The 230,686-nt window shown below is 40.1% G+C and carries 185 protein-coding genes, 4 tRNA genes and 5 pseudogenes (2 of these 194 cut by a window edge); 92 read left to right on the top strand and 102 right to left on the bottom strand.

Annotated features, from left to right (window positions below; all coding sequences use genetic code 11):
• The 5 genes from N6A79_RS05580 to N6A79_RS15880 form a co-directional block, all read right to left on the bottom strand.
• Window positions 1–723: the 5' portion of a D-mannose isomerase gene (locus N6A79_RS05580; protein WP_182419286.1), read on the bottom strand. The gene continues 540 nt to the left of window position 1, outside the view; only the first 723 of its 1,263 coding nucleotides appear in the window; its start codon is at window positions 721–723; its stop codon lies off the left edge, out of view.
• Entirely contained in the window at window positions 716–1,573 is an 858-nt protein-coding gene (locus N6A79_RS05575) for a glucose 1-dehydrogenase (RefSeq protein ID WP_262080270.1), read from the bottom strand. The genes N6A79_RS05580 and N6A79_RS05575 overlap by 8 nt, the downstream gene beginning before the upstream one ends.
• A gap of 259 nt (window positions 1,574–1,832) precedes the next feature.
• Entirely contained in the window at window positions 1,833–2,912 is a 1,080-nt protein-coding gene (locus N6A79_RS05570) for a zinc ABC transporter substrate-binding protein (RefSeq protein WP_268547306.1), read from the bottom strand.
• A gap of 510 nt (window positions 2,913–3,422) precedes the next feature.
• Window positions 3,423–3,659 carry an Imm31 family immunity protein gene (locus tag N6A79_RS05565; RefSeq protein ID WP_268547305.1) on the bottom strand — a complete coding sequence of 79 codons (237 nt, stop codon included), beginning with the start codon at window positions 3,657–3,659 and terminating at the stop codon, window positions 3,423–3,425.
• Entirely contained in the window at window positions 3,656–3,841 is a 186-nt protein-coding gene (locus tag N6A79_RS15880) for a polymorphic toxin type 17 domain-containing protein (RefSeq protein ID WP_410007255.1), read from the bottom strand. Before N6A79_RS15880 ends, N6A79_RS05565 begins: the two co-directional genes overlap by 4 nt.
• A 501-nt stretch (window positions 3,842–4,342) precedes the next feature.
• Here N6A79_RS15880 and cysS point away from each other — a divergent pair.
• On the top strand, window positions 4,343–5,848 hold the full coding sequence (cysS, locus tag N6A79_RS05560) for a cysteine--tRNA ligase (RefSeq protein ID WP_268547304.1): 1,506 nt from the start codon (window positions 4,343–4,345) through the stop codon (window positions 5,846–5,848).
• The gene (gene cimA / locus N6A79_RS05555) at window positions 5,848–7,470 is read left to right on the top strand and encodes a citramalate synthase (RefSeq protein ID WP_371739807.1); all 1,623 of its coding nucleotides are present in this window, start codon (window positions 5,848–5,850) and stop codon (window positions 7,468–7,470) included. Before cysS ends, cimA begins: the two co-directional genes overlap by 1 nt.
• 58 nt (window positions 7,471–7,528) lie before the next feature.
• Here cimA and purU read toward each other — a convergent pair whose 3' ends face one another.
• Entirely contained in the window at window positions 7,529–8,413 is an 885-nt protein-coding gene (gene purU, locus N6A79_RS05550) for a formyltetrahydrofolate deformylase (protein ID WP_182419282.1), read from the bottom strand.
• Window positions 8,414–8,725: 312 nt separating this feature from the next.
• Between purU and pyc the strand changes: the two genes are divergently transcribed.
• Window positions 8,726–12,184 carry a pyruvate carboxylase gene (gene pyc, locus N6A79_RS05545; RefSeq protein ID WP_268547303.1) on the top strand — a complete coding sequence of 1,153 codons (3,459 nt, stop codon included), beginning with the start codon at window positions 8,726–8,728 and terminating at the stop codon, window positions 12,182–12,184.
• A 60-nt stretch (window positions 12,185–12,244) separates the two neighbouring features.
• Here the strand turns inward: pyc and N6A79_RS05540 are convergent, their stop codons facing one another.
• Entirely contained in the window at window positions 12,245–12,706 is a 462-nt protein-coding gene (locus N6A79_RS05540) for a RidA family protein (protein WP_268547302.1), read from the bottom strand.
• A gap of 405 nt (window positions 12,707–13,111) precedes the next feature.
• On the opposite strand from N6A79_RS05540, the gene mltG reads away from it, so the two are divergent.
• Complete coding sequence (gene mltG, locus N6A79_RS05535) at window positions 13,112–14,239, top strand: endolytic transglycosylase MltG (RefSeq protein WP_268547301.1); 1,128 nt, start codon at window positions 13,112–13,114, stop codon at window positions 14,237–14,239.
• Between the two features lie 95 nt (window positions 14,240–14,334).
• Here the strand turns inward: mltG and N6A79_RS05530 are convergent, their stop codons facing one another.
• From N6A79_RS05530 to rirA, 6 genes are all read right to left on the bottom strand, one after another.
• Entirely contained in the window at window positions 14,335–16,023 is a 1,689-nt protein-coding gene (locus N6A79_RS05530) for a sensor histidine kinase (protein ID WP_268547300.1), read from the bottom strand.
• Window positions 16,024–16,184: 161 nt separating this feature from the next.
• Window positions 16,185–16,871, bottom strand: coding sequence for a LuxR C-terminal-related transcriptional regulator (locus tag N6A79_RS05525; protein WP_268547299.1), 687 nt, complete (start codon window positions 16,869–16,871; stop codon window positions 16,185–16,187).
• A 619-nt stretch (window positions 16,872–17,490) separates the two neighbouring features.
• Window positions 17,491–18,579, bottom strand: a complete 1,089-nt coding sequence (locus N6A79_RS05520) for a hypothetical protein (RefSeq protein WP_268547298.1) — start codon at window positions 18,577–18,579, stop codon at window positions 17,491–17,493.
• 511 nt (window positions 18,580–19,090) lie between these two features.
• The gene (locus tag N6A79_RS05515; RefSeq protein ID WP_182419275.1) at window positions 19,091–19,600 is read right to left on the bottom strand and encodes a CinA family protein; all 510 of its coding nucleotides are present in this window, start codon (window positions 19,598–19,600) and stop codon (window positions 19,091–19,093) included.
• Window positions 19,597–20,814, bottom strand: coding sequence for a bifunctional 2-C-methyl-D-erythritol 4-phosphate cytidylyltransferase/2-C-methyl-D-erythritol 2,4-cyclodiphosphate synthase (locus N6A79_RS05510; RefSeq protein ID WP_268547297.1), 1,218 nt, complete (start codon window positions 20,812–20,814; stop codon window positions 19,597–19,599). The genes N6A79_RS05515 and N6A79_RS05510 overlap by 4 nt, the downstream gene beginning before the upstream one ends.
• Window positions 20,815–20,848: 34 nt before the next feature.
• Complete coding sequence (gene rirA / locus N6A79_RS05505) at window positions 20,849–21,307, bottom strand: iron-responsive transcriptional regulator RirA (protein WP_182419662.1); 459 nt, start codon at window positions 21,305–21,307, stop codon at window positions 20,849–20,851.
• 797 nt (window positions 21,308–22,104) lie between these two features.
• On the opposite strand from rirA, the gene N6A79_RS05500 reads away from it, so the two are divergent.
• The 10 genes from N6A79_RS05500 (at window position 22,105) to N6A79_RS05455 (ending at window position 34,564) form a co-directional block, all read left to right on the top strand.
• On the top strand, window positions 22,105–24,363 hold the full coding sequence (locus tag N6A79_RS05500; RefSeq protein WP_268547296.1) for a sensor histidine kinase NtrY-like: 2,259 nt from the start codon (window positions 22,105–22,107) through the stop codon (window positions 24,361–24,363).
• Complete coding sequence (ntrX, locus tag N6A79_RS05495; protein ID WP_182419272.1) at window positions 24,363–25,727, top strand: nitrogen assimilation response regulator NtrX; 1,365 nt, start codon at window positions 24,363–24,365, stop codon at window positions 25,725–25,727. The genes N6A79_RS05500 and ntrX overlap by 1 nt, the downstream gene beginning before the upstream one ends.
• A gap of 3 nt (window positions 25,728–25,730) precedes the next feature.
• Window positions 25,731–27,107 (top strand): Trk system potassium transporter TrkA, encoded by a 1,377-nt coding sequence (gene trkA / locus N6A79_RS05490; protein WP_182419271.1) that lies wholly within the window; start codon window positions 25,731–25,733, stop codon window positions 27,105–27,107.
• Between the two features lie 170 nt (window positions 27,108–27,277).
• A complete protein-coding gene (locus tag N6A79_RS05485) occupies window positions 27,278–28,069 on the top strand; it encodes a hypothetical protein (RefSeq protein ID WP_268547295.1) in 792 nt (263 codons plus the stop codon).
• 216 nt (window positions 28,070–28,285) lie between these two features.
• Window positions 28,286–28,909 (top strand): ATP-dependent Clp protease proteolytic subunit, encoded by a 624-nt coding sequence (locus N6A79_RS05480; protein ID WP_268547294.1) that lies wholly within the window; start codon window positions 28,286–28,288, stop codon window positions 28,907–28,909.
• A gap of 222 nt (window positions 28,910–29,131) precedes the next feature.
• Complete coding sequence (clpX, locus tag N6A79_RS05475; protein ID WP_182419268.1) at window positions 29,132–30,406, top strand: ATP-dependent Clp protease ATP-binding subunit ClpX; 1,275 nt, start codon at window positions 29,132–29,134, stop codon at window positions 30,404–30,406.
• 224 nt (window positions 30,407–30,630) lie between these two features.
• On the top strand, window positions 30,631–31,467 hold the full coding sequence (locus N6A79_RS05470; protein WP_268547293.1) for a cell envelope integrity EipB family protein: 837 nt from the start codon (window positions 30,631–30,633) through the stop codon (window positions 31,465–31,467).
• A 235-nt stretch (window positions 31,468–31,702) separates the two neighbouring features.
• A complete protein-coding gene (gene rpsB, locus N6A79_RS05465; protein WP_182419266.1) occupies window positions 31,703–32,473 on the top strand; it encodes a 30S ribosomal protein S2 in 771 nt (256 codons plus the stop codon).
• Between the two features lie 113 nt (window positions 32,474–32,586).
• Window positions 32,587–33,510, top strand: a complete 924-nt coding sequence (gene tsf / locus N6A79_RS05460; RefSeq protein ID WP_268547292.1) for a translation elongation factor Ts — start codon at window positions 32,587–32,589, stop codon at window positions 33,508–33,510.
• Between the two features lie 235 nt (window positions 33,511–33,745).
• Window positions 33,746–34,564: a protein-disulfide reductase DsbD domain-containing protein gene (locus N6A79_RS05455; RefSeq protein ID WP_268547291.1), complete on the top strand. Its 819-nt coding sequence runs from the start codon at window positions 33,746–33,748 to the stop codon at window positions 34,562–34,564.
• A gap of 44 nt (window positions 34,565–34,608) precedes the next feature.
• On the opposite strand, the gene N6A79_RS05450 is transcribed toward N6A79_RS05455, so the two are convergent.
• Entirely contained in the window at window positions 34,609–35,502 is an 894-nt protein-coding gene (locus N6A79_RS05450; protein WP_268547290.1) for a LysR family transcriptional regulator, read from the bottom strand.
• A gap of 231 nt (window positions 35,503–35,733) precedes the next feature.
• On the opposite strand from N6A79_RS05450, the gene N6A79_RS05445 reads away from it, so the two are divergent.
• The 4 genes from N6A79_RS05445 to N6A79_RS05430 are packed head-to-tail and all read left to right on the top strand — an operon-like array spanning window position 35,734 to window position 39,407.
• Window positions 35,734–36,789, top strand: coding sequence for a PrpF domain-containing protein (locus N6A79_RS05445; RefSeq protein WP_268547289.1), 1,056 nt, complete (start codon window positions 35,734–35,736; stop codon window positions 36,787–36,789).
• 59 nt (window positions 36,790–36,848) lie between these two features.
• The gene (locus tag N6A79_RS05440; RefSeq protein ID WP_268547288.1) at window positions 36,849–37,850 is read left to right on the top strand and encodes an ABC transporter substrate-binding protein; all 1,002 of its coding nucleotides are present in this window, start codon (window positions 36,849–36,851) and stop codon (window positions 37,848–37,850) included.
• A 41-nt stretch (window positions 37,851–37,891) separates the two neighbouring features.
• On the top strand, window positions 37,892–38,662 hold the full coding sequence (locus N6A79_RS05435; RefSeq protein ID WP_268547548.1) for an ABC transporter ATP-binding protein: 771 nt from the start codon (window positions 37,892–37,894) through the stop codon (window positions 38,660–38,662).
• Window positions 38,646–39,407 carry an ABC transporter permease gene (locus N6A79_RS05430; protein ID WP_268547287.1) on the top strand — a complete coding sequence of 254 codons (762 nt, stop codon included), beginning with the start codon at window positions 38,646–38,648 and terminating at the stop codon, window positions 39,405–39,407. The genes N6A79_RS05435 and N6A79_RS05430 overlap by 17 nt, the downstream gene beginning before the upstream one ends.
• A gap of 82 nt (window positions 39,408–39,489) precedes the next feature.
• Here N6A79_RS05430 and rnhA read toward each other — a convergent pair whose 3' ends face one another.
• From rnhA to N6A79_RS05385, 9 genes are all read right to left on the bottom strand, one after another.
• On the bottom strand, window positions 39,490–39,930 hold the full coding sequence (gene rnhA, locus N6A79_RS05425; protein WP_262080585.1) for a ribonuclease HI: 441 nt from the start codon (window positions 39,928–39,930) through the stop codon (window positions 39,490–39,492).
• Between the two features lie 19 nt (window positions 39,931–39,949).
• Window positions 39,950–40,918 carry a homoserine kinase gene (locus N6A79_RS05420; RefSeq protein ID WP_268547286.1) on the bottom strand — a complete coding sequence of 323 codons (969 nt, stop codon included), beginning with the start codon at window positions 40,916–40,918 and terminating at the stop codon, window positions 39,950–39,952.
• 18 nt (window positions 40,919–40,936) lie between these two features.
• On the bottom strand, window positions 40,937–41,965 hold the full coding sequence (ispH, locus tag N6A79_RS05415; RefSeq protein ID WP_182419258.1) for a 4-hydroxy-3-methylbut-2-enyl diphosphate reductase: 1,029 nt from the start codon (window positions 41,963–41,965) through the stop codon (window positions 40,937–40,939).
• 220 nt (window positions 41,966–42,185) lie between these two features.
• The gene (locus tag N6A79_RS05410) at window positions 42,186–42,335 is read right to left on the bottom strand and encodes a hypothetical protein (RefSeq protein WP_268547285.1); all 150 of its coding nucleotides are present in this window, start codon (window positions 42,333–42,335) and stop codon (window positions 42,186–42,188) included.
• Window positions 42,335–43,282 carry a heme o synthase gene (gene cyoE / locus N6A79_RS05405; RefSeq protein WP_442784256.1) on the bottom strand — a complete coding sequence of 316 codons (948 nt, stop codon included), beginning with the start codon at window positions 43,280–43,282 and terminating at the stop codon, window positions 42,335–42,337. Before cyoE ends, N6A79_RS05410 begins: the two co-directional genes overlap by 1 nt.
• A gap of 287 nt (window positions 43,283–43,569) precedes the next feature.
• On the bottom strand, window positions 43,570–45,096 hold the full coding sequence (locus N6A79_RS05400; RefSeq protein ID WP_268547284.1) for a cbb3-type cytochrome c oxidase subunit I: 1,527 nt from the start codon (window positions 45,094–45,096) through the stop codon (window positions 43,570–43,572).
• A gap of 288 nt (window positions 45,097–45,384) precedes the next feature.
• Window positions 45,385–45,966, bottom strand: coding sequence for a YdcF family protein (locus N6A79_RS05395; protein WP_262080243.1), 582 nt, complete (start codon window positions 45,964–45,966; stop codon window positions 45,385–45,387).
• A gap of 202 nt (window positions 45,967–46,168) precedes the next feature.
• Window positions 46,169–47,302, bottom strand: a complete 1,134-nt coding sequence (locus tag N6A79_RS05390; protein WP_268547283.1) for a porin — start codon at window positions 47,300–47,302, stop codon at window positions 46,169–46,171.
• Between the two features lie 534 nt (window positions 47,303–47,836).
• The gene (locus tag N6A79_RS05385; RefSeq protein ID WP_182419252.1) at window positions 47,837–48,520 is read right to left on the bottom strand and encodes a rhomboid family intramembrane serine protease; all 684 of its coding nucleotides are present in this window, start codon (window positions 48,518–48,520) and stop codon (window positions 47,837–47,839) included.
• Window positions 48,521–48,929: 409 nt separating this feature from the next.
• Between N6A79_RS05385 and N6A79_RS05380 the strand changes: the two genes are divergently transcribed.
• Window positions 48,930–50,033, top strand: coding sequence for a cobalt-precorrin-5B (C(1))-methyltransferase (locus N6A79_RS05380; protein ID WP_442784255.1), 1,104 nt, complete (start codon window positions 48,930–48,932; stop codon window positions 50,031–50,033).
• On the top strand, window positions 50,020–50,799 hold the full coding sequence (locus tag N6A79_RS05375; protein ID WP_268547281.1) for a cobalt-precorrin-6A reductase: 780 nt from the start codon (window positions 50,020–50,022) through the stop codon (window positions 50,797–50,799). Before N6A79_RS05380 ends, N6A79_RS05375 begins: the two co-directional genes overlap by 14 nt.
• 19 nt (window positions 50,800–50,818) lie before the next feature.
• Here the strand turns inward: N6A79_RS05375 and N6A79_RS05370 are convergent, their stop codons facing one another.
• Window positions 50,819–52,816, bottom strand: coding sequence for a L,D-transpeptidase family protein (locus N6A79_RS05370; protein WP_268547280.1), 1,998 nt, complete (start codon window positions 52,814–52,816; stop codon window positions 50,819–50,821).
• Between the two features lie 644 nt (window positions 52,817–53,460).
• Between N6A79_RS05370 and N6A79_RS05365 the strand changes: the two genes are divergently transcribed.
• From N6A79_RS05365 to recA, 7 genes are all read left to right on the top strand, one after another.
• Window positions 53,461–55,338: a peptidyl-prolyl cis-trans isomerase gene (locus N6A79_RS05365; RefSeq protein ID WP_268547279.1), complete on the top strand. Its 1,878-nt coding sequence runs from the start codon at window positions 53,461–53,463 to the stop codon at window positions 55,336–55,338.
• Window positions 55,339–55,351: 13 nt separating this feature from the next.
• Complete coding sequence (trpD, locus tag N6A79_RS05360) at window positions 55,352–56,371, top strand: anthranilate phosphoribosyltransferase (RefSeq protein WP_268547278.1); 1,020 nt, start codon at window positions 55,352–55,354, stop codon at window positions 56,369–56,371.
• Window positions 56,371–57,165 (top strand): indole-3-glycerol phosphate synthase TrpC, encoded by a 795-nt coding sequence (trpC, locus tag N6A79_RS05355; RefSeq protein WP_268547546.1) that lies wholly within the window; start codon window positions 56,371–56,373, stop codon window positions 57,163–57,165. Before trpD ends, trpC begins: the two co-directional genes overlap by 1 nt.
• Window positions 57,166–57,193: 28 nt before the next feature.
• On the top strand, window positions 57,194–57,679 hold the full coding sequence (gene moaC / locus N6A79_RS05350) for a cyclic pyranopterin monophosphate synthase MoaC (RefSeq protein ID WP_268547277.1): 486 nt from the start codon (window positions 57,194–57,196) through the stop codon (window positions 57,677–57,679).
• A gap of 150 nt (window positions 57,680–57,829) precedes the next feature.
• Window positions 57,830–59,047 (top strand): molybdopterin molybdotransferase MoeA, encoded by a 1,218-nt coding sequence (locus N6A79_RS05345; RefSeq protein ID WP_268547276.1) that lies wholly within the window; start codon window positions 57,830–57,832, stop codon window positions 59,045–59,047.
• Window positions 59,048–59,241: 194 nt separating this feature from the next.
• Complete coding sequence (locus tag N6A79_RS05340; protein WP_268547275.1) at window positions 59,242–60,465, top strand: hypothetical protein; 1,224 nt, start codon at window positions 59,242–59,244, stop codon at window positions 60,463–60,465.
• 305 nt (window positions 60,466–60,770) lie between these two features.
• A complete protein-coding gene (gene recA, locus N6A79_RS05335; RefSeq protein ID WP_182419243.1) occupies window positions 60,771–61,853 on the top strand; it encodes a recombinase RecA in 1,083 nt (360 codons plus the stop codon).
• Between the two features lie 854 nt (window positions 61,854–62,707).
• Here the strand turns inward: recA and panB are convergent.
• Complete coding sequence (gene panB / locus N6A79_RS05330) at window positions 62,708–63,517, bottom strand: 3-methyl-2-oxobutanoate hydroxymethyltransferase (protein WP_268547274.1); 810 nt, start codon at window positions 63,515–63,517, stop codon at window positions 62,708–62,710.
• A 348-nt stretch (window positions 63,518–63,865) separates the two neighbouring features.
• Between panB and N6A79_RS05325 the strand changes: the two genes are divergently transcribed.
• Window positions 63,866–64,840 carry an SPFH domain-containing protein gene (locus N6A79_RS05325; RefSeq protein ID WP_182419241.1) on the top strand — a complete coding sequence of 325 codons (975 nt, stop codon included), beginning with the start codon at window positions 63,866–63,868 and terminating at the stop codon, window positions 64,838–64,840.
• A 374-nt stretch (window positions 64,841–65,214) separates the two neighbouring features.
• On the top strand, window positions 65,215–65,676 hold the full coding sequence (locus N6A79_RS05320) for an NfeD family protein (RefSeq protein WP_182419240.1): 462 nt from the start codon (window positions 65,215–65,217) through the stop codon (window positions 65,674–65,676).
• A gap of 133 nt (window positions 65,677–65,809) precedes the next feature.
• Here N6A79_RS05320 and hemH read toward each other — a convergent pair whose 3' ends face one another.
• Both hemH and N6A79_RS05310 read right to left on the bottom strand, forming a co-directional pair.
• Entirely contained in the window at window positions 65,810–66,823 is a 1,014-nt protein-coding gene (hemH, locus tag N6A79_RS05315; protein WP_268547273.1) for a ferrochelatase, read from the bottom strand.
• Window positions 66,824–67,017: 194 nt separating this feature from the next.
• Complete coding sequence (locus N6A79_RS05310; RefSeq protein ID WP_268547272.1) at window positions 67,018–67,395, bottom strand: hypothetical protein; 378 nt, start codon at window positions 67,393–67,395, stop codon at window positions 67,018–67,020.
• Window positions 67,396–67,993: 598 nt separating this feature from the next.
• Here N6A79_RS05310 and N6A79_RS05305 point away from each other — a divergent pair.
• Window positions 67,994–69,358, top strand: coding sequence for a sigma-54-dependent transcriptional regulator (locus tag N6A79_RS05305; protein ID WP_268547271.1), 1,365 nt, complete (start codon window positions 67,994–67,996; stop codon window positions 69,356–69,358).
• A gap of 774 nt (window positions 69,359–70,132) precedes the next feature.
• Here the strand turns inward: N6A79_RS05305 and N6A79_RS05300 are convergent.
• From N6A79_RS05300 to N6A79_RS05285, 4 genes are all read right to left on the bottom strand, one after another.
• Window positions 70,133–71,236, bottom strand: a complete 1,104-nt coding sequence (locus N6A79_RS05300) for a Csu type fimbrial protein (RefSeq protein WP_268547270.1) — start codon at window positions 71,234–71,236, stop codon at window positions 70,133–70,135.
• 186 nt (window positions 71,237–71,422) lie between these two features.
• Entirely contained in the window at window positions 71,423–73,768 is a 2,346-nt protein-coding gene (locus N6A79_RS05295) for a fimbria/pilus outer membrane usher protein (RefSeq protein WP_268547269.1), read from the bottom strand.
• Window positions 73,769–74,212: 444 nt separating this feature from the next.
• Window positions 74,213–74,953: a fimbrial biogenesis chaperone gene (locus tag N6A79_RS05290; RefSeq protein ID WP_262080220.1), complete on the bottom strand. Its 741-nt coding sequence runs from the start codon at window positions 74,951–74,953 to the stop codon at window positions 74,213–74,215.
• Window positions 74,954–75,040: 87 nt separating this feature from the next.
• Window positions 75,041–75,616, bottom strand: coding sequence for a spore coat protein U domain-containing protein (locus N6A79_RS05285; protein ID WP_262080219.1), 576 nt, complete (start codon window positions 75,614–75,616; stop codon window positions 75,041–75,043).
• A gap of 1,424 nt (window positions 75,617–77,040) precedes the next feature.
• Here N6A79_RS05285 and N6A79_RS05275 point away from each other — a divergent pair.
• Window positions 77,041–77,391, top strand: a complete 351-nt coding sequence (locus N6A79_RS05275; protein ID WP_182419232.1) for a DMT family protein — start codon at window positions 77,041–77,043, stop codon at window positions 77,389–77,391.
• A 72-nt stretch (window positions 77,392–77,463) separates the two neighbouring features.
• Window positions 77,464–78,678, top strand: a complete 1,215-nt coding sequence (locus tag N6A79_RS05270; RefSeq protein ID WP_182419231.1) for an NADP-dependent isocitrate dehydrogenase — start codon at window positions 77,464–77,466, stop codon at window positions 78,676–78,678.
• 351 nt (window positions 78,679–79,029) lie between these two features.
• Here the strand turns inward: N6A79_RS05270 and N6A79_RS05265 are convergent, their stop codons facing one another.
• The 8 genes from N6A79_RS05265 to N6A79_RS05230 form a co-directional block, all read right to left on the bottom strand.
• Window positions 79,030–79,485, bottom strand: a complete 456-nt coding sequence (locus N6A79_RS05265; protein ID WP_268547268.1) for a type II toxin-antitoxin system RatA family toxin — start codon at window positions 79,483–79,485, stop codon at window positions 79,030–79,032.
• Window positions 79,485–80,447 (bottom strand): lipoyl synthase, encoded by a 963-nt coding sequence (lipA, locus tag N6A79_RS05260; protein WP_182419229.1) that lies wholly within the window; start codon window positions 80,445–80,447, stop codon window positions 79,485–79,487. The genes N6A79_RS05265 and lipA overlap by 1 nt, the downstream gene beginning before the upstream one ends.
• Window positions 80,448–80,647: 200 nt before the next feature.
• Window positions 80,648–82,108, bottom strand: a complete 1,461-nt coding sequence (lpdA, locus tag N6A79_RS05255) for a dihydrolipoyl dehydrogenase (protein ID WP_268547267.1) — start codon at window positions 82,106–82,108, stop codon at window positions 80,648–80,650.
• 80 nt (window positions 82,109–82,188) lie between these two features.
• Window positions 82,189–83,514, bottom strand: coding sequence for a pyruvate dehydrogenase complex dihydrolipoamide acetyltransferase (locus N6A79_RS05250; RefSeq protein WP_442784276.1), 1,326 nt, complete (start codon window positions 83,512–83,514; stop codon window positions 82,189–82,191).
• 52 nt (window positions 83,515–83,566) lie between these two features.
• Window positions 83,567–84,964: a pyruvate dehydrogenase complex E1 component subunit beta gene (locus tag N6A79_RS05245; RefSeq protein ID WP_268547265.1), complete on the bottom strand. Its 1,398-nt coding sequence runs from the start codon at window positions 84,962–84,964 to the stop codon at window positions 83,567–83,569.
• A gap of 14 nt (window positions 84,965–84,978) precedes the next feature.
• Window positions 84,979–86,019 (bottom strand): pyruvate dehydrogenase (acetyl-transferring) E1 component subunit alpha, encoded by a 1,041-nt coding sequence (gene pdhA, locus N6A79_RS05240; RefSeq protein WP_182419225.1) that lies wholly within the window; start codon window positions 86,017–86,019, stop codon window positions 84,979–84,981.
• A 129-nt stretch (window positions 86,020–86,148) separates the two neighbouring features.
• A complete protein-coding gene (locus N6A79_RS05235) occupies window positions 86,149–86,478 on the bottom strand; it encodes an FtsB family cell division protein (RefSeq protein WP_182419224.1) in 330 nt (109 codons plus the stop codon).
• 357 nt (window positions 86,479–86,835) lie between these two features.
• Window positions 86,836–90,234: a type I secretion C-terminal target domain-containing protein gene (locus N6A79_RS05230; RefSeq protein ID WP_268547264.1), complete on the bottom strand. Its 3,399-nt coding sequence runs from the start codon at window positions 90,232–90,234 to the stop codon at window positions 86,836–86,838.
• A 1,325-nt stretch (window positions 90,235–91,559) separates the two neighbouring features.
• Here N6A79_RS05230 and N6A79_RS05225 point away from each other — a divergent pair.
• From N6A79_RS05225 to N6A79_RS05215, 3 genes are all read left to right on the top strand, one after another.
• Window positions 91,560–93,017 (top strand): TolC family protein, encoded by a 1,458-nt coding sequence (locus N6A79_RS05225; protein ID WP_268547263.1) that lies wholly within the window; start codon window positions 91,560–91,562, stop codon window positions 93,015–93,017.
• 16 nt (window positions 93,018–93,033) lie between these two features.
• On the top strand, window positions 93,034–95,295 hold the full coding sequence (locus tag N6A79_RS05220) for a type I secretion system permease/ATPase (RefSeq protein ID WP_182419222.1): 2,262 nt from the start codon (window positions 93,034–93,036) through the stop codon (window positions 95,293–95,295).
• A 66-nt stretch (window positions 95,296–95,361) separates the two neighbouring features.
• The gene (locus N6A79_RS05215; RefSeq protein WP_246708149.1) at window positions 95,362–96,495 is read left to right on the top strand and encodes an HlyD family efflux transporter periplasmic adaptor subunit; all 1,134 of its coding nucleotides are present in this window, start codon (window positions 95,362–95,364) and stop codon (window positions 96,493–96,495) included.
• Window positions 96,496–97,018: 523 nt separating this feature from the next.
• Here the strand turns inward: N6A79_RS05215 and N6A79_RS05210 are convergent.
• Window positions 97,019–98,203 carry an MFS transporter gene (locus tag N6A79_RS05210; RefSeq protein WP_268547262.1) on the bottom strand — a complete coding sequence of 395 codons (1,185 nt, stop codon included), beginning with the start codon at window positions 98,201–98,203 and terminating at the stop codon, window positions 97,019–97,021.
• Between the two features lie 223 nt (window positions 98,204–98,426).
• On the opposite strand from N6A79_RS05210, the gene N6A79_RS05205 reads away from it, so the two are divergent.
• Both N6A79_RS05205 and N6A79_RS05200 read left to right on the top strand, forming a co-directional pair.
• The gene (locus N6A79_RS05205; protein WP_268547261.1) at window positions 98,427–98,999 is read left to right on the top strand and encodes a TetR/AcrR family transcriptional regulator; all 573 of its coding nucleotides are present in this window, start codon (window positions 98,427–98,429) and stop codon (window positions 98,997–98,999) included.
• A 413-nt stretch (window positions 99,000–99,412) separates the two neighbouring features.
• Window positions 99,413–101,671 carry a ComEC/Rec2 family competence protein gene (locus N6A79_RS05200; RefSeq protein ID WP_268547260.1) on the top strand — a complete coding sequence of 753 codons (2,259 nt, stop codon included), beginning with the start codon at window positions 99,413–99,415 and terminating at the stop codon, window positions 101,669–101,671.
• Between the two features lie 35 nt (window positions 101,672–101,706).
• Here the strand turns inward: N6A79_RS05200 and folK are convergent, their stop codons facing one another.
• Window positions 101,707–102,234 carry a 2-amino-4-hydroxy-6-hydroxymethyldihydropteridine diphosphokinase gene (gene folK, locus N6A79_RS05195; RefSeq protein WP_268547259.1) on the bottom strand — a complete coding sequence of 176 codons (528 nt, stop codon included), beginning with the start codon at window positions 102,232–102,234 and terminating at the stop codon, window positions 101,707–101,709.
• Entirely contained in the window at window positions 102,234–103,067 is an 834-nt protein-coding gene (gene folP / locus N6A79_RS05190; protein WP_268547258.1) for a dihydropteroate synthase, read from the bottom strand. The genes folK and folP overlap by 1 nt, the downstream gene beginning before the upstream one ends.
• 113 nt (window positions 103,068–103,180) lie before the next feature.
• On the opposite strand from folP, the gene N6A79_RS05185 reads away from it, so the two are divergent.
• Entirely contained in the window at window positions 103,181–103,795 is a 615-nt protein-coding gene (locus N6A79_RS05185) for a DUF922 domain-containing Zn-dependent protease (protein WP_262080207.1), read from the top strand.
• Between the two features lie 78 nt (window positions 103,796–103,873).
• Here N6A79_RS05185 and N6A79_RS05180 read toward each other — a convergent pair whose 3' ends face one another.
• Window positions 103,874–105,547 carry a ribonuclease J gene (locus tag N6A79_RS05180; protein WP_268547257.1) on the bottom strand — a complete coding sequence of 558 codons (1,674 nt, stop codon included), beginning with the start codon at window positions 105,545–105,547 and terminating at the stop codon, window positions 103,874–103,876.
• A 246-nt stretch (window positions 105,548–105,793) separates the two neighbouring features.
• Window positions 105,794–106,468, bottom strand: a complete 675-nt coding sequence (locus N6A79_RS05175; RefSeq protein ID WP_182419214.1) for an alpha/beta hydrolase — start codon at window positions 106,466–106,468, stop codon at window positions 105,794–105,796.
• Window positions 106,469–106,718: 250 nt separating this feature from the next.
• Between N6A79_RS05175 and N6A79_RS05170 the strand changes: the two genes are divergently transcribed.
• The 6 genes from N6A79_RS05170 to N6A79_RS05145 all read left to right on the top strand — a co-directional run bounded on the left by N6A79_RS05170 (window position 106,719) and on the right by N6A79_RS05145 (window position 113,333).
• Window positions 106,719–107,882, top strand: a complete 1,164-nt coding sequence (locus N6A79_RS05170) for a cysteine desulfurase family protein (RefSeq protein ID WP_268547256.1) — start codon at window positions 106,719–106,721, stop codon at window positions 107,880–107,882.
• Window positions 107,883–108,050: 168 nt separating this feature from the next.
• Complete coding sequence (gene sufB, locus N6A79_RS05165) at window positions 108,051–109,562, top strand: Fe-S cluster assembly protein SufB (protein WP_268547255.1); 1,512 nt, start codon at window positions 108,051–108,053, stop codon at window positions 109,560–109,562.
• Between the two features lie 55 nt (window positions 109,563–109,617).
• Entirely contained in the window at window positions 109,618–110,373 is a 756-nt protein-coding gene (gene sufC / locus N6A79_RS05160) for a Fe-S cluster assembly ATPase SufC (RefSeq protein WP_262080205.1), read from the top strand.
• Window positions 110,374–110,385: 12 nt separating this feature from the next.
• Entirely contained in the window at window positions 110,386–111,666 is a 1,281-nt protein-coding gene (sufD, locus tag N6A79_RS05155) for a Fe-S cluster assembly protein SufD (protein ID WP_268547254.1), read from the top strand.
• Window positions 111,667–111,693: 27 nt separating this feature from the next.
• Window positions 111,694–112,935 (top strand): aminotransferase class V-fold PLP-dependent enzyme, encoded by a 1,242-nt coding sequence (locus N6A79_RS05150; protein WP_442784254.1) that lies wholly within the window; start codon window positions 111,694–111,696, stop codon window positions 112,933–112,935.
• Window positions 112,932–113,333, top strand: a complete 402-nt coding sequence (locus tag N6A79_RS05145) for an SUF system Fe-S cluster assembly protein (RefSeq protein ID WP_268547253.1) — start codon at window positions 112,932–112,934, stop codon at window positions 113,331–113,333. Before N6A79_RS05150 ends, N6A79_RS05145 begins: the two co-directional genes overlap by 4 nt.
• Before the next feature lie 114 nt (window positions 113,334–113,447).
• On the opposite strand, the gene N6A79_RS05140 is transcribed toward N6A79_RS05145, so the two are convergent.
• The 3 genes and pseudogenes from N6A79_RS05140 to N6A79_RS05130 all read right to left on the bottom strand — a co-directional run bounded on the left by N6A79_RS05140 (window position 113,448) and on the right by N6A79_RS05130 (window position 116,976).
• Window positions 113,448–113,924: a hypothetical protein gene (locus N6A79_RS05140; RefSeq protein WP_262080203.1), complete on the bottom strand. Its 477-nt coding sequence runs from the start codon at window positions 113,922–113,924 to the stop codon at window positions 113,448–113,450.
• 452 nt (window positions 113,925–114,376) lie between these two features.
• Window positions 114,377–114,946 (bottom strand): annotated as a pseudogene (locus tag N6A79_RS05135) (IS1595 family transposase); the annotation flags it as partial.
• A gap of 143 nt (window positions 114,947–115,089) precedes the next feature.
• Window positions 115,090–116,976, bottom strand: a complete 1,887-nt coding sequence (locus tag N6A79_RS05130; protein WP_268547252.1) for an ABC-F family ATP-binding cassette domain-containing protein — start codon at window positions 116,974–116,976, stop codon at window positions 115,090–115,092.
• 248 nt (window positions 116,977–117,224) lie between these two features.
• On the opposite strand from N6A79_RS05130, the gene ndk reads away from it, so the two are divergent.
• A complete protein-coding gene (ndk, locus tag N6A79_RS05125; RefSeq protein ID WP_182419205.1) occupies window positions 117,225–117,647 on the top strand; it encodes a nucleoside-diphosphate kinase in 423 nt (140 codons plus the stop codon).
• A 174-nt stretch (window positions 117,648–117,821) separates the two neighbouring features.
• Here the strand turns inward: ndk and N6A79_RS05120 are convergent, their stop codons facing one another.
• The 18 genes from N6A79_RS05120 to N6A79_RS05035 all read right to left on the bottom strand — a co-directional run bounded on the left by N6A79_RS05120 (window position 117,822) and on the right by N6A79_RS05035 (window position 135,732).
• Complete coding sequence (locus tag N6A79_RS05120) at window positions 117,822–118,697, bottom strand: META domain-containing protein (protein WP_268547251.1); 876 nt, start codon at window positions 118,695–118,697, stop codon at window positions 117,822–117,824.
• A gap of 641 nt (window positions 118,698–119,338) precedes the next feature.
• On the bottom strand, window positions 119,339–120,646 hold the full coding sequence (gene purB, locus N6A79_RS05115) for an adenylosuccinate lyase (protein WP_268547250.1): 1,308 nt from the start codon (window positions 120,644–120,646) through the stop codon (window positions 119,339–119,341).
• Window positions 120,647–120,731: 85 nt separating this feature from the next.
• Window positions 120,732–121,421 carry a ribulose-phosphate 3-epimerase gene (gene rpe, locus N6A79_RS05110; RefSeq protein ID WP_268547249.1) on the bottom strand — a complete coding sequence of 230 codons (690 nt, stop codon included), beginning with the start codon at window positions 121,419–121,421 and terminating at the stop codon, window positions 120,732–120,734.
• A gap of 376 nt (window positions 121,422–121,797) precedes the next feature.
• Window positions 121,798–122,358, bottom strand: a complete 561-nt coding sequence (locus N6A79_RS05105) for an invasion associated locus B family protein (RefSeq protein WP_182419201.1) — start codon at window positions 122,356–122,358, stop codon at window positions 121,798–121,800.
• Window positions 122,359–122,724: 366 nt separating this feature from the next.
• Window positions 122,725–123,204 (bottom strand): molybdenum cofactor biosynthesis protein MoaE, encoded by a 480-nt coding sequence (locus N6A79_RS05100; protein WP_268547248.1) that lies wholly within the window; start codon window positions 123,202–123,204, stop codon window positions 122,725–122,727.
• 2 nt (window positions 123,205–123,206) lie between these two features.
• Window positions 123,207–123,458 (bottom strand): molybdopterin converting factor subunit 1, encoded by a 252-nt coding sequence (moaD, locus tag N6A79_RS05095; RefSeq protein ID WP_268547247.1) that lies wholly within the window; start codon window positions 123,456–123,458, stop codon window positions 123,207–123,209.
• A 103-nt stretch (window positions 123,459–123,561) separates the two neighbouring features.
• A complete protein-coding gene (gene pgsA / locus N6A79_RS05090) occupies window positions 123,562–124,140 on the bottom strand; it encodes a CDP-diacylglycerol--glycerol-3-phosphate 3-phosphatidyltransferase (RefSeq protein ID WP_182419198.1) in 579 nt (192 codons plus the stop codon).
• A 274-nt stretch (window positions 124,141–124,414) separates the two neighbouring features.
• Window positions 124,415–125,755, bottom strand: coding sequence for a peptidoglycan DD-metalloendopeptidase family protein (locus N6A79_RS05085; RefSeq protein ID WP_268547246.1), 1,341 nt, complete (start codon window positions 125,753–125,755; stop codon window positions 124,415–124,417).
• A gap of 125 nt (window positions 125,756–125,880) precedes the next feature.
• A complete protein-coding gene (locus tag N6A79_RS05080; protein WP_182419196.1) occupies window positions 125,881–126,543 on the bottom strand; it encodes a protein-L-isoaspartate(D-aspartate) O-methyltransferase in 663 nt (220 codons plus the stop codon).
• 90 nt (window positions 126,544–126,633) lie between these two features.
• Window positions 126,634–127,392 (bottom strand): 5'/3'-nucleotidase SurE, encoded by a 759-nt coding sequence (surE, locus tag N6A79_RS05075; RefSeq protein WP_268547245.1) that lies wholly within the window; start codon window positions 127,390–127,392, stop codon window positions 126,634–126,636.
• A 193-nt stretch (window positions 127,393–127,585) separates the two neighbouring features.
• Window positions 127,586–128,866, bottom strand: coding sequence for a serine--tRNA ligase (gene serS / locus N6A79_RS05070; RefSeq protein ID WP_268547244.1), 1,281 nt, complete (start codon window positions 128,864–128,866; stop codon window positions 127,586–127,588).
• A 74-nt stretch (window positions 128,867–128,940) separates the two neighbouring features.
• A complete protein-coding gene (tatC, locus tag N6A79_RS05065) occupies window positions 128,941–129,777 on the bottom strand; it encodes a twin-arginine translocase subunit TatC (RefSeq protein ID WP_182419193.1) in 837 nt (278 codons plus the stop codon).
• Window positions 129,770–130,441, bottom strand: a complete 672-nt coding sequence (gene tatB / locus N6A79_RS05060) for a Sec-independent protein translocase protein TatB (RefSeq protein WP_268547243.1) — start codon at window positions 130,439–130,441, stop codon at window positions 129,770–129,772. Before tatB ends, tatC begins: the two co-directional genes overlap by 8 nt.
• A gap of 162 nt (window positions 130,442–130,603) precedes the next feature.
• The gene (locus N6A79_RS05055; RefSeq protein ID WP_182419191.1) at window positions 130,604–130,837 is read right to left on the bottom strand and encodes a twin-arginine translocase TatA/TatE family subunit; all 234 of its coding nucleotides are present in this window, start codon (window positions 130,835–130,837) and stop codon (window positions 130,604–130,606) included.
• Window positions 130,838–130,966: 129 nt separating this feature from the next.
• The gene (gene scpB, locus N6A79_RS05050; RefSeq protein ID WP_268547242.1) at window positions 130,967–131,638 is read right to left on the bottom strand and encodes an SMC-Scp complex subunit ScpB; all 672 of its coding nucleotides are present in this window, start codon (window positions 131,636–131,638) and stop codon (window positions 130,967–130,969) included.
• Complete coding sequence (locus tag N6A79_RS05045; protein WP_268547544.1) at window positions 131,631–132,437, bottom strand: segregation and condensation protein A; 807 nt, start codon at window positions 132,435–132,437, stop codon at window positions 131,631–131,633. The genes scpB and N6A79_RS05045 overlap by 8 nt, the downstream gene beginning before the upstream one ends.
• An 88-nt stretch (window positions 132,438–132,525) precedes the next feature.
• Window positions 132,526–133,551: a beta-N-acetylhexosaminidase gene (nagZ, locus tag N6A79_RS05040; protein WP_268547241.1), complete on the bottom strand. Its 1,026-nt coding sequence runs from the start codon at window positions 133,549–133,551 to the stop codon at window positions 132,526–132,528.
• A gap of 99 nt (window positions 133,552–133,650) precedes the next feature.
• Window positions 133,651–135,732, bottom strand: a complete 2,082-nt coding sequence (locus N6A79_RS05035; protein WP_268547240.1) for a molybdopterin oxidoreductase family protein — start codon at window positions 135,730–135,732, stop codon at window positions 133,651–133,653.
• Between the two features lie 268 nt (window positions 135,733–136,000).
• Between N6A79_RS05035 and N6A79_RS05030 the strand changes: the two genes are divergently transcribed.
• The 12 genes and pseudogenes from N6A79_RS05030 to N6A79_RS04975 all read left to right on the top strand — a co-directional run bounded on the left by N6A79_RS05030 (window position 136,001) and on the right by N6A79_RS04975 (window position 148,695).
• The gene (locus tag N6A79_RS05030; RefSeq protein WP_182419187.1) at window positions 136,001–136,705 is read left to right on the top strand and encodes a L,D-transpeptidase; all 705 of its coding nucleotides are present in this window, start codon (window positions 136,001–136,003) and stop codon (window positions 136,703–136,705) included.
• Window positions 136,706–136,919: 214 nt separating this feature from the next.
• Window positions 136,920–138,197 (top strand): Na+/H+ antiporter NhaA, encoded by a 1,278-nt coding sequence (gene nhaA / locus N6A79_RS05025; RefSeq protein ID WP_268547239.1) that lies wholly within the window; start codon window positions 136,920–136,922, stop codon window positions 138,195–138,197.
• A 230-nt stretch (window positions 138,198–138,427) separates the two neighbouring features.
• Window positions 138,428–139,105, top strand: coding sequence for a tetratricopeptide repeat protein (locus N6A79_RS05020; RefSeq protein ID WP_268547238.1), 678 nt, complete (start codon window positions 138,428–138,430; stop codon window positions 139,103–139,105).
• Window positions 139,106–139,108: 3 nt separating this feature from the next.
• On the top strand, window positions 139,109–140,539 hold the full coding sequence (gene der, locus N6A79_RS05015) for a ribosome biogenesis GTPase Der (protein WP_268547237.1): 1,431 nt from the start codon (window positions 139,109–139,111) through the stop codon (window positions 140,537–140,539).
• 1,190 nt (window positions 140,540–141,729) lie between these two features.
• Window positions 141,730–142,359, top strand: a pseudogene (locus N6A79_RS05010) (cell wall hydrolase); the annotation flags it as partial.
• 401 nt (window positions 142,360–142,760) lie between these two features.
• Window positions 142,761–143,141, top strand: a complete 381-nt coding sequence (locus tag N6A79_RS05005) for an AtpZ/AtpI family protein (RefSeq protein ID WP_268547236.1) — start codon at window positions 142,761–142,763, stop codon at window positions 143,139–143,141.
• 24 nt (window positions 143,142–143,165) lie between these two features.
• Window positions 143,166–143,924, top strand: coding sequence for a F0F1 ATP synthase subunit A (locus N6A79_RS05000; protein WP_182419654.1), 759 nt, complete (start codon window positions 143,166–143,168; stop codon window positions 143,922–143,924).
• A gap of 74 nt (window positions 143,925–143,998) precedes the next feature.
• Entirely contained in the window at window positions 143,999–144,223 is a 225-nt protein-coding gene (locus N6A79_RS04995) for a F0F1 ATP synthase subunit C (protein ID WP_182419182.1), read from the top strand.
• A gap of 121 nt (window positions 144,224–144,344) precedes the next feature.
• Entirely contained in the window at window positions 144,345–144,905 is a 561-nt protein-coding gene (locus N6A79_RS04990; protein ID WP_182419181.1) for a F0F1 ATP synthase subunit B, read from the top strand.
• A gap of 12 nt (window positions 144,906–144,917) precedes the next feature.
• The gene (locus N6A79_RS04985) at window positions 144,918–145,397 is read left to right on the top strand and encodes a F0F1 ATP synthase subunit B (protein WP_182419180.1); all 480 of its coding nucleotides are present in this window, start codon (window positions 144,918–144,920) and stop codon (window positions 145,395–145,397) included.
• 418 nt (window positions 145,398–145,815) lie between these two features.
• Window positions 145,816–147,225, top strand: a complete 1,410-nt coding sequence (locus N6A79_RS04980) for an FAD-binding oxidoreductase (protein ID WP_268547235.1) — start codon at window positions 145,816–145,818, stop codon at window positions 147,223–147,225.
• A gap of 150 nt (window positions 147,226–147,375) precedes the next feature.
• The gene (locus N6A79_RS04975; RefSeq protein ID WP_182419178.1) at window positions 147,376–148,695 is read left to right on the top strand and encodes an MFS family transporter; all 1,320 of its coding nucleotides are present in this window, start codon (window positions 147,376–147,378) and stop codon (window positions 148,693–148,695) included.
• Between the two features lie 260 nt (window positions 148,696–148,955).
• Here the strand turns inward: N6A79_RS04975 and rnr are convergent, their stop codons facing one another.
• Entirely contained in the window at window positions 148,956–151,202 is a 2,247-nt protein-coding gene (gene rnr, locus N6A79_RS04970; RefSeq protein ID WP_268547543.1) for a ribonuclease R, read from the bottom strand.
• 53 nt (window positions 151,203–151,255) lie between these two features.
• Window positions 151,256–153,979 (bottom strand): type I DNA topoisomerase, encoded by a 2,724-nt coding sequence (topA, locus tag N6A79_RS04965; RefSeq protein WP_268547234.1) that lies wholly within the window; start codon window positions 153,977–153,979, stop codon window positions 151,256–151,258.
• A gap of 353 nt (window positions 153,980–154,332) precedes the next feature.
• On the opposite strand from topA, the gene N6A79_RS04960 reads away from it, so the two are divergent.
• Window positions 154,333–154,569, top strand: coding sequence for a hypothetical protein (locus tag N6A79_RS04960; RefSeq protein ID WP_268547233.1), 237 nt, complete (start codon window positions 154,333–154,335; stop codon window positions 154,567–154,569).
• On the opposite strand, the gene dprA is transcribed toward N6A79_RS04960, so the two are convergent.
• The 5 genes from dprA to N6A79_RS04935 form a co-directional block, all read right to left on the bottom strand.
• Window positions 154,530–155,786, bottom strand: a complete 1,257-nt coding sequence (dprA, locus tag N6A79_RS04955; RefSeq protein WP_268547542.1) for a DNA-processing protein DprA — start codon at window positions 155,784–155,786, stop codon at window positions 154,530–154,532. The genes N6A79_RS04960 and dprA overlap by 40 nt on opposite strands.
• Window positions 155,787–155,792: 6 nt before the next feature.
• Complete coding sequence (gene plsY, locus N6A79_RS04950; protein WP_268547232.1) at window positions 155,793–156,410, bottom strand: glycerol-3-phosphate 1-O-acyltransferase PlsY; 618 nt, start codon at window positions 156,408–156,410, stop codon at window positions 155,793–155,795.
• Window positions 156,411–156,901: 491 nt separating this feature from the next.
• Window positions 156,902–157,111 (bottom strand): hypothetical protein, encoded by a 210-nt coding sequence (locus N6A79_RS04945; RefSeq protein ID WP_268547231.1) that lies wholly within the window; start codon window positions 157,109–157,111, stop codon window positions 156,902–156,904.
• A 426-nt stretch (window positions 157,112–157,537) separates the two neighbouring features.
• A tRNA-Glu gene (locus tag N6A79_RS04940) sits at window positions 157,538–157,612 on the bottom strand.
• 74 nt (window positions 157,613–157,686) lie between these two features.
• Entirely contained in the window at window positions 157,687–158,994 is a 1,308-nt protein-coding gene (locus N6A79_RS04935; RefSeq protein WP_268547230.1) for a YcbK family protein, read from the bottom strand.
• A 554-nt stretch (window positions 158,995–159,548) separates the two neighbouring features.
• Here N6A79_RS04935 and N6A79_RS04930 point away from each other — a divergent pair.
• The 6 genes from N6A79_RS04930 to N6A79_RS04905 all read left to right on the top strand — a co-directional run bounded on the left by N6A79_RS04930 (window position 159,549) and on the right by N6A79_RS04905 (window position 166,817).
• On the top strand, window positions 159,549–159,902 hold the full coding sequence (locus N6A79_RS04930) for a hypothetical protein (protein ID WP_268547229.1): 354 nt from the start codon (window positions 159,549–159,551) through the stop codon (window positions 159,900–159,902).
• A 202-nt stretch (window positions 159,903–160,104) separates the two neighbouring features.
• On the top strand, window positions 160,105–161,289 hold the full coding sequence (locus N6A79_RS04925; RefSeq protein ID WP_182419173.1) for an LL-diaminopimelate aminotransferase: 1,185 nt from the start codon (window positions 160,105–160,107) through the stop codon (window positions 161,287–161,289).
• Between the two features lie 455 nt (window positions 161,290–161,744).
• Window positions 161,745–163,061 (top strand): homoserine dehydrogenase, encoded by a 1,317-nt coding sequence (locus N6A79_RS04920; RefSeq protein WP_182419172.1) that lies wholly within the window; start codon window positions 161,745–161,747, stop codon window positions 163,059–163,061.
• Window positions 163,062–163,219: 158 nt separating this feature from the next.
• Window positions 163,220–164,209: a class II fructose-bisphosphatase gene (glpX, locus tag N6A79_RS04915; RefSeq protein ID WP_182419171.1), complete on the top strand. Its 990-nt coding sequence runs from the start codon at window positions 163,220–163,222 to the stop codon at window positions 164,207–164,209.
• Window positions 164,210–164,565: 356 nt separating this feature from the next.
• Window positions 164,566–165,534 (top strand): aspartate carbamoyltransferase catalytic subunit, encoded by a 969-nt coding sequence (locus tag N6A79_RS04910; protein WP_268547228.1) that lies wholly within the window; start codon window positions 164,566–164,568, stop codon window positions 165,532–165,534.
• Window positions 165,531–166,817 carry a dihydroorotase gene (locus N6A79_RS04905; RefSeq protein WP_268547227.1) on the top strand — a complete coding sequence of 429 codons (1,287 nt, stop codon included), beginning with the start codon at window positions 165,531–165,533 and terminating at the stop codon, window positions 166,815–166,817. Before N6A79_RS04910 ends, N6A79_RS04905 begins: the two co-directional genes overlap by 4 nt.
• Window positions 166,818–166,920: 103 nt before the next feature.
• On the opposite strand, the gene N6A79_RS04900 is transcribed toward N6A79_RS04905, so the two are convergent.
• Window positions 166,921–167,343: a Kazal-type serine protease inhibitor family protein gene (locus N6A79_RS04900; RefSeq protein WP_268547226.1), complete on the bottom strand. Its 423-nt coding sequence runs from the start codon at window positions 167,341–167,343 to the stop codon at window positions 166,921–166,923.
• Window positions 167,344–167,661: 318 nt separating this feature from the next.
• On the opposite strand from N6A79_RS04900, the gene N6A79_RS04895 reads away from it, so the two are divergent.
• From N6A79_RS04895 to glmS, 5 genes are all read left to right on the top strand, one after another.
• Entirely contained in the window at window positions 167,662–167,877 is a 216-nt protein-coding gene (locus tag N6A79_RS04895) for a cold-shock protein (protein ID WP_182419167.1), read from the top strand.
• 441 nt (window positions 167,878–168,318) lie between these two features.
• The gene (locus tag N6A79_RS04890) at window positions 168,319–168,828 is read left to right on the top strand and encodes a BA14K family protein (protein WP_268547225.1); all 510 of its coding nucleotides are present in this window, start codon (window positions 168,319–168,321) and stop codon (window positions 168,826–168,828) included.
• Window positions 168,829–169,243: 415 nt separating this feature from the next.
• Window positions 169,244–171,433, top strand: coding sequence for an anthranilate synthase (locus N6A79_RS04885; protein WP_442784253.1), 2,190 nt, complete (start codon window positions 169,244–169,246; stop codon window positions 171,431–171,433).
• 228 nt (window positions 171,434–171,661) lie between these two features.
• A complete protein-coding gene (locus N6A79_RS04880; RefSeq protein WP_442784252.1) occupies window positions 171,662–172,561 on the top strand; it encodes a cation diffusion facilitator family transporter in 900 nt (299 codons plus the stop codon).
• Window positions 172,562–172,712: 151 nt separating this feature from the next.
• Window positions 172,713–174,533 (top strand): glutamine--fructose-6-phosphate transaminase (isomerizing), encoded by a 1,821-nt coding sequence (gene glmS, locus N6A79_RS04875; RefSeq protein WP_268547223.1) that lies wholly within the window; start codon window positions 172,713–172,715, stop codon window positions 174,531–174,533.
• A 259-nt stretch (window positions 174,534–174,792) separates the two neighbouring features.
• Here glmS and N6A79_RS04870 read toward each other — a convergent pair whose 3' ends face one another.
• Entirely contained in the window at window positions 174,793–175,284 is a 492-nt protein-coding gene (locus tag N6A79_RS04870) for an Hsp20 family protein (protein ID WP_182419163.1), read from the bottom strand.
• A gap of 251 nt (window positions 175,285–175,535) precedes the next feature.
• On the opposite strand from N6A79_RS04870, the gene N6A79_RS04865 reads away from it, so the two are divergent.
• Entirely contained in the window at window positions 175,536–176,525 is a 990-nt protein-coding gene (locus tag N6A79_RS04865) for an alpha/beta fold hydrolase (RefSeq protein WP_268547222.1), read from the top strand.
• Between the two features lie 30 nt (window positions 176,526–176,555).
• Here N6A79_RS04865 and hisN read toward each other — a convergent pair whose 3' ends face one another.
• The gene (gene hisN, locus N6A79_RS04860; protein WP_268547221.1) at window positions 176,556–177,341 is read right to left on the bottom strand and encodes a histidinol-phosphatase; all 786 of its coding nucleotides are present in this window, start codon (window positions 177,339–177,341) and stop codon (window positions 176,556–176,558) included.
• A gap of 255 nt (window positions 177,342–177,596) precedes the next feature.
• Window positions 177,597–178,487 (bottom strand): N-formylglutamate amidohydrolase, encoded by an 891-nt coding sequence (locus tag N6A79_RS04855; protein ID WP_268547220.1) that lies wholly within the window; start codon window positions 178,485–178,487, stop codon window positions 177,597–177,599.
• 540 nt (window positions 178,488–179,027) lie between these two features.
• On the opposite strand from N6A79_RS04855, the gene cpdR reads away from it, so the two are divergent.
• Window positions 179,028–179,390, top strand: a complete 363-nt coding sequence (cpdR, locus tag N6A79_RS04850; RefSeq protein ID WP_182419160.1) for a cell cycle two-component system response regulator CpdR — start codon at window positions 179,028–179,030, stop codon at window positions 179,388–179,390.
• Between the two features lie 96 nt (window positions 179,391–179,486).
• Here the strand turns inward: cpdR and N6A79_RS04845 are convergent, their stop codons facing one another.
• The gene (locus tag N6A79_RS04845) at window positions 179,487–179,858 is read right to left on the bottom strand and encodes a hypothetical protein (protein ID WP_268547219.1); all 372 of its coding nucleotides are present in this window, start codon (window positions 179,856–179,858) and stop codon (window positions 179,487–179,489) included.
• A gap of 199 nt (window positions 179,859–180,057) precedes the next feature.
• Between N6A79_RS04845 and N6A79_RS04840 the strand changes: the two genes are divergently transcribed.
• Window positions 180,058–180,132: transfer RNA gene (locus tag N6A79_RS04840), tRNA-Val, on the top strand.
• An 826-nt stretch (window positions 180,133–180,958) separates the two neighbouring features.
• Window positions 180,959–181,699 (top strand): hypothetical protein, encoded by a 741-nt coding sequence (locus N6A79_RS04835; RefSeq protein WP_268547218.1) that lies wholly within the window; start codon window positions 180,959–180,961, stop codon window positions 181,697–181,699.
• Window positions 181,700–181,943: 244 nt separating this feature from the next.
• Here the strand turns inward: N6A79_RS04835 and N6A79_RS04830 are convergent, their stop codons facing one another.
• The 5 genes from N6A79_RS04830 to N6A79_RS04810 all read right to left on the bottom strand — a co-directional run bounded on the left by N6A79_RS04830 (window position 181,944) and on the right by N6A79_RS04810 (window position 187,869).
• A complete protein-coding gene (locus N6A79_RS04830; protein ID WP_268547217.1) occupies window positions 181,944–183,551 on the bottom strand; it encodes a DUF2497 domain-containing protein in 1,608 nt (535 codons plus the stop codon).
• A 531-nt stretch (window positions 183,552–184,082) separates the two neighbouring features.
• A complete protein-coding gene (locus N6A79_RS04825; protein ID WP_268547216.1) occupies window positions 184,083–185,429 on the bottom strand; it encodes a TolC family outer membrane protein in 1,347 nt (448 codons plus the stop codon).
• Between the two features lie 232 nt (window positions 185,430–185,661).
• Complete coding sequence (locus N6A79_RS04820) at window positions 185,662–186,336, bottom strand: protein-L-isoaspartate O-methyltransferase family protein (protein ID WP_262080157.1); 675 nt, start codon at window positions 186,334–186,336, stop codon at window positions 185,662–185,664.
• A gap of 232 nt (window positions 186,337–186,568) precedes the next feature.
• The gene (locus N6A79_RS04815; protein ID WP_268547215.1) at window positions 186,569–187,282 is read right to left on the bottom strand and encodes an SDR family NAD(P)-dependent oxidoreductase; all 714 of its coding nucleotides are present in this window, start codon (window positions 187,280–187,282) and stop codon (window positions 186,569–186,571) included.
• Window positions 187,283–187,494: 212 nt separating this feature from the next.
• A complete protein-coding gene (locus N6A79_RS04810; protein WP_268547214.1) occupies window positions 187,495–187,869 on the bottom strand; it encodes a hypothetical protein in 375 nt (124 codons plus the stop codon).
• A gap of 187 nt (window positions 187,870–188,056) precedes the next feature.
• Between N6A79_RS04810 and N6A79_RS04805 the strand changes: the two genes are divergently transcribed.
• Entirely contained in the window at window positions 188,057–188,818 is a 762-nt protein-coding gene (locus N6A79_RS04805; RefSeq protein WP_268547213.1) for an NAD kinase, read from the top strand.
• A gap of 114 nt (window positions 188,819–188,932) precedes the next feature.
• On the opposite strand, the gene N6A79_RS04800 is transcribed toward N6A79_RS04805, so the two are convergent.
• Window positions 188,933–189,763 (bottom strand): TrmH family RNA methyltransferase, encoded by an 831-nt coding sequence (locus tag N6A79_RS04800; protein ID WP_262080154.1) that lies wholly within the window; start codon window positions 189,761–189,763, stop codon window positions 188,933–188,935.
• Window positions 189,764–189,955: 192 nt separating this feature from the next.
• Between N6A79_RS04800 and N6A79_RS04795 the strand changes: the two genes are divergently transcribed.
• From N6A79_RS04795 to N6A79_RS04770, 6 genes and pseudogenes are all read left to right on the top strand, one after another.
• Window positions 189,956–190,039: transfer RNA gene (locus N6A79_RS04795), tRNA-Tyr, on the top strand.
• A 26-nt stretch (window positions 190,040–190,065) separates the two neighbouring features.
• Window positions 190,066–190,139: transfer RNA gene (locus tag N6A79_RS04790), tRNA-Gly, on the top strand.
• 638 nt (window positions 190,140–190,777) lie between these two features.
• A complete protein-coding gene (locus N6A79_RS04785; protein ID WP_326848768.1) occupies window positions 190,778–190,900 on the top strand; it encodes a tail protein X in 123 nt (40 codons plus the stop codon).
• Between the two features lie 216 nt (window positions 190,901–191,116).
• A complete protein-coding gene (locus N6A79_RS04780; protein ID WP_268547212.1) occupies window positions 191,117–191,467 on the top strand; it encodes a hypothetical protein in 351 nt (116 codons plus the stop codon).
• A 326-nt stretch (window positions 191,468–191,793) separates the two neighbouring features.
• Window positions 191,794–192,253: pseudogene (locus N6A79_RS04775) on the top strand (transposase).
• A gap of 901 nt (window positions 192,254–193,154) precedes the next feature.
• The gene (locus tag N6A79_RS04770; protein WP_182419149.1) at window positions 193,155–193,364 is read left to right on the top strand and encodes a cold-shock protein; all 210 of its coding nucleotides are present in this window, start codon (window positions 193,155–193,157) and stop codon (window positions 193,362–193,364) included.
• Window positions 193,365–193,586: 222 nt separating this feature from the next.
• Here N6A79_RS04770 and N6A79_RS04765 read toward each other — a convergent pair whose 3' ends face one another.
• Window positions 193,587–193,979 carry a hypothetical protein gene (locus N6A79_RS04765; protein WP_268547211.1) on the bottom strand — a complete coding sequence of 131 codons (393 nt, stop codon included), beginning with the start codon at window positions 193,977–193,979 and terminating at the stop codon, window positions 193,587–193,589.
• Between the two features lie 697 nt (window positions 193,980–194,676).
• Here N6A79_RS04765 and map point away from each other — a divergent pair.
• Window positions 194,677–195,462 (top strand): type I methionyl aminopeptidase, encoded by a 786-nt coding sequence (gene map / locus N6A79_RS04760; protein WP_268547210.1) that lies wholly within the window; start codon window positions 194,677–194,679, stop codon window positions 195,460–195,462.
• A 35-nt stretch (window positions 195,463–195,497) separates the two neighbouring features.
• Here map and rarD read toward each other — a convergent pair whose 3' ends face one another.
• The gene (rarD, locus tag N6A79_RS04755) at window positions 195,498–196,400 is read right to left on the bottom strand and encodes an EamA family transporter RarD (protein ID WP_268547209.1); all 903 of its coding nucleotides are present in this window, start codon (window positions 196,398–196,400) and stop codon (window positions 195,498–195,500) included.
• Between the two features lie 385 nt (window positions 196,401–196,785).
• The gene (locus N6A79_RS04750; protein WP_182419144.1) at window positions 196,786–197,082 is read right to left on the bottom strand and encodes a DUF1344 domain-containing protein; all 297 of its coding nucleotides are present in this window, start codon (window positions 197,080–197,082) and stop codon (window positions 196,786–196,788) included.
• A 381-nt stretch (window positions 197,083–197,463) separates the two neighbouring features.
• Between N6A79_RS04750 and aroC the strand changes: the two genes are divergently transcribed.
• Genes aroC through N6A79_RS04735 form a run of 3 tightly spaced genes read left to right on the top strand, consistent with a single transcriptional unit; the run spans window position 197,464 to window position 200,046 of the window.
• Entirely contained in the window at window positions 197,464–198,552 is a 1,089-nt protein-coding gene (gene aroC / locus N6A79_RS04745; RefSeq protein WP_268547208.1) for a chorismate synthase, read from the top strand.
• A 54-nt stretch (window positions 198,553–198,606) separates the two neighbouring features.
• Complete coding sequence (gene ribB, locus N6A79_RS04740; RefSeq protein ID WP_268547207.1) at window positions 198,607–199,722, top strand: 3,4-dihydroxy-2-butanone-4-phosphate synthase; 1,116 nt, start codon at window positions 198,607–198,609, stop codon at window positions 199,720–199,722.
• A 54-nt stretch (window positions 199,723–199,776) separates the two neighbouring features.
• A complete protein-coding gene (locus N6A79_RS04735) occupies window positions 199,777–200,046 on the top strand; it encodes an exodeoxyribonuclease VII small subunit (protein ID WP_182419646.1) in 270 nt (89 codons plus the stop codon).
• Between the two features lie 39 nt (window positions 200,047–200,085).
• Here the strand turns inward: N6A79_RS04735 and pip are convergent, their stop codons facing one another.
• The 7 genes from pip to N6A79_RS04700 all read right to left on the bottom strand — a co-directional run bounded on the left by pip (window position 200,086) and on the right by N6A79_RS04700 (window position 210,057).
• A complete protein-coding gene (gene pip, locus N6A79_RS04730) occupies window positions 200,086–201,033 on the bottom strand; it encodes a prolyl aminopeptidase (protein ID WP_268547206.1) in 948 nt (315 codons plus the stop codon).
• A 27-nt stretch (window positions 201,034–201,060) separates the two neighbouring features.
• Window positions 201,061–202,410, bottom strand: a complete 1,350-nt coding sequence (gene glmU / locus N6A79_RS04725; RefSeq protein WP_268547205.1) for a bifunctional UDP-N-acetylglucosamine diphosphorylase/glucosamine-1-phosphate N-acetyltransferase GlmU — start codon at window positions 202,408–202,410, stop codon at window positions 201,061–201,063.
• Window positions 202,411–202,462: 52 nt separating this feature from the next.
• A complete protein-coding gene (locus tag N6A79_RS04720) occupies window positions 202,463–203,200 on the bottom strand; it encodes a cytochrome c biogenesis CcdA family protein (RefSeq protein ID WP_182419139.1) in 738 nt (245 codons plus the stop codon).
• 149 nt (window positions 203,201–203,349) lie between these two features.
• Complete coding sequence (locus tag N6A79_RS04715) at window positions 203,350–204,294, bottom strand: phosphodiester glycosidase family protein (protein WP_268547204.1); 945 nt, start codon at window positions 204,292–204,294, stop codon at window positions 203,350–203,352.
• 226 nt (window positions 204,295–204,520) lie between these two features.
• Window positions 204,521–205,649 (bottom strand): peptide chain release factor 2 gene (gene prfB / locus N6A79_RS04710; RefSeq protein ID WP_268547203.1). Its coding sequence is split into 2 segments (ribosomal slippage): window positions 204,521–205,579 and window positions 205,581–205,649, totalling 1,128 coding nucleotides; the frame shifts between segments, so codons are not numbered across the junction.
• A gap of 200 nt (window positions 205,650–205,849) precedes the next feature.
• A complete protein-coding gene (locus N6A79_RS04705; protein WP_442784275.1) occupies window positions 205,850–208,267 on the bottom strand; it encodes a penicillin-binding protein 1A in 2,418 nt (805 codons plus the stop codon).
• A 527-nt stretch (window positions 208,268–208,794) separates the two neighbouring features.
• Window positions 208,795–210,057, bottom strand: coding sequence for an N-acetylmuramoyl-L-alanine amidase (locus N6A79_RS04700; RefSeq protein ID WP_268547202.1), 1,263 nt, complete (start codon window positions 210,055–210,057; stop codon window positions 208,795–208,797).
• Between the two features lie 837 nt (window positions 210,058–210,894).
• Here N6A79_RS04700 and N6A79_RS15875 point away from each other — a divergent pair.
• Both N6A79_RS15875 and N6A79_RS04690 read left to right on the top strand, forming a co-directional pair.
• A pseudogene (locus N6A79_RS15875) lies at window positions 210,895–212,671 on the top strand (Rne/Rng family ribonuclease); the annotation flags it as partial.
• Window positions 212,672–213,851: 1,180 nt separating this feature from the next.
• Complete coding sequence (locus tag N6A79_RS04690; protein WP_182419135.1) at window positions 213,852–214,199, top strand: ADP-ribosylation/crystallin J1; 348 nt, start codon at window positions 213,852–213,854, stop codon at window positions 214,197–214,199.
• 165 nt (window positions 214,200–214,364) lie between these two features.
• Here the strand turns inward: N6A79_RS04690 and N6A79_RS04685 are convergent, their stop codons facing one another.
• The 4 genes from N6A79_RS04685 to N6A79_RS04670 form a co-directional block, all read right to left on the bottom strand.
• Window positions 214,365–217,796: an AsmA-like C-terminal domain-containing protein gene (locus tag N6A79_RS04685; RefSeq protein ID WP_268547200.1), complete on the bottom strand. Its 3,432-nt coding sequence runs from the start codon at window positions 217,794–217,796 to the stop codon at window positions 214,365–214,367.
• A gap of 330 nt (window positions 217,797–218,126) precedes the next feature.
• Window positions 218,127–218,762, bottom strand: a complete 636-nt coding sequence (locus N6A79_RS04680) for a hypothetical protein (RefSeq protein WP_268547199.1) — start codon at window positions 218,760–218,762, stop codon at window positions 218,127–218,129.
• A gap of 326 nt (window positions 218,763–219,088) precedes the next feature.
• A complete protein-coding gene (glnA, locus tag N6A79_RS04675; protein WP_182419132.1) occupies window positions 219,089–220,498 on the bottom strand; it encodes a type I glutamate--ammonia ligase in 1,410 nt (469 codons plus the stop codon).
• 104 nt (window positions 220,499–220,602) lie between these two features.
• Window positions 220,603–220,941: a P-II family nitrogen regulator gene (locus tag N6A79_RS04670; protein WP_182419131.1), complete on the bottom strand. Its 339-nt coding sequence runs from the start codon at window positions 220,939–220,941 to the stop codon at window positions 220,603–220,605.
• A 233-nt stretch (window positions 220,942–221,174) separates the two neighbouring features.
• Between N6A79_RS04670 and N6A79_RS04665 the strand changes: the two genes are divergently transcribed.
• The 3 genes from N6A79_RS04665 (at window position 221,175) to rpsR (ending at window position 223,669) form a co-directional block, all read left to right on the top strand.
• The gene (locus N6A79_RS04665) at window positions 221,175–222,704 is read left to right on the top strand and encodes an NAD(P)H-hydrate dehydratase (RefSeq protein WP_268547198.1); all 1,530 of its coding nucleotides are present in this window, start codon (window positions 221,175–221,177) and stop codon (window positions 222,702–222,704) included.
• 318 nt (window positions 222,705–223,022) lie between these two features.
• A complete protein-coding gene (gene rpsF, locus N6A79_RS04660) occupies window positions 223,023–223,421 on the top strand; it encodes a 30S ribosomal protein S6 (RefSeq protein WP_182419129.1) in 399 nt (132 codons plus the stop codon).
• On the top strand, window positions 223,421–223,669 hold the full coding sequence (gene rpsR / locus N6A79_RS04655) for a 30S ribosomal protein S18 (RefSeq protein ID WP_182419128.1): 249 nt from the start codon (window positions 223,421–223,423) through the stop codon (window positions 223,667–223,669). The genes rpsF and rpsR overlap by 1 nt, the downstream gene beginning before the upstream one ends.
• Before the next feature lie 275 nt (window positions 223,670–223,944).
• On the opposite strand, the gene N6A79_RS04650 is transcribed toward rpsR, so the two are convergent.
• The gene (locus tag N6A79_RS04650) at window positions 223,945–224,253 is read right to left on the bottom strand and encodes a hypothetical protein (protein WP_268547197.1); all 309 of its coding nucleotides are present in this window, start codon (window positions 224,251–224,253) and stop codon (window positions 223,945–223,947) included.
• Between the two features lie 316 nt (window positions 224,254–224,569).
• On the opposite strand from N6A79_RS04650, the gene N6A79_RS04645 reads away from it, so the two are divergent.
• The 3 genes from N6A79_RS04645 to N6A79_RS04635 all read left to right on the top strand — a co-directional run bounded on the left by N6A79_RS04645 (window position 224,570) and on the right by N6A79_RS04635 (window position 227,092).
• Window positions 224,570–224,893 carry a hypothetical protein gene (locus N6A79_RS04645; protein ID WP_268547196.1) on the top strand — a complete coding sequence of 108 codons (324 nt, stop codon included), beginning with the start codon at window positions 224,570–224,572 and terminating at the stop codon, window positions 224,891–224,893.
• 30 nt (window positions 224,894–224,923) lie between these two features.
• Complete coding sequence (rplI, locus tag N6A79_RS04640) at window positions 224,924–225,496, top strand: 50S ribosomal protein L9 (RefSeq protein ID WP_182419125.1); 573 nt, start codon at window positions 224,924–224,926, stop codon at window positions 225,494–225,496.
• 363 nt (window positions 225,497–225,859) lie between these two features.
• Entirely contained in the window at window positions 225,860–227,092 is a 1,233-nt protein-coding gene (locus N6A79_RS04635) for an SAM-dependent methyltransferase (RefSeq protein ID WP_268547195.1), read from the top strand.
• On the opposite strand, the gene N6A79_RS04630 is transcribed toward N6A79_RS04635, so the two are convergent.
• The 4 genes and pseudogenes from N6A79_RS04630 to N6A79_RS04615 all read right to left on the bottom strand — a co-directional run.
• Complete coding sequence (locus N6A79_RS04630; RefSeq protein ID WP_268547194.1) at window positions 227,081–227,824, bottom strand: SDR family NAD(P)-dependent oxidoreductase; 744 nt, start codon at window positions 227,822–227,824, stop codon at window positions 227,081–227,083. The genes N6A79_RS04635 and N6A79_RS04630 overlap by 12 nt on opposite strands.
• Before the next feature lie 27 nt (window positions 227,825–227,851).
• Window positions 227,852–229,399, bottom strand: a complete 1,548-nt coding sequence (gene purF, locus N6A79_RS04625; RefSeq protein ID WP_268547193.1) for an amidophosphoribosyltransferase — start codon at window positions 229,397–229,399, stop codon at window positions 227,852–227,854.
• 82 nt (window positions 229,400–229,481) lie between these two features.
• The gene (locus N6A79_RS04620; RefSeq protein WP_268547192.1) at window positions 229,482–230,060 is read right to left on the bottom strand and encodes a CvpA family protein; all 579 of its coding nucleotides are present in this window, start codon (window positions 230,058–230,060) and stop codon (window positions 229,482–229,484) included.
• A gap of 327 nt (window positions 230,061–230,387) precedes the next feature.
• Window positions 230,388–230,686, bottom strand: a pseudogene (locus tag N6A79_RS04615) (IS1595 family transposase) (it continues 295 nt past the right edge of the window).

The following is a 230,686-nucleotide window of genomic DNA, read 5'->3' as shown; positions in this document are numbered from 1 at the left end:
CTTATTGAAATCGCGCATTAACAGCCAATTTTTATCAAAATGCTCCGGAACTCGATAATTATGTTCACGCGCATTGGTATGGATAATACGATGCGCAATCCGCAAAGCTCTTTGCCGCCAAATAGAAGAATTTAACACGTCAGCAAGCGCCATACACATTTCTACAGAATGCATATTACTGTTTGCACCGCGATAGTTTTCCTCATTAGACCAATCTGCCGCAAAACTTTCGCGCATAGCTCCTTCATTTTCAGACCAAAAATATTCTTCAAGTATATCAACAGCTTGCTTAAGAAGAAGTTCAGCTCCTTCGGTTTTCGCTACAACTGCTGATGACGCAGCCAAGCCAACGAAAGCATGAAGGTAGGCAATTTTTCTTGCTTGTGGTTGATCTTCTGCCTGTTTCCAACCACCATGCTTATCATCATGCAATGGCCCAAGAAGAGCCTTAATACCATGTTTTACAAGCGGCGCGCAACCGGGTAAACCTAATATAGAACCCAAAGCGTATGCGTGGGTCATACGGGCGGTTATGATTGTTTGAGCAACCGCGTTGTCAGGAAGATTACCTTGATCATTAAGAGCGGTAAAACCGTTTTTAACGCGAGACTCTTTCGAAAAGTCTAACAGCCTTTGTCCTTGCTGCTCTAGCCAGCGATGATGTCGCTGGCTATGTAACCATGTTTGTTCTGATGGCGAAACAGATGCTAATGTGTCAACCATTGATAATCATGCCACCGTTAACATGAATGGTTTGCCCAGTGATAAATGATGAATCTTCGCTAGCAAGATAAACATAGGCCGGACCTACCTCACTTGGCTGACCAATGCGCGCCAAAGGAACACTTTTTCCCATATCGGCCACAATCTGAGGATCGATAGGTCCAAATCCAGCAGGCTGAATTGGCGTCCATATAGGACCGGGCGCAACTTCATTCACCCTTATACCTTTATCTGCTAGTTGTAATGCCAAAGCACGCGTAAAACCTGCTTGCGCTGCTTTAGTAGTTGAATAGGCAACGAGCATATCATTTCCAGCAAAAGCATTGACCGAAGTTGTGTTTATAATTGATGCACCTTTATGTAAATGCGGTAACGCCGCCCTAGTTAAATAAAACATTGCATGCACATTAATATCAAAATGCCAATGCCAATCATCATCAGAAATTTCACCAAGGTCTTTAGCAACCTTTTGAATACCTGCATTATTTACGACAATATCTAATCCACCAAATTGCTCAATAACAGTTTTAACGACACTATTACAATTTTCCACTTTTCGTAAATCCGCTTCAATCGCTAAAGCTCGCACACCCTCTGCCTCAATGAGTTTCTTTGCGTCTTGGCCATCGTCAGCTTCTTCTGGAAGGTAAATAATGGCAACGTCAGCACCTTCACGAGCAAAATGCAATGCCGCGGCCCTACCAATACCACTATCTCCACCCGTAATAAGTGCCTTTTTACCAGCTAGTTTGCTTGAACCTTTATAGCTATCGCGTATGTGTTGCGCTGGTGGAACAAGTTTAGATTCTACACCAGGCATGTGATCTTGAGATTGTGGAGGAATTTTCATAATACGTACTCCGTTTGGGTTGTTAAAGTTAAACGGAGACAAGCATTAATGGTTGCAATAAAAATATAGCTAAATTTGTGCACTGAGCCATATTTTCAAAAAAAGAAAAAAATTACGTTAAATATCAGTTAGATAGAATTTCAAATAGCTAATTCTTGATAAAGAATATTTTAGTAAATTATAATTTACCAATCACAAATTTAATTAAAGCCACTTATAAATGGCCCGCTTTTAAAATAAGCGGGCCAAAAAATTTCAATTATTCGGAAAGACAATGTTTCAATGAATGAGCAATTTTTTCAATCATAAGCTCGTATTGCATTGGTCCTTCTGGAATATCGTAACCAAGTGGATCAAGCTCACCTGTTTTGACGCCTGTGCCTTCTTGAATAGTTTTAACAACACGCGGCTCAAATTGTGGTTCTGAAAAAATACACGCAGACTTTAAGTCTTTTACTTTTTCCTTAATTTCGGAAATACGCTGTGCACCAGGTGCTTGCTCAGGATTTACTGTAATAGAACCCGCAGCTGGAATATCAAAGCGTTTTTCAAAATAATGATATCCGTCATGGAAAACAATAAATGGTTTACCACGCACCGGTGCAAGCTCACTATTTACTTGCTTAATCAATGTATCAAGCTTTGCCACATAGGCGGTTGCATTTTGCCGATAACGATCGGCATGTTCTGGGTCTTTTTTTGCCAAAACTTCAGCAATATCTTTAACTGCTACTTTGGCGTTTTCAGGATCTAGCCAGAAATGCAAATCCTTATGATGATCATGGTCGTGATCAGCTTCTGCGCTTTCATGCTCATTGGCATGCTCATGAGCATGATCGTGGTCATGTGCATGATCGTGGTCATGTGCATCGGCCTTTTCTGCCTTATCATGGTCGTGGTCAGCCTCCCCATGTTCGTGCTCATGATCATGGTCGTGGTCATGACTATGGGCTTCGAACATACCTCCTTCACGCATATCAATAAGCTTTATGCCCGGGATTTCAGAAAGAGCAACCTTGTCTGCTTTTTCCGCAAGGTTATCAAGCGGCTTTATTAAAAATGTCTCCATGCTTGGGCCGGCCCAAAAGACAATATCAGCTTTGGCTAGATTATCGGCGTCACTTGGGCGCAAAGAATAGCCATGCTCTGATCCTGTCCCCTTTACAATCAATTCAGGCGTACCGACACCTTCCATAACCGTTGCAACCCAAGAATGGATCGGCTTAATTGAAGCGGTAACTTTAGGAACTTCAGCAAAAGCACTTGCTGAAAAAACAGAAACTGAAACAAAAACAGAAGCGGCAAGCAACTTGCGAAAGCTTTTAACCAAATTTGTCATTTTGCATCCTTTAAGAGCGTTATTGACGGATAAAATTTAAAATATCAAATCTAACCAACATATAAGGTGAAAGCTGAAACGCTAGCAGACCGCAAATATAGCCCCGCACAAATCTAACAATCCACCACATGCAACGTTATAATATAACATTTAATCTCATACGCTTTTAAAAATCAAGTAACAATATTTTATTTTCATATTACAACATCATTTACCACAATTTATGAATGAGCTGCAGTGAAGAATGATTTGTAGAAAATGAGTCAACCATTTTGCAATCATCGAAGCCCCAACCCTTAATAATAAAATTAATTAAAAATCATACTTTTTTATAATTATTCATTTTCGGCTTAAAAAGGGATTTGGGTGAAAAGGTGCATAGACAATCAAAGAGCAAAACCAATTGCTACACGATATATTTGGAATTAAGATGGTTAATAATAGCTAAAGACTGGGCGTTCAATACATAAATGCGTCAAACTCTAACTTTGCGACAAGGCAATTCAACCTCTAATAAAAATCTTCACGTTTAAATTTTTTTCCAGTAGCCGTTAATTCATCAGAATTAAAATCAAAGCAAAGATTATATTTATATAAAAAAACTCCATAGCCAAATCCCCCATCATCTTCCTCACTAATTCCCAAGACTACTCCTTTCAAGTTATGATATTCCGATTTTTTGATATTATTTTTAACATTGTCATTGACGATTACTTCTGAATAAAAATCTAATTTTACGTGTTTCATTTATGTGTTATCCTTCCATCAAGTGAAACATTCAGATGGGAACCATCACGGGTGGCACACCCAAGCTGTGATTTTCCTTGACTGCCTAATTGAACATCCCATTCAAAAGCTTGTCCTGCAATACGTGAAGTTCCTTTAACCCTTTCATTACCAAATCTAACTACATAACGTTTTTGATAAATATCAGTTTTGATAATTAATAACTAATTTCCTGCCGCTTAGTTTTATCATAAATTATTATTAAAATAGGTCTGACGTTCTAGGAATTTTATCAATTTAAATTTAATATTTAATATTTAATATTTAATATTTAATATTTAATATTTAATAAAATTTATTAACAGTAAGACAAAAATTGAAGCAACAGAATTAAATCTTGAAATAACAGCCACAAAGAAATCTCCATTGAGTCAAGCCACTCCAATGCACGGAACTCACTTAAATTTAAGATGATATAAAGGCATGTAAATTCTTTGTTTGAATTTTTCTAACAACACTTGACGCAGATTGGTAAAGCGCGCTAAATGTGCTTCATGAAAACATTTGAAACCACAATTTGTATTTTTACAATTATTATTGACTAGCTCATTGCTGGTCTGGTTGTTTTCATCACTGTTATCCCTTTAAGCAGAGATTAGCGCCCAGATCAGCGGCAAGAAATCACGCACATAAAGGTTGCAGCCATGGCAGTGTTGAAGTTTTATAATTCCCTCACACGACAAAAAGATGATTTTCATCCAATTAATAAAAACAATGTGCGCCTTTATGTTTGTGGACCAACAGTTTATGATTATGCCCATATAGGCAATGCGCGCCCTGTCATTGTTTTTGATGTGTTATATCGTCTATTGCGCCACATTTATGGCCAAGACCATGTGCTTTTTGCCCGTAACATTACCGACGTGGATGATAAGATTAATGCGCGTGCCGTACGCGATTATCCAGATTTGCCCCTTAATGATGCAATTAGAAAACTCACCGAGGAAACGAATAACCAGTTTCAAGCAGATGTGAAAGCATTGGGCTGCTTACCGCCTGATGAACAGCCACGCGCCACCGACCACCTTGGCGAAATGCGCGCCTTGATTGAACGCCTTATAGAAACCGGTCACGCCTATGTGGCAGAAGACCATGTGTTGTTTTCCGTAGCTAGCATGGGCACTAACCCCCGCTATGGTGCCCTATCGCGCCGCTCACTTGACGATATGATTGCAGGTGCGCGTGTAGATGTTGCGGCCTATAAACGTGACGAAATGGATTTTGTTTTATGGAAACCATCGCTCAATGGCGAACCTGGCTGGCCCTCACCTGCTGGAATAACCGTTAATGGTCGCCCTGGCTGGCATATTGAATGCTCGGCAATGTCAATGGCAAAATTATTGCAGCCTTTTGGTGGTGGCCTACAATGTGATGATCCTTTGGCCAATATTTTTGATATTCATGCCGGCGGTATCGACCTTATTTTTCCCCACCATGAAAATGAAATAGCCCAAAGCTGCTCGGCTTTTGGCAATGAGCGTATGGCAAATTATTGGTTGCATAATGGCTTTTTACAAGTTGAAGGTCAAAAAATGTCCAAAAGCCTTGGCAATTTCATTACCATTCGTGAAGTCTTAAATGAAGATTTACCACAATTTACTGATGAGGTAGGCGAGGAATTACGCAGCATTTGGGCGGGTCTCTCGGCACGTTTTTCCATGTTACAAACCCATTACCGCGAACCAATTAATTGGACAAAACAACGCTTAACCGAAGGTGCAGAAGAACTTTATCGCTGGTATGAGCTATTACGAGACATTAAGTTTGATGGCAGCATTGATACAAGTGCGGATAATGAGGTGGTAGAGGCATTATCCGACGATCTTAATACATGGAATGCAATCACCACCTTAAGGCGTTTTTACAAAGAACGCGATGCACGAGCATTGGGCGAAGGCATGGCTTTGCTTGGGCTCCTCCGCCAAGATTTGATTGAAGACCAAGAAAACCTGCTATTTTACCGCAAAGCGGAACTATCAGACGATGAAATTCATCAACAAATTGCTTTAAGACTTGAAGCTATAGCCGCTAAGGACTGGGCAAAGGGTGATGAAATTAGAGATAATCTTGCCAAGCAAAATATCTTGTTAAAGGATGGAAAAAATCCTGAAACCGGAGAACGTGTAACCAGCTGGGAAGTAAAAAAATAATGCGTGATTATATAACCCTTTATGACACAACCCTGCGTGATGGACAACAGACACCCGGTGTTGATTTTTCGCTTGCAGATAAGCAGACAATCGCCAAAATGCTTGACGATTTTGGCCTTGATTATATTGAAGGCGGTTATCCAGGCGCGAACCCAACTGACACGGCTTTTTTTACCCAAAAGCCGACCCAAAAAGCTAAATTTGTCGCTTTTGGCATGACAAAAAGGGCTGGCATTTCTGCTTCTAATGATCCAGGCCTTAGCATGTTAGCGCAAGCAAAATCAGATACCATTTGCTTGGTTGCTAAAACATGGGATTACCACGTGCGTGTCGCACTCAATTGTAGCAATGACGAAAACCTACAATCGATTGCAGAATCGGTAAAATTTGTCCAAAACGCAGGTAAAGAAGCAATGGTCGATTGCGAGCATTTCTTTGATGGCTATAAAGCAAATCCGCAATATGCGCTTGCCTGCGCCAAAGCAGCCTATGATAATGGCGCACGTTGGGTGGTTTTATGCGATACCAATGGCGGCACTCAGCCAAGTGAAATTACCAAGATCATCGAAGCAGTAACCAAAGTGGTGCCAGGCGATCATCTTGGCATCCACACCCATGATGATACAGGCCAAGCCGTTGCTAATTCATTAGCCGCCATTGAAGCAGGTGTGCGGCAAGTGCAAGGTACATTAAATGGTATAGGTGAGCGTTGCGGTAATGCCAATCTTATTACATTAATGGCAACCCTTGGCTTAAAACCCTTTTGGTCAGAACGATTTAAGACAGGAATTGCACCTGAAAAATTAAGAAAATTAACACAAATCTCCCGCAGCTTTGATGATATATTAAACCGCAACAGCAATGAGCAAGCCGCCTTTGTTGGTTCATCAGCTTTTGCAACCAAGGCAGGTATTCACGCGTCAGCTCTTTTAAAAGAGCCTGAAACCTATGAGCATATTCCACCACAATTAGTCGGCAATAGCCGCCGCGTCATGGTTTCCGACCAAGGGGGCAAAGCCAATTTTATTGCCGAGCTCCATCAGCGCAATATTATGGTTGAAAAAAGTGATCCACGACTTGATAGCCTTATTAATATTGTCAAGGAACGTGAGGCATCTGGTTATGCTTATGAAGGAGCAGATGCAAGTTTTGAGCTTTTAGCACGCAAACACCTTGGCACTTTACCTGATTTTTTCCATATCCAATCTTTTCGCTGTAGTGTCGAAAGAAGACACCAAGGCAATGGCTGCATTGCTTTAATGTCAGAAGCGGTTGTAAAATTACGTATTGATGATGAAATTCATATGTCGGTTGCCGAAGGGCATGGCCCCGTCAATGCTCTTGATATTGCGCTGCGTAAAGACCTTGGTAAGTATCAAAGTGAAATTGCAGATATGTCACTGATTGACTTTAAAGTGCGGATTTTAAATGGTGGTACAGAAGCTATCACCCGCGTATTGATTGAAAGCCAAGATAAATCTGGCATGCGTTGGCGCACCGTTGGGGTATCCGATAATATTATTGATGCTTCATTCCAAGCGCTGCTCGATTCTGTTGTCTATAAGTTGGTAAAAAACCGCACTGTACAAGATGAAAATCTATTAAATCAACAAAGCGCTTAAAATAAAAATAGCCTGCGATCAGATAATGATAGCAGGCTATTTTAAAAAATTGCATTAACTATCCCATACGCTCAGACGCGTAACTTCCAGGGCTTGCTGGGAAGACAACAACGCGGCTACCATTGATAAAATTGCGATGTTGGATATGTGCATGAACAGCGCGAGCCAAAACTTGTGCTTCAACATCACGGCCAATGGTGACAAAATCCTCGGCATTTTGTGCGTGGGTAATACGCTCTACCGCTTGTTCGATAATTGGCCCCTCGTCTAAATCTGCCGTTACATAATGGGCAGTGGCGCCAATAAGCTTAACGCCACGTTGATAGGCCTGCTTATAAGGATTAGCACCTTTAAAAGATGGCAAAAAGGAATGATGGATGTTGATAATGCGCCCCGACATTTCTTTGCATAACTGGTCAGACAAAATTTGCATATAGCGGGCAAGCACAATCAGTTCCGCACCGCTTTGGCGCACAACATCCATAAGTTCTTGTTCAGCTTGCTTCTTGTTTTCCTTAGTTACTTTAATGCGATAAAAAGGAATATCATGATTAGCAACGATCTTTTGATAATCAAAATGATTGGATACCACTGCAACAATATCAATCGGCAAAGCACCTATGCGCCAGCGATATAAAAGATCATTCAGGCAATGACCAAAGCTTGAAACCATGATGACAACCTTCATACGTTCTTTTGAATCGTAAAAATGCGTATCCATGGTAAATTTTTGCGCAATATCTGCAAAGCCTTCCTCAAGCTCGCTCAAACTCGCTCCAAGTTCTGATACGAAACTTACCCGCATAAAGAACTTACCCGTTTCAAGATCATCAAACTGCGAAGAGTCAATAATATTACACCCCTTATCAGCAAGATATCCTGAAATGGCTGCAACAACACCACGCATAGATTGGCAAGAAACAGTTAAAATAAAACGACTCATCACAACTCCAAAACCTTACAAGACTATCTCTTAAATCGCCCATTTAGAGCTTTTTATAAGCATATTCCAGTCTTTTCTTATTAGCATACTGTACCGAACAAGTTAAAAAAAAATTGGCGCAACTAAAACAGCTTATAAAAAGTCTCGCACTCTTATTTAAACATTCGCAAATATAAACCAACCAAAAAATAAATATATACATATAAAACAGCACAATACAAATAAATGTTATATTTTCTATTTTGTTTCTCTTGCTTTATCGGCAACTATATTATTTAAATATAAGCATATATGCTTGGGAGGAACTTAATAATGCGCATTAAAAAGCTACTTGTGGCAAACCGGTCAGAAATTGCTATCCGCGTATTTCGTGCAGCCAATGAACTGGGCATTAAAACCGTTGCTATTTGGGCGGAGGAAGACAAATTAGCACTTCACCGCTTCAAGGCTGATGAAAGCTATCAAATTGGCCGCGATCCACAATTAGGGCGTGAATTAGGGCCGATTGAAAGCTACTTATCAATTGAAGAAATCATCCGTGTTGCCAGGCTTTCTAATGCTGATGCTATTCACCCGGGCTATGGTCTGTTGTCAGAAAGTCCCGAATTTGCAGAAGCTTGTGCGCAAAATGATATTCTGTTTATTGGCCCTAAACCACAAACCATGCGCCAATTAGGCAATAAGGTTGCAGCAAGAAACCTGGCTATTGATATTGGCGTTCCCGTTGTACCAGCAACAGAGCCCCTGCCCGACAATATTGATGAGATAACCAAACTTGCAAAAAGCGTTGGCTTTCCACTCATGCTTAAAGCCTCATGGGGTGGTGGTGGCCGTGGCATGCGCGTTATCCGTAAGGAAGAAGATTTAGCCCGCGAAGTATTAGAAGCTAAACGTGAAGCCAAAGCTGCTTTTGGTAAGGATGAAGTTTATCTTGAAAAGCTAGTTGAGCGCGCTCGCCACGTTGAAGTGCAAATTTTAGGCGATACCCATGGCAATGCTGTGCATTTATATGAGCGTGATTGCTCTATCCAACGGCGCAACCAAAAGGTAGTTGAACGCGCACCAGCCCCTTATCTCAATGATACACAGCGTCAAGAAATTGCTGCTTACGCCTTAAAAATTGCCCATGCCACCAATTATATTGGCGCTGGCACAGTTGAATTTTTAATGGATGCCGATGAAGAAAAATTCTATTTCATTGAGGTTAATCCGCGCATCCAAGTTGAACATACAGTGACCGAAGAAGTTACTGGTATTGATATTGTTAAGGCACAAATCAAGCTACTTGAAGGCGAAACTATTGGTACAGCAAAATCTGGCGTTCCACCGCAGGCACAAATTCAGCTAAATGGCCATGCCTTGCAATGCCGTATTACCACCGAGGATCCTGAGCAAAATTTCATCCCTGATTATGGCCGGATTATCGCTTATCGCGGTGCAACTGGCTTTGGCATTCGCTTAGATGGCGGCACCGCCTATAGTGGTGCTGTCATCACGCGTTTCTATGATCCATTGCTCGAAAAAGTAACGGCTTGGGCACCAACTTCTGATGAAGTTATTGCGCGAATGGACCGAGCCTTACGCGAGTTTCGTATTCGCGGTGTTGCCACCAATCTTACCTTTTTGGAAGCAATTATTTCCCACCCCAATTTTGCTTCCAATAAATATACAACGCGCTTTATCGACACCACACCAGAGCTTTTTCAATCGGTAAAAAGGCAAGATCGCGCCAGTAAATTATTGACCTATATTGCTGATGTAACCGTAAATGGTCATCCTGAAACAAAAGGGCGCGCAAAACCGGCAGCCAATGCCGCTTCACCGGTTATTCCGCAAACCAAAAGCCACGAGATTAAAGCTGGTACCAAGCAAAGATTTGATGAATTGGGACCCAAACAATTTGCAGCATGGGTACGAGAGCAAAAACGCGCCCTCATTACCGATACGACAATGCGTGATGGTCATCAATCCTTATTAGCGACCCGCATGCGCAGCCATGATATTATCAATATCGCTCCAACCTACGCGAAAGGCTTATCAGAGTTGTTTTCGCTTGAATGTTGGGGTGGAGCAACTTTTGATGTTGCCATGCGTTTTTTAACTGAAGATCCGTGGGAGCGTTTGAATAAAATACGAGAAGCCGCACCCAATATTTTATTGCAAATGCTTTTACGCGGCGCCAATGGCGTTGGTTATAAAAGCTATCCCGACAATGTGGTAAAATATTTTGTTCGCCAAGCTGCACAAAATGGCATTGATGTTTTCCGTGTTTTTGACAGCCTTAACTGGGTTGAAAATATGCGTCTTTCGATGGATGCCGTTTTAGAAGAAAATAAAATATGTGAAGCAGCTATTTGTTATACAGGCGATATTTTAAACTCTGCTCGACCTAAATATGATCTTGGCTATTATTTAAAACTCGCCCGTGAAGTGGAAGCAGCTGGCGCCCATATTATTGCAATCAAAGATATGGCTGGACTGATGAAGCCAAACGCGGCACGCATATTATTTAAAGCACTGCGTGAGACAACCTCCCTGCCACTTCATTTCCATACCCACGACACATCGGGCATTGCCGCCGCGACTGTTTTGGCGGCGATTGAAAGTGGTGCAGATATTGTTGATGGCGCGATGGATGCATTATCAGGCAATACATCGCAACCCTGCCTTGGCTCGATTGTAGAAGCGTTGAAGGGAAGTGATCATGATACCGGTTTAGATACTAATCTTATTCGGCGTGTATCATTTTATTGGGAAGCGGTACGCCAACAATATGCGGCTTTTGAAAGCGACTTAAAAGGCCCAGCATCCGAAGTTTATCTACATGAAATGCCCGGAGGCCAGTTCACCAATTTAAAAGAACAAGCAAGATCCTTAGGGCTTGAAACGCGCTGGCACGAGGTTGCCCAAGCCTATGCCGATGTAAATCAAATGTTCGGCGATATTGTTAAGGTTACTCCTTCATCAAAAGTTGTCGGCGACATGGCTTTGATGATGGTATCGCAAGATCTAAGTGTTGAAGATGTTGAAAATCCTAATAAGGACATCGCTTTTCCAGAATCGGTCGTATCAATGATGCGCGGTGATTTAGGACAGCCGGAAGGTGGTTGGCCAAAACAACTCCAGAAAAAAATATTAAAAGGCGTACAAGCTTTTACAGTACGCCCCGGCGCATTATTGGAAGACGCTGATCTTAATAATGAGCGCCAGCAAATAGAAGAAAAAGCTAATCGTAAAATTAGCGACCGTGAATTTGCTTCTTATTTGATGTATCCAAAAGTTTTTTCTGATTTTATCGCAGCTGCCAATCTTTATGGCCCAGTTGCCACGCTGCCAACACCAATTTATTTCTATGGCCTCAACCATGGCGATGAAATATTGGTTGAAATTGAACAGGGCAAATCATTGGTCATCCGCAATCTTGCAATTGGCGAAAGCGATGAAAATGGCATGATCACGGTATTTTTTGAGCTTAACGGCCAGCCACGGCGCGTTAAAGTGCCCGATCGTCTACATGCAGGCGCAGTTAAAACCAGAACAAAGGTCGAGCTTGGCAATATAAATCAGATTGGTGCGCCAATGCCCGGTGTTGTTTCAGAAGTTGCAGTAAAAACCGGCGATAAGGTTCAAGCCGGTGATGTATTGCTATCTATTGAAGCTATGAAGATGGAAACAGCACTTCATGCGGAAAAAGATGGTATAATTGCTGAGGTCTTTGTTAAGCCAGGCGACCAAATAGATGCCAAAGACCTATTAATTACTTTTGAATAGATTTTTAGTTAAACCGCGAAACATGCCTTCATTCAAAAAGGGACGTTTCGCGGTTAAAGCTTAAATTTCAAGGATAGCTTCAACTTCCACTGTGGCATTTAATGGCAAGCTAGCAGCACCAACTGCAGAGCGCGCATGTTTACCCGTTTCACCCAACACATTTACAAATAGGTCAGATGCACCATTTGCTGCTTGCGGAATATCATAGAAATCAGGCGCACTTGCAACAAATACAACAATTTTGACCACACGCTTAATTTTATTAAGATCACCAAGTGCTGCTTGTGCTTGCGCCAAAACATTTATCGCACAGGCTTCAGCCGCTTTTTTGGCGTCTTCGATAGTAACATCTTGCCCCACTTTACCTGTGGCTAATAATTTTCCATCTTTGAGCGGCAATTGCCCTGAAATAAATAACTGGTTTCCGCTTTGCGCATAAGTAACATAATTGGCAACAGGAACCGCGGCTTGCGGTATAGTAATTCCCAAATCACTTAGTCTTTGGCTAATTAAATCTGACATGACATTCCTTTCCATAAAATAAGTAGAATTATACACAGTTCAAAAAAAACGCCTAGCGCATTTTAAATAAAATACAATTCATCTTTGACAGAATGGACAAGGAAAGAGGAGTTATCCCTAAACAATAAAGGAACAAATTGATGGATGTAGGTGGACAATCATCACAAGTACCACCCTTAGCAACAGATTGTAGCACATTATCTTTTTTCAAAGCCCTAGAAAAGACACCTTATGCCATCTAAAAGACAAATGCCTTTGTTATTTTAACCAAATAGCAGCAAAATCTAATTAAACTGCGACATTTAAATTTATCTTGACGCAACAAGGTCTTGAAAATATTCTTGGTTTGAAAGCCATTTAGAAATTGAATTGGATAATGTCCAAACCAAACATAAAGAAGCTACAATGACATCTCCTGCCCCAAACGAGCAAAATAATATAGAACCAAACAAGGTTGATCCAGAGCCCAACAATGCGGTTAAAAGCGTTAAAACCAAAAAAAGACGGCGTTCAAAAGCTGCGCGTAACCCTTTAGTTATTTTAGCAAACCTTGTTTTTTCACTCCTTATACTTGCCGCATTAGGGGCAGGATTTGGTATTTATTATTTAAAAAAGACATTTAATGATCAAGGCCCATTGCAACAGGCTGAAGTCATTTGGATCAAACCTGGGACAGGTATAAAAGAAATTTCAACAATGCTTGCTAGCAGTAATATCATTTCCAATGATCAAATCTTTGTCTATGGCATTGGATGGGAGCAAAAAACTAAGGCGCTAAAGGCAGGTGAATATGAAATACCTGCCCACGCCTCTATGCGTGATGTTATGAATATCTTGGTTCTAGGTCGCTCTATTGAGCATAGCATAACAATACCAGAAGGCTGGACTGTAACCCAAGCGCTAAATCGCATTGGCAGTAATGAAATATTAACTGGCGATTTAGCAAACGAAAAAATGCCTCCTGAAGGCGGTTTAATGGCTGACACAGTGACATTTTTACGCGGCACAACTCGTGCTGATATTGTGCGCCGCTTACAACAAAAGCAAGACAAATTGGTAAAAGACATTTGGGCTACAAGAGCTGCAGATTTACCGATTAAAAACATTAATGAATTTGTAACACTTGCATCAATTGTTGAAAAAGAAACGGGCATTGCGTCGGAACGCCCACAAGTTGCAGCTGTATTTGTTAATCGGCTGCGTAAAAATATGCGTTTGCAATCAGACCCAACCATTATCTATGGATTGTTTGGTGGTGCAGGTAAGCCATCTGGACGCCCAATCTATCGTTCAGACATAGATAAGGAAACACCTTATAATACCTACAGGATTAATGGCTTGCCACCAACACCAATTGCAATTCCGGGCAAGGATGCTTTAATGGCCGTTGCCAATCCACCAAAAACTGAAGATCTTTATTTTGTTGCTGACGGTACTGGTGGACATGCCTTTGCCAAAACATTAGATGAGCATAACCAAAATGTCCGAAAATGGCGTGAGGTCGAGCGTTCAGGTAGCACAGCTCCCAATTAATTAAAAAAACTAAAGCAGTTATGCAATATAAGAGACATGATTGTTTTAGTTTTAATTGTTCGTGCCACTGATCATTCAAATTCATTTTGATTGTATCATAGATTTAAAGTCGCTATCAAAGTTGTTTTCCCTGGTCTTGACAAAACTTCTAAATGCCCCCCCACACGACTAATGCGCATTTTCATACTGCGCATACCAATGCTCATCCCTGATTGAGCTACAGCTTCTACATCAAAACCTAAGCCATTATCTTCAATAGTAAGAATAAGCACATCATTCTTTGGTAGTTTTAAGCTAATTTCAACAAAATGTGCATGGCTATGCTTAATAACATTAGTTAAAGCTTCTTCAATTAAGCGTGTTAAAGCAAGGCACTGAATTGCTGTAGGCACAGTTTTCCACGATCTTTCAATGCACCATTTAAATTCAAGTCCAAGCTCCTCGAAGAGAGTTGAATAGCGATGTCGTACTTGAGCAAGCCATTCATGAGGAGTTTCAGGAACCTTAACACTTTGGCTTGAACTACTATCTATTGCCTGTCGTAAGTCATTACGAATAAGGCTTAGCATAGCTATAACCTCTTTAGAACTATAAAATGGCTTAGCCATCTCAACAGACGCCATCAGATGTACTAAAGAACCACCCAATCCATCATGTAAATCATTGGCAATCTGCAAGCGATCTTGTAATCTCGTATTTTCCATACTAAGCGCATATTCTTGCTCCAAGACAACTGATAACTCCCGTTTAGCCCTTGTAACACTTATACTTAACTCATCATTAAACGATGCAATCTGTTTAATATAATGCGCATGACGCCACCCAATTATACATATTATGTAAAGGGTAACAAAAATACTTACATAGGATGTTAGAGCAATTGGGTTAAACACAAGGTTTAACAAAAGTAATAAATCATAGATATACGCACCAAGAACGAGCAACCAACCTAATGCAAAAAAAACAATCTCTTTTTGGCGTTGTCGTAAACCAAAACAAAGAGGTTGTATGCAAGCAAATAAAAAAATAAACGTTCCTATAATTAAACTTAATACTTGCGCTATGCAAAGATTGATATCGGCAATAAACCAGGTTAAAACCACTAAAAATTCAATCACCAACCAAAATATGCACTCAACATAAAACAATCGCTGCTTAGCAAAACGAAGAATAAACAGACTAAAACTCATCGTTGTAAGAAGTAGGGCAATTGTATTGACACGGGCAATAACATAGCTATTCGAAAATGGCCAAGCACTGGTAGCTAAAAAATTGCTTATAAAAATCAACCAAAAAACAATAGATATGGCATACCAACCATAAGCAGTCTGTCTCCTATCTACGATCCAAACAAAAAACAGCATTATAGCTAAGGCAACAGCTAAAATTATATTAATCAATATAACTGTTCGACTGTTCCAAATAAGCTTATCATAAAGCATTTGCATTTTGTTAGGATCACCCAGATAAAAGCGCCCCAAACCTAATGGCTGGCCTGGCACGCTAATTGCTTTAATCCATAATGTATTGATCCCCTCACGCAAATAACTCCTAGGTAGCTGGAAGTATCGCGGTCTATTCCAACTACGCGATAAAGGCTCGGTAACGTTTTGGTCACGCCATATTTGCTGGTCATTAACATATACTTCGCCGGCCATTTGAATAGATTGTAAAACAACTGTAACTGGAGTAGCGATACCATCTTCACATAACTGCTGCCAATCAATACGATACCAGACTTTTTTTTCACTATTAGAACGCTTAAAATTCCAATTATCTGGCAAAGTTGTTTTAACCCAATACTCACTCAAAAGCGGTTTACTACCATTATGCAAAGCCCGAGCAGTTTTTACCGATAAAATCTGGACGGAACATATATCACCATTTTCTTTTGCCCATGCACATACTTGCCCAATAAAAAAAATCAAAAAAAATACACAGAACCTTAACAAATAAGACCCCATCTACGTGCTGTATGGATAGCTTTGGTTCTAGATGAAACGGACAATTTCCTATAAATATGTTTAATATGAGATTCAATGGTATAGCGCGATAGCGAAAGTTGATCGGCTATCTCTTGATTGCCCAATCCTTGTGCTACCAAAATTAAGATCTCATGCTCACGCGGACTTAACCTCTCTAATTCAGCCATATCATCGTCACCAACTTTGGCTGGCGGCAACTCTTCAATAATTTTACGAGCTATAAATGGATCAATAGGAGCCCCTCCGCGTATGACACTTCGCAAAGCCAGTGCAAGTTCCAAATCATCACGCTCTTTGACAATATAACCTGTTGCGCCAGCATGCAAAGCTGCAAAAATTATGTCTTGCGTACTCCAAGCAGATATAACGAGAACTCCTAAATCGCTATCACCAGCACGCAATTCGCGGATCAAATCAATTCCATTTCCATCAGGAAGCCCAAGATCAACAAGGGCAAGCGCTATCTTGGGTAAACTGGCTACATACTGGCGTGCCTCATTCAAAGTAGTAGCATGGATAATGCCATTTTCCCCATACCCCATAGCCAATAATAGAACCTTTAATCTGCGATAAACCATAGGGTCATCCTCAATTAAAAGAACCGGCTCTTCTAGAATTAGATCTGTAGCAATTGCTCGAATCACCATTTTAATTCCTAAGTTTCAAGAATAATTCTTGAGATCTCTCCCAACTTGTCTTTTTAAAAATCGCTTGGATAAATACAATAAAAACCCACCTTTAATAAACATCACCCTTTAATAAATAAAGCAATTCATATTTTTAAAAGTGCGGCCGCGCCTATAGAAAATAGGCAAAAAAGCCGATTGATAATATTTTTAAAATAAAACTATAAAATAGTGATACTCAAAATACATTCCGTTCTTCTTCGGTAGTTACATTTATTGCGATATATTTACATCTCTGCATATCTATCTGATTTATCGTGAAAAAAACCAATAATGAAAAAATAGGAAATAATATAGGTTCCACACTATAGATAGCAGACCCTAAGGCCCGCAAGCAATATCAGTATTTTAAAGGTAGGCTTTAAGTCCCCCAAAAAATGTTAGTATTATATATTAAAATCCATATTTGTATTCAGCATCTATTTTTCATCACCACTAACATGCAATATTTGAAATATTTAATTCAAACGACAAATATTATCATTAAAATTCAAAATCTTAATTCACATTTAATTATTTTAAAAATTTGATATAAACGCACTTAGCAGCAATTGATCAATTATCTGACGACATTGATAATTTATGCAAATAGAAGATAATGCGCCCAGGACGGATCAGCCTCGATAGTTTGGCGCATTTCACCAATTGCTTTAAATTTAGCGCGACACAAATCAACCATAAGACTGGCAGCGTCTGCATTTTTAATTTTGAAATAACAATGTCTTTCACCGGCTTCAGGAAGAAATACAATATGGGTCAAGAGACCCGTCTGGTCAACTTCAAGACAAGAAGCAAGCAAATCAGCAAAATCACTGGCGATGGTAAGACCATCTTTTGTAGAAAATGAATTTTCAACAATAAGAGTATTATAATATTCAGATACCCCAACCAATCGATCAGCATCAACATTTAACGTGACCATCATTGGATTATCATCGCTATCAGCACCACGCAAAACAGTAAATTTGCTTTCATCAGTTGTAGAAAAATGTCCATCCCGTCCGCGTTCCTGCCAAATTTCATCGAGCTTCTTGCCAACATTGTGTAAAGCTATCTCTTGTTCGCTATTGTCACCATCAAAGGTAAAACCCCAAGTGAAAAACGAGGTCATAAACCTTAATTCACCAAGCGTATGAACAGCTAACATTAACATTAACATCTTCCGGCTATCCGACAAATCTTTTTCAGAAAAACCTTTATAAGAAAGAATTAAGCTTAGCCGACTCTGATCTGAAACGATACGTGCCGTAACATTTTCAACCGTTACCTCATTGCCTTGATCATCATTCAAAATAATATCATTACTTGAAAGAATGGCGCCACGAAATAATGAAATTGGAATATCACGTGGAGCACCTTTAGCTAAAGCGAAGATATCATCAAGTACTGCTGCATTCCCATCAGAGGTTAGAACCAACTCGGTTTTTGCATTACCATTCACTATTCTTTGGGAAACTTCACATATGACTTGCGGAAAATTAACATGCAGCAAATTATTAGCAGCTTCCATTTTATCGATACTAGGCTCACCATCCCAATTTGCATATAACTTTGAAAACTCTTGCCAAAACTGCGCAACTCGAGGATCTACCTTGTTTGTTTCGGCAAGGGCCTGTTTAGAAATTTTTGCGGGATTGGGCTTACCACCTAGAAAATTGAACAAAGCCATCTATTTTTCCTCTAAATAAAGCAATAAAACAAATAAAAAGGTAAGGGAATATATTATTCAATTTAATAAATTAATAGTAACGAAAGCCAAACTTTAAAGCATCATACGTCATAATAAAATACTATCAATCTTAATTAGTGATATCCCATTTATTACCTATAATATATAGCACCATATTAAATGCAAAATATTTTTTTACTTTAAAAGAAAAATAGCCCACGTTTTTTTGTTAAATAAAATTACAAAGACCATAATCTTTATATTTTTTGCAGGCTTAAAATCCAACATTAAAGCAATTTGTTATTGAAACATATCATTATTTCTTATCAAATCGCTAGAGAAAGTTAAGCCTAGTAAATAAAAGTGTAATTCATACCTTATATTTCACCTACGCCTTAAAGAAGCGAATGAAAATACGCCCGCACATTTTCCAATAGAACAAAAATTTTGTAACAATGACACAGACCAAAAATACTTGGCTAGTAAACTTTAAAATTTAAGTTGATAATCTTCAAGCTTCTGTGTTGTGTCTGATATTCGCAATGATAAGTTCCAAAGCCTTGACAACTGTCGCTTGCCGCACATTGCGACGCCCGATATCACCAAAATGCGCCTTAAAATGCAAAGGCTCAAAATGCTTGAAGGCAACAGCTAAATGGACAAGACCAACTGGCTTTTCACTTCCTCCGCCAGCGGGGCCAGCAATACCAGTGACTGCAATACTAATATCAGCCCTGCTATGCTGCAAAGCGCCCTTTGCCATTGCAATCGCAACCGGCTCTGAAACTGCCCCATATTTTTCCAATAAACATTGATCTACACCGACCATGCTCATTTTTGCTTCATTTGAATAGGTGACAAAACCGCATTCCACCACATCTGATGAACCGGCAATATCAGTAAGTGCAGCAGCAATCATTCCACCAGTGCAAGATTCCACTGTTGCCAATAAAAGCTTTTGCTGCCGGCAAATATTTAATACTTCGCGGGCAAGCTCATCAATAATCTTAGCATCAATCATAAAGGCACCTCGCCTGGGTAAATAACATTGGCAGTAGCAATTGCAGCAATACCTTCACCTCGGCCAATAAAACCCAGCTTCTCATTTGTCGTTGCTTTGACCGATATTCTATCCTTGGTAATGCCTAGCATGTCGCTCAATGCGACAACCATAGCATCACGATGTGGTCCAACTTTTGGCGCTTCCGCAATTAAAGTAATGTCAACATTGGCAATACGCCCCCCAAATTGCTTAACAATTGACACCGCATGGCGAACAAAAATATGGGATGCAGCCCCGCGCCATTGCGGATCAGAAGGTGGAAAATGCGTACCAATATCCCCAGCCCCCCTTGTTGCTAATAAAGCATCCGTCAAAGCATGCAATGCAACATCAGCATCTGAGTGCCCAGAGAGCTTTTTATCAAAAGGAATATCCACACCGCAGAGCGTAACATGATCCCCCGCTTCAAAACAATGGACATCATAACCATTTCCAGTACGTATATCGGGATACATATTATCAACTTTCTGTTGGCTTTGCCCTTGTTGCTTTGCAAATATTTGTCGAGCGCGACTAAAATCTTCTGGCCATGTTATTTTTATATTATCAGCCGAGCCTAACAATACTTTAACTGGAATATCATACGCCTCAGCAAGAGCAGAGTCATCGGTAAAATGATCTTGCCCATTTTCATGAGCTTTCTTATGGGCATCAAAGATCAAGGAAAAAGGAAAAGTCTGCGGTGTCTGTGCACTAAATAGACCATCTCGCTTAATTGTCGCAATAATATTATTATTGCTATCCACCTGCTTCAACGTATCTGAAACGGGAATTGCAATGATAGTCCCATTTTTAAGGGAAAGATTTTGATGAATATTATCAAGAATCTGCACTGTAACAAAAGGACGGGCAGCATCATGAATATGTACAAAGTCCGGTGAAGATGACGATAAATATTCAAGTCCAGCTAGAGTAGATATTTGCCGTGTGGCACCACCAATAACCAACTCTATACGCTGTGCAAAGCGCTGAAGTGCAGCTTTTGCAAGGTCTATATCATCCTCATGAACAACAATAATAATTTGCCCAATGTCAGCACAATCAACAAACTTTTGCACGGTTTGACATATAACTGCTTCGCCTTGCAAATCTTCATATTGTTTAGGACCTATACTGCCAGCACGTTCACCGCGACCAGCAGCAAGAATAATTGCTGCAACCTTTTTTGACATTGAAATAATAAAGCCTCATCTCTTTTTGAGAATATCAGCCTGCCATTTTGCAGCTTTCTTCATTTTGTTCAATGCCTAACCGACTTCTAAACTGTGGACGCTGCAAATCTGCAATGGTTGTGGCTGACAAAACATCGAAAAAAGCTTTTAATGCCTTTGACAAAGTTGCATTCAAACCACACGCATTGACGAGTGGACATTCAACAGCATCATTTTCGAAGCATTCCGCCATAGCAAAATTTTCTTCAGTTACTCTGACCACATCCGCAACACTAATCTCAACTGCAGGCTTAGCGAGCTTAACCCCGCCATTGCGACCTCGTACAGTCTGCATTAAACCTGCCTCAACAAGAGGGTGCAAAATTTTAAATAAAAATAATTCAGAAACTGAATAGGCCTTAGCAATTTCTGGTACTTTACTAAGCTCACCTTCATTGGCGGCACAATACATAAGCATTCGAATTGCATAATTGGTTTGTTTTGTAAGCCGCATAATAGTTCCTTCCATATTGGTCGATTTAACGACCATTTCCATAAGGCAAATGCCTTGACTGACGCGCGCCAGTTTATAACTATTCTAAAAAAAAGAAAGTGTTTTTTAATATTAAAATTTTATATTGTTAAAACAAAAAATCACACTAAAAACCAATTCTAAAATAAACCAAAATACAAACTACCCACTCAACAAGCATCATAATTCTAGATTATCTATTTGAGATATAAGCAAAAAGAACTAAATTATCAATGTGGCATTTAAACACATCTTGCCATACTTTTATTCAAGACCAATGCATTTTTCACCGTTCACGACAATAATTAGCTAGCCATCATCAGCCATATTGCATATTTCGACTAAGTAAGTCTACTTTGGCGCAAATCAAGCTTACAATATTACAAAATCAGATATATTTCCTAAAAACAACTTTACGATCTAAATTTCGCTTTCTATGTGTTGAGAACATGACTGTAAAAAGTCAGATTAATTTTTTTTCATATTTTTATCACATTTATGCATCTTTGTTGCAATTTCGACACAAAATGTTGCAATATTACCACTGAAATTTTGTAAGCTTTATATTATGAGGATTCTCGATTATTTTTTTGGGGTAAGCCAAACTTAAAAAGACGTTTTTAACACAAACATTATGCGACTTTATTCTTTTTTATTAGCTGAGCTCAATTGGAAATAACATATAAATACAAATATTTAAGTATCATTAGATCCTTATATTTAAAAAGGTAGATCATGACCAATTCATTGGTTGAAAATAATAAAAGCAAGGCCATCCAATGAAAGGCTTTCAAATACCTAAATTAACGGAAGAAGAGCGCATCCAAGGAAAAGCACTAAAAAAGCGACGCGCGGCTATCGGCATAGCAATAATAGTGCTTGCCTTATTAACAGCTGCAGTATCATTTCTCGTTCTGATTGGATTAACGCCTATCTCGCCAGACCGTCCGGTCACAATTGTGTTAATCTTTACCAATGTCGCAATGATTTTTTGCTTAATTGCGGTTATTATTCATGAGCTTTATCCAATTATTAAAGCATGGCGGGCACGGCGGGCAGCTTCCAAATTACATGTGCGGATAATTGCACTTTTTTCATTGGTTGCTGCCCTTCCAGCTTTAGTTATTGCGATCATCGCCCTTGTTACACTCAATTTAGGCTTAGATCGTTGGTTTGATGTGAACACTCGCCAGATTGTTGATTCATCGGTAGGTTTTGCCAATGCCTACGCGAGTGCAACATTAAACTCATTACAAGCTGCATCCTATACAATGGCACAGCAATTAGATAATCGACAATTGTTAAACTTAAATCCTGTTGAATATAAACGCCAAATGTCATTGCAAGTAACTGGCCGCAATTTAAGTGGTGCCTTTTTATTGGGAAGTAAGGGTAATATTATTACTGCAAGTGAGCAAACTGAAGGTACCAATTTACCAATCCCACCAGAAGAATGGATATTAAAGGCAAGCACCGATGAGCCTGTTGCTTTTCAACCGGGTGAACATGATTATTTCGGCGTTATCTTAAAAATGCAAAATATTGATAATGCATGGCTGTATATTGCTGGACAAGTAGATCCGAACGTATTGGATGCGCTACGTTTAACCGAAAATAATACTAACCGTTATCGTGACATGGAGGCAAATCGTGTCACTATGCAAATTGCTTTTGCGGTTCTCTATTTCTGCCTTTTCCTCATCATGCTGTTATCGGCGATTTGGACAGCAATTGCTGTGGCTGACAAGCTTGTTCTTCCTATCCGCCTCTTAATTGGGGCAGCAGATGATGTTGCTGCGGGCAATATGAATGTTCTTGTACCAGTACGCGCCCGTGATGGCGATGTTGGACATTTATCCAAAACGTTCAATTACATGGTCTCTGAACTTAAAAACCAGCAAAACTTGCTCATTTCAGCCAGAGACCAAATTGATGAGCGGCGACGATTTTCAGAAACAGTTTTATCAGGGGTAAGTGCAGCTGTTATCGGAGTTGACGATCATGCTGACATTACCATTATTAATAAATCTGCAGAGACTATGGTTGAATTCAAGCCTGAAGAGGTTATTGGGCGCAGCTTGATTTCCGTTCACAGCGAAATTGGTCGGGTTTTTGAGGTCGCGCGTGCATCAGCTAAAAAAATTCATCGTGAGCAAATATCTATTACCCATCATGGTAGAGCACGCGTATTTAATGTGCAAACTACAATGGAAGAATCAGAAAAAGAAGCGCATTCATGGGTAGTTACAATTGATGATATTACCGACCTTATTGATGCCCAACGTTCGTCAGCATGGGCAGATGTTGCCCGCCGCATCGCTCATGAGATCAAAAACCCACTAACACCAATCCAACTTTCAGCAGAGCGAATTCGCCGCCGTTATGGAAAAGTCATCACGAGTGACCGCGAAGTTTTCGATCAATGTGTTGATACAATTATACGACAAGTTGGCGATATTGGACGCATGGTTGATGAATTTGCCTCTTTTGCGCGCATGCCGAAACCAGTAATGGCAACAACTGATCTACGCAATGCTTTGCGTGAGGCTAGCTTTCTCGTTGAAGTTTCACGGCATGAAATCAAATTTGAACGCGATTTTGGCGCAACCCCATTGATGGGAAGCTTCGACAATCGCCTCATAGGGCAGGCTTTTGGCAATGTTATCAAAAATGCCAGCGAAGCGATTGATGCAGTTTCAGGCCGTGAAGGTTTTCATGGTCATATATTCGTGAAATCTTATAATAAAGATGGTTCTATTTTTGTTGATATTATTGATAATGGTAAAGGATTGCCAAAAGATGACAGGCAAAAATTACTTGAACCTTATATGACAACACGTGAAAAAGGCACTGGCCTTGGCCTTGCAATTGTACGCAAAATCGTCGAAGAACATGGCGGTTATATGGAATTACATGATGCTCCAAGTGATTTTTATGGTGGTATTGGGGCTATGATCCGTTTTATTTTTCCACAAATTGAAAATAACCATAATAATAAAGACATAGACATGTCTTCTAAAGAAGAAGGTTTAAAATAATGGCATCTGATATTCTTGTAATCGACGATGAAATGGATATTCGGGAACTCGTTGCTGGCATTTTAGAAGATGAAGGGCATGAGACACGTATGGCAGGCGATGCTGATCAGGCTTTGGCTGCTATCAATGAACGCGTCCCCCGCCTTATTTTTCTTGATATATGGCTGCAAGGAAGCCGGCTTGACGGCCTATCTTTGCTTGATGAGATTAAAAAGCAATATCCAAACCTTCCCATTGTTATGATTTCTGGTCATGGAAATATTGAAACCGCAGTTTCTGCTATAAAACGCGGCGCTTATGATTTTATTGAAAAGCCATTCAAGGCAGATCGCCTCGTGCTCGTTGCAGAAAGAGCGCTTGAAACCTCAAAATTGAAGCGTGAGGTCACAGAACTACGCAAAAAGGTAACAGATACGCCAGAATTACTTGGAAATTCCTTAATTATCAACCAATTGCGACAAACCATCGAAAAAATTGCTCCAACCAATAGTCGTATCATGATAACCGGTCCTTCGGGCTCTGGCAAAGAAATGGCCGCACGGATGATCCATGCGCTATCAACCCGTGCCAATGGTCCCTTTGTTACCTTAAATGCTGCAACAATTACGCCCGAACGTATGGAAATTGAGCTTTTTGGCACCGAAATGGACGGGGGGGAGCGGAAAATTGGTGCACTAGAAGAAGCCCATGGTGGTATTTTATATCTTGATGAAGTTGCCGATATGCCGCGCGAAACGCAAAACAAAATTTTGCGTGTACTAACCGAGCAAAAGTTTGAGCGCGTAGGCGGCAATAAACGCGTCAAAGTTGATGTCCGTATTATTTCTTCAACAGCACAAAATCTTGAAGGACTAATTGCGGAAGGTTTATTTCGCGAAGATCTTTTCCATCGCCTTGCTGTCGTGCCACTATCGGTACCGGCATTATCGCGCCACAGAGAAGATATTCCCACCCTTGTTGACTTCTTCGTCAAACAAATTGCTAGCCAAACAGGAATTCGTCCACGCATTATTAGCGATGATGCTATGGCCGTTTTACAAGCGCATAGTTGGCCCGGGAATGTAAGGCAATTGCGAAACAATGTTGAGCGCCTTCTCATTTTAACCCGCGATGACAATAGTGAAGAACCAATCACGGCTGAACATCTACCTGCCGAAATTGGCGATTCTTTGCCGCGTGTTCCAACCGATAATGACCAGCACATTATGGCTCTTCCTTTGCGCGAAGCGCGCGAATTGTTCGAAAAACAATATCTTGTTGCTCAAATCAATCGTTTTGGTGGTAATATTTCGCGCACGGCAGAATTTGTCGGCATGGAACGCTCAGCCCTGCATCGAAAATTGAAGTCTCTAGGGGTATATTAAAATATGCGCGTTATTATTTGTGGTGCAGGACAAGTAGGCTATGGTATTGCCGAGCGCTTGGCAGCAGAGCAAAACGATGTAACAGTCATTGATATTTCGCCCGATCTTATTTTTACAATAAGAGACGAGTTAGACGTGCGCGGACTTGTTGGCCATGGCTCTCATCCCGATATGCTTGCCGCCGCTGGTGCCGATGAAGCTGACATGCTGATTGCTGTTACCCTTCATGATGAAATTAACATGGTAGCATGCCAAGTAGCCCATTCGCTATTTGCCGTACCAACCAAATTTGCACGCGTTCGCTCGCAAGCCTATCTTGATCCACGCTATCAAGATCTTTTTTCGCGAGAAAACCTACCCATAGATGTGGTTATTTCACCCGAAATTGAAGTTGGAAGGCTTATTTTAAGACGCCTTGCTGAACCTGGTGCTCTTGATGTTTTGAGCATTTGCGATGGCAAAGTTCTTTTTCTTGCCATTAGCTGCAGTGAAGACTGCCCGCTCATAAACACGCCTTTGAGGCAATTAAGCAGCCTATTCCCCGATCTTCAGGCGACAGCAGTTGGCATAAAACGCAATGGTAAATTATTTATTCCTCAAGCAGATGATGAATTAAATGCCGGTGATATTGTTTACATAACGGTATTAGAAAAACAAGTACGCCGCACCATGGCACTTTTTGGCCATGAGGAACAAGAAGCTCGTCGCATAATTATTGCAGGTGGTGGGCATATTGGTCTATATGTCGCGCAAGAAATTGAAAAGCAAAATCATCCTGCTAAAGTCAAAATAATTGAGTTTGATAAAGAACGCGCTCTTTACATCACCGACAGATTGAAAAAAACTCCGGTCTTACATGGAAGCGCATTAGATCAAGAAGTATTACAAGAAGCCGGAGCTGAAACGGCAGATCTTATTGTAACTTTAACCAATCAGGATCAGGTCAATATATTAAGCGCGATGATGGCAAAACGTCTTGGTACATCAGCTAATATGGTACTTATTAATGATCCTGTTTATGAAGAATTTACGCGAACTGATGGCATTGATGCCCATATAAATCCGCGCAATGCCACCATATCAAAAGTTTTACAGCACGTTCGGCGTGGGCGCATCCGAGCAGTACACTCCATTTCAGATGGTAAAGCGGAATTATTGGAAGTGGAGGCTGTAGAAACATCTCCACTTGTGGGTAAAACCATTAAGGAATTAACCCTATCAAATCGTTTGCGAATTGGTGCAATCTATCGCAAAGACGAGATTATTAGACCTACCGGTGACTTGCGGCTTCAGCCCAAAGACCGTATTGTAATTTTTGCCTTAGCTGAAGCTGTAAAAGAAGTGGAGCAAATGTTTAGGGTAAGTTTTGAATTTTTCTAACAATAATCATTTGTTTAACTATTTATTCGTTGGGATCGTATTTTAAATTTTTCAATATAATGTTTGACAAATTTATAAAGTAGTCGGGCACAAAAACATTCAATTGCTAGTTTCATGTGCTTTTAAAATACTCTAAAGTGGTGAAATACTACTTTCATCAGGAAATTTTTATGGATATTTGTACCTTCTGGTATGGAGAAAAGCTCCGCTATATTGACCAGCTTTGCCTTGCATCTATGGTGCAAACCGGCCAACATGTGAAATTATATGCACATAACCACGTTGAAGGCGTGCCTGAAGGCGTTGAGCTATGTGATGCTGAACCGATTTTGCCGCTTTCGCTGCTTTATAAGCTTGACCCCAGCTTTCCAAGCTTTAAGCCATCACGCTCTATCGTGCAGTTTTCTGATATTTTCCGTGTCATGTTGATGAAATATCAAAAAGGTGTTTGGCTTGATACAGATATATATTTAGTAAAGCAATTTCATCCAAATCCAAACGAAGTTTGGCTTGCTAGCGATAATGCGCGACGTGTTGGTGTTTCTGCGCTTTATCTTCCGCCCGATAATCCGATTATCGCAGAATTTGAGAACTATATTAATGGAACTAACCTTGTCCCCTCATGGCTAGGCTTTAAAAAACGGGTTTGGCTGCCATTTTTGCTTAAACTAAAAAATGAGCCAGTCCAGCCAAACCATTTAGGTATCACTATTTTTGGCAATGATGGTATATCAAGGCTTGCAAAAAAATATCATTTTTTTGATAAGGCAAAACCTAGAGAAAGTTTTTATTATTGGTCTGGACGAGACGCAGAAAAAATATTTGATCCTGCATTTGGCATTGAGCCAACTCTGAATAAGGATTTTATTGGCTTTCACATTCACAAAAAAGCTAAAACAGAACAACCACCAATTGAAGGTAGTTTTTTTGATTGGGCAATTAAAAGAACTTTACTTTCATAAGTCTATAAAAAAGATAACCGATTGCCGACAACAATCACTTATTTGTTGATAAAAAAACACGTTAACGCAAAACTTATCTTTTTTCACTATTGCGAAAGGGGTGACTAGTACCCTATCTATTTTATTAAACTTATCGCTATTAGTCAGTGATTCGAGATTTTACTAAAATTTGGTCTATTTTTTGTAGATTAAAATTAATTAAATGAAAGCCATATAATGAGTGAATCGATTGAAACTGCAATGAGCCTTGTTCCTATGGTGGTCGAGCAAACCAATCGTGGCGAACGAGCTTATGATATTTTTTCGCGTCTTTTAAAAGAGCGTATTATTTTTATAAATGGCCCTGTTGAAGATTATATGGCACTTACTGTTTGTGCGCAGCTTTTGTTCCTTGAGGCTGAAAATCCTAAAAAGGATATTCACCTTTATATCAATTCACCAGGTGGATTGGTCAGTGCAGGCATGGCAATTTATGATACAATGCAATTTATTCGCCCCAATGTTTCTACCCTTTGCATGGGGCAAGCTGCTTCTATGGGATCGCTACTCTTGACAGCGGGCGCAACCGGTTCTCGTTTTGCGCTGCCAAATGCACGCATTATGGTGCATCAGCCTTCTGGTGGTTTCCAAGGTGCGGCCTCTGACATTCAACGTCATGCGGAAGATCTTATTAAGGCAAAACGTCGCCTTAACGAAATTTACGTAAAACATACTGGGCAAAATTATGAAATGGTTGAAAAGACGCTTGATCGTGACCATTTTATGACAGCACAAGAAGCAAAAGACTTTGGCCTTATTGATGATGTTATTGAAAAACGCGTCATTAATGAAGCTGAATAATCAAATCCTTAACGAGATCCGATCTGATTATCAATTAAAGATTTTTAAAAATGCTTTTTAGGTGTATAATATTTGCTTAATAAATATTTGCATCCAAAACTGGAAATATGACTCAAAGGGGAAAAAGATATCTAGCCTTATTGGACTTAGATATCTTGCTTAGGCAGAATTAAATAACAGATATTATAAACCCGTATAATATCTGTATGAAAGGAAACAGTGATGAGCAAAGTTGGAAACACCGGCGGCGAATCCAAGAATACGCTTTATTGCTCATTTTGCGGAAAAAGCCAGCACGAAGTTCGCAAATTAATTGCTGGGCCAACCGTATTTATCTGTGATGAATGCGTTGAATTGTGCATGGATATTATTCGCGAGGAGAATAAATCTTCCTCTGTGCGCGCAACTGATGGCGTTCCAACCCCTCAAGAAATAATGGTCGTTCTTGATGAATATGTCATTGGTCAATCCTATGCAAAACGCGTCTTAGCAGTAGCAGTGCACAACCACTATAAGCGCCTTGCTCACCAATCCAAGAACTCGGATATTGAGCTTGCAAAATCTAATATTATGCTTGTTGGGCCAACTGGTTGCGGTAAAACCTATCTTGCCCAAACTCTTGCTCGCATTATTGATGTGCCTTTTACAATGGCAGATGCGACAACTTTGACTGAGGCTGGTTATGTTGGTGAAGACGTTGAAAATATTATTCTAAAATTATTGCAATCGGCAGATTACAATGTCGAGCGCGCTCAACGCGGTATTGTCTATATTGATGAAGTGGATAAAATTAGCCGCAAGGCCGATAATCCTTCAATCACCCGCGATGTTTCTGGTGAAGGCGTACAGCAAGCACTCCTAAAAATTATGGAAGGTACTGTTGCATCTGTCCCACCGCAAGGCGGACGCAAACACCCACAACAAGAGTTTTTGCAGGTGGATACAACCAATATTCTATTCATTTGTGGCGGTGCTTTTGCGGGTCTTGACAAGATCATTTCTGAACGCGGCGCAAAAACATCTATCGGTTTTGCAGCCAATGTTTCAGGGCCTGATGATCGCCGGCTTGGTGAAATTTTCCACGAACTTGAGCCAGAAGATTTGCTAAAATTTGGCTTAATTCCTGAATTTATCGGTCGTCTTCCTGTAATTGCAACTTTGGAAGATCTTGATATCGATGCTTTAGTTCGCATCCTATCAGAGCCTAAAAATGCGCTTGTTAAACAATATAAACGCCTTTTTGAAATGGAAGACGTTGAATTGACTTTTCACGATGATGCATTGCGGGCTATTGCTAATAAGGCGATTGAACGTAAAACTGGTGCTCGCGGCTTGCGCTCGATTATGGAAAAAATTCTACTTGATACTATGTTCGAATTACCCACACTGGAAGGTGTGCGCGAAGTCGTTATTTCTGGTGACGTCGTAACTGGTGAAGCTCGACCACTTTATATTTATGCAGACCGCAAGGTAGAAAAAGAAAATGCAACGGCCTGAAAATAGTTATTAAACATCTTTATTTTAGGCAAAAAATTATAAAACCGTATATTGAAAACGCTATAAAGGGTTTATCAATGTACGGTTTTTCTAATTTATAACAAAATTCTACAACATCGGAATTCATTTACCTTTTAGGGATAGTGTCAAGATAATTATATCACCACTTATCGGTTAGATATTATATGGGTAAATGCAGATATTTTCTAATTAGGAGTAGGCCTATGTACCGCTTTATCAGACCAATACTTTTAACAATCGGCTTATACTCATTGGTCCACCCCTCATACAGTTTCGCAACCACTATAGATGAACTTGCTCCCTATCGTGGCGTATATGAATTACAGCTAGATAATGCCAGTGACAAATCTGGAATTACTGGGTTTTCCGGACGTATGGTCTATGAATTTACCGGCAACAAATGCAAAGGCTTTACAACTAAATTTCGCTTTGTCAGCAAAGTGGACTTAAGTGAGTTGCCACAGCGTATGAGTGATCAACAAGTAACTACCATCGAAAGCGGTGATGGCAAAAAATTTAGTTTTAAAAGCAAGAGCTTTACCGACCAAGAGCTAACCAAGGAAGTAGATGGCAGCGCTGAGCTTGAAGAGGACGGCTTGAAAGTTGACATTACAAAACCAGAAGTTGCAAATCATCAATTGAAAAAGGCAATCTTCCCAACTGAACATACTGTCGAAATTATTAATCATGCTTTGAATAAAAATTACATTTTTAATACCAATATCTTCGATGGCTCAGAAGATGCCGATAAAATAACACCTACTAATGTGGTGATTGGCAAAGAGATCGCCGCCCAACCAAATGAAGAGACCAAAATTATGGGTAAATTGGGAGAAGAGCCAACTTGGCCCATCAATATCTCATATTTTGATGATAGTAGTAGTCAAGATGGTCTTCCAACTTACCGCACTAGTTTTTTATTATATAAGAATGGCGTAACGCGCGACCTCATCATGGATTATGGCGATTTTTCCATCAAAGGGAAGCTCATTAAAATCGAATTGCTTGATAAGGGCGATATTGACTGTAGCGCAAAGTAGGAAAATTATTATCGCTTCGATACGTCATATAAGTTACATCTTAATAGTCTATTTCATGAAAAATATGAAATTCGACAACAAATTACTAATGGTAGCTTGCATTTTTGTCTTTAGTCCTATAAAGGCAAGCTATTCCACACACGAGATATGGGCCAAGCTAAGATTACTAGCAGGTCCGCCGGTGGCAGATTTGCCTCATTTCGTGAAGGTATAACCGGAAATTAAGGAAATTAAAATGTCAGTGCCTGATTTTTCAATGCGCCAACTACTTGAAGCTGGTGTTCACTTTGGTCACCAAACACATCGTTGGAACCCAAAGATGGCTCCCTATATCTATGGCGAGCGTAATAATGTTCATATTATCGATCTTTCACAGACTGTACCTATGTTGCACCGCGCTTTGCAGGTGATTTCAGATACAGTTGCTCGTGGTGGTCGCGTTCTTTTCGTTGGTACAAAGCGCCAAGCCTCAGAAATTATTGCTGATGCTGCTGATCGTTCTGCTCAGTATTATGTTAATGCTCGTTGGCTCGGCGGCATGCTCACCAACTGGAAAACTATTTCTAATTCAATTCAGCGTCTTCGTAAATTAGATGAAATTTTGACCAATGAAGGCCAAGGCTTCACCAAGAAGGAACGCCTGAACCTTGAACGTGAGCGTGAAAAATTGGATCGCGCCCTTGGTGGTATTAAGGATATGGGTTCGGTTCCTGACTTAATGTTCATTATTGACACCAATAAAGAAGCAATTGCTATTCAAGAAGCAAAGCGTCTTGGTATTCCAGTTATCGCTGTTGTTGATACCAATTGTGATCCAGACAATATCGACTATCCAATTCCAGGTAACGATGACGCAGCTCGCGCAATTTCGCTTTATTCTGATCTTGTTGCTCGTGCAGCCCTTGATGGCATTGCGCGTCAACATGGCGCAAACGGCATTGACATTGGTGCACAAGTTGAAGCACCAATCGACACAAATGTTGAAGAAGCTGTAGCTTCTAACTAAGACAACAAATGTCAGCCAATTTAGGCTAATATTTGAAATTTAAATTATTAGCGGGCGTGCGTGAGCCGAAAGGTCATCAAGCACGCTTCGTTATTTTTAACAAAGAGGCTAAAATGAGCATTTCCGCATCTCAAGTTAAAGAACTTCGCGAATTAACCGGCGCCGGCATGATGGATTGTAAAGCCGCTCTTGCTGCAACAGATGGCGACATGGAAGCAGCAGTTGATTGGCTTCGTGCTAAGGGTATTGCTAAGGCAGACAAGAAGGCTGGTCGTACTGCAGCTGAAGGTTTGATTGGTATTGCATCAAATGGCAATACTGCTGTTTTGGTTGAAGTAAATTCTGAAACCGATTTCGTTGCACGTAATGATGCATTCCAAGCACTTGTAAATGGTGTAGCGCAAGCAGCCCTTTCAACTGATGGTTCAGTTGAAGCTGTTGCCGATTCAACCTATCCTGGCTCAAGCAAAACTGTTGCTGACACTATTAAGGATTCAATCGCAACCATTGGCGAAAACATGAATTTGCGCCGCGCTGCTAAGCTTTCGGTTGATAAGGGTGTTGTTGCCACCTATATCCATAACGCTGTTGCTGATGGTCTTGGCAAATTGGGTGTTCTCGTTGCTATTGAAACTGATGGCGATGCAACCAAGGCACAAGCAGTTGGCCGTCAGATTGCTATGCATATTGCTGCAACCAATCCACTTGCTTTGACTTCGGACGAAGTTGATGCCGGTGCTATTGAGCGCGAAAAATCAGTATTTTCTGAGCAAGCTCGTCAATCAGGCAAGCCAGAAAACATCATCGAAAAGATGGTTGAAGGCCGTATGCGCAAATTCTTTGAAGAAGTTGTTCTTCTTTCACAAGCTTTTGTTATCAATCCTGACATCACCGTTGAAGCAGCATTAAAAGAAGCAGAAAAAGAAATTGGCGCACCAGTCAAGCTTGTAAGCTATGTTCGCTTTGCTCTTGGTGATGGCATTGAAAAAGAAGAAACTGACTTTGCAGCTGAAGTTGCTGCAGTTGCAAAAAGCTAATTAGCTTTAGCAACCGGTTTTAACTGAATAAACTAATTAAGCGGAATAAGTTTACTACTTGTTCCGCTTATTTTATTGGCACATTGGTAAATATATTTATCAACCAAAATCTATGCTCAACAGAGTATTTTTCGTAAATTCGCCCTATTTTTGTAGTTAGCATTCTATTTAACAAAATAAAAAAGTAGTAAATAACAGCGCCAATACACTTTAAATATATTTAAAAGGCTTTGAAATGGGTAAATTTTGCTATTACAAAAAAGCTATTGCATTACAAATTATTACAGCAATCTGTTATTTTTTTTCATTAACAATTTCACAGGCCCAATCCGTTAATCACACCAAGATGGAAGGCGCCGATATTTCCATTATATTTAACAATGAAGTACTAAATAATGAGCCCCAATGGCGTTATGGGCTTATTGATGTAAAGCTACAGCCTGACTGGAAAACTTACTGGGAAAATTCTGGTAACTCTGGTTTGTCACCCAATTTACAAATAGAAAACGGTATTAAAAATACGTTATTATTTACAGCTCCTCATTTATTACAAGAAGGAAAAGATTGGGCATATATCTACAAAGACCATGCGCAAATTCTTTTCCGTATCGCTGCCAGCGATATTGCAAGCTTTAATTTAAAAGGAAATTTATTAATTGGAATTTGTAATACTATTTGCGTACCGGTTGATGTTCCTTTTATACTTAATAGTAAACCGACTAATAATTTTGTTAGCAAGTTAAAAATTCAGACTGCGTTAAATGCGTTACCGCAACAAGCTAGTGACACATTTTATGTAGAAGAGCCAAAGCTGCATGACAAATATATCGAAGTTGTCTTACACCTACCCCATCAAAGTAAAATTGCTGAATTATTTTTAGCCTCAGATAAGGCACAATTGGGCATTGCAAAACTCATTCAGCAAGAGCCAAATAAAATTATCTTTTCCGCCCCAATATTATCTGGCAAGCTTGATAAAGGGCAAAAAGTCCACTTTATTGCAAATGATGGAAATGGAACAATCTCCGGCTCAGTCAATATTGCTGACCATTAAATTTATAATCACTTATAGATTTTTGATCGCAACATACGAGAATTCTATTTCCATTCATTTATAAGCATATCGTAGAAATGTTGGGCGGCAGGTGATAAAATTGATCCTCGTCTTTTCACTACACCAATCATTCTTGATACTGTAGGATTAACTATCGGCCGTGTTACTAAAAAAGGGTGTTCCCCTTGCGGTGTTGCCATTTGCGGTAGCACTGATATGCCAAGACCAGCTTCCACGAAGCCAAGTGAAGTAGATAGATGTGTAACTTCATAGCGCCAGTTAATTTTTATATTTTCTTTGGCCAACGCTGCGTCTAGCAAAATGCGATTTGCGCTTGAATTATGAACGGTTATCAGCGAATAAGGTTTTAAATCTTCCCACAAAACAACCTCCTTTTTGGCTAAAGGATGATCGCGCTTTACCGCAAGCACAAATTTATCTTCCATGAGCGGCTCAAATGCTAATTCGCTATCTATCCCACTTATAATATTAATACCAAACTCAACCTCCCCTCGATTCACCGCTTGAAGGCCATCAGTTGCTGTCAAATCAAGGATACGAAAACGTATTTCAGGATATTGCAAACTAAAGCGGCTAATTATACGCGGTAAAAAATAAAATGCAGCAGTTGGCAAGCAGGCAATTGTTACTAAGCCAGTAGCTTTTACCCCTTTATCGCGAGCAGCGAATAAAGAACCATCGAACTCCTCAATTAAGCGGCGGACCAAGGGTAATAATTCATTGCCCAATGCGGTCGGACCAACATGGCGCGTTGTCCGCTCTAATAGCGGTGCACCAATTATTTCCTCAAGTTTTTGCATACGTCGGCTTAGTGCTGGTTGCGATATATGCAAAACCTCCGCCGCACGGTTAAAGCTGGTAAGCTCGACAATTGTTAAAAACGCTCTAAGATCTAAGATTTCGCAATTTATGCTCATTGATTATTAATTACCCCATAAAATTGCATTTTTCAAATCAATCGAAATGTGTATTATAAATTAATAGTTAGAATTAATGCAAGATAAACATATCTGGAAAGGTAAGTTGATTATACGACTAATTCATAACTTGAGGAGTTCCCAATTTAATTGGGAGTTTATCTGTCCGTCGAATTTTTAGGGGCTTATCTCTGGGCAATGCTGACTTCATTTATGTTGTGGGAGCGATTCATGAATGATCTTAAATATATACCTTGTGTTATTATGCGTGGTGGTACATCACGCGGACCATTCTTTCTAGCGTCAGACCTTCCAAAACAAGTTAGCCAACGCGATAATATCTTATTATCAATTATGGGAGCAGGACATCCGTTGCAAATTGATGGTATTGGCGGTGGAAACCCAGTTACCAATAAGGTTGCTATAGTAGGCCCAGCAACAGTGCCTAATGCAGATGTCGATTACTTATTTGCCCAAATACGTAATCTAGAAGGCATTGTCGACACAAGCCCTAATTGCGGAAATATGTTATCTGCTGTTGGTCCTTTTGCAATTGAAGCAGGGCTAGTTTACCCAACAGAGCCTATAACTTTCGTAAAGATCCATAATATTAATACAGGTGAAATCATTGAAGCAGAAGTACCGGTTGTTGGCAATGCTGTTTGTTATAATGGTACAAGCGCGATAGATGGAGTACCAGGAACAGGGGCAGGTATTTACCTTAACTTTCTAAACTCTGCTAATGGCGATTTTACAAGCCTATTTCCAACTGAAAAGACAATAGAAGTAATTAATGGCATCGCTGTTACATGCATTAATAGTGCCATACCACTTGTGCTTATCGATCCAGCCCCCTTAAACGTTACAGCGCATGAAACCGCTCAAGAGTTAAACGCGAATAAGCATTTAATAGATCAGATTGCTGCAATCAGACAAGAAGCAGGTCTAAAAATGGGGCTAGGAGATGTACGAAATAAAGTAATTCCCAAACCTGTTTTATTGAGTACTAGCAAAAAAAAATCTACGATTAATGCCCGCTATTTCATGCCAGACGAATGCCACCCAAGCCTAGCTACAACCGGCGCTGTTGGCATTGCAGTAGCAACCACAATCGAAAACACATTGGCAAGCCAGCTTTCTGGAAAGCAAAACACACCTACTGATATTATCATCGATCATCCCTCAGGAAGTCTTTCCTTAACAATTAGAAATAGAGATGGAAGAAATATAGTCAGTCTTTTAAGAACCACACGCAGGATTTTTCAAGGTGCTGCTTTATTAAAGTAGCAAAGTGATAAAAATACAAAATAACAAATTTTGAGCAATGATATAGTTGGAGGACAAAGATGCTTAAAAAGATATTAATCACTGTTTTTACGTTACTATTTATAAATATAGCAGCTGCAGAAAAAGTAAGGATAAGTGTAGGATCCTTCAATCTTAATAACTTACCCTTCCCTGTGGCGGTTGGATTGGGCCTATATGAAAAACACGGTCTAGATGTAACGGTTGAAAATTTTGCCTCTGGCGGATCAAAAACCTTACAAGCATTGGTAGCAGGTTCTACAGATATTGCAGTTGGATTTTATGATCATACGATCCAAATGCAAGCACAAAATAAGCATGTTGTGGCCTTTGTTCAATTGGCACGAAATTCTGGGCTAGTAATGGCAGCAGGAAACAACTCAAAGTTTGATCCGCAAGACCCTTCAACCATTAAAGGTTCAAAAGTTGGCATTACCGCGCCAGGATCATCATCTGACTTTTTCATTCGTTTTTATCTAAAACGCCATGGGCTCAGCGATAAGGATGTTTCAATTATTGGTGTTGGCTCAGGATCAGCTGCCGTTGCTGCATTGGAGCAAGAAAAAATCGATATTCTTGTCAATTACGATCCTGCTGCAACCTTTTTAATTGCCAAGGGAGTTGGGCGCATTGTTATTGATGGTAGGCAAGATCAAGGCGCAATTGACATCTATGGGGGAATTTATCCAACATCGGTCCTTTATGCATTACAGGATTATATCACAAAAAATCCTCAAACCATCCAAAAAGTAACGGATGCAACAGTTGAAGCCTTGGCTTGGATGCATGATCACACAGCAAGTGAAATCGTTGATGCAATGCCTAAGGACTTCGTTGCTGGAGACAGAGACACTTTTATTAAAGCTATTGAAAATGCTCGGCCAATTTTTTCGACCGACGGTTTAATAAATCCAACAGATATTAAAATACCATTAGATGTTTTAAAAACATTTAACCCACGTGTCTCACAAATCAACATAGATCTTTCTAAAACCTATACCGATGAATTCGTGATTAAGGCATTAGAAAGGAGTAAAAAATGAATTCCGCAACCGAGTTATCGCAAACAATACCCACAAATACAATGGTGGATATAAATGAAGTAACTATGGCCTTTGGAGATTTTGTTGCGGTTCAAAATGTCAACTTATGTGTTAAAGACGGTGAATTTCTCGCAATTGTTGGGCCAACTGGTTGCGGAAAGAGTACAATCCTAAATGCTATTGCAGGCCTGCTAAAAGCTGCTAAAGGATCGGTACACATTGATAATAAAGAGGTTAAAGGGGTACAGAATGAAATTGGTTACCTTTTCCAGCAAGATGCACTTTTACCTTGGAAAACCGCTTATGAAAACACTGAGCTCGGCCTACTTTTTCGTAAAGTCCCGAAGAATGAGCGGCATGACAAGACTATGCAATGGCTAGCTAAGGTAGGCCTTAAAGGATTTGAACATCGTTATCCGCACCAATTATCAGGAGGGCAACGCAAACGTGTTCAAATGGCACAAGTCTTGATCACTGATCCCAAAGTTATTCTAATGGATGAGCCATTCTCTGCCTTAGACATTCATACCCGCCATCTAATGCAGAATGAGCTTTTAAGACTTTGGCAAGAAAAACAACGTGCAGTGATTTTGATAACCCATGACCTAGAGGAAGCTATAGCGCTAGGTGATAGAGTTGTTATTTTATCAGCAGGCCCAAGAAGCAATATCATTAATAGTTTCGACATTGACTTAGATCGGCCGCGAAATGTTTCAGAAGTAAAACTCGATTCGCGTTTTATGGAATTATATAGAAAAATTTGGCTATCCTTGCGCAACGAAGTGGAGAAAAGTTATGAACGTCATGACTGAACGACTTATTCAGTTAACCATTATCATTGTCATCATTGGTGGATGGGAGCTAGGTATAGCGTTAGGCTTTATAGATATTTTCTTTTTCCCTGCCCCTCAAGATGTTTTAAAACAAATAGTCAATTGGTTAACTGATACAGATTTTTATAAACATGTTTCAATCACTTTAACCGAAACAGTTTTGGGCTATTTAATCGGTACAGGGTTAGGTGTTGCTGCAGGTGTTTGGCTTGGATTAAGCAATAATGCCGCACGCATTTTAGACCCATTTATTAAAGCATTGAATGCAATACCCCGCGTTGTATTAGCACCTATTTTTGTTTTATGGCTCGGCTTGGGTCTATGGTCAAAAGTTGCGCTTGCCGTTACCTTGGTGTTTTTTATAACCTTTTTTAACGCGATGCAAGGTGTACGCGAAGTAAATAATATTGTATTGGCAAATGCAAAAATATTAGGAGCAAACCGTTTAGAGTTATTGCGCCACGTCTATTTTCCAGCTGCGGCGAGTTGGATTCTTTCATCTCTTCGCACTTCGGTAGGCTTTGCGGTTGTTGGTGCAATCATTGGTGAATACCTAGGATCATCGGCAGGATTAGGCTATTTAATCGCTCAATCTGAAGGCAATTTTGATGCGGTAGGTGTATTTGCTGGAATTATTATTCTTGGTGTTTTCGTTCTTGTTATCGATATGCTTCTCGACATTGTAGAAAACAAATTGATAAAATGGCGCCCTAAAAAAGCATAATCTATAATGGATAGGCAGTTTAAAAAGCAACATCTCCCTTAATAATATTGCTCTAAAACCCAAATTGCCTATTTCATTAACACTATCCAGCTTTAATTTCGGCAACGCCCTTACGCGCTAAACTATCAACACGCTCATTTTCTGTATGTCCAGCATGCCCTTTAACCCAATGCCAAACAACATCATGGCGTTTACGAGCCACGTCAAGTGCTTGCCAAAGATCCATATTTTTAACCGGCTTTTTGGCTGCCGTTTGCCAACCATTACGCTTCCAACCTTCAATCCATTTTGAAATGCCATCACGTACATAAACTGAATCAGTATACAGATCGACTTTACATGGTTCTTTCAGCGCATTTAACGCTTCAACAGCTGCCATAATTTCCATACGATTATTAGTGGTATCTTTTTCACCGCCAAATAATTCGCGCTCATGACCATTATATTGCAAAAGCGCACCCCAACCACCAGGGCCGGGATTACCTGAACATGCACCATCAGTATAAATTACTATCTGTTTCATCATCTACTATTGTCAGCTATCAACAGTTGGGTAGACCAAGCTCGCTACTACGCGCTATCTGTCTAAAAAAGCGTAGTTTACGCAAATATTCGATTGGATTTTTTTTAACTACAAACCCGCTATCATCAATAAAGAACCAATCATAGGCGCGAGTTAAAAAGAAGCGCAATGCGGCACCGCGTGCTAAAATAGGCAATAAATCTCGCTCACGATCAGAAAGCTGACGCTGCGTAGCATAATGAGATAGAAGGGCACTCCCCTTGGTCAAATTATACGATAAATCCGCTTCAAAGCACCATGCATTTAAGCAAATCGCCAAATCATAGGCAAAGGCATCATTACAAGCAAAATAAAAATCAATTATGCCGGATAAATCACCATCAAGGAAAAACACATTATCATTAAATAAATCAGCGTGAATCACGCCAGATGGCAAATCACTAGGCCAATTTTTTTCAAGAAAAACTAATTCATTATCTATTTCTTTTTCAAGATCTGGAGCCATATCATTTGCGCGATAACGCACATCACTCCACAATTGACGCCAACCATCGATTGAAAGGCTATTTTTTCGTTTAATGGGAAAATCAGAGCCCGCAACATGTAAACTAGCAAGAGCAGCTCCCACTTTACCACAATGAAAAGCTGTAGGCTTCCTAACCCACATCCCCTCAAGAAAACTAATAAGCGCGGCTGGTTTTCCAGCTAATCGACTTACCATCTCGCCATCTTTACGAAGGATAGGTTGCGGGCAAAGAATGCCTTTTTGAGCAAGATGTTGTGTTAGCCCAAGAAAAAACGGCAAATCACGCTCATCTACGCGCTTTTCATAAATAGTAAGAATAAAGTTACCAACTTTTGTGCGTAACAAGAAATTAGAATTTTCAACGCCTTCAGCAATGCCCTTATATGAAAGAAGCGTTCCAACGTCATATTCGTTTAAAAAGCCTGCAAGCTGCTCTTCACTAATATCGGTATAAACAGCCATTGCCGATTACCTTTCTTGTTAGGCTAATTCATTAAGCGCGGAATCACTTTCTACGCCATTCACAAAAGCCATATCATCATTGGTTAGAATAACATCACGCAATTCGCGATTTACTAAGAAATTTTCAAGCTCTTGCGTTGTTTCAGCAAGCTCAATACTCATCTCATAGCGTTCACGAAAAGCTTCTATAATTTCTGAAACAATGATTTCAGGTGCAGAAGCTCCCGCAGATAAACTAACCACCCCTAAAGAACCCAAATTCAACCAATCAATTTCAGAAGCACGTTGTACCAAAATAGATTTTTTAGCCCCTGCTCTTTCTGCAACCTCGACAAGGCGACGTGAATTTGATGAGTTGGGAGCTCCAACAATCAAGAACAAATCGCTACCTGGTGCAGCTGCTTTAACTGCGTCCTGTCGATTGGTTGTTGCATAGCAAATAGATTCAGCTGCCGCTGCCTGCATTTGTGGAAAACGTTGGTAGAGCACCTCAATAATGCCAGCTGTATCTTCAACCGATAAGGTCGTTTGCGTAACAAAGCCAAGATTTTCAGGATCAAGCGGCTGGTAAGTTTGCGCATCCTCAATAGTTTCAATAAGGCTTACCGCCCCTTCATCTAATTGGCCCATGGTGCCAATTACTTCTGGATGCCCAGCATGTCCAATCAAAATTACATGTCGTCCGTGCTTGCGATGTCTAATCGCCTGCTTATGCACTTTTGATACCAAGGGACAGGTAGCATCAAGGTAAAAAAGATTTTTAGCCGTTGCATCTGCCGGTACTGACTTTGGTACTCCATGCGCCGAGAAAACGACAGGCCGATCACGAAGATCTGCTGGAATTTCATCTAGCTCTTCAATAAACACCGCACCGCGAGCAATTAAACCTTCAACTACGTAACCATTATGAACGATTTCATGACGTACAAACACAGGCGCGCCATATTTTTTTAAGGCTGCAACCACAATCTGAATAGCTCTATCAACGCCTGCACAAAATCCACGCGGTCCGCACAGGCGTATAGTTAGGGGGGATTTGGTGGCCATAAAATTCTGTTCCTCTGTCAAAGAAATAAAATGCATAGGTTATTCAGAACCTTAAAACACATCGGCAATCAAAGTAATATTTGAAACTAGCAGATCCATCGCTTTTAAAATATCAATATCATATATAGCGGCTAACTCTTATATAATCTAGCCAGAAAATTATAGCGAAAATATTTTTTGACCAAGCGTTTAAACAACACTTAAAAAAGAAAGCCTAAATTTACCCACCAAATTTTGCATAAGTCGCAATGTAAATTAATAAAGCTAATAGCAAAACCCCCACCATGATACCTAAAGCACGGCTTTTTCTTGCAGCTTTTTGTTCTTTTGTAAGGGTTAAGTAAGCTTGTTTATCAGATGACTTAACCATTAGTTATATCCCCAAATTGCAAGTGCTTTAATGGCAAGATTTTCAAGCAAAAGAACAGCAAAAACACCGGTTAAATAAAATAGTGAAAAGAAAAATAGTCGTTTTGCAGCAGGGATAGTTTCATCTCGTGTACTCGTCTTCCATAACTGGATGGCACGAATAATAAAAATAACACCCAAAACAGTAGAAATACTGCCAAATACAATTCCCGCAAAGCCTAAAACATAAGGCAAAACGCCGATTAATGCCATTAAAATTGCATATACCAAAATTTGGTTTTTTGTCGAACGCTCGCCCTTAACATTTGGCATCATCGGAATATGCGCAGCTTCATAATCAGTTGTGCTAAACAAGGAAAGAGCCCAAAAATGCGGTGGTGTCCACATAAAAATAATTAAAAATAAAACAATGCTATCAAGACTAATTGTACCTGTAACCGCAGCCCAACCAATCATTGGGGGAAAAGCACCAGATGCTCCACCTATAACGATATTTTGCGGAGTTGAACGCTTTAGCCAAATTGTATAAATGACCGCATAGAAAAAAATTGTAAAGGCCAAAAATAGCGCTGAAAACCAATTAATAAAAACACCCATCACGCCAACAGAAAAAGCAGCCAAAACCAAACCAAATATTAATACTTGGTTGCGGCTTATTTTACCCGATGGAATAGGTCTAGATTGAGTACGTTTCATCACAGCATCAATATCAGAATCGTACCACATATTTAATGCACCTGACGCACCACCACCGACAGCAATGCATAAAATAGCAAGAAACCCCAAAATAGGGTTAATTGTTCCAGGTGCAACCACAAGGCCTACAAAGGCAGTAAAAACTACCAAGGACATAACGCGAAGTTTTAACAACGTGATATAATCGCGGCTTTCCGCCATGGAAACATAAGCCATTTCAGGTGTTTGATTGATTTGATTAGGTATTGACATTAACGTACCCATCGAGCATTTGCTCAAATTAGTTAAACTTTGCAGCAGTAGATTGAAAATTGATACCATATCATCTCATAATTATCGACAATTTGCATCACATTAATCATAAATCAGAATTACAAAATATTTTATAGTAATTTAGACAGTAAAAACCATTAAATATCTTTTGCAGGCAATTTAACGATTAATTGTAGCTTATTTATCAAAAACTATAAATTATATAGTTAAATACATAATGGGATGACCTTCACGTAAATTAAAGGCCACCCTTAAAAACTTGCAGCTTATTTTCTATCAAAAACAGGGATAGCTTGCCATTGAACAATTGGAGCAGGCGAAGGCAAGGACCATTCTAGTGTCGTTGCCCCCTCACCCCAAGGATTGCTTGCTACGGCTTTTTTACGCCAAAACGCTTCACAAATGCCATATAAAAAAACAACAAGTGAAATAGCGCCTATCATTGCACCTAACGTTATAATCTTATTCCAACCAATATTATTTTCAATCCAAAATGCAACGCTACCATTAACATATTCAAAACCTTGAAAATGTTGCGGAAGAAAAATCATATTAACCGCAATAAACATAATTGAAAAATGTAGTTTACCGGTAAGTTCGCGCAACTCATAACCCGAAATTTTGGGAAACCAAAAATACCATGCTGCGAAAATTGCAAAGACTGCACCAAGTGACAAAATATAATGGAAATGGCTGACGAATGCTGGATTGCCGTTACTCACAGGGCTGTTTAGTGCCAAGTGAATAGCTGAAAAACTACCAATAACAAACATTAAAATAAAACCCAAAGCCCAAAGCATAGGCGTTTTATATTGAATGTGCCCACTTGCAATTGTTGCAAGCCAAGAACCGATTATTACAAACGCAGGAATAGCTATAATTGGTAAAGCTACAAAAAAATACCCCTTCATGTCGCCAAGATTGGCTGCAGAAAAAAGATTTTGCGCCCAAATTAAGAAACCCGCCGCACCGATAAAGACCATGGCCGAGACAACATAAGAACGTCCAACAAGTGGGCGATTTGCGAAAGTAGCAACAACTTCACTAATAATGCCGAACGCAGGTAAAATCAGTACAAAAATTTCAGGATGCGAATAGAACCACAACATAACCTGTAGATTTTTACCATCAACCGCATGCATGCTAAAATTATCAAAACCAAAATGATAAAGTAAAGAACTTAATGCAGCAGTCATAGTCGGCATGCAAATAATCATTAAAAAAGATGAAACCAAAACTGACCAGACAAAAATTGGTAAATATTTAAACCCCATACCAGGGGCGCGCGCCACCAATATAGTTGCGATAAAATTAGCAGCAGTCAATATTGCGGAAAGCGCAGCAAGATGAATCATTGCTATCATTAATAGACATGCAGTCTGCGCAGAAGAAACCCACAATAAGCTACCAACCAACAAAGCCATTGCAGGAAATAATAATAAGAACGCAAAGCGGTTCAAGCGCGGAAATAGCATATTTTCGCAACCAATCATCATTGGCAGCAGCCAATTAGCAAAACCACCAAATAAAGCTGGCACAACCATGAAAAAAATCATGATAAGGGCATGAGCAGATGAAAAAAGCGTAAACATTTCACGCCCTTTCTCAACAGCTGAGATTCCCTCATAACCATATAATAAGCTAGCTAGACCATGAAAATACTGAATCCCTGGCTCATTGAGCTCCAATCGCATAACAACGGAGAGCAAAACACCGATAATACCAGCAATAATGGCAAAAACCAGATAATTGGTACCGATCTGTTTATGATTACAAGAAAAAATGGTTTTCATAAGACTCTATTTCTCGCATTACCAGCATTTAAGCTGCATATTTCATCATCAAGCTAACCATTATTATCTAAGATCATGACCGCATGAATTTTCAACCAATTGCGGCACAATTTAGAATGTAATTTGGAAAACTTATAAAGTTTTGTCCTTTTACCATATTTAGAATAAGACACAAGATTTTCCGATGTGGCATAATTACACAGTGGCCTTAGAAATATCCGATCTATTAGATATAGAAATGATAAAAAACAAGTAATGCTTGCGACCTAGCAGGACAATAGAACCGAGTTAACCTTTGTTGGAATGTTTTGAACAATTCCACCAATAAGTGACATTCGCAGGCACTTCACGCAAAACAGAATAGAGATCCCTCATATTCCATTGCGGACTTGGCGCATAATAAACGGGGGAAATACCATTGCAGGCAAAAGCCAAACGAGTACGAGGAACATGAAAAAATTGGGTAATAATAAATGCACTTTGGGCTGAACTCTTTTGCATTATCTCCACCATATTTTTTGCTGTGGCTGCAGTATTAATACCTTCAGCGTCTTCGATAATGGCATTGGTTGGAATACCTTGTTCAATAAGATAGTCTTTCATAATTTTTGTCTCAGACAATCCAAACTCATTTTCACCACCGCTGACAACAATTAACGGAAAATATTCTTGTTGATACAGCTTTACAGTCTCATCAAGGCGACCTTTTAGATAAGAAGACAAGGTGCCATCAGCAAAAATTGCAGTACCAAGGACTACGCCTATATCAGCCTTTCCCTTGTGATCACGCAAACCTATTATGACTATTACCAATGACGCAATTAACGGGACTATGAGAAGAATGGATAGAAATACGATTATTTTTTTCATAAAACTCGACACCTTGAAGCACTCAAATAGAATACAATATAAACTCAAACAAATATGGCCTTTATAAAATCAAAAACTAACATTTTTAAGGTTTTATAATGTTTAAAATATAACATTCAGCTAGCTTTGAGTAGACAGATTAAATGATCAAAAAAAAGGCCCAGCAAAGCTGAGCCTTTAATACATTTAAAGAATAAACGGATTAAAAATCACGCTGTAAACGTAAGGCACCGCCAAACGCATCCTTACCCTTCAACTCTGACTTGCTATCATTCCATTTGCGATAATTAACTTCAGGAATAAGCGTTAAACCTGATACGAGTTCATAATTAACGTTAGCAGCACCGTAAAAATTACCAGCTCCCTCATAAGCAAGCTGAAGATTTCCTGTTGCTTTTTCAGTAAACCCGTAGGATGCACCTACCCAGCCAACCCATTTACCGCCCCAAGTAGCATAGAAGCTATCAACGGCGCGAACACCGCGAATATTACGATCGGTGATGATTGAATTTTCATCATCAATATCACCAAAATAAGTATCTTTTAAATCCTTATAAGCGGCCATACCCCAAATGTTAAATTTATCAGTAATATTGACGCTAATTTTGGCCTTACCAATCCAAGTTTCATTAACAGAATCATAAGCAGCGGCACCAGTTAATGAGCCCCAAGCCTGCTCATATTTAGCTGCAAGAACAACATGAGGTGTATAATCAGTAATTTGACCATTATAGTCATTATCCTCAGTATTTCCCTGTTCAAGAGAAATTAAAGCTGAGAAACCATTATCAGCTGCATAGGTATAGCTGATAAGATTAGTTCTATATCCGCCGCCAAGCACCACATCATCATTGATGAAATCGCCATAATAACCAAAGAAAGTATTAATTGCAGATTCATCAAGACCTACACGCAAACCACCAAGATCAATGTAGCCAAAGCGTAAACTACCAGCTTCAACCTGCTCGCCATCGGCCCACTCACCACGCAAACGGATAAAGGTGCGCAAAGTACCTAACTCAGTATCAGTAGCTGTAGAAAAATCAAGTTCTGCACGAGTTGAATAACGCCACTTTTTAGGATCACGGTCATTCAAAGTACGAGTATATACATCTGCGCCACCATAGACAGTACCAAATACCATACCACCAATGCTCATGCAGGTTTCAGTACCGGGGATATAGAAATAACCCTGACCATAAGTATCACAAACTCGCACATACTCAACTGGCTCTGCTTCTAAAGTTACCGCATCTGCTGCAGACGCATTATATTGTGTAAATCCCAAGCTTGCCCCAGCAGCTAAAAGCGCTAAAAAGAACTTTGAAGTTTTCATGGTTGATCCCTACTTTTAAAAACCGATTATTATGTACGCAGACTACAAACTAATACTCTGATTGCCTAGCAACACTGTATTAAATACAAATTTAATACCACAATGTTAATCAAGCCCCACTCTTAAAATTAACCCAATGATCTAATATTTGCATCAATTTCTCACATTACAGAAATGCTAATCTTGTTAAAAATTAATACGGAGTATGCTTGTCATATTTTATTCATATAACTGTCTAGTGAAGTTGTGTAAATATACGCATGTATAGAAATTCATGATATAACAGCATTTAGAAATACTCTATTTTTAATATTTGCATTTTTGCAACACTGCCAACATCACCGACCAACTTAACAACAACATATTAAAAGCTGCTTTCGTGCGATTTTATTCAAATTCACAACCTCAGACATGCAAAGGTGAATCGTTAAACTAGATAGATTGAGTTAAAGCCAACAACTTTTTAAGGCACCATTGGTAACAATTAAAATACCTCAATAGACTTCAGTTATTTCGAACACTATTTACTTTTGACTATTTTTTCCTTGGTGGAATAAAAAGACCGATAGCTAAAAAACCGGCAAGAAGTCCACCAATGTGAGCCTGCCAAGCAATAGCACCACCACCCCAACTTGCAGTGACACCATAAAGTAAATTGCTTGCTAACCAAAACCCCATAATTGTGACAATATCGCGTGAACGTATAGCAATACGTATTGGCAGTACATCCCCATAAAGTGATGGATGAAAGAAAGAACGACCGTAACCAAATCGCGCAATAGCGCCAAGCATAGCTGATACCACACCCGATGCTCCCACAACAGGAATTGGGCTATCCGTATTTAATACGTAGTAAAAAAGCGCACCTGCCGCGGATGTAAATATCCAAAACACTATAAATCCGCCTACCCCCATGCGCCGCGCAAGCGGCGAGCCAAAAACCACCATAAATAACATATTCATGCCAAGATGGCTCCAGCTTGCATGTAGAAAAGAAGAAGTAACCGGAGTTAATAAAACCTCTAATGTCTGTTCACTACCAAAGACTAATGGAATAAATGCGAAGCGAACAATGAAATAATTTTGCTCATTCCAATCCAAAATATAATCCTGCCAGATAAATACTGCGATATTAATGACAACAAATACAACCACTACGGTTGGTATATTCAACATTGGCTCTCGATTACGAAATGGGTGGATATTATTCGGTTGCATCTTATTCTTTCTAATCGTTAGATTATATTACTATATTGTTGATAGTAACAATCGATCAATTTATATTCAACAAGGTTAAAACTAATTCAATGCCTCATTTGTTGTTTTTCTTAGTTTTCCGATTTTAAAGCTCACTTTTAGATAAAACTCTAAATCGGCAAGCTGAGGTCTAATGACTCTAATCTCAATATCTTTTATTTCTGAGAAAAACCATTTAAAAAGATTCTTAAATTTTGGCTTTCAACCACAAAAAATGCAAAATTAACGATTAGAAATTTAATTATCATTAAATAGTCTTTTTGAAATTTAAAAAAAATATTATAGTAATACACAACAATAATGGAGCTAGCTAGCAGGTAAAACATCAAACTTGGTTTGCCACAAACTGCAACAAAAATAAAAGACAGCTATGACGATGAATGAGAATGACGATCTCTTTTTAAACAAAAGTCCACTGAGATCAGGTTGGACAACCGGAGCCTGTGCTACAGCGGCTACAAAGGCTGCATTAATAGCTCTCATAACTGGCGAATTTCCAGATCCGGTTGGTATTATCCTACCTAAAGGAGAAGTTCCATATTTTCAATTAGCAATGGAAAGTCTTGGCGAAGATTATGCAAGTGCTGGTATAATAAAAGATGCGGGCGATGATCCCGATGTTACTCATGGCGCAATGATTATTTCAACTGTTTTTCCCGCTCCGGAAGGAACGGGTATAATGTTTGTAGCGGGTGATGGGGTCGGCACAGTAACACGCAAAGGTCTACCAATAGAGCCAGGAGAAGCCGCAATTAATCCAGTACCTCGACAAATGATGCGTGATGTTGTTGAAGAAATCTGCGGTTCTTATGGACTGCCTGCTGATGTTGTTATTACCATTTCCGTGCCCAATGGTGAGGAAATTGCCAAAAATACCTGGAATGGCCGACTTGGTATTGTTGGCGGTATTTCTATTCTTGGTACTACCGGTGTCGTTCATCCGTTTTCTTGTTCAGCATGGATCCATTCTATTCATCGCGGCATTGACGTTTCACGGGCGCAAAATGCACAACACGTATTAGCAGCAACAGGCTCAACATCAGAAGATGCAGCGCAAGCGCTTTATAATTTACCCGATTATGCTTTGCTTGACATGGGGGACTTTGCTGGCGCAGTATTGAAATATTTGCGCAATCATCCAATCCCAAAACTTACAATTGCTGGTGGTTTTGCAAAAATGACCAAACTTGCACAAGGTGAAACAGATCTCCACTCTTCACGATCACAGATCAATCGGCAATTTTTATGGCAAATTGTTCGTGACTTGGGCTTAGACAAATCTTTTGAAGCAACTATAATAAATGCCAACACCGCAAAAGAAATACTTGATATTGCACTAGAAAAAAGCATAAATCCAGCACCCTCAATCGCCAAGCTAGCTAAGAGTACTGCACTTAAAGTGCTAAATGGCGCACCTGTCGAGGTGGAAGTAATCATAACCGATCGAAAGGGCGCAATCATTGCAAGATCATAATTTTGATTCCAACATGTTGGAAAAGCCAGTATCGAAGCCTCTATCGGTTCTTATATTAGGAGGAACAACCGAGGCATATCAACTTGCGGAGATATTGGAAAGCCAACCAATCAAAATTACAACATCTCTTGCCGGACGTACTAATTCACCACGCATTCCAAAAGGCAATTGGCGCATTGGTGGCTTTGGAGGCGTCGAAGGCTTGATCACCTATCTTTTGAAGGAAAAAACTAACCTTATAATTGATGCCACGCACCCATTTGCCCGTCAAATGACTGATCATGCCTATGAAGCATCAAGAATAACCAAAATACCTCTTTTAAGACTAGAGCGACCACTTTGGAAAAAACAAGACGGAGATACTTGGCATAGCGTCCCCAATATTAGCGAGGCATTGACCGTAATCCCCAAAGGTAAAAACATATTACTAGCTATTGGTCGCCAGCACATTGCACCATTTGCTAATTTTAAAGATTCAAAATTTTGGGCGCGGATGATCGACTATCCAGATAATATTGATGAGCTTACCAATCTTGAATTTATTATAGGCTATCCAACCGATAGCGCTAGCGAAAAAAAACTATTGATCGATAAAAAAATTGACATGATTATATGCCGTAATTCAGGCGGCAATTCATCTTACGGCAAAGTAAAAGCCGCAAGAGAATTATCAATACCAATCATCATGATTGAACGTACTTCGCTACCAACTACGATCACCGTCCACTCTATCGATGCAGTACTTGAATATTTAAAACATATTTAACTGTGCATTGACATTATATCTACATATTTTCAAGCCGCATTTTTTCAATTTTTTTGCTTGCAGTTTGCTGTGCACTATCACGGTTATAAACATCATCATAATAATGGATAATATGATTATCAGCATCTGGCCAAGCAGTAAAATAGGTTAGATAAACAGGAACAGTTACATCTAACTTTACCGTTTTTTCATCCTTGCCAAAATAACGCTTCAAACCATCTTTTTCTAGTCCCATGACTGCAGCGGCCATAGCACGAGGATCAGCTAACCGCACGCAACCATGGCTAATTGCACGCATATCACGTTGAAAAGCAGCTTTTGATGGCGTATCATGAAGATAGATATCATGTTTATTAGGAAACAAAATTTTAAGTTCACCCAATGCATTACTTGTTCCCGGCTTTTGGCGAATATTGACACCATAGCCTTTAGTCGCGACATTCGCCCAATTAACCGAAGAAGCATCTACTTTTTTACCCGATGCATTAAACACTTCGTAGCCATTACGAGAAAGATAGGCTGGATCTTTTAATATGCGTGGCATCATTTCATTCATGACAATAGAACGCGGTACGCCCCAGGTCGGATTAAATGTAACAAGACTTATATTGTCATAGAAAAAATATGTTTGGTGACGTTGCGAACCAACAACAACCTTCATGGCAATAACCTCTTTGCCATTTTCAAAATATTGTGCTTGATAGGCTGGTTGATTAATAAACACATAACGATCCGAAAACTCATGCGGCAACCACCGCAATCTTTCGAGCGAGGTGATAATTTTTTGCTTTTTATCAACGATATTGTCACCTTGCAAAGCTCGAATAGTTGCCGGTCCTATAACGCCATCACTTGCCTTACCCAAAACCTTTTGCAAATCTTTTACGGCAATAACCAATTCCTCACCATAAATCGTATTTTGCAGGTTTTCCTCAAGCACTTGCCTATGGCTTTCCAAATAAGATGGTGGCGCCTTATCAAGAATCAACCTAATAACTTTAACCAATTCATCATTGGCCTTACCTGGCTTTATCACCGTATTATCGGCTATTTCTATCCGAGGGGCACTTTGTTGTGTATTTAAAACCGCAAGTTCGGCTTTAAGACTCTTATACCAAAGCGAGCGTGGTTCTAAACTCGCAAGGACTTGCTCAGGATGAGTATTTTTTACCAATTCTTGCAAAATAGTATCAAGGTCAATTTTGCGTCGCGGCAAATCATGAAATGCAGATAAACGATCTGCGGTTACACGCCCTGCTCCTGCATCCAAACTATAACGCAAAATGCGAGCGGTTAATTTTATATCAAAAACCATAACAGCTTGAGCATCTTCAACATTTCCAGAAATTTCAGGAAAATCAACCAGATATTCATCCGGGTTCAGACCATCTTCAGCGGATTTTTTTAAAAACTCTTGAACGGCCTTGCCTTTCTCAGTGAGAACATTATTGGCTGACCATATCAATTGGGGGTGAGCCGCATAATATTTTGTTAAGGCTTCACCAACTTGCTTTTCAACTTTAATTGCTGGCAATGTACGGGCAAGTTCTGCAAATTTTGCTTCTTCAACACTAAGCGCACCAATTTCAGATTGCCCCACCTCACTACTATCATTGCTAACTGTACCACCATTAATGGTATTAAATTCCTCGTCCACAAGTTGGGTATCAAGCAATCGATCAATATCGTCAGCACGGCTAGATGACTGGAACTTAACTTTTGAAAAATCTAAATCAATCAATTTATCAGGACGATAATCAAATATTTTGGGAGGTTCTACCACAACACGCTTAATTGGCTGAGGTGTAGGATCAACCGGCGTAACTTGCCTTGGCTGAACTTGCTGCTGCATAAACTGTTGTTGCCGCAAGGCCTGCTCACGCTGTAAACGCTCTTGCTTTTTTTGACCAAAATAATCAAAGATATTAGCACTATTTGCTGATTTTGTAGAAAGGGATGCTAAAAATGCAACACCAACCAAAAGGCAAACCGATTTATAAGATGATTTTTTAGCCATAACAATTCATTAAACCCAAGAAAACTTAAAACCCAAGAAAACTTAAAACCCAAGAAAACTTAAAACTCAAGAAAACTCATTAAACCAAAGCAGAATACAATGCACACTGAGCCACACTATATGATTAGCATGCCAGAAGCGCCTTAATAATAGGTTATTCATCATCCAGAAAATAGGCCACCTTGTCAATAAAATAACCAATATTGCCCACGGATAATTACAATAAAATATAAATATAAAAATGACTTTTTTCTATAACTAAGATTAAAAATTAAATATTTGATACTATTATTTTTTTTATTTATTAACCCGATAAAACCGGTTAAATAGACAACTGAAAACTATATAAACTTAAAAATAAATTAGTGATATTAAAGCTATAACCTCAATTAAAGACTCTAAGAAAACACCATTTTAACTTACTATAAATTTGAATATACAAAATAAATTAAATTTAGTACATTTTATAAATAACATCACCTTGCTGATAAAAACCCACTTCAGAAATAAGAATATTGGGCAATTATCACTTGTTATCGTAATTAAAACCAAAAAAATGCAGGCAACATCTTGCATCTGCCATTTTATTAGGGCAAACAAATGCCTAAATATTCCGACTGATAGTTAAAACATGGAAATATCTTATGCTAGATCATATGCGCGCAGCAGCCAACACCTTGGTGGCAAAAGCATTACTTGGATTATTATTGTTAAGTTTTGCCTTATGGGGAATCCCACAAGCATTTAATGGACAGGGAAGCGATGCCATTTATCAGTCGGGCAAATCTGAAGCAACTCTTGCAGACTACCAATTCATGGCTCAAAATCAGGCTACACAATATTTCTTTTCGACTAGGCAATATATCTCTCCTGATCAGTTTGCTCAATTAGGCATTGCCAACCAGCTTTTGCAAACTCTTAAAGGCTACGCGTTGATCGATGAAGAAGCAAGGCTAATGAAAACCAACATTGGGCAAGATGGAGCATTACGCGTTCTTGGTTCAGAGCAAATTTTTCATGGTATGAATGGTCAATTCAGCAAAGAAGCGTTTGCCCAATTTATCAATCAAGCAGGTATTTCACAAAAAACCTATTTTGAGCAATTGGCAAAAACTGGCATACGCAACCAAATTATTGAAGCGGTGAGCCAAAATATTGTTATGCCTGATGTCTTTTACTCCGCACTTGTACTTAATAATCGCGAACTACGAAATATAGATTATGTTGCAGTAACACCAAAACTAATTGGTGAGGTGCCAGAGCCCATTCAAGATGTACTTGCTGCTTGGTATGAAACTCAAAAAGCAAATTTTCGCGCTCCTGAATATAGGAAAGCAACATATGTTACTTTAACAGCGCAACATTTTGCTAATCCGACAGCGATCACAGAGGACGAGATCAAGGATTTTTATCAAAAGGAATCCTCTAGGTTTTTATCTCCAGAAACACGCATTATTGATGAATTACGCTTCGATAATCGTCAGCAAGCCGATGCGGCTGCACAAAAATTACAAAGTGGTATGAGCTTTGATGAATTGGTAAGCTCGCTCAATCTAAGCATAGATGCCATTAGAAAAGGTCCCCTCACCCGTTCCGACTTACCATCATTGGTATCAGCTGAGGTTTTTCCATTGCAAGAAGGTGGTATCTCTCCCGTCATAAATGATTTACAAGGCCCCGTAATTGTTCGCGTAATTAAGATTACACCTAGCGCAGTTGCACCACTTGAAGCCGTTGCCGAACAAATCCGTCAACAATTGGCAGACCAAAAAGCTCGTCAAGATTTATCTGCTTTGGTAAAAACCATTGCTGATGAACAGTTTGAAGGTCTTTCTTTAAATGAAATTGCGCAAAAGCATAATTTACCAATAACAAGCGTAATTATTGATGCTGAGGGCAACGATATCGAAGGGAAAGCTGTTGAGAATCTTCCTAACAAGGAGAACCTAATTGGTGGCATTTTTAATGCAACTATTGGTATTGATTCAGATCCACTTATCAGCGATGAAGGTGTCCAATGGTATCAAGCAGACGAAATTATAAATAGCCGTGAGCGCACACTTGATGAGGTAAGGCAGTCTGCAATCTCCGCTTGGAAAGAACAAGAAATGAACCGTCTTGTTTTGCAAAAAGCAGATAGCTTCAATGCCGAGCTTGCTAAAGGTAAAAGCCTTGCACAAATTGCCAATGAAAATAACATTCAAGTTGAGAAAGCTGAGGCTTTAAGTCGAACAGGTGCAGGATTAAATCTTAGTAAAGAAGCACTCATTGCTATTTTTAGTGGTCCTACAAACTCAACCGGCATAGCTCCGGGCGAAAATGAACAAACAAAGCTTGTTTTTAAAGTTACAAGCACTACTGAACCGGCAAGTACTAGCCCTGATGCTCTTGATCCAGCCATGAAGCAGCAGCTTAGCTTATCTTTAAGGCAAGATGTGCTGTCTCAATATCTCTTTGCAATTGAGAAAGAGCATCCGGTTCAAGCAAATAATTCAATCATCCAGCGTATTCTAAACCCATAGGTGGACAAGAAACATGGCCGATCTAAAGCCTTTTATCAATAAAGTTGCAACGGCTGCGCCGTTAACTCAAGATGAAGCGGAGCAGGCTTTTACAATTATGATGTCGGGCCAAGCCACACCGTCTCAAATTGGCGCATTCTTAATGGCATTGAGGGTGCGTGGCGAAACTATTGACGAGATCACCGGCGCAGTTAAAGCAATGCGGGCGAAAATGTTACCCGTTAAAGCCCCCGAAAATATTATTGATATTGTTGGGACTGGCGGCGATCAATCTGGCTCTTACAATGTTTCAACAGCAACAGCTTTCGTGGTAGCAGGGGCAGGAATTCCGGTTGGCAAACATGGCAATCGTGCATTATCATCAAAATCAGGTGCAGCAGATGCCTTGAAAGCACTGGGCATTGATATTGATATTACAGCGGATCAAATTGCAACTTGTATTGCAGAGGCTGGCATTGGTTTCATGTTTGCACCAACACATCATTCTGCTATGCGCCATGTAGGCCCTGCCCGTGTAGAATTAGGAACACGAACTATTTTTAATATTTTAGGCCCCCTTTCAAATCCAGCTGGCGCGACACGCCAATTAATTGGGGTATTTTCACCTTATTGGCTTGAGCCTGTTGCCCGCACGTTACAAGCGTCGGGTTCCAAATCATTATGGGTTGTTCACGGTGATGGGATGGATGAATTAACAACATCTGGAGAAACAGAAGTTGTTGCTATAAAAGATGGTGCTTTTTCTCGCTTTATCGTAACTCCTGAAGAAGTAGGACTGAAAAGAGTTAGCAAAGACGATCTTAAGGGCGGTGACCCTGAATACAATGCTGCCGCTTTAAAACGCGTTTTAGAAGGAGAAAAAGGTGCTTATCGCGATATAGTTCTATTAAATGCAGCTGCAAGCTTTATTATCGCCGACAGGGTAGCCAACTTGTCCGATGGCGTGGAGCTTGCAAAAGAAAGCATTGATACGGGGCAAGCGCTTGGCAAACTTGAACATCTTATTTCTGTTTCTAATAGACAAGAATCTTGATTATGAGTGATATTTTAAAAAAAATTGAAGCCTATAAGCTTGAGGAAATTGCTCAAGCAAAAGCCTGTACTTCACTTGATGATTTAAAGGCACAAATTATAGATGTTGAAGCCCCCCGTGGTTTTGTTAATGCATTAAAGGCGAAAAATGCTACGGGCCTTTTTGGTTTAATTGCTGAAATCAAAAAAGCAAGTCCTTCAAAAGGGCTTATTCGTGAGGATTTCAATCCAACACTTCTCGCTCGTGCCTATGAAGAAGGCGGTGCTGCTTGCTTGTCTATACTCACTGATTTTCCATCATTTCAAGGTAGGCCAGAATTTTTAAATCAAGCACGCAATGCAACCCATTTACCAACATTGCGGAAAGACTTTTTATTTGATACCTATCAAGTATATGAAGCACGGGCTTTGGGTTCAGATTGCATTTTAATCATTCTTGCTGCGATAGATGATGATTGTGCAAAAGCATTAGAAGACACAGCCTTTGAACTGGGGATGGATGTTCTTATTGAAACGCATAATGAAGTGGAAATGGAACGTGCATTAAAACTAAAATCGGAAATGATAGGGATTAATAATCGTAATTTACGTGATTTTTATGTTGATCTCGCAGTGACCGAGCGACTTGCTCCAATGGTGCCTGAAGACAAACTTCTAATTGGTGAAAGTGGTATCTTTACCCATGAAGATTGCTTGAGATTAACCAAAAGCAATGTCAAAAATTTCCTGATCGGTGAAAGCCTTATGCGGCAAGATAATGTTGCATTAGCGACCCGTCAACTACTTGACATTTAAAGCTTAAAATAAGCGATAGGAATTTAATATGTCAAATAAGCTAACTCATATTGACGAGCATGGCGCTGCCCACATGGTTGATGTTGGCCAAAAGCATGAAACAGAACGTAAGGCCGTTGCCGAAGGTTGTGTTATCATGGCGAATGAAACACTTATCGCTATTACTGAAGACCGTATTGCTAAGGGTGATGTGCTAGCTGCAGCCCGCATCGCAGGTATTATGGCGGCTAAAAAGACATCTGATTTCATTCCTCTTTGTCATCCACTTATGCTAACAAAGCTAAGTGTTGATTTGTTGCCAGACGCATCTCTTCCAGGCATAAGGGTTAAAGCAACTGCTGCTCTAACAGGCAAAACTGGTGTTGAAATGGAAGCATTGACAGCCGTATCAATTGCCTGCCTTACAATTTATGACATGGCTAAAGCAATTGATAAGTCGATGACGATCACTAATATCGAACTTAGTGAGAAAACTGGCGGTAAATCAGGCAATTGGCTACGCCAGCAAGATTAATTAATTGTTTATTTTGCTAAGGCTTTCCGGTCATTAAATTAGATGTTAGCTTGAATTGTTGTTTTTTAAATAGCCTTTAGATGAAATAGTCGTGTTCTCCAATAAAGTTGTAACTGATTATTTTAATCATATGATGAGATAGGATAGACAATGGCACTTATGACAGTTGATGAAGCCCTTGACAGGTTAACCAACAAGGCAACTCTTTTAGAAAGTGAAACCATTGATATCAGCTTTGCGGGTGGGCGTTTTTTAAGTGAACCACTTATAGCCAAACTCACACAACCGCCGTTTAATTCATCGGCAATGGATGGCTATGCAGTCATGGCTAATAAAGAAATCGCTGCTGGAACAAAATTTAAAATCGTTGGTGAAGCCGCAGCAGGGCACATGTTCCATGGTGAGATTAATGCTGGTGAAGCGATCCGAATTTTTACCGGTGCCCCTGTTCCAGATTCAGTCAACACTGTTATCATTCAAGAAAACATTACAAAACTTGACAATCAAACTATTGAATTAACCCAAAATGCAGCACTTCACGCCAATATTCGTCCTGCGGGTGGCGATTTTGCAAAAGGCGATGTTATTTTACCAATCGGCACAAAACTAACACCGTCAGCTATAGGCCTTGCGGCAGCGAGTGGTTATGACACTTTGTCCGTTATCAGATCACCTCGTATTGCTATTTTATCCACTGGCGATGAATTGGTACCAGCTGGTACAACACCGGGTGAAGGTCAAATTATTGCTTCGAATGGCTATGCCTTGGCACAACTTGTGATGGATAACGGTGGTGAGGTTATTGATCTTGGTATCGTCGCCGATGATCGCGCTGAAATCCATTCCGCTATTATTGCCGCAAAACAACAAAGAGCCGACATACTCATTACAAGTGGTGGGGTTTCGGTTGGTGACTATGACCTTGTGCAAGAAGTCATGAAAAAAGCTGGAATGGAACTCGATTTTTGGAAAATTGCGCTTCGCCCAGGCAAGCCTTTAATGTTTGGCAGTATCAATAATAACGAAAATGAAATGCTCGTTTTAGGGCTACCAGGCAATCCGGTTTCTGCCCTAGTCACAGCAACTCTTTTTTTATTGCCGATGATGGACAAAATGCGCGGCAATCAGACCACTCAACACATAATCAATGCCAAATTAACTAAAGAACTTAAAGCAAATGGTCCTCGTCGTCACTATATACGTGCTACAATGAAAAGCGATGAACACGGTATTTTGCATGTGACGCCAGCGGCATCTGCAGATTCATCGCTTATGAAGATTATGGCACAATCAAATTGTCTTATTGTTAATGAAATTGATGCGCCTGCTTTAAAAATCGGCGATACAGTCAAAATACTTATTCTTTAATATTGTCAAAAGCTTTGCCCCTAAACACACATTTATAATATGGATGTTAAATAATGTGTGTTTGCAAAGTTTTACTTCTATGCTTAATAAAAACATTACTTTTGCTTTATATTTATGTCTGCAGCAATACCATTTGAATTGTTGTCGAAAGATAAAAAGCTAAACTGCAATTCCAATGCATGCGGGTTAATTTCATGAAAAAAGTTTTTAATGTAATAATACAGGCATTTTTAGTAATAACTTTTCTTAACATAACATTAAGTTACGCACAAAACCTAAACAAGCAATCAACGGCCACTGCATCAAACCTGCCTTTCAATAAAGAGGCTTTTTTAGATCGTTTTAAAAAAAGTTTTGGCCGCAAAACTGTCGTAACCGTTACAAGTATAGCAGTAGACAAGCAAAATATAACCTTAAAAGATGTTATTATTAGCGGTGATGTTTTAACACCTGACACAAGATTTAAAACTATAACATTTACAAATGTAAGAGCTATTCCCCATGGCGGATTTTTAATTTCCAATGTAATCATCGATAAAGTACTTTATCGATACGAAAAAAGTACGTTAATCGCCGATACAATATTGCTTAATGGCGCAGCCCTGCCGCCTAATGAAGGGATATATAACCAAAATATCGGCTTTAGCTATGACAGAGGAACCTTTAAATCGATTCAATTGCTCGATGAAAAGAATAACCCACTCGGATCGCTTCAAAATGGTGAAATTAGACTAACGCGCTCGATACGCGACAATCCAGTAAAGTTTAAAATTAAAATTGCCAACATTAATGTTGAAGTCAAAAATTTTCCAGTCGGTACATCGCGAACAGATCTTATTAATATGGGATACAGTCGCGCCAGTGGTAGTCTTATCCTGAATGGTGCATATGGTGGCAAAAATGCCTTATTACAGCTCGATCAACTCAATCTAACCCTCAATAAGGGTGGAAAGCTAGATGCACAATTAAAGATGGATGGCATAACCATAGACTCGCTCCTAACTGTACTAACCCTGCAGCGTGAAAATGATCATGGAAAAATTGATAAGTCGCGCATGGCGCTAGGTATGCTGGGGCAAGTTCAAAGATATAATTTCTATAACGGATCATTTGTTTTTAAAGATTATGGTTTAACCAATAAAATAATCAATGCACAAGCAAAACGAGAAAATAAAATACCTCTTCAATTAAAAGAAGAATGGGCAAATGGTCTGCCTGGATGGCTATCGTTTGCCAAAAAAACAAGTTTTTTTGAACAAGCTAAAAATCAAATAATTATTTTTATAAATAACCCTAAAACATTGCAATTTGAGTTAAAACCCATGGGGCGTACATCACTGGTGATGTTAGCACTTGCCGGAAAAATCAATCCCGAAAGCCTAATTAAGCAATTGAAACCATCAATTCACGCCAATTAAACACCCAAATGCTTAAACTTAAAAGGCAATCTTATTCATTAAAAATACCAAACAAATAGATTATTGATTCTGTCTTATCCATATTATTGCAAGCAAAAACAAAATCTTCATGAAAACTTCAAAGAGATATGGCTTCAATCACTAATCTATTTACACTCTCACAAAAAGAACATCAATAGAACAAAATTTTAAAATACAATATTTTCAATTAGTTAAACCCCTTGCAAAAAAAGAACAAATCATGTACAAATGATTCATGTGAATAATCAATCCAGGGTTTAAAAATCCTGAAAAGGTGGTGTAAGATGTCTCAGAAAACATTACGACTTGTTGAGGATAATACCGTGGATAAAACAAAAGCATTAGATGCTGCCCTGTCCCAAATTGAGCGAGCATTTGGCAAAGGCTCAATCATGCGTCTTGGGCAAAATGATACAGTTGTAGAAATCGAAACCATTCCCACTGGCTCTTTATCCCTTGATATTGCTCTGGGTGTAGGTGGCTTGCCTAAGGGGCGTATTGTTGAAATTTATGGACCAGAAAGTTCTGGTAAAACTACGATGGCATTGCACACCATAGCCGAAGCCCAAAAGCTAGGCGGCATTTGCGCATTTGTTGATGCAGAACACGCGCTTGATCCAGTTTATGCTCGCAAGCTTGGTGTTGACCTTGAAAATCTTTTGATTTCTCAACCAGACACTGGCGAGCAGGCATTGGAAATTACCGATACTTTGGTGCGCTCTGGTGCTGTTGATGTATTGGTTGTTGATTCTGTTGCCGCTCTAACACCAAAAGCTGAAATAGAAGGCGAAATGGGTGACAGCCTCCCTGGCTTGCAAGCTCGTTTAATGAGCCAGGCATTGCGTAAGTTAACCGCTTCAATTTCACGCTCTAATTGTATGGTTATCTTTATCAATCAGATTCGCCATAAGATTGGCGTTATGTTTGGTTCACCTGAAACAACTACAGGGGGTAATGCACTAAAGTTTTATGCATCTGTTCGTTTGGATATTCGTCGTATTGGCGCATTAAAAGATCGTGATGAAGTTGTAGGCAATCAAACCCGTGTTAAAGTGGTTAAAAACAAATTAGCTCCCCCATTCAAACAAGTTGAGTTTGATATTCTTTACGGTGAAGGTATTTCAAAAGTTGGTGAACTTGTTGATCTTGGCGTCAAAGCTGGTATTGTTGAAAAATCAGGTGCATGGTTTTCCTATAATTCTCAGCGTCTTGGTCAAGGTCGCGAAAATGCCAAACAATTTTTGCGGGAACACCCTGAAGCAGCTCATGAAATTGAAGCCGCATTACGTCAAAATGCGGGACTTATCGCCGAAAAATTCTTAGAAAATACTGGTCCTGAAGCAGATGATGAAAGCGCAGCCGGATAGTATTTAATTGATGTATGATATTAAAGGGAGTTAGTCAGTTCAGCTATCTCCCTTTTTGTTTTTGATAAAGGCTATTTTTCACTTAGGTTATACCTTATGAATATTATGGTTCTATGTTTATGTGGCTGTGTTTCGTTATTTTTTACGCTAAAAACAAGATGTGTCTAACACTAAGGTTGCATATTTCAGAAAATTTTCTCTTAGTAGTTTTAACTAGATTTTTGCATGAGTAACGGAAGAATGGCTATAATATTTTCATTCGCATTTTTCAGTCCAATAGAACGCCTTTTTGGGAATATCTTTTAATTAGTTAAGCAAGAATTTGACGAATTCTTTAATGCCATTAATAAAGACTTGTCTTCATGCCAATTCATATTTCAAATGGTCAATACAAAAATGTCGCCGATTAGAGTCAGCCTAGCTATTATAGGCGTAAAATTAATCTGAACTGGCTATAGAGGTATGATCTACTCGGCCGCCTTTGATCGCTTTTAACGTGGTTTTTGAACAGGTTGACACATTTCTTTTGAACCTATCCATATAATTTACAGATGCTAAATAATAGATTCAGAGCTTCACGAGCTAGCTTTAAAAAACAATAGGATTTAGGTACGATATTGGCATTGCGATGCCGCACTGTTCATTATGCAATTAGGCACTTAATTCAATCAAAGATTAGCAAATATCATCTCAAATTTTCTAATCAGAAATATTACAATTCATTTAAAATTCATTATGCACTTAACATTATAAGCTTTGGAGAAACTGTGTATTTAGCTCCGCACACTCTTCTTTTTAAATGATGTAAAAGGACGTTTGCCCTTTTACACATATGTTTGTCAACCGAGTAAAATCTAGCGGTAAACCTCATCTTCGCTAGGAAAGGTACGATTTTTAACATCTTCAGCATATTGGGCAAAAGCTTTGTCCATCGCATGTTCAAAATGAGCATATTGGCGCACAAATTTAGCTTTATGATTGCTCATACCGAGCATATCTTCCATAACTAATACTTGACCATCACAGGCATTAGATGCGCCAATACCAATTGTTGGAATTGTAACCATCTGGGTTATTTTTTTAGCTAACGGCTCGACCACACCTTCAATAACTACCGCAAAAGCCCCTGCTTCTTCAATGGCCTTTGCATCTTTTTCAATTTCTTGCCAGCTTTCTTCGTTACGCCCTTGCGTCTTAAAGCCGCCAAAGGTGTTAAAAGATTGCGGAGTTAATCCAATATGCCCCATGACAGGAATGCCCCGCTCGGTTAAAAATTTCACGGTTGCAGCCTGTTTCATGCCTCCTTCAAGCTTAACCCCGCCGCAACCTGTTTCTTGGATAATACGCGCCGCATTGCGAAAGGCTTGTTCAGGCGATTCTTCATAAGAGCCGAATGGCATATCAATAATAACCATAGCCCTTTGCGTGCCACGCATGACCGCTTGGCCATGAGTGATCATCATCTCAAGTGTAACGGGAATTGTTGAAGATAAACCATGAACAACCATTCCAACACTATCACCAACCAGCAGAAAATCACAATATTGATCAGCAATCTGTGCCATAAAAACGTGATAGGCCGTCAAGGATACAATCGGTGTTTGTCCCTTTTGTGCTTGAATTTGTGGGGCGGTTTTGCGGCGAATAGTGATGGGGTTGCTCATAATGGAGCCCTTTATACAATAATGACTTAAAATGCGAATTGATATTTATGCCAAACCATATTTTGATCTAATAAGCAAATCAGCCGCGGTAAAAATATGGAGCATTTAAATGGCGGACGTTGCAATTTTAATCACCTCAATTGACATAATTGTAAGTATTAAGAGGGTTTCATAGCCACACAATCACTTTTCAAACAAAAAAATAGTTAATAGAGAGTAAAATGTTTATTTTCTGCTTTTTTATATTGTAAAAATATGAATTTATAAGTGCACTTATAACAATGCACGATAATGATTTTATAAACAGCATTATAAGCATGAACGAATTAACTTAGAAAGAAATGTATTATGGCGTTACAAGGAATGGGCATCGCCCTTATTATCTTAGCTGCCCTTATCATTCTTACCTTATTTAAAGGTATTAAAACGGTACCGCAGGGCTATAATTATACGGTCGAGCGCTTTGGTCGTTACACACGAACAATGGCACCAGGCCTTAATCTCATCGTCCCATTCATCGACAGCGTCGGGGCGAAAATTTCGATCATGGAACAGGTTCTTGATATCCCAACCCAAGAAGTTATCACCAAAGATAATGCATCTGTGTCAGTTGATGCTATTGCCTTTTATCAAGTGCTTAACGCTGCACAAGCTGCCTATCAGGTATCTGATCTTGAATACGCAATCATCAACCTAACCATGACGAATATTCGTACCGTTGTTGGTTCTATGGATCTTGATGAACTCTTGTCTAACCGTAACATCATTAATGACCGCCTACTGCAAGTGGTTGATGTTGCCGCTCATCCATGGGGCCTAAAAATGACGCGTGTGGAAATCAAGGATATCCAACCGCCACGCGATTTGACCGAAGCGATGAATCGCCAAATGAAGGCAGAACGCGATAAGCGTGCACAAGTACTTGAAGCTGAAGGTGACAGAAACGCAAATATTTTGCGCGCAGAAGGCTTGAAGCAAGCGCAAATTTTGGAAGCTGAAGGTAAAAGAGAAGCTGCTTACCGCGAAGCTGAAGCGCGTGAACGTTTGGCTGAAGCGGAAGCAAAGGCAACCGAGGCAGTCTCTCGGGCAATTGCCGAAGGCGATGTACAGGCTATCAATTATTTCGTAGCGCAAAAATATACCGAAGCTTTAGGCAAAATCGGTTCAGCCAATAATAATAAGATTGTGTTAATGCCATTTGAAGCATCATCGCTCATTGGCTCTCTTGGTGGCATTGGTGCCATCGCGAAGGAAGTATTTGGCGGCGATTCAAAACCATCAACCAAACCAGTACAAAGACGCGCTGGCTTTGACAACGAATAAATACTAACTAGTTTTTGATGATTATACTCTGTTGATTTTTATTTTACAATTTGCAGAGTATATAATTTCTTCAATCAAAGGTATTTAACATACGTTTTTTACAAAAATCAGATGTACTTACAAAGACTAAGGTGAGATGTTATATAACCATATTTTCACCTTATTCGCTTTTAAATTGTGAGATATTTTTAGATTATTTCACGGAGTATAAAATTTAACATTTATATTATCTTTAACGCTAATATATATAATTAATTTTGTACTGATATTGCAATTTTTCTTAACACCGCCAATTTAAGATAAAAAGCAATTTACAACGTTATTTTATTTCATCGCCTTTTAGATGTCTTAAAATATGCAAATGGATAGGCTGAATGTTAGATTTTTTTGAAATACTTGGTTATTGGTGCTGGCTTATTGCAGGCTTTATATTGCTAGTCTTAGAGCTGTTTGTTGCTGGTGTCTATCTTATGTGGTTTGGCTTAGCAGCCATTGCAACAGCAATTGTTGTTTGGTTGTTAGAAGGTCATTTTCCAATTTTTGCAATGTGGCAAACACAGCTTTTTATATTCATTATTTTTTCAGTCATCACCGTATTAATCGGTGTCAAGCTTAACCAAAAAAGCAAAATGACTGATGCACCATTTTTAAATAATCGCACTGAAGAATTAATTGGCTACGTCTCCACCCTTGAAGAACCAATCATCAATGGCAAAGGCCGTTTGAGAATCGGCGATTCATTATGGAATATTATTGGGCCTGATCTGCCTCAAGGCACCACTGTGCGAATAAAATCTTATCAAAATGGATTTTTTGAAGTTGAAAGCATTAACTAGATCAAGAGTTGCAATTTAAAACAAACCCCATAACAAAAGTTACGGGGTTTTTAGTTTATAGCGATGAAAAGATAAAACTGCTTTTTTAAATATTTTAGGGGGAGCTACCCCTAAGCTTTGATTTATGTTTTTCCTATTTCACCCAGCCAGATAATTCTTGACGCACGAGTGTTTCAATAATTTTTATACCCAAATCACTCGCATTAAGACATGGAATATGTGAAAAATTAATCCCACCATTTTCATGAAAGCTTTCGGCTGCTTCGTGCCCAATTTCATCAACGGTTTCAAGACAATCAGACACAAAGCCTGGATTAAACACCGCAATGGATTTTATCCCCTTTGTAGGCAATTCATCAATTGTTTTATCACTATAGGGCCGCAACCATTCTTCAGGACCAAAACGTGATTGAAAGGTCATTAGCAGCTTATCTTCCCCTAAGCCCATTTTTTGCCGTAAAGCATTGGTAGTTTTTGCGCAATCTTGCGGATAAATATCACCGCGTTTTGCGTAACTTTGTGGAATACCATGATAGGAAGCGACCAGAACATCTGGTGTAAAATCGAGCGTTGCCAAATGATTATCAATAGATTGTGCTAAAGCATCAATATAAACAGGATGATCAGGGTAAGGCGGCACCGTACGAATAGCTGGCTGCACCCGATGGGTTTTTAAAGCGTCAAAAAACGCATCATTCACCGTTGCCGTGGTTGTTGCGGAATATTGCGGATAAAGCGGAAATAATATAATCTTGTTGCAGCCTTGCTGCAATAATCTGCTTGTCACCTGGTCGATCGATGGTTGTCCGTAACGCATCGCCCAATCGACGGTTATAGTGTCATCATTGTTAAGATCTTGTAATTGCTCTGCCAGTCTTTCTGCTTGCAAGCGCGTATAGTGACGTAATGGCGATTCATTGGTTTCCTTAAACCAAACACGATCATAAGCTGCGCCAGATTTTTTAGGGCGAACGCTTAAAACAATGGCTTGTAAGATCGGCTGCCAAACGAAACTTGGCCATTCAATAACACGTTTATCTGATAAAAATTGCGATAGATATTTACGCATATTCCAATAGTCTGTTCCATTTGGTGTCCCAAGATTAACAAGAAGGACACCAATTTTTGACTTACGCGCTGGCTGCATAATATTGAAACTTTCATTATTTTATAAAACTAGTGAATATTACATTTCTTTAAATAGGTAATTTTTATCAAGTTTTAAGAGATATCTGAAAATTTGTCAAAATTATAAAAGCCTTACATTTAGACACTCCAATGCCTAGCTCAATAGGATAATACGGGTAAAATAAAATGCAATTTGATACCATCTAAGATGGCTTATTGCCTTGTTAAAGTAAAGTGAGAACCAGATTCGGTCGTGCATAACAATCTACTATACCCTGATAAAGCGCAGTTTACGCGTGACACCGTACCACGTACCAACGACCTCATCTCAAGAGAAACTATCTCCGGAGACGTCATTGCATAATTGCCTTCTGATAATTTTTCTTGTGTATCAATCGATCGTGTTTCAAAAATCCCATTACGGAAAGAAGAAAAAGCAACACCTTCTGAATCAATCCATTGTCCTTCAATGCCACGACTAACCTGCGGCTGTACAACAGGGTTTATTGGCCCATTCATATCTGGTGCTATACAACCACTGAGCGCAAAACCAACTATTGCAGTAGAGACAAGGGATATTAAAAACTTCATTTTTTACTCCAAACCCATTTGGGCAATTATAATGGATAAAACAACTATTCCCAATATTGGGCTAAAATAATGGATTGCATTCTTTCATAGGAACATTCTAAACAATGTTTCAACTTTTTGGTGCAATTTTTGTCATATTTTTTTAGAGCGTTTATTTTACTGTTTATCATCGTTATAAAAGTAACAATACATTATTAAATAATTCTGTTTTTTTTCAAAGCAATGGAAACTTTAAATATTTCATTAAAAAAGTGCCAACTGTTGCATTTATTCATCAATAGGAAAGAATATGCGTATCCGATCATAGATTTGAATATTTTAGTTAAACAAAATATATAATCAAGCTATATAATTTTGATAAATTTCATCCATTTGAGGACCATCCCTATCCTCCACTTAAAATTAACGCTTCCAAAACTATGTTATCGGCAGCAGATAATGGATAACCACGATCTCATGCGATGAACAGAAGCGTTTAAGATACGCAATCGCCTCAGTGACGAAATACGTAGTTTAAAATATAAAGAATTGATATGGCTTCACATGCAACTAATTTATCTACAAACCGTTATACTGGTAACTAGGAGTATTAAATATAATGGTTAGTACAATTTTAGTTGCCATGGAAGACTTAGGTCGTAGGCAACGTATTTCCAAGTTGCTGATTAATCAGGGGTACCGCATAATCGAAGCGAGTAGTGGTTATCATACATTAGACTTGCTTCGAAGACGTCCCAATATTATTTTAGCACTATTAGATTTGCAGATGTCCGATATTAATGGATTAGATTTCATTGATACACTAAGGACGGCTGGAATCCGCTCACCGATCATTATTGTGTCCTACAAGGATGAAAGTAGAGACTTAGCACGTGCGATCGAGTCTGGTGCAAATGATTTTATCATTGATCCGTTTTCTGATATACGCCTTATGGTGACGATAAAAAATACTATGCAACGTGCTGCTATAGAGCGCGAGATTAAAAGCATGCACAGATGCTTTGAAGGCAATCTGCACTTTTCGGATCTGGTGGTGAACAGCCTTGCTATGCAGACCACAGTCATGGTGGCAAAAGACATTGTCGAACATGAACACAATGTCATAATAACCGGAGAACAAGGGACAGGCAGAAATAGTATTGCAACTATAATGCATAGGGAAAGCGGGCATGAAAGTGCAACTTTGCGTAATATTCAATGCCGCTACTCTTTAAACCATGAAGAATATGCAGAGGATTGGAAACGCAACGTTGAAAGAGCACTCGATAATTTTTCAAACGGGACACTACTTGTCCTCAACATTGAAAGCCTTACACAAAAGGCGCAAGATTTTCTTTATGATCGGTTAATTAAACTCGGCGTCGAAAATAATCACCATATACGATTGATTGCGACGACAACCCCTGAAATAAATGAAATATTAGCAGAGGGGCAATTTCACAAGAAACTATATAAACTATTCGCGCAAAGACAATTGTCCATACCTCCACTTAGAAATCGGCGAGAAGATATAACCGATATTGCAAAAAACCTTTTAATTCATATTATAACAGAGACAGGCTATTCGCATGTTTCTGGACTATCAAATTCGGCTATCAATTTTCTATCGCAATATGATTGGCCCGATAATATTCTCGAGTTAGATAGAATATTGTTTCGCGCCGTACTTCTAAGCTCTGGGCCCCTTTTATCCATTACTGATTTCCCGCAACTTGTGAAAGGTGAAGTTTCTGAACCCGAAACCAAAGAGCAAACCAAAAGCTCCGGTTCTGATGATTTTTTCTTTGATAAAACTGGTCATATTTGCTCTCTCGATGCACTTGAACGCATAGTAATAAAAACGGCTATGACACGCTATCAAGGACGTATTAGCGAAGTAGCACGCCGTTTAAAAATTGGTAGATCTACTCTCTATCGAAAGTTAGTAGAGCTAGAGATTGATACCGAAAAGAGTTATATGTAGAATTAATACTACCCATTTTAGATGCCTTGCCGCTAAAAAAATCTTGTTCTCAATTACTTGTTTTTAAACATCGAGGGCTAGCACAATTTGAAAGTAGTTTTTAGAGCAGCTTAGGGCAGGATTTTTAAATAGAGGCAACACTTAAACAACTGCTAGATGATCTCAACATCATCCTTAAATCACAATCTTAGGTGTTAGCCCCTATATTTAATCAATCATGGAAGACAAATCGTATCAAACGATTCCCTCAGTAGAAGGTAAACCGCACCACATTGTCCAAAGCGTCTATTAAAGGAACGGTTATAATTGTCCATCAATTCTTTAATTTACCAATGGCTTGACTTTGAGCCTTTTTTTGCCGCATCTGTAACGATGAACGGGGATAATCATGGTATCAACCATCATATATTCATAATCAAGCTCATCTGATGTAGATTCAAATATCGGCTCAAATACATTCTAGCATGACCAACCATCAAAACGCTCAAAGACTGCGTACTAGCTAGCAAAGATTGTAGGCAAATCCCACCTAAGTATGTTGCTACTGCTTTTTATAAGACAGCATCAAAAAATATAAACGGTTGTCATTGCCACTGCGATAGTGATGGCTCTTTTTGGCTAAGTACAGTTACTCGATGAGTAAACATCGTTGATCTGTTAGAACTAGTCAAACTATGATATTCATCCTTAAAAGATGATAGAAACACAGTTTAAATCATTTAGGAATTCTAAATATCAACACAGCTAAGCAATACATTACCACATGAAACGTATCTAATAGACAATTGTTGCAACAACATTATCACGATAATTCCCAACTTCAGGCGAAAAATTTCCTTTTGGATTTATCTTACCATCAATTCTTATTGTCTGTTCAGCCCCGGTCGCGGTCCCCTTATAGGTATCAACACCCTCAGTATTTCCCCAAATCATTTGTGTATTAGGTAAATATAAATCATAGGCAATTGTCTTTGTGTCATCAAAAACAGCTCCCGTTGAAAATTTAGACATGCGACGATCGGTAGTACTTTTGTTTCGCCCACCATCCAACTTTATCTCATAGGATGCATTTAGATTACACACTACCCCCAATTCACCATAAGCAACGATGTTCGCGTTTAATCGCGTATGCATACCAAAGTTAATGTGGCGTTTAATTCTAAATTGACATGACGGTAATACCTGAGCAGTAACACTAATTGTAACGGGTTCCGATATATCGGGAAAATTTGCACATGAAGTTCTTCCACCCACGCTTCCACCACCAGCACCTGAACGCAGCGTAACTTTATATTGATTGGAATACTTTCCGGCAGGTAGATTAGGTTGATTAAAATTAAAAACTGCGAATAAATTAAACCACAAATTAACATTCATAGGCCCTGACGGAGTCCCCGTCCCCCGCCATGGTTCTTGAGTAGATAAGGAAACTCCTGGCACCTGAACGCCGTCACCTACTCTAGCGCCATCGTCTAGATTATTTAAATAATAATTATACATAAGTTTATGTTCTGACGCAGGATTGCCATCAAGATAAAGATACCTAGGATCAGCACTCTGTCCGCTTTCTAGCGATTCAATCCCGACACAAACCGAACCGGAAGCAAACCATGAATTATTAGCCATTTGATAAAAATCACTAGAACAGGTGGGTTTAAGATCACTATCAGCTCTACCCTGTTTAATTAATAAGCCGCTAATATCACCAAAATCAATAACTGAAGATCCATTCAGTTTACACACCATCCTACCAGATTGCCACGCATTTTGCGCATAAGCATCATTATGAATATAGAAAACTAACATAGAAGAAAATAAAGTAGCCACTAAACCATAACAAGAAGCTTTCTTTTTTAGTGTAGCCCCATTTGAATTCATAATTCCAACATTCCTCTCATAATAATCTGTAATCAAATAGAATTGCTAAATTTTAAAATAATATTTGCCGAGTGACGTAACTCATTACAAACCAACCACTATAAGAAATACCAATTTTGTCTCACTTCTTACCAACCATCAATTCCATTTAAATCTATAAACGTTATGTGCTAAACAACATGAAACTTATCTTTGATTTGCGCGCCCCATTGGGCGACAGACAATAGTTTGGCTACCTGACTGCAACCCAGGATTAACTGACGCTTCAATAACAGCTTCACACGTATTGCCATTTTTTTCCAAGACATGAAGTGTTGCGGGTAAGCTAATCTGATTAAGCTGTATAACAGCAAGTCCGTCATAACCGATATCGAAACCAACGTCAGATCCCGCTACTTGCGCATAAGATCCAACCTCAATTGTATTACCATCAGTTCCTTTTAAAGAAACATATAAGTATTGATCACCTGTCGCTCCGCCGAAGTGCACTACAACACCACTTTGCGCTGCTGGACGGACGTCTTCATCAGTTTTATCCACAATAGCATCCGGAGGTAAACTATTCATATCTAGCGAGATATTAGACGTCGTATATGAAAGAAGATCTGGAACTACCAATCTGCCATTGCGCCATGTAGTACCATATTTTTGATTATTAACTTTAACACCAACATCAGGCACACCAACGTTCACAACGGCAAATGAATCTTCAATACGTGTCGTAGGCATTAAAGCACCATCGGCATAGACCACCCCACCAGCCGCACTTGCTGTTGCACGCCAAGTATCTTCATACTGATCAATGGATGCACCTAACAAGGCGACAGACGTACGGTACTGTCCATCGGCTCCACGTTGTGTGCGTTTACCTTCAGTATCACGAATTGCCCAACCATAATCACCAACATTGCCACCTAGGCTTTTAGCCACTTGTGACGTAAAACGAGATCCTTCATGGTCTGTAGTAACATTTGTGGAAGCGCTATATCCTTTATCAAAGGTAAACGAAAGCCCCGCAAAAACGCTATAGGCGTCAGAATCTTTCAGATTAACAAATCCGGTTGCGTAACCATAAATTCCATGCCCAAAACTGCGACTACTGGATACACTTAAATATTTAGAATCCTTTTGATCCCAGTAATCCACCTCAGTATAACTTAGTGTAATCGTAGCAGGATCGAACCGTAGATTGGTACTTAAAGACAACTGATTAACAGCTTTGGCAGGCCTAGCAGAGCTTCGGCTAAGAGCACGATAACTATCATTAGAAAAATCAATATTTTCCCAATCAATATCTTCAGTAATATCGCGATTCTTACGATCGACAATTGAGGCCGTATCATTGTAGTTGCTATAAGTCCTCTGCGTCATAGCATTAAAATAAAAACCCCAACGCTCCAACTGTAAATTTGCATATAGTTGTTGCCCTGTTTCACTCTTATAACTACTAGCACTACCGGCAACAGAAAGACGACCTAGGTCTCCAATAGTGAAAACAGCACCCAAACCGCCATTAAAGAAATCACTACCAGCTTCTGCATGTGCTTCACCAGTCAAGCTATTTGTGAAGCCATAACGAGTAGTACCTGAGACAAAGAAATCACTGGAATAACTACCAGACTTACTACCATAATTAGTACGTGGGACACCTGCCTCAACGGCGAAATCCCATAAACCTTTAGCTAATAAATCACTTGAAGCGTAAAATGAAATTTCTTTTACAGACTCTTGCCCCATGGCATCACGAACGACAAGTCGCGCAGAATTAGCACCAGTAACAACAGGAATATCTGTCAAAGAGAAAGGTCCGGTTGGAACATCTGAAACCGCGCGCTGAGCATTGTTTATATAAAGATCAACAGCTGATGGGACCGCTGCAGATCCGGAAAGCTCAGGCAATGCCATTGTAACAAGATTGTCGCGGAGATCAAAATTTCTACGCAGTTGAACACCGCCTAACCGCGTAGAGCGCGACCATGAAACACTTCTTGTTATCAAATCGCCAACTTGATAAGTCATCATACGCTTTTCATCAGAATACGTCCAATAACTATCAAGGCGAATAGCATCGCTTCTATCACGACCAAAGCCTTGAGATGAATAGCGTAATAATTCAGATGTATAAAATGTACCAAACTTACCCGAGACACGCCCATCTATTGTGGCGGAAACGCCTTGAAAATCCCAAATATTTTTAAAATTTTCATGCCCAGAATCGGCGTAAATATTATAGTTCAAAACAGCTGCCAAATCTGACTGTGGCTTTATTTCACCTTCTGAACCGCCAGAGCGAGCAGCAGCAGCTAATGGATTTAGACTTAAGGCATAAGGAGCCAAGGCATCAGGATCAGTAGTAATAAATGCTAATGTTTCAGTGCGGGGATCAAATGTAAATTGTACATTCTTTAGCGCAGATAAGCTAACCCACCCATCGTTGTTTGTGGCAGATCGTTGAGGCAATATACCGATCCCACGAAGTACATCGGCATTCATAATGAATGAACCGTCGGCTAACTGTCGAACTGCGATCAAATTAGGACGGGTCTCACCATTAACAGTAACGTCAACAAAGGCATCAGCTTGCTGACTAGATAAACCGTCTACAGCAGCGCCGACAGACTCCCCCTCCTGATAACTAAGAGCCTCTAACTCATCAACAGATCCGCTACGGACATTAGTTGCACTGGTATAATTAGAGGAAGCTACTTCATCAGAAGTCATCCACTGCACATCATCATTTATCTGCTGAGCAAAGCCATATGAAGTAAAACACCCCAAAAAGGCACCACTTGCCAATAAAAGAGCCATACGACTAGAACTATAAAGCAGTTTACGTCCCGCCTTTTTGCTATATTCACATTTCATCCTATATGCCCCCAATAGGAATTCAAATTTTAGATATTCCGAAAATGTCATCCGATCCAACTTGCCCCGAACAAATTTGAACGAAATTAAATCAAATAAACATCGCGCTCCTTATTGCAAAGGATACTCAATTTGCCCCACATCAGATGTAAACCTTATTCTATCAGGCTTACCGCCACCCCTAGTGGCAACAAAAAATCGAAAATCAGATCCGGGCAAAGCATATCCGACGAGCTTCGACTTAGCTCCAATCACTTGCCCTCCAGCAAGAAGGAAAACGTCGGCCATACGAATACGATTACTTCCTCTATTGGTTGCAGTGATGTTAAAACCACCAGAAGCCGGTTGAGCAAAAAATGAGATACTAGCTTGAGAAGCAGCTACACCACCCGTACCAGGAGAAAAAAATACGGGTACAACTTGACGTAACACCATACTTACACCAGCAGATGATTCACCGGCATTATTGGTCCGCAAGGCAGAAGGTGGAATCTGATCTACAAAGACCCGATAAGCCTCTTGACCCAATACTGGTCCCTTAGCAACGCGTGACACTCTTACCGTAGCGACGCCACCAGGCTTAACAGAAACAAATGGTGGCGTAATCACAACATCATTTGTTGGCGCATAATAATCTTTACCGCCTTTTTGCTGCCAACGAAAAACACGAACCTGCAGACGAACTGGCATACGACTTGTATTTCGAACCATAATATTATCTGCAACTTTAGGTGGTTTCACATCCAAAACCAAAGGCATAACAGTTAAACTCACACCATTAGCCAGTTCCTGCGATTGCACCGCCCCTGTCGCCAAAGCCAAATAAACTATGATAAAAGCCAATATCCGCATCTATTTATCCACCAAACTTAAAAAGAAATTTAAAATGGGGTAGGAGAACACTCCCACCCCAAAGCTTCCAAATGGAAGCAATATTTATTAGTAGGTAAGAGTTGCAACCAATGCGTCAGTGTAAGTACCAACCGCTGGCTGCGTTTGAGTTGCTGGAATAGCTGGAATACAGATGGCAAAATAATGTGAAGCCGAACCATTCATAGTACCAGTACTATTGTCAATATTGCCAGTAAATGGACGGGTTGCATCCCAACGCTCACCACCACAAGCACGCGATGAAAGGTTAACTGCTTTATAAACATCATAAGCAATTACACCAGTACCACTGCTAAGTTTACGACCTACAGGCAAACCACCAGACGCTGCAGAATTACTACCTTCACTGAGGCTCAAGCTATAATCACCAGCATTAGCCGCGTTGCCACCATTACAATCCACAACAACCTCACGTGTTTCAACTAAATTTGTTGAAATGCGTGAATAAGTGCCGAAATTCACGTTACCTGAATTATTAGGGAAATTTACAGTACAACCAGTAGTAATACTAACTTCAACCTGCAAGTCAGCAGTTGCTGGACTAGTTGACTGAGCCTGAGCCAAGCCCGCACCCATTGCCAAAACACTGACTGTAGCCAAAGTTTTTAAAATAATACGTTTCATTTGATAACTCCTAATTCTAAGCACAGTTTAAGAAATTCTGCACACCCAATGCAGAACTTTAATTTGCCACTGATAAATCACTGGCAAATTAAAAACACTTCACGAAAATCAAAGGATTTTTGTTGAAACAACCCAGACACCCCGAATGGGTTATAATTGAATGTTCAAATGAATTAATATTTACTTGGACAAAACAAATAACAAAAATTTAACTTCAATTATTAATAGAAATAAATAATTTACTTCAACTCAATAAATAAAATCGCCCCCGACTTTAACGCTTAACATTTATCTACCATTCAAAACATCTTAAATCAATATAGTTTTAGTAAAAAAATCATATAATGCACAAATACAACATTTTAAACATTATTAATATTTAAATATCTTAAATATCATATAATAATATTAGTAAATTTTAATTAGATACTTTACAAATTACATAAATATACAATTACACCAATAAAAATACATATAATAATTACAACAAACCTAACAATCTATAAATTTGTAAATACAAATTTTAGAAACAATATATTTATTAAATTGAATAAAAAAATGGAATAACAGAGATAATATTTACTTTTAATTATTCTATCAAACTTAACGATACTTATTTCAATTTCCGGATTACTGGGCAGTTAAAGCGCCACTCACACTTCTTTAAGTAAAGGTATAAATACTCTTTTGGAATACCATTAAAACGACGCATATGTCGTTTGGCTAGGCTTTAGAATAGCTCTACTCCATTGACATGAATGTGCTCATCCACAAAGGTTTTTGCCCGAAGGTTTCAAATGCATGATCCGCTCACGGAGAAATTCAGACACATCAAGATCATCACAGGCTGGAAATTGTTGTATAAACGATGAAATTTGGTTTTATCGATTGCTTAATAATCGATAAAAACGTTTGGCACGGGCATTAGGGAAACGCAAAAGCATTATTTTTTCGATTGCATTTTGACAATTTGAATATGAGTGTTTTACCACAAGATCTATATTCTTGTACCTTTAGCCACACCAACCAAATAACTCTCATCAAGTTCAATTTCACCGCCTATAAGTTAAAACGCTTATTCTTCAAGGCGGGAAGCTATCTCCTCTCACAGCTTGCGAAAATAAGGCGTAGCTGTGTTTCTGTTTACCCTTGTTAAAACTGTTGTAGAACGAGACTTTAATCCTTAAAAGAAATACTTAATGAACTATTCTTTTTACTTAGAAAAGGTAAATTTTACGCAGTGACTTATTCATTGGATACCAATAGCTGCTTTAAACTATCTACACTAGCCCCAATATTTTACATGTATTTTACATCATGGAGGCTGGTGATTATCATAACTTCAAATAGATTTCGAAAAATTGATTTGCAACCATAAGCACATCTGCGATCCTTGGCGCAAAATAAATTAGATCGGAATCACTATGCCAGCATTGCCATATATTGCGCCCATTCTTTTGCTATTAGCTTCAAATGTATTTATGACTTTTGCTTGGTATGGCCATTTAAAATTCCCAAATCGCCCATTAATGCTGATTATATTTATAAGTTGGCTCATCGCATTTTTCGAATATTGCCTTGCAGTTCCCGCAAATCGTATGGGGCATAACGTTTATTCAGCAGCGCAATTAAAAACAATACAAGAAGTCATTACCTTGATTGTATTTGCATTTTTCTCAGTAGCATTTTTAGGTGAAAAACTCACACTTAACCATTTGGTCGGCTTCTCATTCATCTGCCTTGGTGCTTATTTTGTATTCAAAGGTCCGTTATAATACGCTTTGTACTTTTACTAACCATTTTCCAATGCTATAGAAATTAATCACATTAACGAAGAGGAACATTTAATGGCAAAGATCAAAGTTGAAAATCCTGTTGTTGAGCTAGACGGCGATGAAATGACACGGATTATTTGGCAACTCATTAAAGACAAGTTGATTCACCCTTATCTTGATGTTGATTTGAAATATTATGACCTTTCAATTGAAAATCGTGACGCAACCGATGATCAGGTAACAATTGATTCTGCAAATGCTATCAAAAAATATGGCGTTGGCATCAAATGTGCGACTATAACACCGGATGAAGCACGCGTAGAAGAATTTAAGCTAAAGAAAATGTGGAAGTCGCCAAACGGCACTATTCGTAATATTTTAGGTGGCGTAATTTTCCGTGAACCAATTATTTGTGAAAATGTTCCGCGTCTTGTTCCAGGTTGGACTCAACCAATTGTTGTTGGTCGTCATGCATTTGGCGATCAATACCGCGCAACAGATTTCCGTTTCCCTGGTAAAGGAAAGCTAACAATCAAGTTTGTTGGCGAAGATGGTGAAGTTATTGAACATGATGTCTATGATGCACCAAGTTCTGGTGTGGCAATGGCTATGTATAACCTCGATGATTCCATTCGTGACTTTGCCCGTGCATCATTAAATTATGGCTTGCAACGCAATTTCCCTGTCTACCTTTCAACCAAAAACACTATTTTGAAAGCTTATGACGGTCGCTTCAAGGATATATTCCAAGAGGTTTATGATGCAGAATTTAAGGGAGAATTTGAAAAACGCAAATTATGGTATGAGCACCGCCTTATCGATGACATGGTTGCTTCTGCTCTTAAATGGTCTGGTGGCTATGTTTGGGCATGTAAAAACTATGATGGTGATGTGCAGTCTGATATTGTTGCCCAAGGTTTCGGCTCACTTGGACTCATGACTTCAGTTCTCATGACACCCGACGGTAATACAGTTGAAGCGGAAGCGGCTCACGGTACAGTTACCCGCCATTATCGCCAATATCAAAAAGGCGAAGAGACTTCAACAAACTCTATCGCTTCTATTTTTGCGTGGACGCGCGGTCTTGCTCATCGTGCAAAGTTAGACAATAATCAAGCACTTAAAGACTTTGCATTAACTCTTGAAAAAGTTTGCGTTGATACAGTTGAATCAGGTTTCATGACTAAGGATCTTGCTTTATTAGTAGGCCCAGATCAAAAATGGCTATCCACGACAGGCTTCCTCGATAAAGTTGACGAAAATCTGCAAAAAGCAATGAATAAGTAACATTCTTGCTGAATGAATAAAAGCCAGGCAAATTTTGATATTTGCCTGGCTTTTTATTTTATCAAAAAGCCCAATTCTCACATTTTTAATATGAATTAGAATAAAAGAGCCCTAAGTTAGCACATTGATTTAAATAAATTAAAATGAACAATTAAGAATGTTATGCGTTAGCAAACCAAAGGAGTGATACAATAAGCAAAATGATATGATTTAGGTCAAAATATAGTTTTGGATCTAAAGATCCGCGCTACTCTTTTTTGATCTTCACTAGGCTCAGACCCCTATATTAACACCCAAAATATTCCGAGCTTTTATTATATTTCTTGTTAGAATTAGTACCATTATCGGCAATTAAAAGTTGCCATAAATCTCATCGGCGCGTTTTTCAAATGCCGATGTCATTTTTTGAAAAGCCATATCAAAAACCGATCCAACCAAAATTGTTAGCATGCGGTTTTTGAATTCATAATCCATATAAAAATCAACATCGCACCCTTCCCCACTCTCTTGTGGTGAAAAAGTCCACCGATTTTCAAGATGTTTAAAGGGCCCGTCAATATACTTTACATCAATGATACCTTGATTGCGGTCAAGTAAAACTTGGCTAGTAAAAGTCTCACGGATGAGCTTATAACCAGCTGTCATATCGGCAACTAACAATACCTTATCGTCTTTTTCGCGCTTTTGTCTAATAATCAGCGCTTCGCACATCGGTACGAATTCAGGATATTTTTCTACATCAGCAACCAGATCAAACATCTGATCTGGCCTATGTGCGACAATCATTTTAGTTGAGATTCTAGGCATTAGCGTTTGGCTGCAAGTTGAGCAGCTCTGGCTGCTTTTAACATTTCGAAATCATCACCAGCATGGTGTGATGAACGCGTTAATGGGCTTGATGCCATATGCAAAAAGCCTTTGGTTTTACCAATTGTAGCGTAGGACTTAAATTCTTCCGGCGTTATAAACCGAATAACCGGATGATGCTTGCGCGTTGGCTGCAAATATTGGCCGATAGTCATAAAATCAACATCGGCGGAACGTAAATCATCCATCAATTGCAATATTTCATTACGCTCTTCGCCAAAGCCAACCATAATGCCAGACTTGGTAAAGATAGACGGATCAAGCTCTTTTACCTTTTGCAGTAAACGAATAGATTGGAAGTAACGCGCACCAGGGCGCACCTTGAGATATTTCGATGGAACAGTTTCCAAATTATGGTTAAACACGTCAGGCTTGGCAGCTACCACGATTTCTAGTGCGCCATCCTTATGACGAAAATCTGGGGTTAGCACCTCAATGGTGGTTTGTGGATTGGTTGAACGAATTGCAGTAATGACTTTAGCAAAATGCATAGCACCACCATCAGCAAGATCGTCACGATCCACAGAGGTAATCACCACATGCTTTAAACCCATTTGTTGAATTGCATCAGCAACACGTTGCGGCTCACCATCATCAAGCGGCAAAGGAATACCAGTGGTTACATTACAAAATGCACAAGCGCGGGTACAAATTTCCCCCATAATCATGAAACTAGCATGACGTTGATGCCAACACTCACCCATATTAGGGCAACCCGCTTCTTCACAAACGGTAACCAGCTTATTGGTGCGAACGATATCACGAGTTTCTGCATAAATCTTCGAGGTTGGTGCTTTTACCCGAATCCAATCTGGCTTTTTTAAAACCTCATTATCCGGCTTATGCGCTTTTTCAGGATGCCTTGCTCGTTTTTGAGCAACAGTATTGAGCACCGTAACCATTTTTATTCCTCTTCCGGCAATTGCTTGAGCCAATTTACCAAAGCATTATGCGAAATTAAAGCGAATTCATTTTATCACTTTAAATAGATATAATCTCTGTCAACAACAAGTAGTTGTGCATATATCCCACGTTTTATTGAATGCCAAGACCAAAGCAATGTTAATATCACCGCTTTGGTCTTGATATGATCTATATAACTTTAAGCATTTAAAACCATACCGTAAGCGTCCAAAACACTTTCCTTCATTGCTTCAGAAAGGGTTGGATGTGGGAATACCGTATGGATAAGTTCTTCTTCCGTTGTTTCAAGATTCATTGCAATAACAAAACCTTGAACGAGTTCTGTGACTTCTGGCCCCACTAAATGGGCACCCAATAATTCGCCAGTCTTTTTATCAAAAATTGTTTTGACCATGCCTTGATCTTCACCAAGAGCAATGGCTTTACCATTAGCAGAAAAACTAAAGCGCCCAACCCGAATATCTAACCCAGCCGCTTTTGCTTTTGCCTCGGTTAAACCAACCGATGCAACCTGAGGGTTACAATAGGTACAACCAGGGATTTTACCCTTATCAAGCGGATGAACATTTTTGAGACCCGCAATTTTTTCAACGCAGATAACGCCCTCTTCTTCTGCTTTATGGGCAAGCATTGGCGGACCCGCAACATCGCCAATAGCGTAAATACCTTCAATATTAGTGCGGCTCCATTGATCAATAGCAATACAACCACGATCAGTTTTAACACCCACAGTTTCTAAGCCGATATTTTCAATATTGCCTTGTACGCCAACAGCTGAAATTAACCGGTCTGCTGTAATAGTTTCGATTTTACCATTGGCTTCAACATGCGCCGTAATTGAATTTGCGCTTTTATCAACCTTAGTAACTTTAGCCTCAGTAATAATTCGGATACCGCGTTTTTCGAGCTGCTTACGAGCAATGGTTGAAATTTCTTGATCTTCCACGGGCATGATCTGCGGCATTAATTCTACAACGGTAACCTCCGCCCCCATATCACGATAGAAAGATGCAAATTCAATACCAATCGCACCAGATCCCATAACAACGATGGATTTAGGCATGCTACTTGGCACCATTGCTTCAAAATAGGTCCAAATCAATTTGCCATCAGGTTCAATTCCTGGCAATGCACGCGGACGTGCACCCGTTGCCACAATAATATGCTTAGCCTTATAGGTACCCTCACCCAAAATATTTTTAGGCGCAGCATTTTGTGGCTGATGGGCCGGTTTTGAGGGCTTGCCAACAATAATTTCAGCAAGTTCTTGTCCTTTTGCACCTTTGGTAAGCTTAGCCTCACCCCAAATGATGTCGATTTTATTCTTTTTCATCAAGAATCCGACACCAGCAGTTAATCGAGCTGAAACACCGCGGGAACGTTTTACAACGGCATCAATATCAGCACTAATTGTACCATTAAGAGTAAGACCGTAATCTTTAGCGTGCTCGCTTAAATGTTTGACTTCAGCCGAACGCAAAAGTGCCTTGGTTGGAATACAACCCCAATTAAGACAAATTCCACCTAGATGCTCACGCTCAACAATTGCGGTCTTTAAGCCTAATTGCGCAGCGCGGATAGCTGTAACATAACCACCTGGGCCAGAGCCGATAACAATAACATCATAACTTGCTGACACGCTTCTACTCCATCAAAAAAATTAGCCGGAATGCTTTTGATTAAATAAGGCGTGAGTGGAGCCCACTCACGCCTAAGATTTTAAACCAGCATACTCATTGGGTTTTCAATCAACCCTTTAAATGTTTGTGCCAATTGTGCAGCCAAAGCACCATCAACCGCACGGTGATCGGTAGAAATTGTTACCGACATGACACTTGCAATCGCTAAAGCACCATCTTTCACTACCGCACGCTGAATACCTGCGCCAATTGCGAATATGGTTGCTTGTGGCGGGTTAACAATTGCCGAGAATGATTTAACACCAAACATCCCCATATTGGAAACTGAGCTAGAACCACCTTGATATTCTTCTGGTTTTAGCTTGCGTTCACGCGCACGTTTGGCCAAATCTTTCATTTCATTTGAAATGGCAGAAAGAGATTTTTCATCAGCATGACGAACAATCGGCGTAATTAAACCATTGGGTATAGATACGGCTACGCCAATATCGGCATGCTTATGGCGGATCATCCCTGAATCAAGCCATGAAACATTAGCATCAGGCTGCGCCTTTAATGCCATAGCTACAGCCTTAATCACCATATCATTAACTGATAGCTTATAGGCTGGTGCGGTGCCTGCATCATTTTTAACCATTGGCGCAGCACTATTAAGTTCAGCACGTAGCTTTAACAATACATCAAGCTCACAATCAACCGTCACATAAAAATGTGGCACGGTGAGCTTTGATTCAACAAGACGGCGCGCGATTGTCTTACGCATCGTATCATGCGGCACAACCTCATACTCGTCTTCTTTAAATAGCTTAAGCACAGCATCATCTGATGGAGCGCTAATGGTTGGCGCAGCGCTTGCTGACGTTTGTGCAGCAGCATTAGCAGCAGCGTTTGTAGCAACTTTGGCGGTACCTGATTGCAATGCAGCTGCAACATCGCGCTTAATGACACGGCCATGGGGACCAGTACCAACAACGGTTGCAATATCAAGTGCACCATCTTTTGCTAAGCGCCGTGCCAAAGGTGAAGAAAATACCCGATTGCCTTTCGCAGTAATTTCTTGTGTAGCAGAACCTTGTGCGTCTGCAGTCTGCGGTGTTGATTGCTGTATCGGTGCTTGATTATCACTTGCAACAGCCACATCTTTTACCACTTCACTTGATGTAGAAGCATCAGCTGCCTTTGCTGCGGCTGCAACATCTTCACCATCAGCGGCTAAAATAGCAATGACAGAGTTTACTTTTACGCCTGCACTACCAGCTGGCACTAAAATTTTAGCAACCACGCCTTCGTCCACGGCTTCAACTTCCATTGTAGCCTTATCGGTTTCAATCTCGGCGATAACATCACCCGAAGTAACATTATCACCTTCTTTAACCAACCATTTTGATAGGGTACCCTCTTCCATAGTTGGTGAAAGCGCCGGCATTGTAATTTTTATTGGCATATTACAATCTCCATCAATTGCTATATGTGACAGCTTTTACAGCTTCAATCACGTCTTCCATGGTTGGTAAGGCAAGCTTTTCAAGATTGGCCGCATAAGGCATTGGCACATCTTTACCGGCAACCGTCATGATTGGCGCATCAAGATAGTCAAAGGCTTGTTGCATCACCCGTGTTGCAATTTCCGTACCAACAGATGATTGCGGGAAACCTTCCTCAACAGTTACCAAACGTCCAGTTTTGATGACCGACTGGATAATGGTTGGTAAATCCATTGGGCGGATAGTACGCAAATCAATTAATTCTGCATCAATGCCTTGTTTGGCCAATTCATCAACCGCAAGGATTGAGTGTTTCATACCAGCACCGAAAGATACGATCGTTACATCATTACCTTTTTTATGAATGCGAGCCTTACCGATTGGCAAGACAAAATCTTCCATATCGGGAACTTCAAATTGCTGGCCATAAACCAATTCATTTTCAAGGAAAATAACTGGATTTTCGTCACGAATTGCAGCCTTTAAAAGCCCTTTAGCATCGGCCGCAGTATAAGGCATAACCACTTTCAAACCAGGGATTTGACTATACCAAGCAGCATAATCTTGTGAATGCTGCGCACCAACACGGGCCGCCGCTCCATTTGGACCACGAAACACCATCGGAGCTGACATTTGTCCACCAGACATATAACGGGTTTTTGCCGCTGAATTAATGATCTGGTCAATCGCCTGCATCGCAAAATTAAACGTCATAAATTCGACAATTGGCCGCAAGCCGGCAAAGGCTGCACCAACGCCAAGACCGGCAAAACCTTGTTCGGTAATTGGGGTGTCAACAACACGCTTTGCACCAAATTCTTCGAGCAAGCCTTGGCTAACCTTATAAGCGCCTTGATATTCGGCAACTTCCTCACCGATAAGGAAAACCCTATCATCGCGGCGCATTTCTTCAGCCATAGCATCGCGTAAAGCATCGCGCACGGTGGTCATAACCATTTGCGTACCAGCAGGAATTTCAGGATCGTTTTCAACTTCAACAGCAATTGGACTTGCAGCAACCTTTGCCGGTTGCACTGCAGCGTCACTTTGAGCAGCAACTTGATCTGCTGCTGAAGCCTTATTTTTATCTGCAGGATTAACAGCTTTTCCTAAATCAGCCTCAGTTTCACCATCTTCAAGCAAAATAGCTATTGGCGTATTAACTTTAACACCTTCACTGCCTTCAGGTACAAGAATCTTGCCAATAATACCTTCATCCGCAGATTCTACTTCCATTGTGGCTTTATCGGTTTCAATTTCAGCAATAGTATCGCCGGACTCAACCTTATCGCCTTCTTTTTTCAACCATTTAGAAATTTTGCCCTCTTCCATTGTTGGTGACAATGCAGGCATAAGAATATCAATAGACATGTTAGCAAACCTCCTTAAACCAGAATATCCGTCCAGAGTTCAGAAACATCTGGCTCAGGATCATTCTCAGCAAATTCAGCTGCATCAGCTACAATTGCTCTGACATCTTTATCAATTACTTTTAATTCTTCTTCACTTGCCCAACCATTATCCATAAGGCGTTTTTTCACCTGATCAATTGGATCATGCTCAGAGCGCATTTTTTGCACTTCTTCCTTACTGCGATATTTTGCAGGGTCAGACATAGAGTGGCCGCGATAACGATAGGTTTGCATATCGAGAATAATCGGCCCATTACCACCGCGCGCCCAAGCCATAGCTTCTTCAGCCGCAGCAGCTACTGCGCGTACATCCATACCATCAACAACGATACCAGGAATTTCAAAAGAAAGGCCGCGCTTTGAAAAATCCGTCTCCGCAGAAGCGCGTGAAACAGAAGTGCCCATAGCATAATGATTATTTTCGATTACATAAATAACCGGCAGCTTCCATAAAGAAGCCATGTTAAAACTCTCATATACCTGCCCCTGATTGGCCGCACCATCGCCAAAGAAAGTTAATGATACATTGTCATTACCTAGATAGCGATTAGCAAAGGCAAGACCTGTGCCGATCGGCACTTGTGCACCAACGATACCATGACCACCATAAAAATTCTTTTCTTTGGAGAACATATGCATTGAGCCGCCTTTCCCTTTGGAAAAGCCACCTTGACGCCCAGTTAACTCGGCCATCACACCGCGCGCGCTCATGCCAGCAGCTAACATGTGACCGTGATCACGGTAAGAGGTGATAATCTGGTCACCTTCTTTGGAAACCTTAAGCATGCCAACAACGACAGCTTCTTGCCCGATATAGAGATGGCAAAAACCGCCAATCAACCCCATACCATATAATTGGCCTGCCTTTTCTTCAAAGCGGCGAATCAACAGCATTTCGCGATAAGCGTTTAGCTCTTCTTCTTTGGTAAATTCTGCCGGACTTGGTGTCGGCATGGCATTAGACAAAGCGCTTTCTACAAGCTTGGTAGGCGCCTTTTTTGCTTTTGCGACCATTTTTAACTCCCTGTGATAGGTATTACTTAAAATACGCTGTCAGAAAGAAAGTTACAAGTCTTTTAAATCAGTTAACAATAGTGATAAGTATCTGTTTTTACGTGACTTTTAAAAATAACCTAATTTTGGTTAATTTGATTTATCACCTTGAGAGGTAATTATTGTCAATTCATTTGGGTTAGAAACACTAAGATTCCTTCGCGCCCACTCATCCAGCATATCCTTCTCAATTTCGCCATCGCGCAACAATGAAACTTTCAATTCCATGGTCTGGCGTTGGGTCTCAAGCTTATGAAGCTCTGAATTAAGTACCATGATATGCTCATCAACATTTTCGCGTGAATATAGACCATATTCGCCATGGTAAATATGATAACCAAAATAAGACAATACAGCCACGGTAATGATTGGCAAAATAAAGCGACTACGATTGGTTTTACGTTTTTGTTTTGTCCACATTTACTAATGCTGCCCTTAGCTTCGGAATCACAAAATGATTTTAATATGCTTACAATCTTGACAGACCGCAACAGGCCTTTCAGCTTAGCTCGCTTACATTTAAATCATTAAATTACGCATATTTAGGTTAAAGAAGATTACTAGACGACCTCAAATATAGCAAAATATGCTTAACGTCTGATTACTAAAATAACTAATATGCATTCTATTTAAAAACCTTTCCCCATAGGCATTCAGTATACCAAAATCGAAACAGCCTTAACCAATTCTAAGAGATTAAGGCCACCCAAACAAAAAGCTTCCCGCACCAACAAGCGCAGGAAGCAATTCAAATTTTCAGTTAGAGCTCCAACTAAATTAAACAACAATCTGGTGATTATTCACCAAAGTATCCAAATCTGTAAGAACGTTATTCAATGTTAGTATCGCGGAACTAGAAAACTGCGAATTTGTACCGTCAATATCAACTGAAATTATAGTATTATTACCTTGATGTACCACAGAAATATAATCGGCAATATTACTGACGCCATCCTGATAACCAATCAACAATCCCGAAAGATCGATACGATCCGCATTGGCATTTGTATTAAAATCACCAATGGTAAAACCATTTGCAATATCATGACCATTACCACCGGTTGCGTCATTTACATCAATACGCTCATATATTAATGTATGATGGCCACCATTATGAAGATTAAAGGTATCATCACCGCCACGACCATTAAAGTAATTATCTTGACTATTACCTGTAAAGGTATCGTTACCATTACCACCAGCAACACCTTCGATATTCTTCAATAGCACTGTATTAAAGCCAGTATTTTGGTAAGTTGTCTTACTTAAATCAACATTAACTGCGGTATTACCAGCCAACTTAAAGTCTATAATATCGAGACCACCCGTATCGCTCCACTCTTTATGCCCATTCACTATGGACCAACCGCCAGCGCCGTCATATTTATCGGTACCTTTAGTCGCATAAAATGTGTCATTGTAACCCGTACCAACAATACCGGTACCCAAATTGGCATTTTTTGAGCTATCTCCACTCTCAGCGGTCAATACATGTGCTTCATATGCTTCGCCAGCAACAAAACCACCCCAAGCTTCATTAACAGTTGAATCTATATTCGAACTCACACCTTTCACATTACGCAATAATTTAAGTGAATAGGTCTCATTTGGATCTAGTCCGTAAAAATTGACAATACCTGACGTATCGCTAGTTTGGTTACCAGACTGAGGATTTATAATTTGAGAAGCAACAAGGTTTCCTTTGGAATCGTATAGTTGAACGGTATTTCCTAAAAATGAATTAATACCCTCTTGATCAAGAATTCGGAAATGCAATGCTGTTCCCTTAGCAATTGTTGTTTGATTGCGGACGATTTCTGTATTTCCTTGTTGTGTGAAAATCAACAAATCTTGAGCACCATCCCAATTAATATCAGCAACAACAGCGCCTGTTACAGGATCATTTTTACCAGGACTTTTATGCGCATTTACTGTACCGTTTACACCTATTGTATTAGTACCGCCTAACAGATTGGAAGTCGAAAAACTATTACCAGAGGACGTTGAGTTATTAGTGTAAAGATTGACTGTACCAGTGGTACCATTTGCAGATACACCGTTACCAGCGGAATAAGCTGGTAGTTCGATAATATCCATTTTTCCATCGCCATTCCAATCGACAGCAATTGATGGACCACCTTCCAAATTATCGCCTAGCCAATGAATATTATTAGCCGTCCCTATGGCATTTGGAGCAGTTGAACCAAGATTTCCGTTACCATCATTGTAAAGGATACGGCTTTCATACTCAGAATGGCCATCTTGAGCCTTGCCACGGCCAATAAACAAATCCATGAAACCATCGCCGTTAAAATCAGCCCAAGTCATGGAAATAGCATTACTTGTCGTGGAATTTGCCTTACCGGTATTTTGGAAAACCCCTTCAATAATCTGACTTGTCGAATAACCATCTTTACCATCACTTGACACAACAACGAGCCGTTGCTGATCATTACTCATGCGGCGAACATCAGGTCTTTCGTTACCAAGTTTACTATAACCGCTAACACCATGATAAACGAGGTCCACAATGCCATCATTATTAAGATCAACACCGGAAATTTCTGGCCCTGGCTGAGCATTATAAGCATTTGGCGAATAATCAAAATTAGACGGACCAAGTCGCGAATCAGTAAAATTCTTATCTTTAACCATAGATTGAACATTACCGTTAATATTACTGACAATCTGACTATCCCAAGTGCGATTAGATGTATAACCGCTTCCTGGGGCCGTCACAAAACCAGACCGCCCTGGAGCAATATTACCATAGGCAATATCTGCAAAACCATCCCCATTTTTGTCAAAACCAATAACGCCAGCATATTGAGCCATAACATTAGCTTTAGGATTGTAATCTGGCCCATTTCGATATTGGCTACCTATTTGATATGATAGATAGGTATTATTACCAATATTATAATACATCTGCTGACCGGTTTCGGCATTACCATCGTTGGAGACAAAATCCATGTAACCGTCACGATTTATATCCAACCATGTACCATTTTGCGTTCCAGCAGTAGGTTTATTAATTGGACCATATACATCTTTACCCTTTAAATGGGTCTGATCAAACGTACCAAACGTTTTTTCATCAGTCGCTTTTTGGTCGAGTACTGTTCCGTTAGTATAAATTTTCCACTGCCCATTTTCGCTGAGCGTCATCGCGGTTGCTTTTTCGTCATCATTCCCTTCAACAACAGGTGGAATCACCGGATCGAGAATGCGCAACTCATTTGCAGTATTGTCCTGTACAATTATTTCCCCTGTAGATTTATGCAATGCGGCAACAACTTCATAAGTTCCTGCTTTTAAAGCATCACTATCTGGAATTTGTAATGACCAAGTCATTTTTTCTTGATCAACGACAACCTGACCATTAGAAGAACTATAAGTTTTTCCGTTTACGCTTATTGTTACGTATTCATCTTGTAAAAGTTCAAAACCTATATGTCCAGTTAGCAGTGGAGTAAAATCTGCGGTAGTTAAAGAATCTATAGATATAGACAACTCAACATCAACAACAAACTTAGATGAATAATCGCCTACGTTTCCCCCATCATCCTCAAAGCGAGCCTCATAATTATACTTAGTATGATGCTCAAGAACATCATCTACCACATAAGACCAATTACCATTTGCATCGACATTCGCCGTACCAAGGCGTACACCATTTTGATAAATTACTAATTTATAAAAGCTTTTTTCAGGATTATTTAAATATTCACTATCGACCTTGCCATTAAGCGTAATGGTGCGATCATCTGTTTGGGTTCCTGAAGGAAACTCACCTTGACCATCCGGCAGAAGCCCAACATTATCAGTAAAAGTTTCGATAATTGGCACAGTTGTAATTGGGGGCAGAACGTGAACCCTAAAAAACAAATTAGCACTATCGACGGGGTCTTGCCCAATAACGCTTATGGTAAAAGGTAAATAACCTGCATCAAAAGCAGGCCCACTGGTTAGATCAACCATCCAATAACCGGTAACAGAGTCATATTGCCCAAAATACACATCGTTTGGATTATTTGTTGATATTAAACGCACCTGAGAACCTGGCGCATAATCAACAATGTCAAACCACAAAACTTTCTTTTCTTTATTTGAATCAAACCCAAAATGGATCTGATGATCAGAACCACTAGTCCCAACAAATGATATAGAAGCCATATTTCCCCGCCTTCAACAAACTAGTAAGCCAGATGGTAACAAAATGTAACCAAAACCAGCAGCCAAACAAATTTTGATAACTTATCTTAGAAAAATCGTCATATCCTTATCTCTACCCCAAACACCCCGTAGAACAAAAATAAGAATTCAAATTTCTCATGATCGATATAAACAAAAATCAAAATATCCATACTATAAAAATACATATAATATCAATATATTTTTATTAAAATGAAAAAAACAAATATAAATAAATTAAAACTAATTTATAAAAAAATAAAATTCGAAAATATTACTATAATAATTGATTAAATTTCAAATAAAATAAAAAATCAACCTAACTAAAAAAATATATTACGTTTCAGGAATATATTTTACTAATTCTTTCAAAGTAACCGGCAACTAGCACCCTATTTCGAAGTTGTAATTATAACACGTACAAAAAAACAGGTAAAATTCCACTTTGTACCTTGCCTTGTTACAGCACTAAACTTTAATCCCTTCAACTCACAAAAGAGATGCCTACAAAGCTTGCAATGTTCTAAAGACAATTAACCATTATCAGGAGCAACATCTTCCAAAACAAGATCGAAGATTGCTGCACTGCCAACGTTTTTCATTTCACTTTGTTATACAATAAAATGGAATCCGACGACGTCTAACCAAATTAGAACCCCTGCAAACAAAACGGTTAGAGATCAATATAAGTCGCGGAATTAAAGAAGTAACAGCTAAGGTGTCTAGCGCTAGGGGCGTGACACATCACGCCAAAGAGAAAAGTCCAACAAACCACCAATACATACAAAAAGATAAACAAACATTGGCAACATCCCCATTTAGCTTACCAAACCATAAATTACCGCATGCCTATGTTTTTTTGGATGCGAGAATTTTTTAATATAAATGGAACCATTCAACCATTCATCCATTATAAAGTTAGCTGATCAAGCAACACTGCCGGCAAGATATTTCACAACATAGAAAAATCCTCGAACATTTTCGATTAATAAAGCTATTGGCCAGTAAATTGCTAAGACTGTAATAAAAACCAAAAAACTATTTTTGTTTCTCTTGTTCTATGAGCAATTATACTATAAGTAGGTTTTTAAAATAGCGGGCTGGGTTAATGCATCATGATTGTAATTGCTAATTTCATGAGTGGATTTTTTATCAATTTATTCTAAAATTGCACAATCTTATTGGATTGCAATAATAAATAGCCTCAAATATTGAATATGGTGGATAAGATATTTGCCTTACTCTAAATTGTTTGGCAATTATTAAAGAAATTTTATTTGAATAAAACATTTATTTTAAAAGGAATAATGATGACATCGCAGAGTGCAAAACGGGGTGAAAAAGCTGCAGTGAAATCTTTATCCAATTCGTCTGGCAAAGTATTTATCGGCGTGCTATCAATGGCATGCGTTCTAACTTTATCAGGTTGCCAAGGATTAAAGTTAAAACGAAATCAGAATGTGCAAGCATTAGCAAATCCGCCCCAATCTACTCTTTCATTAGCAAGGGCGAATGATGTTAGCAATGCGAGTAACAATCCGCTCCATACAATCAATACTGATAACCTCAATATTACTGATGCCGTGGGTATTGCAATCGCGCGCCACCCAGATATTGGCCGCGCATCAGCTGTTGTTGTCCAGAGCAATGCACAAATTTCCATTGAAAAGTCGGCTTGGTATCCAACATTTCAATATGGTGTAGATCCAGGCTATAACCGGTATTATGCCGCAAGTAATAGTGACCGAACTGGATCAAGCGTGCGCGGTTCAGTAGGTGTAACCCAATTAGTCTATGATTTTGGTCGCACTTCAAGTCGAATTGGTGTAGCCAAAGCGACTTACGAAAAAGACAGCTACCTTTTATCTAAAGCTGTTGAAGATGTTGCAACCAATATGTCTGTGGTTTTTGTTGAATTATCCGCCTCTCAAGAATTAATTGCTGCTGCGGAACGCGAATATGGAGCGATGCGGCGCACACGTGAAAAAATTGCCGAACGTGTTGAAAGCGGTCTTTCAGACGCAGTTGACCTTAATCAAGCAGACTTGGCGATTCAACGTGCTCGCTCGGATCTTTTATCTGCTCAAAACAGATTTGATATAGCTGCTGGACGTTTTGCTGAAATAACTGGTATCCGCCCTACAAAAGTGGCGAATATGGAAACAACCTCAAAATTCCTTGATTCTCTTGGCCGTGGACGCAATACAATTGAAAATACGCCCAATGTTTTGGCCGCGGATGCAGAAGTTAAAGCTTCGCTCGAACGTGTTAGGCTTGCAAAAGCACAACTTTACCCATCGGTAAGTGTAGCTGCAAGCCAACAAAAATCCACAGGACAGCGTAATATCACCAATGATAATTCATTTGTTGGCTTGCAATTGAGCGGTTCATTAAATTCAGGCTTTAGGGAAAAACACCAAATTGCTTCAGCACAGGCGGAGGTAAATGCAGCCAAGCAGGCAAGTGAAAATGAGCGGCTCGTTGCACGAACCACTGTCAGCTCTGCCAAAACAGAAGCTGATGGTGCTACCGCCAGAATGGATAATTCAAAACAACTGATGTCACTATCTTTGACATCACGCGATCTTTATTGGCAACAATATACATTAAATAAACGTCCTTTAACGGATGTGGTAAATGCCGAACGCGAAACTTTTATTGCTGAAAGTGAATATGTTACAGCAATGGCCGACTATATGACCGCACGTATTAAAGCTTACACTGCGGTTGGTGAACTAGTGGAGCGTTTAAGAGGCGGACGATAATTGGCGGGGTGTCATAATGACCGATAAAATTGAAAATATTAGCAGTATACAACCTGCCTTTGATGCAACAAAATGGACTGATGTTTTACTTCTAGCTGCGCGTCAGCTCAGTATAAAATCTTCACCTGAATTGGTGCGCAATGCAGCAGCTTGGACAAAAGGCGGGGATCCCAAACAATCTACAATAGATATTGCTTTGGCGTGCGGCCTTAATGCAACCTATTTAAGCATAGACGAAAGCAATCTTTCTAATACTATGTTGCCATGCGTCATTGAAATTGGCAAAGAACTAGGTTTGCTAACTGCCTTTGACGAAAAGCAGGCTTTGATCCATTTTGTAGTAAATGGAAAGTCTTTTGAACGTCGCGTGGCGCTTGATCAGCTTTTTAAGGCTGGAAAACGCCAAATCTTATTGCTTGACCGTCATGAAGCTGTACGCGATGACCGTCTTGACAAATATCTTGAAGAAAAGCCGCAATCGTGGTTGAGGGGTATCTTTACCAGCAATTGGCCTCTTATGGTGCAATTAGGGCTTGGCTCTCTTTTTGGTAACCTTCTTGCTATCGGTACTTCACTTTTTGCGATGCAAGTTTGGGATCGCGTTGTTCCATCTCAATCACTCTCAACGCTATGGGTTCTTTTTACCGGCGTTGCAATTGCAATGGTTATGGAATTCTTGATGCGTATGTCACGGGTCTCAGTTACGGACTATTTTGGAAAACTTGCTGACTTAAAATTGTCTGGTATGTTTTTCTCGCGCACATTAAATATTCGCAATGATGCACGACCACGTTCACCTGGCACCTTGGTTTCGCAGCTACGTGACCTTGACCAAATTCGCGAATTGCTTACCTCTAGTACGCTTGGTGTATTAATTGATTTACCTTTTGTTACAGTGTTCTTGGCAATTATATGGGCGCTTGGTGGTCCATTAGTTTGGATTCCAATTCTTGCTATTCCGTTGATTATTTTACCTGGTATCATTGCCCAAATTCCACTCGCCAAATTAGCAAATGCTGGCCTTGACGAAGCGGCGCTGCGTAACGCAGTTTTAATGGAATCTATCTACCGCGCAGAAGACATTAAATTACTACAAGCAGAGCCACGCTTCCGTAACGTCTGGGATAACGTCAACAAGACAAGCGGTGACATCAGCTTGAAACAGCGCAAATGGGCTGCTCTATTAATGCATTTTTCACAAATGATACAACAGCTTGCCTATGTCGGCGTAATTGTTGCGGGTGTATATGGTATTTTGAATAATGTCATGTCATTTGGTGCTGTGCTTGCCTGCTCAATCCTGACTAGTCGTACAATTGCTCCATTAGCGCAAATTCCAGGTATTTTGGGTCGTTTGCAAAATGCCCGCGTTGGTAAAAAAGCACTTGATGGTTTGCTTACTTTACCGGTCGATCATGACAGCAAAAATGATTATTACCACAAGCCTGTCATCTTAGGTAACTTCGACTTTACAAATGTTGCCTATGCCTATGGGCCTATGGAAAAACCCGCCTTAGTTATACCTCGCTTGACTATCACAGCCGGTGAGCGGATTGCTGTGTTGGGGCGTGTTGGCGCTGGGAAATCTACACTATTGCGTATGATTGCTGGACTTTCTGCACCTGTTCAAGGTCAAATTACGCTTGATGGCACACCAATGAAAATTATTGATATTGCAGATATCCGCCGCGACGTTGGTGCAATGCTACAAGAATCAAGCCTTTTTTACGGGACATTGCGTGATAACCTTCTCATTGGTAGCCCATTAGCTAGCGATGAAGATATTTTAAAAGCAATGCGACTAGCATGCGCCGACAAATTACTACTAAATCAGCCCCATGGTTTAGATTTAAAACTTCGCGAAAGTGGTATCGGACTTTCAGGTGGACAAAAACAAGCGCTTATGCTGAGCCGTCTTTATTTACGTTCACCTAACGTCGTAATCCTTGACGAACCCACTGCATCACTTGATGAAGGGACGGAAGTTGAAGTTTTACGCAATCTCCAACAATGGCTAACCAATCGCACGCTAATCGTTGCTACCCATAGATATCCAGTGTTATCACTCGTTGACCGGATATTAATTGTAGATAATGGTCGCATCATTAGGGATGGACCTAAGGATGAAATATTAAAAGCAATGAGCGCTGGCCAGCAAGCTGTGCAGCCAACACCAACTACCGAAGCCACAAAAACGCCCAACCCATATGCTAAATCGGGTTCTGGTGTGCTGTCAATCAAGCCAGCCAAGGCATCAGAAAACCCATTTAGAAAATAAGGCGGGGAAAACATGTTTAGTGATGGAATGTTCAAAATATACGGTGTAACGAATAAGGCCCGTATAATGCTTTGGATAATGATGACTGCCCTTGCTGCTTTTTTAGTGTGGGCTTGTCTTTTTGAGCTTCAAGAGGTTGCAGTAGGCGAAGGTCGAGTTATTCCTTCAATGAAAGGACAGATCGTTCAGAACCTTGAAGGCGGAATTATTGAAAATCTTACAGTAAAAGAAGGCGATACGGTTAAAAAAGGTGATGTATTAGCCACTCTTGACATGAAATTGTCTCAAGCTAAATTTGATGAAACCTCATCAAAAATTATCACGCTGCAAGCTAGAGCTGCGCGTATTGAAGCGGAAATTAACGATGCGGATAAGATTGATTTTCCAGCAGATGTGTTAAAATTTAAAGAGGTAACGCAACGTGAAACAAACCTATTCACGGTTAATAGGCGTGCGTTTAAAGAAAACATTTCAAATATCCAAAACCAGTTAAATCTTGCTGAGGAACAAATTAAAATAGCTCAGCCTCTCATGCAAAGTGGCGCGGCAAGCAAGACCGAATTGCTACGTCTCCAACAAATCGTTGCTGAGCTCACTACCAGTCTTGGCGCTAGTCAAAATCAATATCTTGTAGCGTTACGAGATGATTATACCAAAACCATGAGCGAATTGGAGCCGCTAATCAAAAGCCTCGGAGGCTTAAAAGACCAACTTAGCCGCAGAGTTATTACATCCCCAACAGAAGGCATTGTTAAAAATGTCAATGTTTCTACTATTGGTGGTGTTATAGCACCTGGCGGAATCTTGATGGAAATTGTACCGCAGGACGATCAATTGGTAATTGAAGCCAAGATCACCCCTCGTGACATTGCTTTTATCCATGATGGACAAAGTGCTAATGTAAAAATTTCTGCTTATGACTCTGGCGTATATGGATCTATGAAAGGCAAAGTTATTTATATTTCACCAGATACTATTGAAGATGAAGCAGATAAACGCGTGCGCTATTATCGTGTCCACGTACAGACAGATCAAAGCTATATTGATGTAAAAGATAAAAACCATCCTGAAAAGGATCATAAATATTCAATTTTTCCAGGTATGGTAGCCACAACAGAAATTAGTACAGGACAAAAGACCATAATTGCTTATTTGTTAAAGCCTCTCAACAGAGCTGGCGAAGCTTTACGCGAACGCTAATTTTATCAATAGTAAATTATTGGAACTACAAAATGCCGCATGTTTATTGCGGCATTTTTTATTAGCTCCCCTCCGCCCTTAGAAGAAGCATAAATATAATTTCAAAACGGGTTCAAGAGACACCTTAAAACTCGCTCATCTCTCACGCAATTATTATTATTTGGTATTATTAACCTCATGAATACTGTTTTCTTAGCCGCTCGATTAACTGACAAATGCATATGATGTAAAATCATTCGGTCTGCTAATAAAAATAACGGCATAGATCATATGGTTAAGAAAAGAAAAATAAGCAAATTTTGTAATAGCTGCAAAATAAATTACTCTTTTATGTGGTCATTTCAACTGTAATCATAGATTGATAACGCTTTCAGCGTAGCCGTATTCATTATCTTATTAATGGGGACAAAAAGCATGATTGAAATTTGCAAATAAATCAGGGGTTTTTGTCCACAAATAAACTGCAAACATGACTAAGCCAAGAGCGATAAGTGCTGCATTAAACTTGAAAAGCTTAAGAGATTTATTCATGAATAATAGCCTTTTCATTAACAAAGAAATGCACTGCTACACCAACTAGACTTAGAAAAATTGCAAAAATCCATATATTTGTATAATTTCCAGTCAGGTCATGGTTGACACCACCTAACCAACCTCCGAAAAATGATCCTACTTGATGGGTAAAAAAGACAAGACCAACAAGGGTGGTTAAATAACGCACTCCAAAGATGTTGGCAACAATATTATTAGTTAGCGGCACGGTCGAGAGCCAAAGGATGCCCATCACCGCGCCAAATAAATATACCGAATAAGTGGTTAAGGGCATAGTTAGAAAAATAATTATAGCCACTCCACGCAGACCGTATAGTGCCATTAACAAATGCGGCTTTGAATATTTATCACCAAGCCAGCCAGCTAAATAAGTTCCAACGATATTAAATAGACCAACAAGCGCCAAAAATATTGTGCCCGTCGTATTATCAAAACCATTATCAATTAAATAGCCTGGCATATGAATACCGATGAAAACAACTTGGAAACCGCAAACAAAAAAACCTAAAGATAAAAACAAAAATGGCTTATATTTGATAGCGATACCAATTACTTCTTTTAATGAGGCTTGCTGTTTATTTTTCGCTAAAGAAGCAGCGCCTTTAGACGACTGAGGATTTTTTAATAAAAATGCCAATGGTATAATTAATGCACTTAATACAGCACTGATAAGCAAGGATGTCGACCATCCATAGTTTTGTATTAAAAGCAATGTCGAAGGCAGCATAATAAATTGTCCCAAAGACCCCGCAGCACTAGCCATGCCCATCGCTAAGCCGCGTTTTTGCACGGGTGCCGCACGCCCAACGGCAGAAAGCAATACAGAAAAAGACGTTGCCGATAGCGCCACCCCTAAAATAACACCAAGGCTTAAGTTCAACATTATCCCAGATGAGCTGATGGCCATTAACATTAAGCCCAAACTATAGAGAACACCGCCAATAAGGACGGTTCTTTTGGCGCCATATTTGTCAGAAAACGCCCCGGTAAAAGGTTGCACTATTCCCCAAAGAAGATTTTGCATCGCAATAGCTAAGCTGAAAACATTATGGCCCCAACCAAATTCATGGCTCATAGGCACAAGATATAGGCCAAATCCATGACGAATTCCCAAAGACAAAGCTAAAATAATGGCGCTGCCGATGATGATGTACATAAAATTTGGCTAAAACTTTTCTGTCGACATATTAGACCTTATTCTTCTCAAATCCATTTAACAGGGGAAAGTCAGCTGTGATTAATCTTGGTTTTTAAAATTGTATAGGCTGTTTAAATAGATTATAAATGAAATCTATTTTAATGCAATTTCTATTTTTAGATGCATTTTACGGGTAAATTATCGTTTTTATTTATTTTTTGATTTAATATTTGGAGCCTTTATGCCAAGAGTTTCAAAGGACAAAATGATCCAAAATCGCGCAAGAATAGAAAAAACAACCGCGAAGCTCATCAAAGAAAAGGGGCTAAAAGTTAGTATCGCGGATCTTATGAATGCATCTGGTTTAACCCATGGTGGTTTCTATAAGCATTACAGCTCAAAAGATGAATTATTGACCAAGATTTGTTCGCTCGTGTTTAACGCTTCAAACGAAAAATGGCAAAAAAGAGTAAAAGACGCACCTTCGCAAGCAGCGGCGCGGCAAGCGATAATAGAAGGCTACTTGTCACAAGAAAACAAAAACAATGTTGCTGAAGGTTGTCCTATATCATGTCTCGCCATGGATATTTCGCGTAATGACACCAGCGAAATGATTAAAAATTCTTTTAAGCAGGGAATAGAACAACTTTTAGCTATTCTTACCACGTTAGAAGACAGTGATACAGCTAAAGACGACGCAATCTATGATTTGTCGGTAATGGTAGGGGCGCTACTTTTAGCAAGGGCAACCAACGGCGAATTATCCGATCGTTTTTTATCAACGGTCAAGTCAAAATTAATTACAAATAAATAAAATTCAAGAATGGTTTATAAGACTAAAAATGTAAAAAATTCAATTTGAATTCAAATTTGGTTCACTGAAAAACGTTCTTCAATATGCTTACCATCTATGGCACTCTAAAGAAATCAGGCACAATTTCATTGGTTAAAGCTTCAAAGGTTAATGCCTAATAAGCATTAATAAAGCATAAGCCCCTATCCTAATTTACGTTTTTTGCACCATCAGCTTACAAAAATCTCAAAAATCTCTAAATTATTATACTATCAAAAATATTATAATAAATATAGATTCTAATATAAATTAAAATATATTTTTATTAAGGCAAATATTACTGTGCAATATAAATATAAAAGAGTAATATCTCATTTCAATTAGACAATAAGGAATAATTTAATTTTACTATAACAAGGGAGGATCTTCAGCATTTGGCTAAAAATGTTAAGACACCCTCCAACCAAAGTCATCCACGGATAATAGATACTCCGGACGATATTGCTTACCTTCCGCCAAAAAATAAAAACTGGCTGTTTGATCGCCTCATTAAGCTTTACAGCAGACTTTGCAATTTATATAATTTTGAAGGTGCTCTTGGCAGTATATTTTTATTTCTACCGGTTATTGCTGGCAGTGGTTCCATTTGGTATTTCAATCTAGACTATGAACCATCATTAATTTATCTCCTTATATTATTGCTGTTAAGTCTTCTAATCTTTGCGCTTTTTCGTCATAGCCGATCGTTGCGTTTATTTGCACTTACCTTCGTCATTTTTAATGCTGGCGCCATTGCAGGCAAGGTGGAAACTATTCGAAAAAATACACCTATCATTGCTAATACCTCAACAACCACGATTACAGGTCGAGTATTATCACTTGATAAAGGCGTTAAAGGCGACTACCGTTTAGATCTTCAAGTTTTAGCAAGTGAAAACCCCACGCTTCCCTTTGCCCCTGATAAGATACGTTTAACTGCACGAAGCTTACCCGCTAATATACTCATAGGCGATGGACTTTATGGGCTTGTTCGCTTGCGCCCTCCTAGCGGCCCGTCACGCATCGGCAGTTATAACTTTTCGTTCCATAACTATTATTCAGGTATTAGCGCCCAAGGTTTTTTTATGGGCGAACCACAAATAATTTCCGTTTCAGCGCCAACCAATATAACCCAGCGGCTTTTTTTAGCGATTGCCACCCTACGTAGCAACATGACCGAACGTATTACTAACGCAATTGGTGGCGAGGCTGGTGCGGTGGCCGCTGCATTGATCACCGGACAAAGGGGAGGCATTAGTGATGATACCAATGAAGCGCTGCGGGTTTCTGGGCTCTCCCATATTCTTTCTATTTCCGGCCTACATATGGCAATGGTAACTGGTATGATTTTGGTAGTGGCTCGCCTTATTCTATCCTGCTTTCCATCTTTTGCTATGCGTTATCCAGCTAAAAAGCTAGCAGCCATCATTGCGCTATTTGCTGCAACATTTTACCTTATTTTATCTGGGGCAGATGTTGCCGCCCAGCGCTCTTATGTGATGGTTGCCGTTATGATGATTGCAATCGTATTTGATCGCTCCGCCCTTACCATGCGAAATATTGCCATTGCTGCACTGATTACAATTATTATTTCTCCCCATGAAATTCTTGGACCTAGCTTCCAGATGTCCTTTGCTGCAACAGCGGCACTAATTGCGGTTTTTGGCTGGTGGAGCAATCGAGAGAAAAAACAAAATGGAAAAATAGTTAAAAAGAAATTTCTATATAAATTTGTTTTGGTGCCAATTGTTTCAACCGCAGTAGCCTCTTTAGTCGCAGGCTTTGCTAGTGGAATTTTTGCAGCCTATCATTTCAACAATACTGCGCCACTTGGAATTTTGGGCAATGGGCTTGCCTTTCCTATCATGTCTATATTGGTGATGCCTTTTGCACTTATGGCAGCAGTTTTAATGCCACTTCATCTTGAATGGCTACCATTACAAATTATGGGAGCTGGCGTCGATATCGTAAAAAAAATTGCATTTTGGGTTTCCTCTATTTCACCAGACTTTAATACCAACATAATTAATGAACATGATTTAATATTTTTAACTTTGGGTCTAATTATACTTTTTTTCTTACAAACGCGATTAAGGCTACTTGGACTTATTCCCCTTTGTGTTGGTATGTTGCTCACTTTTAGCTCACCAATTCCAAGCATATTGATTTCTGAAGATGGCCGTCTGGTTGCGTCTTTTACTAAAGATCATAAATTTGCAGTCAATCAAGAAAGGCCGCCAAGTTACCTTGTGAATAACTGGCTTAGCAGTTTGAAGTTAAAACCTGGAGATATCATACCAGTAAACAGCCAAGCCCCCTTTGGTTTTACCTGCACAGAATTTATTTGCCAACTAAGTTTAGAAAGCAACAAACAGCTAACAATCATCGATAATCCAAATTTTTTAAAGGAAAACTGCAACAAAGCAGATATTATATTTTTGAACTATGTCAGCACGAGCTATCCAAAACTCAGCAATGAAAGTTGTAAAGCAAATGCATTACTGATTACAAAGCGCGATATTGCACTTAATGGTACGGCTGAAATTTATAATGAAAATGGAGAGTTTATTATTAAATGGGCGTCGGGATCTCCTCAACGCCCATGGAATGATTATCGTAAAGCTTCTAGAGTAGCTCTAGGCATTAATGATTAAAAAACTAAATTCTTGCAATATTCAGACATTTGAAGTTAAAAATTGATCCATTCTTTGCCATTGCTAACTTTTTCAATATCTTCATTTGCACATTTTTTTATAAGATCACACACTTTGTGCACGCCTATCTTTAAATCAGGGGCAATTTCAACAAGCGGTAACAATACAAAACATCGCTCACTAATACGTGGATGAGGAAGCGTTAAACTATCTGATTTAAAATATTCAACCCCTTCAAAACTCAATATATCGAGATCAATCGTTCTTGGTCCCCACCGCTCAAGACGCTCTCTTTTAAGGCTTAACTCAACTTTCAAACATTGGTCCAAAAAACTCTGCGGATCAAGACGAGTATGAATTAAAGCGCAACTATTATAAAACCATGGCTGGTCAACATTTCCCCATGGCGGTGTTTTATATAGAGATGATATATCTAATAGCTTATTATCTGGTGTTTCAATCAGCTTTCGCAATGCCACTGCCATATTATTCGGCACATCGCCAATATTACCACCGAGGCCAAGCCAAACCTTTTTATAGGGATTTTCTGCTTCAACATTCATTATGCGCCAGCCCTTACAAAAGCATCCGCAATTAAAAGCGCATCCTTATTCACTTCAATATTATGAACACGGAAAACATCAAAACCTAGATTGCGCATTAATACTGACGTGGCTGCTGTTGCAACATCGCGTTGATCGGCAATATCTATTTGGGCAACGCTGCCTATAAAACGTTTGCGTGATGTACCAGCCAATAAAGGATAGCCTAAGACATGTAATTCATTTGCCCGTTTCATCAGAGTCATGTTTTCATCAACAGTTTTTGCAAAACCAAAGCCTGGGTCAAGCACGATTGCCTCATCACCAATACCAGCATTTTTTGCAAGCTTAAGTGATTCTGTTAAAAAATGGATTTGATCTTTGATAACATCCTTGTCGCGCACCCGTTCGCGCCCGGTGTGCATTATAACAACCCCTGCCCCGGTTTTTGCAACAATATCAGCCATATCGGCATCCTTTTGTAGCCCCCAAACATCATTGATAATATGTGCCCCTAATGCAACACATTCAAACGCAGTTTGCGCATGATAGGTATCAATCGAAATAACGCAGTTTGTTTCCTTTACCAAAGCCTTTACAACGGGTATAAGCCTATCTAACTCAGTTTCCACATCTATCGGTTCTGCACCTGGTTTTGTAGTCTCAGCACCAATATCAATGATATCTGCACCTGCTTCAATCATTGCTTTGGCTTTTTGAACAGCAATATCTGGTTGATTAAAGCGGCCACCATCAGAAAAAGAATCTGGGGTTACGTTTAAAATTCCCATTAATATGGACTTAGGTCCTAAAATAATTTCTCGATTATGTGCACATTTCCAAATTTTATTCATAGAATTTACTTTTTTTAAGAGATTCTGTTTTATCAATAATAATTACACTTCTATATAATAGTTTTACACTTGTCCTCAACTACTCATATCCCGCATTTCAGGAGTATCGGTTAATGCGCATGCTTCCCACAATAATTTTAGCAGCCTTCTCTGTTGTCTGCTTGGCGCAATCCGCATCTGCATCAAAAATTTATCGTAAAGATAGTTTTTATACAATTTCCGGAAATACTGCGGCTGAACTTGATCGCTCAATGTCAGGGAGAGGTCCATTTTTAAAAACGACAGGTAGTCGTCATCCCGGTGCCACGCGCTTAAAATTTGTGCCTAATATTAAACTTGTAAAGGATGGACGCTATTGTAAAGTTGCAAGAGCTGACATTGATATTCAGGCTAACGTATTGCTTCCACGCTGGAAACAGCGCAACTCAACACGATCAGCTGAACTTGCCATTATTTGGGATGTTTTATACCGCGATATTCGTCGCCATGAAGAAAGCCACATTATTATCGCTCGCGCCCATGCCAGCGAAATGGAGCATGCTATTCGCTCTCTTTATTATCGTAAAGACTGTAAAGAATTACAAGCAGACATCAATAAGGTTGTCAATCGCATCATGCGCAAACAAGACCGTGCGCAAGCTTATTTTGAGCGCGTTGAAACCCTTAACTTTGAAAAACGTTTTTCACGGCTGCTTAACTATCGCTTGCAACAGCTAGAAGGCAAATAAGCCTAAAAAATTGCAAAAATTAAAAAGCCCTTTTCATCAACGAAAAGGGCTTTTTATTTGTACATAGTGTTAGATATTTTATTTACGATGCAAAAATACCGTTACCACAGGCTTTTTACCCCAAATTTCATTGACGGCTGAACGCACTGCTCTGCGCGCAGACTCACGAACAACTTCGCTATCGCGGCGACGTTGTTTTGGAATAGAGCCAATTGCATCTTCAACCCGATCCATTAATAGATCTTCCATCAACTCACCACGACCGTCAGTTTCTGGTACACCATAAGCCACAAGATCAGGCGCACTTGCTAAATCAAAATTTTTATCCATTAGCAAAGATACAGCAACATGACCGACATAGCTTAATTTGCGGCGCTCGCGAATACCAAGCTCATCCTCGTCACCAAGGAGATATCCATCTTTATAAATACGCCCCACAGGCACTTCATCAATAATACGCACTTCACCGGGAGCCAATAAAAGCATATCGCCATTGCGAATTGACGCAACTTTCTTAATGCCCTCTTGTGCACCCAAAGCTGCATGGGCTGTCAAATGCGCTGCCTCGCCGTGAACTGGAACAAGAACTTCTGGACGCACCCATTTGTACATTTGCCGCAATTCATCACGGCGTGGGTGCCCAGATACATGAACAAGGCCATTACGTTCAGTTACCACTTCAACGCCGCGATCAATTAATAGATTTTGCGTTTCTATAATGGCTTTTTCGTTACCCGGAATAGAGCGTGATGAATAAATCACCATATCGCCAGCGCCAAGTTCAATATCGCGCATTTCATCACGCGCAATCTTAGCTAATGCTGCCCGTTGTTCGCCTTGGGATCCTGTAAGGATTATAACGATCTTATCACGCGGGATATAAGGATAATCCTCTTCCGATAAAAATGGATCAAGTCCTTCCATCATTCCAAGTTCTTGCGCAACTAAAACACTGCGCTTCATTGAGCGTCCAAGTAAAAGCACCTTACGCTCTGCGTGCTGAGCCGCAACCGCAATAGATTTAATACGACCCACATTTGATGCAAATGTTGTAATCGCAACTCTTCCCTTAGCATTGCCAATGATAGTTGCCAAGCTTTCGCTAACTGCTGTTTCGGTTGGCGAAGTACCCTCAACCATAGCATTGGTTGAATCACAAATAAGCGCAAGAACACCTTCATCACCAACTTGGCGAAACCTAGCTTCATCGGTAGTATTGCCTAGCGTTGGTTCTGGATCAATCTTCCAGTCGCCTGTATGGACTACATTACCAAGTGGGGTACGCAACACTAAAGAGACAGGTTCAGGAATGGAGTGGTTAACTGCAACAGCCTCAACCTCAAAAGGACCAACTTGAAAACGCTCGCCAGCTTTGAATAGGGTCAGCGGTACTTCATAGGATTGGTAATCTGATTGCCGTTTGGTTTCCAACATGCCGGCGGTAAATGCAGTGCAATAAACTGGTATTTTTAACCTTGGCCATAAATCAAGCACAGCACCATAATGATCTTCATGAGCATGGGTGATAATTAACCCACGTATATTATGGCGCTCACTTTCTAAAAATCTGATGTCCGGCAAAATTAAATCTGCCCCAGGCAGGTCTGGCCCTGCGAAACTTACCCCCATATCCACCAACAACCACTCGCGGTCATCTTCAGCGCCATAACCATATAGCGCAAGGTTCATACCAATCTCGCCTACACCACCAAGTGGTAAAAAGACAAGCTCAGTGCCATCTTGAACGGCCATTTATTGCTCCCTTTTGTCAGCATTATTAAAATCCATCATTTAAAATGCTGCATATTTAGTTTTACTCATTAATTCAATATCGACATCATCTGCGAACAGCTCATAGCTATGCAGAAAGGTAAACTACAAATTTAACTTCGCCTATGCCTCGTTTCTTCACGCTGAAAAAAGCATAGATGCAACCAGAAAAATTTTAGCTTTAAATGCAACCATCCCATAAACCTATAAGATGGTTGGCTACAAAACTTAGCGCAAACGCTTCATTCTTGGCTCTGAAAGTTCACCAGCAAGACGGCGATCAAGATATTCAGAACAATCATCAATTAATTCTTCAACACGACCGGTAAAGAAATGGTTTGCACCTTCCAAGGTCTTTTGTGTGATTGTAATACCCTTTTGAGTTTTTAATTTATCTACCAAAGACTGCACATCTTTTGGCGGTGCAACCTTATCCGCATCACCATGAATGATAAGCCCTGATGATGGGCATGGCGCTAAAAAGGAAAAATCATAAGTATTAGGCTGCGGCGCAACTGAAATAAAACCTTCGATCTCAGGGCGGCGCATTAATAATTGCATACCGATCCAAGAGCCGAAAGAATAGCCCGCTACCCAGCAATTGCGTGAATCTGGATGCAGCGATTGAACCCAATCCAACGCAGCAGCAGCATCAGATAATTCACCTGCTCCATGGTCAAACTCACCTTGGCTACGACCAATACCGCGAAAGTTAAAGCGTAGTGTGGTAAAATCGCGCTCTTGAAACATATAAAACAGATCATAGATGATCTTATTATTCATTGTGCCACCAAATTGTGGATGAGGATGCAAGATAATCGCAATAGGGGCATTTTTTTCTGATGAAGGTTGATAGCGTCCTTCAAGACGCCCTGCAGGGCCGTTAAAAATAATTTCAGGCATCCATTACTCCAATAATTCGCCAAATCTTAAATTAGCATGGTGTTATTCAGCTCAATATTAACGCTTACTCACTCACACTTTAAATAACTTAAAGATTGTTGGAAAAATCCACTTTTCTTAAAAAAATCATGTTTGATAACTGGTAAACATATCGCTATTTGTTAAATAGGCGTTATGCTATGTATTTTTCAAGAAAATTACGCAGTAAAACCGATAAAAAGCATAAATTATATATAAATGGATTGAATTAATGGCCAAAAGCCGCATTTATCTCGATTTCAATGCCACAACTCCGCTAAGCGATTCTGCTAAAACTGCTTTAATGCAGTCTTTTGAGCATTTTGGTAATGCCTCCTCGGTTCACAACGAGGGAAGAACAGCTAAAGCGCTCATCCAAAGCGCACGACGGCATATAGCGGAAAGCCTTAATGCAAACATTGATAATATTGTATTTACATCGGGAGCAACTGAAAGTGCGGCACTTGCCCTCACTCCTCAGTATATGATGGGACGCAGCCCTGTTTTATTTTCTAAGCTTTATATTGGTGCAACTGAACATCCTTGTGTTTTAGCCGGTGGACGTTTTGATAAAGCAGATATAATTACTATTCCAGTTGATGAAAATGGTTTAATTCATTGTAATATTTTGGAAAATGAACTTGCAAACCACGATAAATCTGCTGGGTTACCACTTGTCAGCATTCAATATGCCAATCATGAAACTGGCGTCTTGCAACCAATTGGTCAAATTGCAGATATTGTAAAACAAGCTGGCGGTGTTTTTATTGCCGATATTGTGCAAGCCTATGGCAAAACGCCGCTTGACCTTGCGGAGCTTGGCGCAGATTTCGTCTTTGTAAGCGGTCATAAATTGGGCGCCCCCAAGGGTATTGGCGCGTTAATCGCAATGGGCAGCGTTTTAATGCCTAAAGCCTTACTCACTGGCGGCGGTCAAGAACATGGTCACCGCAGTGGCACACAAGCCGTTGGTATGATTAGTGCTTTTGGTGCAGCAGTAGAAGACATCAAACGACACGACAACGAAAATAATCGCCTAAAAATTCTACGCGATCACCTTGAACGGGGATTAATGGAAATTTCGCCCGATTGTATCATTCATGGGAAAGCAACGGAGCGATTACCGAATACAACATTTTTTTCCATTCCGCAGATGAAAGCTGAAACATTGCAAATTGCCTATGACCTTGCTGGAATTGCAGTTTCAGCAGGTTCTGCTTGCTCCTCAGGAAAAGTATCAAGTAGCCCTATCCTAAAAGCGATGAATTATCATAATGACAATGGTGCCATAAGAGTTTCCACAGGCTGGACCACAGAATTACATGATATTGACACTTTTTTAGCTGAAACACAAAAAATTGTCAGCAGAAGCAAAAAAATCACGCAAAAGCCTTGAATTTTTTTAGAATAGTTTTAAAAACAAATAAAGCTTGAGTGCTATTGTCATGTTTATTGAATTTTGATTCTAATCAATTATATAAATTCTATAAAGCAACTATAATATCATTTTTTGCTTTTTTCAATAACTGCTGGACTTTGACCCGGCCAGGATGGAGATAAGCCTATGCCTGCAGTGCAGGAAACAATAAGACAGGTTAGCGAAATTGACGTTGACCAATATAAATATGGTTTTGAAACCGAGATTGAAACAGATAAGGCCCCCAAAGGCTTGAACGAAGAAATCATTCGTTTCATTTCTGCGAAAAAAAGTGAACCTGAATGGATGCTTGAATGGCGTCTTCAGGCTTTTCAACGTTGGCTAAATATGAGCGAGCCTCATTGGGCACGCCTTGAATATCCCAAAGTTGATTTCCAAGACCTGTATTATTATGCAGCACCAAAGAACCAAGTTGGTCCCAAATCTTTAGATGAGGTTGACCCTGAATTATTGGCAACCTATGAAAAGCTTGGTATTCCGCTTAAAGAGCAGGAAATTCTTGCTGGCGTTCGAAAACAAGATGAGCGTTCCGAGCTTGAAGATAATATCTATGCAAGTGGGCGTGTTGCTGTTGATGCTGTATTCGATTCCGTATCAGTTGTAACAACATTTAAAAAAGAACTAGCTAGCGCTGGCGTTATCTTCTGTTCAATTTCAGAAGCCATTCGCGAATATTCTGAGCTTGTGCAAAAATATCTCGCATCCGTAGTTCCAGTTGCAGACAATTATTATACAGCACTTAATTCTGCTGTGTTTACTGATGGTTCCTTTGTCTATGTGCCAAAGGGTGTACGCTGCCCTATGGAATTATCAACCTATTTCCGCATTAATGAGCGCAATACCGGTCAGTTTGAGCGTACATTAATCATAGTTGAAGAAGGTGGTTACGTCTCCTATCTTGAAGGTTGTACCGCGCCACAACGCGATGAAAATCAGCTTCATGCAGCTGTGGTTGAGCTGATTGCCTTAAAAGATGCTGAAATTAAGTATTCAACCGTCCAAAATTGGTATCCAGGTGACAAGGAAGGAAAAGGCGGCATTTACAACTTTGTAACCAAGCGTGGTGACTGCCGTGGTGATAACTCCAAAATTTCTTGGACACAGGTAGAAACTGGCTCGGCCATTACTTGGAAATATCCATCCTGTATCCTACGTGGTGATAATTCGCGCGGCGAATTTTATTCAATCGCCGTATCTAATGGTTATCAGCAAATTGATTCCGGCACTAAAATGATCCACTTGGGAAAAAACACTTCAAGTCGCATCATTTCCAAGGGTATATCGGCTGGTTTTTCCAACAATACCTATCGCGGCCTAGTCACTGCCCAAAGAAATGCTGCCAACGCGCGTAACTTCACCCAATGTGATAGCTTGCTTATTGGCAATGATTGCGGTGCCCATACAGTGCCATATATAGAAGCAAAAAATGCAACGGCTCAATTTGAGCATGAGGCAACTACTTCCAAAATTTCCGACGACCAATTATTTTACGTAATGCAACGTGGTATTCCTGAAGAGGAAGCTATTGCTCTTATCGTCAATGGTTTTGTTAAGGAAGTTATTCAAAAGCTACCGATGGAATTTGCAGTAGAAGCACAAAAGCTCATCAATATTAGCCTTGAAGGCAGCGTTGGTTAAATATTTTTTCGGCTGGCAGCTTTGTTTTAGCGCCGCTGTATAAAGGATTAAAAATATGTTAGAAATTAAAAATCTTCATGCTCGTATTGCTGAAAGCGGTACAGAAATTATTCGTGGGTTAGACCTTACTGTTCAAGATGGTGAAGTTGCTGCCATTATGGGTCCAAATGGTTCAGGTAAATCAACCCTTTCTTATATTCTTGCTGGACGTGATGATTATGAAGTCACTGAAGGCGAGATTATCTATAATGGCGAAAATATTTTAGAACTTGATCCCGCAGAGCGTGCAGCTCTTGGTGTATTTCTTGCATTCCAATATCCTATGGAAATTCCAGGTGTTGCAACCATGGAATTTTTAAAAGTTGCAATGAATGCACAGCGCCGCGCACGCGGTGAACCAGAATTAAAAATCCCTGAATTCATTAAACGTGTCAAGGATGCCGCAGAAGATTTGCAGATGGATATGGCTATGCTAAAGCGTCCATTAAATGTTGGCTTTTCCGGCGGTGAAAAGAAGCGTGCGGAAATTCTTCAAATGGATTTATTGGAACCAAAGCTTTGCGTTTTGGATGAAACCGACAGTGGCCTTGATATTGATGCTTTGAAAATCGTTGCTGATGGTGTCAACAAATTGCGCGGTCCAGATCGCTCATTCCTTGTTATTACCCATTACCAGCGTCTTCTTGACTATATTGTCCCAGATACCGTCCATGTTCTTTATAAAGGCCGCATAATTAAAAGTGGTGATAAATCCTTGGCACTTTATCTTGAAAATAATGGCTATGCAGAAATCATTGGCGAAGGCGCATAAGGGAGCTTGTTAATGTCTATTATGACAAAGGCTGAACATACATCAGCTGAAAAAGCCCTCATTGAAGGGTTAGAGACCGTTGCTGCCCAACTTCCTGGTGATGTTGGCAATGTTTTGTTACGCCAAAAAGCAGTTGAAACCTTTGCGGAAAAAGGCTTACCATCACGCAAAATCGAAGCTTGGCATTATACAGATTTACGCACCTTGTTGCGTGATATCCCCGATTTTGTAACGGATAAAGCCTTTGCAAGTGATGGTGAACCCGCAGTGCTAGAGCCAATTTTGGCAGGTAGTACAGTTTTGCCATTGATAAATGGTAAATGCATAAATAGTGATGCACTTGCAAATGCTAAACCAGTAGCAAGAGAACTTTCATCAGGCACAATTTCTTTGCCAAAGCATTTTGCTAGCGATGATGTGATCAGCCAAATCAACACCGCTTATGTAAGCGATGGCTGGTCGATTAATATTGGCGATAATGACAATGATATTAATCTTATCGAGATTCAAAATATTGTCACGGATGGTCAAGCCCATACCACATCACCAGTAAGTGTGGCAGCGGGTAAAAAGGCAATCATTATTGAGCGTCAACTAGGCGATGATAGCCCTAGTTTTTCTAGCGCGATTAATCGCTTAGCGGTTGAAGATGACGCTGAAGTGCTTTGGATAATTATTCGTGAGCGTAACCAGCACGCAGTGGAGTTTAATCAGTTTAACGCTGTTTTACAAAATAACGCCAAATTGAAGCTCTATATTATCAATGCTGGCGTTAAACTATTACGCCAAGAAATTAATGTAGATCTTTGCGGCGAAGGCTCTGACTTCCAATTACGCGGTGTCAATTTGCTTAACGGACAAAGTCATACCGACACAACAATGACCGTTCGCCATTTGGTTGAAAATACTACTTCAACCGAAATTGTACGCAATGTTGCAATGGATAAAGCACGTGGTGTTTTCCAAGGTATGATCCGCGTTTCGCGTGAAGCACAAAAGACCGATGCTCGCATGGCATGCAATAGTCTTATCCTTTCCGATCAAGCAGAATTTGACGCAAAACCAGAACTAGAAATTTTTGCTGATGACGTTGCTTGCGGCCATGGCGCAACTGTCACCGAGATTAACCACGACCATTTATTTTATTTGATGGCACGCGGTGTACCAGCGGCATTAGCTAGAGGGTTGCTAGTGAAAGCTTTTGTTCAAGAGTTAATTGAAGAGCTTGAGGACGAACCCCTTGAAGATGCGTTAAAATCCACAATAGATCAATGGCTTATCGACCACTTATAATGTAAAATATAAAGTAAGGGACTTATAATGACCTTGGAAAAAGCAAGCGAGATTTTTGACGTTAATCGCATTCGCAAGGATTTTCCTATCCTCTCGCTCGAGGTTTACAATAAGCCCCTTGCCTATCTTGATAATGGTGCATCCGCGCAAAAACCACAATGCGTCATTGATGCTATCACCAATGCTTATAGTGGCTCTTATGCCAATGTGCATCGCGGTTTGCATTTTTTATCTAACGCAGCAACAGACCTTTATGAGCAAGCACGTGAAAGCGTTCGTAGCTACCTTAATGCATCATCAAGCGATGAGATTATTTTTACCAAAAATGCCACTGAGGCAATTAATACAGTAGCCTATGGCTATGCAATGCCTAACCTAAATGACGGTGATGAAATTATCATTAGCGTGATGGAACATCATTCCAATATTGTTCCTTGGCATTTTTTGCGTGAAAGACAAGGTGTAAAGCTCGTTTTTCTGCCCGTAGATGACGCCGGTGTTCTTCACTTTGAAAGTTTTGAAAAAGCGCTGTCACCACGAACAAAATTTGTAGCTCTTACCCATATGTCCAATGTTTTGGGTACTGTTCCACCAGTTAAAAAAATCATCAATCTCGCTCATCAGCACAATATTCCTGTACTCATTGATGGTGCACAAGGTGCAGTGCATTTGGATGTTGATGTACAGGCTTTAGATTGTGATTTTTATGTTATTACCGGTCATAAATTATATGGACCATCCGGCATCGGTGCGCTTTACGGTAAAAAATCTATTTTAGAAAAGATGCGACCATTTCAAGGTGGCGGTGAAATGATTGAGGAAGTACGGGAAGATTACATTTCCTACAACCATCCTCCTCATCGTTTTGAAGCAGGGACACCGCCGATTGTGCAAGCAATAGGCCTTGGCGTTGCACTTGATTATGTGCAAAAAATTGGTCGCAAAGCAATAATGGAATATGAGCATCGGCTCACCCTTTATGCCCATGAACGTCTAAACGAAATTGAAGGATTGCGTATTATTGGCAATGCGCCCAATAAGGGTGGTATTATTTCATTTGAAATACAGGGAATTCATGCCCATGATATTTCGATGTTTGCCGACCGCCAAGGTGTTGCGTTACGCGCTGGCACCCATTGTGCACAGCCATTGCTGACGCGTTTTGGTGTCACATCAACCTGTCGCGCATCGCTTGCTATGTATAACACCAAAGAAGAAATTGACCAATTGGCTAACGCTCTTGAAAAAGCGAGGACTTTTTTCAGATGACCGAAAATACTGAAGAACAAAAGACGGATAAGTCTGCTATCGATTTGGAAACATCCCCAGAAGCTGCTGTATCAGCTATTCCTGCTGACGAACTGGATCGGCTGACAGATGATATTATCGCAGCATTGAAAACTGTCTTTGACCCTGAAATTCCTGCAGATATTTATGAGCTTGGTCTTATTTATCGGATTGATATCGAAGATGATCGCTCGGTTAAAATTGAAATGACATTAACTGCCCCTGGCTGCCCTGTTGCCGGCGAAATGCCTGGATGGGTTGAAAACGCAGTTAGTGCGGTTGAAGGTATTCCTTTCGTGGAAGTCACGATGACATTTGATCCGCCATGGTCACCTGACCGCATGTCTGAAGAAGCACAAGTTGCAGTTGGCTGGTATTAAACATCGTAAAGCTGCATGTTATTTATTGCAACTATGCAGCTTTAGATACTCAATATAACGCCTTATTTTACAACAATAATAATGGCTTTAAGTTTTTGTGTACGACAAAACAAGTTATCCATATTTGCGTAAGGCATCAAGCATATAGTTGCGCCCTTTAAGTGATAAGCCGACATCCTCATTTAAAATTTCCATAAAATCATCATTACTTACATACTGATTATCAATTTTATCAATGATTTCGGCATCACCAAAAACTACATAAAACTTGTTTTCATCTTGCTTCCAAATAAATAGAGAGACACCTTGATATTTAAACAATGCATTTTGATAAACTAGATCGCCAAATATCTCGTCATAATCATCTATGCGATCAATAGAAAAATTTTGACTTTCATTTTTTGAAAAAAAGCCAATAATCTCACAAATTTTCTCTGCACCGCTTAATTTAAGATAATAAGACAATGCCGGCTTATCCAATGGCATTACAGATATGCGCGATTTATATTTAAAATGTGCGATCACTTCCGCATCAAGCAGCACGTCATCATCAAAAAACTTTACAACATCCTTATCAACACACTTAACCAATTTGCTCCCCTAATTTTATCAATACTTAGAAACAATACTTAAAAGCTAAAGCACATAAAATGGTTATATCAATATACCATAATTGGAAGCTCATGTCAGTAAAGTTAAGGTTTTTTAGCAAGCTTCTTATTTCTAGCGGCGTCTGTATATTGTCTAACATTTTGCCTTTTTGTGCAAAGATTCACACTGGTAAGATTGATACATCTTTATAGATCAATTCATGCAATACCAAGATCATCACCATCGAACTTGATCAACAGTAAAGTAGCCTCTAATTTATAGGAACTATGAATATAACCTAAGCATTTAAAAAGCTCTTATTGTCAAAATAGCAGTTTTGACATGATATCGTTTTGCAATATTTCCTCTGTCTCACCAATAGCCACATCAAACCAATTAATCACTCACCCAACACGCATCGACCAAGTTATGATCGCGGCCATATCATTTAATCAACCCATAAATTGTTTAACCCATTGTTTAATCAGTTTTAATTTCGCTTTCGGCAATAGGCTGTTAAATCGCCACTCATATTCCTTTGAAAAAGGTCCAAAATTTTTTCTTAGTAAACCATTAAATTTACGCATATGTCGTTTGGCTTGGTTCCAAAAATTCTCAATGCCGTTGATGTGATTGCTTTTGTCTACAAACAGTTTTAAATGGTTGATGCAATAATGTTTAAACTCTGACATATCCAAGCCATTATATCCTTGCCAATAGTTGCTATAGATAATACTATCGGGTACAACTTTGCATTTAATGATGGGCAATAAACTGGCATTTGATACATCAAGAATAATCTTCGTATACACACATCCGCCGAGCTTGAGAAAACTAAAAACAGGAAGTTTGCCACCTGCTCCACGTCCACGATTACTCTTGCGTTCACCACCCAAATAATCCTCATCAACCTCAATCTCACCGTCAAAAACTTCACCCACTTCTTGCTGTTTTTGATAGGCAATCAGCACACGAAGTCTTTGATAGTAATAGGTAAATTCCTTGAAATTGAAATCAAATAAATAAGCGACGCTTTCTTATACCTATACCAGTAAACTTTCTCATTCATCTGGTGCAGCCCCGATAACCATTTCTAATGATTGCAATGGCATATTGAAAAACGATATTTAACCGCCGTTTAAATATATACTTTTGATCTTGCACATCACTCAGCAATAGCGGCTTCATATTCTTCAGTCAGCAATAACCATTTATTTTCGGCTTCTTCTAACTGATTAATATAACTAGCTCGCTCTATCGTTTTTTTTGTCGCTTGATCAGGCGATGAAAGATAAAGATCACCTTCACCCAATTCGATGTCTAATTTAGATATTTTTCGTTGTAACTTTTCTATATCTGCTTCAAATTTTTGAATTTCTTTTCGTAACGGCGCAAGAGCCTGCCTCTTATCCGCATTAATTTTTCGTTGATCGGTTTTTGGCTTATCCGTTTCTGCGCTTACTTTTTTTTTAGAGTTAGAAGATTTATTTGAGTTTAAAACCTCTGCCCTATAGGCGTCCATATCACCTTCATATACACCAACGCCGCCATCACGAACAATCCAAAGGCGATCCATTGTTGCGTCAATCAAATGACGATCATGGGCAATAAGAATAACTGCACCATTAAATTCGTTTAATGCCTCAACGAGTTCAGCTCGACTATCAATATCCAAATGGTTAGTCGGCTCATCGAGAATTAAAAGATTAGGACCATCAAAAGTTGCTAGCCCCATTAAAAGTCGCGCTTTTTCACCACCTGATAATTCTTTTGCCTTGGTCATCATTTTAGCAGTTGAAAGCCCCATTCGCGCCACACGAGAGCGAATTTTAGCTTCTGGCTCTTGTGGCATCAACCGGCGCACATGCTCAATAGCATTTTCTTCTGGATATAGATCATCTAATTGATGTTGTGCAAAAAAGGCCACTTTTAAATTTGGCGACAGTGTGATGGTTCCACTCTCCCCCTTTAATCGACCTGCAATAAGCTTAGCAAAAGTTGATTTACCGTTGCCGTTCGAACCCAAAAGGGCAATACGGTCATCATTATCGATTCGTAAATCGAGATTTTTTAATATCGGTTTGTGTGGTTCATACCCTACATTGACATTTGAAAGCGCAATAATGGGAGAAGCAGCAACTTTTTCAGCATCGGGGAAACTAAATGGCTCCACACCTTCGCTTTTCCAAACAGTAATGGGCTTTAATTTTTCAAGAGCCTTTAAGCGTGATTGCGCTTGCTTCGCCTTGGTAGCCTTGGCACGAAATCGCGCAACAAAGGCTTCCATATGGCTTTTTTTCGCTTCTTGCTTTACTGCTTGCTTTTGCTGAAGTTCCATTGTTTCAGCACGCTGGCGTTCAAACTGGTCATAATTACCCCGCCAAAAGGTGAGTTTTTGGTTTTCTAGATGTAAGATGGATGTGGCAGCACTATTCAAAAGATCTCTATCATGGCTAATAATAACAACAGTATGGGGATATTTCTTAATGTAATCTACAAGCCACATTATCCCTTCAAGATCGAGGTAATTAGTAGGTTCGTCCAATAGCAAAATATCAGGTTCGGCAAATAAAACAGCCGCAAGCGCAACACGCATACGCCAACCACCAGAAAAAGATGATGCTGGGCGTAATTGCGCCTCATTATCAAAACCAAGGCCGGACAAAATGGTCGAAGCACGCGCTTCTGCTGAATGGGCATCAATATCAGCAAGCCTGATATGTATTTCAGCAATGCGCATTGGATCTGTTGCGGTTTCAGCTTCCTGCATCAAAGCACTACGCTCTTTATCCGCTTCCAATACAATATCGATTAGCGATTGTTCAGTAGCAGGTGCTTCTTGCGCAACTTGTCCGATTTTAGCACCTTTCGGCAATACTATTTTCCCAGTTTCAGTACTAAGTTCGCCAACGATTGCTTTAAACAAAGTAGACTTTCCAGTGCCATTATGTCCGACAAAACCGGTTTTTGAGCCTTCAGGCAAGATTGCGCTACTATGATCAATCAACAATTTGCCAGCCATTCGCAGGGTAACATCATCTAAAATTAACATTTCAAGCCGGCCTTTTACTATTCGTCTGGTTATAGAACTGAAAATGTCCATAAGCTTCCACATAAAAGCTAAACTGGTACATTTTATCTGTGATAGGGGTTTAAATCACACTTAGCTTCACATTTTAAAGCTTTGCAGTATAAAAACAATGTTGAAAGTGATATAAGTCTTCTAGCTTCTCTTGGCAAGCATAACGAAGATCGCTATACCACAGATGATATTGATTTTAACTTATAAAGGGCGAAAAAATGGCTATTGAACGCACATTTTCGATGATTAAACCTGATGCAACCCGCCGCAATATTACTGGCGCTATCGTAGCTATGATTGAAGAAGCTGGATTGAAAGTTGTTGCTTCTAAGCGCGTATGGATGAGCTTGCGCGAAGCAGAAGGCTTTTATGCAGTGCATAAAGAGCGTCCTTTCTTTCAAGAATTGACTGAATTTATGTCTTCTGGACCAACAGTTGTGCAGGTTCTTGAAGGTGAAAACGCAATTGCAAAATATCGCGAATTGATGGGTGCCACTAATCCTGCAAATGCAGAAGAAGGTACGATTCGCAAAGCACATGCTTTGTCAATTGGCGAAAATTCAGTTCACGGTTCAGATGCTGTTGAAACTGCAAGTGAAGAAATCGCTTATTGGTTCTCACAAACTGAAGTAGTTGGATAATTATCACAGCGTTAAGCTGCAATAATACATGAAAAGCCTGATTGAAAAATCAGGCTTTTTTATATCAATATATTTGATGCAAGTTCCAAATTTTAAAAAACAACATTGTGAGGCCACGCAATCGAGTTTTTGGCTATATATGTAAATAAAATAACCTGTAACTACAACAGTGCTTTAAATAGAGTTATTGGTAACAAAACGAGCAATAACGCGATTGTGCTGGTCTTTAAGATTAAGCGTATTGTCTTTGTCTACTTCATAGCTTCTTACTTTGGACATCATATTAACAAAGCGATTTTCCTGATCAGTAACAACTTCAGGGCAACTTATGAATGTCATTCCAAGCGGATCAAAGGTTAAAGAATTACTGTTTTCATTTATAAGCGCTACCGAAAAAAAGCGATTGCAGCCACCCGAACCATTCACACTAAAACGACTAGAAACTGCTGCGCTATTATCTAGCCCTAACGCCGGTGCCTGGACGGAACTATTAACTGTCAAACTTACATTTGTTCCCTGCGATATTTGTATGTCATTTATTTCGCGGGCTATCCATTCAGAACCAACTATTCCCTTTTGCTTATTTACAATAGGCATTGGTTGGCCAATAGAAGCAAGGCGCATGATATACCCAGCCTGCTTGTGATCTACCATTGTAGGCGTTTCACTCACATAAATAAGTGAATCCCCCACAGAAATACGCGCCTTCAAACTATATTTATGGGCATTATCTAAGTCATTAAGGTCAATAGGTAGTTTGAATTCAGTTTTCCCAGAACTACTTGCAGGGGAACGTGTTTCACTCACCACTTTTTGAGAACCCGCTACAGTTTGGTCAACGAGTTGAACAAGCAAGCTAGCTTGACTAGGCAAGCTACTGGCTTGTTCATAATGAACTTGTCCGAAAATTTGTTTTTCTGCAATAGCTGCATGTGCATGGCTAACACCACTCATTTGAGTGTAGCCATCAGATAGATGGTCTTTACTCAACTGCAAAAATGCAGTTAAAACAACACCAAAAGAAACAAAAGTGATCAATCTACGCTTCATATAATGCAGCTCGTCCCTATACAATTAACAACTGCTTGGCTTATTATCAATTTATTAAGATAATTTTTCCATTAAGAAAAACCTAAAAGATACCACGATATCTTATTAAAATTATTCAAAATACCTCTTAACCCTAACGAATAAAAATGGCTTAAAACCAAACAAAACTATAAAGGTAGCTTGTACAAATAATAGCAAAACCTTTATTCCATTTACTTGATCCAAAACGGCATATTCATCACAAAAATACAGCCAGAATTTCTCAAGTATAAGAGAACAGAGTTAATTAAGCACTAAATCAAGGCAAAAGCCTGACATTCACCCGATTTAATAATGAAATATTTTTTCAAATTGAAAAACCATGTGAAATGATTTTTTCTGACTAACGCCATAGTGATACAAGAGACAATATTGAGCTCATAAAAAATAATGTAAAATCATTTTAATGATAAATTTATTCAATAAAATTAATAGATTAACTACTTTTCAGAAGAAATATGCAAAGAACCAAATGAATTTTAATATTCCCCTTAATTATGCACTTCACCTTGAATGCAAAAAGCGTATCTAACATTTTATAAAATGCTAGATACGCCCATAAGAATCACTTCACTTAAATATTTATCGTCACCTAGAATGAATTAATGTTCACCAAAAACACGATCAAAAATGGTATCAACTTGCTTAGTATGATAACCAAGATCAAACTTTTCACGAATTTCTTCTTCTGACAATGCATTGCGAACATCTTCATCCTGAAGCAGTTCTTCTAAGAAATCTTTGCCCTCTTCCCAAACGCGCATGGCATTACGTTGAACAAGGCGATAGGAATCTTCACGACTAACACCTGCTTGGGTTAAGGCTAGAAGAACACGCTGCGAATGAACGAGACCACGGAATTTGTTTAAATTCTTCATCATATTTTCTGGATAGACCAGAAGCTTTTCAATAACACCGGTAAGGCGAGCCAATCCAAAATCGAGAGTAATGGTTGCATCTGGACCAATATAACGCTCAACCGATGAGTGGGAAATATCACGCTCATGCCAAAGGGCAACATTTTCCATAGCTGGCATGGCATAAGAACGCACCATACGCGCAAGACCAGTAAGATTTTCGGTTAATACTGGATTACGTTTGTGTGGCATTGCCGAAGAGCCCTTTTGTCCAGGAGAAAAATACTCTTCCACTTCCAGCACTTCGGTACGCTGCAAATGGCGAATTTCAATTGATAGACGCTCAACCGATGAAGCAATAACACCAAGAGTTGCAAAGAACATTGCATGACGATCACGTGGAACAACCTGAGTTGAAACCGGCTCAGGGCGCATACCAAGCGCTTTAGCAACATATTCCTCAACGCGTGGATCAATATTCGCAAAAGTGCCAACTGCGCCAGAAATTGCGCAAGTTGCGATTTCCTCTTTTGCTGCGGCAAGACGATCTCGGCAACGGCTAAACTCCGCATAGGCTTGCGCCAATTTCACACCAAATGTTGTGGGTTCGGCATGGATACCATGGCTACGACCAATAGTGACACTATTCTTATGTTCAAAAGCACGTTTTTTTAATGCAGCGAGAAGTTTATCTAAATCATCCAATAAAATGTCGCTCGCACGCATCAATTGAACATTTAAAGTCGTATCAAGAACATCCGAAGACGTCATACCTTGGTGGATAAAGCGAGCATCAGGACCAACGAACTCAGCAAGATGGGTCAAAAACGCAATCACATCATGCTTGGTGATTGCTTCAATTTCATCGATACGAGCAACATCAAAAACAGCAGCCGATCCCTTTTCCCAAATAACTTTGGCAGATTCTTTTGGAATAACACCAATTTCAGCCAAAGCATTACATGCGTAAGCCTCAATTTCAAACCAAATACGATATTTCGTTTCTGGAGACCAGATAGCAACCATATCGGGGCGGGAGTAACGAGGGATCATTTTTTTCTTTCCTGTTTTACAAGGGGAATAATTTTAACTTGCACTAAAATAGTTCGTAATATTGAAAATTCCGACGTCTCACAGTCTATGAACGCCACTTTGAAATTCCGCTTTTTGCAGCATCACGAATATCACTGATACGCGGACCATAGGTTGTAGCATCCCCTCCTTTATAGATAGCGGATCCTGCAACGAGAGCATTGGCACCTGCATGCGCAATAGTTTCAGCATTTTGTGGACACACTCCACCATCCACTTCAATATCAATAGGACGATTGCCAATTAGTGCTTTTACACGAGAAATTTTGTCTAAGCTTGAGGGGATAAAACTTTGACCACCAAAGCCGGGATTTACGCTCATGACCAAAACAAGATCAACATCATCAAGGATATATTCAAGAACGCTTTCAGGTGTAGCCGGATTAAGCGCTACGCCAGCCTTTTTTCCCAAACTGCGAATAGCTTGCAGTGAGCGATGCAAATGTGGACCTGCTTCAGCATGGATAGTTATAATATCACAACCCGCTTTGGCAAAAGCCTCAATATATTGATCGCATGGAGCAATCATCAAATGAGTGTCAAAAACAGCATCAGTTAAAGGACGAATGGCTTTCACCACATCAGGACCAAAAGTAATATTTGGAACAAAATGTCCATCCATTACATCAATATGTATCCAATCCGCCCCAGCGGATACAACATCTTTTACCTCTTGACCAAGCTTTGAAAAGTCAGATGCTAGAATAGAAGGAGCAATAATTATTTCAGTGGACATGACTATTTCCTATAACCGCATAAGACGGTAAAAATACCATTACTTGCATTTCAATCTAATGGAATTAAATAAATCCGGATTAACGAATGTTAAGCGCTCTTAGATTTGTTTTAATACAAGAAAAGAAACAAGGCAAAAGATATAAAACACAATCAAAAGAATTTTTGACAAGAATGTAAAAAATACTACATCACTACGCAAGCACGGAGAGACTTCATCTTATATAAAAATTGCTGAGCAGCAAAGTTTATATAATAAAAATAATTACATGCCCAACTAAAACACAAAAGAGCATTTTAACACAATTTAATGTATAAAACGCTCTTCTATCCGTACTATTTAAATTAAACAGCCATAAAAAATTGCTAAAACGCTTCTAAGGTAATGCGTTATAACCCGCTTTTACACCATCAAGGTTAATGATACCGCCAACACCATCTTGCGGGGTTGTAAAGACATAAAAGGTTGCATTCTTACCGTTGAGGAATGAAGCAAGTTCGGTATTATTGAGCAATACCTCAGCAACACAACTATCACCCAAACAACGGCGATACGGCATATGTCCCATATCGGTTGTGCCATCAATCATAATACCAATACCGAGTTGTAGCTCTACGCGAATAGGAACAATAACACGCAGTAAAGTACCTTGATCCTTTGCTGGCCTTTTTATGAACGAAACACGAAAAGAAATGTCTGGACGATCCTTAGCGCGAGCACTTTGCGTAATTTCGCATTGGATATTAGGTGTGCCAGATGGTTGACTACATACTTTTGTCCAAGAGCCAAAATTTTGGTTTTGTGGTACGTCTTGTTGACTAGCAGGCTGTGCAAAAGCTATCACAGGTGCCATACCCAGGGAAACAAGCAATCCAGTCATAGAGATAGCACAAATTGCTTTATTCACGGATTTAAAAAAATTTCCAAAAGCTGACATAAGAACTCCTGCTCGAATCACGCAACAATTATTGCGTAAAATGATGTTAAAAAATTAACACCAATACAAATATTTATTTTATGTGCTCTTACAAATTTAAAACACATAACATGTAACCATACTCAATCATTAATTAGTCTTAAATAATCCAAAAAGGATATATAAAAAACCTTACTATATTGTTAGAAAAATGTTTAATACATTATTTCTTGGTGGTTGGTTGCCTCTATTTTTAAATGAACATCACAGAACATTATAAAACATGATTTCATTAAATCATTTCCAAGCAAAGGGAAAGACGATTTTTACATAATATCACATAAGATAAAAATAGCTTTAATATACTATTTTACGATAAAATTGAAATCAACCGTTTTGCCAATGATCGCGTTTTAACCGATCATCCTGCTTTGCCTCAACCCAACTACCAGTACTACCATCTTTCTTATGCTCCTTCTTCCAAAAAGGGGCATCGGTTTTTAAGTAATCCATAATAAAATTTGCCGCTTGAAATGCAGCAGTGCGATGTTTAGAGGTTGTTATAACCAGAACAATATTTTCCCCCACCCCAATCAATCCATAACGATGAATGACTGTAACAGCATCAAGTTCCCAATATTGGGCAGCATTATTTGCCATTTTTGCAATTTGCTTGTCAGCCATATTAGGATAATGTTCAAGTTCCAGCGCTTTTAATGTACCAGCTTCATCTCGGCAAAGACCAAGAAAACTAACAACCGCCCCAATATTCTTATTCTTACCGGTCAGCCGTTCAATCTCAGAATTAACATCAAAATCTTTGTCTTGAATGCTGACATAAATATCAACAGCTTTACTATCAATCATAATCATCCTCCCGTCATTGGAGGGAAAAAAGCTATTTCTTGCGCCCCAACAATTGCTGCATCATGCAATACTTGCTCATGATCAATTGCAACATTTATAATAGCTTCATTTGCGAAAGCGGAGGCATATTTTTCATCACTGTTTTTTAAAAACTCAAAAAGCTCGCTGACATTTGTTACCGTTTCGGGCAATTCAATTTTTTCTTCTGCTGTGCCAATTTTCTCTCTGACCCAAGCAAAATAAACGAGTTTCATAACAATTTTCCTTAACGGTGTTTTCTGCAATTAATATAAATAGGCAATGAACGCTTTTTAAGAATACATTACTCTAAAATAAATGCTAAATTCAAATTAGTTGTCAAATAATGTGTTTAAGTCCAGCTCTAAAATAATCCCATCCAGTAATTAATGTTAATATGGCTGCAATCCACAATAAAACAAGACCAAGTTGTGTTGTGTAAATGAAGTAGGGCTCGCCTGCCTGCCCTATGAGCAAGATCATCAGCGCTATCATTTGAACTGTTGTTTTCCATTTAGCAAGGCGCGATACCGGAACTCCGACCTTCAATTCAGCCAAATATTCCCGCAAACCCGACACCAAAATTTCACGACAAAGAATGATAATTGCGGCCCAAAGCGACCAGCCTGCAATCGTTCCATTTGCAGCTAACAGCAAAAGACAAGTCGATACCAATAATTTATCAGCAATAGGATCAAGCATACGGCCTATATTAGATGTTTGCTTCCACATGCGTGCAAGATAGCCATCAAAAAAATCAGTAATGCTAGCGACTACAAAAATAATGAAAGCCGCCCAATGTGCGGTATCTGATGATTTGAATTCACCTTCAGGAAAAAAACACAACACCACCAACGGCACAGCAATAATGCGTGCATAAGTCAGTATATTAGGAAAAGAAAGAGCATTATTTTTCATGCGCGGTGCCGTAATCCAACATTTTTAAAAGCCTTACACTCTAGTAGCATGTCTTAATGACCTTGTAAAATGACAGAAAATTTAAATGGAAAGCAAATCCCCTAGTTTAAACAAAAAAACGGCCTGATAATCTATCAGACCGTTTTAAACAAAAAGCTAATATACGAAATATAGGCTTTAAACTACTTTATTTATAATTATCGGGTAGTAAACAAAGTAATCTGCAACCTTATTTCGATGAACTTATATGCACTAATATCATACTCGCATTGCATTAGTTTTCTAAAAACTTCGCAGGATTTACGGGCACTGAATTTTTACGAACTTCAAAATGTAGCTTAGGTGTGGCTGCATTGCCAGACATACCTGACTTTGCAATTTCATCGCCGCGACGTACTTGCTGGTTACGCTTTACAAGAATTTTACTATTATGCCCATATACAGTCACAATATTATTTTCGTGGCGGATAAGTACAGTATTACCAAATTCCTTCAAGCCATCACCAGCATAAATAACAACGCCATTTTCTGCTGCGCGTACTGATGTACCTTCAGGAACCAAGATATCTAGACCATCATTGGTAACAGTACCTTCCCTTTGGCCAAAGCTGCTCAAAATACGTCCACGTGCCGGCCAACGCATTTGCGAAATACCTGTTGCTTGCGGTGCAACAGCCGCAACTTGCTCAGCTTGAGCAATAGAATCATTTTTTGAAGCAACAGCATTTTGGGCTTGCGGTGGCTGTTGGGCTTGACCGTTCGTCGCATTTTGTTGTTGTGTTGGCGCAATTGGCTGAGGAGCAGTGGTTGGCTGATCCATACGAACAGCAACCGTGTCAATCACATTACTTTGATTGCTAGCTGGAGCCGTATTTTGATTAGACGTTGAGGCTTGCGCAGCAGGCGCATTTGGCCGCACAGCAGCTACTTGTTGATTTCCAGCTTGCGTACGAGGTACACTCACTGGGGTTACAGCTGCATTAGCTGACGCTACAGCAGTACCTTGATTACCTGTACCACGACCTGGAATAATTAAATTTTGACCTACACGAATCGCACCACTTGAAAGCCCGTTGGCATTTTTAATATCATTAACGCTAACACCATTACGATTAGCCACACGCGTCAAAGTATCACCACTTTGAACGATATAACTGCGATTATTAACGCTTGATGAAGCGTGACCGCCTTGCACAGCATTTGCCGGCAATGTACCAAGATTACGCGGTGGCTCGCCAGTACCGGCAACCTGCCCTGGCGCCAATTGGTGTGTTGGCTGCTGTGGGTATTGCTGCGCCGGCGTCTGATATTGTGGCTGTTGCGGAGCCTGATATTGTGGTTGCTGCGACGCTTGATATTGTGGCTGCGCTGGTGGCAAAGCATTGCTTTGGATAGTTCCGCTTTGCACTGGCGGCGGCAATTGTTGCGGCTGTGCCTGCTGTTGCGGAATAGGACGATTTACTGCAGCTTGCTGTGATGGTGTCGAATTTGTAAAGAGACCATCGGTAAACCGCATAGTATCAGAACTACAACCAGCAACTAAACCAGTAATTACTATGAGTGCCGCCCCCTGAATATAGCGGCGTGAAACCTTATCAATTATTTTTAAATGCATCTGATTTGCCTGTACCCGATAATCAATGACAAGGCCATTAAATAGGGTTAATCTTACTTGAGAGTTAAGATTGGAAAAAAAATGTCAAAAAAATGCAATTTTTCTTATATTTTGCCATAAAATAATCATAAAATTTCAGCGACACCCTCAATAAATGGTTGATAACGTACTCTAAACATATCTGAGCGCTCAAATCTGGTACCCGTTTTGGAATAACGCATGATGGTTTGTACCCCATCATCCACTCCAAGTGGAACGAGCAAAATACCATTACCTGCTAACATTTCCATGAAGGCTAAAGGCTCCTTCACCATTGCTGGCCAAATAATAATACGGTCGAATGGACCATTACCCGGAATGCCGCGCATGGCATCGGTTTGCCGTAAAATAATGTTATCAAGCATTAGATTTTGAAATCGTATGCGTGCTTCGTCACATAAAGTTTTATAACGTTCAATTGTAGTAACACGCCCAGCAAGGCGCGCCATCAAAGCTGCAGTAAAACCTGATCCCGTACCTACTTCTAAAACACGATGTTTTTTTTCAAGCTGCAAAGTATTAATCAAAATCAATTGCTCATCAAGACGTTCAATATATTCGCCGCATTCAATGGGTATAACGCTATTACTATAGGCAATATCACTAAAAGCCGAATCCATAAAATTACGTCTCGGCGTCTGTTCCAATGCCAATAATAGCTCAGAAAGGTCAATTCCCTTTGCACGCATGCGCAAAGCTAAACCTGCTAGAGCTTCATATTCCGACAATACCTTATTTTCAGCAGCCATAGTCTTATTAACTCTTCAACTTCAACAACCAAAAGCATCAACGGTGCTTTTGGCTCAAACATATAAAATGCACTTAACAATAAAAAAAGATTAAGAAAATGCTTTCTGTAAAACGGCAATTTCATCTTGCGCCGTAAGATCAAGATGCAAAGGCGTAATAGAAATCTTTTTCTTATCCACCGCGTAAGCATCGCTACCAATTGCACATAAATGTCTATTGCGCGAAAACTTTAACCAAAAATATGGAAAACCACGCCCATCATGGCGCTCATCAATATAAATATCATGAGCAATATGCCCTTGATGGGTAACTTCGACACCCGTAACCTCATTAGACCCGCAAGCTGGAAAATTAAGATTAGTCAAAACACCCTGCTTATAGGGTAATGAGATCAATTTTTGTAAAATAGCAGGCGCATGCTGCCTTGCTGTATCCCATGGAATAATCCGATTATTATTCTCACTTACATATTCTTGCGAAAGAGCAAAGGAGCGCACGCCCAATAAAGTCCCTTCCATAGCAGCTGCAATAGTACCAGAATAAGTAACATCATCAGCAAGATTACCGCCTGAATTCACTCCAGATAAAACAATATCAGGGGCTTGTGGCATAATATGCTTGATAGCCATAATGACACAATCGGTTGGCGTTCCACGGACAGAAAAATGACGATCGTCAATCTGTCTCATGCGCAAGGGATCGGAAAGGGTTAAAGAATGCGATAAACCACTTTGGTCTTTTTCAGGAGCAACAACCCACACATCATCACTTAAAGATCTTGCAATATCCTCAAGGACGGCTAAACCTTCGGCATGGATACCATCATCATTGGTAATTAAAATCCGCATGTGAAACTCCTTGAATTTCTTAAAAATCTAAGTTGAATAGAATTATAATGGTCATGCAACTTTAGAATAAAGCCAACAGATTGAATAAACTGATATATTACAATAGTGTTGGCTTCATTTTTAAAATAGACAAGCTATTTAGCAGCATAATGCTTTATTAAACATGCTGCCAACTTATGACAGCATGATGATATTAAAGGGCAGCAATACGCGTGACACCGCCCATATAAGGAATAAGTGCATCAGGAATAATGACGCTACCATCTTCTTGCTGATAATTTTCAAGTACGGCAATAAGGCAACGTCCCACAGCCGTTCCCGAACCATTTAACGTGTGGACAAATTGCAAGGTCTTTTCACCTTCTACCCGATAACGGCTATTCATACGACGCGCTTGAAAGTCACCACAAACCGAACAACTAGAAATCTCACGATAAGCATTTTGACCAGGCAACCAAACCTCAATATCATAGGTCTTTTTAGAACCAAAACCCATATCGCCCGTACATAACACAACCGTACGGAATGGAAGATCTAAACGCTTTAGCACTTCTTCTGCACATTCCGTCATACGCTCTAATTCAAGCAATGAAGAATCACGATCAGTTACTGCCACCATTTCAACTTTCCAGAACTGGTGCTGACGCAGCATACCGCGGGTATCACGACCAGCAGAACCCGCTTCTGAGCGAAAACAAGGTGTTAACGCGGTAAATCGTAAAGGTAATATGCTTTCGTCCAAAATCTCTTCACGCACCAAATTAGTAAGCGGCACTTCCGCTGTAGGAATAAGCCAGCGACCATCAGTGGTTTGAAAAAGATCTTCCGAAAATTTTGGTAATTGCGACGTACCATAAAGCGCATCATCACGGACAAGAATAGGTGCTGACACTTCACGGTAGCCATGTTCATTGGTATGAATATCAAGCATGAATTGGCCAAGCGCTCGCTCAAGACGTGCCAACATACCAGATAAAATGGTAAAACGCGCACCAGACATGCGCCCTGCCCGTTCAAAATCCATACCGCCTAATGCTTCACCAATATCAAAATGCTCTTTTGGTGCAAAAGAAAATTCGCGCGGCGTGCCATATTTACGCACTTCAACATTGGCACTTTCATCAGGACCAACTGGCACATCATCAAGCGGGATATTAGGTGTACGAGATAAAACATCTTCAAGCGCCTGATTTAAACGGCGCTCTTCTTGTTCGGCTTCACTAAAGGCCGACTTTAAAGCTGAAACTTCTTCCTTTAGCTTTTCTGCACGTTCTTTATCGCCACTAGCCATAGCTTGACCAATTTCTTTTGATGCAGCATTGCGGCGCTCTTGCATTTCTTGCAAGTTAAAGACATGGGCACGACGCTGGGCATCAAGAGCTATAATTTCTGCAGATTGCGCAAGTGCGCCGCGTTTTAGAAGTGCCTCATCGAGGCTTTGCGGATTTTCTCTGATCCATTTAATATCAAGCATAAATTTTCACCATATAATAAAGCTATTTATTTGAAGAGAAACATCAGGTCTTAGTTGATAGAGCAAATATTCAATTAAGCACTACTATCGTTGTCTGCTTTTCGTCCTCGTTCAATCATGCGTGCAATAATAATCGATATTTCGTAAAGGAGCACCATTGGAAGTGCAAGTGTAATATGACTCAATACATCGGGCGGAGCGACAATAGCCGCAACAACGAACATAGCAACGATTGCATAACGGCGCTTACTGGCAAGCCCTTGCGCTGATAATATACCAACTTTCACCAGTAGACTTGTGACAATTGGCATTTGGAATATTAAACCAAAAACCAACACAAAAGAAATCACCCGTCGCAGATATTCTGATACCTTGTTCAACAAAACAATCTTAGCGGCACCATGCAAATCACCGCCCGCCGGCGCTACTTGCTGCATAGACAGTGCAAGCCAACTTACCATCGGCGTTGCAAGATAATAAGCGACCGCTGCGCCGACCAAAAACAATAAGGGACCAGCTATTAAAAATGGTAAAAATGCATTGCGCTCATTTTTATAAAGACCAGGCGCAATAAAACGATAAAGCTGTATAGCAATGACAGGAAAGGCAATAACCACACCACCAAAAGCGGCAATTTTAATCTTTGCAAAAACAAATTCAAATAAATCAGTATATATCAAGGTCAAGTTAGCAGGGTCATCACCATGCCAAACCATCGCCCATTGCATCGGGCGGACAATAAAATTAAAAATATCGACAGCAAAAGCAAAACATAAAACAAAAGCAACCATGAAGGCTGCGATGCACCAAATCAGTCTTGAACGCAGCTCATTCAAGTGATCCATTAAGGGTGCAGCACTATCATCCATATCTTCTGTTTTATCTGCTGCTATTTTTTTACTCTCACTCATCGGAACTTTGCGCCCCATTCTTATTATTGATTATTTGACCCAATGGCACCGATTTTACGGATCGCTCGACATAATAGGCGGCTTTTTTTCCATGACTATTGCGTGAAAAACGCCCGCTATTATGCTTCAAACGATGCTTACGCAACGGACGCTTCATTTCAAAGCTCGCATGATGTTTTACAGCCTTGCCTTTACGTCGCGATGAAGCATCAAATGCGTAATGATCTTGCTGATTTACACTTTGTGGCTTATCGCTCATCAGATAATTATCGTCACCTTGGTAATTTTCCGGCGGCAATAAATTGCGACTATCCAAAATTGCTTGATCTTCAAGGGAGGGAGACGCAATACCTTTTAATGCATCACTCGTTTGGCTTAGTGATTGTTTCACATCTTTGGCAGCATCACGAAATGGATCAAATACCTGCGTAAGACTACGTCTTGGATCAAGATTGCGAACCTCATCAAGCGCTGATTTTACATCATCAAGCTCTGCTTCTTTCATTGCATCATCAAATTGTTGACGAAACTCTGCTGCAGTACTACGCATTTTTGCAGTTGCTTTCCCAAAAGAACGCATCACCTTTGGCAAATCTTTTGGTCCAATTACAATTATTGCCACAATAGCAATAACTAAAAATTCAGACCAACCAATTCCAAACATCAACAACCCTCATGCAGCAATAAATATTGTTCAGCTATAACCACTTAATAAAATTACTTATATTAGTGAATACAACTAAATAGTAAAGATGACCAAATATTCCAACCGAGCAACATTACATGCAGCATGAATCACAAGCCCAAAAGCTGCAAATTTTTAATATTATGATACTTTATCATCAACCGAAGATTTATTGGTATCTACCGTCTCACCAGTTTTAGCATCAATCGTTTTTGTAGCAGCTTGCTTCTCATCTTCATCATCCTTCATACCGGACTTGAAATTTTTAATACCTTTTGCCACATCACCCATCAAATTAGGAATTTTAGCACTGCCAAACAATAACAGCACAATTACTAAAACAACAATCCAATGCCAAATAGAACCGAAACCCATTTGCGTCAATTTCCTTATTTCAACAATTCAACTTTAACACTTTAGAAGCTTTTTATCCAAGTTTCAAACGCTACTATTCAAATTTGTTAATTTTATTAGCCTATATCAATAGTAATTGATCTAAAAAGCTTATTCCATATCTTTAGGCGGTAAAAGCCCAAGCTGCTCCAAGTCAATATCCTCGTAAGGGTCCTCTTCAAGACTCAATTCATCTTCATGAACGGATGGAATCGGTATCGTGAAGTTTTCAGGCAAACGCGAGGATAATAACCCCGCCCCTTTCAACTCCTCCATACCCGGCAAATCGCCAATATCGGGCAAAGTGAAGTGATCGAGAAAATCTTGGGTTGTACCATAAGTGACGGGTCTACCGGGTGTTCGTCTTCGACCACGAATTTTTATCCAGCCGGTCTCCATCAAAACATCAAGTGTTCCTTTTGAGGTTTCAACGCCGCGTATATCCTCAAGTTCCGCACGCGTTACCGGCTGATGATAAGCGATAATTGCCAACACTTCTAAGGCTGCACGTGACAGCTTTCGCGCTGTTTGTTCTTCCTTAGATAACAAAAAGCTTAAATCAGGAGCAGTACGAAAAGCAAATGCATTGCCAACAAGGCACAAATTAACACCGCGACCACTATAGATTTCAGTTAGCTCGTTAATTATAGAATCAATATTGCTATTTTTTGGTAATCGCTCCGCCAAAGCATTGCGCGAGACGGGCTCGGATGATGCAAAAAGAATTGCCTCCACCATCCGTAACAGCAAAGGCGAATTGTCAAATTTGGGCTTTTCAACCATTGCTAAGCTGTTCCCTATATTCATCTCTATCGTCTTGTTTAACACGCATATAAAGCGGTAAAAAAGCCCCACTTTGCCGCAGCTCTACCTGCCCTTCACGCACCATTTCAAGACTTGCTGCAAAAGCACTGGCAATTGCTGTCTTGCGCTCTTTGTCATCACTGATAAAACGAAGCAAATATTGATCAAGCGCCAACCAATCATGTGAAAGATCACCCACCATACGGCTTAAAATTTGCCGAGCATATTTAAGTGGCCAAACCTTACGGTTGCCAACTTCAACGTGACTGACCGCTTGTCGCTGCCTTATTCCGGTATAGGCCGTTAACAACTCATACAGTGTCGTATTGAAACGATTTTTTCGCTCAACCACAACCATTTCTGGCGCGCCACGTTTAAAAACATCACGCCCCAAACGATTGCGATTAATCAATTTACCAGCAGCATCGCGCATGGCTTCCAACCGCCGCAAGCGAAATTGCAACATTTCCGCCATTTCTTCACCACTTGCTTCTTGCTCCCCTTGTTTTTTAGGAACCAATAGCCGTGACTTTAAATAAGCAAGCCAAGCAGCCATAACCAGATAATCAGCCGCCAACTCCAATCTTACTTGTTGCGCTTGTTTGATAAACTGTAAATATTGATCAACCAACGCGACAATTGAAATACGGGTTAAATCAACTTTTTGCGTGCGCGAAAGATGCAAGAGAAGATCCATCGGCCCCTCAAAGCCTTGGACATCCACCACCAATGCCGGTTCACTCACACCGCGCGTTTCATCATCCCACCATTCGCTCATGGGAGGTGCATCAGATTGCGGTGTTTTTCCAGCTAAAGCCAAATAACAAATATTCCTTATAGCCTATTGATTAAACGAGATAAAATAATTAAAAATTTAGCGTTTCTGGAAAAAATTTGGCAAATTCTTGCCGTAGCTCTTTTTCATCCGCTGCTATCGTATTTACAACAAAACTTTCGGCAAAAGCAGCTCTTTGCGCGACTTTTCCCTGTAAATATGGACTATTTTCAGCAACTTCCAACATTTCGCTAAAATTACCATTACAATGCAAAGCCACATCACACCCAGCTATAAATGCTTGCTGAGCTAAATCACCTATCGTTCCAGATAGTGCTTTCATGGATAAATCATCGGTCATTAACAAGCCATCAAAGCCTATATCGCCGCGAATAATATCAGAAATAACTTTTGATGATAGGGTGGCCGTTTGCTCTTGATCAATTGCCTCATAGACAACATGGGCTGTCATTGCCGTCGGCAAATGCGCTAATTGCTTAAATGGGATAAAATCTGATTGGTTTAATTCATCAATATCGGCTTCTACCCGCGCTAAAGCCAAATGCGTATCACACATGGCGCGACCATGGCCAGGTATATGCTTCATAACCGGTAAAATACCACCATCAATAAGCCCTTGCGCTGCAGCTTTACCCATTGCAGTGACAATTTCAGGCTTATGGCCATAAGCACGCGAACCAATAACATCATGACTGCCAGCAACCGGCACATCTAAAAGCGGCAAACAATCAGCATTAATCCCATATTTTTTTAAATCAAAAGCATGAAGCCGCGACATTAGCCAAGCTGCGCGTAAGCCCTGATCTTGATCTTTATTGTAAATATCACCAAGAGCTGCTGCCGTTGGATAATTAGGGGCGAGTGGTGGACGTAAACGCTGAACTCTTCCGCCTTCTTGATCTATAAAAATCAAAGCATTTTCATTATTAGATGTAAGTCTTATATCATCAGTAAGTGCAGATAATTGATCGCTATTGTCAATATTGCGTGCAAATAGAATAAATCCCCATGGCTTATGCTCTTTAATAAAGGCACGCTCTTGATCATTTAATGACAGACCTGCAACGCCGGTGATAAATGCTTTACAATTTTCCATCTAATATTCCTTTGGCACAAGCCCAATGCTGATTCATTAAAACTGCATAAATGCCGTTATGTTGATTGAGATTCTATTAATCCAACAATTTTAATTTGCTCATTTTTTAACCCACACACTAATATCATGAACCGCTAAACCACCATTAGGTGCAGGTGACTGTGCGCCTGTTAAAGTATTTATGCCCTCGCCATCAATAAATGCACTATTAGGAAAAATACCAGGAGATATAAGCACTCCGCGTTGCACCCCAGCAAAAATCTTAGCATGCAGCCGCACGTCCCCACGTGCATTACCGATTGCAACAATATCTCCATCTTCAATATCTAGCGCTTTGGCATCATCTGGATGAATATAGAGTTCCGGCCGCCTCTCTTTTTGTAATGATGTTGGCGTTTCAGCAAAAGTAGAATTTAAAAAATTATGCGCGGGCGATGTTGCCAACCGAAATGGGCAATCTTCACTGATGCGCTCAAGGTTATCCCATTGATCTGGAAATTGCGGCATTTCTTGCCAATTTCCCTGATACCCCATTGAAGCTGGCGGACGGTTAGGAAAATGCTCATCAAGCCAATTTACTTTAAAGTGAAAGCGTTTATCATCCCAACCAAAGCCATTGATAAAATGCGCTTCATCAAAAGATGGCTGCACATCATACCAGCGTTTTTCCTTCAACTCCTCAAAACCAACAAAACCACTTTTAACCAATAAATCATCAATCAATGTTTTTTCGTCAAAATCAAACCCTTTAAAACCAAGGCGCTGTGCAAGTTGGTTAATGACAAACAAATTAGGTTTTGGCCCTAAAGGTGGCTCAATCAATTTTGGTCCAAGAATGATATGTTGATGACCACCACCACAATAAATATCATCATGCTCGACAAACATAGTTGCAGGTAGAACAATATCAGCAAGCTTTGCCGTATCCGTCATAAATTGTTCATGCACAACAGTAAAAAGATCATCTCGCATAAAACCTTGCCGAATAAGGCGTTGTTCAGGAGCGACATTAACCGGATTGGTATTTTGAATAAAGAGCACGTTGACTGGAGGGCCACCATAAAGCGTATCTTTATCCCCACAAAGGATGCGACCGATTTTTGATTGATCGAGGCTGCGAATAGTAGGGTCAGCCAATTTTTTTCCAGTAATCTCATCACGATTTAACACATAAATATCAGAGTTTGAAAAAAATGCCCCTCCTCCTTCATATTGCCAAGAGCCAAGTACAGCAGGAATAGAGAGCGCCGCATGCATAGCAACAGCGCCATTGCGTTGACGGGTGAAGCCAAAACCAAGGCGAAAGAAACAGCGCTTGGTCACACCAATCAGCTTGGCAAATTCTTCAATTTCCGCAACACTCAAACCAGTAATTTTGGCAGCCCATAATGGATCCTTATTAACAACGTGAGCCGCAAGTCCAAAAGGGTCATCCGTATAGGCTTTCATATAGGCGTGATCTGCATAACCATCACGAAAAAGCACATGCATCACCGCACAAGCAAGTGCCGCATCGGTTCCAGGCTTTAAGATAAGCCCAATATCAGCTTGTTTTACCGTTGCTGTTTCAAAAACATCAATCGCAACAATCTTTGCTCCACGCTCTTTACGCGCGCGTACTGCATGGGTCATCACATTAACTTGCGTAGCTGCAGCATTGGTGCCCCAAATAACAATACAATCGGATTTTTCCATTTCACGCGGATCAACACCTGCAATACGCCCTACCCCAGCAAAATAACCGGTCACCGCAGTGTTGGTACAAAAAGTAGAAAACTGCTTGGAAAAATTTCCTGCAAACCGCAACCGATTAATCGAATCACGCTGCACCAAGCCCATTGTGCCAGCAAAATAATAAGGCCAAACCGTTTGCGACCCCAATAGTTCAACTTGCTCAGTTATTTTTTCTGCAATACTATCTAGCGCTTCATCCCACCCAATAGCTTGCCATTGCCCCGCACCTTTTTTACCGACACGTTTTAAAGGTGTTAATAACCGCTCGCTATGATGGACACGCTCAGCATAACGGGCAACCTTGGCACAAACCACCCCGGCAGTATAACTATTATCTTTCGATCCTCTTACCCGACCAATACGATTATCTGCCAATAATTCTATATCTAAGGCGCATGTCGAGGGGCAATCATGAGGACATGCCGAATGTCCTATACGCAAATTCATTTGAAAATTGCCTCTCTTAAAACCGACAAAATTGATAACTTAGGACTTATAAATCACAAGCAATATTTTGATGATAACCAAGCTATTACCAATAAATAAGCATAATAACGTGAAACTTTTTGTGATCATACACGTTTATTTCAAATGATTAAGAATTTTTTTCATAATTATCTATAAAGGTAATCGCCAACAAGTTAATGACAAATTCTTAAATTAGCCAAATTCACAATTATGCAAAACAATTTCTATCCGAATCAAGGTCGAAGTAATGTCAGGTAAATTGAGCCGAAGAATATTTATGCTTTCTGCACCGCTTGCATTAGGTGCATGTAGTGCAACAGGACGCCGCATTGCTGATGCAACCCCAGTGCCAGCAAAAAAAATTAATCCCTATTATCTTGAAATGTACGGTGCAATCGACAGTGAACCTTACCCTGTCAAAGCTTCAGATATCAGTAAAATAGACCCAATCTATTGGCGACAAATTGTTGCTTATCCAAGTTCTTATACGCCAGGCACTTTAGTGGTCGATCTTAATAATTATTTTTGCTATTTTGTCATGGAAGACGATCAAGCTATCCGTTATGGGGTCGGCATTGCAGAAAATAATACCCTAAACTTTAGCGGAGATGCGATTATCGGTCGTAAAGCAATGTGGCCATCTTGGACACCAACCCCTAGCATGATGAGAAGATTGCCGGAGCGTTATGGACATCTTGGCGGCGGCATGGCACCTGGCCCACAAAATCCATTAGGCCCTCGGGCGCTTTATCTTTACCGTAATGGTCGTGATACTTTGTTCCGCTTGCATGGAACCACGGAAGAATGGAGTATTGGTAAAAACGTATCTTCTGGCTGCATCCGTTTTCTATTTCAAGATATCATCGATCTTTACAACCGCGTTACCGTGGGTAGTAAAGTTGTCGTTATTCCTCGCACTACAGATCACCAACAAGTCGCGCAACAAATCTAGCTCAAAAGCCTAGCCGAACGCATTAGACTTTAAACTAGCCATGGGAAGAAGTTCTTTCCCATGGTTGAAATGATAGAATTCAATTTATTTTCTCCTATGAGAAACGGTTGAATAAACGAAAAAACATCTTATAATTAATGCAAGGGTGTCAATTAGAATAATCTATTGGCAGGAATTTTCTTGGTCGGGCCGCTGAGAGAGCGGAGCTTTACTTATGGACCACCAAGACCAACCATTGAAATCTGTGACAACACCCCATTTCATTGCCAAAATTTATTTTTGCATTTTAATTCAAATAAAAAAGCTTATGCACTTGGAAGCTTTTGCAGGTGTCCTTTTAATTGCCGCCGCAGCTATTGCGCTATTTTGGGCCAATTCATCTTTTTATACAACCTATGTTGGTTTTTGGCATACAAAGCTTGGTATTTCATTAGGCAAGTTTTCTTTAAATTGGGATCTACATTTTTGGGTCAATGATGTCTTGATGACATTTTTCTTTCTTATTGCTGGTCTTGAAATCAGAAAAGAAATTCATAATGGCGCACTTTCAAGCATTAAACAGGCAACATTGCCGATTATTGCAGCCCTTGGCGGTGTTTTAGTACCAGCTCTCATCTATATGCTGTTTAACACAGATCCAATTAGCCATCACGGTTGGGCAGTTCCAACCGCTACAGATATCGCCTTTGCTGTTGGTATTCTAGCACTCCTAGGGCGTTCCTTGCCGAGCAATATTCGCGTAGTTCTGCTTTCACTGGCGATTATTGATGATATTATCGCCGTACTTATTATTGCAGTTTTCTATTCCAATGGCATTGACGCTTCAGCACTGCTAATTGCTGTTGCAGCTATTGGTCTTATCTATATTTTTCATTTCTTTGGTATTTCATCAGCTTTTGCTTACGCATTGCCAGCAAGTGTGCTTTGGTTTGGCCTCTGGAAAACCGGTATACACCCCTCTCTCGCGGGTGTTATTCTTGGTCTTTTAACGCCAATTATTTACCAACCTTTACAGCTTGGTAAAGACAATAAGCCCTACAAAGCCTTGATAAATCCGCTCGCGATTGTTGAAAAGCATCTTCATCCTTGGGTTGCGTTTTTCATTATGCCGGTTTTTGCGCTTGCCAATGCAGGAATTTACCTTGGCGATATCAATCTTTCCGCTAATGGCACATTCGGGATAACTATGGGAGTCATGGCAGGCCTTATAATTGGCAAGCCGCTCGGCATTATTTTAACCAGTTTTATCGCAGTTAAATTGGGTGCTTGCCGCCTGCCCCCACAAGTTGACTGGCGCGCCATGATATTAGTTGGTCTACTGGCTGGCATCGGCTTTACCATGGCTATTTTTGTTGCCATGTTAGCGTTTAGCAACCCTGAACAATTAGCAAGCGCTAAAATTGGAGTCTTATTGGGTTCAGGACTATCAGCAATTATTGGACTATTTTATGGTTTTTTATATTTAGGTTATATCAAGCAAGAGCAAAATTAGCATGATGCATTTAAAATCCAATTCATTACCAAAAGCCAATGCTCGAAAAGAAGATTTTTCAAATTTATCGCAATTTTAACAAGCTATCCTTAGAAAAAAGCTTTGATGAAGCGGTGGAATGAGCAAAGTTCGATGAAAAATAATTCAATTGCAAAAAATAGCTTTGCTATTGCCGCATTTATGCTTAAAAGCTATCTTTAATGAGATAAATTACCATAGAGAGTTTTGTAATGGCAGAAGACGACAGCTTTATTCGCGAAGTTAACGAAGAAATTCGTCAAGAAAAAGCACGTGCTTTATGGGGCAAATTTGGTCCAATGATAATTGGCGCGGCTGTCGCCCTTGTGCTTGGCACTGCTGTTTGGCAAGGTTATAGCTATTGGCAAAATAAAAAGGCCGGAACTATCGGCGATGCTATGTTAACAGCCGAAAGCTTTGTCAAAGGCGGTAAAGTTGATGAAGCAATTGCAGCATTAAAGCAGATTGAATCCTCTGATTTTGGCGGCTATCCTTCACTTGCCCAAATGCGTGAAGCGGGGCTAACCTTGGAACAAGGCAACAAACAAGCAGCTGTTGCTATGTTCGATAAAATCGCTCAAAATAGTGATACACCAAGCGCATTAAAAGATATTGCTAGTATTCGCGCAGCTTATATATTAGTTGATACAGCGGATTTTAATGAATTAAGCCAACGTGTTACTGTTTTTGCATCTGATAATAATCCTATGCGGCTATCAGCGCGCGAAATTTTAGGACTTTCGGCATGGAAAGTTGGCAATTTAGCTGAAGCTAAAAACTATTTTGAACAAATTATTAATGACAGTGAGAGTGCTGGCAGCGGCGTAGCAGCCCGAGCTCAACTTATGTTGAGCTTGATCAATAGCCGCACAGAAAGTGCAAAAGGCTAATTTATGGCGCTTACAATCGCTATTATTGGAAGACCCAATGTTGGGAAATCCACTTTATTTAATCGTCTTGTTGGTCAAAAGCTAGCAATTGTCGATGATACACCAGGCGTCACTCGCGACCGCCGGCATCACGCCGCGCGTTTACAAGATTTACGTTTTGACATTATTGATACCGCCGGGCTTGAAGAAGCTGCCAATGACACGCTTGAAGGCAGAATGCGGGCGCAAACACGCGCGGCTATTGAAGAAGCAGATCTTATTCTTTTTGTATTGGATGCAAAAGCTGGCCTTACGCCAGCCGACACAACATTTGCGTCGCTTGTACGCAAATCAGGTAAGCCAATTATTCTTATTGCCAATAAATCCGAAGCAAAAGATGCAAATGGCAATTTTTATGATGCTTGGAAATTAGGCTTTGGTGAACCATGTCCTATTTCTGCCGAGCATGGTCTTGGCATGTCAGACTTGCGTGATGCCATAGTTGAAGCGGTTGGCTCAGAAAAGGCATTTGAAAAAGAAAAAGAAGAAGAACGCCTCAAAATCGAATCTGCTTCCATTGGTGACGACATTGAAGATCCAGATGCTGAAGAGCCAGAATATGACGATACAAAACCGTTGCGTATCGCCATTGTTGGCCGCCCAAATGCTGGCAAATCGACATTGATTAATACCATGCTTGAGGAAGACCGTTTGTTGACCGGGCCTGAAGCTGGCATCACCCGCGATTCTATCTCAGTGGATTGGGAATGGCGCGGTAGAAAAATCAAACTTCATGACACAGCAGGTTTACGGCGTAAATCTCGCGTGCAAGAAAAGTTGGAAAAGCTTTCGGTTGCCGATACTTTAAGAGCCGTTCGCTTTGCCGAAGTGGTCATTGTTCTTTTTGATGCAACAATTCCTTTTGAAAAGCAGGACTTACAGATTGTTGACCTTATTATACGTGAAGGTCGCGCACCAATTATTGCTTTTAATAAATGGGACTTAATCGAAAACCGGCAGGAAACCTTAACCGAATTACTAGAAAAATGTAGTAGGCTTCTGCCACAAGTTCGCGGTTTACGGGCTATTCCTATTTCGGGTGAACGCGGCCAAGGCATTGATAAGATGATGGAAAATGTTGAAATGGTTCACCGTATATGGAACCGGCGCATTTCTACAGCAAAACTTAATCGTTGGCTTGGTGGGATTATTACCCACCATCCACCGCCTGCAGTATCCGGCCGCCGGTTAAAAATTAAATATATGACGCAGATTAAGACAAGACCACCAGGCTTTGTTATATCTTGCTCGCGTCCTGATGCAATGCCACAATCCTATTTACGTTATCTTATCAATAGCCTACGTGAAACTTTTAAGATGCCCGGCGTTCCGATAAGGCTATCAATGCGCAAGCCGGATAATCCTTTTGCAGGACGCGCTAAGAAAAAGCATTAAGCAAACTTCTATAGCCTAGATAAAAAGCGCCATTGCTGAAAAAGCATTGGCGCTTTTTTGATTTGCCGAACAGTTAGCCGAAGAAAAAATGCAATGGCGACTTTCAATATTTTATTGAAATTAGATAAATTAATTTACTTATCTCTTAAGTGACCTCAATATTTATAGTTAATATCCATAATTATTTTTTTTAATTAAAAACACGATATCAATAATTAAATTTAATAAGGCGCAGCATTCTTTTGAACTTTTTACTTAATTAAGACGTCATGCAGCAAAATCTAATAAAAAAACACTCGCTAAATTTTCAACAAATCCCTCTATTCCCCGCACTTTAACAATCACATACAAAAAATTTATTTTTTTCGAAATTAATTATATACGAACCCGTTAACCAATGTTATTAACCTTTTGTTCGCTCGAACACACATTGTTAACCTTAAATAAATTTTACTATTGCATTCTACCCAAATCATAAGGGTGGAAACATTGTGATTCTATCCCCAACTTATTTTGTCTATTGCGCTGGAGTTTATGCGGTGAGTATTTTTCAAAACTTTTTTGGCCATCAATCGCCTAAGAATCACGTTGAATACCGTCTCACTGCACCTGCAAGTTATCATATGCCAGAGGGACGCTATTATGAAGCACCTTTGATGCTACCTGAAAAGCGCTCACCTACTCGCTACCTTTTTCCACTAATCCTAGGCGCTGGCATTTCAATTATTGGAATGTCGACACTGCAAAAACAAATGACTGCGCCGCTTGTTGCAGCTAATACAACGCTTTTTATCAGCACTCCCACCGTTACGAAAAATAAAAAAGCAGATCGCGTCTTACAGTCAGATAATGTCGCTGAACTAAAGGCTAGTCGGCAGCGCTTTAATGAACAAGTGCGAATATCAGCCACCTTTACCGACACTGCATTTGCTCAACCCTACAGCATGCAGTCAGGGGAGCTTTCAAGCGATCAACGAATTAATAGCGCCGCAAAACAAGCTTTTATGCCGCGAAAAAGCAATGATTTACGTCTTGTTTTAGCTGACACTCAATTGGATCGCAGTATAAAGCTGCCAACAATCTCTCAGCTAGAACAACAGCATATTGCTCGTCTTGTTCCGCCCGAGAAAGCTAAGGATCAATTCCAAATTGCACTTGGGATAATTCCAGTGCCTAAACGCAAAGAACTTCCCAAACTCGCAGTTCCTGACATGCTAGCTTCATTGGTTACTAACGATAAGCCTGACATTCTTGCTCTTGGCTACGCGCCAGCCAATGCTGGGACAGCTAAAGAATCTCCTTTTGATTCCATCTTGACTGATGCAGAAAAAACTGCAGGACGTTTTATTCCACCAATTGGTCCTAAAGACCATGCGTGGGCTGCCACACCTTTACCTGCATCTTCATTTACCGCCAAAGAACAAAAATGCCTCGCTGAAGCTGTTTATTTTGAAGCACGAGGCGAGACATTAAAGGGGCAAGCTGCGGTCGCACAAGTTGTCCTTAATCGGGTTAGAAATCCCTCTTATCCAAATACTGTTTGCGGCGTTGTTTATCAAAATGTTAACTGGCGCAATCGATGCCAATTTTCTTTTGCATGTGATGGGAAAAAGCATCTCGTCACAGAAAAGCGCCATTGGCGCATTGCACAAGACATTGCTAAGGCCGTTTCAGCAGGACAAATCTGGTTGCCTGAGGTTGGCTCTTCGACCCATTATCACGCCGTTTACGTACGCCCAAACTGGGCAAGTTCTATGTATAAAATGGAAAAAATTGGATTACACATATTTTACCGAACAAAAAATGGCGGATGGGGTTGATTTCCCTCAAACATCGCAGAACGTGTCAAAGATGCCTTTAATCAAACATTTTAAAATATTTGATTAAAGGTATGTATTGCACATTTTTTCAAGATTTTTGATGCCAAGGAATCATTTTAATATTATTCTACCTCCCAACACCCAATCCATAGATGAGAAACAATCACACAAAAAAGAAAACAAAAAATATTATATGTCTATATTTCGGGCTAGATAATGAAGCCAATTTACTGCATTCAAAAATTTTTTCCCGCTGTTTCTCAAATTACTGCTAAAAAACTATGCTATTCTCTGTGTTAGAGCTACTTTCAAGCCTTGACGAATTGCTCCAGTAACAATATGTTGCGCGCAACCTAAAAGGTTAAAGCTAGTACGTTGCCACTCATTGATAGGGGACATTCATGGCCAAAGGGAATCAGCCTGAAAAGCCACATAGTGATACCATTAATGAGCATCAACACTCAAACATGACGGATTTGGACGAACGCAAACATCGCCTAGAAGAGGCTTTGATTAAAAAGGGAGCGTTTAAACAACCTGAACCAGAGAAAACACCGCCTAGCTCAAGCTATGCTATAAAGCTTTCAAGCGAATTTTTAGCAGCAATAGTTGTTGGTGTCGTTTTGGGTCTTGGCTTTGATCAATTAATTGGTACAAATCCTTGGGGATTAATTGTTTTTCTCTTTCTTGGATTTGCCGCTGGCGTTATGAATGTTTTACGTTCTGTAGGCATGATAGAGCAAAGCTCTATTGGCAAACAGAAGAACAATAAAGATAATTAGGCCAAAAGGCCGATTTGACTGCTTATTAAGGAGGCAACGTTGGATCCTATTCATCAGTTTCAAATAATAGATCTGATCCATATTAATATCGGTAGTTGGAATTTATCATTTACCAATGTATCCCTTTTTATGGTTATAACTATTGTCGCCTCAGCAGCATTTTTGCTTTTGACCTCTTCAAGCCGTGGTCTTGTGCCAACACGTGGACAGTCGGTCTCAGAAATGGCTTATGAATTTGTGGCAAATACCTTGCGCGAATCTGCTGGAACACAAGGCATGCGGTTTTTCCCGCTCGTATTTTCCTTGTTTATGTTCGTATTGGTTGCCAACTTCATTGGTCTTTTCCCTTACTTCTACACTGTTACAACTCAAATTATGATCACTTTTGGTTTGGCGATGCTCGTTATATTGACCGTTGTATTTTACGGTGTATTTAAGCATGGCGTTGGCTTTTTCAAACTTTTCGTTCCTAAAGGTGTACCAGCGGTCATTGTACCAATTGTAACAATCATTGAAGTTATTTCGTTTTTATCACGTCCCATCAGCCTTTCAGTTCGTTTGTTCGCCAATATGTTGGCAGGCCATATTACGTTGAAAGTGTTTGCAGGTTTTTGCGTTGGCTTAGCTGCAATGGGGCCAATTGGTTTTGGCGGCGCTATCTTGCCTTTGGCAATGAATGTCGCTATTACAGCACTTGAATTTTTGGTTGCATTCTTGCAAGCATATGTGTTCACAGTATTGACCTGTATGTATCTCAACGATGCAGTGCATCCTGGTCACTAACCAACCGGCGGTCAACCGCCACATTCCAATATGCGCATAAACCATCAAAAGCGCTTTATTCAAAGGAGAATTTTATGGAAGCGGAAGCAGCAAAATACATCGGCGCCGGTCTAGCCTGTTTTGGTATGGCAGGAACAGCTCTTGGTCTTGGCAACATTTTCGGTAGCTATCTTTCAGGCGCATTGCGCAACCCATCAGCTGCTGACAGCCAGTTCGGCCGTCTTGTATTTGGTTTTGCTGTGACAGAAGCTTTGGGCATTTTCTCATTGCTCGTTGCTCTTATCCTTCTGTTCGCATAATCACATTTTAAAGATGTGCCCTTTAACTCGGGCACATCTTTCAAGCTATAATTCCAGATTATATCAGATTACACTTCGATAAACCGATTAAGGTTTATTGCTTCTATGAAGGATGAATTGGATGTTCGTGTCCTCAGCTTTTGCACAAGGCGTTGAATCCACTGCAGAGCATGCCTCAGCTGGGCATGGTGGCAGCAGTTTCCCTCCCTTTGATTCGACCTATTTTGCATCCCATCTTTTTTGGTTGATCATTTGTTTTGGTCTTTTTTATATTTTTATTGCAAGAATTGCTGTTCCACGCATAGGTTCTGTCATTGAAAATAGACGCGATCGTATCGCATCTGATCTAGATCAAGCCGCCCGTATGAAACAAGATGCAGATGCTGCTGTTAGCGCTTATGAAAAAGAACTTTCGGAAGCACGCGCAAGAGGCCTTGTTATTGCACAAGCTGCTAATGATGAAGCAAAAGCAAAGGCTGAACGGGAACGTAAAACCGTAGAAGCTGAATTAGAAGAAAAATTAGCTGCTGCAGAAAAGCGCATTGGTGATATTAAAGACCGTGCAATGCAAGATGTTGGCCAAATAGCAGCTGATACAGCGAAACAAATTGTTCAAGATTTTATTGGCAGCGAGGCAACTGCTGATTCTTTAACTAAAGCCGTTAAATCAGTAAGCGAATAAGAGGAGAACATAATGACCGATACTTTTTGGGCCCTTATTGCGCTTGTACTATTTTTGGCGATTTTAGCCTATTTAAAAGTTCCAAGTTGGATTGGCAAAGCCTTAGATGCACGCTCGTTACGCATATCTGAAGAATTGGAAGATGCTCGCCGCTTACGTGAAGATGCACAACAGCTTTTAGCTGAATATCAACGCAAGCGTTCTGAAGCGGAAAAGGAAGCCGCTGACATTATTGCAGTTGCGCAACGCGAAGCAGTTGCACTAACAGAAGATGCACGTCGCAAGACCGAAGAATATGTAGAGCGCCGCAATCGTTTGGCCGAGCAAAAAATTTCTCTTGCTGAAGCCGATGCAATTGCTGCAGTACGTTCCAAAGCTGTTGATATTGCAATCGCAGCTGCCGGAAAAATAATTAGCGAAGAATTAGACAGCAATAAATCAGATAAATTGTTTCATAATTCGCTAGAGCAAGTTAAAACAAAACTTAATTAAGTTTATTTTTTGAAAATAAAAAGCCGCCCAGTGGGCGGCTTTTTTGATTTTATTAACTTTATTTATAAAACGCCCTTCCTAAAAATAACATCCACAACAAGCCATGAGTTACAAGTTGTATCGAAATTTAAAACAGTTGGATATTATAGATAACTTGGCTAAGCCTCGTAAAAAGCCAAATCTACCTGACTTTTCGTATGACGAATAATTCTCAATGGATGTTTTAACCTTTTAGTCTTTTTCACATAAATGCTGAATGCACGTCTAACGGCAAAACTGGTTAGGAGTGAATGAAAAAATTTTTAAAGATTTTTAATTACTGTTAAAGTCAACGCTTTTCATATAGCTTTACCATGACTACTTTAAACGCTGGCACCTATGCCAATATTAGCAACTTTTTTGATTTAAGAGGTAAAACATGACACCAGATTTAATCGAGCGCTTTGTTGCTATTGTTGGTAGTAATAACGCAATTACGGATCCCGATATTTTAAGCTCTTATTTAATTGAGCAGCGTGGGCTTTATCACGGCAAGACGCCGCTTTTATTACGCCCGCAATCTACTCAAGAAGTCTCAAAACTAATGCAGCTTGCCAATGAAACAAAAACCGCCATTGTTCCGCAAGGAGGCAATACTGGTCTCGTCGGCGCCCAACAGCCTGATATAAGTGGCAACCAAATCATTATTTCATTAGCGCGGCTCAATAAAATTCGCTCTATAGATGTGGAGGGGAATCTTATATTGGCAGAAGCAGGCGTTATTTTAAAAAATCTACAAGAAGCTGCCGATGATGCCAATCGACTTTTTCCGCTTTCACTTGGTTCTGAAGGTTCATGCCAAATTGGCGGCAACTTGTCGTCGAATGCTGGTGGTACTGCCGTGCTATCTTATGGCAATAGCCGGGAATTATGTCTCGGTGTTGAAGTTGTATTGCCTGATGGCCGCATATTGGATGATTTACGCCAAGTTAAAAAAGATAATAGCGGATATGATTTAAAAGATCTTTTTATTGGTGCCGAAGGTACGCTAGGTATTATTACAGCGGCAGTGCTAAAACTATATCCAAAGCCACGCGGCAAAGCTGTAGCATATGTTGGCGTAAAATCGCCTTTTGAAGCGCTTAAGCTTTTTACTATTGCCCATGATAAGGCGAGTACTATGCTTACGGGGTTTGAATTAATGCCGCGCATAGGACTAGAATTTACGATCGATTACAACGCTAAAAGTCGCGATCCATTCTCTGCGCCTTACCCTTGGTATGTGTTGATTGATATTTCCTCTCCCCACTCAGATAGTGAAGCACGCCAATTCATTGAAGATATTTTAAGTGAAACCTTTGAAAAAAATATTATTCTAGATGCGGTTATTGCTAGCAATAAAACACAAGAGAACGAATTCTGGACTATGCGTGAAGAGATGTCACCGGCTCAAAAAAAACAAGGTGGCTCGATTAAGCATGACATCTCCGTTCCTGTAGCTTCAATTCCAGATTTTATTGCTGAAGCGGGCGAATTGGTTGAAAGCCTTATTCCTGCGGCTCGCATCGTCTGCTTTGGCCATATGGGTGATGGCAATCTTCACTATAATATCACTCAACCAATTGACATGGATCGGCAAGAATTTTTGTCCAAATGGGCTAATGTTAATCATCATGTTCACACGCTTGTTATGCGCTATGGTGGTGCCTTTTCTGCAGAACATGGTATTGGCCAACTCAAAAGACAAGAACTTATTGCCTTTAAATCCCCAGTCGCTATCGATTTAATGCGAAAAATTAAATCAGCCTTTGATCCAAATGGCATTATGAACCCGGGAAAAATGTTATAAGCTTATAACTTATATTTGTACTTTAGCATGTTGATAATGATTAATTTCGCAAATATTGTTAAATATGGCGCAAATATGGCTATTCTATTATTGCAATATGGCAGGCGATCAATAATAAAAATATAGAATAATTCTTAGGAGGACACAGATATGCACTCACATGAAGCTGATTCACATCAGCCAGACCCGCATGATACACGTAAAAGAATTTATGCAATTGTATCGAGCGCCTCTGGCAACCTAGTTGAATGGTATGATTTTTACGTATATGCATTCACATCAATTTATTTTGCTGCGTTATTTTTTCCATCAAACGGCGACACAACCCAAGAGCTATTGAAGGCAGCAGGCGTTTTCTTTGTTGGCTTTCTTATGCGCCCCATTGGTGGCTGGTTATTTGGTCGCATCGCCGATAAATATGGGCGCAAACGCTCATTGCTTATTTCCGTTTTGATGATGTGCGCCGGTTCATTTTTAATTGCGCTTTTGCCGACTTATGAAACAATTGGCATATTAGCACCAATTTTTCTTTTGCTTTTGCGTATGTTACAGGGACTTTCCGTTGGCGGCGAATATGGTACGACGGCAACTTATATGAGTGAAGTAGCACTTAAAGGTCGTCGCGGATTTTTCAGCTCATTCCAATATGTAACTCTCATTGGTGGTCAATTATTGGCCTCACTGGTGGTGTTTATTCTTGCTAGCTATCTGGATGATGAGGCTTTGAAAAGCTGGGGTTGGCGCGTTCCATTTTTCATTGGTGGTTTAGCAGCAATTGTGGCGCTTTACTTGCGTTCAAACCTTCATGAAACTTCAACAGAAGAAACACGCACAAGTAAAGAAGCAGGTAGCATTGTCGCTTTGTTGCGCAATCATGGCAAAGCATTTTTATTGGTACTTGGTTTTACAGCTGGCGGTTCTTTAACTTTTTATACCTACACTACCTATATGCAAAAATTCTTAGTAACAACTGCAGGTTTTGAGAAACATGCTGCAACAACTTTGATGACCGCAGCTCTTTTTGTTTTCATGATAATACAACCATTTTTTGGTATGCTTGCAGATCGTATCGGAACCAGAAAATCACTGCTTATTTGGACGGTATTATCGATCATCTGCACAATTCCCGCGTTAAAAATCATTGGCAGCGCAACATCGCCCTATGTCGTTTTTTTTACCATTGTGGTCATGCTCGCCATTACTAGCCTATACACCTCAATTAGTGGTATTGTTAAAGCTGAAATGTTCCCCGCTTCAGCTCGGGCGTTGGGGGTTGGTCTGTCTTATGCGATTGCAAATGCAATTTTTGGTGGTTCGGCTGAAACCGTTGCACTTGGAATGAAGCAACTTGGACATGAAAACTATTTCTATATTTATGTAACAATCATGATGGTCGTTGCATTTATCGCCGCACTGCTCATGCCTGATGCTCGCAAAAAAGGCTATTTGCAAGGACATGGTATCCACTAAATGAGCGCAATTTGGCCATGAATAGCTGCAGTTATATTAGCTAGAGCTATTTAATTTCAAAAAAAGCTCTAGTTATTTTTGCTATATTTTAAACAAAAATCTTACTGAAATTGCTAAAATAATTAAAAAAAGCCGCAACAATGTAATATTGTTGCGGCTTTTTTAATATTTATGATGAAATAATCAATATCGAGATTTTAACCAGTAAAACGATGGGCTTTTCTTGTTACAATTGGAACAGAAGCCCAAAAGCATTTTTATCACCTACGGCGGCGGCCCCGTTGCGGCTTTTGCGCCATGTTACGGTTTCTTTTGCCTGTTTTATGATGAGAAAGCATTGAGAATGGTAATTCTTGCGGCTTAGTCAACATCTCAAAGCGTAAAGCACCCGCAACCGGCAAGGCTTCAACCAAACGCACAGATACAACGTCACCCATTTGGAAACCTTTTTGGCTGCGCTCTCCAACCAAAGCATGACGGGCTTCATCATAAAGGTAATATTCAGCGCCAAGCGTTGATATTGGTATAAAGCCATCAGCACCATAAGGATCAAGCTGGACAAATAAACCTGACTTAGTCACACCGGTGATACGGCCTGAAAATTCAGCATTTATTTTATCGGCAAAATAATGCGCTATTAAGCGGTCGGTTGTTTCACGTTCTGCTGCCATAGCACGGCGTTCTGTTTGCGAAATTTGTGCCGAGATTTCGCCAAGCTGCTCTTCCTCACGATCAGTCAAACCATCATTGCCTAGCTTTAACGCCTTGATAAGCGCGCGATGCACAATTAAATCCGCATAGCGGCGAATAGGTGAGGTAAAATGCGCATAATTATGCAGAGTTAAACCAAAATGACCAATATTATCTGGACTATATTCAGCTTGAGCTTGCGAACGCAAGACGACCTGATTAACCAAATCCTGCTGTTCGCTGCCCTTTACCTTACTCAAAATGGCATTAAACTTAGATGGCGTAAGGTCAGCACCGCGGGCAAGCGGTAAGCCAATTGTTGCCAAAAATTCACGCAAGCTTTCTTGCTTAGCAAGCGATGGCTGGTCATGAATTCGGAAAATTAATGATTGACCTTTGCTTTTCAAGGTTTCTGCAGCAGCGACATTGGCAGCAATCATACATTCTTCAATTAAGCGATGCGCATCAAGACGCAATGGAATATAAACATCCTTAACGCGCCCTTCTTCATCAAGAAGCAGCTTCTTTTCAGGTAAATCAAGGTCCAAAGGCTCACGCTTGTCACGCGCTTTTTTAAGGCTATCATAGGCCTTCCAAAGCGGCTTCAAGATTGTATCAATAATCGGTGCGGTTTTTTCATCCAACACCCCGTCAATTGCTTTTTCCGCTTGTTGATAGCTTAACTTGGCATGGGAGCGAATCATTACTCGATGGAAACTGTGGCTTAGCTTGTGACCATCCTTATTATAGACCATACGCACGCCCATAGCTGGGCGCTCTTCACCCTCACGCAGCGAGCAAAGATTATTAGAAATCCGCTCTGGCAGCATAGGCACAACGCGATCGGGAAAATAAACGGAATTGCCGCGTTTTAATGCCTCCCTATCCATTGCCGAATTAGGACGGATATAAGCAGAAACATCAGCAATAGCTACCATAACAATGTGACCATGTGCATTGGCCTCATTGCTGTCTGGCTCAGCATAAACTGCATCATCATGATCTTTAGCATCATGGGGATCAATCGTTACAAACGGAATATCGCGCCAATCTTCGCGCCCTGCTCCATCTTTACAATCAGCCATGACTACTGGCTTAACATTTTCAGATTCCTGCAAAACCTCTTCAGGAAAAATATGCGGTATGGAATGAGCGTAGATTGCAATCATTGAAAGTGCTTTTTCACTTTCAATACTACCCACCACTTGCCGCACCATGCCACGTTTTAAACCATAGCGGCTATCACGACCAAGTGTCACTTCAACAAGATCATTTTCCTTGGCATTTTCTAATGATTGCGGATCAATAAGAATAGGATCTTGCTTGCGATCAACCGGCTCCAACCGCCATTCGCCTTTTATCTCGCGCAACACACCAAGAACAGTACTATTTTTCTTGTCCACTTTACGAATAAGGCGCCCTGTATAAGCAGGGCCTTTTTCTTTAGATGGAAAAACTTTAGCGGTGATACGATCACCAACACCAATAGCAGGACCACCGGCGACTTTACCGGCGCGCAATAAAACAATCGGCGGCTCATCATCATGCCAATCGACAGGTCGACCAAGTAATGAACCATCTTTATCGCGACCAAAAATATCCAGCACTGCAACCGGCGGTAAACTACCCTTAGAATGAATAGTTTTACGCCGCTTTTCAATAACCCCATCATCAGCCAAACTGCGTAAAAGATTTTTCAGCCAAATGCGGCCTTCGCTTTTTAAACCAAAGGCTTTGGCAATTTCACGCTTACCGTTACTTCCTGGATTATCAGAAATAAATTGCACCACATCTTCGCGGCTTGGTAGATGAACCATTGCCTTATTAGGACTAGATTTGCTGTTGCTTTTCTTTGGTTTTTTAGCCAAGATTACTCTGCTTTCTTTACACTAGCCTTTTTAGGGGCTGCAGTCTTTTTCGTCACAGCAGCTTTTTTAGGAGCGGCTTTTTTAGCAGCTTTGGGCTTTTCATCGCTATTCTCACCCGCCACCTTCTTTGTTACTGCTTTTTTGGCTGCCGTTTTTTTAGTTGCGGCCTTTTTAGCTGGCGCTTTTTTGGCTGCAGCTTTTTTTGTAGGCGTTTTAGCTGCCTTTGCGGCTAGCAAGGCAATTGCTTCTTCAAGCGTTAAGCTTGCAGGATCCATACCCTTAGTTATGGTAGCATTTATTTTACCCCAATTAACATAGGGGCCATAACGCCCATCACGCACGGTAATTTCGCCACCATCAGGATGCGCACCTAAATTAGCTATAGGTTTTGCACTTGCAGCGCTTGCACGACCACCGCTTTTATTAGCCTTGTCAGCAAGCACGCTCACTGCACGGTTAATACCAATGCTAAACACTTCATCAGCATTTTCTAGGTTAGCATATTTTCCATCATTGGCAATATAAGGGCCGTAGCGCCCAATGCTTGCTGTAATCATCGTGCCAGTTTCAGGATGCAAACCAATATCACGCGGCAAAGCCAACAAAGCTTGTGCCTTTTCAAAATCAATATCGGCCATTTGCCAACCTTTTGGTAAGCCGGCACGTTTAGCATCTTTACCATCACCACGTTGTACATAAGGACCAAAACGTCCAGTGCGCAAAGTGATATCCTCGCCAGTTTCAGGATCCTGCCCTAACACTGCAGGTTCATCACCTAGTGCTTTACCATCACCTTCACCCTCACTACCAAGCTGACGCGTAAATTTACATTCAGGATAGTTAGAGCAACCAACAAATGCACCATAGCGGCCAAGTTTTAACGATAACTGCCCTTGCTTACATAATGGGCAAGAGCGCGGATCTGATCCATCTTCACGCGCAGGGAAAGCAATTGGTGCAAGTACCTCATTCAAAACATCAAGAACAGCTGTTACTCGCAAATCAGCAATGTCGGCAATAGAAGACGAGAATTGCTGCCAAAAATCGCGCAAAACATCTTTCCAAACCAACTTACCATCTGAAATAAGATCAAGCTTGTCTTCAAGGCTAGCGGTAAAGTCATATTCAACATAGCGGTTGAAAAAGTTTTCAAGGAAAGCAGTAACCACCCGTCCCTTGGCTTCAGGAATAAGCTTGCGCTTATCGATATTGATGTAATCACGGTCCTGCAATGTCGCAAGAGTGGACGCATAGGTGGACGGCCTTCCAATTCCTAATTCTTCAAGCTTTTTAATCAAGCTTGCTTCTGAATAACGTGGCGGCGGCTCGGTGCTATGCTGGTCAGCGTCAATGCGAGATTGGGTGAGCACCTCATTCTTTTCCATAAATGGCAAACGTGCGCTGCCCTCATCATCTCCTGCATCTTCCTCACGAACATCCATATAGGCTGCCAAAAAGCCATCAAAACGAATAACCGAACCCGTTGCACGTAGATCGGCAATAGACTCGCCATTTCTTGCAGCTATATCAACCGTAGTTCGTTCAATATCGGCCGGTAACATTTGACTGGCTATTGCACGCTTCCAAATAAGATCATAAAGGCGATATTGGTCGGCATCCAAAAATGCCTTCATGGATTGCGGCGTGCGTGAAAAATCAGTTGGTCTAATCGCCTCATGCGCTTCTTGCGCATTTTTAGCTTTTGCTGAATAAAAGCGTGGCTTTTCCGGCACATAATTATTGCCGAAAGTTTTAGCAATCGATTTACGCGCACCATCAATACCTTCTGGCGCCATTTGCACACCATCAGTACGCATATAGGTTATGAGACCAGTTGTTTCCCCGCCAAGATCAACACCTTCATAAAGGCGCTGCGCAACTTGCATAGTGCGTGATGCAGAAAAGCTTAAGCGCGATGACGCCGCTTGCTGCAAGGTAGATGTTGTAAAAGGAGGACCAGGATTGCGCTTTGTTGGCTTTGCTTCCATTGTTTCAATTTTGAAACTCGCACCAACTAACATTTTGCGAATTTTTTCTGCCTGCTCGCCATTCTTAATATCAAGCTTGCCAAGCTTCTTACCTTCAAAATCGGTAAGACGCGCAATAAATTTTTCCTGACGCGGCGTATTAAGTTCAGCTGCAATCGTCCAGTATTCTTCACGAATAAACCGCTCAATTTCTGCCTCACGATCACAAATCAAACGCAGCGCTACCGACTGTACACGCCCAGCAGAGCGCGCACCCGGCAACTTGCGCCATAATACTGGCGACAAATTAAAGCCAAAGAGATAATCTAATGCGCGACGAGCAAGATAAGCATTTACCAACGCATCATCAATTTGGCGAGGATGCGCCATAGCGTCAAGCACGGAGCTTTTAGTGATAGCATTAAAAACAACGCGGCTTACTGGCTTGTCTTTTAAAACGCGCTTCGCGTTTAGCACATCAAGCACATGCCACGAAATTGCCTCCCCTTCACGATCCGGATCGGTTGCGAGTATCAATTGGTCAGCATCCTTGACCGCTTTAGCAATTTCAGACAAGCGCTTTGCCGACGCGCTGTCTGTATCCCATTTCATGGCAAAATCTTCATCAGGCAAAACAGAACCATCTTTGGCTGGCAGATCACGCACATGACCAAATGAGGCAAATACCTTATAGTCGCTTCCCAGATATTTATTAATTGTTTTTGCTTTTGCTGGTGATTCGACAACAACTACTTTCATCTTCAATTCCCATTTTGGAACGAACCTATTGGTTAAATAAGTCATCCCTTGTGTTAAATCGCATCAAAATTCAATAATCGCGAAAAAAATTCTCAGCATTCAAATGAACAGTCAATGAGATAACGTCAAGTCCTGATTTAAAATTAACCATAAATAAGATGTTTTTTGGCAAAAATATCGCACTAGTATTGGCTTACCCTTGAAATATCTTATCATACAGATATTTTTAATCATTCATTCAATTATGCAATGAAACACAAATCGCCCAATATAATAAGTCAAAATTAATGTGATAAATTATTGTGTTAGGCAAACCATCGCATTAGATAAACGACTAAGAGAGCCGAGGTTACATGACCGACCAAGAGAATCAAAACATTAAATCGGCTAACGAAATTGATAAACTCGGCACAATTAACTATATATATGAAATGGCACTTTCGCTAAAATTAATGGCAGCTAAGGTTAACGAGCCACTGCTTTTTTTCTTGCTTGAAGTTGTAGAGAAAGAAAGTTTACTGAAATTTCAAAATTATAATGAGATGTTAAATCAAAAACCTGGCGCCAGTGACACCAAACCTCCCGAATGACGCAGCACCTTGCCTGCAAGGTCAAGCTCCAAAATGGCAAGATAGACCTTTGGCAAAGACAAATCACAATACAGAGCCAAAGTCTCCATATCAATCGGTGTTACTGATAAATGCCCCAAAAGAACTTGCCTTTCCTTTTTGCTAAGGTCATCATCCAAATTGCTATTATTAATGTCACAGTGATTTAAATTATTAAGAGAAAAGCTCTGGGATATTTGCGGGCTTGTCATTGATATAATGTTTTCCATAGAAGTATCATTAACTTCAAGCAAATGCTGATCTATAGCTTCTGGAAGTTCAAACGGCAGCATCTTATCAAATAATGTCATTTCAGGGCAAAGAGGTGTGAGGCTTTCAATAATATCCTTTGCACAATCAACAAGACTGGCGCCCTCCTTAATCAAACCATTGGTGCCAACTGCACGCGGATCAAGTGGCGAACCTGGTATTGCAAAAACCAAGCGCCCATAATCAGCAGCTAATCGTGCTGTAATTAATGAACCAGAACGCTTTGCGGCCTCAACGACCAACAATCCTAAACCAATACCTGCAATCAATCGATTTCGGCGCGGAAAATCTTGCGCCCTTGGCTGCCAGCCAATTGGCATTTCACTTATAACAAGACTACCCCTTTTTAATAAATGCTGATAAAGGTCACCATGTTCAGGCGGATAAATATGATCAAGCCCCCCTGCCATAACAGCAATCGTTCCAGTATTTAGGCTAGCCTGATGGGCAGCCCCATCAATGCCGCGTGCAAAACCCGATAGGCTAATAAGTCCAGCTTCCCCTAAGCTTGCAGCAAACTGACTTGCTAATTTTTGCCCCGCAGCAGAAGCGTTACGCGAACCAACTATGCCAATAGCCGTATTTTGCAATAACTTTAAATTACCCTTAGCAGATATTAGTGGTGGCGGATTATCAATAGCGCGCAATAAAGGCGGATAGTCTGGCTCACCAATACCGATAAAATGGATATTATTACGCTGGGCAAAATCAAGCTCACGCTCTGCATCGCTTGCCTTTGCAATGCGAATCTTGCGCCCACCCCCATGCGCCACCAATTCTGGCAAAGCTAACAAAGCCTGCTCTGCCGAACCAAAGCGCTCAATCAACTGACGAAAAGTTTGAGGCCCAACATTTTCACTACGAATAAGCTGTAACCATGAAAGCCTTTGCTTTTCACTTAATTTTATCCCCCGCGTTCTAATCACAATCCCCTTTTATTTCCCTTTCGCGCCTATTTTACTCTCATTTCCACACATTAGCCGACTAATATTACCCCTATGTTTAACAATAATCAAAAGCCCCATCAAGACTAATATTGCGGTTATAAGTGGAGAGGTAAGAAAATAGGCTGCAAGCGGCACAACGATAATCGCAACAAGTGCAGAAAGCGAGGAATAACGTGTTATAAAAGCAGTAATCAGCCACACGCCAAGAAAGATAAATCCACCTTGCCAAAAAATTGCAAAAACCACACCAATATAGGTAGCAACGCCTTTCCCTCCCTTAAACTGCAGCCAAACTGGATAAAGATGCCCCAAGAACGCAAAAAAACCTGCAATCAACCCTGCTCCAGGAAAAAGCACATTAAACAAAATAGCTGCAACAGCTCCTTTTAAAGCGTCACACAAAAGCGTAGCGGCTGCTAGTTTTTTATTTCCGGTACGTAACACATTGGTCGCCCCAATATTACCTGAACCAATATTGCGAACATCTCCTAGACCTGCAGCCTTGGTAAAAAGAAGACCAAAAGGAATTGACCCCAATAAATAACCTAGAATAGCTGCGGCGATGATCCACAAAGCTGGAATTGCTGACAATTCATCAAAAAGCATAAAGGCCAATCCTTAAATCTGACTGCTAAAAACTATCAATAACAGTTAAAACATTTTTGCTAAAAGGAAAAGCAGCCATTAATGCAAAAAGAAAATGAAAAACGAAAATTCTCGGTTTCAAAAAATATGCAATGAAATGATTTAACCTGGCGCTTTAAATTGCTGCCAACACTAATTATTATTATAGCTTATCTTATAAACTCCAGACATATTAAAAGCTGTAGTTGTAACGCATTTATTACTTTTTTGGTTATAATCGACAACCACCAAATAATCATGATATTTATAAAAACGATAATAACAATTAGTAAGCTGATCACTACCTTGCTCAATTACCCCAGCTTTAAATTTTTGCGTTTTTAGGTCAAAATTAATATATCCACATTGGCATAAAACTGTGCAATACTATCAACAATATTCACGTCCATATCTATAAATAATTTATTATTAATTTCTTTTAATTCAAAAATTTTAAATAAAGATCCATCATTCTACTCCCATTTTCCAATATACTTACTTAAATCTGCCATGTAATTATCGAATATAATATTTTCTTTCGCAATCAAACCATGATAGATTTTATAAAAATTATAATCTTTCATAAAACCAACGCAATAATAATCTTTATAAGCCGAATATATCATAATTTTATCTTCATTAATGACATATGCAGCTTTTTTCAAACGAACCGCCATCGCCATTTACTCCCCAAAAATATGATTTTGTATTTACTTCGCCGACTGCAAATATTTTATCGCGCGAATTAGAATTGCATTCTATGTCTTCGCTAATGTGGCTAATTATTTTTTTGGCAACGGTTTCATCAGCAAAAGACTGACTGAGAAAAAATAGAGTTATAAAACAAGCTGAATAAACCAATTTAACCAAATGACACATTTGAAAAACTGCCTTCTGTATATAATTTTCTCGTCATTCTACATTTTATTAATATGATATATGGTCAAAAAGAGCAATTATATGAGACTGATTTGGACTTGCCCTTTAGGGTCATGAACAAAGAAGAAATAAATGACCTGAATTAAAAGCTTAAAATATTTAAAATGCAATAAACTATATTCAAAAATGCAAATCAGCTAAGGATTTACTGCTAAACCTCAAAAGTAAAGTGGTACGCCCAAGGGGAATCGAACCCCTGTTTCCGCCGTGAAAGGGCGGCGTCCTAACCGCTAGACGATGGGCGCCCAAGCAGTGAATGGGCTTATAAACACAAAAATTTAAATCCGCAAGCCCCATTTTAGATTTTTTTGAAATAATTCTATTTTTTTCCAGAACAAGACCAATTCCAGTCCCTTCGTGGACCAATATCGACATGGATCGCTTGGTGACAATAAGTGCCAACGCCGCCGCGCCCCGGCAGACTACGTACAAATTTAGCAATTTCGTATTTGTGAACACCAGGCACAATAATATCAGCAGCTGCGCATGACATATGGAGCGAGCGATTAGCACCATTAACCTTTCGATTATAAATTGGATTGCGATAACCGGATGTAATATAGACTGGGCGATTATAATTTCGTTCAATCGTTTTTAAGAGGTTAATTAATTGTGGCTTTAAACAACGCGCGTCAACGGCTTTATGCGCAAGTCGTAAGCCGTTTGGCAAATTCCGTCCCAAGCCACCAACTGAGGCCATTTGAATCGATGGAAATGCCTCTACCTCATTTGCGTCAATATCGGTATCATCATAAAGGCTGGTACGGTGCTTAATTTCAATACCGCCATTGGGGCGCACCCCTGGCAATTCGACAGAATATTGGCTGCGATCAACTCTATCAGGCTTTATTGAGGCAAGCTTATTGGTAGCTCCAGTTTCACCACCATTTAATGAAGAATCACTATTTCCTGAAAATAATCGCAGACGCGCGCCCTTATCTTGGCTATCGGCTCGCCCTAGCAAACTCTTATCAACAGCCAAATTTTTATTATTGATCGTTGCACTAGCAGTTCCATTGTCAAGATTACCATTCTTATCGCTTGCATCGCTCACCTGCTGTTCATCATTCTTTTTATTGGAAAACATCGAGAATAACGACTTAGGCTGTTCTTTTTCAATTTTATCATTTGATTGTGTGGAAATCCCGCTATTAGCTGGATTGACTTTTACCTGCGCCTTTTCTTGTTTCGAAACATTGCTGTTTTTAGAATCACTTGGTTCACTAGTTACTACCGCTGTTGCATCACCATCATCTCGATTTTTCTTGTTGGAAAACATCGATAACAAAGTTTTAGGTTGGTTATCGGAAGCATCATCTTCATTGGCCGCCTGTCCTTGCGTACCATCAACAACCTTCTTCTCTAAACTTGGTTGATTGCCCAAACTTGCTTGAACGCCATCTTCATCTGGAACGGGGATCACATCATTAACGCCGCCAGATTTACGCTTTTTGTTATTTTTAGCGTCTTCTCCGTCAACAGTCTTAGCGATAGAGGCAGTATCAGCAAATTGATCAGTTAGTGATGTGCAGCTGCTAACAAATGGAAAAAGAACAAAAAGTGCCCCAACTACTTTTAAAAGTGAAATGGATGGAAAAGCACTTTTGTCGTGACAAAACAGTTTCAAACAAAATCTCCAATTTGTTACCAATTTAAACCAACAATAAAAATTTATTAATAAAACGCCATTATGCTTAGTTGAATAAAAATTCAGCAAGGCTAGTATTAATTGGCAATAGACCAAGCGCTTTAAATTTTCACCTGCATTAGTTAACAACTAAAGCATGGCAAAACATCACACTATCATAATGCTGTGGCGATTGTGTTCCAGTCAATTATTATTGCGAGATTTTAACAAAAAACAACATGAAATGGTAAAGATTGATGATGATTAATCTGTAAATTAGTTGATTTACTAATAAAATAGCCGCAGATGAGGGAATCGGTTCACTCTTTACAAATGAGTTAGCGTGGCAACAACCAGCACCAAGAACTAGTTAAATTTTTTATCCCTTTTTAAAAAGATATAAAATTTAACCTTTTTTATTGCTTTTTGATTATGTTTTTGTTGAAGCCTTGACGATAAAAATGCAATAATAGAAAAGGTACAAGCATAATAAAGCCATGTCATTAGTATTTTGCTTTAATGCTACTCCTTCTGCTTGAAAAAATGGATTTAAAATGACCGTAGAAAAATATAAAAACCCTAAAATTCTTTTTACAGTCATTATAATGGCGCTTGTTGGCGCGCTTACTGGATGCGCAGGCGGCAAAGAATTTGAAACAGTACCACAAAAAGGCGCCAATAGAACTGGTGTATTTCCGCGTTTTTCACAAATGCCACAAGGAGAAACTGCGCAATTTACCAAAGCTGAGCGCGATCAGCTCGCTAACCAATTAACTCAAAATCGAAGCAATCTTGAGCGAGCGGCCACCGAGGCTGTTCCAACGGAGCAAGATATTGCACGACAAAAGCAAGCAGCCGCAAAATCTGCGGAAGAAACCTTGCGCCAGATTGAACAAGCCGGTCAATAAAAAGCTTTCCTAGGCTGATATAAATTAAACATATCGCTAATAATGCATTTATCGAAAGGCATGTGCTTAACATATATGCCTCACAATTATGCCCTACACTTTTGATTGAATAATTGATCGTTGACATAGCGACATTATTATAATCATGGTGCCTTCGTACTTTAAAATATTAACTTTAATCAACTAATAGAATGGTCTTGCCATGTCGGAAGAATTTCATAAAATTCGTCGCCTCCCGCCTTACGTCTTTGAACAGGTAAATCGCCTAAAGGCAGCCGCGCGAGCCTCCGGTGCAGATATTATTGACCTTGGCATGGGCAATCCAGATTTGCCAACCCCTAAGGCAATTGTGCAAAAACTTTGCGAAGCTGTCCAAGATCCGCGCGCCCATCGTTATTCAGCATCAAAAGGTATTCCAGGCTTACGCCGTGCGCAAGCCGCCTATTATGAGCGCCGCTTTGGTGTAAAGCTTAATCCAGATACACAGGTTGTTGCAACTTTGGGATCCAAAGAAGGCTTTGCCAATATGGCACAAGCAATCACGGCACCTGGCGATGTAATTTTGTGCCCAGACCCCACATATCCAATCCACTCTTTTGGCTTTCTTATGTCGGGCGGCGTTTTACGCTCTATGCCGGCAGCACCGGGTGAAGAATTTATGCGCGCGCTTGATCGCGCTGTGCGACACTCCATCCCAAAACCGATTGCGGTTATTTTAAATTATCCATCTAATCCAACCGCTTATGTTGCTGACCTTGATTTTTATAAAGAGGTTGTCGATTTTGCCAAGAAAAATGATTTGATTCTGCTATCAGACCTTGCCTATGCGGAAATCTATTTTGATGATAATCCACCGCCATCAGTGCTAGAAATACCAGGTGCTATTGATGTAACCGTTGAATTTACCTCCATGTCAAAAACCTTTTCAATGCCGGGTTGGCGTATGGGTTTTGCTGTTGGCAATGAACGATTAATTGGTGCTTTGACGCGAGTTAAATCCTATCTCGATTACGGTGCATTCACACCCATTCAAGTTGCGGCAACAGCAGCATTAAATGGTGATGGCTCGGATATTGCTCAAGTACGCTCCATATACAAAAAACGCCGCGATACCATGGTTGAAACTTTTTCACGTGCTGGGTGGGATGTTCCGCCGCCAGCTGCAACTATGTTTGCTTGGGCACCTATTCCGCCTAAATACGCCCATTTAGGATCGCTGGAATTCTCCAAGCTACTTATTGAAAAGGCGGATGTTGCAGTTTCACCCGGTGTTGGCTTTGGTGAACATGGAGATGACCATGTACGCATTGCATTGGTTGAGAATGAACATCGCTTACGCCAAGCAGCACGCAACTTGAAGCGCTTTTTCTCTGGCGATGATGCGTGATATAATTCACATTATGTTTTCACGGTTAGCACTATTACTAACCGTGAAAACGATTTTAAATACCAGTGCTTCGACTTATAAATAAACTTATTAGATCACCAGATATCAACGATAAAATTCAACAGCTCCACCATATTACATTGAGCAAATTTTTCCTCCGCACAGCCAAAAATCATTAAAACAATTATAAAATAGAATGATAGACAGAGCGTTGGTTACTGGTTAATAATCGGCCTAATCATTTTCGTTACGCGGCATATCTGTATAAGCGGTGGATAAAACCATATTTGATATAAAACGGCTATTTGCATTTGCTAGAAGAATAACGTTTTTTATTATAGATAATTAAATAATAAAAACTTGAAACGTCTTTGCAATAGCTTGATATTTTATTGCAGAAGTTGTTACAAACAAAATTAGAAACCACATTCTATTTAACTACAACAGGTCAAACCATGAGCGAAGTTTTAAAAGTCGGTATTGCAGGATTAGGAACTGTCGGTAGTGCTGTTATCAATATTCTTCAACAAAAGCAGGAAGAATTAAGCCGCGAATGCGGCCGCAAAATTGAAGTCGTCGGCGTATCAGCTCGTAATCGTACGCGCGATCGTGGCATTGATTTGAGTGCAATAGAATGGTTTGATAGTCCGGTTGAACTTGCTGCATCCGATAAAATCGATGTTTACGTCGAGCTAATGGGCGGCGAAGAAGGTTCAGCCCGTCACAGTGTTGAAGCAGCCCTTAAAAAAGGCCATCACGTTGTAACCGCAAATAAAGCCTTGCTAGCTCGCCATGGTATTGAACTTGCGCAAATTGCTGAAAGCAAAGGCGCCTTACTGAATTATGAAGCCGCTGTTGCCGGCGGTATTCCTGTCATTAAAGTCATGCGCGAAGCGCTAAGCGCAAATAAAATTACCCGCGTTTATGGCATATTAAATGGCACTTGCAATTATATCCTTACCAAAATGGAAAATGAGGGCATTTCGTTTTCGCAATGCCTCGCCAATGCACAAGCTCTAGGCTATGCTGAGGCTGATCCAACATTTGATATTGAAGGCAATGACACAGCGCATAAATTATCGCTTCTAACTCGCCTTGCTTTTGGCTGCGTTACTTCAGTCAATAATATTTACCTTGAAGGTATAAGCAATATTTCCTTAGCTGATATCCATGCTGCTAAAGAACTTGGCTATCGCATTAAATTGCTTGGCGTTGCGGTTAAAACAGAATCAGGCATTGAACAGCGTGTCCACCCAACAATGGTACCAATATCCTCGGTTATTGCGCAGGTTCAAAATGTAACCAATGCCGTTTCCATTCAAACGGATCTATTGGGAGAAATTATCCTATCGGGTCCTGGTGCAGGCGGTGCGGCAACTGCTTCTGCTGTTATTGCCGATATTACCGATATTGCAAAATCCACTCCGGGCTTCCAATATGGGCCGGTATTTGGTACCCCTGCCCGTGATCTTACGCCCTATAAAAAAGCTAAAATGCGCTCTCATGCTGGTGGTTATTTTATCCGTCTTTCCGTCCATGATAAGACAGGTGTCTTTGCAGCAGTTGCAAAACGTATGGCGCAAAACAATATTTCATTGGAATCAATTGTTCAACGCCCGATGTCCGAAGAATTACACCCAGGAACAAAGACAATTATTCTTATTACCCATGAAACGACCGAGTCTTTTGTTCGCACTGCTTTGGAAGCAATTACTAAGGATGGCAACCTAGTTGACAAGCCACAAATGATCCGAATTGAAAGACCCGCATAATAAAATCGATTTAAATTTCTAAATATAATCAATTATAACGTAAGTTGAACGGTCAGCCTCTTGCGTCAACGGCTCGTCTTTGACAAAAGACATTATCGAAGACTTGCCGATTTGGTTCGGCATAAGGTGTGCAACCCAAATCCGGTAGGATATTTGTGATGGCTAACTCCACTGACCATAATGTAAATGGACTTGATCGTATTTTAACCCTTGAGCTTGTGCGCGTAACGGAGCGTGCTGCGGTAGCAGCTGCGCGTTTACGCGGACGCGGTGACGAAATGGCTGCCGACCAAGCAGCTGTTGACGCGATGCGCCAAGAGCTTAACCGCTTGCCAATTAATGGTACGGTGGTGATTGGCGAGGGTGAGCGCGATGAAGCCCCTATGCTTTATATTGGCGAAGAAGTTGGTACCAAGCACGGGCCGGCTGTTGATATTGCGCTTGACCCACTAGAAGGCACGACAATTTGTGCCAAAAACCAACCTAACTCAATTGCGGTTATTGCAATTGCAGAAAAAGGCAATCTTCTTTACGCACCAGATGTTTACATGGAAAAGATAGCCGTTGGCCCTGGTTATCCAAAAGGCGTTGTTGATATTGATGCATCCGCAACCGATAATATCCATGCACTTGCTAAAGCAAAAGGTGTCGCAATCGAGCATATTACTGCCTGCGTTATGGATCGTCCACGCCACGCTAAACTCATTGAAGAGATCCGCAGTACTGGTGCTTCGATTCGCCTTATCGGTGATGGTGACGTTGCCGGCATTATTCATACAACAGACCCTGATGAAACAGGCATTGATATTTATCTCGGCATTGGCGGTGCACCAGAAGGCGTTTTGGCAGCGGCAGCACTTCGCTGCATTGGCGGCCAAATGCAAGGACGTCTGCAATTAAATACCGATGAAAAGATTGCGCGCGCGGCTAAAATGGGTGTCTTAGATCCGAAAAAAGTTTATGATATGAGCGAGATGGCCAAAGGTGATGTGCTGTTTGCGGCAACTGGTGTCACTGATGGCAATATGCTTTCAGGTGTTAGATTTGCTCGCCACTACATCGAAACAGATACTATTGTTATGCGCTCCCATACCGGCACCATACGTAACATTAAAGCACGCCATCAAAAAACTGATAAATTCGACTAACATTTCGCAAAGGAATCGCTTTTTTAAAAAAGCCTGATTGCTGTTTATGCCATAGTTTGATTTTTACAAAACGCCCTGATTTTAATCACGGGCGTTTTTTGCTTTTACACCTTAGTCTTTTTTATTTTTTTTATTTTTTTGATAAACCCAGAAAGCTCAACCTTAGCGATCCTTACTACTTTATTAACATTTTGTTTTTATAGATTTTTACTAAAAAGCCGTTTGATGTTTTTAAACTATCTACGCAAAATTAATTAGCATCAAGTTTAAAATCTATTTAACTAATGCAAAAAGCTATTTGCATCTTGCTATTGCCTTATTCTATAAAAGGCTACGGTTTTAAAAAGGCACTCGCCATGACACATCAAAATGATCATCCGATTTTTCCCCATCGCCATTTTCTTGGCATAAAAGGGCTTTCACGCCCAGATCTTAATATTTTACTCGACCGCGCTGACGAAAATGTTGCAATTTCGCGCCGCGCTGTCAAAAAGAAATCTATTTTAAGCGGTCGCACGCAAATCAACCTGTTTTTCGAAGCATCAACCCGCACCCAATCATCGTTTGAACTTGCTGGTAAGCGACTTGGGCTTGATGTGATGAATATGGCGGTTGCCAATTCATCGCTTAAAAAAGGCGAAACGCTGATTGATACAGCCATGACCCTTAACGCAATGCAACCTGATGTTTTGGTTGTGCGCCATGCATCGGCTGGCGCGGTTGCATTACTCGCGCAAAAAGTATCTTGCTCGGTTATAAATGCCGGTGACGGTGCCCATGAGCACCCAACCCAAGCCCTGCTAGACGCATTAACAATTAGGCGTGCCAAGGGCACAATTGAAGGCTTGACTATAGCCATTTGCGGCGATGTTTTACATTCACGCGTAGCGCGCTCTAACATTATTAGTCTCAATCAATTGGGGGCTAAAGTGCGTGTTGTTGCGCCTTCAACACTTTTACCGACCGCTATTGAAGATATGAGCGTTGAAGTTCACCGCGATATGGCAACAGGCATTAAAGATGCCGATGTTATCATGATGCTCCGCTTACAACGCGAACGCATGCAAGGCGCATTAATTCCATCGGTACGCGAATATTTCCATTTTTTTGGTCTTGACCGCGAAAAGTTAAAACTTGCTAAGCCTGACTGCATTGTCATGCATCCAGGCCCAATGAATCGCGGTGTTGAAATTTCCTCCAATGTTGCCGATGGCCCGCACAGCATGATCCAGACACAAGTGGAAATGGGCGTTGCCGCTCGCATGGCAGTGATTGAGGCATTGCTGGACCAACGCAACTTAAAATTTCGCGGAGATGTAGCATGAAAACACATGTTTTAAAGAATGCACATATCGTCGATCCATCTCAAAATATTGATGAAACTGGCACAATTATTATCGAAGATGGTAAAATTTCTGCCATAGGCAAAAGCGTACAAAATCAAGGTGCGCCTGAAGGTGCTGAAATCCACGATCTTGATGGTAAAACCATTATACCCGGCCTTGTAGACACTCGAGTTTTTGTCGGTGAACCTGGGCAAGAATATCGTGAAACTATTCGCTCGGCAAGCCTTGCTGCCGCTTCTGGTGGGGTTACTTCTTTTTTCATGATGCCCGACACGACACCGGTTATTGATGACGTATCTTTGGTTGACTTTATTTTAAAAACCGCACGCGACAATGGATTGGTACGCGTTTTCCCTACCGGCTCGATCACCAAGGGTATGGAAGGCACAGAAATGGCCGAGATTGGGCTATTAAAAGCAGCGGGAGCTGTTGCCTTTACCGAAGGCAAGAAAACCATTGCCAATGCCAATATTTTACGCCGCGCCATGACCTATGCACGTGATTTTGATGTGCCAATTATTCATGAAACACAAGATCGCGATTTAACTGGTTCTGGCGTTATGAACTCAGGAATTCTTGCAAGCTGGCTTGGCCTTTCAGGCATTGTCCGCGAAGCGGAACTCATTGCATTGGAGCGTGATTTACGCCTCGCCCAATTGACCAAAGCGCGCTATCACGCTGCACAAATTTCTTGTGCCATGTCTTCAGACGCAGTTAAACTTGCTAAAGACCGTTGCAATACTATTTCTGCCGGTATTTCAATCAACCATCTTTGCCTTAATGAAAATGACATTGGTGAATATCGCACTTTCTTCCGTCTCTCACCACCGCTACGCCATGAAGAAGACCGCTTGGCTATGGTTGAAGCCCTGCGCGATGGTGTTATAGATATTATTGTATCTTCCCATGATCCGCAGGATGCTGATACTAAAAGATTGCCGTTTTCAGATGCTGAACCAGGGGCAATTGGTTTAGAAACCCTACTTGCCGCAGCGCTAAGACTTTATCATGATGGATCAGTACCGCTGATGCGTTTGATCGATGCCCTATCAACCAAACCAGCCCAGCTTTTTGGCCTTGATGTTGGTACATTAAAGGCAGGTGCAAAAGCTGACCTTGCTATTATTGATCTTGAGGAACCATGGGTGGTAAAGTTGGATGAGTTACATTCACGATCCAAAAACACACCTTTTGAAAATGCCCGCTTCCAAGGTCGCGTTGTAAAAACAATGGTTGGCGGACGGTTTATTTTTGAACGCTGAGTGATAAGATCTAAACAAAAAATAATAGGCATGAATGAAACCATTCATGCCTATTTTTATAAGTTTTTTTAAAGTTGGCTATTTGAAAAAATTTATAATGAACTTAATTTGCAGGGCAAGGACCGTTTGACTTTACCACAAAATCTTGTGCTTCAGCCATGCAACGATTGCCAAAGGTTTCTGCTTTGCCATCTTTCACGCCGCAAACGGGTTTATATTCGCGGGTACAGGCAAATTTTAAAGGCCGCTGTTCTGAGCTACTATTTTCAAGAGGCTTTGGGGTTGAATCCGCAGGAACTTGGTCTTGCGGCAAACACGTGCCTTCTTTAATAATTTTAAACTCTGCAGCTTCCGCCATACAACGGTTAGAAAAGTCCTTTTGCTCGCCATTTTTTTCACCACAAACGGGTAAATAATTTAATGGGCAAGGCTTAGCACTAGCATCACTTTCGTCTTTAGAAGAATTACAAGCTGATAGCACCCCAACGGTTGCAAAAACTATTGAAACAAGTGAAATTATACGCATGAGTCGCTCCTTGATTAGAACCAACATAAAACTAGGTAAATGAATATCCTATGAATACCAGAAAACACTTGCCAAATGCTTTGTAATATCGCAATCTCTTTTTTGTTCGGGGCAATTTACGGACATAGAAAGATAGTAATGAGGCATTTTAGGCCAAAAGCGCTTAATCTGTCATGGTTTTATGGAAACCCGTTATAGCATCTCTTTCCATATTACAAAAACTGCCTTTGAACGCTGCTTGACTTTTCAGCAGTCAGGCGGTCTAGTTATAAAGCTTTTTAATAAAAGCCAGATATTATACAAAGGAAATTGAGAATTATGGCTCAGACGGGTGAAGTTAAGTTTTTTAATAATGAAAAAGGTTTTGGATTTATTAAGCCAGATGACGGCGGTCCAGATATTTTTGTTCATATTTCAGCGGTTCAAGATTCAGGTCTGCCCGGCTTGAACGATGCACAGAAAGTGTCCTATGACACTGAACCTGATCGTCGCGGCAAAGGTCCTAAGGCCGTAAATATTTCTGTTACCGGTTAATTTTATAGCCATAATTGAATGAAGGCCCGGTCTCCTTTTTGGTTGCCGGGTTTTTTATTATTCTTAATATATGGTTTATTTCATTTTCGCGATAGATAAAGCTCACCACCGCATACTTAGAAACCAAACAACTTTATTTTTAGCATCAAAATATTTAGCATTGAAACATTATGTGACACTTTGCACAAAACCTAAAATTTACAAAAAAATAACCATAAAATACAATCAATTAAACTAATTTCTGCAAAGAAAAAATACATTTATCGATTATCCTCCAACATTGTTAGTAAATTGTTCATAATCCATTCAGATGCCATCATCAATAATCGAACATGAAAGCGTTTCCAGACAAACCTTGGTTAGAGTCATAAACTCCAAACCAATTAAAACTGGAAATGACCTCATTATTAAGGTCAATGATTCCAGATGATGGAGTGTATTATGAATAAATTTTTAAAAATGGCTATTTTATCCTTTGCAGCTATCGCGTCCGCTTCAGCCCCAATGTCGCAAGCCTTTGCTCGTGGTCCTTATGGACCTGGTCCTGGTCCCGGCCCTTACTACGGTGGTGATGGCTATTATGCACCGCCGCCGCCTCCTCCTCCGCCTTATCGCCATCACTCTAAGCGCCGTGACCATAGCGATGCCATTGCCGCAGGTGTTATCGGTTTGGCTGCTGGCGCAATTATCGGCGGAGCTTTATCGCAACCAGCGCGACCAAATGTGGTTTATCAAGCACCACCACCGCCGCCAGCTTATTATCCAGCGCAGCCCCAGCCCGTTTATCAACAGCCGCGCCCTATTTATCAGCCACAGCCTGTTTATCGAGGATTAGATCCATGGACACCCGGCTGGTATGATTATTGTTCACGAAAATACCGTACATTTAACTCACAAACAGGTACTTTCCGTGGTTATGATGGCCGAGATCATTTCTGCAATGTGCCTTAAGTATTTTATCAAATGACCTCATTTTAGCTCGCCTTGATAATAACAATATGAGGCGAGACACTATTTGAATAACTTAAATTTTTTAAAAATTATAACGCTGCATCCCCTGCAGCGTTTTTTTATTTTACTATAAAAGAAAACGAAATTTGTAATCTAAACCACTAAATATCGCAAAATAGGTGACGCTACAGATTAAATGAAAATCTCATTGCATAATTTTAATTTTGCGGTTAAATAGATTTCCATGAAAACATGTCAAAAACAAACACGCATTTTTAATATTTGGTGGTGGACCTGCTTATAGCGGTCGTTTTTTGCATGTGCATTTTTTAGGTGCGAGGCCGCAACGGATAACCGAGCGGCCTTTTTAATTTTCCGTTTGGTCTATTCTTATGACACAACGGGAGAATGTCCAATGATGAAGGACGGATTAATTTTGGAAAATACATCTTTTAAATATACCACAGATGGTGGCATCGATATTATGCGTCATCGTGATTTTATCGCCTATGAAGGTGCAACCGATAAAATGGTTGATGCTCTTGATAGCCGTCTTGGTGCTTTATTTTCCTCAAACTATGAATATCCAGGGCGTTACACCCGCTGGGATACTGGCATTATTGATCCGCCATTAAGCGTCACATCATCAGGAAGAAATTTGTCGATTGCGGCGCTCAATAGTCGCGGTGTCATTATCTTAGCAATGATCCGAGCTAATATTGAAGCACTAAGCGATATTGAAATCACATCAATTAGTGCGGAAAAACTAAGCATATATATAAAACAACCAACACGACGCTATACGGAAGAAGAACGGTCGAGACAACCTTCGGTATTTACAGTTTTGCGTGAGATTGTAAAAATTTTTCATTCTGATGCTGATGAAAATTTGGGCTTATTTGGTGCATTTGGTTATGACCTTGCATTTCAATTCGAGGCTATTGATTTCAAGATAGAGCGTGAGAAAGATCAGCGCGATCTTGTGCTTTATTTGCCTGACAGCATTTTAATCGTTGATCACCATGCCGCAAAAGCTTGGATTGACCGCTATGATTTTTCAGTAGCTTCCCTATCTACTGTTGGCGTTGAAAATGATAGCCAAGGTCAAGATTTTAAAGTTTCCACCACTATTCCACCGCGCAGCGATCATAATCGCGGCGCTTATGCTGATCTTGTGCGTGAAGCAAAGAAAAGCTTTGCCTGTGGTGATTTATTTGAAGTTGTGCCAGGACAAACTTTTTATGAGCCTTGCAAGGATTCGCCATCTGCAATTTCACGGCGCTTAAAAAAGACCAATCCCTCCCCCTATTCATTCTTTATCAATTTGGGCGAGCAAGAATATCTTGTTGGCGCTTCGCCTGAAATGTTTGTGCGGGTTAATGCCCGCCGCGTTGAAACATGCCCTATATCAGGCACTATCAAGCGCGGTGAAGATGCAATTGACGATTCAGAACAAATATTAAAACTACTCAATTCTAAAAAAGATGAGTCAGAGCTTACCATGTGTTCTGATGTGGATCGCAATGATAAAAGTCGCGTTTGCGAGCCTGGTTCCGTTCGGGTTATTGGCCGCCGTCAGATTGAGATGTATTCACGCCTTATCCATACGGTTGACCATATTGAAGGGCGTTTGCGTGATGATATGGATGCCTTTGACGCTTTTCTTTCTCATGCATGGGCAGTAACAGTAACAGGCGCCCCCAAATTATGGGCGATGCGTTTTATTGAAGAACACGAAATGAGTTCGCGTGTTTGGTATGGCGGTGCCATTGGCATGGTGCATTTTAATGGTAACATGAATACTGGCCTTACCCTGCGCACAGTGCGGATTAAAGATGGAATTGCCGCAGTTCGCGCCGGTGCAACTTTGCTTTTTGATTCAAATCCTGAAGAAGAAGAAGCAGAAACAGAGCTTAAAGCTTCGGCAATGATAGCAGCTATTCGCGGCGCAACCCAAAGCCATAATGATAATGTTGCCCATCGCGCCCAAAAAATCGGTGAAGGTGTTTCGGTTTTACTTGTCGATCACGAAGATTCATTTGTGCATACGCTTGCTAATTATTTTCGCCAAACGGGTGCGCATGTTACAACATTGCGTAGCCCAATTAGCAGTGAAATGCTTGAACAACTATCTCCTGATCTTGTGGTTTTATCACCTGGCCCTGGCAATCCAAAAGATTTCGATTGCGCTGCAACAATTCGCCGCGCACGCAACCGTAATTTGCCAATTTTTGGTGTTTGCCTTGGGCTACAAGCGATTACTGAAGCCTATGGCGGCAGTTTGAAGCAATTACCTATACCTGTTCATGGCAAACCATCGCGCATTAAAATTCTTGAGGCAGGAACTGTTTTTGCTGGCCTACCGGAAGAAATCACCATAGGTCGCTATCATTCGCTTTATGCGGATAAAGCCACATTACCAACCGACTTTATAATCACAGCAGAAACAAATGATGGGATTATCATGGGAATTGAGCACAAAAGCGAACCAATCGCTGCAGTACAATTTCATCCTGAATCGATTATGTCTTTAGGGGGGGACGCAGGTTTACGAATGATTGAAAACGTCATTGCCCAACTTCCTAAAAAACGCAAAATTCTTTAAAGAAATATGAACATATAGCTAAATAAAACTTTGGCTAGAAATAATACAACACCCTTAAATAAAAGCTATTTTACATTGTCTTATGTAAAATAGCTTTTATTGATATAACCCAAGTTTTAAACAAATAAAGAGTGGTTAGATACCATTTTAAAATTTGGTAATAAACGGGTGATATTGGGTTGAACAGATCTTAATTAAAAGCAGGATGCAATTCAAATGGCTGGCAATATGAAACTTATTAATCGGATGGCTATCATGTCCATCCCTGTATCACTTGCTGTATTAGGGCTTAAATATCTTGCTTATTATGTAACTGGCTCCGTCGCGCTCTATTCCGATGCCATTGAATCAATCGTTAATGTTATTGCAGCTCTCGTCGCTTGGTTTGCTATACGCATTAGCCACAAACCAGCAGATCATAATCATCCATTTGGGCACCATAAGGCCGAATATTTTTCTGCAGTGCTTGAAGGTGTGTTAATTATTATTGCCGCATTATTGATTATCAACGAGGCTTGTGGGGCACTCAGAGAACCACCTGCTATTGAAACTCCAACCTTGGGTCTTGCTGTTAATTTTGTTGCCAGTGTTATTAATTGCGTGTGGGCGGTATTATTGATACGGGTTGGCAATCGTCTACGCTCACCGGCACTTCTTGCTGATGGACACCATTTAATGACCGATGTTTATACCTCTGTTGGTGTTTTAATTGGTCTTTTTGCAGCTATTATTACAGGTTGGCATATTCTCGATCCATTATTGGCCATTATCGTTGCAATAAATATTCTTTGGCAAGGTTGGAAAGTTATCAATAATTCGGTACAAGGATTGATGGATGTTGGTGTGGAACTCGAAGAAACCATGCGCATACGCGACATTGTATCTGCAAATGCCGATGGTGCAATTGAAGCCCATGATTTACGCACCCGCCTTGCTGGCCAATTGACATTTATCGAGTTTCATTTGGTTGTACCTGCGGCTATGACGGTTGGAGAATCTCACAAAATTTGTGATCGTATTGAAGATGCTTTACATCTTGAAATTCAAAACAGCAAAGTTGTCATCCATGTAGAGCCAGAGGAAGAAGCAAAACTTCCCCCCGGCACAACAGCAGTACCATTTGCATGATTGCAACGAATTTTGCATGATTAAAGCCAAGTTCAGTCACCACAAAAATTGAAATCACATTTTTTAATGATTATTCTTGGTTTATTAACTATTGTATTGGACAATTGTTCTAATACATATAGAACAGATTTTTAAATTAACGGAGCTATTTATGTGCGGCATTATTGGTATTCTTGGAACAAGACCGGTTGCACCATTATTAATTGATGGTTTAAAGCGGCTTGAATACCGGGGATATGACTCGGCTGGCGTTGCAACCCTTGAAAACGGCATTTTGAAACGCATGCGCGCCGAAGGTAAGCTCGTCAATCTTGAAGAAAAGTCAAAATCGCATCCGCTTGCTGGCACGACAGGCATTGGCCATACAAGATGGGCTACCCATGGCATGCCAGTTGAAAAAAATGCTCATCCGCATATGACAGAACAAGTTGCCGTTGTTCATAATGGCATTATTGAAAATTTTTCGGAATTAAAGGCAGAACTCTCAGCAAAAGGGTATGAATTTAAAACTGAAACCGATACTGAAACTGTCGCCTATCTTGTAGAAGAATTGCTTATAGCCGGCAACACTCCCAAAGATGCAGTTGAAAAGGCATTAAAGCGCCTTAGCGGTGCATTTGCACTTGCCTTCATTTTTAAAGGTGAAGACAATTTAATGATTGCTGCGCGCCAAGGCCCCCCTCTTGCCATTGGTTATGGCGATGGCGAGATGTATGTTGGATCAGATGCTATCGCCCTTGCGCCATTTACCGATCGCATTAGCTATTTGGAGGATGGCGATTGGGCTGTTCTTACCCATGATAGTGTTAAGATTTATGATGGCGAAGGCGATGAGGTAGAACGCACAGAAACCCGTGCAACAGGTGCTTCATTCCTTGTTTCAAAAGGCAATCATCGCCATTTCATGCGCAAAGAAATGTTCGAGCAACCAGAGGTCATTTCCCATACGCTTGCCAATTATCTTGACCTAGCAAAAGGCAAAATACGCGCGCTTGAAGGTATTGACTGGAAAAAAATTAGCCGCTTATCTTTCGCAAGCTGCGGCACCGCATTTTATTCAACCCTTGTTGCTAAATATTGGTTTGAAAATCTAGCGCGTCTTCCAATAGACAACGATATTGCATCAGAATTTCGCTATCGCGAACCGCCGCTTGATCCAAATACTTTGGCGCTTTTTGTTTCTCAATCGGGGGAAACAGCGGATACTCTGGCTTGCCTTCGCTATTGCCGGCAGCAAAATATAGCAACGGGTGCAGTGGTAAATGTTGCCCATTCAACTATGGCACGCGAAGCAGATAAAGTTTTTCCAACCCTTGCCGGCGCGGAAATTGGTGTTGCATCGACTAAAGCCTTTACATGTCAATTGGCAGCCCTTGCTGCATTAGCGATTAATGCTGGCGTTGAGCGCGGTTTCATTGATGCAAAAAAAGAAGAAGAGTTAGTAAAAATATTGGCGGAAACTCCGCGTTTTATCAACCAAGCTTTGAAGCTTGAAAAATCAGTTGAAGCCATTTGCACTGAATTGATGAGCGTTAAGCACGTGCTTTATCTTGGGCGTGGCACGTCATATCCTATAGCCTTAGAAGGCGCATTAAAGCTTAAGGAATTATCTTATATTCATGCTGAAGGCTATGCTGCTGGTGAATTAAAACATGGGCCAATCGCCTTGATTGATGAAACCATGCCAGTAATCGTTGTTGCGCCTTATGATCGCTGGTTTGAAAAAACAGTTTCCAACATGCAGGAAGTTGCAGCACGTGGTGGTCGAATTATTCTCATAACCGATCAAAAGGGTAAAGAAGCCGCCAATATGAAAACTTTGGCAACCTTGGTTATGCCTGAAGTACCAGATTTAATTGCTCCACTGGTCTATGCGGTACCAATCCAGCTCATTGCATATCATACCGCCTTATTATTGGGCACTGATGTTGACCAGCCACGCAACCTTGCAAAGGCAGTAACAGTAGAATAATTTAGGACGCAAAAACTATAGAGGCAGACTTAGAGCGCATTTCGATCTGATTGGATCAGATCGGCGCTCTAATCCATTGTTTACACCGCGTTTTTTGTCCAAAAACCGCTTCACACTTTTCGGAAAACGCTCTAGAATGAAATAAGTCTGCTTTTATATGCAGCGTGATATTTATTTTCAAATCAAAAAGGTTGCAGACAAACATCTGCAACCTTTTCATTATTTTGCTATTGTAAACCAACTTTAATTGAAGCCAATATTATTCAGCCGCTTCAACTTCAATCACTTTTGATGATGTTTCAACACTAGTGGCATTATTGTTTGCAACATTGACGTTGATGCGGCGTGGCTTCATTTCTTCAGGCACTTCGCGCTTTAGCTCAATATGCAATAGGCCGTTCTTTAATTCTGCACCGACTACTTCTACATGATCGGCAAGCTGGAAGCGGCGCTCAAAAGCCCGTGTAGCTATGCCACGATAGAGAAATTCGCTTTGATTATCATCATTTTGTTGAGATGATTTATTAGCTTTTATAGTCAATTGATTTCGATGGGCTTCAATTTCTAATTCATCTACCGAAAAGCCAGCCACCGCCATCGAAATACGATAGGAACTTTCGCCTAAACGTTCAATATTATAAGGCGGATAGCTTTGTGCACCTTCTGGCTGAGAAAGTGTATCAAACATATTAAATAAACGATCAAAACCAACAGTTGACCGATATAATGGTGTAAAATCTACTTGACGCATAATTATGCCCTCCTTTAGAGCAACATGAATTTGCAAGACTAAAATCCCACAATGGGCGATTTTTATTTGCACGTAACCCCAATAGTGGCGGTTACATTTACCATGTGGGTAGAGAAATACTGGTTTTCAAGATTTATAAATAAAATTATTTTAACCATTTAATAGCCAAAGCAGTTTAGTCTATTAATGAAAAATTTTAATGCCATAACCGCCTTGGTTACTTATTAAAACCTTAAGCAATGTGATTGATAATGATTGAAACAATATCGGCAATTGATAGTAAAACAGACTACATAATGGTGCGCAAAAACCTATCAATGCGTTATATCATTTCCAAGCCACAAAGCAGCGCACCAAATGGAACGATCTTGCTTTTGCAGGGCTATGGCAAACAGGTTGAAGACTATCAATCATCTATTCACAAATTGGCAGTGCGTGGCTTTTTTACTATCTGCCCTGATTTTATCGGCCAAGGAAAATCAGATAAATTGCGTGGCGACAAATGGGGCGGTCATGTCAAGGATTATCGCAGATTTATTGACGACCTTGATATATTATTTACCAAAATTATTTTAGAAAGCTTGCCGGCCCCCTACTATATTCTAGGTGATGATATGGGAGCAATCATTGCGCTTACGGCTCATGATTTATTTGCTGGCAAAATCAGACGACAAATTCTTGTTTCTCCACCATTAACACCTAGCAATCACAGCAATAATAGTTTTTTTCATAAATTTTGCCGCATATTAAGCGATAGCGGATTGGGGCGTATTAGAATAACACGACCTTTATTATCAACCAAAGAACTACCAGAAGCTCCAGATAGCGAAGATAGTACTGCTATTATACATAACAATAGACGCGCTTACCCAAGCCTTGGCTGGTATTCGACTATGCTTGATGCCATAGGCTATATTGGTTCAAGCCATTATATCGACAATATGACCATTCCAACCCTCGTCTATCAGCCTAATCAAGATAATTTTAGCAGTTCGCCCAAAAACCGCGAATTTGTTTCTAGATTACGAATGGCACAATTGATTGATTTGCGCGGCGCGCCCCATGATATTTTGGCAAGTGAAGAAAAGTTTACAAGGCAATTCTGGCAAGGATTTTCAGCATTTATAACAGGTTCATCCTTTATGCCCAATTTTAAGCAAAAGAATGAATCGTACAATAGCATTGCCGCTACCAATTCGATTGATAGTGGTGACACAATGCTAAAAATTACGGCACAATAAGCTATATTGGTGAGCAAACCATTTTCGAAATTAAATGGCTTTGGCTAAAATTTCCATTGCTTTTTCATGCAATTGAGGCGTGGCCGCCGCAACTATGTTACCTGCTTCCTCTGCCCTTCCGCCATCCCAACGACTAATCACACCACCGGCTTTTTCAATAATCGGAATAAGCGCAACAATATCATAAGGTTTTAATCCAACCTCTACCACAAGGTCAACAAAGCCAGCAGCTAACATCGCAAAAGCATAACAATCGGTACCAAACCGGGTCAATTGAGCCTTTTCCTCTAAACCTGCAAAAGCCTCCCCCTCCTTACCTTTCAATAATTGCGGCGCGGTTGAAAAAAGCGTTGCATCTTCAATATGAGTAGTATCACGACATTTTATCATCTGGGTTGAGCCATTATGACGTAAAAAACTTCCCTCATCATTGGCAAAGAACAACTCACCCGTGAATGGTTGGGCCATCATGCCAGCGATAGCATCCCCCTTATACAATAATCCAACAAGCGTACCCCAAACCGGCAAACCTGAAATAAAAGCCCTTGTGCCATCAATAGGATCAATCACCCAAACAAATTCACGCTCCCCACCTTCAATGCCACCCTCTTCACCGAAAATACCATCTTGTGGTCTATTTTGTTGTAAAAATGCTCGCAATGCGGCTTCAGTCTGCTGATCTGCCATTGTGACTGGATCAAAACCATCAACTTCTTTATTATTTACAGTCAAGGCTTGTCGAAAAAGCGGTAAGGACTGACTCGCAGCTATCTCATTTAACTTACAGAAAAATGTTTCATCATAAAATGCCGACATAATTAGTCCCCTTACACGCCTTATTTACATAAAAATAGAATATTTTTTAATCGATTAGTATTTTATGTCATTTTTTTGGTCAAATTGCATTGACCTTACGGCCAAATTATTTTAATTCTTGGTTAAGCAATGTTTCATTGCTACCTAGATAAATTTGGCCGCATACTTTTTAAGTATGCGGTCCTTTTATTTTATAGCCATCCATTATTCAAAATATTTTTTAATTAACTAGCCTAAAATTAAAAAGAAAAAATACTATTCTGCTGCATCTTGCTGCAAGATAAAAGCACTATGTGACAATTGTACCAATTGCTCTACAAAAAATGACATATTTTTCTTTAAAGCATCAAAACCACTATCAGGCTCCAAAGTCTCTGGTTCAAGATAAAGATCGCGATTGATTTCAATTTGTAAAGCGTGGAACATATGCAAAGGCCGCCCATAATTCATGGTTATAAAGCCTCCAGCATAAGGCTGATTACATTGGACGTAATAGCCCATTTCGCTTAATAGCTGCGCTGCAAGGCGACTAAGCTGTGAAGCGCAGGAACGGCCATAAACATCACCAAGAACAAAATCGGGCTGGCGTGTTCCTTGAAAAAATTTCAATTGCCCAGGCATGGAATGGCAATCTATCAAAACGGCATAGCCAAACTGCGCTTTTATCTGTTGCAATTCAAAATCAAGACAAGTGTGATAGGGCTGATAAACATGCTCAATACGATTTAAAGCAGTTTTGACTGAAATACGTCCAGCATAGATATTTTTACCCTGAGCTACAATTTTAGGAACACTACCAAGCCCGGCTAAAACACGCGGAGAAGCTTTTGGTACAAAATTTGGCAATGCTTCTTCAAACATTTGATGATCAAGCTCAAAAGGTTCTCTATTCACATCAAGATAGGCACGCGGAAAATCTGCAAGCATAAGTGGCGCACCAAATTGCGGCACAGAACCAAAAATTAAATCAACATAACGATCTTCAGATAACCGGATATCAAAATCATTAAGACGGCTCATTTGCAAAAATGACGCGGGATATTGCCGCCCCGAATGAGGTGAATTGAAAAAAAATGGAACAGTTTGGTTATGCGGACGCATAATCCGAAAGGGAAGTTGCCCGCCAAAATCAATATTTGCAGCCATTTATCTGCTATCCCACATTACCCAATTTAAATTACGAGATTAAGTGCCATTAATTAACATTATAATTTTCAATATTTATATGCAATGACATCAGGCACTACCTAAGCAATATCTTTTATCATCAAGCTTGAAGGAGCAAATCAATCACACGTTACTTTCTCAAACATGCATTGATATTAGCTGCACCTTTCGTAAAATTACTTTAACAAATAAAACCAATAGATTGAAATAAAAAGGATTTTTCAACAGCTATTTTTTCATTATTAAAAAAACTGATGGATATAATTTTATGATAGGCTTATAAGATTTACAAGGAAAAAGAAGCCGATATTTATCCAACTATGACAAATCTTGCCCTTATTAGAATGCTGCTAAAAAAGCAAGCAAAACACGCCTGGTTAAAATAACAGCCTGTTGGTATTAACCAAGAATGAAGAGGATTAAATCTCTTTATTTCCTTTTTACCAAGACTTGCTATTATCGATTCTCAAATAGGGTCACACCTTAAATAACGGCTTTAATTAAAATTTGGATAGGTCGATGAAACGTATTCTTCTTGCTGAAGACGATAATGATATGCGCCGCTTTTTAGCCAAAGCGCTAGAACGGGCAGGTTATGAAGTAACCGATTTTGATAATGGTGTTAGCGCTTATGAGCGTTTACAGGAAGAGCCGTTTGAGCTACTTTTAACCGATATTGTCATGCCCGAAATGGATGGTATTGAACTTGCACGCCGTGCAACAGAGATTGATCCAGATCTTAAAGTAATGTTTATTACTGGCTTTGCCGCAGTCGCGCTTAATGCAGATTCGCAAGCACCAAGTGATGCGCGTATTTTGTCCAAACCCTTTCACTTGCGTGAATTGGTAAGCGAAGTGCAAAAAATGCTAATCGCGGCGTAAAAATAGCCATTTTAAGATATTAAATATGCAAAATATTAAGCTATGCAAAACCTTGCATGGCTTTTTATCCGTTCTAAACATTTAAATAGCATTTTCTCATAATAAGATAACCTTAGGATACATACTACACGAATATTGTTTTCCCTTATAAACAATAGAGTTGAACTCAAAGCCTAAAAATAATCCATCTTCATGCTGTTTTATATTATCAATGAACCTTAGGTAATTCTCAGCCTCAATATCGCTATAAAAGATGGAAAATTGGTCATCTTGGTTTTCACAACGAAAATCCACCTCGCCTTCTTCATAGAAAAAGCAAATATTTTTGGTTTGCTGTTTATTTTTAATATTTATCAGTCCAACGATTTCAAAATTATCCGTTTTGGCAAAGCCATTATAAACATCAAATACATCATAATAATCTAAAAAGAATGCGAATGAATATTTGCCGTTCTTTTTTATATACATTGTCCCACCCCGATATTACTCTTGCGCAATTTCCTAAAAAACAGAAGCCTAGAACCTCAGCCCCAAGAACTTAAACACCAATAATCTAAACACTGGGCAACTTTATCCACAATTACAAAATATTTTAAAAATAAACTAATTTTGCTAAAAATACCATTGACTGCAAGACACTAATATGGTCTATGACGCGACATCAAATGGGCGTGTAGCTCAGCGGGAGAGCACTACATTGACATTGTAGGGGTCACAGGTTCAATCCCTGTCACGCCCACCATTTGATTAAATCCTCCTCATTACTTATTGAAATAATCTGTTTTTATAAAACAATTGGTCAAGTTGTAGAACTATTTGGGCTAAGAATGCTAATTCTTATAGCGGCTTAGCTTGTCTATATTTTCTGTAGCAAGCCTTTCTTATCAGCCTATTTTGTAAATAATAATAATAGATGTAGAAATATTCATAGCCATTGATGATTATCATAAGACAAACGTTCTCTTTGCCGCTTAAAACTTTCAGTAACCATAGCTTTAAACATTATGAAAGAACTTATATCAAGCCTCCTTTGACTGTACCAATATATATAAATAGGGCACGCTAAAAATGCCTTGCCAAGTAGACATCTTACCGGTCATAAAGCGCACAGGCTTCGATCAACTCATAATGGATGGGATTTACCACTTTAAAGTCTACTCGCTCTGTAGATGATCCATACTGGCCTCAGTAGATGCGCTTGACCACTTTATGGTTTTGCATTGGCCATAGTGCTCGTTATAGCAAAGTTAAGTCGGTTAAAAGACATTAAAAATCGAACGGTTGAATGTGCTATGATCAACCTTGATGCCACGCCTAATAACAGCTCCTCAATATCCGATGGCTTAAGCAGTAGCTAAGATATTAGTTGATAGCTAGAATAATGATGATTGTATCAAAGTGGCGCCCTTTAAAATCATCGCTTGCCCAATCCCCCCTTATATGCTGAAATAATTTATTCTTTTATCTTTCTAGCATCTATGCCTTCCTAAAATAAGCAAGCATCATTTCAAAATTTTATATTTTTACGTTAATACAGATTACAAATAATATTAGCGACAAGGCCAAAAATGAATAATATTGATACGTTTCAAATAGTTGACGGAATAAAAATTACAACAACCAGTAATTTAATTATTCCGCATGCTAAATTAAGATTTTTCTTAGATGAAACAGGAGTGTTTGTTGATTTTATTTCTTCTAAAAGACCATACATATGTACAATTGACGGATTAGATGATTTTTATGACACAATATGCTTTGCTGAAGACAATAGCTTGGCATCTATTCGGTCCATTGCACCTAATCGTATAAAAAAAGTAAAAATACCTGGCATTATAAACCATGGTTTTCTTAGTATGTGCGGCAAAATAAATTGTTTCCCACGAGTAAAATTCCGATATTTGAATAAACAAAAAAGATATTTGATCTGTTTCAATGAAACTCGTGGATTATCCAATGCAAATATTGTTTTATTTACTAAGGAATTTGGATTTATAATTAAAAATAAAAAGTATATTGGATGGTATATCCAAAATCCTTTGAACTATTTATGTAATGAAACCATTGATGCGCCTAATTATTTAGAAAGCATTAACGATGATGATGATGAGTTACTTGATGCCTTTTTAAATATTAATTCAGACAATAAATATTTTAAATTAAATGGTGATGATAAAAAATTAGCCATTGAATTATGGGATGCTATTTCGAATTTAACTTGTAAAGTTAAAAACGAGCACATAAAAGAGATTTTTATAGTTGCGGCTAAAAATTATTATGAATGGAGAATAGGACATTTTCCTAATTAATAATATGGATACTATTTCAAATAGCTGACAGAAAAAAATTACAAATCGAGTGTTTTTTTTGCTGTGACAAATATAAAATCTATACATTTCATCTGCTGAAAAAATATCTGTCTTGCAACTAGCAAGGCTTAATATTAAAATATCAGGTCACATTAGTGGCACCACAATAAAATTATTACAATACAAATAAAAAGCCATGTATTAACTAAATACATGGCTAAATATGTAATCTTATTTGATTGCCTTAACGCAGCTGTGCCTGGATAACGCGCTTTATTTCTTCGCGCAAAACTTTTTCAAAAAGTTCACTAAAGTGCTCATCAAGCCATTTAGCAATATAGGGCCGTAACAAGTTTTCAGCTGATTTTTCAAAATCAGCTTCCAATGCCCTATCAATATTATCCATTTCACGCTTTACCTCTGCTTCTATCATTTCAGCAGCTTTTTGCTCAACTCGCGTTGGCTGTGTACTTCTGGACGATACGCTTTGTGGGCGAAGCGGCGCCTGCGGCAAAGATGAGGCCGTTTGAAAAGCTGAATCCTTTGCAGGAATACTCATAAATGCTGATCGCAAAGCTTGACTTAAAAAATGAGGCTTTGATGGCGCAGAACGTGGAAACGGTACGTTATGGGGGGCATCAGGCACATCTAACTGGCCTTGAGGTACAGCTAAATTACTGGATTGTCCTTGCGCAAGTATTTGCCTTTCATCTTGCACAGCATCAATATTTGGCTGATTAACACTAGCCGACACAGGACGACGATTAGGATTTAGATCATTGGATGCATGCACCTCTTGAGGCAATGGCTGCGAACTTGCTCGCAAATCCCGCCTTTCATCAATATGTGGTTCTGCATTAAAATTGGGTTGCTGAATCGGCGTACGTCTTTCACCACCTATATTTTGCGTAACATTATTTTGCGGAGCAACCTGATTAGGGCGTATATTTGGATTTGCAACACGCGGCTGAGGAGGCATCTGACGATTGCCATTTTGCTGCGCAGCAGCATTTACCTGCATTTGTTGATTACGTATAGCACTTTCATTTTGTTGGGGTGCCTCCCTTTGTTGTGGTAGAGGTCTTACTTGCGGCATTTCACGTTGACGCAGCGGATCGACTTGCGTTTGCGGAGCTAAATGCGTTTGAGGCGCAGCTTGATTTTGTGCATGAATGGGAGCAGCACGCTGTTGCATTGGTTGCCCTTGAAATTGTGCTGTTTGATCAACTGGATTGGGATGCCGTGCCTGAACTGCGCTTATAGGCTTATTAATAACGTTTTGCGCATTATTAATATGTGCTGGAGAACTGTTAACATTGCCTGCATTCTGGCTTGTGTTCATGGTACGAGCTTGTGTAAGCGCAGGATTTGGAACTTGTGCTTGCGGGGCTCTTTCGCTAGGGGCGGATTTAACAACCATCGCTGCCGGCGGTGGTGGAAGATGCGGCCTATCATCACGTGCAATTCCGTCATTAGCTGCCCCATCTCCATCCTCATTATGGCGCAAACCAATACGTGCAGCTAATGCATTCATGGCATCTTGTACAGGTGGCGCTTCAGAATTAACCTGCCCGACATCACCATATTGTTGAATATCAAGCCTTAAAGCACGGTCATCACCTTGCAAGTTACGTGGCATTGTAGAAGGAGATGCTGGATTTGGATTTACTTGCGTTTGGCTTTCACCAACAGCGTTACGCTGTACTGGAATAGCAGGCTCATGCGCATTTACATCTTGCCTATTTGGATTTCTATTCGGTGAAGGTCCCGTATTTTCTTCGATGATCTCACGAATAGATGCGAGAAGCTCATCCATGCTTGGCTCTTGCATTGCATTTGGATTTTGTGCCATCAATCCCACCTAACTCTCAGTAACTGCCGAACATAATATTTCAATATATGATATCTCTTATTTACTCGTAACCATGAGATAATCCAGCGTAAACAGACAGCCCTTCATATTTTGTAACAATATTTGTTAAATTTAAAAATAAAACCAACATTAGTATATTTTTTTTAATAATTACATTCCAGTCCCAAAAGACTTTTTTCATCGAACTTAACATTTTTTTTGCTAATAAAACTCCAGATCAGCCTTAGGAATCGATAAAAAACTATAATAAGAGCCAATTCCAATTTTATGGCGACAAATGCGCTATCGATAACATTCTAAAATAACGATGATTCGATTTGATTTAATATTAAAAAAGAACAAAATATTAGTTTTCAATTTAGAAAAAGGGAATTATTTCAATCAAATCAGCAAAAAACATGGGGGAATATAATTAAAGATTTAATACCAAATAATGTATTTTTTTTCACACCAAAGGTTATATCGGATGCTTTAAAATCCAGCACCTATTATAACTATATATTATATGATCTAACGAGAAAATGGCGTTTTCAAACCAAACCATTTAAATCGTACAGCATCAAAATGAATTTTGGGATCATAGTGAACAACTTGCAAATTTAACTGTTGAGCACTCATACGCCCAATCGCGACCACTAGCCCGTAACTGGCTACAACTGCATCACGTTCGGCAGATACTAGACTTACCTGAGAATCAATGAGCATACCTCGAGAATTTAAAACATCAAGGGTAGTTGCTTGCCCGACCCGATTTTCCTCAATACGTCCATTCAAAGCAATTTTATTCGCAGCAACACTATCACGATAGGCTGCAACAGATGCCCTAGCGCCATCTAATTGAGAAAGCGCGGCGGATAGCTCTTGGCGAACCTGATCAACATAAACATCAACCTGAATCACCGCCTGACCCAACTGCTCTTTGGATTGACGAATTTGCGCAGATGTGCGACCACCTTGATAAAATGGCACGGTTAAAGCAAGACCAATCGAGTTGGCTCTGCCACTCATCCCTGGGCCATCATAAACCTCATTATAAGAGCTTGCGACCCTAAAGTTCACTTGTGGAAGTAATGCGCCTTCATTAGCCTTAACCCGATAGGAAGCCGCATCGACAGCGTAACGAGCAGACAGAATTGCAGGATGTTCTACTCTTGCAATTTCAAAACCCGATTTTGCATTACGAGGAAGACCGGTTGCTGATACTGGCGCATCCAACTTCTCTGCCTCCACGCCAATCACCTGGCGATAAATCGCCTCTTTTGACTTTACGTCAGCTTTGGCTAAATGCAATTGCGAAATAGCTAGGGCCCGCTGTGCCTCAGATTGCGCAAGATCGGTTCGAGTACCCTCACCAACCTCAAGTTTAGCCCGATCAGCTCGAACTTGTTCATCTAATGCAGCAACATTTTGTTGACGTAAAATAGCGATACGCCGCGCCATGTAAACATCTGCATAAGCTTCAATCGCCGCATAAAGCTGATTTTGTTCACTGTTGCGCAAAAATTCGCGTTGCGCAGCAGACTGTAATTCAGCAGCACTAATATTATTTTTTGTTGAAAAACCGTCAAAAATAACTTGGTCAAGCTGAATACCGACCGAGCCAACAGTTGAATAATATGGATTTCCAGCATTATTACCGCGAGTATAGCTAGCAAATGCAGCTATAGACGGACGGATGCCGGATCGTGCAATTGCAACATTCTCATCACTAACACGAACAGAGGCGCGATCTGAATTGAGACGGCTATTATTATTATAAGCCTTTGAAAGCGCACCCATCAAATTTTCAGCTTTTGATGGGACACTTGAAAGAATCGTGCCTGAAACCAGCAGAGCTGCCAACAGTGCTTTTTTCATATTTTTCACAATCCAAACCAATCTCAATTACCACTTTATCTATTGCTATAGCCTAGCTAATAAATTCGCAACACATAGCTTGCAATTTTTAAGGCAATAAAAAAACTATTACTCATAAAATCGGCAAGCGTTGCAGGAAAACAACTAGAATAAAACTTTCTCTTGCAAAACCGCTTTATTTTCAACCAAGGCAAGATTTAAGCAAACATAGCAAAAAGGCATTTATATAATATTAAAATACAAATTTCGGCTTATTTAAAAATCCAGCAAGAGGTTTTACTGCAAGATTAAAGCCACGTCTCACAGAAATAACGCCGTCTTCTTTAATGAATAACTGCGCAACTCCAGCATTACCGTGACCAACAACCACAACGAGGCGTCCACCTTCACGCAATTGGGAAAATAAATTTTCCGGTACAAAATCTACCGAACCTTCAATAACTATAACATCAAAGGGCGCCTCATTTTTATAACCGTCCTGCAATACTCCATTAATCACAACAACATTATCATAACCATTATTGTCAAGATTATTTTTTGCAGCTTGTGCTAATGCCTCATCACTTTCAAGTGCAATAACCGAACTGCCAAGCTCTGAAAGAACAGCAGCACTGTAACCAGTCGTACAGCCAATATCAAGAATGATATCTTTTTTTGAAACATCGGCAAGTTGCAATAGCTTGGCAAATGGAGCTGCCTCCATAATAAAACGAGCTGGCTCCCCATTTTCAGCAGCTTTCACTTCCACATCTTCATCGACATAGGAAAACTTCTTAAAATCATCTAAAACAAATGCTTCGCGCGGAACAGCAAGAAGAGCGGCCAATACAGAAAGACGGGTAACATCTACAGTGCGAACCTGATTATCAACCATTTTGCGGCGAAGTTCAGCATAATCTATATTCATAAGAAATCCTTCCGGCATTTTTCCATCAAGGCAGCAACCTGCCCCTATTTATCGCCAAGCAAAGTAGATGTCTACTCAAAATCAAAAAATAAATTCGATTTCATTAACTGCTTAGACTTTTTTGATTGGACAACCTTATAAAGCGGTTATTAGTGAGTATTTTTGTAAATGCATTAAACTACAAAGCATAAGGCAGTGAAAGCATTTAATAAAATGCTAATCTTTGTAACCTTTACCATATTTCTTTATAGGGGCGCAATTCAACATTAAACGACCAAGCCCCGCGCGGCTGGTGCGCGATATGCCATAATTCCTCAGCAATATCATTGGGTTGAATAAAATAATCATCATTATTGCTTCGGTTCATCGACCATTGCACATCAATTACCGCATCAATAACCACATAGGCAACATGAATACCTTTTGGACCAAGCGAGCGAGCAATTGATTCTGCTAAAATTCGTTGCGCAGCTTTTGTAGGAGCAATGCCCGCAAAATTACTTTTACCGCGAATAGCTGCAGCATTACCTGTTACAATGAAAACACCATGGCCAAGCTCAAGCATTAAAGGCGATAATTTGCGTGTCACATGCAAAAACGCCATAACGTTAGTGTTAAAATTCATGGCGAGTTGCATTGGGTCTATTTCCAAAAAATCACCAAAAACCCCTTGGAAAGCATTAAACACAACAACTTGCGGCAAACCATGATTTGCAATAATTTCATTGAGCTGACGATCAAAAGCTTCAATATTGGTAATATCAACTGGATATCCAAAAGCGCCTTCGATTTCAGCTTCATATTTTTCAAGTCTGCCGTGATTTCGCGCAATCATAGCAACATCATAGCCGCCAGCAGCAAAACGCTTCACCGCCTGATAACCAGTCCCCACGCCAACACCAATCACTAAAGCGCAAGGATTTTTGTGCATGACTGGCTCTTCCATTACGTGCTCCATAACCGTTTTGTGCAAAAAGCACATGTCTTAAATTTGACTGACCATTTAAAAAATCTTTAAGACCTTTTGATAGCATAAGCCATATTTTTTTTCATTTAATTGAAAAAAGTTATTTTAAACGCAAAAACTCAGCTCAACTTATTAGATAATAAACTGCTTCTTCAAAGACATTGATTGTCACGGCTGTTAAACCGCAAACATCAGCGCTCCAATGTTTTCTTAAACTCAAAAAGCTCATTTATAAATCTGCTATCACAGACATTTATAAAAGATACGATGCCTTGTTCAAGCTTTTTAACTTTTATATTACGGTTTAAAACTGTTTCAATACCCAAGATCAAAAGCGATGGTTCTTGAACGACAACAAAAAGACTATTTTTATAAATATGGAATTGATTTTGTGTATCAAATAAAAACCTTATACCGCCAATAAATATGATCTCATATTGCTCATCAATAATTGTTTCTCGCAACTCATAGACTTCATCACAAGGCCGACCGATAGAGCCCTCTGGAATAAAAATGGCATATTCGCCTTTAGGTAAATCCTTTTTTTGATTTTTTTTAAGAAACATCAAAAATGCTTTCATCGATAATGGATAAATTATTTCCCGGCTAAGTATCTTAATCCAGAAGCTATCATATTTTTAAATTTGCTTATCACACCGAATTGAAGCATATTACTGATTACCGGCTGATTACAAAATTTAATATTTTTTTCCTATTAATAGTCGATTTGTAAATTAAAAAAGTTCACATTCCATGCCAAAATTTCATTTTATTGCCGCAGAAACACCCAATGCTACAAAAGCAGCTCAAGCTCTTATCAAACACTATGGGCAAAATAGCGCGGAAGAAGCAACAACTATCATAGTCCTTGGTGGTGACGGCACCATGCTCCAGGTCGTGCGTGATTTTATGAATAGTCAAAAACCAATTTATGGTATGAATCGCGGCTCCATTGGTTTTTTAATGAATGAATACGAAATAAAAAACCTTCCTGAGCGCATTTCTGTTGCCCATATGGAAGAAATTCATCCTTTAGAGATGATTGCAGAATCAAAACTTGAAGGAAGCGTCAAAGCTCTTGCTATCAATGAAGTGTCATTGTTTCGCCAGTCCTATCAGGCAGCAAAAATTAAAATCAGCATTGATAATCAGATCAGAATGGAAGAATTGATTTGCGATGGCATTATGGCAGCAACACCCGCCGGTTCCACCGCCTATAATCTGTCAGCTCAGGGACCTATTTTACCACTTTTGGCGCCACTTATTGCATTGACCCCGGTTAGCCCATTTCGCCCACGCCGTTGGCATGGTGCACTTTTGCCGAACACAGCAACCATACGCTTTGATATGCTTGAGCAAGATAAAAGACCAGTTAATGCCGCAGCTGATAATATTGAAGTTAAAACCGTTACTAGCGTAACCATTTATTCGGCTAAAGACATCACTGCGCGTATATTATTTGACCCCAACCACTCATGGGATGAACGAATCCTATCTGAGCAATTCAAATATTAATTTTTTGATTCGCATAGATTTGCAAAAACCTTAAAAACAAAACCACAAGTAATCGCTTACTTGTGGTTTTAAGTGTTACAAATCGGAATTGTCAGCAATGCGGGGTTTTAAAAACTATTTAGCCTTTAAAAAATTACGTGCTGCATAAAGCGCAATAGCACTCGCGTTAGAAACATTCAGCGATTTTATTTCGCCAGGCATATCAAGACGCGCAAGATAAGATACAGTTTCGCGCGTTTTTTGCCGCAACCCCTTCCCTTCCGCACCTAAGACCAAGGCGATTTTTTTACCTGTAAAGGTTTCTTCCAACGAAAGCGGCCCCTCAGAATCAAGCCCAAAGGTCGTAAAACCAGCCTTATGCAATTGCTCAATTGCAGTGGCAAGATTACCTATACAAATATGATCAATAAGCTCTAAGGCACCAGATGCCGACTTGGCTAAAACGCCTGATTCTATTGGCGAATGACGTGCCGTCGTTATTAACGCGCCGCCATTAAATGCCACTGCCGAACGCATAATTGCACCGACATTATGGGGATCAGTCACTTGATCTAATACAACGACAAGCTCACTATCACCTAGTGCAGAAAGTGCACGCGGACGTAATGGCAAAGCTTCAAGCATGGCACCTTGATGCACGGCATCAGATCCTAGCAACCGATCTATCGCCCGTGGTTCAACGAATTCTGGCTCAATCGGCAAATCCTCTTGTGCAATTTCCAGCCGTGCAAAAGCATTTTGGGTTAGCAAAAGACGCTTAAGCTTACGGCGAGGATTAGCCAACGCTGCCCGCACAGTATGCAAACCATAGAGGCGAACGAGTCCATCAGGCACATTTTCAGGTGAAAGTGCCGGACGATTTGATTTGGGGCCGCTATTTTGGCTGTCTCTATATTGACGGCGCAAACGGGCATAATGGGAATCTTTAGGAGTTTTTGAGTTCATGCGCCAGTTATATGCGCATTTACTATCCACGGATAGAACTAATTTTTCACATTTTTATATTTTTTTTCATTTTTTTTGAAATAGGCTGTTGACTTCTGCTCAACTTATCGCCATAACCCACTCCGCAAGCTGCAACGAATTAAGGTTCTACAGATTGCAAAGTTAAAAGCTGGTTCAGCTAGCTTGAAAAGTGGAGTGGTGCCCGAGGGGTTAAAGGGGACGGACTGTAAATCCGTTGCGTAAGCTACGTTGGTTCAAATCCAACCCGCTCCACCATTTTTCTTTAGCTGACATATTAGCTTGCGGGTATAGCTCAGTGGTAGAGCAGCAGCCTTCCAAGCTGAATATGCGGGTTCGATTCCCGCTACCCGCTCCATGATAAAGTCATAAACAGTTGATTTAATTGTGTTTTATTATTACCCCCTGCTTTGATATTTCCTCTGATTTGCAACACAATATGACATACAAGATGTCACACAACTTTGTTCAAAAAGCGTGTTATTGTGAGTTCCAGATTTGCGAATCAAGATCATTAACTCATAGCAAAAATTGCAATTATGCCGATAAAAGATGAGCGCCCAAAGCCATTGTCAATTTAGATAATTACAACCGAAGCATTCAAATTGCTCTCCGTCCAAGTCACCTTATCATAACTCACACCAAACGTGATATTGATGAAACAGCAAACAATGTTTTATAGGCAGCTTTAATGCTCGGCACTTTGCTATTTCACTGATAAGTATTATCAAAATAATTAGCTATCCAATGCTTAAACCAAAGCCAAGCACTGCATGGACAAACTAGACTTGGTTGGCGGACTTAAGGTGGCATAATAGTCGGATGACCAAACCAATAAGGTTCTTATTAAAGCGGTGAAAGAAGTCCAATTCTACCAGACTCGCCATGGATTTGCCTGCATGAATGTTGATTCAATCGCCCTAACTTTGCCTATTGGCAACCATCGGTGTGCGTGTCAATTGTTGAAACGTTGTTTAGATAAAGTAGATTTGATAAATTATAGACCATTATAAAACCATTCAAGGCGAAATGCTTGACCATAATTACCGAAAAATCTATGGCGATGAAAGCAGTTATCTTGAAACCGTATTAGAAGCTAATTCAAGCCTTTTATGTTGAAACAGCCAACCACGGCTTTCAAAATCTAGCAATACCGCAAGCATTGATAACGACTTAAATCTCCAAAAGGATAATCAGATTAAAAGGAATAATGCGCGCGCCCCAATGCATGATCTTGATTGGAGCGACCTTGATTACGAGTAAATCATTTTTCATATTACTTGACTAAACCAAGTAAAACTCTTAGATTTTGATTTCTTTGATTTAGGAAAAATCATGCGAATAATTGGCGCAATCATCATAATTATTGCAGGTGTTTTAGGATTAGCGGCAGTTTTCATGCAAGCCTATGCTAGCGCATTGGGTGGGATTGGTGGCGCCTCACTCCCAAACCACGAAGTAAATGGTTATACATTTTATGGCACTTGGTGTTCATGTCTATGCATTTTTCTTGCTGGCATAACATTAGGCGTAAAAAGCAAATCACTTGTAATTTTGATAATCATTTCATCCTTATGTGGAATTGCTTTAGGTGGTATACTTGTTGCAGCAACTATGGTTATTTCATTAATTGGCTGCGGGATAATATTATCTAGCTATCAAAAAATACCAGATACTACGCTTTAATTAACTCCATTTTTTAAATATAATTAAATTGCTTACAGCGGTGTGATAGTCTCAGATTGAAGTGATCTTCATTAAAAATAATAATGTATATAGCACTAAAAAAGAGAAACGTATGGGCATAGTTATTTTTTTATTATGGATTATTGCTTTTATAGCTTTTTTCGGTGGTATATTTTTATTATTTTTAAAAAAATCGCGTAAATTTGCCATTGTACTTGTACTTGATAGCTTAGTTCTCCAAGCCGCCCTAGGGTCAGGACCTATTAATTTTTTGGATTCCTTTTTTTGTTGATTTGTGATTCATTGGTTTTGTGGAGGTGAAACTAATGAGTGATTTGTTTTTATTGAGCGAAGAGCAGATGGCGCGAATATCGCCCTGTTTTCCACTGTCTCATGGGGTTGCTCGTGTCGATGACAGGCGCGTTATCAGCGGCATTGTCTATGTCATCAAACATGGTCTGCAATGGAAAGATGCGCCCCTCGGTTATGGTCCGCATAAAACGCTCTATAATCGCTTTATCCGCTGGAGCAGGTTGGGTGTACGATGCTGACTGGTTCCGGCAGGCATTGCTTGACAAAAAAATAAAGGCTTGCATTCCGCCCAGAAAGGGCAGAACCACCGAGATAGTTTATGACAGGCAAACTTATCGGTTGCGTCACATAATCGAAAACCTCTTTGCCAAGCTAAAAGACTGGCGGCGCATCGCGACACGCTATGACCGATGTGCACACACCTTCTTCTCGGCTATATGCATCGCCGCAACCGTAATATTCTATCTTAATTAATGAGTCCTGAGCCTAGGTTTTGATGCACAGCACAATCAAGCATCAAGAAGTGAAAATATAAAATCTCGCCATTTTCAGGAGTATGATAATGGACAAATCAAACTTGATGAAAGAGAGAGCATAAAAAACGCTGCAAAGGTAATCTCCACTTGGGATTTCAAAATTACACCAGAAGATTTGGTTAAAATGGCTGAAGAAAAAATGTCAACGCCTCCCTCACAAGGTCCCAATAAAAGCAATAATGGTCTTTAAACAGCATTACCACCAAGGCAGCTTTTAGCTGCCTTTTTTATTGCCCTATTGTAACAGGATACTCCCCGAAGCTAACCGCAAAAATACTGCGTCAGATTACTGCATAAGCACAAAAACACATAATATCCCGTATTTGCTTGATGTATATAATCACTATGGCCTTGACCTACACTACCGCTTGACGCAATTTTTAGCCCAAACAATGCATGAATGAGATCGGCATTTTACCCCACAAAATATGGGGGCATCCAAAGCACAACATCGCTATGATATTGGCTTCGACCTTGAAAATACACCAGAGCGTGATGGCGTTAGCAAAAAAACTAAAGGCAGGGACTTAATTTAAATCACGGGCAGGGTTAATATTACCGCTTTTTATAATTGTTTTTTTACGAAAAAATAACGTTACCCAATTTTATTTAAATTTTGTAATGATATTTATTTTGAATAACTTTCATTTTAGCCCTATAATACTTATTAAAAATTTCAATTGACGTATGAAATATTTTAATGTAAACGTTAAAAACGATATTTTTTTTCGAGTTGTTACTTTATACGCTTTTAGCGTCCTAATTTTCCCCTCTTCTCAAAAATCGGTACTTAGATGCAGTTCCTGCATTGATCTCTTATTGCTATGAAAGGGTTTATTATGACCACAGGCACAGTTAAATGGTTCAATTCAACCAAGGGCTTCGGCTTCATTCAACCAGATAATGGTGGCGCAGATGTATTTGTACATATTAGCGCAGTAGAACAATCTGGCATGCGCGGACTTGATGAAGGTCAAGCTGTAAGCTACGACATGCAGCAAGACAAGCGTTCAGGTAAAATGTCTGCTTGCAATCTAGCTGCAGCTTAAAGATTGCTATCTATTTTGCAATGACCACGGATGTACTGGCATTGTTAAAATAAGATAACGCCGAGAGGTCAGACAGATTGTCTGGCCTTTTTTATTTGTTAAATGTAAACAGAAACATTCACGCTTTACCACATTTGCACAAATTATGACATGGATGACGAAAACGCCAAAACTTGCGCCTTCGGCTCCTTTTGCGACATATTTAAAGCAAATAAAACGTTATTAATTAGGAATTGTCAAATCTGCATTTTTAAATTGCGGGTAAACTTCTAAAAATTTTTTAAACGATTTTTCATCATCAACAATTGCAAAATACCAGCGCCCATCGACATTGAAACCTAACCCAAGATTTTTAGAATTTTGTTCGCTACCATCTTTCATAAGGGTATGCGTTTTGTACAAAATAAGAGTATACAGCTCTCCGTTAGGTAATTCGCGATAAATAAACTTATCTTTATCATAATCTAATGTCGTTGATGATATCTTTGACCAATTTTCATCCATGACAATAAACATGAAAGATGTAAATTTTTCTTCGGTCATATTCAAGCCTTTGGCATAATGTAACAACATTCCAGGAGGCATATCTACTAGTATTTGTTCCTTGTCTTTCAAATCAAATGCCAGATACGACAATAAATAGAAGCCCAGCATTAGATACGCACTGTGATGATTAATCTATAAATACTTATAAAGAATTGAACCACTTTAAAAAATATGCAATCAAAAATGTGAGTTAAAATTATTCCTACTTATCCATATGAACATAGCAAAATTGCACCTTACCTTTTATCCTGCAAGCTTTACGCTTTAGGATAATTGCGTCACGCAAAGTATTTTCATGATATTATTGCTTTATAAAATATTGATCGGTTGCTCTTATATAGCCGCATTTATTGGTTAAGCGGGGCTTTTACATTCCCCAAATTTCAATAGATAAGACAAGTTCATCCCTTTGCTGGGCTGTATTCATCACCCAATCCTTTTATTTAGTTAATATATTACTTTACCTTTAAACGATTACGGTAATCCCTTTTTTAAAGTTTACGAACCTTAATCAAATGATATGCCATCAACTTTTATGGTGAAGAAAGGCGTTTTGCGCCACTCGCTCGCAGGCAAACTTCTTTTTAAAAACGTTTGATGTTGCGCTATTCGGTCTTAATCATAATAATCCTATATTAATTTCATTTGATTGTTTTCAGTAGTTTATACTCTTTACAATTAAATATTGCCTTGGCAATGAATGAGCATGACATATTGAAACGACTCAAATATTGACATATGAGATTTCTGCAATTGGATAATATAGATGCTAAAAAGAAAAAAAGTTCCAATAAAAAATGATAAAGACATAGCAAATATGCGCGTTGCTGGCACATTAACTAGCAAAGTATTAACCGCCATACGCCCCTTAATAAAAGCTGGGACAACAACTCTGCAAATTGATAAATTTTGTCATGATTACATTATAAATAATCTCCATGCCATTCCAGGTAGCCTTGGTCAATATGGCTATCCACACACCGTCAATACATCTATTAATGAGGTTGTTTGCCATGGTTGGCCAAGTGATAGGCAGCTTGTAAATGGTGATATTATCAATATTGACGTAACAGTAAAAAAGGATGGGTTTTACGGTGATAGCAGTGTTACCTTTATTGTTGGCGACACGGATGAAAAAGCTAAGCATCTCGTTAAAACCACCCAAGAGTGCCTATATAAAGCAATTAGACTGGTAAAGCCTGGCGCTACTTTGGGCGATATTGGCGCATGCATTCAACATCACGCCGAGAAAAATGGATATTCGGTGGTGAGAGATTTTTGTGGGCACGGTATTGGCCGTAAAATGCATGAAGAACCCACTGTACTTCACTATGGGAGCAAAGGAAAAGGACTAATATTAGAGCCTGGCATGACCTTTACAATTGAACCAATGATCAATCAGGGTAGCAATGAAGTTAAAACATTAAAAGATGGCTGGACCGTTATAACCCTTGACAATAGGCTTTCAGCTCAGTTTGAGCACACTGTACTTGTTACACAAAAAGGTGTTGAAGTTTTAACCTTACGTGAGGATGAAGACCTTAAAACTTAAGACCTCCTTGATCTAAACATAAATTTAAAATGCATTTATAGTATTTTTTCTTTTGCGATTGATGCTCGATAATTCATAATAGATGAAACAGTATAAATTATAAGTGCTAGCCAGATTAACGAAAATGCAACAAGTTCAATCTGGCTGAAAGGCTCATGAAAAACAAAAACAGCAAATAGAAATAGGATCGTTGGTGTCATATATTGCATAAGGCCAAGTGTCATCAAATTCAAAGCTTTTGCACCTGCTGCAAATAAAATGAGTGGAATTGCCGTTAAAGGGCCAGCGCCAATAAGCAATAGGGCATCAAGGGTCGTGCCGTGAACAAAGTAATCTTTACCGCTATAGATGAAATAGCCTTGCAATACTAAAGCAGGTATAAACAAAATAAGGGCTTCTAGCATAAATCCCTGCGCTGGACCGATGGGAAGCGATTTGCGTAGCAAAGCATACAGGCCAAATGTTATAGGCAAAACCAGCGACACCCAAGGCAAGCCGCCTTTATTTATTGCTAGAATTGCAACAGCACATGCAGCTAAAACAACAGCTAGCCACTGAAACGGAGTTAAGCGTTCCTTTAAAAAAACAAAGCCCAATAATACATTTAATAGCGGATTAATATAATAACCAAGGGCAGCATCGACAGCATGATTATTGCCAATTGCCCAGATATAAACACTCCAATTGCAGGTTATAAGCGCCGAAGTCACACAAGCCATAGCAAGAACTTTTGGTTTCTTGAAAGCATTAAGTAAATCGGTAAATCTACCCAAATAATAAAGAATGAGCGCTGTAACCGGAACTGCCCATATAATACGGTTAGCAACGACTTCCAAAACATCAATATGGGCAACAGCCTTCATATAAAGCGGTAAAAGCCCCCAAAGACCATAGGCGCCGAAAGCCGCTAAAAGACCGCGTATATTTGAAGATTGCATAATTGCCATACCCATATCATTTAAATTGGAATGCTATTTAATGTTATACTCAGTTCACTCTAACAGCCAAATTTTCTGAGTATTATTTTTCTGCCCAAATTTGTTATTTTCATTTGGTTTTATGAAAACAAATGCCCTTTCCTATAGCACTATATAGAAGAATAATAGTCTTTCATCCAATGGAAACTCTTACAAGGGTTAAAACTGTTGGCAATGCAATTAAATCATTCAATTTTTAGTCATAAAATTCGTAATAATGACTCACTATATAAAAAAGGCAAAGCGTAGTGCTTAAAACACTATGCTTTGCCTTTAAATCAATCAGCTAAGCGACCCCCGTGCTAGCTTAAATTTTTAGTTAATGGACTGACTATTAAAATCTCAATTAATTAGACTGTGTCTGCCCATCAGGAAGTTCGATATGAGTGTTTTCTCCTTCAGGCTCAATATCCGTGACATAACGGTTGGATCCATCAACATCATAAAATACCGTCACTTTCATTCCCGGTTGAATGACACTAAAATCAAACTCACCCGGTAATGCATAACTCTTACCATCTGTTAATTGCATAGTGTTTGCGTTTGGATCAATTGCTGTAATTGTTCCCTGAGCACTATCAGCAAATGCAGATAATGGAAAAACAACTGCAGCGAATGCACCTAAAAATAAAAGTTTGCGCATAAAAATTCCTTATATGGGAACATGGCCCATAACTCTAGTAATTAAAATCCCCAGCCAAAATATTCAAGTTAAACTCAAAATACATTGCCCCGCTAACATGAATTCTTCAATTGACAGTATCAATCTCGCCCAAAATAGCACCAATCTCTATAAAAATTGCTAATAGTAAAAATTGGAAAAAACAAAATCCAACCCCCTACCGCTTGTAATTATAAGAAATTCAACATTAATACTGAATGAATTTATATAAAGCAGGTGAATGTGACAAAAGATTGTAAAAAATCATCAAATTTTGATTATATGTCGTTATCATATTTGACCGCACACCAAAACAACAATAAAACAAGCCTAACAGAGTTTTAAAATAGTTGAGCAATTATCATGTCATTCAATACATTTGGTCATATGTTTAGAGTCACGACTTGGGGAGAAAGCCATGGCACCGCGATTGGTTGCGTCATTGATGGTTGCCCACCTGGAATTGTTTTTTCTCTTAATGACATTCAAAAAGAACTCGACCGCCGAAAGCCAGGACAATCACGGTTTACCACACAGCGCCGCGAAGATGATGCAGTAAAAGTATTGTCTGGCGTTTTACCAAATGGCGACCAATTGATTACCACTGGAACCCCCATTTCAATGGTTATTGAAAATACTGATCAACGCTCAAAAGATTACGGCGATATAGCGAATAATTATCGCCCTGGCCACGCTGACTACACCTATGATGTCAAATATGGTATTCGTGATTATCGTGGTGGTGGCCGTTCATCAGCCCGCGAAACAGCAATGCGAGTAGCAGCAGGCGCTTTAGCACGTAAAATCATACCAGAAGTCAACATTCGTGGAGCTATTGTTCAAATTGGCAATCTATCCATTGATAAAAGCCGCTGGAACTTTGAAGAGATTGATAATAATCCATTTTTTTGTCCCGATCCAATGATGGTGGAACCCTTTACTCAATATCTTGATGAGATTCGTAAAAGCGGCTCATCCATTGGTGCAGTTGTAGAAATAATTGCTGAAAATGTACCCGCCGGTCTTGGCGCCCCAATTTACGCAAAATTGGATCAAGATATTGCCTCCTACATGATGTCAATAAACGCGGTTAAAGGTGTTGAAATTGGCGATGGCTTTGCCTCTGCAGCACTGCGTGGTGAGGAAAATGCTGATGAAATGCGTATTAGCGCTGATGGCAAACCACTATTTTTAGCCAATCATGCCGGCGGTATTTTGGGCGGCATCTCAAACGGACAGCCAATAATTGCCCGTTTTGCCGTTAAGCCTACCTCTTCAATGCTAACCCCAACTAAATCAATTGATAAAGATGGCAATGAGGTAGACGTTATAACCAAAGGCCGTCACGATCCATGTGTAGGAATTCGTGCTGTTCCGGTAGGTGAAGCAATGATGGCTTGTGCCCTTGCCGATCACTTCCTTCTTCATCGTGGTCAAACTGGCCGAATTTAAACGATCAAAGATTAAACTGAGATTTAAATTGTCGATTTATAGAAAGTCCTTCAAATGAATCAAAAACAAAAACATGTTGTCGATGCCATTCGCGCTTTTGAACGCGGAGAAATGGTCGTTGTCATGGATGATGATGGTCGCGAAAATGAAGGTGATATTATTGTAGCGGCAAGTCTTTGCACGCCGGAGCAAATGGCATTTATTGTACGCCACACGTCTGGAATTGTTTGTGCACCAATGCCACATAGTGAAGCTAAGCGGTTAAACTTGGCACCAATGGTCGCGGAAAATGATTCTCCCCATTCCACTGCATTTACCGTGACGGTTGATTATCGTCATGGTACAACAACCGGTATTTCTGCCAATGACCGTACATTAACTGTACGTAATCTTGCAAATCCCAATTGTGGCGCAGTTGATTTTGTCCGCCCCGGCCATGTATTTCCCTTAATTGCCCGCGAGGGTGGGGTTTTGATGCGCTCTGGCCATACTGAAGCAGCGGTTGATCTATGCCGTCTTGCTGGATTAGCACCAGTTGGTGTTTTGTGCGAACTCGTCAATGATGATGGCACCGTTATGCGCGGCCCTCAAGTATCCAGTTTTGCCAAAGAGCATAACCTTCATGAGGTAACTGTTGCGGACTTAATCGCTTATCGTCAAAGACAGGAAAAGCTTGTTGAACACGTCGATGAAATAGCTGTTGTAACAGCAGCCGGCCCTGCTATTGCCCATACCTATCAATTGCCTTGGGAACCCATGCAACATGTTGCCATTGTCCTTGGCGATATACGTGACGGTGAAAATGTTCCCGTACGTCTTCACCGCGAAAATGTTTTAAGCGACGTATTTGGCACTAAAGATGAAATAGCAACCATCTTGAAAAAGATGATGGCCAATGAAAAACGCGGTGTTTTGGTTTATCTACGTGAAGGTTCCGTCGGCGTTGGCACTGATGCCCATGATATGCGTAGCCGTGAGCTTATTCTTGAAGGGCATGAAGCCCATAGCGAAGCAGTAACCCGTGAGGATGAATGGCGGCAAATTGGTCTTGGTGCGCAAATTTTAAAGGATTTGGGTATCAATTCTATTGTGCTTTATGCTTCAAAAGAGCGCCATTATGTCGGTCTTGAAGGCTTTGGAATCCACATTACCCGTACAGAAATCCAATAATTCTTTGTTTTAATTAATGGAATTGAGAAATTTAAATATTTTTAGGTAAATATGATGTCAGAACAACCAACAAATAATCAAGATAATGCCGATGTTTCAACCATGAGTTTTGAAAAAGCTTTGAGTGAACTTGAGCATATTGTTGAAAATCTCGAGCGTGGCGATGTACCGCTTGAACAATCGATCCTTATTTACGAACGCGGCGAAGCACTGAAAAAGCATTGCGACACTTTGCTAAAAACAGCAGAAAACAAGGTTGAGAAAATTCGCCTTAACAAAAACAATGAAGCAGATGGTGTTGAGCCACTTGACCCACAAGACTAAAAACCAACGGGGCGTTTTATAAAACGCCCCGTCGATTAATTAAGCAAAATGATTTGTTGCCTGAATGAGTGCCTTTGCAATAGGAGGCTCATTAACGGCATGTCCAGCATCTTCAATAATTTTCAATTCAGCCTCTGGCCACTTTTCCTTTAACTGCCATGCATTAATAAAAGGCGTACACATATCATAACGACCATGGATAATAATCGCCGGAATGTGTCTAATTTTATCAACATTTCTTAACAAGTGGTCATCATCTTCCCAAAAACCACGATTTTGAAAATAATGGCTTTCAATACGAGCGAAAGCTATAACAAAATCGTCATTACTAAAGGCTGCAACTTGCTCAGGATTAGGCAATAGATTAATCGCAGATCCCTCCCACTGCCCCCATAGCCTTGCTGCAGCAAGTTGAACTTCTTTATTATCACTGGTTAAGCGCCGATAATAGGCGCCAATCATATCGCCCCGCTCGTCGAGCGGAATATGATCACGATAAGCGGCAAACCGATCTGGAAAAATAAGACTTGCGCCTTCTTGATAAAACCACTCCACCTCAAAACGGCGCAACATGAATATGCCCCGTAAAATAAGCTCACTTACATAATCTGGATGAGTTTGCGCATAAGCAAGGGCAAGAGTTGATCCCCATGAACCACCAAAAACCTGCCACTTATCAATACCTAAATGGCTACGGATTTTTTCCATATCACCAACCAAATCCCAAGTGGTGTTTTCACGCAACTCGGCATAGGGGGTTGATTTTCCGCAACCACGTTGATCAAATAAAATAATGCGATATTTTTGCGGATCATGCAAACGTCGCATGGTCATTGAAATTCCAGTCCCCGGTCCACCATGCAGCATAATCACTGGCTTACCATTAGGATTACCGCATTGCTCGACATAAAGGTCATGAATATCAGAAACCTTTAGCATCTCTTGATGAAAAGGTTCTATTTCAGGAAAAAGGCAACCAAGACTCATAATCACATCCTCATATCATTTGAACACTTATTTTGGAGTTTTAAGTGATGAAAAATAGGCACGCAATGATTTCGCCTTATCTTCCTTATTAACCTGCCGCGCACGCGCCAAAGCCAAAGCATCAGCAGGTACATTATCGCTTACAACACTACCTGAGCCAACATAGGCACCATTACCAATAGTAACAGGCGCTATCAAAGCGCTGTTCGAACCGATAAATGCGTCATCGCCAATTTTTGTTTGCCATTTATTAAAGCCATCATAATTGCAAGTAATTGTACCGGCGCCAATATTGGCGCGTTCACCGATTTCGGCGTCACCAATATAGCTAAGATGATTAACTTTAGCTTCGATTCCAATTTGCGCATTTTTAATTTCGCAAAAATTGCCAACCCGCGACTTTGCGCCAAGTTTTGCCCCCGGTCGAAGGCGCGCAAATGGGCCAATTGAAGCATTTTCACCAATAAATGCCCCCTCGATATGAGAAAAACTATGAATAATAGCGCCCGATGACACTTCAACTTTAGGACCAAAGACTACATTTGGCTCAATTTCAACATCAGCGGCAATTTTTGTATCAAAAGAAAAATATACGCTTTCAGGTGCTTGCATGGTAACACCGTCAAGCATCATAGCTTTGCGGCACCTTTGTTGCCAAATATGCTCAGCTTGGCTTAGTTCCAAGCGATTATTGATACCAATGACATTATCAAACGGAATTTCAATCGCGCGGACATCAAGTCCAAACGTGGCTCCAAGCGCAACAATATCAGTTAGATAATATTCGCCTTTGGCATTATTATTTTCTATTTTTTCCAATAGTGACAAAGCGTGTTTACCATTAATGGCCATTAAACCACCATTGCAAAACTTTATTTTCTTTTGCTCATTGGTTGCTTCTTTTTCTTCAACAATGGCTTGTAATTTGCCATTTTCAATAATTAAACGACCATAACCATGAGGTGTATCACTATAAAAGCCCATCACCACAATATCCGCACCTGCCTTAAGCTCTTGACGCGCATGGCTTAAAGCTTCTGCTTCAATAAGTGGCGTATCACCAAATACAATCAAAACATCATCATAATTTTTAGCCAATAATTCACGCGCAGCCAGTGCGGCATGGGCTGTGCCAAGGCGCTCCTTTTGTTCAAAGAAAGCAGCATTTGGGGTTAAAGTAGATACAAAATCCTGCACATCTTGAGCGCCACGTCCGACCACAACAGCAAGCTGATCAAAGCCAGCTTTTTCCATCGCTTGAACCACGTGGCCAATAAGTGGCAGGCCTGCAATTTTATGCAACACTTTTGGTAGGCTGGATTTCATGCGGGTACCCTCACCCGCGCCGAGAACAACCGATAAGCAAGAACGTGACATGAAATCCTCTATAAAAAAGCGATACAATAAAAAGAACGTAAAATTCTCAAATTCAACCTAATTTTTGCAGAAACGGAAATGCTCCCATAAACCATGAAGAAATAACTTGCAGTTGCCCCGTAAGAAAAACAACTCCTGCGAAAACCAACAAAACACCAATTATCTTTTCAACGACCCCTAAATGAACACGCCAAGAGGCTAAACGAGATATAAAAGCACTGGAAAATACTGCTGCCAATAAAAACGGCACACCTAACCCCAAAGAATAAACTGCAAGCAACATGACACCGCCTGCTACCGTTTCCGATTCACCTGCAAATTTCATAATTGGAGTTAAAATGGGCCCGATACAAGGTGTCCAACCAAAAGCAAAAGCTAAACCCATAATAAATGCACCAACTGGGCCTGATTTCGTTTTTTTTGTTTGAAACCTTGCTTCACGCAACAACAACGGAATGCGAAAAACGCCTAAAAAATGCAAGCCCATAATAATAATAATAATACCTGCACCGATAGCTATTTCGGGTTGCCAACTTAGCAAAAAGCGGCCGATAAAAGATGCACCTGCTCCTAAAAACATAAAAATAAGCGTAAAACCCAAAACAAACGCAATTGCAGGAATAAGAATTTGCTTATCAATAGCAAAGCCTACTTTTTTATCTTTGTTTCGTAATTCTTCGTAACTCACGCCCGCCATATAGCAGAGGTAAGGGGGAACCAACGGCAAAACACAAGGAGACAAAAAGGATAAAATACCCCCAAAAAACGCCCCCAAAAATGATACTTCCATCGTTAACCTATCTATCTTCAAAATTAATCTTACAAAATAAATACGAGCTTAAAAGTCTATACAATAATCCAAGCCCTGAACCGTCAACAAGCTTATTTTCTTGTCTAAATCATGTCCGTTATTAAATCAACTTCACCAACAAAGCCAGATCAATCATTCTTGTCAAAGGTTACGGCAATAATCGGCCCTAAACCATGCCACCAGTCTTTACGCAAAAGTTCTGGTGCATAAAGGCTAGAAATAGAGCCATCAAAAAATAATGCATTCGGTGTTTTGAGCTTATCGCGGAAAAAACGCGCCATTTCGTCGAAATTGACCTTTTGTTCAGAAATAATAAAAATTACTTCACCATCATTCGTAACACCAACGCCATTGCGATATTCAAGATAGGGAGATTGCGGAATAAAGCGCTGGTGAATTTCATTATTGATAACCAACATAGGGCCCGATTGGGTAGCAAGTTGTGGTTTTAAACCACGAGCAATAAAGCTATCTGTATCCAATACACCAGCTTTACCATCATTGATAAAAAAGACACCATTGGGTTTCATATGAAAATTACCTGGGCCATCTTTGGTGGAAATGGAATGCAGTTCTTTGCCATTTTCAATATAAAGCCCCACAGCGGTGTAATCAGCATGATACATGCCAGCATTCATCGCAAAAGCAATTGTTTTGCCGTCAGCGTTAAGGGCGTCTTCCAAACGATAAAACCGCTTATAAGGCTTATCATCACTGCCATTTAAAAATAGTTCAATCCGATCAAGGCTAGGATTGGCACGACAAACAACATAGGATTTATTTTCAAAGCTATCCGTGGTGCAAAATTGCTTTTTCAAATTATCATCCATTGTGGCAACTGGCGGTGTCATATCATTTTTTGAGGTTTCTTCACCTTGCGGCTTACTTGGTTGCCTGGCCATTTCTGGCTGCGGCAACAAACCAACTATTGGATCACTATCCTTAGCCTTGATAGTCTGTTCAACACTATTTTGCCGAAAGTCATTATTGCTGCTTTTGTTGAAAAGCCACATGGAACTTATAATCAGTGCCAAAATAACAATGACAAAAAAGCCGTAAAAGAATAGCCGCATTGCAAAAACACCTTTGATATTAAACTAAAACATGAAGACATAAAACGCGTAAAAATACATTTATTTTCAATAGATTAAGTAGAACCATTAAAGAGACTTAAATAAGCATGAAATATAATCTCATTATTTCACCAAAAAATATGGCGCATTTATAACGCAAAAAGCGAATAAATGCGCCAATAAATTAGCTTAATATTTTTAAATTAATTACTACGAGACGTTAAACCTAATCAATATCTTGGACGTCTTCACCACCACCATGCACTCGTTGCGCAAGTGCAGCTTCCATAAAGGCATCAAGGTTACCATTTAAAACATCTTGCGGATCGGTACTTTCGACACCTGTCCGTAGATCTTTGACCAATTGATACGGCTGTAAAACATAAGAACGGATTTGATGCCCCCAACCAATATCAGTTTTGCTAGCCTCGGTTGCATTGGCAACTTCTTCGCGCTTTTTCAGCTCTTCTTCATAAAGTCGAGCCCGCAACATTGACCATGCAGCAGCGCGGTTTTTGTGTTGTGAACGCTCAGCCTGACACTGGACCACAATTCCCGTTGCAATATGCGTAATACGCACAGCAGAATCGGTGGTGTTAATATGCTGACCACCAGCACCCGATGCGCGATAAGTATCAATGCGCACATCCGATTCGGAAACTTCAACCTCGATATTATCATCAACAACAGGAAAGACCCAAATACTTGCAAAAGACGTATGGCGGCGTGCATTAGAATCGTAAGGCGAAATGCGCACCAAACGATGCACGCCTGATTCTGTTTTAAGCATGCCATAAGCATTATGGCCTTTAACAAGAATAGTGGCGGACTTAATACCAGCTTCATCGCCATCATGAACTTCCATGATATCGACTTTCATACCATGCTGGTCTGCCCAACGCGTATACATACGCAGCAGCATATTGGCCCAGTCCTGACTTTCAGTACCACCTGCCCCAGCATGAACCTCCAAATAGGTATCATTGGCATCAGCTTCGCCAGAGAGCAACATATCAATTTGCCGCTTATCAATTTCTTGCTTTAAGCCTTTAATAGCTTCTTCTGCATCTTTGATAATACTCGCATCGCCCTCTTCCTCGCCCATAGCGATAAGTTCAACACTATCATCAAGGGTTTGGCTTAATAGCCTTATACCAGCAATTGATTCCTCAAGCCGTTGGCGCTCACGCATCAAGTCTTGCGCCTTTTGCGGATCATTCCAAAGCGAAGGATCTTCTGCTTGCTGATTTAAATATTCAAGGCGTTTTAATGACTGATCCCAGTCAAAGATGCCTCCTCAGCAGACTTATGGCCTGCTTGATTTCATCTACCAATGTTTCAATTTCTGCACGCATAATTACGCCACAACCTCTTAACTTATAAGCTTACATTCATTTTACACTTATCAACTCATGATTTTAAACTGCAAAAATAAATGCATTTCTTTGTCTTTTGCCTGTTTGCTAACGTAAAGTCAAACCGACTTCAATATCAAAAGCGCATATTCGCTATTTGCAAATATGCGCTTCAATTTCAACATGGTTAAATTTTAAATCTAGTAAAGTCCACTTGAGCCACGGCCAATCGCGTCATTGACGGTGGGTGACATAAGAGGTACGCGTACCCCCTCCTTGAAAGATTCAGCGCCACCAATAACTTGATAGACATCAGCTGGACCAGTACCGGGTTTAAACGCTTCCACCATGACATTGGGATCACCGGCATGGGCTTGCATACCAGTTTTACGGTCGATTGCAATGAGGCTCATACCTTGTGGCACTTTGAAATCAATTTTCGGCTTACCCTTCATGGCTGGCTCCATAAAGTTACCAAAAATTGGAGCTGCCAAAGCACTACCTGTACCACCAAAGCCTAATGAACGTGGATTATCATAGCCAACAAAAACGCCAACCACAATATCAGGTGTAAAACCAACGAACCAAGCATCCTTGGAATCATTAGTAGTACCCGTTTTACCAGCGATAGGCCGGTTTAAGTAATTAAGACGAGCTGCAGTACCACGTTGAACCACACCCTGCATCATGGAAGTGATCTGGTAAGCGGTCATTGGATCAAGCACCTGATCACGCTCATCAACCAATTCCGGCTCGGGCTGGTTATCCCAAACGCTCACATTACAATCTTTACAAATACGCTTATCGTGGCGATAGATAGTTTTACCATAGCGATCTTGAATACGGTCAATCATAGATGGTTCAATAGCGCGTCCACCATTTGCAAGAACCGAGTAAGCCGTTACCATACGAAGCACAGTGGTTTCACCTGCGCCAAGCGACATTGAAAGCACCGGCTGCATTTTGTCATAAATACCAAAACGCTCGGCATATTCTGCCACCACCGGCATGCCAAGATCGTTAGCAAGACGCACAGTCATAAGGTTACGCGAACGTTCAATACCATAGCGTAGGGTCGATGGACCTGCAAATGTACCACCATAGTTTTTAGGCCGCCAAATATTGCCAGATCCTTGGTCAATAACAACAGGACCATCAAGCACAACCGATGCAGGCGTGTAACCATTATCAAGTGCAGCAGCATAGACAAAAGGTTTAAATGATGAGCCTGGTTGGCGATAAGCTTGCGTCGCGCGGTTAAATTCTGATTGCGAATAAGAAAAACCACCAACCATTGCTAAAACGCGGCCAGTCACAGGCTCCATAGCAACTAACGCGCCTTGCACGCGAGGTGGTTGACGCAATTGATAAGCATTGTCCGTGCCCTTTTTCTTTTCAACAAACACCACATCGCCGGGCTCTAAAACACCAGCAGGATTTTTCGCTGTGCTACGGCGCCCATTTGCATCCACCAAACGATATGCCCATTTCATATCGCTAGCAGCAATTGTTGCTTTTACACGCTGTGAAGATAAAGCATTGGAAAGTTCGCGCTCTGGCTGCAAACCAATTTGGGCACTATTGCTATCGGCGGAAAGGACAACTGCTAGCTGCCATTCAGGTACATCGCTAAAAGCGGGTATTTCACCTAGAGCAACGCCCCAATCTCCGGCAAGTGATATCTTTTTATAAGCACCGCGCCAACCAAAATTTTGATCAAATTTAATAAGACCATCTTGCAACGCTTTACGCGCATAGACTTGCAATTGTGGATTTAACGTAGCACGAACCGAAAGACCACCTTCATAAAGTGTATTTGAACCATAGCGTGCCATAAGCTGACGGCGCACTTCTTCAGTAAAATAATCAGCACCAAAGACATAGTTATCCTTGCTGCGCAACGTGACACCGAGCGGCTTTTGCTTGGCAGCCTCTCCATCGGCAGCATCAACATAACCATTTTCGACCATGCGATCGATGACCCAATTACGGCGCTCCAATGCGCGCTCAGTATGGGTAAAAGGATCATAATTCGAAGGACCCTTAGGGAGCGCTGCAAGATAGGCTATCTGTTCTAAACTAAGCTCATTAATTGACTTATCAAAATAGGTTAGCGCGGCAGCTGCAATACCATATGCTCCTTTACCAAGATAAATCTCGTTTAAATAAAGCTCTAAAATATGGTCTTTAGAATAAGCTTTTTCGATACGCATGGAAAGAATAGCTTCACGTACTTTTCTTTGCATTGTAGCATCTGAACTCAAAAGAAAGTTTTTTGCTACCTGCTGCGTTATGGTCGACGCACCCTCGGGACGACGGCCCGACCCCATATTTTTTAAATTATTGACAACAGCCCGCGCTAAACCTTCAGGATCAAGACCAAAATGACTATAGAAATTTTTGTCTTCAGCTGAAATAAAAGCCGCTTTTAGGCGGTCTGGAACCGCTTGAATTGGCAAATATAGCCGTCTTTGATTGGAAAACTCGGCCATAAGACCACCATCTGCTGCGTGAACGCGCGTCATTACTGGTGGTTCATATTTTTCCAAAACTTCATAATTTGGAAGTTCTTCTGATACTTCGTTGACATAAGCGGTTGCGCAGCCAAGCCCCAGAATTGCAAGGGTCAATGTTGAAGTAACTGTATATCCCAGAATTTTTCGAAACTTACGTGACACTATTTTCAGACCATTATAAATTGAGAAAAGCAATTAATCCCATTGCATTTGCATTCAAATACGTCAAAGACAAGGAAAATGACAAGAAAAATTAAAATATTTTAAAATTCTTATGCCATTTTTACGAAATTCGTTAATTTTATCACTAATTCTGTTGATACACGTATTTTTTTGTACGAACAAAAGAACTGGCAAAAATAAAAGAATCTTGCGAAACGAATTAATTATCCCCCTTAAACTCTGCTTACTGCAAACGCTCAACCAAGAAATATACCCATTATATACAATTAATCTAAACACCGCGTTTTATTTTTGGCAGCAAGAAAGATATTATCTACCTGTTTTTAGTAATAAAAGCATGTTAAATCAAACTACTATTATTTTACATGACTTTAACAAATTAACAATTCCAATAAAAATACTTATCGATACAATAGGAAGTCGCTTTTCACTCCAAAACGAAAATATTATGGCAATGCCTTTTGCATTCGCATTTGAGCATATTTTTCAATCGCATTACTAATAATATGCGCCATATTATTGCGCCAAACAGGATCAGAGATAAGCTTCTCATCATCAGCATTTGAAAGATAACCAAGTTCAATTAACACTGAAGGTATATCAGGCGCTTTTAGCACCATAAAGCCTGCATATCGGTGTGGATTATTAATAACACGTATTTGCCCTTCATTAAGGGATGAAATAACCCGATCAGCAAATTTTGATGAAAAGCCATCAGTTTCGCGCCGTGTCAAATCAATCAATATATCGGCAACTTCCGGCGGCTCATCGGGTGGCAATTCACCTAATAAGTCGGCTTTATTTTCATTCTCAGCCACGGCTTTAGCCAAGGAATCTGAAGCATTATCAGATAAAGTATAAACTGTTGCCCCCCGAATATCAGGCAAATGGATAGAATCGGCATGGATCGATATGAAAAGATTAGCTGCATTGCTACGTGCCAATTGGACACGCTCGCCAAGGCGTAAAAACGTGTCATCATCACGGGTTAGAACCACTTTAAATTGTTTTTTTTCAAGAACATCTTTCAGTGCCTTAGCAAAGGCCAAAGTCACACTTTTTTCTTCAATACCACTAACACCAATTGCACCAGTATCAAAACCACCATGCCCCGCATCAATAACAATTGTAAACTCATCATTCTTTACGTTTATAGCCATTTTATCAGGCTTATTGTGATCAAGATTTTCAGGGTTTGTACGCCGCAATTGCTCAAATTTTCGCGTGTGTTCTATTGACTTATCAAAATCCTGGTCAGGCACGGCTTTTATATCAATGATAAGTTGCCAAATATTTTCATTTAACGATTCAACATCAACTCGCTCAATAGCAAAGGCCGTTTTCATGGCAAAAACCATGCGCGACTGCGTTGGGTTTATTGCACCATAGCGCAATTCTTTTACCATACCGCGTATGTCTACTGCTTTAAGCGGCATCAAAAAATCAGCTTTGGGTAAATCAACAACTAATCTTGGCTGTTTATCTAAGAGCATAAGGCGGTAATTAGGTTTCTCATTTAAAACAGTAACAATTCTTAATCGATTATTGTCACCAGTAAGCCGCGTGCTTAAAACTTTAAATGACGCAGAATTGCTACCATCGACCTCACTCGCTGCTGCTAAACTATGATTAATGACGACACAAAATATTGCCAATTGCAGAAAAATAAAGATTAAGCTTTTTGAAAACCAATTTTTTGATAAAATCATTATTCTGTAACCAATAACTTTGAGCATGACATATTATGCTTACCGACCATAAGGCGGGCTGGCAAAAAATCGCAATTAAATATTTTCAATTAAAATATCGCTAGATTAAGACCTGTATGATATGTTTTCATATTTTTTTTACCGTAAGATTGCAAGGGGTTTTAGTCAAATTTCATGGGCTATGTATCCCCCAATAAGGTTAGATTTCAAAGTAAGGAAACAAATAATTTAATTAATTCATAATATTCTAAAAGATATAAATCTTGTTTCAATTGACGGATTTTGCTTGCAAGATTGCTTTCTAAGCAATAGAACAAAAATGCTGAATTTTGTGATATGAGGTATCAACAGGCATCCATGCGATGGATATATTGCCAAATGCCCGTAATAAGCAGAATATTAGCATGAGGATGAACTACAAACTCAACCGGCTTTGTCAATCTTGACATGTAAGATTTGAGTTTTTGTTTCAACCTAGATTTAATTATTTATTTGGGTGCGTTAGTGTGACAGGCTAAATTAATCCCATAAATCAGTTTATACATTTTTACCGCTTAAGCTGAAGAGCTTTTGTAAAAATGAACTATAATAAAGTTTCGCTGATCCGATATTCGGATTATAGTATAATCGTTTTGCCAGGAGCCGTTATGGTTCATTCAGAACGGATGAGAAAAGAGAAAATGACCGATAGACTTGCCTTAGGGCAACTCTATGTCGCACGTCATTGCTCCGGTCCGGTAAAACCTGAATTTGCAAGCCAATATGAAGTGACCGTAACGCGCAGCATTTTTCTGCTGATCGCGCAGGTTAGAAATTTGGTTTGTTGGAATTTGCAATATGTCAAACAACAAAATGCTTATAGATGCCTCCCACCCGGAGGAAACACGGGTTGTCGTCACACGCGGTAACCGGATTGAAGAATTCGATTTTGAATCGGACCATAAAAAGCAACTGAAAGGCAATATTTATCTTGCCCGAGTGACGCGCGTTGAGCCGTCCTTGCAAGCTGCCTTTGTCGAATATGGTGGCAATCGCCATGGCTTTTTAGCGTTTTCAGAAATCCATCCTGATTATTACCAAATTCCCGAAGCTGACCGCCAAGCTTTGCTTGAAGCTGAAGAACTTGCCGCCAAACAAGAGCAAGACGCAGAAGAGGCAGCTAAGGCCAATAATCGCAATGGCAAAAACACTCGCAACAACCGCAAAACTCAATCGGCGGCAGCAGATAGCGACATTATCGCAGAAGATAATGATGAAAATGACATAAATATTGAAACAGATAACAATGATGACCAAGAGCTTGAAAGCGATGATAGCGATAATAATGAGGACATTATTGAATCTGTCGGCGCAGAGGATGCATTAGAAGAGCTTCCAACACTGCAAAAGGCCTATAAACGCGATTATAAAATACAAGAAGTCATTAAAAGACGCCAAATCCTGCTTGTACAGGTCGTCAAAGAAGAGCGCGGCAATAAAGGAGCTGCTTTAACCACCTATCTTTCTCTTGCTGGTCGCTATTCTGTTTTAATGCCTAATACAGCGCGTGGTGGTGGCATCTCACGCAAAATTACAAATATTAATGATCGCAAACGCCTCAAAGACATCGTCAAAGAACTCGATGTACCAAAAGGCATGGGTATTATCTTGCGTACAGCAGGAGCTAATCGTACCAAGGTTGAAGTTAAACGCGATTATGAATATCTTATGCGTCTTTGGGAAAATGTTCGTACACTTACACTAACTTCAATTGCCCCTGCCCTTGTTTATGAAGAAGGTAGCCTTATTAAACGGTCAATTCGTGATCTTTACAATAAAGATATCGAAGAAATTCAGGTTGCAGGCGAACGCGGTTATCGTGAAGCAAAAGACTTCATGCGTATGCTTATGCCAAGCCATGCCAAAGCAGTTCAACCCTATCGCGAATTAACCCCGATTTTTGCGCGAAACGGCATTGAAACCCAACTTGACCGTATGTTGCAACCAGAGGTAACATTAAAATCTGGCGGTTATCTCGTTTTAAACCAAACCGAAGCTTTGGTTGCAATTGACGTGAATTCTGGCCGCTCGACCAAAGAACATTCGGTTGAAGAAACCGCCGTTCAAACCAATCTTGAAGCTGCCGAAGAAATTGCCCGTCAATTACGTCTGCGCGACTTGGCTGGTCTTGTTGTCATCGATTTTATCGATATGGAAGACAAGCGCAACATCCGTTCAGTTGAAAAAAAGCTTAAGGATTGCCTAAAAGACGACCGCGCCCGTATTCAAGTGGGTCGCATTTCACATTTTGGTCTTATGGAAATGAGCCGCCAGCGTATTCGTGCATCAGTGCTTGAAAGCACCATGCAGGTTTGTCCGCACTGCGCTGGAACTGGCTATGTGCGCTCGCAATCATCGGTGGCCTTACATGTTATGCGCTCAATCGAAGAATATTTATTGCGTAATGGTCAAAATAATATCATCGTTCGCACTCCAGTTAGCACCGCACTTTATGTGTTAAACCATAAACGCAAACTACTTTCTGATCTTGAATTGCGTTTTGGCTTAACAATTAGTATTGAAGCAGATGAAACCGTTGGTGCCCAGCATTTAGCAATTGATAAAGGTACGCCTGCAGAAGGCACACCAGCCGTTATCATGCCAATAACTCCAATCTTCGAAGAAGAGGAAATCTATGAAGATATCCCTGAAGTCGAAGAGGAAGAAGAGGTTGTAACGGTTAACGAGCCACAAAACGACAATAAACGACGCAAAAATAAGAAAAAGCGTGGCAATAATGACCGCAGACAAGAGGCTAATGGTGATAGCGTAACAAGCGATCTAAGCGAAGAAGAGCGCAACCGCCGGCGCAGACGTCGTGGTCGCCGTGGTGGACGCCGTAACCGTGACCATTATGATAATGATCGTAAGCGCTTGCCTTTTGCTGAACCAGTAGGGCCATTTGCACAAGCAGCTCTTGCTGAAATACGTCAAAGCCGTCGCAACCGCTTCCTTCCTGCAGCTGAGCCCGTTGGCTTTTTCCCTAAAGCGGCTGCCGCAAATGGCAACGTAAATGCTAAGCAAAATGGTATCCAAAAAATTGCCATTACGACACCACAAACCACTTCGCAAGCAAAAAACAATGGCGAACAAAAGCCAAATAGCCGTGGTCGGGGACGTGGGCGCCAAACAGCAAGGAACAAGAACCAAGCAGTTGAGGCTGCAACCAATAATTTAGCTGTAGTATCGAACGAAAATGCTGCGCAAAACAAAATTATCCCTAATGCAGAACCGGTTGGCCCCTTCACTAAGGTGGAAACAACCACTCAAGTTGTGGCTGAAAAACTAGCGGTAAAAGCTAAACGAAAAGCACCGGCAAAGCCAAAAACCGCCACACCACGACGCTCTAAAGCTACCAAAACAGATACTGCGGTGGAAGCAACAGTGAGTGAAGCAGCTTCGATAAGTGATGTTGTTGTGCCTGACACCAAAGACAGCGAAGTTAAAGCCGACACAGCAAAGCCACGCACACGCCGTAAACGCAAAGCTGATGATATTAGCAGTCATAATACTGAGATTATCGAAAATAATGAAACTGCAACAGCAAAAGAAACAGAAATAACCGTTTCCTCATCGCAAGATGGCGACAAGCCGAAGCGAGGCGGTTGGTGGCAGAAAAAAGGCTTCTTTTGAACGCTAGAGTAATGACCAAATAGCTTGATTGACCAATTGGCATTGACCTAAAAACCTTTTTATAGTTTATTGCCCGCCATATATATAAATATATGGCGGGTATTTTTATAAGGGATCACATTATGACAGTTGAAACAGTTACTCTTTGGCGTCCAGTTGGCCCAGAAGAATTAAAACTTATTGAGCAAACAGATATGACCGCCTTTCCAGCACGTTTGCCTGACCAACCGATATTCTACCCAGTTTTGAGCGAAGATTATGCAATTAAAATTGCACGTGATTGGAATGTTGCGCGCAGCGGCTCAGGCTTTGTAACCCGCATGGAGGTTGATAAGGCTTTTCTTGATCAATATGATATTCAAGTTGCTGGCGGCAATGCCCATCAAGAATATTGGATTCCTGCTGAAGAGCTTGATGCATTCAATGCTGCAATTATTGGAAAAATTGAAGTTACCCACGAATTTCGCTAAATTTTTAAGGTTTTAAATTAGCCTTTAAGGCAACAGAGGAAAGCCTAATTAAATAAGCAGTTAACGCAGTGCAGGCGCATCATTTTTATAAGATAGATTTTTAAGGAATGCTTTATTGCAAAGCGATCTACTGTATCTGAACAAAGTTTTTATTTTATAAAAATGTTATTGCTGTTTATATTCAAATATCTGCCTAAAAATACCCGGCGCAATGGCCGAAATTGGATTCACAGTTACTTTGGGTTCGCGCGCCTTACCATCAATTTTAAAGGTAATACCAATAAGCCCACGATCGCGGCCATTGCCCAAGATTGTGCCTAGAACCGGCACATCGCCGAAAACACGGTTAATACCATAGGCTGGCATAAAGGTACCTGTCATAGACATATTACCTGATGCGTCATAGACAATACCTTGAAAGGTCGCGCCAATTGTTTGACCACGGATAACGCCGCCATCAATCACCAAAAAACTATCCCCCTTGCCAATTTGCGCCGAAGCCGTCTCAATAACAGCCACAGAAACATCAAGCTTACCATCCACGGCTTGATTAAGGCTCTTACCGCCACTATGCGGTGTTGAAGACACTAAAGATGCAAGACGTGGCTCATTAACAATTTGAAAATCTTGCACGTTAACAGGCCCTTTTAAAGTTCCATCGGTGCCAGATTTTAACGATAATTGCAAAATACCGCCGCGAACCTTATCATAAAAATCCATGAAACGTAAAAGCCCTCCGGCATTAGCTGCATTAACAGCAATGTCACGGCTATTATTATTACGCGTAATTTTAGCGGTAATTGATTTATTATCACCAGTCAAAGCATTAAAAATGACATCTTCACTGGATGAGCCACGCCGAACCATTTTAAGTTTTACATTACTCAAAGTTTCGTCATAAAAACCACTAAGACTATCAATATCGGCAACAAGATCAAGACTATCATTAGACTTAGCTTGCCCTTGGTTTTGACTTCCGCTAACCATTTTTACTAAGGCACGCGCATCAAGTTTTTTGCCATTTGCCACGATACGATAACCATTATTCGTTTTGCGTAAAGTCAACCCCAAACTGTCACCACGATTGAGATTGGCTCTTGATAGATCCGCAGACTGCAATGCACCATTTTGAATGAGTATATTGCCGGCAATCATAAAACTATTACCCTTCAAGCTAAAATTATGAAGTTCAATAGTTTTAACATTGCCACCACCATTCTTGAATGAAAATTGCACTTCGCCAGCAATCCCTTTACCCTTGGTCCAACTGACCCATGGCAAACGAATTTCGGCATTAGAAACATCAGCTTTTACCGGACGAGCGCCCTCTACGGGCGCCCCGATTTCTAATGCAACAGTTCCTGAGACAATGGAATTCAGACCTGGCATCAGCTTTTTTCGAATATCGTCTGTCAATTGAATACGAATAGTTTCACTGGGTATGATATCAGAAGGCCCCATAGGGCGGTACAAGTTTATATTAGCTGGAATTCCATTTAGATTGGCATCGGCAATGATGGTGATGTCACTTTTATTGAGTTTTGCCGTGCCTTTAGCCTGCGTAATAAGAATATTTCCATCAAGCGGACTTAAAAGCGATAATTTGTCAAATAATAACTCACTTGACCAATCAATGAGAGATTTATCAGGGCGCGGCATTAATGGAAAACGAATTTTCAACAATCCAGAAACGTCACCGCTAACCTCTTCAGCCTTAAATGGAACCTTATCCTTAGCATTTATTGGATCCAGGCTAACCAATCTTACAACATCGCTAACCTTACCTTTAAAACGCGCTGAAGCATCTGCAAAAACCTTAATATTAGGCCGCCATGGAATGACAAAATAACCTTCACTTAACACAATCTGGTTTTCTTTATTATCTATATAAGATATTGCACTATCCATAAATATTTCTGTCGTAGTACCTTTAATAACAACACGTCCTGCGCCTTGGCGCAAGGGCGGCAAATCACCAACTAATAAAGTTGATACTCTTTCAAAATCCCCCTCAAGAATAAGTTCTTTCTCGCTTAACACTGGTGGCACACCACCGGGTACAAATATGCCTTGCGGAAAATTAATTTTTAAATTGGCATTTTTGACCTCGCCACCTGCAACGTGACTTACTACCCATCGACGCGCGCCGGGCGACAAATTAATTGGCCATATCTGCTTTATTTCATCGCTCGGCATTTGCGGCATAGAAAACTCAAGCAGCGTTTGTGGTGATCCGACACCAAATTGCAAACTTCCGCGCCCGTCGATTTTACCATTCTTGGTTTCAAGTAATAGTTGGGAAAAATCAACAAAGGCACGTTTTGCGAAAAAGCGACCTTTAATCTCTCCGTTAAAATCAAGGCGTGCTGCCTTTACATCGTCTGGTTTGACTGCACCATCATTCATAACAAGGTTAAATGCGTATACACCTTGTTCACCACTCATCGAGATCGATTGCACACCACCTTTTAATGGCAAGTAGAGCGAACCAAGAATTAACTCTGAAGGCAAAATAGCAATCTGTCCATCACCGCTTTTATACGCCAGATTTATTTCACCACTTGTTGCAATATCATTGTCTTGAGCAATATCGGTTCCAGTTTCACCTAAGCTCAAAGTCAATCCCAATTGTGTAGTATTATTAGTTGTTAAGGCGCCTTGCAAAGCAAGGTTGACTTTTCCTCGGCTACGAAAATAATTATTATTTGGTCGTCCATCCGCAAATATACGAGCAACATTATCATCGGCGCCAAGATGGAAAGGAAAATCTTTCATAGAAATCACAAAGCTATCAGCAGCACCAGAAGCAGAAGTATTAACCGTTGCTTCTAGCGCTATTTTTTGATCTTTCCACGTTAGACTTCCTGTTGCTAAAATATAATTATTCTCATATTGTAGCGATAATTCATCTATGTAAAACGTCTTTTGCACCGCATCGCTACCAAAATGCACGGACACATTGCGAATAACCACCAAATGGGTTTCTTGGCTCTTTAAAGCTGAAAAAACCCCATCGAATGCCTTAAATAAAGCAAAAGAAATAGTATCAAAATCTATATTCCCCGATGTATCCTGCGGTAATTTATCTAAAAAATTACCATCCTTGGATGCTGGCATGTGGATGCTGCTATCAGCAATTTCAAATTGCGCTACCTTTATATTACCTTTTAAAAGCGGTGCAGTCGCAAGACCAAGGCGTAAAATACCAATTTTATCAATCTCTACACCACCTTTAACATTGGTTAACCCAACATTATGTGCCTCAAGTGCCAAATGATAGCTTTCATCAAAGGAAAGCGAGGCATCATCTATCTTAGTCTCGGCAACATTTATTAATTTACCTTGCAACGCCGCTTCCATTTTTTGCGCCAGCATATTGCCGCTGATACCAACCTTAAGTAAGATGGCAAGCAATATGCTAAAAAGCACAAGTAAAATAAAGCTATAAATCAAACAACGCTTAGCTAATAGAAAACAAAAAGGCACAATCCGCCTCTCGCGGATTTTAATACCATCTGATTGCATAGACGAAGGAAAGTGATGTAATTTTTTGATACTTCGCTTAGAAAAGCGAATTTTCTTGTGTTTCTTAGTCAAGGTAAATCCATCGCCCCCGTTTTTGCATTTCAAATCCCGCATAAAATCATACAATTTAAATCAGCATTATAATTTGAAACTATGATTTGGCACTATTATCTTGCTGTTGCCAAGCTATCAATTGCACTTAATCTACGCTCTAAGTAATGAAACGCAATGACTGCAGCTACATTTATTTTGCTTAAACAAGGCAGTGATTGCAACCAATTCATTTTATATATGATTTAAAATAAAGATTAAACAGCAAATAAATTAATGCATTAAGACATTACCCTAATGCATTATTTTTAAAGCCATATTAACAATTGGAACACAAAATAAATAAGTTAATTATTTAGCGTCAACAATTACGGGCTTACGTAATTGAGCTTTTTCTATACCAGGAAATGCGCGTTGATAAACGAGTAATTGCATTGGATTATCGGCTGATAAAATATACCATTTGCCTTCGTCAAGAACTGCAATAACATCTGAGGTTATTTTTTGTCGCTTTAGCTCATATGCATTTGTATCTGATATAGATGCGCTTTGCTTTTTAACTTTCAACTCAACTACAGTTGTTGAAGGTATGATGAAAAAAGGCTCTCCATCTTTTTTCTCTTGTTTTTCCCTAGCTGTAACATCAAGTGTTCCAGCTTTTTTATTTTTGAGATCAACATCCCAACTTATAACTTTTGCTATTTCCGTAAAAGAAGTAATATCACGCTTGATATTTTCCTTCACTTTAGCTTCATCAAGCGCAACACCATCAATGGGTTTAGAAATTTCTGTCAAAATTTTAATCACACGAGGGGGAATACCGGCAATTAGGTCATCGACATTTTTATTCATTGTCGCCTGACGGTAATTTGCAGCAACCTCATTTAAAGACTTTAACTCACTCTGAGTTGCCTCGCGGGCGGACGCAATATTGGTTAAAACAATACTTGCAAGAAAGCTTGCAGCTACTAGTTTCTTAAATTTCATTTTTTCCTGCCATATTCTCTTGCAAATTTTTATTGGCACAGTTTTAATGCATTTATCATTTTTGCATTTTAACTTTACCAATAACAAAGCATGCATATCTTCTTTTGACCAATTATTAACCCGATATTGATTGATATAAAACGAATAAATCAAAAAAAAGGCATATTGAATAGTTATATTCAATATGCCTAAACAGTTTGCAACAAATTTTAAAGAAATGTTACAGTTGAAGTTATATTTTCAAACTTTTTAGATCAAACAATGGTTAAAGTTTAAAATCTAATCCATTGTTTATATTAATTAAAAATCCAACAAACCAAGATCAATTAGACAGAATAATACATATCAAACTCAACTGGATGCGGAGTCATTTCATAACGCATATTTTCTTGCATCTTAAGAGCGATAAATGAATTGATCATTTCATCATCAAATACATCGCCAGCCTTAAGGAATGCGCGGTCCTTATCAAGTGATTCAAGCGCTTCACGAAGACTACCGCAAACCGTTGGAATTTCTTTAAGTTCTGCAGGAGGTAGATCATAAAGATCCTTATCCATCGCTTGACCTGGATGGATTTTGTTTTTGATACCATCAAGCCCAGCCATGACGAGAGCTGCAAAAGCAAGATATGGATTTGCTGTTGGATCAGGGAAACGAACTTCAACACGCTTGGAAGCAGGTGAAGAACCAAAAGGAATACGGCAAGAAGCAGAACGGTTGCGTGCTGAATAAGCAAGCAATACAGGAGCTTCATAGCCCGGAACCAAACGCTTATAAGAATTGGTTGATGGATTTGTAAAGGCATTAACTGCCTTGGCGTGCTTGATTACACCACCGATAAAGAATAGGCAGCTTTCAGAAAGACCAGCATATTCGTTACCAGCAAAAGTTGGCTTGCCATCTTTCCAGATTGATAAATGCACATGCATACCTGAACCATTATCACCAAAAATTGGCTTTGGCATAAAGGTTGCTGTTTTGCCATAGGCATTAGCTACCTGATGGACAACATATTTGAACATTTGCATTTTATCAGCTTCGCGCACCAAAGTGTCAAATTTAATGCCAAGTTCATGCTGTGCAGCTGCAACTTCATGGTGATGTTTTTCAACAACAACGCCCATATCGGTCAAAACACTCAACATTTCTGAACGCATATCTTGACATGAATCAATTGGCGGCACGGGGAAATAGCCACCTTTAACGCGCGGGCGATGAGCAAGATTGCCAGTTTCAAATTCTGAATCATCATTTGATGGCAATTCATTAGAATCCAAACGGAAACCAGTATTATATGGATCAGCCTTAAAACGCACATCATCAAAGATGAAAAATTCAGCTTCGGGACCTACAAAAATTGTATCGCCAATACCAAGCGACTTCAAATAGGCTTCCGCCTTTTTAGCGATAGAGCGTGGATCGCGATTATAAGCTTCACCAGAAATTGGATCTAAAATATCGCACATGATAACTAAGGTTGACTGCGCAAAGAACGGATCCATATGGGCAGTTTCAGGATCTGGCATCAATACCATGTCTGATTCATTGATTGCCTTCCAACCGGCAATTGATGAACCATCAAACATCACACCGTCAGCGAACATATCTTCATCAACCTGTGAAATATCCATGGTTACATGGTGCATTTTACCTTTTGGATCAGTAAAACGAAGATCAACAAAGCGAATATCATGATCTTTAATCTGCTTTAGAATATCATTTGCAGTTGTCATATTAACTTCCCTTATAAAAACGACAAATCCCAATTTGGAAATCTGCTAACCATAAGCCATCCTAACAAAATATTTTCTGCTCGGGTAGCTTTAGAAAATAAAATTTAAATAGCATCAACGCCTGATTCACCAGTGCGGATGCGGATCACCTCTTCGATGGACGAGACAAAAATCTTACCATCACCGATACGGCCTGTTTGAGCCGCCTTACGGATTGCTTCAATTGCTGGTTCAACAGTTTCATCAGCAACAATAACTTCAACTTTCACCTTTGGCAAAAAATCGACAACATATTCAGCACCGCGATAAAGCTCTGTATGCCCTTTTTGACGGCCAAAACCCTTAGCTTCGATGACAGTTATTCCCTGCAAGCCAACTTCCTGTAGGGCTTCCTTGACCTCATCAAGCTTAAATGGCTTAATAATTGCTTCAATCTTTTTCATATTTGAAAGGCCTCCATTTAAAAATCCACCCTAGGGTTTCTGATATTCTATTCATGCATGAACCATGCCAATTGCAAATTCAACATAAAAAATTTATATTTTTGTTGAAATCGCGTTAAAATAGCACTTTATAACACTATAAGCTAAATTCAAACCTTGAAAATGAGTCTATACTGTAAAGCAGCACATCGCTTAAATTTTAGGCACAACCTACAAAAAAGAGGCACTAGCATATGAAGGACCACAACATAACGGATAGTTTTTTGTTGAATCCGCAAGAAATGGCACAGGCAGATAGCTTGACCATTAAGAATGGTGGCCTATCTGGCTACCAATTAATGCTTAACGCTGGCCTTGCAGTTGCAGATACATTATTAAAACAGTTTCCTGATACCAAAAAAGTGGCGATCCTTTGTGGACCAGGCAATAATGGCGGAGATGGCTATGTTGCTGCTGCAGTGATAAAGCGACGCGGATTGGAAGCGACTTGTTTTACAGATACGGAGCCGCGCCCACAAAGCGATGCGCAAACGGCTGCCAGTAATTTTCAAGGATCAATCAAGCCAATAGCTGAATTTAATCCTGATGAATTCGATGTTATTGTAGACGGTCTTTATGGCGCAGGACTTGACCGCCCCATCAGCGGCAATGACGCGGATCTTATTAACCTTGCCAATAATAGCGGCAAGCCAATTGTTGCGGTGGATTTGCCATCGGGGATTTCTGGACTTAGGGGCGACATACTGGGGGTTGCAATTAAAGCACAGTTAACTGTGACTTTTTTTCGCATGAAGCCGGGCCACCTGCTCTATCCAGGCAAATCTTTGGCAGGCAAGGTGATTTGCGCCGATATAGGCATAAATTACAAAGTATTAGATGAGATAAAACCCAAAACCATGGTTAATATTCCATTCATTTGGAAAGATAAGCTTCCCATCCCCGACCATAATAGTCATAAATATAGCCGCGGCCACTGTGCCGTTTTTTCTGGCCCCTCAACCAGTACTGGCGCAGGACGCCTAGCCGCCCATGCTAGCGCAAGAGCGGGCGCAGGTGCTGTTACCTTACTTTCGCAATCAAGCGCACTTTTAGTAAATGCTGTACAGCTCACATCAGTGATGCTGCATATTTATGATAGAATTGAAGATATCATTGAATTTATGCATGACCGCAAGGTAAAAGCGGCGGTGCTTGGACCGGGCTTCGGCGATCGAATGCGTGCAAGAGATATTGCACTTGAGCTTATTATAACCCAGAGCCTTGATGCGCTTGTACTTGATGCTGACGGTATTACAGCCTTTACCGAAATATCACAGCGATTATTTAGCTCTATTGAGCGCTCGACAACAAAAGTCATATTAACTCCCCATGAAGGCGAATTTAAAAAGCTCTTCCCCGAAATTGCGCGCAATAAATTCTTGTCACGCCTAGAAAAAGCACAAATGGCTGCAGAGCAATCAAAAGCGGTAATTCTTTTCAAAGGCGCCGATAGCGTGATTGCCGCGCCTGATGGCCGCGCAGCCATTAACACCAACGCACCAGCCTATCTTGCAACCGCAGGATCGGGCGATGTCCTTGCTGGCCTATGCGGCGGCTTTGTGGCTCAAGGTATGCCAGCTTTTGAAGCTGCCTGTGCCGCCACATATCTTCATAGTGAGGCAGCATCCATTTTTGGACCAGGACTCATAGCAGAAGATCTCATTGACACATTGCCTCAAGCCTTACGCTGGTTACTGCAACCTGAAATGGCGATTACCATTTAAGTGTTAGCCTAGCCAATAGGTTAAAATAAGTTTTATGCACTTTGCAAACTGTTTAAATTGGATAAATATGCTTTATACTCTTGCTTTTTGACTAAAAAACATTTAAGCACAGCCTCGTCTACCCGAGGCTATTGGCTGGGGGCTGAACGGAGGGCTAACAGGTTTTACCTTTAGCTTTAAAAAATATTTTTAAATCCTCCCGTGTCTCCGCTCTCGAACGTCTCACCGTGCGTCCTTTCTTCATCTTTCAAAAGAATAGAGAAGTCGCAGAGGCTTTGCGCCAGTATATCGGGTATTAATCGAAGAAAGGCAAAGCAAATGGCTCTTTATGAACATGTGTTCCTTGCCCGACAGGATGTTGCTCCACAGCAAGTAGATCAGCTTGTAGAAACCTACAAAGGCGTGATTGAAGCAAATGGTGGCAAAGTCGGGCGTATCGAAAATTGGGGTATCCGTCCCCTAACCTATCGCATTCGCAAGAATCGCCGTGCATATTTTGCATGCATCAACATTGATGCACCTGCAGCAGCTATTGCTGAAATGGAGCGTCAAATGCGTATCAATGAAGACATTTTGCGCTTCATGACTATTCGCGTTGAAGCACACGAAGAAGGGCAATCAGCAATGTTGTCTCGCCGTGATCGCGATGATGAGCGTCCACGTCGCGGCCGTCGTCCACGCGACAATGATGAAAACTTTGGTGAAGGAGAAGAATAATGGTTGATATTAATCAGATCCCTAGCCGTCGTCCTTTCCATCGTCGTCGTAAGACATGCCCTTTCTTAGGTGCCAATGCTCCAAAGATTGACTATAAGGACATTAAGCTTTTGCAGCGTTATATTTCAGAACGTGGTAAAATCGTTCCTTCACGTATCACCGCTGTAAGCCAGAAGAAGCAACGTGAACTTGCTCGCGCTATTAAGCGTGCTCGTTTCCTTGGCCTTCTTCCTTACGTTGTAAAGTAAGTAGATTTTTTGAAAGGCAGGAGCTACTTCTGCCTTTCAAAATTAACAATAAACACTTTATTTTTAACTATGATAGCTTTTTAAAGTTTTTTATAAACTATAAAAGTGAAAATAGTTGGTTGGGGTAATGCCTCTAACTGCCATAATCTTGCAAAATATAAATAATGCAAGATTTTATAAAAAGCAGGACAGCAAGAAATGCAACGCAATATATCTTTTCATAAATTTATAATTTTAGGTGCCATCATTGCAGGTGGGTCTAATGTGTTGTCATTTTATTTAGCTAATCTGTCTTTTCTCCCATTTATTTTTAAGGTTTTAGCAGCAACATCCATTGCCAGTGTTTCACTTGCACTTGGAATACGAGGCGCCTTTTTAAGCGCTGTGCTTGCCATAGTGTTTTCATGCATTATCCAACCTGTTGAAGCCGCGCTATATTTTAGTATTGTAACTATTTTTCCTGCATTCTTAATCGGCACTATTTTGAATATTGTGACCGTTGATAAAGAAACGACTGAGGCAAGATGGCTGCCACTTTCATCAATTTTATTTAATCTTTGCGTCATCAGTGTAATAACTGTCATTTTATTCGCTATTTATGTAAACTCTACCACTTCAATACAGCTGTTTTCACCAGAATCATTTGCTTCAACTAAAAAACTAATGGATGAAAATATTAAATCACTATTTTCCCAAATTTTTGTAGATGAAGTAACACGAAATCAGATGCTAGAATTTTACAACCTAAACTTCAATAAGTTGGCGATTTTTACTGTTGCATCAGAAACAATTACTAGCGTATTTATTACAATATTGCTTTGTATCTATATTTCTACAAATATTGTAACAGCACAGCATTTAAGTCCAAGGCCTCTATCATTTTGGCCAAAGGACTTAACTATGCCAGCAATGGCAATACCGCTTTGGTTTATTGCCATTATTTCAACAAGTCTTGTTGGCTCAAACTATACTGCCTTTATGTGCGCAATCTCGATTTGTTTTGCATTTACGTTAGGTTTTGTTGCTAGCGGCATTGCCTTTATTCACCAAATTACATTAGGAAAATTATGGCGGTTTGCCGTTCTTGTGCCGACCTATTTTCTTTTATTTAGTGGTGTTTTTACGGCACTCATTTTTATTATTCTCGTTTTTCTTGGTCTTGCGTCATCAGTTACGCAAGCCAGAGATAATTTATACCAACAACCCAAAAATCCATCAAATTAAAACTTCAATTCCAACCTTAAGGATATTATTATGAAAGTAATTCTTCTAGAACGCATCGCCCGCCTTGGTCAAATGGGTGATATTGTTACCGTTAAAGACGGTTTTGCGCGTAACTTCCTTTTGCCAAAAGGCAAAGCACTTCGCGCTAATGATGCTAACCAATCATATTTTGATAGCAAGCGTGCACAGCTTGAAGCTCATAACCTTGAGCGTAAAAGCGAAGCTGATCAAATTGCAGCTAAGCTTGAAGGCAAAAGCTTCATCGCTATTCGTCAAGCTAGTGAAACAGGCCAACTTTATGGTTCAGTATCAACTCGTGATATCGCTGAAGCAATCACAGCTGATGGCTTCACTATTGTTCGTACACAGGTTGAGCTTGCACACCCAATCAAGACCATCGGCCTTCATACTGTAACCTTAGCCTTGCATCCTGAAGTTACTACAACTGTAACAGTTAATGTTGCTCGTTCAGCTGATGAAGCAGAGCGTCAAGCTAAGGGTGAAGATCTTTCTGCAATTGATCGCGATGAATACAAACTTCCACCAGTTGAAGAAGATGAAGACGATGCTGACTTCACTGACGAAGATGAAGATCAAGCTTAATAAGCTTTTATAAATAGTTACATTTATTACTTCTAATAAATGTAATGCACGCTTATAGCTTATAATATAGCGTGATAAACAAAAAATGATCACACCCGGCTGTAAAGCTGGGTGTTTTTTATTTTAATTCTTAAAAATTTCACTAAATATATAATAATAGAAAGGCATAAAGCTGTTTGATGATTAAGATAGCCGCGTAGTAGGTTTTATTATGTTTTCAACTCATGTTGCAGTTTAATAAATCTACCTACCAAAATATGACTACCCAATAGGTTCCCATGGGCATCTATGAACTGATAGTATTTATGCGACGATATTCCATGCCATAACTATTCTTAGCAGTGCTTTAGGTAGGTGAAAATAATGTTTGGGCTTTTAACAACTGTTCTTAAACACCTTATTAAAAAAGGGAATTTTCTTGTAACCGACGCAAGCGGTAAGGTTTTTCACTTTGGTGATCAGCATGGCCCCCTTATTCATGTGCGCATAAATCACACAAAATGGGAAAAAGAAATTGCCTTTGACCCAGCATTAAAATTTGGTGAAGCTTATATGAATAGCGGCTTTGATTTTCTAGAAGGCGATATTTATGGGCTATTAGAACTTATATTTAGCAATGCAGGAGCAAGCGCAGAAAACGAACCTTGGATGCGGATTTTAAACGCTGTGCGCACCAGTACTAAACGCTTAATGCAAATGAATAATCTGAAGCGCTCTAGCGGCAATATACGCCAGCATTATGACTTATCAGGCCAGCTTTATGATTTATTCTTAGATTCAGATAAGCAATATTCCTGCGCCTATTTTGAAACTCCAGATTCTACTCTTGAGGAAGCCCAACTTGCCAAAAAGCGCCATCTTGCAGCTAAACTATCAATTAAAGAAGGTGAACGCCTTTTGGATATAGGTTGCGGTTGGGGCGGTCTTAGCCTTTATATGGCACGTTTTTTAAAGGCAGATGTAACAGGTGTTACACTTTCCCATGAACAACATTTAGTTGCGACCCAACGCGCCAAAGATCAAGGGCTTGAACAACAATGCCGGTTTCTTCTACAAGACTATCGCTTAATTAAAGAACAATTTGATAAAATAGTATCAGTTGGAATGTTCGAGCATGTTGGCATTGGCCATTATAAAGAATATTTTTCTCATGTAAAACGCATACTAAAGCCTGATGGTGTTTTTGTTCTTCATTCTATTGGTCGCAACGGTATTCCGGGAACAACAAATCCATTTATTCGCAAATATATTTTTCCTGGCGGTTACATCCCTGCCCTTTCTGAAGTCATTCCCATTATTGAAAAGAGCGGACTGGTTATTACCGATATTGAAATATTGCGCTTGCATTATGCTGATACTTTAAAAGCATGGCGCGAGCGATTTTTAAGCGAGCGTGATAAAGCCAAAGCTTTATATGATGAACGCTTTTGCCGCATGTGGGAATTCTATCTTGCAGCATCAGAATCGGCTTTTCGTTGGCAAAACATGATGGTTTTCCATATTCAGCTTGCCCATAGGCAAGATGCTGTACCAATTACCCGTGATTATATTGCAAAAGAGGAAAACCGCCTGCGTAATATTGATTTAATCGGGTAGATGATAATCAACAAACCGATTACGCCGCACATCGAATAGCCGGCCGTGATCATTTAAATCTGGTGCAACAAGCGGTATCATTGAGCTTGCAACCTCAGCGGCGGTTGGCAATGTTAACGGATCCTCCCCCGGCATTGCTTTAGCACGCATATCGGTTCGGGTTGCGCCAGGATTAACAAGGTTTATACGTAAATTTGTTTGACGCATTTCATCGGCCCAAGCACGGCCAAGTACTTCAAGCGCCGCCTTACTAGCACCATAGGCTCCCCAAAAAGCACGAACCCGATGAGCGGCACCTGACGACATTAAAATTGCTCTACCAGCCATAGCTTCTCTTAACAAAGGCTCTGTGGAACGAATAAGCCGCCATTGACTGGTGACATTGATGGCCATGATCTTATCAAACTCACTCGCTTCAATATGGGCAACCGGTGAAATCGGTCCTAATATGCCAGCATTTGCCAGTAATATATCAAGATAACCCCATCGTTCAAAAATCGATGCACCAAGCCGATCAATACCATCCATATCGCTAAGATCAAGCGGTACAAGTGTTGTTGTACCGCCTAATGCCTGAACCTCGTCGTCAAGCTCTTCCAAACCGCCAACGGTTCTTGCTACGGCAATAATATGACATTGCCGTTTAGCAAGCTCGAGGCAAAAAGCTTTGCCAATACCGCGTGATGCACCGGTTACCAATGCTACCTTGCCACCAAGTGAAAAATCTTGCACACTATTCTCCCTTTTTGGCAAATAAAATTATCGGCTGGTTCGCAACACAGATAATTTATGGACATTGTCACTGCTATGCTCATCGGCCAAATAGGTTGGATAATCACCGGTAAAATAATGATCAGTAAATTGTGGATTGGCGTTATTGCGTGGCTCGCCGCCTACCGCACGGTAAAGACCATCAATTGACAAAAACTCTAACGAGTCAACACCAATATAATCACTCATGGATTTTAAATCAGGATATTGATTGGCGAGAAGCTTGGATGCTTCTGGGGTATCTATACCATAAAAATCGGGATAAAAAATCATTGGGCTAGCAACACGAATATGCACTTCACTCGCGCCTGCATCGCGCAGCATTTGTACAATTTTAATCGAGGTTGTACCGCGCACAATAGAATCGTCAACTAAGATAACCCGCTTGCCTTCAATAACAGCGCGATTGGCTGAATGTTTCAATTTAACGCCAAAAGCGCGGATCTGCTGAGTAGGCTCAATAAAGGTACGACCAACATAATGGTTACGAATAATGCCAAGCTCAAACGGTATGCCACTTGCTTGTGCATAGCCAATAGCTGCAGGAGTTCCGCCATCGGGTACAGGGACTACAACATCGCCATCGCAAGGCGCTTCTTTGGCAAGATTAACTCCCATATTTTTGCGCGTAGAATAAACATTGCGTCCACCAACAACAGAATCAGGGCGAGCAAAATAGACATACTCAAATAGGCATAAGCGCTCTGGCTTTGGATTTTCTGGCGCAATCACCGTTGTTGAAATAGTGCCATCCTTTTGCACCTCGCAAATAATGACTTCACCATTTTTGACATCACGAATGAATTTAGCCCCAATAATATCAAGAGCGCAGGTTTCCGAACAGAAAATCGGCTTGCCATCAAGCTCACCCATAACGAGGGGACGAATACCCAAAGGGTCACGTGCTGCAATAAGTTTAGTACGCGTTAATGCTAGAATAGCATAACCACCCTCAACCTGCCGAATAGCATCAACGAAACGGTCGGATGAAGACGCTTGTTGTGAACGCGCAATCAAATGCAAAACAACTTCGGTATCGGATGTTGATTGGCAAATTGCACCTGATGCAATCAGTTTACGGCGCAGTGTAAGACCATTGGTAAAATTACCATTATGGGCAATAGCAATGCCGCCTACTTCCAATTCAGCAAATAGCGGCTGAACATTGCGCAATACAGTTTCGCCGGTTGTGGAATAACGCACATGGCCAATAGCCATATTACCGGGCAAGCGTGCTAACATTGCTGGATCAGTATAATGATCACCAACAAGCCCCATCTGCTTTTCAGAATAAAAAGCCGCGCCATCATATGAAACAATGCCTGCCGCTTCTTGGCCGCGATGTTGCAAAGCATGTAACCCTAAAGCTGTCAGGGTTGCTGCATCTTCATGCCCTAAAATACCAAAAACACCACATTCTTCATGAAGGGTATCTCCGTCAACCTCCAATTGAAATTGGTCTAAATCAACTTTATTTGGGGAAGTATTATTTTGAGATGTGGTGTATTGAGAAAAGTCATTGAAAGAGGTTTTCATTCGCCAATGTGCCTTCGCAGCTATTTCCAAAACAGATATATAGCATGCTAAGCATCATTCTTAAATATGCGATGTAAAAAAATTACTCAACTGGCTGACCTGCTTCGCCATTATTCAACAAATCATTTGGTTCTGGTTGTTGTGATGGCTTAATGCGATCAGCCATACCCCATATTTTAGTCGAGGCCTCTTCCAATGTATCACGCAATTTATTGGCAACAGAATCAATAGCTGGCTTGGTTTTAGCATCCCTGATCCAATCAACCTGATCGGCAGGTTTCACTAAACTGTTTAAAAAGATCATTGCAACAGCCAAGATAAGAACGCCACGAGCGAGCCCAAAAATAAAACCTAGCGTGCGATCAAGTGCGCCTATCCGGCTATCAACAATCACATCGGCAATTTTCATGGTAAATATTGAAATGATAAAAAGGAACACTAAAAACAGCACAACAATAGTTACCGCAATTGCTACCGTTTTATTTGAGAAATATGGAGACGTAAATTCAAGTGCATATTCATAAAGAAAGAATGTTGCGGCAGCTGCTAACACCCATGATAGTAAGGACAAAATTTCGCGTGAGAACCCACGTATGGTGGCAAGAAATGCCGACAACAAAACAACGACAACAACAATAATGTCAAGCAAAGTAACGGGCATTAATTTTTCCTAATTTTAAATTTAACTTATTTATAACCACACCTATAACATTTTCAGTCATAGGATTGCTATTGTTTAACTACTTTCCTAAAACCCTATTGGCTTTCAAAAAATATAAAAACAAAAATAATATTACAATTTGTAATCGCTTTTAGTTATCCTTTAGGATAAGCAGTCCGTCAATCATTCCAACGAGAAGGAACAATTTCTTAAATGGAATAAGATTCATCAATGGCATAGGCAAATTAAAAAAATCTTTAACTTTGCTGTAAAAAGCAAATATGCCACATTTTTTTGGATAATAAATGGGGCTGTCCTAGATAATTGTTATAAACTATCTCTTACTAATTGTTTTAAAAGGAAAAATTGAAATTTTGGGTCGCTGTTGTTAAAACGCCATTCACATTCTTTCAAAAATAGATAAAAATGCTCTCGAGGAATGCCATTAAATTTACGTAAATGGCGCTTGGCTTGGTTCCCAAAATTCTCAATTCCATTGATATGATTGTGCTTAACTGCAAATAATTTGCTATGATTAATATCATAATGAGTAAACTCACTAACGTCAAGAACATCATAACTGCAATAAGTATCGGTATAAACTATGCTATCAGGTTTGACATGTT

This window comes from Bartonella sp. HY761, from assembly GCF_026743145.1.
In the GTDB taxonomy this organism is placed as follows: Bacteria; Pseudomonadota; Alphaproteobacteria; order Rhizobiales; family Rhizobiaceae; genus HY038.
The sequence above is the reverse complement of the archived record's forward strand: the minus strand, read 5'-3'. Positions and strand labels throughout refer to the sequence as shown.

What these genes read in the sequence shown, in the direction of transcription:
- N6A79_RS05575 (WP_262080270.1), bottom strand. Translation starts at nt 1,573, where the DNA reads ATGAAAATTCCTCCACAATCTCAAGATCACATGCCTGGTGTAGAATCT.
- N6A79_RS05570 (WP_268547306.1), bottom strand. Translation starts at nt 2,912, where the DNA reads ATGACAAATTTGGTTAAAAGCTTTCGCAAGTTGCTTGCCGCTTCTGTT.
- N6A79_RS05565 (WP_268547305.1), bottom strand. Translation starts at nt 3,659, where the DNA reads ATGAAACACGTAAAATTAGATTTTTATTCAGAAGTAATCGTCAATGAC.
- cysS (WP_268547304.1), top strand. Translation starts at nt 4,343, where the DNA reads ATGGCAGTGTTGAAGTTTTATAATTCCCTCACACGACAAAAAGATGAT.
- cimA (WP_371739807.1), top strand. Translation starts at nt 5,848, where the DNA reads ATGCGTGATTATATAACCCTTTATGACACAACCCTGCGTGATGGACAA.
- purU (WP_182419282.1), bottom strand. Translation starts at nt 8,413, where the DNA reads ATGAGTCGTTTTATTTTAACTGTTTCTTGCCAATCTATGCGTGGTGTT.
- pyc (WP_268547303.1), top strand. Translation starts at nt 8,726, where the DNA reads ATGCGCATTAAAAAGCTACTTGTGGCAAACCGGTCAGAAATTGCTATC.
- N6A79_RS05540 (WP_268547302.1), bottom strand. Translation starts at nt 12,706, where the DNA reads ATGTCAGATTTAATTAGCCAAAGACTAAGTGATTTGGGAATTACTATA.
- mltG (WP_268547301.1), top strand. Translation starts at nt 13,112, where the DNA reads ATGACATCTCCTGCCCCAAACGAGCAAAATAATATAGAACCAAACAAG.
- N6A79_RS05525 (WP_268547299.1), bottom strand. Translation starts at nt 16,871, where the DNA reads ATGGTGATTCGAGCAATTGCTACAGATCTAATTCTAGAAGAGCCGGTT.
- N6A79_RS05520 (WP_268547298.1), bottom strand. Translation starts at nt 18,579, where the DNA reads ATGGCTTTGTTCAATTTTCTAGGTGGTAAGCCCAATCCCGCAAAAATT.
- N6A79_RS05515 (WP_182419275.1), bottom strand. Translation starts at nt 19,600, where the DNA reads ATGATTGATGCTAAGATTATTGATGAGCTTGCCCGCGAAGTATTAAAT.
- N6A79_RS05510 (WP_268547297.1), bottom strand. Translation starts at nt 20,814, where the DNA reads ATGTCAAAAAAGGTTGCAGCAATTATTCTTGCTGCTGGTCGCGGTGAA.
- rirA (WP_182419662.1), bottom strand. Translation starts at nt 21,307, where the DNA reads ATGCGGCTTACAAAACAAACCAATTATGCAATTCGAATGCTTATGTAT.
- N6A79_RS05500 (WP_268547296.1), top strand. Translation starts at nt 22,105, where the DNA reads ATGAAAGGCTTTCAAATACCTAAATTAACGGAAGAAGAGCGCATCCAA.
- ntrX (WP_182419272.1), top strand. Translation starts at nt 24,363, where the DNA reads ATGGCATCTGATATTCTTGTAATCGACGATGAAATGGATATTCGGGAA.
- trkA (WP_182419271.1), top strand. Translation starts at nt 25,731, where the DNA reads ATGCGCGTTATTATTTGTGGTGCAGGACAAGTAGGCTATGGTATTGCC.
- N6A79_RS05485 (WP_268547295.1), top strand. Translation starts at nt 27,278, where the DNA reads ATGGATATTTGTACCTTCTGGTATGGAGAAAAGCTCCGCTATATTGAC.
- N6A79_RS05480 (WP_268547294.1), top strand. Translation starts at nt 28,286, where the DNA reads ATGAGTGAATCGATTGAAACTGCAATGAGCCTTGTTCCTATGGTGGTC.
- clpX (WP_182419268.1), top strand. Translation starts at nt 29,132, where the DNA reads ATGAGCAAAGTTGGAAACACCGGCGGCGAATCCAAGAATACGCTTTAT.
- N6A79_RS05470 (WP_268547293.1), top strand. Translation starts at nt 30,631, where the DNA reads ATGTACCGCTTTATCAGACCAATACTTTTAACAATCGGCTTATACTCA.
- rpsB (WP_182419266.1), top strand. Translation starts at nt 31,703, where the DNA reads ATGTCAGTGCCTGATTTTTCAATGCGCCAACTACTTGAAGCTGGTGTT.
- tsf (WP_268547292.1), top strand. Translation starts at nt 32,587, where the DNA reads ATGAGCATTTCCGCATCTCAAGTTAAAGAACTTCGCGAATTAACCGGC.
- N6A79_RS05455 (WP_268547291.1), top strand. Translation starts at nt 33,746, where the DNA reads ATGGGTAAATTTTGCTATTACAAAAAAGCTATTGCATTACAAATTATT.
- N6A79_RS05450 (WP_268547290.1), bottom strand. Translation starts at nt 35,502, where the DNA reads ATGAGCATAAATTGCGAAATCTTAGATCTTAGAGCGTTTTTAACAATT.
- N6A79_RS05445 (WP_268547289.1), top strand. Translation starts at nt 35,734, where the DNA reads ATGAATGATCTTAAATATATACCTTGTGTTATTATGCGTGGTGGTACA.
- N6A79_RS05440 (WP_268547288.1), top strand. Translation starts at nt 36,849, where the DNA reads ATGCTTAAAAAGATATTAATCACTGTTTTTACGTTACTATTTATAAAT.
- N6A79_RS05435 (WP_268547548.1), top strand. Translation starts at nt 37,892, where the DNA reads ATGGTGGATATAAATGAAGTAACTATGGCCTTTGGAGATTTTGTTGCG.
- N6A79_RS05430 (WP_268547287.1), top strand. Translation starts at nt 38,646, where the DNA reads ATGAACGTCATGACTGAACGACTTATTCAGTTAACCATTATCATTGTC.
- rnhA (WP_262080585.1), bottom strand. Translation starts at nt 39,930, where the DNA reads ATGAAACAGATAGTAATTTATACTGATGGTGCATGTTCAGGTAATCCC.
- N6A79_RS05420 (WP_268547286.1), bottom strand. Translation starts at nt 40,918, where the DNA reads ATGGCTGTTTATACCGATATTAGTGAAGAGCAGCTTGCAGGCTTTTTA.
- ispH (WP_182419258.1), bottom strand. Translation starts at nt 41,965, where the DNA reads ATGGCCACCAAATCCCCCCTAACTATACGCCTGTGCGGACCGCGTGGA.
- N6A79_RS05410 (WP_268547285.1), bottom strand. Translation starts at nt 42,335, where the DNA reads ATGGTTAAGTCATCTGATAAACAAGCTTACTTAACCCTTACAAAAGAA.
- cyoE (WP_442784256.1), bottom strand. Translation starts at nt 43,282, where the DNA reads ATGTCAATACCTAATCAAATCAATCAAACACCTGAAATGGCTTATGTT.
- N6A79_RS05400 (WP_268547284.1), bottom strand. Translation starts at nt 45,096, where the DNA reads ATGAAAACCATTTTTTCTTGTAATCATAAACAGATCGGTACCAATTAT.
- N6A79_RS05395 (WP_262080243.1), bottom strand. Translation starts at nt 45,966, where the DNA reads ATGAAAAAAATAATCGTATTTCTATCCATTCTTCTCATAGTCCCGTTA.
- N6A79_RS05390 (WP_268547283.1), bottom strand. Translation starts at nt 47,302, where the DNA reads ATGAAAACTTCAAAGTTCTTTTTAGCGCTTTTAGCTGCTGGGGCAAGC.
- N6A79_RS05385 (WP_182419252.1), bottom strand. Translation starts at nt 48,520, where the DNA reads ATGCAACCGAATAATATCCACCCATTTCGTAATCGAGAGCCAATGTTG.
- N6A79_RS05380 (WP_442784255.1), top strand. Translation starts at nt 48,930, where the DNA reads ATGACGATGAATGAGAATGACGATCTCTTTTTAAACAAAAGTCCACTG.
- N6A79_RS05370 (WP_268547280.1), bottom strand. Translation starts at nt 52,816, where the DNA reads ATGGCTAAAAAATCATCTTATAAATCGGTTTGCCTTTTGGTTGGTGTT.
- N6A79_RS05365 (WP_268547279.1), top strand. Translation starts at nt 53,461, where the DNA reads ATGCTAGATCATATGCGCGCAGCAGCCAACACCTTGGTGGCAAAAGCA.
- trpD (WP_268547278.1), top strand. Translation starts at nt 55,352, where the DNA reads ATGGCCGATCTAAAGCCTTTTATCAATAAAGTTGCAACGGCTGCGCCG.
- moaC (WP_268547277.1), top strand. Translation starts at nt 57,194, where the DNA reads ATGTCAAATAAGCTAACTCATATTGACGAGCATGGCGCTGCCCACATG.
- N6A79_RS05345 (WP_268547276.1), top strand. Translation starts at nt 57,830, where the DNA reads ATGGCACTTATGACAGTTGATGAAGCCCTTGACAGGTTAACCAACAAG.
- N6A79_RS05340 (WP_268547275.1), top strand. Translation starts at nt 59,242, where the DNA reads ATGAAAAAAGTTTTTAATGTAATAATACAGGCATTTTTAGTAATAACT.
- recA (WP_182419243.1), top strand. Translation starts at nt 60,771, where the DNA reads ATGTCTCAGAAAACATTACGACTTGTTGAGGATAATACCGTGGATAAA.
- panB (WP_268547274.1), bottom strand. Translation starts at nt 63,517, where the DNA reads ATGAGCAACCCCATCACTATTCGCCGCAAAACCGCCCCACAAATTCAA.
- N6A79_RS05325 (WP_182419241.1), top strand. Translation starts at nt 63,866, where the DNA reads ATGGCGTTACAAGGAATGGGCATCGCCCTTATTATCTTAGCTGCCCTT.
- N6A79_RS05320 (WP_182419240.1), top strand. Translation starts at nt 65,215, where the DNA reads ATGTTAGATTTTTTTGAAATACTTGGTTATTGGTGCTGGCTTATTGCA.
- hemH (WP_268547273.1), bottom strand. Translation starts at nt 66,823, where the DNA reads ATGCAGCCAGCGCGTAAGTCAAAAATTGGTGTCCTTCTTGTTAATCTT.
- N6A79_RS05310 (WP_268547272.1), bottom strand. Translation starts at nt 67,395, where the DNA reads ATGAAGTTTTTAATATCCCTTGTCTCTACTGCAATAGTTGGTTTTGCG.
- N6A79_RS05305 (WP_268547271.1), top strand. Translation starts at nt 67,994, where the DNA reads ATGGTTAGTACAATTTTAGTTGCCATGGAAGACTTAGGTCGTAGGCAA.
- N6A79_RS05300 (WP_268547270.1), bottom strand. Translation starts at nt 71,236, where the DNA reads ATGAATTCAAATGGGGCTACACTAAAAAAGAAAGCTTCTTGTTATGGT.
- N6A79_RS05290 (WP_262080220.1), bottom strand. Translation starts at nt 74,953, where the DNA reads ATGCGGATATTGGCTTTTATCATAGTTTATTTGGCTTTGGCGACAGGG.
- N6A79_RS05285 (WP_262080219.1), bottom strand. Translation starts at nt 75,616, where the DNA reads ATGAAACGTATTATTTTAAAAACTTTGGCTACAGTCAGTGTTTTGGCA.
- N6A79_RS05275 (WP_182419232.1), top strand. Translation starts at nt 77,041, where the DNA reads ATGCCAGCATTGCCATATATTGCGCCCATTCTTTTGCTATTAGCTTCA.
- N6A79_RS05270 (WP_182419231.1), top strand. Translation starts at nt 77,464, where the DNA reads ATGGCAAAGATCAAAGTTGAAAATCCTGTTGTTGAGCTAGACGGCGAT.
- N6A79_RS05265 (WP_268547268.1), bottom strand. Translation starts at nt 79,485, where the DNA reads ATGCCTAGAATCTCAACTAAAATGATTGTCGCACATAGGCCAGATCAG.
- lipA (WP_182419229.1), bottom strand. Translation starts at nt 80,447, where the DNA reads ATGGTTACGGTGCTCAATACTGTTGCTCAAAAACGAGCAAGGCATCCT.
- N6A79_RS05250 (WP_442784276.1), bottom strand. Translation starts at nt 83,514, where the DNA reads ATGGAAGAGGGTACCCTATCAAAATGGTTGGTTAAAGAAGGTGATAAT.
- N6A79_RS05245 (WP_268547265.1), bottom strand. Translation starts at nt 84,964, where the DNA reads ATGTCTATTGATATTCTTATGCCTGCATTGTCACCAACAATGGAAGAG.
- pdhA (WP_182419225.1), bottom strand. Translation starts at nt 86,019, where the DNA reads ATGGTCGCAAAAGCAAAAAAGGCGCCTACCAAGCTTGTAGAAAGCGCT.
- N6A79_RS05235 (WP_182419224.1), bottom strand. Translation starts at nt 86,478, where the DNA reads ATGTGGACAAAACAAAAACGTAAAACCAATCGTAGTCGCTTTATTTTG.
- N6A79_RS05230 (WP_268547264.1), bottom strand. Translation starts at nt 90,234, where the DNA reads ATGGCTTCTATATCATTTGTTGGGACTAGTGGTTCTGATCATCAGATC.
- N6A79_RS05225 (WP_268547263.1), top strand. Translation starts at nt 91,560, where the DNA reads ATGATGACATCGCAGAGTGCAAAACGGGGTGAAAAAGCTGCAGTGAAA.
- N6A79_RS05220 (WP_182419222.1), top strand. Translation starts at nt 93,034, where the DNA reads ATGACCGATAAAATTGAAAATATTAGCAGTATACAACCTGCCTTTGAT.
- N6A79_RS05215 (WP_246708149.1), top strand. Translation starts at nt 95,362, where the DNA reads ATGCTTTGGATAATGATGACTGCCCTTGCTGCTTTTTTAGTGTGGGCT.
- N6A79_RS05210 (WP_268547262.1), bottom strand. Translation starts at nt 98,203, where the DNA reads ATGTACATCATCATCGGCAGCGCCATTATTTTAGCTTTGTCTTTGGGA.
- N6A79_RS05205 (WP_268547261.1), top strand. Translation starts at nt 98,427, where the DNA reads ATGCCAAGAGTTTCAAAGGACAAAATGATCCAAAATCGCGCAAGAATA.
- folK (WP_268547259.1), bottom strand. Translation starts at nt 102,234, where the DNA reads ATGAATGTTGAAGCAGAAAATCCCTATAAAAAGGTTTGGCTTGGCCTC.
- folP (WP_268547258.1), bottom strand. Translation starts at nt 103,067, where the DNA reads ATGAATAAAATTTGGAAATGTGCACATAATCGAGAAATTATTTTAGGA.
- N6A79_RS05185 (WP_262080207.1), top strand. Translation starts at nt 103,181, where the DNA reads ATGCGCATGCTTCCCACAATAATTTTAGCAGCCTTCTCTGTTGTCTGC.
- N6A79_RS05180 (WP_268547257.1), bottom strand. Translation starts at nt 105,547, where the DNA reads ATGGCCGTTCAAGATGGCACTGAGCTTGTCTTTTTACCACTTGGTGGT.
- N6A79_RS05175 (WP_182419214.1), bottom strand. Translation starts at nt 106,468, where the DNA reads ATGCCTGAAATTATTTTTAACGGCCCTGCAGGGCGTCTTGAAGGACGC.
- N6A79_RS05170 (WP_268547256.1), top strand. Translation starts at nt 106,719, where the DNA reads ATGGCCAAAAGCCGCATTTATCTCGATTTCAATGCCACAACTCCGCTA.
- sufB (WP_268547255.1), top strand. Translation starts at nt 108,051, where the DNA reads ATGCCTGCAGTGCAGGAAACAATAAGACAGGTTAGCGAAATTGACGTT.
- sufC (WP_262080205.1), top strand. Translation starts at nt 109,618, where the DNA reads ATGTTAGAAATTAAAAATCTTCATGCTCGTATTGCTGAAAGCGGTACA.
- sufD (WP_268547254.1), top strand. Translation starts at nt 110,386, where the DNA reads ATGTCTATTATGACAAAGGCTGAACATACATCAGCTGAAAAAGCCCTC.
- N6A79_RS05150 (WP_442784254.1), top strand. Translation starts at nt 111,694, where the DNA reads ATGACCTTGGAAAAAGCAAGCGAGATTTTTGACGTTAATCGCATTCGC.
- N6A79_RS05145 (WP_268547253.1), top strand. Translation starts at nt 112,932, where the DNA reads ATGACCGAAAATACTGAAGAACAAAAGACGGATAAGTCTGCTATCGAT.
- N6A79_RS05130 (WP_268547252.1), bottom strand. Translation starts at nt 116,976, where the DNA reads ATGTTAATTTTAGATGATGTTACCCTGCGAATGGCTGGCAAATTGTTG.
- ndk (WP_182419205.1), top strand. Translation starts at nt 117,225, where the DNA reads ATGGCTATTGAACGCACATTTTCGATGATTAAACCTGATGCAACCCGC.
- N6A79_RS05120 (WP_268547251.1), bottom strand. Translation starts at nt 118,697, where the DNA reads ATGAAGCGTAGATTGATCACTTTTGTTTCTTTTGGTGTTGTTTTAACT.
- purB (WP_268547250.1), bottom strand. Translation starts at nt 120,646, where the DNA reads ATGATCCCTCGTTACTCCCGCCCCGATATGGTTGCTATCTGGTCTCCA.
- rpe (WP_268547249.1), bottom strand. Translation starts at nt 121,421, where the DNA reads ATGTCCACTGAAATAATTATTGCTCCTTCTATTCTAGCATCTGACTTT.
- N6A79_RS05105 (WP_182419201.1), bottom strand. Translation starts at nt 122,358, where the DNA reads ATGTCAGCTTTTGGAAATTTTTTTAAATCCGTGAATAAAGCAATTTGT.
- N6A79_RS05100 (WP_268547248.1), bottom strand. Translation starts at nt 123,204, where the DNA reads ATGATTGATAGTAAAGCTGTTGATATTTATGTCAGCATTCAAGACAAA.
- moaD (WP_268547247.1), bottom strand. Translation starts at nt 123,458, where the DNA reads ATGAAACTCGTTTATTTTGCTTGGGTCAGAGAGAAAATTGGCACAGCA.
- pgsA (WP_182419198.1), bottom strand. Translation starts at nt 124,140, where the DNA reads ATGAAAAATAATGCTCTTTCTTTTCCTAATATACTGACTTATGCACGC.
- N6A79_RS05085 (WP_268547246.1), bottom strand. Translation starts at nt 125,755, where the DNA reads ATGCATTTAAAAATAATTGATAAGGTTTCACGCCGCTATATTCAGGGG.
- N6A79_RS05080 (WP_182419196.1), bottom strand. Translation starts at nt 126,543, where the DNA reads ATGGCTGCTGAAAATAAGGTATTGTCGGAATATGAAGCTCTAGCAGGT.
- surE (WP_268547245.1), bottom strand. Translation starts at nt 127,392, where the DNA reads ATGCGGATTTTAATTACCAATGATGATGGTATCCATGCCGAAGGTTTA.
- serS (WP_268547244.1), bottom strand. Translation starts at nt 128,866, where the DNA reads ATGCTTGATATTAAATGGATCAGAGAAAATCCGCAAAGCCTCGATGAG.
- tatC (WP_182419193.1), bottom strand. Translation starts at nt 129,777, where the DNA reads ATGAGTGAGAGTAAAAAAATAGCAGCAGATAAAACAGAAGATATGGAT.
- tatB (WP_268547243.1), bottom strand. Translation starts at nt 130,441, where the DNA reads ATGTTTGGAATTGGTTGGTCTGAATTTTTAGTTATTGCTATTGTGGCA.
- N6A79_RS05055 (WP_182419191.1), bottom strand. Translation starts at nt 130,837, where the DNA reads ATGGGTTTCGGTTCTATTTGGCATTGGATTGTTGTTTTAGTAATTGTG.
- scpB (WP_268547242.1), bottom strand. Translation starts at nt 131,638, where the DNA reads ATGGTTGAAAAGCCCAAATTTGACAATTCGCCTTTGCTGTTACGGATG.
- N6A79_RS05045 (WP_268547544.1), bottom strand. Translation starts at nt 132,437, where the DNA reads ATGAGCGAATGGTGGGATGATGAAACGCGCGGTGTGAGTGAACCGGCA.
- nagZ (WP_268547241.1), bottom strand. Translation starts at nt 133,551, where the DNA reads ATGGAAAATTGTAAAGCATTTATCACCGGCGTTGCAGGTCTGTCATTA.
- N6A79_RS05035 (WP_268547240.1), bottom strand. Translation starts at nt 135,732, where the DNA reads ATGAATTTGCGTATAGGACATTCGGCATGTCCTCATGATTGCCCCTCG.
- N6A79_RS05030 (WP_182419187.1), top strand. Translation starts at nt 136,001, where the DNA reads ATGTCAGGTAAATTGAGCCGAAGAATATTTATGCTTTCTGCACCGCTT.
- nhaA (WP_268547239.1), top strand. Translation starts at nt 136,920, where the DNA reads ATGGACCACCAAGACCAACCATTGAAATCTGTGACAACACCCCATTTC.
- N6A79_RS05020 (WP_268547238.1), top strand. Translation starts at nt 138,428, where the DNA reads ATGGCAGAAGACGACAGCTTTATTCGCGAAGTTAACGAAGAAATTCGT.
- der (WP_268547237.1), top strand. Translation starts at nt 139,109, where the DNA reads ATGGCGCTTACAATCGCTATTATTGGAAGACCCAATGTTGGGAAATCC.
- N6A79_RS05005 (WP_268547236.1), top strand. Translation starts at nt 142,761, where the DNA reads ATGGCCAAAGGGAATCAGCCTGAAAAGCCACATAGTGATACCATTAAT.
- N6A79_RS04995 (WP_182419182.1), top strand. Translation starts at nt 143,999, where the DNA reads ATGGAAGCGGAAGCAGCAAAATACATCGGCGCCGGTCTAGCCTGTTTT.
- N6A79_RS04990 (WP_182419181.1), top strand. Translation starts at nt 144,345, where the DNA reads ATGTTCGTGTCCTCAGCTTTTGCACAAGGCGTTGAATCCACTGCAGAG.
- N6A79_RS04985 (WP_182419180.1), top strand. Translation starts at nt 144,918, where the DNA reads ATGACCGATACTTTTTGGGCCCTTATTGCGCTTGTACTATTTTTGGCG.
- N6A79_RS04980 (WP_268547235.1), top strand. Translation starts at nt 145,816, where the DNA reads ATGACACCAGATTTAATCGAGCGCTTTGTTGCTATTGTTGGTAGTAAT.
- N6A79_RS04975 (WP_182419178.1), top strand. Translation starts at nt 147,376, where the DNA reads ATGCACTCACATGAAGCTGATTCACATCAGCCAGACCCGCATGATACA.
- rnr (WP_268547543.1), bottom strand. Translation starts at nt 151,202, where the DNA reads ATGGTTCATCTACCAAGCCGCGAAGATGTGGTGCAATTTATTTCTGAT.
- topA (WP_268547234.1), bottom strand. Translation starts at nt 153,979, where the DNA reads ATGAAAGTAGTTGTTGTCGAATCACCAGCAAAAGCAAAAACAATTAAT.
- N6A79_RS04960 (WP_268547233.1), top strand. Translation starts at nt 154,333, where the DNA reads ATGACCGACCAAGAGAATCAAAACATTAAATCGGCTAACGAAATTGAT.
- plsY (WP_268547232.1), bottom strand. Translation starts at nt 156,410, where the DNA reads ATGCTTTTTGATGAATTGTCAGCAATTCCAGCTTTGTGGATCATCGCC.
- N6A79_RS04945 (WP_268547231.1), bottom strand. Translation starts at nt 157,111, where the DNA reads ATGGCGATGGCGGTTCGTTTGAAAAAAGCTGCATATGTCATTAATGAA.
- N6A79_RS04930 (WP_268547229.1), top strand. Translation starts at nt 159,549, where the DNA reads ATGACCGTAGAAAAATATAAAAACCCTAAAATTCTTTTTACAGTCATT.
- N6A79_RS04925 (WP_182419173.1), top strand. Translation starts at nt 160,105, where the DNA reads ATGTCGGAAGAATTTCATAAAATTCGTCGCCTCCCGCCTTACGTCTTT.
- N6A79_RS04920 (WP_182419172.1), top strand. Translation starts at nt 161,745, where the DNA reads ATGAGCGAAGTTTTAAAAGTCGGTATTGCAGGATTAGGAACTGTCGGT.
- glpX (WP_182419171.1), top strand. Translation starts at nt 163,220, where the DNA reads ATGGCTAACTCCACTGACCATAATGTAAATGGACTTGATCGTATTTTA.
- N6A79_RS04910 (WP_268547228.1), top strand. Translation starts at nt 164,566, where the DNA reads ATGACACATCAAAATGATCATCCGATTTTTCCCCATCGCCATTTTCTT.
- N6A79_RS04905 (WP_268547227.1), top strand. Translation starts at nt 165,531, where the DNA reads ATGAAAACACATGTTTTAAAGAATGCACATATCGTCGATCCATCTCAA.
- N6A79_RS04900 (WP_268547226.1), bottom strand. Translation starts at nt 167,343, where the DNA reads ATGCGTATAATTTCACTTGTTTCAATAGTTTTTGCAACCGTTGGGGTG.
- N6A79_RS04895 (WP_182419167.1), top strand. Translation starts at nt 167,662, where the DNA reads ATGGCTCAGACGGGTGAAGTTAAGTTTTTTAATAATGAAAAAGGTTTT.
- N6A79_RS04890 (WP_268547225.1), top strand. Translation starts at nt 168,319, where the DNA reads ATGAATAAATTTTTAAAAATGGCTATTTTATCCTTTGCAGCTATCGCG.
- N6A79_RS04885 (WP_442784253.1), top strand. Translation starts at nt 169,244, where the DNA reads ATGATGAAGGACGGATTAATTTTGGAAAATACATCTTTTAAATATACC.
- N6A79_RS04880 (WP_442784252.1), top strand. Translation starts at nt 171,662, where the DNA reads ATGAAACTTATTAATCGGATGGCTATCATGTCCATCCCTGTATCACTT.
- glmS (WP_268547223.1), top strand. Translation starts at nt 172,713, where the DNA reads ATGTGCGGCATTATTGGTATTCTTGGAACAAGACCGGTTGCACCATTA.
- N6A79_RS04870 (WP_182419163.1), bottom strand. Translation starts at nt 175,284, where the DNA reads ATGCGTCAAGTAGATTTTACACCATTATATCGGTCAACTGTTGGTTTT.
- N6A79_RS04865 (WP_268547222.1), top strand. Translation starts at nt 175,536, where the DNA reads ATGATTGAAACAATATCGGCAATTGATAGTAAAACAGACTACATAATG.
- hisN (WP_268547221.1), bottom strand. Translation starts at nt 177,341, where the DNA reads ATGTCGGCATTTTATGATGAAACATTTTTCTGTAAGTTAAATGAGATA.
- N6A79_RS04855 (WP_268547220.1), bottom strand. Translation starts at nt 178,487, where the DNA reads ATGGCTGCAAATATTGATTTTGGCGGGCAACTTCCCTTTCGGATTATG.
- cpdR (WP_182419160.1), top strand. Translation starts at nt 179,028, where the DNA reads ATGAAACGTATTCTTCTTGCTGAAGACGATAATGATATGCGCCGCTTT.
- N6A79_RS04845 (WP_268547219.1), bottom strand. Translation starts at nt 179,858, where the DNA reads ATGTATATAAAAAAGAACGGCAAATATTCATTCGCATTCTTTTTAGAT.
- N6A79_RS04835 (WP_268547218.1), top strand. Translation starts at nt 180,959, where the DNA reads ATGAATAATATTGATACGTTTCAAATAGTTGACGGAATAAAAATTACA.
- N6A79_RS04830 (WP_268547217.1), bottom strand. Translation starts at nt 183,551, where the DNA reads ATGGCACAAAATCCAAATGCAATGCAAGAGCCAAGCATGGATGAGCTT.
- N6A79_RS04825 (WP_268547216.1), bottom strand. Translation starts at nt 185,429, where the DNA reads ATGAAAAAAGCACTGTTGGCAGCTCTGCTGGTTTCAGGCACGATTCTT.
- N6A79_RS04820 (WP_262080157.1), bottom strand. Translation starts at nt 186,336, where the DNA reads ATGAATATAGATTATGCTGAACTTCGCCGCAAAATGGTTGATAATCAG.
- N6A79_RS04815 (WP_268547215.1), bottom strand. Translation starts at nt 187,282, where the DNA reads ATGGAAGAGCCAGTCATGCACAAAAATCCTTGCGCTTTAGTGATTGGT.
- N6A79_RS04810 (WP_268547214.1), bottom strand. Translation starts at nt 187,869, where the DNA reads ATGTTTCTTAAAAAAAATCAAAAAAAGGATTTACCTAAAGGCGAATAT.
- N6A79_RS04805 (WP_268547213.1), top strand. Translation starts at nt 188,057, where the DNA reads ATGCCAAAATTTCATTTTATTGCCGCAGAAACACCCAATGCTACAAAA.
- N6A79_RS04800 (WP_262080154.1), bottom strand. Translation starts at nt 189,763, where the DNA reads ATGAACTCAAAAACTCCTAAAGATTCCCATTATGCCCGTTTGCGCCGT.
- N6A79_RS04780 (WP_268547212.1), top strand. Translation starts at nt 191,117, where the DNA reads ATGCGAATAATTGGCGCAATCATCATAATTATTGCAGGTGTTTTAGGA.
- N6A79_RS04770 (WP_182419149.1), top strand. Translation starts at nt 193,155, where the DNA reads ATGACCACAGGCACAGTTAAATGGTTCAATTCAACCAAGGGCTTCGGC.
- map (WP_268547210.1), top strand. Translation starts at nt 194,677, where the DNA reads ATGCTAAAAAGAAAAAAAGTTCCAATAAAAAATGATAAAGACATAGCA.
- rarD (WP_268547209.1), bottom strand. Translation starts at nt 196,400, where the DNA reads ATGCAATCTTCAAATATACGCGGTCTTTTAGCGGCTTTCGGCGCCTAT.
- N6A79_RS04750 (WP_182419144.1), bottom strand. Translation starts at nt 197,082, where the DNA reads ATGCGCAAACTTTTATTTTTAGGTGCATTCGCTGCAGTTGTTTTTCCA.
- aroC (WP_268547208.1), top strand. Translation starts at nt 197,464, where the DNA reads ATGTCATTCAATACATTTGGTCATATGTTTAGAGTCACGACTTGGGGA.
- ribB (WP_268547207.1), top strand. Translation starts at nt 198,607, where the DNA reads ATGAATCAAAAACAAAAACATGTTGTCGATGCCATTCGCGCTTTTGAA.
- N6A79_RS04735 (WP_182419646.1), top strand. Translation starts at nt 199,777, where the DNA reads ATGTCAGAACAACCAACAAATAATCAAGATAATGCCGATGTTTCAACC.
- pip (WP_268547206.1), bottom strand. Translation starts at nt 201,033, where the DNA reads ATGAGTCTTGGTTGCCTTTTTCCTGAAATAGAACCTTTTCATCAAGAG.
- glmU (WP_268547205.1), bottom strand. Translation starts at nt 202,410, where the DNA reads ATGTCACGTTCTTGCTTATCGGTTGTTCTCGGCGCGGGTGAGGGTACC.
- N6A79_RS04720 (WP_182419139.1), bottom strand. Translation starts at nt 203,200, where the DNA reads ATGGAAGTATCATTTTTGGGGGCGTTTTTTGGGGGTATTTTATCCTTT.
- N6A79_RS04715 (WP_268547204.1), bottom strand. Translation starts at nt 204,294, where the DNA reads ATGCGGCTATTCTTTTACGGCTTTTTTGTCATTGTTATTTTGGCACTG.
- N6A79_RS04700 (WP_268547202.1), bottom strand. Translation starts at nt 210,057, where the DNA reads ATGATTTTATCAAAAAATTGGTTTTCAAAAAGCTTAATCTTTATTTTT.
- N6A79_RS04690 (WP_182419135.1), top strand. Translation starts at nt 213,852, where the DNA reads ATGACAGTTGAAACAGTTACTCTTTGGCGTCCAGTTGGCCCAGAAGAA.
- N6A79_RS04680 (WP_268547199.1), bottom strand. Translation starts at nt 218,762, where the DNA reads ATGAAATTTAAGAAACTAGTAGCTGCAAGCTTTCTTGCAAGTATTGTT.
- glnA (WP_182419132.1), bottom strand. Translation starts at nt 220,498, where the DNA reads ATGACAACTGCAAATGATATTCTAAAGCAGATTAAAGATCATGATATT.
- N6A79_RS04670 (WP_182419131.1), bottom strand. Translation starts at nt 220,941, where the DNA reads ATGAAAAAGATTGAAGCAATTATTAAGCCATTTAAGCTTGATGAGGTC.
- N6A79_RS04665 (WP_268547198.1), top strand. Translation starts at nt 221,175, where the DNA reads ATGAAGGACCACAACATAACGGATAGTTTTTTGTTGAATCCGCAAGAA.
- rpsF (WP_182419129.1), top strand. Translation starts at nt 223,023, where the DNA reads ATGGCTCTTTATGAACATGTGTTCCTTGCCCGACAGGATGTTGCTCCA.
- rpsR (WP_182419128.1), top strand. Translation starts at nt 223,421, where the DNA reads ATGGTTGATATTAATCAGATCCCTAGCCGTCGTCCTTTCCATCGTCGT.
- N6A79_RS04650 (WP_268547197.1), bottom strand. Translation starts at nt 224,253, where the DNA reads ATGACAGTTATTACACTGATGACGCAAAGATTAAATAAAATTGATGAA.
- N6A79_RS04645 (WP_268547196.1), top strand. Translation starts at nt 224,570, where the DNA reads ATGCCAGCAATGGCAATACCGCTTTGGTTTATTGCCATTATTTCAACA.
- rplI (WP_182419125.1), top strand. Translation starts at nt 224,924, where the DNA reads ATGAAAGTAATTCTTCTAGAACGCATCGCCCGCCTTGGTCAAATGGGT.
- N6A79_RS04635 (WP_268547195.1), top strand. Translation starts at nt 225,860, where the DNA reads ATGTTTGGGCTTTTAACAACTGTTCTTAAACACCTTATTAAAAAAGGG.
- purF (WP_268547193.1), bottom strand. Translation starts at nt 229,399, where the DNA reads ATGAAAACCTCTTTCAATGACTTTTCTCAATACACCACATCTCAAAAT.
- N6A79_RS04620 (WP_268547192.1), bottom strand. Translation starts at nt 230,060, where the DNA reads ATGCCCGTTACTTTGCTTGACATTATTGTTGTTGTCGTTGTTTTGTTG.